This is a genomic window from Streptomyces sp. WAC07094, assembly GCF_036320405.1.
GTDB lineage: Bacteria > Actinomycetota > Actinomycetes > Streptomycetales > Streptomycetaceae > Streptomyces > Streptomyces lannensis.
In genome coordinates this window covers 3,435,322-3,665,084 of record NZ_JAVMJZ010000001.1, presented here as the reverse complement: position 1 = coordinate 3,665,084, position 229,763 = coordinate 3,435,322, and the positions used below count along the sequence as shown (strand labels likewise).

The 229,763-nt window shown below is 70.5% G+C and carries 205 protein-coding genes, 4 tRNA genes, 3 pseudogenes and 2 riboswitches (2 of these 214 only partly in view); of the genes and pseudogenes, 151 read left to right on the top strand and 61 right to left on the bottom strand.

Annotation, left to right across the window (positions count from 1 at the left end):
• From nuoI to recQ, 7 genes and pseudogenes are all read left to right on the top strand, one after another.
• Nucleotides 1–164 carry the 3' end of an NADH-quinone oxidoreductase subunit NuoI gene (gene nuoI, locus RCR19_RS16110; RefSeq protein WP_331265773.1) on the top strand. Its footprint begins 427 nt before the window's first position, so the window shows 164 of its 591 coding nt (coding positions 428–591); its start codon lies beyond the left edge, outside the window; its stop codon occupies nt 162–164.
• Nucleotides 161–1,003, top strand: a complete 843-nt coding sequence (locus RCR19_RS16105; RefSeq protein WP_331265772.1) for an NADH-quinone oxidoreductase subunit J — start codon at nt 161–163, stop codon at nt 1,001–1,003. The genes nuoI and RCR19_RS16105 overlap by 4 nt, the downstream gene beginning before the upstream one ends.
• A complete protein-coding gene (nuoK, locus tag RCR19_RS16100; RefSeq protein ID WP_030742982.1) occupies nt 1,000–1,299 on the top strand; it encodes an NADH-quinone oxidoreductase subunit NuoK in 300 nt (99 codons plus the stop codon). The genes RCR19_RS16105 and nuoK (RCR19_RS16100) overlap by 4 nt, the downstream gene beginning before the upstream one ends.
• 15 nt (nt 1,300–1,314) lie before the next feature.
• Nucleotides 1,315–3,211 (top strand): annotated as a pseudogene (nuoL, locus tag RCR19_RS16095) (NADH-quinone oxidoreductase subunit L).
• 5 nt (nt 3,212–3,216) lie between these two features.
• A complete protein-coding gene (locus RCR19_RS16090) occupies nt 3,217–4,788 on the top strand; it encodes an NADH-quinone oxidoreductase subunit M (RefSeq protein ID WP_331265771.1) in 1,572 nt (523 codons plus the stop codon).
• Complete coding sequence (gene nuoN / locus RCR19_RS16085; protein ID WP_059130212.1) at nt 4,785–6,434, top strand: NADH-quinone oxidoreductase subunit NuoN; 1,650 nt, start codon at nt 4,785–4,787, stop codon at nt 6,432–6,434. Before RCR19_RS16090 ends, nuoN begins: the two co-directional genes overlap by 4 nt.
• Nucleotides 6,435–6,654: 220 nt before the next feature.
• On the top strand, nt 6,655–8,637 hold the full coding sequence (recQ, locus tag RCR19_RS16080) for a DNA helicase RecQ (protein WP_331265770.1): 1,983 nt from the start codon (nt 6,655–6,657) through the stop codon (nt 8,635–8,637).
• 89 nt (nt 8,638–8,726) lie between these two features.
• On the opposite strand, the gene fahA is transcribed toward recQ, so the two are convergent.
• A complete protein-coding gene (gene fahA, locus RCR19_RS16075; RefSeq protein ID WP_331265769.1) occupies nt 8,727–9,941 on the bottom strand; it encodes a fumarylacetoacetase in 1,215 nt (404 codons plus the stop codon).
• 223 nt (nt 9,942–10,164) lie between these two features.
• Between fahA and RCR19_RS16070 the strand changes: the two genes are divergently transcribed.
• From RCR19_RS16070 to RCR19_RS16060, 3 genes are all read left to right on the top strand, one after another.
• Complete coding sequence (locus tag RCR19_RS16070) at nt 10,165–11,433, top strand: ATP-grasp domain-containing protein (protein ID WP_331265768.1); 1,269 nt, start codon at nt 10,165–10,167, stop codon at nt 11,431–11,433.
• Nucleotides 11,434–11,488: 55 nt separating this feature from the next.
• A complete protein-coding gene (locus RCR19_RS16065) occupies nt 11,489–12,691 on the top strand; it encodes an FAD-dependent oxidoreductase (protein WP_331265767.1) in 1,203 nt (400 codons plus the stop codon).
• Between the two features lie 251 nt (nt 12,692–12,942).
• Nucleotides 12,943–13,764 (top strand): HAD family hydrolase, encoded by an 822-nt coding sequence (locus RCR19_RS16060; protein WP_331265766.1) that lies wholly within the window; start codon nt 12,943–12,945, stop codon nt 13,762–13,764.
• On the opposite strand, the gene RCR19_RS16055 is transcribed toward RCR19_RS16060, so the two are convergent.
• Nucleotides 13,758–14,246, bottom strand: coding sequence for a transglycosylase SLT domain-containing protein (locus RCR19_RS16055; RefSeq protein ID WP_331269458.1), 489 nt, complete (start codon nt 14,244–14,246; stop codon nt 13,758–13,760). The two genes, RCR19_RS16060 and RCR19_RS16055, sit on opposite strands and share 7 nt — an antisense overlap.
• Nucleotides 14,247–14,265: 19 nt before the next feature.
• A riboswitch (cyclic di-AMP (ydaO/yuaA leader) is annotated at nt 14,266–14,466 on the bottom strand.
• 337 nt (nt 14,467–14,803) lie between these two features.
• Nucleotides 14,804–16,795, bottom strand: coding sequence for a CocE/NonD family hydrolase (locus tag RCR19_RS16050; protein WP_331269457.1), 1,992 nt, complete (start codon nt 16,793–16,795; stop codon nt 14,804–14,806).
• 462 nt (nt 16,796–17,257) lie between these two features.
• On the opposite strand from RCR19_RS16050, the gene RCR19_RS16045 reads away from it, so the two are divergent.
• From RCR19_RS16045 to RCR19_RS16030, 4 genes are all read left to right on the top strand, one after another.
• Nucleotides 17,258–18,268, top strand: coding sequence for a polyprenyl synthetase family protein (locus RCR19_RS16045; protein ID WP_331265765.1), 1,011 nt, complete (start codon nt 17,258–17,260; stop codon nt 18,266–18,268).
• A gap of 494 nt (nt 18,269–18,762) precedes the next feature.
• Entirely contained in the window at nt 18,763–19,998 is a 1,236-nt protein-coding gene (locus tag RCR19_RS16040; RefSeq protein ID WP_331265764.1) for a DUF2092 domain-containing protein, read from the top strand.
• 31 nt (nt 19,999–20,029) lie between these two features.
• Entirely contained in the window at nt 20,030–21,028 is a 999-nt protein-coding gene (locus RCR19_RS16035) for an ABC transporter ATP-binding protein (protein WP_331265763.1), read from the top strand.
• Nucleotides 21,015–21,905 carry an ABC transporter permease gene (locus RCR19_RS16030; RefSeq protein ID WP_331265762.1) on the top strand — a complete coding sequence of 297 codons (891 nt, stop codon included), beginning with the start codon at nt 21,015–21,017 and terminating at the stop codon, nt 21,903–21,905. Before RCR19_RS16035 ends, RCR19_RS16030 begins: the two co-directional genes overlap by 14 nt.
• A gap of 3 nt (nt 21,906–21,908) precedes the next feature.
• On the opposite strand, the gene RCR19_RS16025 is transcribed toward RCR19_RS16030, so the two are convergent.
• The 3 genes from RCR19_RS16025 to RCR19_RS16015 form a co-directional block, all read right to left on the bottom strand.
• A complete protein-coding gene (locus tag RCR19_RS16025) occupies nt 21,909–22,499 on the bottom strand; it encodes an NAD(P)H-dependent oxidoreductase (protein WP_331265761.1) in 591 nt (196 codons plus the stop codon).
• A gap of 69 nt (nt 22,500–22,568) precedes the next feature.
• Nucleotides 22,569–23,105, bottom strand: a complete 537-nt coding sequence (locus RCR19_RS16020) for an NUDIX hydrolase (protein ID WP_331269456.1) — start codon at nt 23,103–23,105, stop codon at nt 22,569–22,571.
• Nucleotides 23,106–23,107: 2 nt separating this feature from the next.
• Nucleotides 23,108–23,650, bottom strand: a complete 543-nt coding sequence (locus tag RCR19_RS16015; RefSeq protein ID WP_331265760.1) for a hypothetical protein — start codon at nt 23,648–23,650, stop codon at nt 23,108–23,110.
• Between the two features lie 479 nt (nt 23,651–24,129).
• On the opposite strand from RCR19_RS16015, the gene RCR19_RS16010 reads away from it, so the two are divergent.
• Nucleotides 24,130–26,235, top strand: a complete 2,106-nt coding sequence (locus tag RCR19_RS16010) for a hypothetical protein (RefSeq protein ID WP_331265759.1) — start codon at nt 24,130–24,132, stop codon at nt 26,233–26,235.
• Nucleotides 26,236–26,308: 73 nt separating this feature from the next.
• Here RCR19_RS16010 and rarD read toward each other — a convergent pair whose 3' ends face one another.
• Both rarD and RCR19_RS16000 read right to left on the bottom strand, forming a co-directional pair.
• Complete coding sequence (rarD, locus tag RCR19_RS16005; protein WP_331265758.1) at nt 26,309–27,322, bottom strand: EamA family transporter RarD; 1,014 nt, start codon at nt 27,320–27,322, stop codon at nt 26,309–26,311.
• A 128-nt stretch (nt 27,323–27,450) separates the two neighbouring features.
• Entirely contained in the window at nt 27,451–28,305 is an 855-nt protein-coding gene (locus tag RCR19_RS16000; protein ID WP_331265757.1) for an SDR family oxidoreductase, read from the bottom strand.
• Nucleotides 28,306–28,395: 90 nt separating this feature from the next.
• On the opposite strand from RCR19_RS16000, the gene RCR19_RS15995 reads away from it, so the two are divergent.
• Nucleotides 28,396–28,806: a helix-turn-helix domain-containing protein gene (locus RCR19_RS15995; RefSeq protein ID WP_331265756.1), complete on the top strand. Its 411-nt coding sequence runs from the start codon at nt 28,396–28,398 to the stop codon at nt 28,804–28,806.
• Nucleotides 28,807–28,838: 32 nt separating this feature from the next.
• Here the strand turns inward: RCR19_RS15995 and RCR19_RS15990 are convergent, their stop codons facing one another.
• From RCR19_RS15990 to RCR19_RS15970, 5 genes are all read right to left on the bottom strand, one after another.
• Nucleotides 28,839–29,918: a 2-oxoacid:ferredoxin oxidoreductase subunit beta gene (locus RCR19_RS15990; RefSeq protein WP_331265755.1), complete on the bottom strand. Its 1,080-nt coding sequence runs from the start codon at nt 29,916–29,918 to the stop codon at nt 28,839–28,841.
• Nucleotides 29,911–31,839 (bottom strand): 2-oxoacid:acceptor oxidoreductase subunit alpha, encoded by a 1,929-nt coding sequence (locus RCR19_RS15985; RefSeq protein ID WP_331265754.1) that lies wholly within the window; start codon nt 31,837–31,839, stop codon nt 29,911–29,913. Before RCR19_RS15985 ends, RCR19_RS15990 begins: the two co-directional genes overlap by 8 nt.
• 265 nt (nt 31,840–32,104) lie before the next feature.
• Nucleotides 32,105–32,764: a response regulator transcription factor gene (locus RCR19_RS15980; RefSeq protein ID WP_308119955.1), complete on the bottom strand. Its 660-nt coding sequence runs from the start codon at nt 32,762–32,764 to the stop codon at nt 32,105–32,107.
• A 469-nt stretch (nt 32,765–33,233) separates the two neighbouring features.
• On the bottom strand, nt 33,234–34,586 hold the full coding sequence (locus tag RCR19_RS15975; protein ID WP_331265753.1) for a sensor domain-containing protein: 1,353 nt from the start codon (nt 34,584–34,586) through the stop codon (nt 33,234–33,236).
• Nucleotides 34,587–34,817: 231 nt separating this feature from the next.
• Entirely contained in the window at nt 34,818–36,047 is a 1,230-nt protein-coding gene (locus RCR19_RS15970; protein ID WP_331265752.1) for a sensor domain-containing protein, read from the bottom strand.
• Nucleotides 36,048–36,365: 318 nt separating this feature from the next.
• Between RCR19_RS15970 and RCR19_RS15965 the strand changes: the two genes are divergently transcribed.
• The 13 genes from RCR19_RS15965 to RCR19_RS15905 all read left to right on the top strand — a co-directional run bounded on the left by RCR19_RS15965 (nt 36,366) and on the right by RCR19_RS15905 (nt 48,825).
• Complete coding sequence (locus tag RCR19_RS15965) at nt 36,366–36,803, top strand: NADH-quinone oxidoreductase subunit A (RefSeq protein ID WP_331269455.1); 438 nt, start codon at nt 36,366–36,368, stop codon at nt 36,801–36,803.
• A complete protein-coding gene (locus RCR19_RS15960; protein WP_331265751.1) occupies nt 36,794–37,462 on the top strand; it encodes an NADH-quinone oxidoreductase subunit B family protein in 669 nt (222 codons plus the stop codon). Before RCR19_RS15965 ends, RCR19_RS15960 begins: the two co-directional genes overlap by 10 nt.
• Nucleotides 37,459–38,949, top strand: a complete 1,491-nt coding sequence (locus tag RCR19_RS15955) for an NADH-quinone oxidoreductase subunit C (RefSeq protein ID WP_331265750.1) — start codon at nt 37,459–37,461, stop codon at nt 38,947–38,949. The genes RCR19_RS15960 and RCR19_RS15955 overlap by 4 nt, the downstream gene beginning before the upstream one ends.
• Nucleotides 38,946–39,914, top strand: coding sequence for a complex I subunit 1 family protein (locus RCR19_RS15950; RefSeq protein WP_331265749.1), 969 nt, complete (start codon nt 38,946–38,948; stop codon nt 39,912–39,914). Before RCR19_RS15955 ends, RCR19_RS15950 begins: the two co-directional genes overlap by 4 nt.
• A gap of 107 nt (nt 39,915–40,021) precedes the next feature.
• Entirely contained in the window at nt 40,022–40,534 is a 513-nt protein-coding gene (locus RCR19_RS15945) for a 4Fe-4S binding protein (protein ID WP_331269454.1), read from the top strand.
• A complete protein-coding gene (locus RCR19_RS15940; protein WP_331265748.1) occupies nt 40,531–41,163 on the top strand; it encodes an NADH-quinone oxidoreductase subunit J in 633 nt (210 codons plus the stop codon). The genes RCR19_RS15945 and RCR19_RS15940 overlap by 4 nt, the downstream gene beginning before the upstream one ends.
• Nucleotides 41,163–41,528: an NADH-quinone oxidoreductase subunit NuoK gene (gene nuoK, locus RCR19_RS15935; RefSeq protein ID WP_331265747.1), complete on the top strand. Its 366-nt coding sequence runs from the start codon at nt 41,163–41,165 to the stop codon at nt 41,526–41,528. Before RCR19_RS15940 ends, nuoK (RCR19_RS15935) begins: the two co-directional genes overlap by 1 nt.
• Nucleotides 41,525–43,516, top strand: a complete 1,992-nt coding sequence (locus RCR19_RS15930; RefSeq protein WP_331265746.1) for an NADH-quinone oxidoreductase subunit L — start codon at nt 41,525–41,527, stop codon at nt 43,514–43,516. Before nuoK (RCR19_RS15935) ends, RCR19_RS15930 begins: the two co-directional genes overlap by 4 nt.
• Before the next feature lie 6 nt (nt 43,517–43,522).
• Nucleotides 43,523–45,097 carry an NADH-quinone oxidoreductase subunit M gene (locus RCR19_RS15925; RefSeq protein WP_331265745.1) on the top strand — a complete coding sequence of 525 codons (1,575 nt, stop codon included), beginning with the start codon at nt 43,523–43,525 and terminating at the stop codon, nt 45,095–45,097.
• The gene (locus tag RCR19_RS15920; protein WP_331265744.1) at nt 45,094–46,593 is read left to right on the top strand and encodes an NADH-quinone oxidoreductase subunit N; all 1,500 of its coding nucleotides are present in this window, start codon (nt 45,094–45,096) and stop codon (nt 46,591–46,593) included. Before RCR19_RS15925 ends, RCR19_RS15920 begins: the two co-directional genes overlap by 4 nt.
• 203 nt (nt 46,594–46,796) lie before the next feature.
• The gene (gene htpX, locus RCR19_RS15915; protein ID WP_331265743.1) at nt 46,797–47,660 is read left to right on the top strand and encodes a zinc metalloprotease HtpX; all 864 of its coding nucleotides are present in this window, start codon (nt 46,797–46,799) and stop codon (nt 47,658–47,660) included.
• On the top strand, nt 47,657–48,049 hold the full coding sequence (locus RCR19_RS15910) for a YccF domain-containing protein (protein WP_331265742.1): 393 nt from the start codon (nt 47,657–47,659) through the stop codon (nt 48,047–48,049). Before htpX ends, RCR19_RS15910 begins: the two co-directional genes overlap by 4 nt.
• 209 nt (nt 48,050–48,258) lie before the next feature.
• Nucleotides 48,259–48,825, top strand: a complete 567-nt coding sequence (locus RCR19_RS15905) for an SMI1/KNR4 family protein (RefSeq protein WP_331265741.1) — start codon at nt 48,259–48,261, stop codon at nt 48,823–48,825.
• Between the two features lie 94 nt (nt 48,826–48,919).
• Here the strand turns inward: RCR19_RS15905 and RCR19_RS15900 are convergent, their stop codons facing one another.
• Nucleotides 48,920–50,188 carry an APC family permease gene (locus RCR19_RS15900; RefSeq protein ID WP_331265740.1) on the bottom strand — a complete coding sequence of 423 codons (1,269 nt, stop codon included), beginning with the start codon at nt 50,186–50,188 and terminating at the stop codon, nt 48,920–48,922.
• 184 nt (nt 50,189–50,372) lie between these two features.
• Between RCR19_RS15900 and RCR19_RS15895 the strand changes: the two genes are divergently transcribed.
• Complete coding sequence (locus RCR19_RS15895; protein ID WP_059133360.1) at nt 50,373–50,639, top strand: GlsB/YeaQ/YmgE family stress response membrane protein; 267 nt, start codon at nt 50,373–50,375, stop codon at nt 50,637–50,639.
• An 82-nt stretch (nt 50,640–50,721) separates the two neighbouring features.
• On the opposite strand, the gene RCR19_RS15890 is transcribed toward RCR19_RS15895, so the two are convergent.
• Nucleotides 50,722–51,210: a YajQ family cyclic di-GMP-binding protein gene (locus tag RCR19_RS15890; protein WP_331265739.1), complete on the bottom strand. Its 489-nt coding sequence runs from the start codon at nt 51,208–51,210 to the stop codon at nt 50,722–50,724.
• A gap of 222 nt (nt 51,211–51,432) precedes the next feature.
• Between RCR19_RS15890 and RCR19_RS15885 the strand changes: the two genes are divergently transcribed.
• Nucleotides 51,433–51,514 (top strand) — tRNA-Tyr (locus RCR19_RS15885).
• Nucleotides 51,515–51,902: 388 nt separating this feature from the next.
• Here the strand turns inward: RCR19_RS15885 and RCR19_RS15880 are convergent.
• Nucleotides 51,903–52,553: a TetR/AcrR family transcriptional regulator gene (locus RCR19_RS15880; protein WP_331265738.1), complete on the bottom strand. Its 651-nt coding sequence runs from the start codon at nt 52,551–52,553 to the stop codon at nt 51,903–51,905.
• Between the two features lie 462 nt (nt 52,554–53,015).
• Between RCR19_RS15880 and RCR19_RS15875 the strand changes: the two genes are divergently transcribed.
• A complete protein-coding gene (locus tag RCR19_RS15875) occupies nt 53,016–53,816 on the top strand; it encodes an SDR family oxidoreductase (RefSeq protein ID WP_331265737.1) in 801 nt (266 codons plus the stop codon).
• Between the two features lie 398 nt (nt 53,817–54,214).
• Here the strand turns inward: RCR19_RS15875 and RCR19_RS15870 are convergent, their stop codons facing one another.
• Nucleotides 54,215–54,655, bottom strand: coding sequence for a hypothetical protein (locus tag RCR19_RS15870; RefSeq protein WP_331265736.1), 441 nt, complete (start codon nt 54,653–54,655; stop codon nt 54,215–54,217).
• A gap of 1,024 nt (nt 54,656–55,679) precedes the next feature.
• Between RCR19_RS15870 and RCR19_RS15865 the strand changes: the two genes are divergently transcribed.
• Nucleotides 55,680–55,868 (top strand): hypothetical protein, encoded by a 189-nt coding sequence (locus tag RCR19_RS15865; protein WP_331265735.1) that lies wholly within the window; start codon nt 55,680–55,682, stop codon nt 55,866–55,868.
• 105 nt (nt 55,869–55,973) lie between these two features.
• Here RCR19_RS15865 and RCR19_RS15860 read toward each other — a convergent pair.
• A pseudogene (locus RCR19_RS15860) lies at nt 55,974–56,186 on the bottom strand (DNA primase); the annotation flags it as partial.
• Between the two features lie 241 nt (nt 56,187–56,427).
• Here RCR19_RS15860 and RCR19_RS15855 point away from each other — a divergent pair.
• Nucleotides 56,428–56,925 (top strand): hypothetical protein, encoded by a 498-nt coding sequence (locus tag RCR19_RS15855; RefSeq protein WP_331265734.1) that lies wholly within the window; start codon nt 56,428–56,430, stop codon nt 56,923–56,925.
• 765 nt (nt 56,926–57,690) lie between these two features.
• Here RCR19_RS15855 and RCR19_RS15850 read toward each other — a convergent pair.
• Nucleotides 57,691–58,611, bottom strand: coding sequence for an NADP-dependent oxidoreductase (locus RCR19_RS15850; protein ID WP_331265733.1), 921 nt, complete (start codon nt 58,609–58,611; stop codon nt 57,691–57,693).
• Between the two features lie 877 nt (nt 58,612–59,488).
• Nucleotides 59,489–60,127, bottom strand: coding sequence for an HD domain-containing protein (locus RCR19_RS15845; protein ID WP_331265732.1), 639 nt, complete (start codon nt 60,125–60,127; stop codon nt 59,489–59,491).
• A gap of 178 nt (nt 60,128–60,305) precedes the next feature.
• Between RCR19_RS15845 and RCR19_RS15840 the strand changes: the two genes are divergently transcribed.
• A complete protein-coding gene (locus tag RCR19_RS15840; RefSeq protein ID WP_331265731.1) occupies nt 60,306–61,274 on the top strand; it encodes a GlxA family transcriptional regulator in 969 nt (322 codons plus the stop codon).
• 63 nt (nt 61,275–61,337) lie between these two features.
• Here the strand turns inward: RCR19_RS15840 and RCR19_RS15835 are convergent, their stop codons facing one another.
• Entirely contained in the window at nt 61,338–62,786 is a 1,449-nt protein-coding gene (locus RCR19_RS15835; protein WP_331265730.1) for a hypothetical protein, read from the bottom strand.
• 468 nt (nt 62,787–63,254) lie between these two features.
• On the opposite strand from RCR19_RS15835, the gene RCR19_RS15830 reads away from it, so the two are divergent.
• Nucleotides 63,255–64,886, top strand: coding sequence for an NAD(P)/FAD-dependent oxidoreductase (locus RCR19_RS15830; RefSeq protein WP_331265729.1), 1,632 nt, complete (start codon nt 63,255–63,257; stop codon nt 64,884–64,886).
• Nucleotides 64,887–64,978: 92 nt separating this feature from the next.
• Here RCR19_RS15830 and RCR19_RS15825 read toward each other — a convergent pair whose 3' ends face one another.
• On the bottom strand, nt 64,979–65,968 hold the full coding sequence (locus tag RCR19_RS15825; RefSeq protein WP_331265728.1) for a LysR family transcriptional regulator: 990 nt from the start codon (nt 65,966–65,968) through the stop codon (nt 64,979–64,981).
• Nucleotides 65,969–66,220: 252 nt separating this feature from the next.
• On the opposite strand from RCR19_RS15825, the gene RCR19_RS15820 reads away from it, so the two are divergent.
• Nucleotides 66,221–67,006 (top strand): SDR family NAD(P)-dependent oxidoreductase, encoded by a 786-nt coding sequence (locus RCR19_RS15820; protein ID WP_331265727.1) that lies wholly within the window; start codon nt 66,221–66,223, stop codon nt 67,004–67,006.
• A 118-nt stretch (nt 67,007–67,124) separates the two neighbouring features.
• On the opposite strand, the gene RCR19_RS15815 is transcribed toward RCR19_RS15820, so the two are convergent.
• Together RCR19_RS15815 and RCR19_RS15810 are read right to left on the bottom strand one after the other, a co-directional pair.
• Nucleotides 67,125–68,354 carry an acyltransferase gene (locus RCR19_RS15815; RefSeq protein ID WP_331265726.1) on the bottom strand — a complete coding sequence of 410 codons (1,230 nt, stop codon included), beginning with the start codon at nt 68,352–68,354 and terminating at the stop codon, nt 67,125–67,127.
• Between the two features lie 356 nt (nt 68,355–68,710).
• On the bottom strand, nt 68,711–69,175 hold the full coding sequence (locus tag RCR19_RS15810) for a lamin tail domain-containing protein (RefSeq protein ID WP_115974681.1): 465 nt from the start codon (nt 69,173–69,175) through the stop codon (nt 68,711–68,713).
• 741 nt (nt 69,176–69,916) lie between these two features.
• Between RCR19_RS15810 and ctaD the strand changes: the two genes are divergently transcribed.
• Both ctaD and RCR19_RS15800 read left to right on the top strand, forming a co-directional pair.
• Nucleotides 69,917–71,656, top strand: coding sequence for a cytochrome c oxidase subunit I (ctaD, locus tag RCR19_RS15805; protein WP_331265725.1), 1,740 nt, complete (start codon nt 69,917–69,919; stop codon nt 71,654–71,656).
• Nucleotides 71,653–72,030 (top strand): hypothetical protein, encoded by a 378-nt coding sequence (locus RCR19_RS15800; RefSeq protein ID WP_331265724.1) that lies wholly within the window; start codon nt 71,653–71,655, stop codon nt 72,028–72,030. The genes ctaD and RCR19_RS15800 overlap by 4 nt, the downstream gene beginning before the upstream one ends.
• Before the next feature lie 91 nt (nt 72,031–72,121).
• Here the strand turns inward: RCR19_RS15800 and RCR19_RS15795 are convergent, their stop codons facing one another.
• A complete protein-coding gene (locus RCR19_RS15795) occupies nt 72,122–72,436 on the bottom strand; it encodes a carboxymuconolactone decarboxylase family protein (RefSeq protein ID WP_331265723.1) in 315 nt (104 codons plus the stop codon).
• A 250-nt stretch (nt 72,437–72,686) separates the two neighbouring features.
• Here RCR19_RS15795 and RCR19_RS15790 point away from each other — a divergent pair, with 250 nt between their 5' ends.
• Nucleotides 72,687–73,538 carry an alpha/beta hydrolase gene (locus RCR19_RS15790; RefSeq protein ID WP_331265722.1) on the top strand — a complete coding sequence of 284 codons (852 nt, stop codon included), beginning with the start codon at nt 72,687–72,689 and terminating at the stop codon, nt 73,536–73,538.
• Between the two features lie 70 nt (nt 73,539–73,608).
• Here RCR19_RS15790 and RCR19_RS15785 read toward each other — a convergent pair whose 3' ends face one another.
• Complete coding sequence (locus RCR19_RS15785) at nt 73,609–74,403, bottom strand: oxidoreductase (RefSeq protein ID WP_331265721.1); 795 nt, start codon at nt 74,401–74,403, stop codon at nt 73,609–73,611.
• A 236-nt stretch (nt 74,404–74,639) separates the two neighbouring features.
• Between RCR19_RS15785 and RCR19_RS15780 the strand changes: the two are divergent.
• Both RCR19_RS15780 and RCR19_RS15775 read left to right on the top strand, forming a co-directional pair.
• Nucleotides 74,640–75,114 (top strand): annotated as a pseudogene (locus RCR19_RS15780) (NUDIX domain-containing protein).
• Nucleotides 75,115–75,217: 103 nt separating this feature from the next.
• A complete protein-coding gene (locus RCR19_RS15775) occupies nt 75,218–75,430 on the top strand; it encodes a hypothetical protein (RefSeq protein WP_331265720.1) in 213 nt (70 codons plus the stop codon).
• Nucleotides 75,431–75,718: 288 nt separating this feature from the next.
• On the opposite strand, the gene RCR19_RS15770 is transcribed toward RCR19_RS15775, so the two are convergent.
• Together RCR19_RS15770 and RCR19_RS15765 are read right to left on the bottom strand one after the other, a co-directional pair.
• A complete protein-coding gene (locus tag RCR19_RS15770; protein WP_331265719.1) occupies nt 75,719–76,375 on the bottom strand; it encodes an SDR family oxidoreductase in 657 nt (218 codons plus the stop codon).
• Nucleotides 76,376–76,485: 110 nt separating this feature from the next.
• Complete coding sequence (locus RCR19_RS15765) at nt 76,486–77,730, bottom strand: amidohydrolase family protein (RefSeq protein ID WP_331265718.1); 1,245 nt, start codon at nt 77,728–77,730, stop codon at nt 76,486–76,488.
• A 370-nt stretch (nt 77,731–78,100) separates the two neighbouring features.
• Here RCR19_RS15765 and RCR19_RS15760 point away from each other — a divergent pair.
• The 8 genes from RCR19_RS15760 (at nt 78,101) to RCR19_RS15725 (ending at nt 83,180) form a co-directional block, all read left to right on the top strand.
• A tRNA-Thr gene (locus RCR19_RS15760) sits at nt 78,101–78,173 on the top strand.
• Between the two features lie 46 nt (nt 78,174–78,219).
• A tRNA-Met gene (locus RCR19_RS15755) sits at nt 78,220–78,292 on the top strand.
• Nucleotides 78,293–78,381: 89 nt separating this feature from the next.
• Nucleotides 78,382–78,546 carry a 50S ribosomal protein L33 gene (rpmG, locus tag RCR19_RS15750; protein WP_003948671.1) on the top strand — a complete coding sequence of 55 codons (165 nt, stop codon included), beginning with the start codon at nt 78,382–78,384 and terminating at the stop codon, nt 78,544–78,546.
• A gap of 386 nt (nt 78,547–78,932) precedes the next feature.
• Entirely contained in the window at nt 78,933–79,388 is a 456-nt protein-coding gene (locus tag RCR19_RS15745; protein ID WP_331265717.1) for a MaoC family dehydratase N-terminal domain-containing protein, read from the top strand.
• Nucleotides 79,389–79,393: 5 nt separating this feature from the next.
• Nucleotides 79,394–79,822: a MaoC family dehydratase gene (locus RCR19_RS15740; protein WP_331265716.1), complete on the top strand. Its 429-nt coding sequence runs from the start codon at nt 79,394–79,396 to the stop codon at nt 79,820–79,822.
• A 97-nt stretch (nt 79,823–79,919) separates the two neighbouring features.
• Complete coding sequence (locus tag RCR19_RS15735) at nt 79,920–80,492, top strand: helix-turn-helix domain-containing protein (protein ID WP_331265715.1); 573 nt, start codon at nt 79,920–79,922, stop codon at nt 80,490–80,492.
• A 91-nt stretch (nt 80,493–80,583) separates the two neighbouring features.
• Entirely contained in the window at nt 80,584–82,020 is a 1,437-nt protein-coding gene (locus tag RCR19_RS15730; RefSeq protein ID WP_331265714.1) for a DHA2 family efflux MFS transporter permease subunit, read from the top strand.
• Nucleotides 82,021–82,124: 104 nt separating this feature from the next.
• Entirely contained in the window at nt 82,125–83,180 is a 1,056-nt protein-coding gene (locus RCR19_RS15725; protein WP_331265713.1) for a UDP-N-acetylmuramate dehydrogenase, read from the top strand.
• A 30-nt stretch (nt 83,181–83,210) separates the two neighbouring features.
• Here the strand turns inward: RCR19_RS15725 and RCR19_RS15720 are convergent, their stop codons facing one another.
• Complete coding sequence (locus tag RCR19_RS15720; protein WP_331265712.1) at nt 83,211–83,843, bottom strand: NAD(P)H-binding protein; 633 nt, start codon at nt 83,841–83,843, stop codon at nt 83,211–83,213.
• A gap of 138 nt (nt 83,844–83,981) precedes the next feature.
• Between RCR19_RS15720 and RCR19_RS15715 the strand changes: the two genes are divergently transcribed.
• Nucleotides 83,982–84,623: a helix-turn-helix domain-containing protein gene (locus RCR19_RS15715; protein WP_331265711.1), complete on the top strand. Its 642-nt coding sequence runs from the start codon at nt 83,982–83,984 to the stop codon at nt 84,621–84,623.
• Nucleotides 84,624–84,713: 90 nt separating this feature from the next.
• On the opposite strand, the gene RCR19_RS15710 is transcribed toward RCR19_RS15715, so the two are convergent.
• Together RCR19_RS15710 and RCR19_RS15705 are read right to left on the bottom strand one after the other, a co-directional pair.
• Entirely contained in the window at nt 84,714–85,754 is a 1,041-nt protein-coding gene (locus tag RCR19_RS15710) for an adenosine deaminase (RefSeq protein WP_331265710.1), read from the bottom strand.
• Between the two features lie 129 nt (nt 85,755–85,883).
• Nucleotides 85,884–87,110, bottom strand: a complete 1,227-nt coding sequence (locus tag RCR19_RS15705) for a pyridoxal phosphate-dependent aminotransferase (protein WP_331265709.1) — start codon at nt 87,108–87,110, stop codon at nt 85,884–85,886.
• 263 nt (nt 87,111–87,373) lie between these two features.
• Here RCR19_RS15705 and RCR19_RS15700 point away from each other — a divergent pair.
• The 48 genes from RCR19_RS15700 to truA all read left to right on the top strand — a co-directional run bounded on the left by RCR19_RS15700 (nt 87,374) and on the right by truA (nt 126,918).
• Nucleotides 87,374–87,446: transfer RNA gene (locus RCR19_RS15700), tRNA-Trp, on the top strand.
• A 102-nt stretch (nt 87,447–87,548) separates the two neighbouring features.
• A complete protein-coding gene (gene secE, locus RCR19_RS15695; RefSeq protein ID WP_059127157.1) occupies nt 87,549–87,833 on the top strand; it encodes a preprotein translocase subunit SecE in 285 nt (94 codons plus the stop codon).
• A gap of 80 nt (nt 87,834–87,913) precedes the next feature.
• Nucleotides 87,914–88,723, top strand: a complete 810-nt coding sequence (gene nusG / locus RCR19_RS15690) for a transcription termination/antitermination protein NusG (RefSeq protein WP_331265708.1) — start codon at nt 87,914–87,916, stop codon at nt 88,721–88,723.
• Between the two features lie 339 nt (nt 88,724–89,062).
• Nucleotides 89,063–89,497: a 50S ribosomal protein L11 gene (rplK, locus tag RCR19_RS15685; RefSeq protein WP_059127159.1), complete on the top strand. Its 435-nt coding sequence runs from the start codon at nt 89,063–89,065 to the stop codon at nt 89,495–89,497.
• 94 nt (nt 89,498–89,591) lie between these two features.
• Nucleotides 89,592–90,317, top strand: a complete 726-nt coding sequence (rplA, locus tag RCR19_RS15680) for a 50S ribosomal protein L1 (protein ID WP_331265707.1) — start codon at nt 89,592–89,594, stop codon at nt 90,315–90,317.
• Between the two features lie 238 nt (nt 90,318–90,555).
• Nucleotides 90,556–91,425, top strand: coding sequence for a hypothetical protein (locus tag RCR19_RS15675; protein WP_331265706.1), 870 nt, complete (start codon nt 90,556–90,558; stop codon nt 91,423–91,425).
• 111 nt (nt 91,426–91,536) lie between these two features.
• On the top strand, nt 91,537–92,400 hold the full coding sequence (locus RCR19_RS15670; RefSeq protein WP_331265705.1) for a DUF1396 domain-containing protein: 864 nt from the start codon (nt 91,537–91,539) through the stop codon (nt 92,398–92,400).
• 284 nt (nt 92,401–92,684) lie between these two features.
• A complete protein-coding gene (rplJ, locus tag RCR19_RS15665) occupies nt 92,685–93,215 on the top strand; it encodes a 50S ribosomal protein L10 (RefSeq protein ID WP_059127163.1) in 531 nt (176 codons plus the stop codon).
• 111 nt (nt 93,216–93,326) lie between these two features.
• On the top strand, nt 93,327–93,710 hold the full coding sequence (rplL, locus tag RCR19_RS15660) for a 50S ribosomal protein L7/L12 (RefSeq protein ID WP_331265704.1): 384 nt from the start codon (nt 93,327–93,329) through the stop codon (nt 93,708–93,710).
• Between the two features lie 710 nt (nt 93,711–94,420).
• Entirely contained in the window at nt 94,421–97,906 is a 3,486-nt protein-coding gene (gene rpoB, locus RCR19_RS15655; RefSeq protein WP_331265703.1) for a DNA-directed RNA polymerase subunit beta, read from the top strand.
• Nucleotides 97,907–97,999: 93 nt separating this feature from the next.
• The gene (locus RCR19_RS15650; RefSeq protein WP_331265702.1) at nt 98,000–101,899 is read left to right on the top strand and encodes a DNA-directed RNA polymerase subunit beta'; all 3,900 of its coding nucleotides are present in this window, start codon (nt 98,000–98,002) and stop codon (nt 101,897–101,899) included.
• A 138-nt stretch (nt 101,900–102,037) separates the two neighbouring features.
• Nucleotides 102,038–102,595, top strand: coding sequence for a DUF1707 and DUF4190 domain-containing protein (locus RCR19_RS15645; RefSeq protein ID WP_331265701.1), 558 nt, complete (start codon nt 102,038–102,040; stop codon nt 102,593–102,595).
• A gap of 353 nt (nt 102,596–102,948) precedes the next feature.
• Entirely contained in the window at nt 102,949–103,320 is a 372-nt protein-coding gene (gene rpsL / locus RCR19_RS15640) for a 30S ribosomal protein S12 (RefSeq protein WP_003948652.1), read from the top strand.
• A gap of 2 nt (nt 103,321–103,322) precedes the next feature.
• On the top strand, nt 103,323–103,793 hold the full coding sequence (gene rpsG / locus RCR19_RS15635) for a 30S ribosomal protein S7 (protein ID WP_003992340.1): 471 nt from the start codon (nt 103,323–103,325) through the stop codon (nt 103,791–103,793).
• Nucleotides 103,794–103,832: 39 nt separating this feature from the next.
• A complete protein-coding gene (fusA, locus tag RCR19_RS15630) occupies nt 103,833–105,959 on the top strand; it encodes an elongation factor G (RefSeq protein WP_331265700.1) in 2,127 nt (708 codons plus the stop codon).
• Between the two features lie 142 nt (nt 105,960–106,101).
• Nucleotides 106,102–107,295, top strand: coding sequence for an elongation factor Tu (gene tuf / locus RCR19_RS15625; protein ID WP_059127169.1), 1,194 nt, complete (start codon nt 106,102–106,104; stop codon nt 107,293–107,295).
• Between the two features lie 515 nt (nt 107,296–107,810).
• Nucleotides 107,811–109,025, top strand: coding sequence for an alpha/beta fold hydrolase (locus RCR19_RS15620; RefSeq protein WP_331265699.1), 1,215 nt, complete (start codon nt 107,811–107,813; stop codon nt 109,023–109,025).
• 520 nt (nt 109,026–109,545) lie between these two features.
• Nucleotides 109,546–109,854 carry a 30S ribosomal protein S10 gene (rpsJ, locus tag RCR19_RS15615; protein ID WP_003948644.1) on the top strand — a complete coding sequence of 103 codons (309 nt, stop codon included), beginning with the start codon at nt 109,546–109,548 and terminating at the stop codon, nt 109,852–109,854.
• 16 nt (nt 109,855–109,870) lie between these two features.
• Nucleotides 109,871–110,515: a 50S ribosomal protein L3 gene (gene rplC / locus RCR19_RS15610; protein WP_043443022.1), complete on the top strand. Its 645-nt coding sequence runs from the start codon at nt 109,871–109,873 to the stop codon at nt 110,513–110,515.
• 8 nt (nt 110,516–110,523) lie between these two features.
• Nucleotides 110,524–111,177, top strand: coding sequence for a 50S ribosomal protein L4 (rplD, locus tag RCR19_RS15605; RefSeq protein WP_331265698.1), 654 nt, complete (start codon nt 110,524–110,526; stop codon nt 111,175–111,177).
• Nucleotides 111,177–111,596, top strand: coding sequence for a 50S ribosomal protein L23 (gene rplW, locus RCR19_RS15600; RefSeq protein WP_331265697.1), 420 nt, complete (start codon nt 111,177–111,179; stop codon nt 111,594–111,596). Before rplD ends, rplW begins: the two co-directional genes overlap by 1 nt.
• Before the next feature lie 40 nt (nt 111,597–111,636).
• On the top strand, nt 111,637–112,473 hold the full coding sequence (rplB, locus tag RCR19_RS15595; RefSeq protein ID WP_059127174.1) for a 50S ribosomal protein L2: 837 nt from the start codon (nt 111,637–111,639) through the stop codon (nt 112,471–112,473).
• 12 nt (nt 112,474–112,485) lie between these two features.
• Nucleotides 112,486–112,767 carry a 30S ribosomal protein S19 gene (gene rpsS, locus RCR19_RS15590; protein WP_059127175.1) on the top strand — a complete coding sequence of 94 codons (282 nt, stop codon included), beginning with the start codon at nt 112,486–112,488 and terminating at the stop codon, nt 112,765–112,767.
• Nucleotides 112,768–112,809: 42 nt separating this feature from the next.
• On the top strand, nt 112,810–113,157 hold the full coding sequence (rplV, locus tag RCR19_RS15585) for a 50S ribosomal protein L22 (RefSeq protein ID WP_331269453.1): 348 nt from the start codon (nt 112,810–112,812) through the stop codon (nt 113,155–113,157).
• On the top strand, nt 113,157–113,978 hold the full coding sequence (rpsC, locus tag RCR19_RS15580; RefSeq protein ID WP_003998826.1) for a 30S ribosomal protein S3: 822 nt from the start codon (nt 113,157–113,159) through the stop codon (nt 113,976–113,978). The genes rplV and rpsC overlap by 1 nt, the downstream gene beginning before the upstream one ends.
• A gap of 5 nt (nt 113,979–113,983) precedes the next feature.
• On the top strand, nt 113,984–114,403 hold the full coding sequence (gene rplP, locus RCR19_RS15575; protein WP_059127177.1) for a 50S ribosomal protein L16: 420 nt from the start codon (nt 113,984–113,986) through the stop codon (nt 114,401–114,403).
• Nucleotides 114,403–114,627, top strand: a complete 225-nt coding sequence (gene rpmC, locus RCR19_RS15570; protein WP_018564811.1) for a 50S ribosomal protein L29 — start codon at nt 114,403–114,405, stop codon at nt 114,625–114,627. Before rplP ends, rpmC begins: the two co-directional genes overlap by 1 nt.
• Nucleotides 114,627–114,908, top strand: a complete 282-nt coding sequence (gene rpsQ, locus RCR19_RS15565) for a 30S ribosomal protein S17 (protein ID WP_059127178.1) — start codon at nt 114,627–114,629, stop codon at nt 114,906–114,908. Before rpmC ends, rpsQ begins: the two co-directional genes overlap by 1 nt.
• Nucleotides 114,909–115,093: 185 nt before the next feature.
• Nucleotides 115,094–115,462, top strand: coding sequence for a 50S ribosomal protein L14 (rplN, locus tag RCR19_RS15560; protein WP_003998823.1), 369 nt, complete (start codon nt 115,094–115,096; stop codon nt 115,460–115,462).
• 2 nt (nt 115,463–115,464) lie between these two features.
• Nucleotides 115,465–115,788 carry a 50S ribosomal protein L24 gene (rplX, locus tag RCR19_RS15555; protein ID WP_059127179.1) on the top strand — a complete coding sequence of 108 codons (324 nt, stop codon included), beginning with the start codon at nt 115,465–115,467 and terminating at the stop codon, nt 115,786–115,788.
• Entirely contained in the window at nt 115,788–116,345 is a 558-nt protein-coding gene (rplE, locus tag RCR19_RS15550) for a 50S ribosomal protein L5 (protein WP_016434630.1), read from the top strand. The genes rplX and rplE overlap by 1 nt, the downstream gene beginning before the upstream one ends.
• A 5-nt stretch (nt 116,346–116,350) precedes the next feature.
• A complete protein-coding gene (locus RCR19_RS15545; protein ID WP_059127180.1) occupies nt 116,351–116,536 on the top strand; it encodes a type Z 30S ribosomal protein S14 in 186 nt (61 codons plus the stop codon).
• Between the two features lie 209 nt (nt 116,537–116,745).
• On the top strand, nt 116,746–117,144 hold the full coding sequence (gene rpsH / locus RCR19_RS15540; RefSeq protein WP_007384075.1) for a 30S ribosomal protein S8: 399 nt from the start codon (nt 116,746–116,748) through the stop codon (nt 117,142–117,144).
• Between the two features lie 24 nt (nt 117,145–117,168).
• Nucleotides 117,169–117,708, top strand: a complete 540-nt coding sequence (gene rplF, locus RCR19_RS15535; RefSeq protein ID WP_331265696.1) for a 50S ribosomal protein L6 — start codon at nt 117,169–117,171, stop codon at nt 117,706–117,708.
• Nucleotides 117,709–117,711: 3 nt separating this feature from the next.
• Entirely contained in the window at nt 117,712–118,095 is a 384-nt protein-coding gene (rplR, locus tag RCR19_RS15530; protein WP_059127182.1) for a 50S ribosomal protein L18, read from the top strand.
• Nucleotides 118,096–118,134: 39 nt separating this feature from the next.
• Entirely contained in the window at nt 118,135–118,740 is a 606-nt protein-coding gene (rpsE, locus tag RCR19_RS15525) for a 30S ribosomal protein S5 (protein ID WP_009190144.1), read from the top strand.
• Between the two features lie 2 nt (nt 118,741–118,742).
• The gene (rpmD, locus tag RCR19_RS15520; protein WP_059127183.1) at nt 118,743–118,925 is read left to right on the top strand and encodes a 50S ribosomal protein L30; all 183 of its coding nucleotides are present in this window, start codon (nt 118,743–118,745) and stop codon (nt 118,923–118,925) included.
• Between the two features lie 2 nt (nt 118,926–118,927).
• On the top strand, nt 118,928–119,383 hold the full coding sequence (gene rplO, locus RCR19_RS15515; protein ID WP_059127184.1) for a 50S ribosomal protein L15: 456 nt from the start codon (nt 118,928–118,930) through the stop codon (nt 119,381–119,383).
• 241 nt (nt 119,384–119,624) lie between these two features.
• Nucleotides 119,625–120,938: a preprotein translocase subunit SecY gene (secY, locus tag RCR19_RS15510; protein ID WP_331265695.1), complete on the top strand. Its 1,314-nt coding sequence runs from the start codon at nt 119,625–119,627 to the stop codon at nt 120,936–120,938.
• Nucleotides 120,938–121,600, top strand: coding sequence for an adenylate kinase (locus RCR19_RS15505; RefSeq protein ID WP_059127186.1), 663 nt, complete (start codon nt 120,938–120,940; stop codon nt 121,598–121,600). The genes secY and RCR19_RS15505 overlap by 1 nt, the downstream gene beginning before the upstream one ends.
• 134 nt (nt 121,601–121,734) lie before the next feature.
• Entirely contained in the window at nt 121,735–122,571 is an 837-nt protein-coding gene (gene map / locus RCR19_RS15500; protein ID WP_331265694.1) for a type I methionyl aminopeptidase, read from the top strand.
• A gap of 173 nt (nt 122,572–122,744) precedes the next feature.
• A complete protein-coding gene (gene infA / locus RCR19_RS15495) occupies nt 122,745–122,966 on the top strand; it encodes a translation initiation factor IF-1 (RefSeq protein ID WP_003948620.1) in 222 nt (73 codons plus the stop codon).
• Nucleotides 122,967–123,025: 59 nt separating this feature from the next.
• Nucleotides 123,026–123,139 carry a 50S ribosomal protein L36 gene (gene rpmJ / locus RCR19_RS15490; RefSeq protein ID WP_003974245.1) on the top strand — a complete coding sequence of 38 codons (114 nt, stop codon included), beginning with the start codon at nt 123,026–123,028 and terminating at the stop codon, nt 123,137–123,139.
• A 187-nt stretch (nt 123,140–123,326) separates the two neighbouring features.
• A complete protein-coding gene (gene rpsM, locus RCR19_RS15485; RefSeq protein ID WP_331265693.1) occupies nt 123,327–123,707 on the top strand; it encodes a 30S ribosomal protein S13 in 381 nt (126 codons plus the stop codon).
• Nucleotides 123,708–123,772: 65 nt separating this feature from the next.
• A complete protein-coding gene (gene rpsK, locus RCR19_RS15480; protein WP_003956432.1) occupies nt 123,773–124,177 on the top strand; it encodes a 30S ribosomal protein S11 in 405 nt (134 codons plus the stop codon).
• A 155-nt stretch (nt 124,178–124,332) separates the two neighbouring features.
• A complete protein-coding gene (locus RCR19_RS15475; protein WP_003966937.1) occupies nt 124,333–125,355 on the top strand; it encodes a DNA-directed RNA polymerase subunit alpha in 1,023 nt (340 codons plus the stop codon).
• A 133-nt stretch (nt 125,356–125,488) separates the two neighbouring features.
• Nucleotides 125,489–126,004: a 50S ribosomal protein L17 gene (gene rplQ, locus RCR19_RS15470; protein WP_059127189.1), complete on the top strand. Its 516-nt coding sequence runs from the start codon at nt 125,489–125,491 to the stop codon at nt 126,002–126,004.
• 71 nt (nt 126,005–126,075) lie between these two features.
• Nucleotides 126,076–126,918 (top strand): tRNA pseudouridine(38-40) synthase TruA, encoded by an 843-nt coding sequence (gene truA, locus RCR19_RS15465; protein WP_331265692.1) that lies wholly within the window; start codon nt 126,076–126,078, stop codon nt 126,916–126,918.
• Between the two features lie 49 nt (nt 126,919–126,967).
• Here the strand turns inward: truA and RCR19_RS15460 are convergent, their stop codons facing one another.
• From RCR19_RS15460 to RCR19_RS15435, 6 genes are all read right to left on the bottom strand, one after another.
• Nucleotides 126,968–129,037, bottom strand: coding sequence for an acyltransferase family protein (locus RCR19_RS15460; RefSeq protein ID WP_331265691.1), 2,070 nt, complete (start codon nt 129,035–129,037; stop codon nt 126,968–126,970).
• A gap of 49 nt (nt 129,038–129,086) precedes the next feature.
• Nucleotides 129,087–130,187, bottom strand: coding sequence for an NDP-sugar synthase (locus tag RCR19_RS15455; protein ID WP_331265690.1), 1,101 nt, complete (start codon nt 130,185–130,187; stop codon nt 129,087–129,089).
• 16 nt (nt 130,188–130,203) lie between these two features.
• The gene (locus RCR19_RS15450) at nt 130,204–131,430 is read right to left on the bottom strand and encodes a hypothetical protein (RefSeq protein ID WP_331265689.1); all 1,227 of its coding nucleotides are present in this window, start codon (nt 131,428–131,430) and stop codon (nt 130,204–130,206) included.
• 20 nt (nt 131,431–131,450) lie between these two features.
• Nucleotides 131,451–132,902 carry a glycosyltransferase family 2 protein gene (locus RCR19_RS15445; protein WP_331265688.1) on the bottom strand — a complete coding sequence of 484 codons (1,452 nt, stop codon included), beginning with the start codon at nt 132,900–132,902 and terminating at the stop codon, nt 131,451–131,453.
• A gap of 263 nt (nt 132,903–133,165) precedes the next feature.
• The gene (locus RCR19_RS15440; RefSeq protein WP_331265687.1) at nt 133,166–134,512 is read right to left on the bottom strand and encodes a glycosyl hydrolase; all 1,347 of its coding nucleotides are present in this window, start codon (nt 134,510–134,512) and stop codon (nt 133,166–133,168) included.
• Nucleotides 134,513–134,599: 87 nt separating this feature from the next.
• Nucleotides 134,600–135,475, bottom strand: a complete 876-nt coding sequence (locus RCR19_RS15435) for a hypothetical protein (RefSeq protein ID WP_331265686.1) — start codon at nt 135,473–135,475, stop codon at nt 134,600–134,602.
• 449 nt (nt 135,476–135,924) lie between these two features.
• On the opposite strand from RCR19_RS15435, the gene rplM reads away from it, so the two are divergent.
• From rplM to glmM, 3 genes are all read left to right on the top strand, one after another.
• Nucleotides 135,925–136,368 (top strand): 50S ribosomal protein L13, encoded by a 444-nt coding sequence (rplM, locus tag RCR19_RS15430; protein WP_059127195.1) that lies wholly within the window; start codon nt 135,925–135,927, stop codon nt 136,366–136,368.
• 43 nt (nt 136,369–136,411) lie between these two features.
• Nucleotides 136,412–136,924, top strand: a complete 513-nt coding sequence (rpsI, locus tag RCR19_RS15425) for a 30S ribosomal protein S9 (protein WP_059127196.1) — start codon at nt 136,412–136,414, stop codon at nt 136,922–136,924.
• A gap of 279 nt (nt 136,925–137,203) precedes the next feature.
• Nucleotides 137,204–138,562, top strand: coding sequence for a phosphoglucosamine mutase (glmM, locus tag RCR19_RS15420; protein WP_331265685.1), 1,359 nt, complete (start codon nt 137,204–137,206; stop codon nt 138,560–138,562).
• Here glmM and RCR19_RS15415 read toward each other — a convergent pair.
• On the bottom strand, nt 138,559–139,506 hold the full coding sequence (locus tag RCR19_RS15415) for a DUF389 domain-containing protein (protein ID WP_331265684.1): 948 nt from the start codon (nt 139,504–139,506) through the stop codon (nt 138,559–138,561). The genes glmM and RCR19_RS15415 overlap by 4 nt on opposite strands.
• 43 nt (nt 139,507–139,549) lie before the next feature.
• Nucleotides 139,550–140,539 (bottom strand): type I pantothenate kinase, encoded by a 990-nt coding sequence (gene coaA, locus RCR19_RS15410; protein WP_331265683.1) that lies wholly within the window; start codon nt 140,537–140,539, stop codon nt 139,550–139,552.
• A 535-nt stretch (nt 140,540–141,074) separates the two neighbouring features.
• Between coaA and glmS the strand changes: the two genes are divergently transcribed.
• The 7 genes from glmS to RCR19_RS15375 all read left to right on the top strand — a co-directional run bounded on the left by glmS (nt 141,075) and on the right by RCR19_RS15375 (nt 148,555).
• Nucleotides 141,075–142,922, top strand: a complete 1,848-nt coding sequence (gene glmS / locus RCR19_RS15405) for a glutamine--fructose-6-phosphate transaminase (isomerizing) (protein WP_331265682.1) — start codon at nt 141,075–141,077, stop codon at nt 142,920–142,922.
• Between the two features lie 262 nt (nt 142,923–143,184).
• Nucleotides 143,185–143,556, top strand: a complete 372-nt coding sequence (locus RCR19_RS15400; RefSeq protein ID WP_115976072.1) for a holo-ACP synthase — start codon at nt 143,185–143,187, stop codon at nt 143,554–143,556.
• Nucleotides 143,557–143,596: 40 nt separating this feature from the next.
• Entirely contained in the window at nt 143,597–145,042 is a 1,446-nt protein-coding gene (locus RCR19_RS15395) for an NAD(P)H-hydrate dehydratase (RefSeq protein ID WP_331265681.1), read from the top strand.
• 120 nt (nt 145,043–145,162) lie between these two features.
• Nucleotides 145,163–146,326, top strand: coding sequence for an alanine racemase (gene alr, locus RCR19_RS15390; protein ID WP_331265680.1), 1,164 nt, complete (start codon nt 145,163–145,165; stop codon nt 146,324–146,326).
• A gap of 68 nt (nt 146,327–146,394) precedes the next feature.
• Nucleotides 146,395–147,624: an alpha/beta hydrolase gene (locus RCR19_RS15385; RefSeq protein WP_331265679.1), complete on the top strand. Its 1,230-nt coding sequence runs from the start codon at nt 146,395–146,397 to the stop codon at nt 147,622–147,624.
• Nucleotides 147,593–148,123: a tRNA (adenosine(37)-N6)-threonylcarbamoyltransferase complex ATPase subunit type 1 TsaE gene (tsaE, locus tag RCR19_RS15380; protein ID WP_331265678.1), complete on the top strand. Its 531-nt coding sequence runs from the start codon at nt 147,593–147,595 to the stop codon at nt 148,121–148,123. Before RCR19_RS15385 ends, tsaE begins: the two co-directional genes overlap by 32 nt.
• Before the next feature lie 249 nt (nt 148,124–148,372).
• Nucleotides 148,373–148,555, top strand: coding sequence for a hypothetical protein (locus tag RCR19_RS15375; RefSeq protein WP_331265677.1), 183 nt, complete (start codon nt 148,373–148,375; stop codon nt 148,553–148,555).
• 44 nt (nt 148,556–148,599) lie between these two features.
• On the opposite strand, the gene RCR19_RS15370 is transcribed toward RCR19_RS15375, so the two are convergent.
• Nucleotides 148,600–149,154, bottom strand: coding sequence for a hypothetical protein (locus RCR19_RS15370; RefSeq protein ID WP_331265676.1), 555 nt, complete (start codon nt 149,152–149,154; stop codon nt 148,600–148,602).
• Between the two features lie 178 nt (nt 149,155–149,332).
• Here RCR19_RS15370 and tsaB point away from each other — a divergent pair, with 178 nt between their 5' ends.
• From tsaB to RCR19_RS15335, 7 genes are all read left to right on the top strand, one after another.
• Complete coding sequence (tsaB, locus tag RCR19_RS15365; protein ID WP_059127205.1) at nt 149,333–149,986, top strand: tRNA (adenosine(37)-N6)-threonylcarbamoyltransferase complex dimerization subunit type 1 TsaB; 654 nt, start codon at nt 149,333–149,335, stop codon at nt 149,984–149,986.
• On the top strand, nt 149,983–150,513 hold the full coding sequence (gene rimI, locus RCR19_RS15360; RefSeq protein ID WP_331265675.1) for a ribosomal protein S18-alanine N-acetyltransferase: 531 nt from the start codon (nt 149,983–149,985) through the stop codon (nt 150,511–150,513). The genes tsaB and rimI overlap by 4 nt, the downstream gene beginning before the upstream one ends.
• On the top strand, nt 150,506–151,603 hold the full coding sequence (tsaD, locus tag RCR19_RS15355) for a tRNA (adenosine(37)-N6)-threonylcarbamoyltransferase complex transferase subunit TsaD (RefSeq protein ID WP_331265674.1): 1,098 nt from the start codon (nt 150,506–150,508) through the stop codon (nt 151,601–151,603). Before rimI ends, tsaD begins: the two co-directional genes overlap by 8 nt.
• Nucleotides 151,600–151,857, top strand: coding sequence for a hypothetical protein (locus tag RCR19_RS15350; RefSeq protein ID WP_331265673.1), 258 nt, complete (start codon nt 151,600–151,602; stop codon nt 151,855–151,857). The genes tsaD and RCR19_RS15350 overlap by 4 nt, the downstream gene beginning before the upstream one ends.
• A 122-nt stretch (nt 151,858–151,979) precedes the next feature.
• Nucleotides 151,980–153,056 (top strand): LCP family protein, encoded by a 1,077-nt coding sequence (locus RCR19_RS15345; RefSeq protein WP_331265672.1) that lies wholly within the window; start codon nt 151,980–151,982, stop codon nt 153,054–153,056.
• A gap of 155 nt (nt 153,057–153,211) precedes the next feature.
• Nucleotides 153,212–153,568 carry a YciI family protein gene (locus tag RCR19_RS15340; protein ID WP_059127210.1) on the top strand — a complete coding sequence of 119 codons (357 nt, stop codon included), beginning with the start codon at nt 153,212–153,214 and terminating at the stop codon, nt 153,566–153,568.
• Nucleotides 153,569–153,682: 114 nt separating this feature from the next.
• On the top strand, nt 153,683–154,894 hold the full coding sequence (locus RCR19_RS15335; protein WP_331269452.1) for a sigma-70 family RNA polymerase sigma factor: 1,212 nt from the start codon (nt 153,683–153,685) through the stop codon (nt 154,892–154,894).
• On the opposite strand, the gene RCR19_RS15330 is transcribed toward RCR19_RS15335, so the two are convergent.
• Complete coding sequence (locus tag RCR19_RS15330) at nt 154,891–156,063, bottom strand: methyltransferase domain-containing protein (RefSeq protein ID WP_331265671.1); 1,173 nt, start codon at nt 156,061–156,063, stop codon at nt 154,891–154,893. The genes RCR19_RS15335 and RCR19_RS15330 overlap by 4 nt on opposite strands.
• A gap of 260 nt (nt 156,064–156,323) precedes the next feature.
• Between RCR19_RS15330 and RCR19_RS15325 the strand changes: the two genes are divergently transcribed.
• The 3 genes from RCR19_RS15325 to groL all read left to right on the top strand — a co-directional run bounded on the left by RCR19_RS15325 (nt 156,324) and on the right by groL (nt 159,448).
• Nucleotides 156,324–157,124, top strand: a complete 801-nt coding sequence (locus RCR19_RS15325; protein ID WP_331265670.1) for a polysaccharide deacetylase family protein — start codon at nt 156,324–156,326, stop codon at nt 157,122–157,124.
• A 242-nt stretch (nt 157,125–157,366) separates the two neighbouring features.
• Complete coding sequence (gene groES / locus RCR19_RS15320) at nt 157,367–157,675, top strand: co-chaperone GroES (RefSeq protein WP_003998759.1); 309 nt, start codon at nt 157,367–157,369, stop codon at nt 157,673–157,675.
• Nucleotides 157,676–157,822: 147 nt separating this feature from the next.
• Entirely contained in the window at nt 157,823–159,448 is a 1,626-nt protein-coding gene (gene groL, locus RCR19_RS15315) for a chaperonin GroEL (RefSeq protein WP_331265669.1), read from the top strand.
• Between the two features lie 182 nt (nt 159,449–159,630).
• Here the strand turns inward: groL and RCR19_RS15310 are convergent, their stop codons facing one another.
• From RCR19_RS15310 to RCR19_RS15300, 3 genes are all read right to left on the bottom strand, one after another.
• Nucleotides 159,631–160,338: an ester cyclase gene (locus RCR19_RS15310; RefSeq protein ID WP_331265668.1), complete on the bottom strand. Its 708-nt coding sequence runs from the start codon at nt 160,336–160,338 to the stop codon at nt 159,631–159,633.
• Nucleotides 160,339–160,455: 117 nt separating this feature from the next.
• Nucleotides 160,456–161,229 carry an SDR family oxidoreductase gene (locus RCR19_RS15305; protein ID WP_331265667.1) on the bottom strand — a complete coding sequence of 258 codons (774 nt, stop codon included), beginning with the start codon at nt 161,227–161,229 and terminating at the stop codon, nt 160,456–160,458.
• Between the two features lie 89 nt (nt 161,230–161,318).
• Entirely contained in the window at nt 161,319–161,993 is a 675-nt protein-coding gene (locus RCR19_RS15300; RefSeq protein ID WP_331265666.1) for an MOSC domain-containing protein, read from the bottom strand.
• Between the two features lie 80 nt (nt 161,994–162,073).
• Here RCR19_RS15300 and RCR19_RS15295 point away from each other — a divergent pair, with 80 nt between their 5' ends.
• Nucleotides 162,074–162,970: a LysR family transcriptional regulator gene (locus tag RCR19_RS15295; RefSeq protein ID WP_059127217.1), complete on the top strand. Its 897-nt coding sequence runs from the start codon at nt 162,074–162,076 to the stop codon at nt 162,968–162,970.
• A 168-nt stretch (nt 162,971–163,138) separates the two neighbouring features.
• On the opposite strand, the gene RCR19_RS15290 is transcribed toward RCR19_RS15295, so the two are convergent.
• Nucleotides 163,139–163,471, bottom strand: coding sequence for a WhiB family transcriptional regulator (locus RCR19_RS15290; protein WP_331265665.1), 333 nt, complete (start codon nt 163,469–163,471; stop codon nt 163,139–163,141).
• Nucleotides 163,472–163,852: 381 nt separating this feature from the next.
• Between RCR19_RS15290 and RCR19_RS15285 the strand changes: the two genes are divergently transcribed.
• The 4 genes from RCR19_RS15285 (at nt 163,853) to RCR19_RS15270 (ending at nt 168,326) form a co-directional block, all read left to right on the top strand.
• Nucleotides 163,853–164,464, top strand: coding sequence for a response regulator transcription factor (locus tag RCR19_RS15285; protein WP_003948568.1), 612 nt, complete (start codon nt 163,853–163,855; stop codon nt 164,462–164,464).
• A 257-nt stretch (nt 164,465–164,721) separates the two neighbouring features.
• A complete protein-coding gene (locus RCR19_RS15280) occupies nt 164,722–165,297 on the top strand; it encodes a sigma-70 family RNA polymerase sigma factor (protein ID WP_059127219.1) in 576 nt (191 codons plus the stop codon).
• Between the two features lie 234 nt (nt 165,298–165,531).
• Complete coding sequence (gene guaB, locus RCR19_RS15275; protein WP_331265664.1) at nt 165,532–167,040, top strand: IMP dehydrogenase; 1,509 nt, start codon at nt 165,532–165,534, stop codon at nt 167,038–167,040.
• A 161-nt stretch (nt 167,041–167,201) separates the two neighbouring features.
• Nucleotides 167,202–168,326, top strand: coding sequence for a GuaB3 family IMP dehydrogenase-related protein (locus RCR19_RS15270; RefSeq protein ID WP_331265663.1), 1,125 nt, complete (start codon nt 167,202–167,204; stop codon nt 168,324–168,326).
• A 128-nt stretch (nt 168,327–168,454) separates the two neighbouring features.
• Here the strand turns inward: RCR19_RS15270 and RCR19_RS15265 are convergent, their stop codons facing one another.
• Nucleotides 168,455–169,663, bottom strand: coding sequence for a nucleotide sugar dehydrogenase (locus tag RCR19_RS15265; protein WP_331265662.1), 1,209 nt, complete (start codon nt 169,661–169,663; stop codon nt 168,455–168,457).
• Nucleotides 169,664–169,921: 258 nt separating this feature from the next.
• Here RCR19_RS15265 and RCR19_RS15260 point away from each other — a divergent pair, with 258 nt between their 5' ends.
• On the top strand, nt 169,922–171,628 hold the full coding sequence (locus RCR19_RS15260; RefSeq protein WP_331265661.1) for a glycerol-3-phosphate dehydrogenase/oxidase: 1,707 nt from the start codon (nt 169,922–169,924) through the stop codon (nt 171,626–171,628).
• A 108-nt stretch (nt 171,629–171,736) separates the two neighbouring features.
• On the opposite strand, the gene RCR19_RS15255 is transcribed toward RCR19_RS15260, so the two are convergent.
• Complete coding sequence (locus RCR19_RS15255; RefSeq protein ID WP_331265660.1) at nt 171,737–172,801, bottom strand: serine hydrolase domain-containing protein; 1,065 nt, start codon at nt 172,799–172,801, stop codon at nt 171,737–171,739.
• Nucleotides 172,802–173,079: 278 nt separating this feature from the next.
• Here RCR19_RS15255 and RCR19_RS15250 point away from each other — a divergent pair, with 278 nt between their 5' ends.
• The 7 genes from RCR19_RS15250 to RCR19_RS15220 all read left to right on the top strand — a co-directional run bounded on the left by RCR19_RS15250 (nt 173,080) and on the right by RCR19_RS15220 (nt 186,936).
• Nucleotides 173,080–175,122 carry a serine/threonine-protein kinase gene (locus tag RCR19_RS15250; protein ID WP_331265659.1) on the top strand — a complete coding sequence of 681 codons (2,043 nt, stop codon included), beginning with the start codon at nt 173,080–173,082 and terminating at the stop codon, nt 175,120–175,122.
• A gap of 170 nt (nt 175,123–175,292) precedes the next feature.
• A complete protein-coding gene (locus RCR19_RS15245) occupies nt 175,293–177,887 on the top strand; it encodes a protein kinase (protein ID WP_331265658.1) in 2,595 nt (864 codons plus the stop codon).
• 230 nt (nt 177,888–178,117) lie between these two features.
• On the top strand, nt 178,118–179,722 hold the full coding sequence (locus RCR19_RS15240) for a serine/threonine-protein kinase (RefSeq protein WP_331269451.1): 1,605 nt from the start codon (nt 178,118–178,120) through the stop codon (nt 179,720–179,722).
• 138 nt (nt 179,723–179,860) lie between these two features.
• Nucleotides 179,861–181,516, top strand: a complete 1,656-nt coding sequence (locus RCR19_RS15235; RefSeq protein ID WP_331265657.1) for a serine/threonine-protein kinase — start codon at nt 179,861–179,863, stop codon at nt 181,514–181,516.
• A gap of 91 nt (nt 181,517–181,607) precedes the next feature.
• Complete coding sequence (locus tag RCR19_RS15230) at nt 181,608–183,257, top strand: protein kinase (protein ID WP_331265656.1); 1,650 nt, start codon at nt 181,608–181,610, stop codon at nt 183,255–183,257.
• 203 nt (nt 183,258–183,460) lie between these two features.
• Nucleotides 183,461–185,101 (top strand): succinic semialdehyde dehydrogenase, encoded by a 1,641-nt coding sequence (locus RCR19_RS15225; RefSeq protein ID WP_331265655.1) that lies wholly within the window; start codon nt 183,461–183,463, stop codon nt 185,099–185,101.
• A gap of 29 nt (nt 185,102–185,130) precedes the next feature.
• A complete protein-coding gene (locus RCR19_RS15220; RefSeq protein ID WP_331265654.1) occupies nt 185,131–186,936 on the top strand; it encodes a GMC family oxidoreductase in 1,806 nt (601 codons plus the stop codon).
• A 112-nt stretch (nt 186,937–187,048) separates the two neighbouring features.
• On the opposite strand, the gene RCR19_RS15215 is transcribed toward RCR19_RS15220, so the two are convergent.
• Together RCR19_RS15215 and RCR19_RS15210 are read right to left on the bottom strand one after the other, a co-directional pair.
• On the bottom strand, nt 187,049–188,089 hold the full coding sequence (locus tag RCR19_RS15215) for an LAETG motif-containing sortase-dependent surface protein (protein ID WP_331265653.1): 1,041 nt from the start codon (nt 188,087–188,089) through the stop codon (nt 187,049–187,051).
• A gap of 748 nt (nt 188,090–188,837) precedes the next feature.
• Complete coding sequence (locus tag RCR19_RS15210; RefSeq protein ID WP_331265652.1) at nt 188,838–189,140, bottom strand: chorismate mutase; 303 nt, start codon at nt 189,138–189,140, stop codon at nt 188,838–188,840.
• 315 nt (nt 189,141–189,455) lie between these two features.
• Here RCR19_RS15210 and guaA point away from each other — a divergent pair, with 315 nt between their 5' ends.
• A complete protein-coding gene (gene guaA / locus RCR19_RS15205; RefSeq protein WP_331265651.1) occupies nt 189,456–191,045 on the top strand; it encodes a glutamine-hydrolyzing GMP synthase in 1,590 nt (529 codons plus the stop codon).
• A gap of 18 nt (nt 191,046–191,063) precedes the next feature.
• Here the strand turns inward: guaA and RCR19_RS15200 are convergent, their stop codons facing one another.
• The gene (locus tag RCR19_RS15200; RefSeq protein WP_331265650.1) at nt 191,064–191,558 is read right to left on the bottom strand and encodes a pyridoxamine 5'-phosphate oxidase family protein; all 495 of its coding nucleotides are present in this window, start codon (nt 191,556–191,558) and stop codon (nt 191,064–191,066) included.
• A 196-nt stretch (nt 191,559–191,754) separates the two neighbouring features.
• On the opposite strand from RCR19_RS15200, the gene RCR19_RS15195 reads away from it, so the two are divergent.
• The 3 genes from RCR19_RS15195 (at nt 191,755) to RCR19_RS15185 (ending at nt 194,851) form a co-directional block, all read left to right on the top strand.
• Entirely contained in the window at nt 191,755–192,549 is a 795-nt protein-coding gene (locus tag RCR19_RS15195; protein WP_059127235.1) for a class II aldolase/adducin family protein, read from the top strand.
• Between the two features lie 320 nt (nt 192,550–192,869).
• Nucleotides 192,870–194,159 (top strand): hypothetical protein, encoded by a 1,290-nt coding sequence (locus RCR19_RS15190; RefSeq protein WP_331265649.1) that lies wholly within the window; start codon nt 192,870–192,872, stop codon nt 194,157–194,159.
• A gap of 161 nt (nt 194,160–194,320) precedes the next feature.
• Entirely contained in the window at nt 194,321–194,851 is a 531-nt protein-coding gene (locus RCR19_RS15185) for a TQO small subunit DoxD (RefSeq protein ID WP_331265648.1), read from the top strand.
• A gap of 17 nt (nt 194,852–194,868) precedes the next feature.
• Here the strand turns inward: RCR19_RS15185 and RCR19_RS15180 are convergent, their stop codons facing one another.
• Nucleotides 194,869–195,111: a hypothetical protein gene (locus RCR19_RS15180; RefSeq protein WP_331265647.1), complete on the bottom strand. Its 243-nt coding sequence runs from the start codon at nt 195,109–195,111 to the stop codon at nt 194,869–194,871.
• Nucleotides 195,098–196,474, bottom strand: coding sequence for a PspC domain-containing protein (locus RCR19_RS15175; protein ID WP_331265646.1), 1,377 nt, complete (start codon nt 196,472–196,474; stop codon nt 195,098–195,100). The genes RCR19_RS15180 and RCR19_RS15175 overlap by 14 nt, the downstream gene beginning before the upstream one ends.
• Before the next feature lie 200 nt (nt 196,475–196,674).
• On the opposite strand from RCR19_RS15175, the gene RCR19_RS15170 reads away from it, so the two are divergent.
• A complete protein-coding gene (locus tag RCR19_RS15170) occupies nt 196,675–198,003 on the top strand; it encodes a PspC domain-containing protein (RefSeq protein WP_331269450.1) in 1,329 nt (442 codons plus the stop codon).
• Nucleotides 198,000–198,728 (top strand): response regulator transcription factor, encoded by a 729-nt coding sequence (locus tag RCR19_RS15165; protein WP_220293038.1) that lies wholly within the window; start codon nt 198,000–198,002, stop codon nt 198,726–198,728. The genes RCR19_RS15170 and RCR19_RS15165 overlap by 4 nt, the downstream gene beginning before the upstream one ends.
• Before the next feature lie 52 nt (nt 198,729–198,780).
• Here RCR19_RS15165 and RCR19_RS15160 read toward each other — a convergent pair whose 3' ends face one another.
• Entirely contained in the window at nt 198,781–199,845 is a 1,065-nt protein-coding gene (locus tag RCR19_RS15160) for an NlpC/P60 family protein (protein WP_331265645.1), read from the bottom strand.
• A 431-nt stretch (nt 199,846–200,276) separates the two neighbouring features.
• Here RCR19_RS15160 and RCR19_RS15155 point away from each other — a divergent pair, with 431 nt between their 5' ends.
• Complete coding sequence (locus RCR19_RS15155; protein ID WP_059127243.1) at nt 200,277–200,630, top strand: hypothetical protein; 354 nt, start codon at nt 200,277–200,279, stop codon at nt 200,628–200,630.
• Here RCR19_RS15155 and RCR19_RS15150 read toward each other — a convergent pair.
• On the bottom strand, nt 200,608–201,579 hold the full coding sequence (locus RCR19_RS15150; RefSeq protein WP_331265644.1) for a tellurite resistance/C4-dicarboxylate transporter family protein: 972 nt from the start codon (nt 201,577–201,579) through the stop codon (nt 200,608–200,610). The genes RCR19_RS15155 and RCR19_RS15150 overlap by 23 nt on opposite strands.
• A gap of 108 nt (nt 201,580–201,687) precedes the next feature.
• The gene (locus tag RCR19_RS15145; RefSeq protein ID WP_331265643.1) at nt 201,688–202,842 is read right to left on the bottom strand and encodes an NlpC/P60 family protein; all 1,155 of its coding nucleotides are present in this window, start codon (nt 202,840–202,842) and stop codon (nt 201,688–201,690) included.
• 8 nt (nt 202,843–202,850) lie between these two features.
• Nucleotides 202,851–203,022: riboswitch (cyclic di-AMP (ydaO/yuaA leader) on the bottom strand.
• Between the two features lie 408 nt (nt 203,023–203,430).
• Between RCR19_RS15145 and pcrA the strand changes: the two genes are divergently transcribed.
• A complete protein-coding gene (pcrA, locus tag RCR19_RS15140) occupies nt 203,431–205,941 on the top strand; it encodes a DNA helicase PcrA (RefSeq protein WP_331265642.1) in 2,511 nt (836 codons plus the stop codon).
• A 51-nt stretch (nt 205,942–205,992) separates the two neighbouring features.
• Here the strand turns inward: pcrA and RCR19_RS15135 are convergent, their stop codons facing one another.
• Nucleotides 205,993–207,558, bottom strand: a complete 1,566-nt coding sequence (locus RCR19_RS15135) for a M23 family metallopeptidase (protein ID WP_331265641.1) — start codon at nt 207,556–207,558, stop codon at nt 205,993–205,995.
• A 304-nt stretch (nt 207,559–207,862) separates the two neighbouring features.
• Nucleotides 207,863–208,729, bottom strand: a complete 867-nt coding sequence (locus tag RCR19_RS15130; protein ID WP_331265640.1) for an alpha/beta fold hydrolase — start codon at nt 208,727–208,729, stop codon at nt 207,863–207,865.
• 681 nt (nt 208,730–209,410) lie between these two features.
• Between RCR19_RS15130 and RCR19_RS15125 the strand changes: the two genes are divergently transcribed.
• Nucleotides 209,411–209,827: a cobalamin B12-binding domain-containing protein gene (locus tag RCR19_RS15125; protein ID WP_059127249.1), complete on the top strand. Its 417-nt coding sequence runs from the start codon at nt 209,411–209,413 to the stop codon at nt 209,825–209,827.
• 87 nt (nt 209,828–209,914) lie between these two features.
• Here RCR19_RS15125 and RCR19_RS15120 read toward each other — a convergent pair whose 3' ends face one another.
• Together RCR19_RS15120 and RCR19_RS15115 are read right to left on the bottom strand one after the other, a co-directional pair.
• A complete protein-coding gene (locus tag RCR19_RS15120) occupies nt 209,915–211,534 on the bottom strand; it encodes a DUF5691 domain-containing protein (RefSeq protein WP_331265639.1) in 1,620 nt (539 codons plus the stop codon).
• Nucleotides 211,535–211,572: 38 nt separating this feature from the next.
• Complete coding sequence (locus RCR19_RS15115; RefSeq protein ID WP_331265638.1) at nt 211,573–212,925, bottom strand: SWIM zinc finger family protein; 1,353 nt, start codon at nt 212,923–212,925, stop codon at nt 211,573–211,575.
• A 134-nt stretch (nt 212,926–213,059) separates the two neighbouring features.
• Between RCR19_RS15115 and RCR19_RS15110 the strand changes: the two genes are divergently transcribed.
• From RCR19_RS15110 to sucD, 7 genes are all read left to right on the top strand, one after another.
• Nucleotides 213,060–214,304, top strand: coding sequence for an AAA family ATPase (locus RCR19_RS15110; protein WP_331265637.1), 1,245 nt, complete (start codon nt 213,060–213,062; stop codon nt 214,302–214,304).
• Between the two features lie 132 nt (nt 214,305–214,436).
• A complete protein-coding gene (locus RCR19_RS15105) occupies nt 214,437–216,875 on the top strand; it encodes a DUF5682 family protein (RefSeq protein ID WP_331265636.1) in 2,439 nt (812 codons plus the stop codon).
• A complete protein-coding gene (locus tag RCR19_RS15100) occupies nt 216,872–218,071 on the top strand; it encodes a VWA domain-containing protein (RefSeq protein ID WP_331265635.1) in 1,200 nt (399 codons plus the stop codon). The genes RCR19_RS15105 and RCR19_RS15100 overlap by 4 nt, the downstream gene beginning before the upstream one ends.
• 153 nt (nt 218,072–218,224) lie before the next feature.
• Nucleotides 218,225–219,358, top strand: coding sequence for a hypothetical protein (locus RCR19_RS15095; protein WP_331265634.1), 1,134 nt, complete (start codon nt 218,225–218,227; stop codon nt 219,356–219,358).
• A gap of 236 nt (nt 219,359–219,594) precedes the next feature.
• Entirely contained in the window at nt 219,595–221,274 is a 1,680-nt protein-coding gene (locus RCR19_RS15090) for a hypothetical protein (RefSeq protein WP_331265633.1), read from the top strand.
• A 460-nt stretch (nt 221,275–221,734) separates the two neighbouring features.
• On the top strand, nt 221,735–222,916 hold the full coding sequence (gene sucC, locus RCR19_RS15085) for an ADP-forming succinate--CoA ligase subunit beta (RefSeq protein WP_059127257.1): 1,182 nt from the start codon (nt 221,735–221,737) through the stop codon (nt 222,914–222,916).
• Between the two features lie 21 nt (nt 222,917–222,937).
• Nucleotides 222,938–223,822: a succinate--CoA ligase subunit alpha gene (gene sucD / locus RCR19_RS15080; protein WP_059127258.1), complete on the top strand. Its 885-nt coding sequence runs from the start codon at nt 222,938–222,940 to the stop codon at nt 223,820–223,822.
• Nucleotides 223,823–223,895: 73 nt separating this feature from the next.
• Here the strand turns inward: sucD and RCR19_RS15075 are convergent, their stop codons facing one another.
• Nucleotides 223,896–224,933 carry a sigma factor-like helix-turn-helix DNA-binding protein gene (locus RCR19_RS15075; RefSeq protein WP_331265632.1) on the bottom strand — a complete coding sequence of 346 codons (1,038 nt, stop codon included), beginning with the start codon at nt 224,931–224,933 and terminating at the stop codon, nt 223,896–223,898.
• Nucleotides 224,934–225,040: 107 nt separating this feature from the next.
• Here RCR19_RS15075 and RCR19_RS15070 point away from each other — a divergent pair, with 107 nt between their 5' ends.
• Nucleotides 225,041–226,771: a DUF6350 family protein gene (locus tag RCR19_RS15070; RefSeq protein WP_331265631.1), complete on the top strand. Its 1,731-nt coding sequence runs from the start codon at nt 225,041–225,043 to the stop codon at nt 226,769–226,771.
• A 51-nt stretch (nt 226,772–226,822) separates the two neighbouring features.
• Here the strand turns inward: RCR19_RS15070 and RCR19_RS15065 are convergent, their stop codons facing one another.
• A complete protein-coding gene (locus RCR19_RS15065) occupies nt 226,823–227,641 on the bottom strand; it encodes a hypothetical protein (RefSeq protein WP_331265630.1) in 819 nt (272 codons plus the stop codon).
• Nucleotides 227,642–227,995: 354 nt separating this feature from the next.
• Here RCR19_RS15065 and purN point away from each other — a divergent pair, with 354 nt between their 5' ends.
• Complete coding sequence (purN, locus tag RCR19_RS15060; protein WP_331265629.1) at nt 227,996–228,646, top strand: phosphoribosylglycinamide formyltransferase; 651 nt, start codon at nt 227,996–227,998, stop codon at nt 228,644–228,646.
• On the top strand, nt 228,643–229,763 hold the 5' portion of the coding sequence (gene purH, locus RCR19_RS15055) for a bifunctional phosphoribosylaminoimidazolecarboxamide formyltransferase/IMP cyclohydrolase (RefSeq protein ID WP_331265628.1). The gene runs 445 nt beyond the window's last position; 1,121 of the gene's 1,566 nt are visible here — the first part of the coding sequence; it begins with the start codon at nt 228,643–228,645; its stop codon lies beyond the right edge, outside the window. The genes purN and purH overlap by 4 nt, the downstream gene beginning before the upstream one ends.

Here is a 229,763-nt window from a genome sequence, read left to right as displayed (position 1 = left end):
AGCAGCTGCTCGCCGGTCTCGAAGAGGGCATGGTCGACTCGCCGCACGCGATCTACCCCGGGATGGACGAGCAGGACTACTACCGGGGCCTGGTCACGGAGGCCGCTCCCGGCACGGAGCGCCAAGTGGCCGTGTCCAAGGGAGAAAAGGGGGCTGAGGCATGAGCCCGCAGCTCGCCGCCTACACCACCTCCACCGGTGAGGCCTTCCAGTTCTGGGTCCTCGGTACGGTCGCGGTGATCGGCGCCCTGTGCACCGTGTTCATGAAGAAGGCCGTGCACAGCGCGCTGTGCCTCGCCGGCACCATGATCGTGCTGGCGGTGTTCTATCTCGCCAACGGCGCCTACTTCCTGGGGATCGTGCAGATCGTCGTCTACACCGGCGCGATCATGATGCTGTTCCTGTTCGTGGTGATGCTCGTCGGTGTCACCGCGGCGGACTCCCTGAAGGAGACCATCAAGGGCCAGCGCTGGCTGGCCCTTGTCTGTGGGCTCGGCTTCGGCGTCCTGCTGCTCGCCGGCATCGCCAACGCCTCCCTGAAGGACTTCAACGGCCTCGGCAAGGCGAACGCGAACGGCAATGTCGAGGGTCTCGCGGCCCTCATCTTCACCAAGTACGTGTTCGCCTTCGAGATCACGGGCGTCCTCCTCATCACGGCCGCGGTCGGCGCCATGGTGCTCACCCACCGCGAGCGCACCGAGCGCGCCAAGACCCAGCGCGAGCTGGCCGAGCAGCGCGTACGCGAGGGCAAGCACCTTCCCCCGCTGCCCGCCCCCGGCGTCTACGCCCGGCACAACGCGGTGGACATCGCCGGTCTCCTGCCGGACGGCACTCCGTCCGAGCTGACCGTCAACAAGACACTGCGGGACCGAGGTCAGATCCGTGACGTGTCCGACGAGGCGATCGCCGATCTCAAAGCCCTGGAGCAGCGTGCCGCGGAGCGCCTGGAGCGGGCCGAGGACGAGCGACCGGCCCTGAAGAGGACCGAGGAGGCGTCGAAGTGAACCCGGTCAACTACCTCTATCTCGCCGCCTTGCTGTTCACGATCGGCGCCACCGGCGTGCTGATCCGGCGGAACGCGATCGTGGTGTTCATGTGCGTCGAGCTGATGCTCAACGCCTGCAACCTCGCGTTCGTCACCTTCTCCCGGATGCACGGCAATCTCGACGGCCAGATCATCGCCTTCTTCACGATGGTCGTCGCCGCCGCGGAGGTCGTGGTCGGGCTGGCGATCATCGTGTCGCTGTTCCGTACCCGCCACTCGGCCTCGGTCGACGACGCCAGCCTGATGAAGCTGTAAGGGGTCGGAAGAATCGTGGAGAACCTGATTGCGCTGCTGATCGCGGCGCCTCTGCTCGGAGCGGCCGTCCTGTTGTGCGGCGGCAGAAGGCTGGACGCGGTCGGCCACTGGATCGGCACGCTGCTCGCGGGCCTCTCCTTCGTGTTCGGCGCGCTCCTCTTCGCCGACATGCTGGGGAAGGCCGCTGACCACCGGACCGTGACACAGCACCTGTTCAGCTGGATCCCGGTGTCCGGCTTCCAGGCGGACGTCACCTTCCGGCTGGACCAGCTGTCGATGACGTTCGTCCTGTTGATCACCGGTTGTCGGCTCGCTCATCCATCTGTACTCGGTCGGGTACATGGAGCACGACGAGCGCCGGCGCCGCTTCTTCGGCTATCTGAACCTGTTCCTCGCGGCGATGCTGCTGCTCGTCCTCGCGGACAACTATCTGCTGCTGTACGTCGGCTGGGAGGGCGTCGGCCTCGCCTCGTACCTGCTGATCGGCTTCTGGCAGCACAAGCCCAGCGCGGCGACGGCGGCGAAGAAGGCGTTCCTCGTCAACCGCGTCGGCGACATGGGCCTGTCGATCGCCATCATGCTGATGTTCACGACCTTCGGGACCTTCGCCTTCGGGCCGGTCTTCGCGGACGTGAGCGGGACCGGCGAGGGCAAGCTCACCGCCATCGCCCTGATGCTGCTGCTCGCCGCGTGCGGAAAGTCGGCGCAGGTGCCGCTGCAGTCCTGGCTCGGGGACGCGATGGAGGGCCCGACCCCGGTCTCCGCCCTCATCCACGCCGCCACGATGGTGACCGCGGGCGTGTACCTGATCGTCCGCTCCGGCGCCGTCTTCAACGCCGCCCCCGACGCCCAACTGGTCGTCACCGTGGTCGGTGCCGTCACGCTCCTCTTCGGTGCGATCGTCGGTTGCGCGAAGGACGACATCAAGAAGGCGCTGGCCGGCTCGACCATGTCGCAGATCGGCTACATGGTGCTCGCCGCGGGCCTCGGCCCGATCGGTTACGTCTTCGCGATCATGCACCTGGTGACGCACGGCTTCTTCAAGGCCGGGCTGTTCCTCGGCGCCGGTTCGGTCATGCACGGCATGAACGACGAGGTCGACATGCGCAAGTACGGCGGCCTGCGGAAGTACATGCCGGTCACGTTCGTCACCTTCGGCCTCGGCTACCTCGCCATCATCGGCTTCCCCGGACTGTCCGGCTTCTTCTCCAAGGACAAGATCATCGAGGCGGCATTCGCCAAGGGCGGTGCCGAGGGCTGGATCCTCGGCGGCGCGGCCCTGCTGGGCGCGGCCATCACCGCGTACTACATGACGCGCGTGATGATCATGACCTTCTTCGGTGAGAAGCGCTGGCAGCCGGACGAGCACGGCCACGAGCCGCATCCGCACGAGTCGCCCAAGTCCATGACGATCCCGATGATCGTGCTGGCCTTCGGTTCGGTCTTCGCGGGCGGGCTCTTCTCCATCGGGGACCGCTTCCTGCACTGGCTGGAGCCCGTCACCGGACACCAGGAGGGCCACCCGCCCGTCAGTGCCGCCGTGGTCACGGGGGCGACCCTGGTGGTGCTGCTCTTGGGCGCAGTCATCGCCTACGTCCAGTACGGCCGCCGTCCCGTCCCGGTCGTCGCACCGCGCGGTTCGCTGCTCACCCGGGCGGCCCGGCGCGACCTGCTCCAGGACGACTTCAATCACGTCGTCCTCGTCCGCGGCGGAGAGCACCTCACACGTTCCCTGGTGTACATGGACCACACGGTGGTCGACGGCGTCGTCAACGGCACGGCGGCCTCCGTGGGCGGCCTGTCCGGTCGGCTGCGCCGACTGCAGAACGGCTACGCACGGTCGTACGCGGTCTCGATGTTCGGCGGTGCGGCGGTGCTCGTCGCCCTGACCCTGCTGATGAGGGCGGTCTGATAGCGATGTCCTTTCCCCTCCTGACAGCGACGGTGGTGCTCCCGGCCGTGGGCGCGATCGCCACGGCCGCGGTACCGGCCGCGCAGCGCACCGCCGCGAAGTGGCTGGCGCTCGTCGTCTCGCTCGCCACACTCGTGCTCGCCGCCCTGGTCGTGGTCCGCTTCGAACCGGGCGGCTCCCGCTACCAGCTCACCGAGTCCCACGCCTGGATCAAGGACTTCGGGGTGCGGTACGAACTCGGTGTGGACGGCATCGCCGTGGCGCTCCTCGCGCTCACCGCCCTGCTGATCCCGTTCGTGATCCTGGCGGGCTGGCACGACGCCGACACGCTGGAGACCGGCAGTCGCCGCTGGCGGCCGACGCAGGGCTTCTTCGCCCTGATCCTGGCGGTCGAGGCGATGGTGATGCTCTCCTTCGAGGCCACCGACGTCTTCGTCTTCTACATCTTCTTCGAAGCCATGCTCATCCCGATGTACTTCCTCATCGGCGGCTTCGGGGACCGTGCCCACGAGCACGGCGAGAAGGTGGCGTCCACCCAGCGGTCGTACGCCGCCGTGAAGTTCCTTCTGTACAACCTGGTCGGCGGCCTGATCATGCTGGCCGCCGTGATCGGCCTCTATGTGCAGGCGGGGACCTTCTCGCTGCCGGAGATCGTCCAGGCCCGGGCGAACGGCTCGCTCCACATGGCGACGGGCACCGAGCGGTGGCTGTTCCTCGGCTTCTTCTTCGCCTTCGCGGTGAAGGCGCCGCTGTGGCCGGTGCACACCTGGCTGCCCAACGCGATGGGGGAGGCCACCGCCCCGGTCGCCGTGCTGATCACGGCAGTCGTCGACAAGGTGGGCACCTTCGCGATGCTCCGCTTCTGCCTCCAGCTGTTCCCGGAGGCGAGCAAGTGGGCGACGCCCGTCATCCTCGTCCTGGCCCTCATCAGCATCGTCTACGGCGCTCTGCTCGCGGTCGGCCAGCGCGACATCAAGCGGCTGGTCGCCTACGCCTCCATCTCGCACTTCGGCTTCATCATCATGGGCATCTTCGCGATGACGAGCCAGGGCCAGTCGGGCGCGACGCTCTACATGGTCAACCACGGGATCTCGACCGCCGCCCTGATGCTGGTGGCGGGCTTCCTGATCTCGCGCCGCGGCTCGCGTCTGATCGCGGACTACGGAGGCGTGCAGAAGGTGGCCCCCGTGCTCGCCGGCACCTTCCTCATCGGTGGTCTGGCGACACTGTCCCTGCCCGGACTCGCACCGTTCGTCAGTGAGTTCCTGGTCCTGGTCGGCACCTTCGCCCGCCATCCGGTGATCGGCATCATCGCCACCTTCGGCATCGTGCTCGCCGCGCTCTACACCCTCGTCCTCTACCAGCGGACGATGACGGGCCCGGTGAAGCCGGAGGTCGCCGAGATGCCGGACCTGCGCGTGCGCGAGGTCCTGGTGGTCGCCCCGCTGATCGTGCTGTTGATCTTCCTGGGTGTCTACCCGAAGCCGGTCGCCGACATCGTGAACCCGGCGGTCAAGCAGACCATGTCCGACGTACACCAGACCGATCCCAAGCCCGAGGTGGAGGCGGCCAAGTGAGCGCAGCAGCCGTCCACAGCCTGTGGACAACCGCGGCCGACCCGATCTCGAAGATCGAGACGCCGAAGATCGAATACGGACAGTTGTCCCCGACCCTGATCGTCATCGGTGGAGCGCTCATCGGTGTGCTGATCGAGGCGTTCGTCCCGCGCAAGTCCCGCTACTACGCGCAGGCGTTCCTCTCGGCCGTCACGCTCGCCGCCGCGTTCGCCGCGGTGGTGGCGCTCGCGGCCGGCGGCTACGGCACCACGAAGGCGCATATCGCGGCCATGGGCGCGATCGCGGTCGACGGGCCGTCCCTCTTCCTTCAGGGGACGATCCTGCTGGCCGGCCTGCTCGGGGTGTTCACCTTCGCCGAACGGCATCTGGACCCGCTGGCGCACGGCAACCGGGTCGACTCCTTCGCCGCGCAGGCGGCCTCCGTGCCGGGCAGCGACAGCGAGAAGGCCGCCGTGAAGGCCGGGTTCACCACGACGGAGGCGTTCCCGCTGCTGCTGTTCGCGGTCAGCGGCATGCTCGTCTTCCCCTCGGCGAACGACCTGCTGACGCTGTTCGTCGCCCTGGAGGTCTTCTCGCTGCCGCTGTACCTGCTGTGCGCGCTGGCGCGCCGCAAGCGGCTGATGTCGCAGGAGGCCGCGGTCAAGTACTTCCTGCTCGGGGCCTTCGCCTCCGCGTTCACCCTGTTCGGCATCGCACTGCTCTACGGGTACGCGGGCTCGGTGTCCTACGCGACGATCGCGCAGGTCGTCGACGGCACGGTCACCAATGTCGACCCGGCACTCGCGGGCACCATGGGCAACGACGCCCTGCTGCTGATCGGCGCCGCGATGGTCGTGATGGGTCTGCTGTTCAAGGTGGGCGCGGTTCCGTTCCACATGTGGACACCGGACGTGTACCAGGGCGCGCCGACCCCGGTGACCGGCTTCATGGCCGCGGCGACCAAGGTGGCGGCGTTCGGTGCGCTGCTGCGGCTGCTGTACGTGGTCCTGCCGGGCATGCGCTGGGACTGGCGTCCGGTGATGTGGGCGGTCGCGATCGTCACCATGCTGGGCGGTGCGATCGTCGCGATCACGCAGACCGACATCAAGCGGCTGCTGGCCTACTCGTCCATCGCGCACGCGGGCTTCATCCTCGCCGGTGTCATCGCGACATCGCGGGACGGAGTGTCCTCGGTTCTCTTCTACCTGGCCGCGTACTCGTTCGTGACGATCGGCGCCTTCGCCGTCGTGACGCTCGTCCGTGACGCGGGCGGCGAGGCGACGCACCTGTCCAAGTGGGCGGGACTCGGGCGCAGGTCGCCGCTGGTCGCGGCCGTGTTCGCGGTGTTCCTGCTGGCCTTCGCGGGCATCCCGCTGACATCGGGGTTCGCGGGGAAGTTCGCCGTGTTCAAGGCGGCGGCCGAGGGCGGGGCGATGCCGCTGGTGGTGATCGGCGTGATCTCGTCGGCGATCGCCGCGTTCTTCTACATCCGTGTGATCGTGCTGATGTTCTTCAGTGAGCCGCATCCCGAGGGCCCGACCGTCGCGGTGCCCTCGGCGCTGACGACGACGGCGATCGCGGTGGGCGTGGCGGTCACGCTGGTCCTGGGTGTGGCGCCCCAGTACTTCCTGGATCTGGCTAGCCAGGCGGGCGTGTTCGTCCGCTGACGAGCCCCGCCGCACAGGACGGCCCGGTGCCCGCTCGGGGGGTGCCGGGTCGTCGTGCTGAGACGGCGGGGCCGCTGCGCACCGGAGGAGCGCACCGGGTGAACGATCAAGGCGCCGTCGACGCGGGGGGACGGGGAACCTGTGGACAACTCCGGAGCCTGTCGGCGCGGCCCCCTATCGTGGACGTCGTGGTCGAGGGACGACGCACGGGGGACGGGCGATGGACGGGACAGGTGTGATGACCGAGGCGGGCGTGATTCCGGCGCCGGGTGGCGGAAGCGAGGCGCAGGCCGCGCTGCACCGGGTCTTCGGCTACGAGACCTTCCGTGGTGATCAGGAAGTGATCATCGAGCACGTGGTGGCCGGCGGCGACGCCGTTGTGCTCATGCCGACCGGTGGCGGCAAGTCGCTCTGCTACCAGATCCCGGCCCTGGTCAGACCGGGTACGGGCGTGGTGGTGTCCCCGCTGATCGCGCTGATGCAGGACCAGGTGGACGCGCTGCGGGCGCTGGGTGTGCGGGCCGGCTTCGTCAATTCCACGCAGGACTTCGACGAGCGGCGGGTGGTGGAGGCGGAGTTCCTGGCCGGTGAGCTCGACCTGCTCTATCTGGCCCCGGAGCGGCTGCGCCTGGAGTCCACCCTCGATCTGCTCTCGCGCGGCAAGATCTCGGTGTTCGCGATCGACGAGGCGCACTGCGTGTCCCAGTGGGGCCACGACTTCCGGCCCGACTACCTCGCGTTGTCCGTGCTCGGCGAGCGCTGGCCGGACGTCCCGCGCATCGCTCTCACGGCGACCGCGACGCACTCCACGCACCAGGAGATCACCCAGAGGCTGAACATGCCGGCGGCCCGCCACTTCGTGGCGAGCTTCGACCGACCCAACATCCAGTACCGGATCGTCCCCAAGGCCGACCCCAGGAAGCAGCTGCTGGCGTTCCTGCGCGAGGAGCACCAGGGTGACGCGGGCATCGTGTACTGCCTGTCGCGGAACTCGGTGGAGAAGACCGCGGAGTTCCTGACCCGCAACGGCGTCGAGGCGGTGCCGTACCACGCGGGCCTGGACGCGGGCACTCGGGCGGCGCACCAGGCCCGCTTCCTGCGCGAGGACGGCCTGGTCGTGGTCGCGACGATCGCGTTCGGCATGGGCATCGACAAGCCGGACGTGCGGTTCGTCGCCCATCTGGACCTGCCGAAGTCGATCGAGGGCTACTACCAGGAGACGGGCCGGGCGGGTCGCGACGGACTGCCGTCCACGGCCTGGATGGCCTACGGGCTGAACGACGTCGTACAGCAGCGCAAGCTGATCCAGTCCGGTGACGGCGACGAGGCGTTCCGCCGCCGGGCCCAGGCGCACCTGGACGCGATGCTGGCGCTGTGCGAGACGGCCCGGTGCCGCCGCGGCGGGCTGCTCTCCTACTTCGGCCAGGATCCGGAGCCGGGCGGCTGCGGCAACTGCGACACATGCCTGGTGCCGCCCGAGACGTGGGACGGGACCGTCGCGGCGCAGAAGGTGCTGTCCACGGTGTGGCGGCTGGACCGGGAGCGACGCCAGAAGTTCGGGGCGCTGCAGATCGTCGACATCCTGCTGGGGCGGCGCACCGCGAAGGTGATCCAGTTCGACCACGACCAGTTGTCGGTGTTCGGCATCGGCGAGGAGCTGACCGAGGGCGAATGGCGGGGCGTGATCCGGCAGTTGCTGGCGCAGAGCCTGCTCGCGGTCGAGGGCGAGTACGGGACGCTGGTGCTGACCGAGGAGAGCGGGGCGGTGCTGGGGCGGGAGCGCGAGGTGCCGCTGCGCAAGGAGCCGCCCAAGCCCACGGTCGCGCGGTCCGCCGCATCGAAGGGGGAGCGGTCCGCCAAGGCCGCGGTCGAGCTGGCGCCGGAGCTGCTGCCCGTCTTCGAGGCCCTGCGCTCCTGGCGCGCCGCTCAGGCCAGGGAACAGGGCGTCCCGGCATACGTGATCTTCCACGACGCGACGCTCCGCGAGATCGCCGCCGTCCGTCCGAAGTCGGTGGCGGAGCTCGGCACGATCAGCGGGGTGGGGGAGAAGAAACTCGTCACATACGGCGAGGGGGTGCTCACGGTGCTCGCCGGTCTCGACGGAGGCGCCGGGGACGGCGGGCCGGTACCGGACGCGGCTGCGGAGCCGGAGTGGCCGGAGCCGGCGGACGAGCCCGAGCCCGAGCCCGAGGACTGGGCCTAGAAGCCCGAGGCAGGGAGCGGTCCCCCTGGGGCCGGCCGCCCACGAGGAGCACCGCGACTCATGGGCGGCCGTGCGGCTCAAGGACTCCTTCAGAGGCTCGGTACCACCCGGCCCGTGACCTCCCCGAGCCCCACCCGGGTCCCGTCCGGTCCCGGTGCCCAGGCCGTCAGCGTCACCACGTCCCCGTCCTCCAGGAACGCCCGCTTGCCGTCCGGGAGCTCGAGCGGGTCGCGTCCGTTCCAGGTCAGTTCGAGGAGCGAGCCCCGCTCGCCCTCCGTCGGCCCGCTCACGGTGCCCGAGCCGTAGAGGTCGCCCGTCCGCAGGGAGGCCCCGTTCACGGTCATGTGCGCCAGCTGCTGGGCCGCCGTCCAGTACATCGTGGAGAACGGCGGCTCGGAGACCACCTGGCCGTTGATCGCGACGGAGATGCGCAGGTCGTAACCGGCCGGTTCCTCCTGTGCGTCGTCCAGGTAGGGCAGCAGCGGGTGGGTGCGCTCCGGTGGCTCCACCCGTGCCTCCTCCAGCGCGTCCAGCGGGGTGATCCAGGCCGAGACGGACGTGGCGAACGACTTTCCGAGGAACGGCCCGAGCGGCACGTACTCCCACGCCTGGACGTCCCGCGCCGACCAGTCGTTGAGCAGGCACAGCCCGAACACGTGGTCGCGGAAGGCCGACAGCGGCACGGACCCGCCCAGCTGCGAGGGCACACCCACCACGAATCCCACCTCGGCCTCGATGTCCAGGCGAACCGAGGGCCCGAAGACCGGCGCCGGGTCGGTGGGGGCCTTGCGCTGACCCCGCGGACGTACGACGTCCGTGCCCGACACCACCACCGTCCCCGCCCGGCCGTGGTAACCGATGGGCAGATGCTTCCAGTTGGGGGTCAGGGAGTCCGCGGCGTCCGGGCGGAAGATCTGCCCGACGTTACGGGAGTGGTTCTCGGAGGAGTAGAAGTCGACATAGTCCGCGACCTCGAAGGGCAGATGCAGCGTCACCTCGGAGAGCGGGTGCAGAAGGGGCTCGACGGTCTCCCGGTGCGCGGGCACCGTCACCCACGCGGTCAGTGCCCGGCGCACGTCCGACCAGGCGGTACGACCGGCCGCCAGCAGGGGGCCCAGGGACGGCCGGGCCAGCAGGGAGGCGTACGGGGAGCCGAGAGCGTGCGCCGCCGCGCCCGCGTCGAGCACGTGGTCGCCCAGGCGGACGCCGACGCTCCGCTCGTCGGAGCCGGCCGGTGAGAACACGCCATAGGGAAGGTTGTGCGGGCCGAAGGGGTCGCCCTCGGGGACATCGAAGGGGGGCATCGGATGCTGCCTCGCTTTCGTGCACTTCAGGGTGCGCCGTGCATGGGTGTGTGTTCCATGTGGTCGACGCACACGTTACGGGTGAGAAGCCTGTCCGGGCCATGTCTAAAGAGTTCGCAATGTCCGGAAAAGCCTTGTCGGAGGGGCCAATTCCGGCTTAGCGTCCTTTGGGGGACACGGACGGGGTGGGTCCGGTCCATAGGGGGGACACGTGGGGGGACCCGTGGCCAGGAGTACCGTCGGCGTGCCGTTCGACGCGGACTGCGACGTACCTGGGCTCATTGTGAAGTTCGGCGACTATCCGCTGCACCACGGTGGGGTGGGCGCCATCCGCAGCCTGGGCCGGCTCGGCATACCGATGTACGCGATCACCGAGGACCGTTACACACCGGCCGCCCTCTCGCGCTATCTGCGGCGTCCCTTCGTCTGGCCGACCACCGGCACGGAGGAACCCGAGCGGCTGGTGGAGGGCCTGCTGCGGATCGGCCGCAGCATCGGCCGCCCGACGGTGCTCGTCCCCACGGACGAGGAGGCAGCGGTCCTGATCGCGGAGCACCAGGACGTCCTGGGCGGCCCCTTCCTCTTCCCGAAGGTGGATGCCAAGCTTCCGCGCCGTCTGGCCAGCAAACAGGGGCTGCACGAACTGTGCGTGGAACACGGCATCCCGAGTCCCGCGGCCGCCTTCCCGCAGTCCTACGACGACATCGTCGCCTTCGCCGACAAGGCGCGCTTCCCGCTCGTGGCCAAGAACCGCGAGGCGTTCGTGCGCCGCTCGCAGCCCGCCGTGAACGGGACGACCAGGATCGCCACCCGTGAGGGCCTGCTGGCGCTCGCCCGCGACTGGGGCGAGCACCCCGGAGTGATCCTCCAGGAATACCTGCCGCGGGAGGAGGCCGAGGACTGGATCGTGCACGCGTACTTCGATCAGGACTCGACCCCGCTCGCCCTGTTCACCGGTGTCAAGGTCCGCTCGTGGCCGCCGCACGCGGGCATGACGGCCAACGCGTACGTCGTCGACAATCCCGAACTCGCCGACCTCGCCGCGCGTTTCATCAAGCAGATCGGCTTCACCGGCATCATCGACCTCGACCTGCGCTTCGACCGCCGCGACGGCCGGTACAAGCTGCTCGACTTCAACCCACGCATGGGCGCGCAGTTCCGGCTCTTCGAGAACGAGTCGGGGGTGGACGTCGTCCGCGCCATGCACCTGGACCTGACCGGCCGCGCCGTACCGGAGGGGGAACAGCGCGCCGGCCACCGCTACATCGTGGAGAACATCGACCTGCCCGCTCTGCTCGCGTACCGCCGCAGCGGCTACACGACGCCGCACGCACCGGCCCGTGCGAGCGGTACGGAGCTCGCCTGGCTGGCGCGTGACGACGTGCGGCCGTTCCTCACGATGCTCGCTCGCTTCGTGCGGCCGGGCGCGAAGCACCTGTATCAGCTGTGGCGGACCCGTCGCCGCGGCAGCACCACGAGTCCGGGCAGGTAGCCCGGCTCGGCCGTCTCCCACGAAGTAGGCACGTAGCGTCCTGGGGAGGGACTTCGTGATTCAACCGGTAGCAATCATCGGCGCCGGGCCGTTCGGCTTGTCCACCGCCGCCCATCTGCGGGCGCGCGGAATCCCGGTGCGCGTCTTCGGCGACCCCATGGTGAGCTGGCGCGACCACATGCCGGAGGGCATGCTCCTCAAGTCCACCCCGGCGGCCTCGAACCTCGACGCCCCACAGCGCGGGCACAACCTGGTCGACTACTGCGACGCCGCCGGCATCCCCCGGCTGGTGACGGACGAGGACATCGTCCCCGTCGAGACGTTCATCGCCTACGGGCGGTGGTTCCAGGAGAAGCTGGTGCCCGAACTCGAGCAGGTCCGGGTGGTCTCCGTGGACCGACGACCGGGCGGCGGCTTCGAGTTGAAGCTCGACTCGGGCGAGACGTTCGCCGCCCGGGCGGTCGTGGTGGCGACGGGTCTGTCGGGGCTCGCGCATCTGCCGACGGAGCTGGCGGCGGCCGCGGTGGACGGAGCCACGCCCACGGGCCCGTTCTCCCACAGTTCCCAGCATCACGATCTGACCCGGTTCTCCGGCAAGGAGCTGATGGTCATCGGGGCTGGGCAGTCCGCGCTGGAAACGGCGGCGCTGGCGGCGGAGGCGGGCGCGCGGGTGCGCGTGGTCTCACGCGGCCACGGCAGGGTCGCCTTCGGCGCTCCTCCGTGGAACCAGCCCAGGCTGCGACCCGAATCGCCCTTCGGCCGCGCCTGGTCGCTGTGGGCGCTGACGTACTACCCGCACCCGTACCGCTTCCTGCCCGAGCAGACCCGCCACTACCTGGTCCGCCGCGTTCTCGGTCCGCTCGGCGCCTGGTGGCTGAAGGACCGCTTCGACGGCAAGGTCGAGGTGTGTGAGGTCGCCGGCGTCGTCGGCGCCTCCGCGTCCGACGGCAGCCCGGCCCTGACGGTCCGGACCCATGCGGGGAGCACGGAGGAACTGACCGCCGACCATGTCATCGCCGCAACCGGCTACCGCGTGGACATCGCCGCGATGGACTTCCTGGGGCACGAGCTGCGCACCCGGCTCGCGGTGAGCCGGGGCGCGCCGCGGCTCGGCGCGGGATACGTGTCCTCCGTCCCCGGCCTGTACTTCACGGGCCTCCCGGCGGCGGCCTCGTACGGACCGGTGATGCGCTTCGTGTGCGGGACGGAGTTCGCGTCCCCGCGGCTGGCGAAGCATCTGGCGGCGGCGCACGCCTGACCGGAGCGCGGGGGCGTGACACCGTTGCGTCCCCGCCGATCCGGGCGGCAGCCGGGACCCGGACCGCATGCGGCACAAGGGCCCGCATCGGTGAAGTGCCGTCCGGCGCACCGGAGTCGGGCCACGGGCGGAGATGCCGGACGCCGGTGGTGCGAGGCGGCACCGCGGTCGCGGCGCGGAGTGCACGGGACGGCGGACGTGGTCCGGTTCTCGCTGAACCGTGGGTGCGTTTCCATCCGTATTCTCTGATCATGGCCGCACCCCTCACGTACTCACTCATCGCCACTGACCTGGACGGAACGCTGCTCCGTGGTGACGACACGCTCTCCGACCGGTCAAGGGCCGCTCTGGCGCGGGCCGCTGCCGCCGGCGCCCGGCATCTCGTGGTGACGGGCCGCCCGGCGCCCAGGGTGCGGCCGCTGCTCGACGACCTCGGCAGCAAGGGGCTCGCGGTGTGCGGACAGGGCGCGCAGGTGTACGACGCCGGCGCGGACCGGCTGCTGTTCTCGGTCACCCTGGACCGGGAGTTGGCCGAGACCGCGCTGGGCAAGATCGAGGCCGAGGTGGGGCAGGTGTACGCGGCCGTCGACCAGGACGGAGTGGACGGGCTCACACTCATCGAACCCGGCTATCTGATGCCGCACCCCACACTGCCCGCGGTGCGGGTCGAGCGCCGCGACGATCTGTGGTGCGAGCCCATCAGCAAGGTGCTGCTGCGCCATCACGCCCTGTCCGACGACGAGTTGGCGACGGTGGCCAGGGGAGCGGTGGGGTCCCTTGCGTCGGTCACCATGTCCGGGCCGGGCACCGTCGAGCTCCAGCCGTGCGGCGTGACCAAGGCGACGGGGCTCGCGCTGGCCGCAGGTTTCCTGGACCTGAGCCCCTCGGAAACCGTCGCCTTCGGTGACATGCCCAACGACATCCCGATGTTCGAGTGGGCGGCGTACGGCGTCGCTATGGCCAACGCCCACCCCGAACTGAAAGCGGTCGCCGACGAGATCACGACGTCGAACGAGGACGACGGCATCGCCGTCGTCCTCGAGCGACTGTTCCCCGAAGACCGATCTCAGTAGGCGCTGTAGACGTTGTCGATCGAGCCGTAGCGGTGGGCGGCGTAGTTGCACGCGGCCGTGATGTTCGCGACCGGGTCGTAGGGGTCGAAAGCGGTACCCGGCACGTGGTACGCCCGGAAGGTCGGGTCGATGACCTGGAGCAGCCCCTTGGACGGGATGCCCTTGCGGGCGTTGGAGTCCCAGAGGTTGATGGCGCGGGGGTTGCCCGACGACTCGCGCATCACGTTGCGGTAGATGCCGTTGTAGCTGCCGGGGATTCCGCGCTCGGCCATGATGGCCAGGGACTGGCGGATCCAGCTGTCCAGGGAACCGGCGCGGGACGCAGCGCTGGTGACCTTGGCCGGAGCCGCCGACGGGGCGGCGGAGGCGCAGGTCGCACCCAGGATGGGGAGGGCGAGAACGGCTGCTCCGGTACCCGCGACTGCGAGAGTGCGGGTGAGGCGGGAGGCCTTGGAGTTGCGGTCCCGACGGCGTGCGGGCAGGGCGAAAGCGGACACGTTGTATTCCTCTCCGTCGCCTGCGAGGTGAGCTGTCGGGTTCGGGCGGGGAGGTGCCCGGCCGTGTCCTCGCTGCCGAGGCACGGCTTCACCCCGAGCCGTTCCGGTGCTGTGTCCGGTTCGGCGACCTACTTGGGTCCCCCGCTCCTGCCGTTATGGGGTCGAAGGCTTCTCGAGCGGCGGCAGGATTCGGCGTTCCGCTCGGGTCGAATGGAAGGTATGCGAACGCACATGCCAGGAACAAGCCCGGAAATCACTTCCTGACCCAATTGACCCCGGTAATCGGGAATAGGGGGTTTGATCCACATTGCCGAAACGGGTGCAACTCACCTGCCGCGAACGGCTTGTTGACGAGGGTGACCGGAAGGGTCGCAACAGGGGGCAAGCGACCCATTTCACCCCGACCAGCCAAGGGTGTGATGACTTGATTCGGGTGATATGTCCGTATCTGAAGCGAGGTCGCCCTCGGGCGCTCGATTGAAGCTCCCGAGTGCGCAATTCGGGCATTTCATTACACAAGGGATGGAGGCGTGGGCCGGCGTCTAGCCCGTCGTGCGGGGGATCCGCCTCTGCCATGTCCGGTGGAACACCACGTCGTAGCCGTCCTTGCAGACGATCTCGTTCGAGGTGACGAAGTCGGCGGCGGTGCAGGTGATCTCGGAGTGGGCCTCCACCCTCGCGTCCCATCCCCGCTCCGGGCGGTGCAGCCGGATCGACCAGTCGCAGCGGGTGCGGGCGGTCGACGGATCCGCGTCCTCGACGGTGTACGCCTCCAGCGCGTCCTCGGTCACTTCCAGGCCGTCCGGATACACCTGGGTGCCGTTGCGGCGCGGGTCGACCACCAGGAGCCATTCGCCCTTGGCCATGTCCCGTACCGACAGGCGCTCCGGACGCGGTTCGTCGAGCACGGCTGCGGCGCTGACACCGAGCGGCGCGGACTGCTCGGGCTCCTCGAAGGCGATGCCCGCTGCCGACTCCGGTACACGAACGGGAAGTTCGAGCGCGCTGCCCGTCGGGTGCAGCGCGAAGCCGGCCTCCGACTCGGGCTGCGGCCACAGCCAGGGCCAGTACGCGGAGGAGACGGCGAGGCGGATGCGGTGGCCGGCACCGAAGGCGTGGCCGATGCCGCTCAGTTCGAACTCCACGTCCTCGGCCGAGCCGGGGATCCAGGGGACCGCCCGGCCGGGACCCCGGCGCGCCGACAGATTGAGGGTGCCCCGGGTGACCAGCGTCGACGCCCCGTCGGGCGCCACGTCGCAGAGCCGGACGACCACCTGACCGCGCTCCACAGGACAGGCGATCCGCAGCCGTACCCGGGGCCGCCCCAGCACCCAGGTCTCCTCGGTCGCCGCGAACTCGAAGCACGCCGATCTCGCGTCCTCCTCACGCTGGTCGGGCGGCAGGTCCGCGTCGTCCCCCCGCGGGACGAAGCGGCCCGCGTCGAGACCGGTGTGCATCGGGGACCGTACGAGCACCGGGGTGCCCTGGAGCGCGTACGAGATGCGGCTGACGTTCGGCGACGGCCAGGACGGCTCGCCGACCCAACGGCCCGGCAGCACGTCGTAGCTCGTCGCCGGCGGGTGCGGGTCCGTGACGTAGGCCCGCAGCAGCGGCTCGGCCATGACCCCCGTGTCCTCGCCCTTGAGCCAGTGGTCCCACCAGCGGAGCGTCTCCTGGAGGAAGCCGATCGCAGGTCCGGGCAGCCCGTGGTCCGGATAGTGGTGCGACCAGGGCCCGATCAGGCCGCGGACACGATCGGAGGGGAGGTGCTCCAGGATCCGGAGCACGGTGTCCCGGTACGGGTCGAACCAGCCGCTCACGGCGAGCACCGGCGCCCGGAGCCCCTCATGGTCCGCGGGAGCGCCGTCGGGCTGCCGGGCCTCCCCGCGCTCCGGCTGCACCGGCCAGGAGTCCACGAGCGGGTCCAGCCCCTGCAGGCGCCGGGCCCAGACGTCCCGCCACACCGTGCCCACATACGCCGGGTCGGGCGGACGGGCCGCGAGGGCGAGCAGTGCCGCCGACCGGGCGGGCAGGCCCGCCGCCAGGACCGAACCACCCACGTCGTACACGTCGTTGCCGGGGAGGTCGTCGGTGGGGCAGACCGCGACGACCGCCCCGAGCGGAGCCGGTGCGAGGGCGGCGAGCCGCAGAGAGGCGAACCCGCCCCGCCCGAGGCCGAACAGCCCCACGCTGCCGTCGCACCAGGGCTGTGCGGCCAGCCAGTCGAGCACCTCGACCCCGTCGGACAGGGCAGTCGCCGCATGCGCGGCGGTCGGAGTGCCGTCCGAGTTGCCGTGCCCGCGCGCGTCCACGCGCACGGAGACGTAACCGTGGCCCGCGTACCACGGGTGTCGCTGCCAGTCGCGGGCGGCCGTGGAGTCGGTGAGCCGGCAGGGGAGGTACTCGAGCAGGGCGGGGGCGGGCTCCTCGGTCCGCGGGCGCCATGCGCGTGCGTACAGGCGCGTGCCGTCCCGGAGCGGGATCCAGAAGTCGTCGTGAGTCGTTTCGTGAGGGAAGGAGGTACGGATGTGCATGCGCATGGCCTCGGACTCCTCGACGACGTCCGCAGCGGACCGGTCCGTGTTGCGGTTACGGGGACGTGAGGAGGGCACCCGCGTGTCTGCGCCCGCCCGGGTGACGGCGGCCGGTGCCCCGCGACCCGGGGGGCCGAGTCCGCTGGGATGCGTCCGCCGGGGTACACGAGAGGAGATGAGGGGCCGGTACCTGCTGCGGGAGGTGCTTTTCCGGTATGTGGATGAATGGATGTTCGTATCGCCTGATCACGAACATACCGCTCGTGATCCGATACCGCCCGGCCTGGAACTGTGGGCGCTCGCAGTGATCGAAACGTGACCGGATACGCTGACTTGAGTGATGGCAACGACAGATCGACAAACTCGATGAGTCACGTCGGCAGACAACGTCATCGACGAAGTGACCGTCCTTGAGACCAACCGTGTGATCGTCAGCAGACGTCAGCAGACAGGAGACCCCACGTGACCGTCGTCGGGCCGTTCGGGCTGAGCGTGCGGGACCAGGCTCTGGAAGCCGATGTCCAGGCCGGATTGGCGGCTGTCGAGGAGGGGTTGCTCGAGGCCACCAAGAGCGAGGTGCCCTTCATCACGAAGGCGGCGCAGCATCTCGTCCATGCGGGTGGGAAGCGTTTCAGGCCGTTGCTCGTGACGCTCTCGGCGCAGTTCGGCGATCCGTACGCACCCGGAGTCGTGCCCTCCGCCGTGGTCGTGGAACTGACCCATCTCGCCACGCTGTACCACGACGACGTGATGGACGAGGCCGAGGTACGGCGCGGCGTGGACAGCGCCAACAGCCGCTGGGGCAACTCCGTCGCGGTCCTCACCGGTGACTTCCTCTTCGCGAGGGCGTCGCACATCCTGGCCGATCTCGGCCCTGAGGCGGTCCGTATCCAGGCGGAGGCCTTCGAGCGTCTGGTCACCGGTCAGATCCTGGAGACGGCCGGCCCCCGGGACGGCCGCGACCCGGTGGAGCACTACCTCGACGTCCTCGGCGGCAAGACGGGCTCACTTGTGGCGGTGGCCTGCCGGTTCGGGGCGATGATGTCGGGCGCCGACGAGACGGTCGTGGACGTGCTGACGCAGTACGGCGAGCGGCTCGGCGTGGCGTTCCAGCTGGCCGACGACGTGCTGGACATCGCCTCCGACTCGCACGAGTCCGGGAAGACGCCCGGGACGGACCTGCGGGAAGGCGTCCCCACGCTTCCGGTCCTGCGCCTGCGTGAGCGGGTGGAGCGCCTGGGCCTGCCCGAGGACATCGCCCTGTGCGAGCTACTGGACTCGGACCTCACGGACGACGCCCGTCACGCGGAGGCCCTCGCCCGCCTGCGTGTCCATCCGGCCCTGGAGCAGGCCAGGCGCGACACGATCCGCTACGCGGAGGACGCCCGCTCGGCCTTGGTCCCGCTGCCGGAGTGCGGCGCGAAGGCGGCGCTGACCGAGCTGTGCGACGCCGTGGTGCACCGCGCCGGCTGACGGACCGGCGCCGGAGTCGTTCCGGCCTTCCGCGGCGCGCCCGGACATCCGCGACCGTCCTGTCGGGCGCCTTTGAAATATGTGATCCAGGTCACAAACCCGGATCGACCCCGGGCTCGCTGCGGCACCGGCGGGTTCCCGCACCCCTGGGACGGTCGTGGGCGTTCCCTTCCGGGCGGACTGTGTCCTCGTGCAGCACCGATCCGCAGATCCGGCAACCCGGGAATTCCGGAAACGCGGCGCCCCGTCCGACCCCTACGGGTCGGGGCAGGCGTCGCCCCGGCATGTCATACCCCAGGATTACGCGGACTTGAGTCCGCGGGCTGACGCTTCTCCCCGGTCGATTTGGTCAGATGGGAGACACCACCTCACAGGAGTTCGGGTGAGAATGGCGGCAAAGGGGTGGTGGCGTCTCCCCGCTCGAGGGAAGTCGAGAACTCGGGTGGAGAGCGCTCGGACGGTTGATGGCCGCCGACGACGGAGGTTAGGCAGACATGGCACCGTACGAATCCGACGACAACACACCCGCCGGGGAGGCCGAGGACGTACGCGACGGGCGGCGCACGGCCGCACGGTACGTGGTCCCCGCAGCGGTGGTGGGAGTGGCGGCGGCGACCATCGGGCTCGTCCCGGCGTTCGCCGGCTCCGGCGACCCCGACCTGCCCGAGATCAGCGCCCAGCAGCTCATGGAGAAGATCGCCGAGTCGGACGTCCAGCAGATGTCCGGCACGGTCAAGATCAGCACGGACCTCGGCCTGCCGAACCTGGGCGGCCTGCAGGACAGCCTCGCCTCCGGTGCGCTCTCCCAGGGCGCGGGCGACAAGGACGGCTCGGCCGCAGATCCGAGCTCCAAGCTGCTCGAACTGGCCTCCGGCACGCACACGCTGCGCGTCGCGGCCGACGGCGACAACAAGCAGAAGCTCTCGCTCATCGAGAAGGCCGCCGAGTACAGCGTCATCCGCAACGGCGACGACGTCTGGGCCTACGACAGCGCCTCCAACCAGGCGTACCACACGACCGGTGCGGGCGACCGCCACGGTTCGACGGCGGCGCCCGAGGACGTGCCCGCCACGCCGAAGGACTTCGCGGAAGAGGCCCTGAAGGCCGGCGACAAGACCACCTCGGTGACGGTCGACGGCACGGCCCAGGTCGCCGGCCGGGACGCCTACAAGCTGCTGATCAGGCCCAAGCAGTCGGGCACCACGGTCGGCGCGATCAGCATCGCGGTGGACGCCAGGACCGGGATGCCGCTGAAGTTCACGCTGACCCCGGCGTCGGGCGGCGCTGCCGTCGTGGACGTGGGCTTCACGGAGGTCTCGTTCGCCAGGCCGGCCGCTTCGACCTTCGACTTCACGCCCCCCAAGGGCACGAAGGTCACCCAGGGCGACGAAATGAAGGGGCACGAGGGGAAGGCGCAGCCCAAGGGCATGCCCAAGGGCATGGAGAAGGGCGCCGAGGGCACCGGGCCGAAGACCATCGGTGAGGGCTGGAACGCGATCGCCGTGTTCGACTCGGGCAGCAAGGGCGGGGTGCCCTCGGGCGCCGCGTCCGACGGCGGCGCTGCCGCCGGGTTCCTGGGCTCCCTCGGCGACCAGGTGAAGGGCAAGTTCGGCTCGGGCACGGTCTTCTCGACCCGCCTGGTCAACGCCCTGATGACGGACGACGGCAAGGTCTACGTCGGCGCGGTGACCAAGGACGCGCTGGTCAAGGCGGCGGACGCCGCCAAGTAGTCGCCCACGGACGGTACGGACAGGAGAGCCCATGGAGGAGCTGTCCGCCGCGGAAGCGGGGGCGGAAACGGCGCCGGGGGCGGCGCCGGGCGACCCGGACGCCGCGGTCATCGCCACCCGCGCCCTCACCAAGCGCTACCGCGGTGGGCAGCTCGCCGTCGACGGGCTCGATCTGACCGTCCCGGCGGGGAGCGTCTTCGGCTTCCTCGGGCCGAACGGCTCCGGCAAGACCACCACCATCCGCATGCTGATGGGCCTGATCGCGCCCACCACGGGCGCGGCGCGCGTCCTGGGGCGGCCCATGCCGAGGGCCTCACGCACCGTGCTCCCACAGGTCGGCGCCCTCATCGAGGGCCCGGCCCTGTACGGCTTCCTCTCCGGCCACGACAACCTCCTGCGCCTCGACTCCGCCGACCCCACCGCCGACCCGCGCACCAGGCGTGCGCGGGTCGCGGCCGCGCTGGACCGGGTCGGCCTCACGGCGGCGGGCGGCAAGAAGGCCAAGGCGTACTCCCTGGGGATGAAGCAGCGCCTGGGACTGGCGGCCGCGCTGCTCCAGCCCCGCAGACTCCTCGTCCTGGACGAGCCGACCAACGGCCTCGACCCCCAGGGCATGCGCGAGATCCGCTCCCTGGTGCGCGAACTGGCGTCCGACGGTACGACCGTGTTCCTCTCCTCCCATCTGCTCGACGAGATCGAGCAGGTCTGCACGCACGCCGCGGTGATGGCACAGGGACGACTGATCACACAGGGTGCGGTGGCGGACCTGGCCGCCGGAGCGCGCGGACGTCTCGTCGTGACGACTCCGGACGTGACGGACGCCGCCCGCGCCCTGAAGGAACAGGGTGTGGCCGACGTGGTGGTGGAGGACGGCAGGGTGACGGGCGAGCCTCCGGACCGCGAACTGGGTGAGGTGAACGCCGCGTTGGTCGCCGCCGGGGTCCGCGTCCGCGGCTTCGGAGTGGAACGGGCCTCCCTGGAGGACGCGTTCGTGGCGCTGACGGGAGAGGGCTTCGATGTCGCAGGGTGAGCAGGTCGCGGTGGCGCGGGCCTCGGACTCCCGGCGGCCGGGTCCGCTGTGGACCTTCGGCCTGCTGCGCAGTGAGCTGGTGACGACCTTCCGGCGCTGGCGCACGCTCGCCCTGCTCGCCGTGCTGGCCGGTGTGCCGATCCTCGTCGGGATCGCCGTCAAGATCGAGACGAGCGACGGCTCCGGCGGACAGGGCGGTGGGGGCGGCCCGGCGTTCATCACCCAGATCACCAACAACGGCCTGTTCCTGGTCTTCACGGCGCTCGCCGCCACCCTGCCGTTCTTCCTGCCGATGGCGGTCGGGGTGGTCGCGGGGGACGCGATCGCCGGCGAGGCGAACTCCGGAACGCTGCGCTATCTCCTCGTCGCGCCCGCCGGCCGCACCCGGCTGCTGCTCACCAAATACGCGACCACGATGGCCTTCTGCGTCGTCGCCACCCTGGTCGTCGCGCTCTCGGCGCTCGCGATGGGCGCCCTGCTCTTTCCGCTGGGTGATCTGACGACGATCTCGGGCACCCGCATCAGCTTCGCCGAAGGTCTGGCCCGGGCCCTGCTCATCGCGCTGGTCGTCGCCGTGTCGCTGATGGGCGTGGCGGCGCTCGGCCTGTTCGTCTCGACCCTCACCAACAGCGGCATCGCGGCGATGGCGACGACGGTCGGCCTGCTGATCACGGTCCAGATCCTCGACCAGATACCGCAGTTGCACGCCCTGCAGCCGTACTTCTTCTCGCACTACTGGCTGTCCTTCGCCGACCTGATGCGCGAGCCGGTCTACTGGCACGACCTGACCCGCAACCTGGGCCTGCAGGCCCTCTACGCGGCCGTCTTCGGTTCGGCGGCGTGGGCACGCTTCACCGCCAAGGACATCACCGCGTAGGGCTCACACGAGCGCCGTCTCGTACGGGAAGCGGGCGAGCGGCGCGTCCTGTGCGAAGAACGTCCCGGCACGGCCCAGGGCCCCGGCGTCCCTCAGCACGTCCCCGGGCCTGCTGCCGTTGCCGAGCAGTACGCCGCCGAACCGCATGCGCATGTAGGCGGCCGTGTTGTTGAGCGTGCCGACGAGGGGGTCTGCCACCTCCCGCTCCTCGTGGGCGAGCGCGGTGACGCCCCACAGAGTGCGCCCCGCCATCTCCCTCCTGAACTCCAGGCCGGGGGTCCGCAGCCAGCCCGACCAGTGATCCAGGTAGCGCTTGGTGTGCGCGGACACCGAATACCAGTACAGCGGCGACGCGATCACGATGTCCGTCGCCGCGAGCGTGGCGTCGAGCAGCAGGGCGGCGGTGCCCTCGGTGGGGCGGAGATGGTCGCTGTCGTGCCGCACGTCCTCGAAGTCGGGGAGTGGGTGCCGCGCGAGCCCGATCCACTCCTGCGGGACGTCGGCGGGCAGGCGCTCGGCGGCGTGGCGCGCCAGCAGCTCCGTGTTGCCACCGCTGCGCGAGCTGCCGAGGACGAAGAGGAAACGCCGGCTCATGAGACCCCCTTGGGTGCACACCCGAGCCCTGACGGGCGATTACATGCACATACATTAAATGCATGTGCACTAACTGTCCATCGTGACGTCGAGCAGGAGGGCCATCACCGCGACCAACGTCGCGCTGCTGACGATCTCCCCTCGCTCGATCATGGCGCGCACCTGGGGCAACGCGATCCACTCCAGGCGGTCCGACTCGTTGCGCTCGACGGGTTCGCCGACGTACGCGGCGTCGTCCGTGCGGAAGACGAAGTGCCGGGAGTCGGTGATACCGGCCGCGGGCTCCGCGCGAATGAGCGGCCTGAGCGAACCCGCGCGCAGGCCCGTCTCCTCCTCCAGCTCGCGCGCGGCCGCGGCGACGGGCTCCTCACCGTCCTCGACGAGCCCCATGGGCAGCTCCCAGGCCCAGGTGCCGGTGACGAAGCGGTGGCGCCACATCATGAGCACGCGTCGCCCGTCGTCGACGGCCGCGGTGACGGCGACGTCGCGCAGCCGGACGACGTGGTACTCGCAGCGCTCCCCGTCGGGCTGTTCCACCTCCAGTGCGCGCAGCCGCACCCAGGGCGTGTCGTACAACGCCCGCTCCCCGTGCACGGCCCATCGCATGCTCACCGCTCCCCCCGGGCACCGGAGGGTGCGAACACGCCCGTGAGCCGGGCCAGTTGCTCGCACCCGCGGGGCGGTCCGCCGTCCGGATCGCCGGTGCGCCAGGCCGGTACCCATGGCACGCGGTAGACGTCGATCAGCGACTCCAGCACCGTGACATGCCGGCCGAGCGGACGGGGCAGCCGGCCGGGTGCGTCCGCGACCAGCACGACGGCGTCGAGATCGAGGCCGGGCGGCGCCTCACCGCGCCGGAAGACGTCGAGGAACCCGAGTGCGGCCCGCAGGCCCGTCGCATGGGTACGGGCGACCAGGAGCACCGAGGACGGTTCGCCCTGCACCGGGCGTGGCCAGTCGCGGCCCGCGTCGAAACCGCCGAAGACGGCGGCGAGGGTGGACGCGCCGGCGCCGCCGTGGGTGGCCATCCACGCGAACGTCCTGGGTGCTGCGACGCCTTGGGCGCCCTCCGGCCAGGGCCCGGTGTCGGCCACCGGCCCGCGAAGCCAGATCCCGGGCCCGCGAGGCCCCTGTTGTGCGATCCCTTGCATCGCCACTCTCCTCGTTCGCTCGCCGCACCCCGATCCTCACGTCGGCACGCGCATCGGGTAACGGGCCACCGGTTCCTGGGACGAGCTTGTGACGCTGCGGTGACGCGCGCGGGGGACGGGAGCGGCAGACTCTGGTGCGTACGTACGTCTCCGTACGCATGTCCGGAGCCGGAGGCCTGGGGGGCCGATGTCGAACGGGGCCAGGATCGCCGTGAAGAAGGCCGTGCCGGGCCGAACCGGTGGTGCGGACAGGGCCGTTGAAGGGACGCCGGGGGAACGGACGAGCGCGGGCGCCCGCCGGCACGCGGCTGAGCGGCGGGACGCCGGAACGGCGAGGGCGGCCGGGCACGGCGTCGCCCGTACGACGGCCGGTCCGCGTACGCTGGGCGCCTGTGAGCGCCTTGTGGGGGACACAGCGACGACTGCTTCCTCCGCCTCCGCCACCCTTTCCTCCACCGACCGACCCGAGTGAGGGAATGATGACTCGACTCAGCCGCGATCAGAAGCGGGGGCGTTCCGCTTCGGGGGCCGCGTCCGAGGGCGGTGCCGGGACCGGGACGGCGCCGATCGAGGTCCGGGTGCCGGCGGCGCCCGGCACGGAGACGACCGTGGGCGGGACGCCGGTGGCCGTGGGGCCGGACCAGGAGGCCCAGGAGGTCGTCCTGGACCACCTCCACCGGCGTGCCCTCGCCACGGGCCGCCCCGTCGTCGCGACGGTCCACGACGAACGGATCGGTTACGTCGTCGCGATCCGGGTCTATGTGGACGGGTCGAGCGAGTACGCGGTGGAGCCGGTGCGGATGGACACGGCCGGGACCGCGGATGCGCCGCAGGCCCAACGCCATGACGAGCCCACGCACGGCAGTCGACCGGTGGATGCCGAGGAGCCCGCGCCGGGCGCCTCGGCCCCGACGTTCCCGCTGAGGGCGGTACCCGAGCCGAGCGGGCCGTCGGTAACCCGGCCCCCGACCGCATCCCGTCCGTCGCCTCCGGCGGGCGTGCCCGGTGGACCGGGTATGCCGGGTGTGCAGTCGCCGGATGGCGGGACCGGTACGTCCCTTCCGGGCGCCGCACCGGAGCCGACGGGAACCCGCCCCGCACGTCCCGCCGGTCCCACCTCCGGCGCACCGTCGATGTCACCGCCCGTCCCCGCGACGCCCCCGACCACGCCGACGGCGCGGCCCGTGGCGCCCCCGGCGACCGGGGCGCCGGGGGCCACGGCTCCACAGCCCGCCCCGGCTCCTGCGTCGGCGGTCTGGGCCTCGGCGCCCGCCGCGCCCGATCGGCCGGTGCCCTCGCCTGCTGCGCCGCCGGCCCCCATGGCCGGTCCGCAGCCCGCTCCGGCTTCGCCTGCGACGGCGCGGGCCACCGGTCCTGTCCCGTCCGACCGGCCTGCGTCCGTGCCTGCCGCCTCGTCGGTCCGGTCGTCGCCCTCCGCCCCCCTGCCGCCGGCCGCGGCGCCCTCGTCCGGCCAGGGCCCAGCCCCTCGACCGGAGTCCCACGAGACCGGCCGGGACGTCGCACAGGGGCTGCCCGGGGGCACCGTCTCCACCTTCGTCCTGCGGGCCGTCCCCGAGGACGCCGCGCTGACCAGTGTCACGCCCGGGCCCGCTCAGGTGCTGCCCGCGCAGGACGCCGACGGGGGCCGGCCGACGTCGACCCGCGGGGAAGCGGCTCCCGCGCCGCAGGCCCCCGGCACCGTCTCCGCGCCCACGGGGACGTTCGGCCCGCCGCCGGTGATCCCCGCCGGGCCCGTCGCGCCGTCCTCGTCGCAGGCCACCCCGGCTCAGCCGTCCCCGATGCCGCTCTCCCGGCGCGCGACGACGGGCGCACCCCCGTCGTCCGCCGCCGTGCCCCCGCCCGCCTGGCCCGCCCCCGCTCCCTCGTCCGTGGAGACCCCCGAGGTGCTCGCCCCTCCCGCCACGGACGCCGATTCGGAACCGGATCCCTATTCCGCTCCCGACTGGAAGCCCACCCCGCCCCCGAAAACCGTTCCGGTCTCCGAGGTCGAGGAGGAGGCCAAGGAGCCTCCCGTGCGGGAGTTCGACTCCATGGCCGAGGCGGTGCTCGCCCCCGACTCCGGGGCCGTGCCGCCCGACGGTGCGGGCGGACCGATCGCGGAGCCCATGGCCCGGATCAACGCCGCGGTCAAGCAGGGCCGTATCGAAGAGGCCGCCGCCCTGGCCGAGCGGACCGTCGCCGACGCCTCCGGGAGTCTCGGCGACGACCATCCCGACGTTCTGCGCCTGCGCGAACTCACCGCCTACATCGCCTATCTGGCCACCGACGTCCTGCGTTCCTTCCATCTCTCGCTGGAGCTGGCCCGGCTCCGCCACCGACTTGGCGACTCACGGGGCGCGTACGGGAACGTGCAGAGCGCGGCCGCCGCCTGGCGTGCCGTCCGCGACCCGATCCAGGGGCTGCATCTCGGCCGTGACCTGATCGAGGTCTGGAGCGAACTCGCCGCCTCCGAGGGGCCTGCCGCCGACGACCTCGACCAGCTCGAACAGGCCCGCAACCGGATGGGCCGACTCGCCGATCGGGCCCGTGTCGCCGCCGCCGGCGAACCGCCCCGCCCCCAGTGAACCGAAGGGGGCCAGAGCCGCTGACGGCTCTGGCCCCCTCACATCGGCAGGCCGACGACGGGACGGTCCCGGTCTACGGCCGGGCCTCCACCGGCTGGTCGGAACCAGCCACCACGTCGTCCGCCCCGCGCGTGGCGCCCACCGTCCCGGTGGCCACGACCGCACCGGATGTCTCGAGCCCCGCCCTGAGTGCGCGGGCCGTCCGGTGGGCCGTGCGCAGCGCGTCCCAGGTCAGCAGCACCAGGGCGATCCAGACCAGCGCGAAGCCGGCCCAGCGCTCGGGCGGCATCGCCTCGTGGAAGTAGAGGATGCCCAGCAGGAACTGGAAGACCGGCGCCAGGTACTGGAGCAGTCCCAGGGTGGACAGCGGCACGCGGATCGCGGCGGCGCCGAAGCAGACGAGGGGCAGCGCGGTGACCACGCCGGTCGCGGCGAGCAGCGCCGCGTGTCCGGAGCCGTGGGCAGTGAAGGTCGATCCGTGCGAGGAGAGCCACAGCAGATACACCAGCGCGGGCACGAACTGCACGGCGGTCTCCGCCGCCAGCGACTCGATGCCGCCCAGGCTGACCTTCTTCTTCACCAGGCCGTACGTGGCGAAGGAGAAGGCGAGGCAGAGCGAGATCCACGGCGGCTGACCGTAGCCGACCGTCAGGACCACGACGGCGGCGAAGCCGACCCCGACCGCCGTCCACTGGACGGGCCGAAGCCGCTCCTTCAGGATCAGCACGCCCATCGCGATGGTGACGAGCGGGTTGATGAAGTAGCCGAGCGATGCCTCCACGACATGGCCGCTGTTGACGGCCCAGATGTAGACACCCCAGTTCACGGTGATGACAGCCGCGGCTATCGTCACCAGCCCCAGCCTGCGCGGCCGGCGCAACAGCTCGCCCGCCCAGGCCCAGCGCCGCATGACCAGCAGCGTGGCGATCACGATGACCAGGGACCACACCATCCGGTGGGCGAGGATCTCCATCGCTCCGGCGGGCTTCAGCAGCGGCCAGAAGAGGGGTACGAGCCCCCACATCCCATACGCCGCGAAGCCGTTCAGCAGACCTGTCCGCTGGTCGATCTTCGACTTCTCGGCCACGGGCCCCTCCTTCTCGCGCGACTGCTTCCGTGCAGCATCCACGAAGGTAGCGCGAGCGCCCCCGCCTGTCATGCCCGTATCGCCATACGGTCATGACAGGCGGGGTTGGTGGGGCCGGGGACGTGGGATCAGCCCTTGAGCGCGGCGGCGATCGACTCGGCGATGGTGATGGCCGGGCGGCCGGTCAGCCGCGAAAGGTCGCCGGTGAGGATGGCCAGCTCGCCCTTCTCGATGGACACGTCCACACCCGCGAAGATCGCGGCGACGGGTTCCGGCAGCCCGGCCCCGGTGAGGATGCCGGTGTAGGCCTCGACGGAGACGGGGGTGTAGACGATCTCCTTGCCCGAGTGCCGGGCCACCTCGGCCGCGAACTCGGCGAAGCCCCATGCCTCGTCGCCGCTCAGCTCGTACGTCTTGTTCTCGTGCCCCTCGCCGGTCAGCACCGCGACGGCGGCCGCCGCGTAGTCGGCGCGACCGGCGGAGGTGAGCTGGCCCTCGCCCGCGGCGTGCACGACGGCACCGTGCTCCAGTACGGGGGCGAGCTGCTCGGTGTAGTTCTCGTGGTACCAGCCGTTGCGCAGCAGCACATACGGCAGACCGGACGCGAGGACGGCCTCCTCGGTGGCCCGGTGGTCGTCGGCGAGGGCGGCCGTCAGGGTGCCCGGCGCGCTGGTGTAGGCGAGAAGCGCCACGTCGGCCGCCTTGGCCGCCCCGAGGACGACCTTGTGCTGGGCGACGCGGTCCCTGTCGACCTCGTTGCCGGAGATGAGCAGCACTTTGTCCCCGGCGGAGAAGAGGCCGTCGAAGGTCTCGGGGAAGTTGTAGTCGGCGACCGTGATCCGTACGCCGCGCTCCGCGAAGTCGGCGGCCTTCTCCGGGGTACGGACGACCGCGGTGATCTGGTCGGCCGGAACCTTCTCCAGCAACTGCTCGACGACATGACGGCCGAGATGCCCGGTGGCTCCGGTGACGACGATGCTCATGGTTCGGATCTCCTTGTGGGTGCGTGTAGCACTCACCCTAGGAGGGGTACTAACTTAGGGAAAGTACCCACCTTCAAGTAAGGTACTGGCATGACGGTAAGTAGCCAGGTCGCCGGCGGAGGCGACACCGATGCAGCGCGGTGCCCCTATCGACTCGTGCTCGAACATGTCACCAGCCGCTGGGGTGTTCTGGTGCTGATCGAGCTCCTGGACCGGCCGCACCGCTTCAGCGAGCTGCGGCGGGCGATCGGGAAGGTGGCGCGCGTCAGCGAGAAGATGCTCACCCAGACGCTCCAGACCCTGGAACGCGACGGCCTGGTCCACCGCGACGCCAAGCCGGTGATCCCGCCGAGGGTCGACTACTCCCTCACCGATCTGGGACGTGAGGCCGCCGAGCAGGTGCGTGCCCTGTCGCTGTGGACGCAGGACCGGATGTCCGACGTCGAGGAGGCCCGCCGGGCGTACGACGAGGCTCGGGCATCGAAGGCCCGGGCCTCGTGAGTCGACCGATGTCCCCCTGATCCCCTGGCGTCCTAGCCGACGACGGTCCAGGTGTCGTTGCCGTGTAGGAGGGTGGTGAGGTCGCCTTTGCCGTTGTGTTCGATGGCGGTGTCGAGTTGGTCGGCCATCTGGGTGTCGTAGACGGGGCGGTGGATGGAGCGTAGGACGCCGATGGGGGTGTGGTGGAGGGTGTTGGGGTCGGCGAGGCGGGTGAGGGCGAAGGCGGTGGTGGGGGTGGTGGCGTGGGCGTCGTGGATGAGGATGTCGGCTTCGTTGTCGGGGGTGACGGTGACGGTTTTGAGGTCGCCGGTGTGGGGGTCGCGCAGGACGCCGTGGGTGTGGTCGGGTCCGAAGCGGATGGGTTGGCCGTGTTCGAGGCGGATGACGGCTTCGTCGGCGGTGTGTTGGTCTTTGAGGGTGTCGAAGGCGCCGTCGTTGAAGATGTTGCAGTTCTGGTAGATCTCGACGAGGGCGGTGCCGGGGTGGGCGGCGGCTTGGCGTAGGACGTCGGTGAGGTGTTTGCGGTCGGAGTCGATGGTGCGGGCGACGAAGGTGGCTTCGGCTCCGAGGGCGAGTGAGAGGGGGTTGAAGGGGGCGTCGAGGGAGCCCATGGGGGTGGATTTGGTGATTTTGCCGGTTTCGGAGGTGGGGGAGTACTGGCCTTTGGTGAGGCCGTAGATGCGGTTGTTGAAGAGCAGGATTTTGAGGTTGACGTTGCGGCGCAGGGCGTGGATGAGGTGGTTGCCGCCGATGGATAGGGCGTCGCCGTCGCCGGTGACGACCCAGACGGACAGGTCGCGGCGGGAGGTGGCCAGGCCGGTGGCGATGGCGGGTGCGCGGCCGTGGATGGAGTGCATGCCGTAGGTGTTCATGTAGTACGGGAAGCGGGAGGAGCATCCGATGCCGGAGATGAACACGATGTTTTCTCTGGCCAGGCCGAGTTCGGGCATGAAGCCCTGGACGGCGGCCAGGACCGCGTAGTCGCCGCAGCCGGGGCACCAGCGGACTTCCTGGTCGGATTTGAAGTCCTTCATGCTCTGGCGGGCGATGGCTTTGGGCACGAGGGAGAGCGCGTCGATCGTGCCGGTGCCTTGGGTGGGCGTCTCAGCCATCGATGGCCTCCTGGAGAGCCGTGGCGAGTTGTTCGGCTTTGAAGGGCATGCCGTTGATCTGGGTGTGGGGGCGGGCGTCGACGAGGTAGGTGGCGCGGATGAGGGTGGTGAGCTGGCCGAGGTTCATCTCGGGGACGACGACGGTGTCGTAGTGGTGCAGGACGTCGCCGAGGTTGGCGGGGAAGGGGTTGAGGTGGCGCAGGTGGGCCTGGGCGATGGATTGGCCGGCGGTGCGCAGTCGGCGGACGGCGGCGGTGATGGGGCCGTAGGTGGAGCCCCAGCCCAGGACGAGGGTGCGGGCGTGGTGGGGGTCGTCGACGTCGAGGTCGGGCACGGTGATGCCGTCGATCTTGGCTTGGCGGGTGCGGACCATGAAGTCGTGGTTGGCGGGGTCGTAGGAGATGTTGCCGGTGCCGTCCTGTTTCTCGATGCCGCCGATGCGGTGTTCCAGGCCGGGGGTGCCGGGGATGGCCCAGGGGCGGGCCAGGGTCTGTGGGTCGCGCAGGTAGGGCCAGAACGCTGTGGTGCCGTCGGCCAGGGTGTGGTTGGGGCCCTGGGCGAACTGCACTCGCAGGTCGGGTAGTTCGTCGAGGTCGGGGATGCGCCAGGGCTCGGAGCCGTTGGCCAGGTAGCCGTCGGACAGCAGGAAGACGGGGGTGCGGTAGGTCAGTGCGATCCGGGCCGCCTCCAGTGCGGCGTCGAAGCAGTCTGCCGGGGTGCGCGGGGCGATCACCGCGACGGGGGCCTCGCCGTTGCGGCCGTACATCGCCTGCAGCAGATCGGCCTGCTCGGTCTTGGTCGGCAGGCCCGTGGAGGGGCCGCCGCGCTGGATGTCCACCACCAGCAGCGGCAATTCCAGGGAGACGGCCAGGCCGATCGTCTCGCTCTTGAGCGCCACCCCCGGACCGGAGGTCGTGGTCACGGCCAGTGAACCGCCGAACGCCGCGCCCAGTGCGGCCCCGATCCCGGCGATCTCGTCCTCCGCCTGGAAGGTACGCACTCCGAAGTTCTTGTGCCGGGACAACTCGTGCAGGATGTCGGAGGCGGGTGTGATCGGATACGAGCCCAAAAACAGTGGCAGGTCCGCCTGCCGGGACGCCGCGATCAGCCCGTAGGCCAGCGCCAGGTTCCCTGAGATGTTGCGGTAGGTCCCCACCGGGAACGCCGTCGTGGCCGGCGCGACCTCGTAGGAGACCGCGAAGTCCTCGGTGGTCTCACCGAAGTTCCAGCCCGCCCGGAACGCGGCGATGTTGGCCGCCGCGATGTCCGGCTTCTTCGCGAACTTCGCCCGCAGGAAACGCTCCGTGCCCTCCGTGGGCCGGTGATACATCCACGACAGCAGACCCAACGCGAACATGTTCTTGCTGCGCTCGGCCTCCTTGCGGCTGAGGTCGAACTCCTTCAGCGCCTGGACGGTCAGCGTGGTCAGCGGCACCGGATGGACCTGGTAGCCCTCCAGCGAGCCGTCCTGCAGCGGGCTGGTGTCATAGCCGACCTTCAGCAGCGCCCGTTTGGTGAACTCGTCCGTGTTGACGATGATCTCCGCGCCCCGCGGCAGGTCGCCCACGTTCGCCTTCAACGCGGCCGGGTTCATCGCCACCAGCACGTTCGGCGCGTCACCCGGCGTGAGGATGTCATGATCGGCGAAGTGCAACTGGAACGAGGACACACCCGGCAACGTGCCTGCCGGAGCACGGATCTCCGCGGGAAAGTTCGGCAACGTCGACAGATCGTTCCCGAACGACGCCGTCTCCGACGTGAAACGATCACCCGTCAACTGCATCCCGTCACCGGAATCCCCCGCAAAACGGATGATCACCCGGTCGAGCCTCTGCACATCCTTCGCGCCCGCCGGTTTGCGCTGTTCCCCTACGACGGCTCCGTCTGCCTGCTCCGCTGGACTGCTGACCTGGCTGGTCACTGAACTGGACCTCCCTCGAGGCGGCTGACCGGGAGGGGCCGGCCCACCGGCCTTCCCAGGATCAACCCTACGTCGGTAAGGGTCGCCTTCCCTCGGTCTCTCGCATGATGGACATCATGGCGAGACGATCCGACGCCCTGACTTGTCATGATTTTCCAGCCCCCCGACGATGCTTTTGAAGACGCTCCTTGTTCATCCTTTGGTTCTGGTGCTTCCGGAGTACCCGGCACTGCCGGTTCCGGCTTCGTGACACAGTGTCAGTCGATCAGGAGTTGAGGTAGGTGAGGACGGCGAGAACACGCCGGTGATCCCCGTCACTCTGTGACAGACCGAGCTTCAGGAAGATGTTGCTGACGTGCTTCTCGACGGCTCCGTCGCTCACGACGAGCTGCCGGGCGATCGCGGAGTTCGTCCTGCCCTCGGCCATCAGTCCTAGGACCTCCCGCTCCCGCGGTGTGAGCGCGGCCAGCACGTCCTGCTTCCGGCTGCGTCCGAGCAGTTGTGCGACCACCTCCGGGTCCAGCGCCGTACCCCCCTGGGCCACCCTCACCACGGCGTCCACGAACTCGCGCACCTCGGCGACCCGGTCCTTGAGCAGATAACCGACCCCGCGACTGGAACCGGCCAGCAGTTCGGTGGCGTACCGCTCCTCGACGTACTGGGACAGCACCAGCACGCCGAGCCCGGTGTGCGCCTTGCGGAGCTGGACCGCGGCCCTGACCCCCTCGTCCGTGTGGGTCGGCGGCATCCGCACGTCGGCGACCACGACATCGGGCAGCTCGCCGCGGTCCGCCAGCTCGGTGATGGTCTTGATCAATGCCTCGCCGTCGCCGACACCGGCGACGACCTCATGCCCGCGATCGGTCAGCAGCCGCGTCAGGCCCTCTCTGAGCAGCACTGAATCCTCGGCGATGACCACCCGCACCCTGTCCTCCACGATCCTCGGCCCCCGTGCCCTTCGTCTCCAGCCGTGTCTACCGGCGGTGTCCCGGGCGGCCCACGTCGTGAGGTCGCCCCTCGGCACCTCAGTATTACGCCGTCCGCGCCTTCTCACCGGGGCCTGTGGACAACTGAACCGGCCGTGTTCCGCCCGGCGGGCCTGGGGGAGTCTGCACCGGGGGAGGGACCGGGTCCCATGGGGGTGGGCGGGGTTCCGCCCGGGCCGGCGGGCAAGGCGCCGGCGGGGTGCGCGGGACGCTCGTGCCGGCGTCCTGCGCGGCAAGGCCGGGGTGTGGCAAGGGCGGTCCCGTGCGTCAAGGGCGGCGGGCGTCCTGCACGTCAAGGGCGGCGGACGTCCGGTGGCCCGATGAGCCGCCCGGGTGACAACCGCGCCGTGCCGCCCCCGCCGCACGAACGGACGGGGGCGGCGTGTCAGGGGCGGAGCCCGGTCGCCGTCAGGCCGACCGCCACGGCAGTTCGGCGGTGATCCGGGTCGGCCCCCCGGCCGGGGAATCCACCACCAGTACCCCGTCCACGGCATCGAGGCGTCCGGCCAGTCCGGCCAGCCCCGACCCGGCGGAGGTGTCCGCACCGCCGATCCCGTCGTCGGACACCTGCAACAGCAGCCGGTCCTCCACCCGCCACACGTCCACCGTCGCCCGTGTCGCCCGGGAGTGCTTGCTGACGTTCTGCAGCAGCTCCGACACGGTGAAGTAGGCGATGCCCTCGATCGCCGGCGCCGGCCGTGACGCGAGGTCCACGTCCATCTGAACCGGCACGGTGCACCGCGAGGCCACCGCCGACAGTGCCGCGTCCAGCCCCCGGTCCGTGAGCACCGCCGGATGGATGCCGCGGGCGAGGTCCCGCAGCTCCTGCAGGGCCGTTTTCACCTCTCCGTGCGCCTCGTCCACCATCCGCGCCGCCGCCTGCGGATCCTCGGTCAGCTTCTCCTTCGCCAGCCCCAGGTCCATGGCCAGCGCCACCAGGCGGGCCTGAGCCCCGTCGTGCAGATCCCGCTCGATGCGCCGCAGGTCCGCGGCCGCGGTGTCGACCACCACCCCGCGGTCCGACTCCAGCTCCACCACCCGTGTCGCCAGCCGCGAAGGCCCGAGCAGCCCGTGCACCAGCAGCCGGTCCACTGTCGTCAGCCCCCGCACGATCCACGGCGTGGCCAGCGTGATCAGCAGCCCCAGCAGCACGGTCACCGTGATCTCGAACGGGTTGTCCACATAGACGTGGTGCGTCTCGTCGCCGTAGAGCTGTATGCCGTCCTGCCCGAGGTACCTCGGGAACACCCAGAACCACAGCGGATACGTCAGCAGGGACCATCCGCACACCCAGAAGGTGACCCCCACACCGAACGAGAACACGGCCCACGGGAACTGCAGCACCGTGTAGAGCATGTGCCGCCACGACGTGCCGCTCCTGAGCATCGCCCCGACCCAGGCCATCGCGCCGCGTCGCTTCATCCGCAGCGGCTCGGGGTCGGCCACCTCGAGCCCCAGCAGCCCTCGCGCCCGTGCCCGCTCCAGCGCACCGAACCCTCGGGCTCCCGCGAGCGCCGCCGCGAGCACCGGGATCCCGAGGAACGTCACCAGCAGTCCCGCTCCGAGCGAGAACATCGTGACGCCGTAGGTGAACATCGTGATGCCGATCGGCAGGCTCAGCAGCAGGTAGCAGAACTCGCCCCAGCTGCGTCCCTCGATCGGCGCCCGCAGCGCGAGGGGAAGCCGGTGCCTCCGCCCCGCGGTGGCGCCCGATCCGGGGTCGTCCCACTCTCCGTACCCCTGCCCGTACTGCGTGGCCATCGGCGTCGTCCGTTCTCCTCGTCATCCACCCCTGCGCGGCGGGCCCGCTCGGCCCGCCGCAGGTTCGTACCCCCACCCTGCTGTCCCGGCGCCCGCCGGACCATGGAGCGCGTCGGCGTCTTGGACCGGGGGTTTTCCCCACCCCGCACCCGGTCCTCCCAGAGCCCCGATACGCCGAGCGGCCGTACGCTCCCGCGTACGACCGCCCCGCCGCCCCCGTTCGCCGGCCTCTCAGCCGCGCCGCGCCTCGTGCTCCCGGCCCCGCCACGGCAGCTCCGCCGTGACGGTCGTCGGGCCGCCCACCGGGGAGTCGACGACGAACAGGCCGTCGACCGCGCCCAGCCGCTCCGCGAGCCCCGCCATACCGCTTCCGGCGTCGAGGCTTGCGCCGCCCCGACCGTCGTCGTGCACTTGGATGAGCAGCCGCTCGTCGGTCCGCCAGACGTCGACCGAGGCGGATTTCGCCCCGCTGTGCTTGCTGATGTTCTGCAGCAGCTCCGAGACCGTGAAGTAGGCGATGCCCTCGATCGCCGCGGCCGGTCTCGCCTCCAGATCGACGGTCACCTTCACCGGCACGGTGCAGCGGGTGGCGACCGCCGACAGCGCCGCGTCCAGCCCCCGGTCGGTGAGCACCGCCGGATGGATGCCGCGCGCGAGGTCCCGCAGTTCCTGCAGCGCGAGCTTCACCTCGCCGTGCGCCTCCGCGACCATCGCCGCCGCCGAGTCCGGGTCCTCCAGCAGCTTCTCCTTGGCCAGACCGAGCCCCATCGCCAGATTCACGAGGCGGGCCTGTGCCCCGTCGTGGAGATCGCGCTCGATGCGCCGCAGATCCGCCGCCGCGGTGTCGACGACCACCCCGCGGTCGGACTCCAGTTCCGCGATGCGCCGTTCCAGCTCGTCCGAGGGGGACAGCAGTGCGCGCACCATGGCGCGGTCCACGTTCGTCAGCCCGCGGGTGATGAACGGCAGCACCGGCCACAGGACGAACAGCGACACCAACGTCACCGTGAAGGTCGCGATCCCCCAGGGCAGCCGGATGAATTCGTACAGGACCGTCCGCCAGCCCACCGGGTCCTTCAAGGCCAGCCACATCCGCTGGAACGTCCCGCCGCCCCTGCGCAACGGCAGGGGGCTCGGCTCCTCCACCCGCACTCCGAGCAGCGCCCTGGCCCGGGCCCGCTCCAGCTTGCCCAGCTGCCGTGCGCCCAGCAGCCCGAGGGCCAGGAGCGGCAGGCCGACCACGGTGGCCGTCATTCCCACACCTGTGGACAGCACCGTCACCACGTAGGTGAAGCCCACCAGCGACACCGGCAGATTGGCCAGCAGATGCGCGATCTCGCGCCAGGTGTGCCCACCTAGGGCCATGCGCGCGGGTGGCGGCCGCTCCCCGTCCGAATCGGTGGAAGGGGGCGGCGGGCGCCTGCCGTGCGGGGCGCCGGAGCTCGTGATGCGTTCGGTCATATCTTCCGGCCTCGTTCGGTCATGTCCGCCAGCCTGCCAACCCGGCCCCCGGGAACGCCATGAGGCGGACCGCCGAGACCTACTGGGGCAAACCCCACCCCTGCGGCTTCCGCGGCGGCGGGAGCGTAACCCTGCCCGCGGTGCGTGATCGATACCGCGAGCGGAGCACCGCGCGTCCCGGGGCGCGACGGGCTGCTTACCCTTTCTTTAGCAGGGCCTAGACTCCCGTGCGTACAGATCGTCGAACACACGGTTCATCAGAGTCACGGGGCCAGGGAGTGAGGGGCTGACGTGCCGGATCCGACCGCCGTCGCTGTCATGGCGGAGACCGGGAACGTGGGGAGCGGAAGCACGGCGGGCGCCGTGCACACCGGGAACGTCGTCGCGGCGGACTACTTCCAGTCCTACTCCGTCGTCGGGCTGCTCGCCGTCGTCGGTGTGCTGTTCGTCGCCGTCGCCTTCGGTGCGGGCCGCCTGCTGCGGCCCGTCGTGCCCACACCCGAGAAGCTCCTGACGTACGAGTGCGGCGTCGATCCCGTCGGTGAGGGCTGGGCCCACACCCAGGTCCGCTACTACGTCTACGCGTTCCTGTACGTGATCTTCGCGGTCGACTCGATCTTCCTGTTCCCCTGGGCGACGGTCTTCGCCGCCCCCGGCTACGGCGCGACGACGCTCGTGGAGATGTTCATCTTCCTCGGCTTCCTGGCCGTGGGACTGCTCTACGCATACAAGAAGGGCGTCCTCACATGGACGTGAACCCCTCGACCCCGTCGGCCCCGGAGCCGGTGCTGCTGCCGGAGCCCGAGGTTCTTCCAGCCGAAGGCAGGGGCAGGCTCGGCGCGCTCTCCCGGCTCGCCCCGGAGCCGATGAAGGTGATCCTGAACTGGGGTCGCCGCTACTCGCTGTGGGTCTTCAACTTCGGTCTCGCCTGCTGCGCGATCGAGTTCATCGCCGCCTCGATGGCCCGGCACGACTTCATCCGCCTGGGAGTGATCCCGTTCGCGCCCGGCCCGCGCCAGGCGGACCTGATGGTGGTGTCCGGCACGGTCACGGACAAGATGGCCCCGGCCGTCAAACGCCTGTATGAGCAGATGCCCGAGCCGAAGTACGTCATCTCCTTCGGCGCCTGCTCGAACTGCGGTGGCCCCTACTGGGACTCGTACTCGGTCACCAAGGGCGTCGACCAGATCATCCCGGTGGACGTCTACGTACCCGGCTGCCCGCCGCGTCCCGAGGCACTGCTCCAGGGCATCCTCAAACTCCAGGAGAAGATCGCGCGCGAGTCGCTGGGGGAGCGGTACGGCGCGACGCGGCCGTCCACGGCAGCCCTGCAGAGCGGCCTGGTCCAGCCGCCGTCCACGGCGACGGCCCCAGGCGGGCCGGCCGCGGACGAGGGACCGGGGGTGGCACGATGACCGGGACCGGCTGGCTGCCCGCGCCCGTCGAGGACCTCTTCGGCGCGGAGGCCACGGTCGAGGAGTCGTACGAGGTCCTGACGGTCGACGTGCCCGCCTCGGGCTGGATCCCGGCGCTTCGGGTGGCCCGCGACGACCTGGGCTGCACGTTCTTCGACTGGCTGAGCGCGGTCGACGACCCCGGCACGGGCATGCGCGTCTCTGCCCACGTCGTGGCCCTGACGCCGGTCCGCCGTCTGCTCGTGCGCACGACGGTCCCGCACGACGCCCCCGTCCTCCCCTCCGCCGTCGACGTCTACGCGGGCGCCGCCTGGCACGAACGCGAGACCCACGAGATGTTCGGTGTCTCCTTCGAAGGCCACCCGGGGCTGGACCACTTGCTTTTGCCCGAGGGTTTCGAGGGGCACCCGCTGCGCAAGGACTTCGTCCTGGCGGCCCGGGTCGCCAAGGCCTGGCCCGGCGCGAAGGAACCGGGCGAGTCCGACCACGGCGGCCCCAAGCGCCGCCAGATGCTGCCCCCGGGGGTACCCGACCCGAACGAGTGGGGGCCCCTCAAGGGACAGCTTCCCCCGGCCCCCGCCCGCACGGCCCGTGCCGCAGGACGCACGGCCGGCGACCGCCCCGTCCGTCGCACCCGCACGGCAGCGGAGGGCTCCGCGACCCAGGCCCCGGCCACGAGCGAGCCCACGCAGACCCCGCCCCCGCCCCGTCGGGCGCGGAGTGCGTCGGAGGGTTCGGCGTCGCAGCGTGAGGCCGAGGCGGGCGCCGGGTCCGCCGGTCCTGCGGCGGGTGCGCGTCGGGCGCGGAGTGCGTCCGAGGGCTCGGCCTCGCAGCGCGCGCAGGGGGCCGGGACGGAAGGCGCCGATGGAGAAACGGCGGCCGGTGCCCGGCGTACACGCAGCGCGGCCGGAGGATCCGCCTCGCAGCGTGCGGACGCCTCCCAAGCCCCAGACACAGGTGCGACCCCCGAACCCTCCACTGCGGCGCGCACCTCGGACGCCCCCTGGCACCACGCCCGCCCGGCCTTCGAAGAGCCTTCCCGCTCCACCTCCTCGCCGGAACGTCCGGCCAGGGAGGACAGCGCGGACGCCGCGGATACGGCGAACAGCGCGGACAGCACCGACAGGGCCGGCACCGCGGACACGGCCGACCTGGCGGAGGCGGCCGAGGGGACGACTGCGGCCGGGACCGCGGGCGGGGCCGCACCGGGAGCCGAGCCGAAGGCGGACGGTGCGACCGAACCGGAGGCGGAGGGTGCGGCCGAGCCGAAGGCCGAAGGCGCGGTCGAGCCCGACGCGGACGGTGCGACCGAGCCGGAAGCCGGGTCCACCCCCGAAGCCGATGAAGGCGCCGGCACCGAGGCGGCCGGTGGCGAAATCCGTCGCCCCGACGGCCCGCCCGCCGAGTCGCCGTCCTCGTCACCGTCACCGTCCCCGAACTCCGACGAATCCCCCACTCCCGACGACCCCACCGGAGGCACGCGGTGAACGGCGCTCTCGACGTCGGCCTGCGACTCCTGGTCGTGTTCGTCGTCTTCCTCACCTTCCCTTTGATCGTCGGCCAGACCGAACACAAGGTCATGGCTCATATGCAGGGCCGACTCGGCCCGATGTACGCCGGTGGTTTCCACGGCTGGGCGCAACTCGTCGCCGACGGCGTGAAGTTCGCGCAGAAGGAGGACGTCGTCCCGGCGGGCGCGGACCGTCGTGTCTTCCAACTGGCCCCCGCCGTCGCCCTCCTGCCGTACCTCCTCGTCCTCCTCGCCATCCCGATCGGCCCGGGCGAGGGCGCGGTCGGTCAGGTGATCGACGCGGGCATCTTCTTCGTCCTCGCCGTCATGGGCGTGGGTGTCCTCGGCTCGCTCATGGCCGGCTGGGCCTCCGCCAACAAGTTCTCCCTCCTGGGCGGTCTGCGCACCGCCGCGCAACTCCTCGCCTACGAACTCCCGATGCTGCTCGCCGCCGCCTCGGTGGCGATGGCGGCGGGCACCGTCTCGCTCCCCGGCATCGTCGGCGCCTTCGAGTGGTGGTGGCTGCCCTGGCAGATCGTCGGCGGGATCGTCTTCTTCGTCGCCGGCCTCGCCGAACTGCAGCGCCCGCCCTTCGACATGCCCGTCGCCGACTCGGAGATCATCTTCGGCGCGTACACCGAGTACACGGGGCTCCGATTCGCCCTGTTCCTGCTCGCCGAGTACGCCGGGATCATCGTCCTGTGCGGCCTGACCACCGTCCTCTTCCTGGGCGGCTGGCACGGTCCCTGGGGCGCCGAAGGCCTCGGCTGGGTCTGGACCCTGCTGAAGACCGCGATCCTCGCGTTCGTGGTCATCTGGCTGCGCGTCACCTACCCCCGCCTGCGGGAGGACCAGCTCCAGAAGCTCTCCTGGACCCTCCTCGTCCCCCTCTCCCTCGCCCAGATCGCCCTCACCGGCATCGTCAAGGTGGTGATCTCCTAGTGTCCCGCCCGTCGCACGACCACCCCACGACGACGCCCTCCGGGCGGCCCCGCCGGTCCGTCCCGGGCTCCGGTCTCGCCAAGGGCCTGGCCGTCACCCTCCGCACGATGACGAAGAAGACCGTCACCGAGCAGTACCCGGACGCCCAGCCCGCTCTTCCGCCGCGCAGCCGCGGCGTCATCGGCCTGTTCGAGGAGAACTGCACGGTCTGCATGCTGTGCGCCCGCGAGTGCCCGGACTGGTGCATCTACATCGACTCCCACAAGGAGACGGTCCCGGCGGCGGCCCCGGGCGGCCGGGAGCGCAGCCGCAACGTCCTCGACCGCTTCGCCATCGACTTCTCCCTCTGCATGTACTGCGGTATCTGCATCGAGGTGTGCCCCTTCGATGCCCTCTTCTGGTCCCCGGAGTTCGAGTACGCCGAGACCGACATCCGCGACCTCACCCACGAGCGCGACAAGCTCCGCGAGTGGATGTGGACCGTGCCGGCCCCGCCCGCCCTCGATCCCGGCGCCGAGGAGCCGAAGGAGATCGCCGCCGCTCGCAAGGCCGCCGAGAAGCTGGCCGCCGCGCAGGCCGAGCCGACCGAGCCCACCGACCCCCAGGAGGGAGCGTCGTGAGCCCCGCCGCCGCACTGGCGACCACGGCCGCCGTCGCACCGCACGGCTTCCTCTCCCCGACCGGCGTCGAGATCGCCTTCCTCCTCGTCGGGCTGGTGACCTTCGGCGCCGCGCTCGTCACCGTCACCACCAGGCAGCTGGTGCACGCCGCCCTGTGGCTCGTGGTGACCCTCGGTGGCCTCGCCGTCGAATACCTGCTGCTCACCGCCGAGTTCATCGCGTGGATGCAGGTCCTCATCTACGTCGGTTCCGTGGTCGTCCTCCTCCTGTTCGGGCTGATGCTCACCAAGGCACCCATCGGCCGCTCGCCGGATGCCGACTCCGCCAACCGCTGGGCCGCACTCGCCGTCGCCGTCGCCGCCGCGGCCGCCCTCGTCTGGGTGGTCGTCGACGCGTTCCGCACGACCTGGATCGACCTCGGCGGTGCACCCTCGGGTTCCACCAAGGTGACGGGCGCGAGCCTGTTCCAGAACTGGGTGCTTCCCTTCGAGGCCCTCTCCGTCCTCCTCCTCGCCGCCCTGGTCGGCGCGATCGTCCTCTCCCGCAAGGCGAAGGCGGACGCGGCGACCGCCACGACGGGCACACCGGCCGTCCCGGGCAGCCGGAGCGAGAAGGAGGGCGTCCGCTGATGCACCTCGTCTATCCCGCCGTCCTCGCCGTCCTCCTCTTCTCGACGGGCCTGTACGGCGTGCTCGCCCGCCGCAACGCGATCCTCGTCCTGATGTCGGTCGAGCTGATGCTCAACGCCGTCAATCTCAACCTCGTCGCCTTCGACGCCTGGCTGAACAGGGCCGCCCGCGAGACGCTGCACTCCGGTCAGGCCCTGACGCTGTTCACCATCGCCATCGCCGCCGCCGAGATCGGTATCGGCCTGGCGATCGTCCTCGCCGTCCACCGCAATCGCGGCACCTCGGACATCGACAGACTCCGCGACACCGCCGAGGGCCACGAAAGCGACGCCCCCGAGGCTGAGAAGGCTGAGGCCACCGCGTGACCACGACCACCCTCGCCGTCCTCGTCCCTCTCCTTCCCTTCCTCGGTGCCGCAGCCGGCCTGCTGCTCGGCCGCACCGCCCCGGGCTTCGTCCGCCCGCTCGCCGTCCTGCCGACCTTCGCGGCGTTCGTACTGGCCGTGCTGGTCGCGGCACGTCAGGGCGGCGGCCGGGCCGTCGACTCCGCGACCGAGTTCACCCCCACCGGCTCGGTCCCCATCGAACTCGCGCTGCACATCGACGGATTCGCCGCACTCGTCGCCGTCCTGGTCGGCCTCGTCGCCCTGTGCGTGCAGATCTACTCGACGGGCTATCTGCGCGACGACCCGCGCTACCCCTCGTACGCCGCTCTCGTCTCCCTGTTCACCTCCGCGATGCTCCTGGTCGTCTACTCGGGCGACCTGATCGTGCTGCTGGTGGGCTGGGAAGTCATGGGCATCTGCTCCTACTTCCTGGTCGGTCACTACTGGGAGACCCCGGAGGCCCGCGCCGCCTCCATCAAGGCCTTCCTGGTCACCAAGCTCGGCGACGTCCCCTTCCTCATCGGTCTGTTCGCGCTCGGTACCGACGCCGGCTCCTTCCGCATCACGAAGATCCTGGGCACCGTCGCCGGCGGCGGGCTGCACCACCCGACCCTGATCGCGCTGCTGCTCCTGGCCGGTGTGGCGGGCAAGTCGGCGCAGTTCCCGCTGCACACCTGGCTCCCCGACGCGATGGCCGGCCCGACACCCGTCTCCGCACTGATCCATGCCGCGACCATGGTCGCGGCGGGTATCTACTTCATCGCCCGCCTCCTTCCGGTGTTCCAGGCCTCCTCGGCCGCGATGGTCGTCCTCGCCGTCATGGCCGCCGTGACGATGGCCGGCTCAGGGTTCGCCGCGCTCGCCCAGGACGACATCAAGCGCGTGCTCGCCTACTCGACGATCGGCCAGCTCGGCTATATGACCGGTGCCCTCGCCGTCGGCGAGCGCGGGGCCGCCGTCTTCCATCTCCTGTCCCACGGCGCCTTCAAGGCGCTCCTCTTCCTCGCGGCCGGCGTGATCATCCATGCCGCCGGCACCAACTCGCTGGCCGCCATGTCCCGTATGAAGGACCTGCGCGCCCGCGTCCCCGACGCCTACTGGACGATGACCGTGGCACTGCTCGCTCTCGCCGCGATCCCGCCGTTCGCCGGCTTCTTCTCCAAGGAGTCCGTGCTCGGTGCCGCCGAGCACGTCGCGACGGGGCACACCGAGCACGCCCCCGGTGCCGCAGGGTGGATCGTCCTTCTGGTCGGACTGTTCACGGCACTGCTCACCGCCTCGTACGCGACCCGGCTGTGGCTGCTCGCCTTCCGGGGCCACGGTGCCGAGGCGCCGGACCACGGCAAGCAGCCCCTCGCCATGAACGCCGTGCTGTGGGTGCTCGCCGTTCCGTCGCTGGCCTTCGGACTGGCGTACGGCGTGCTCCCCGACTGGTTCGACAGCCGTGATCTGACACCGACGCTGATCACCTCCGTCCTCGGCACGGGCCTCGCCCTGGTCGGCGGACTCGTGACCTACGGCGCCTGGCGCCACACCACCGCGCTCGCCGGCCGCATCCCCCTGGGAGCGGTCGCGGCCCACCCCGAGGCGGACGCCGGTCTGGTCGAGGCCGAGGCCATCGCGAGCCACGAGCCCGCGTACGGAGAGGTCGCCTACGCACACGACCCCGCGGACCCGGGCCGTCTCCTGCTGGGCCCGCTTCACCGCCATGCCGCCGTCGGTTTCCACCTGGACGCCGTGTACGACGCGCTCTTCGTCCGTCCGGTCAGGGCGGGGGCGAGCCTCGTCCGGTTCCTCGACCGTGAGGTCGTCGAGACCTACGTACGCGGCGCCGGCGCCCTACCCCGCCTGCTGGGGGCCGCGGTACGGCGCGCCCAGACCGGCAATGTGCAGACCTATGTGAGCGCGCTGCTCGCCGGCACCGTCGTCCTCGCGGTGGCCGCCCTCCTCGTCGCCACGGGAGCGTGAGCAGGCGTGATCGATATCAGCGAGTCCGTGATGCAGATCCTTCTGGCGTTCATCGTCGTCGTGCCGCTCATCGGCGCGCTCGCGGCCCTTCTGCCGGCGCCGCCCGGGCTGAAGGGGAAGTCGCCCGAGCAGGCCGTGCTGCGGCACGGCGTGACCGTCACCGGTGTCGTGCTCATCGCGGCGATCGTCCTGGCGCTCGGCTTCGACCACGACCATCCGTCGAAGATGCAGGCCACCACCGACATCAGCTGGATCCCCGCACTCGATGTGCGGATCCACCTCGGCATCGACGGCATTTCCCTCCCCCTTCTGGTCCTGACCGCGCTGCTGACCTTCCTCTGCGCGCTCTACTCGTACTTCAAGATGCCTGCGGGCCCGTCCCCGAAGGCCTTCGTCGCCTTGGTGCTCGTCCTCGAGTCCGGCACCCTCGCGACCTTCGCCGTCCTCGATCTGCTGCTGTTCTTCCTCGCGTTCGAGATGGTGCTCATCCCGATGTACTTCCTCATCGCCCGCTGGGGCGGCGAGGGGCGGACCCAGGCGGCCTGGAGGTTCATCCTCTTCACGCTGCTCGGCTCCGTCGTCATGCTGCTCGGCCTGCTCCTGATCGGCCTCAAGGCGGGCACGTTCGACATGGTGGCACTCGCCACTGACAACGGCCGGTCACTCACCGCATCCGTGCAGGTCATCGCCGTTCTGGCGATCGGGATCGGGCTCGCGGTCAAGACGCCGATGTGGCCGCTGCACAGCTGGCTGCCGGACGCCCACACCTCGGCGCCGACCGTCGGTTCGGTGCTGCTGGCCGGTGTCCTGCTGAAGATGGGTACGTACGGGTTCGTCCGGATCATCCTGCCGATCGCGCCCGACGGATTCCACACCTTCGCGCCGTACCTCGCCGCGTTCGCCGTCGTCGGGATCGTGTACGGATCCCTGGCCTGTCTGGCCCTGGCCAAGCGCGGTGCGCGGGGCGACCTCAAGCGGCTCATCGCCTACTCCTCCGTCGGCCACATGGGCTTCGTGCTGCTCGGGATCGCGTCGACGACCCCGACCGGCGTGAACGGCGCGCTCTTCGCCAACATCGCCCACGGCCTCATCACAGGCCTCCTGTTCTTCCTGGTCGGCGCGCTGAAGGACCGCACCGGCACCACCGACCTCGACACCCTCGCCGAGAAGTCCGGCGCCGCCCTCTACGGCAAGGCTCCCCGACTCGGCGGTCTGCTCGCCTTCGGCGCGGTGGCGTCGCTGGGCCTGCCGGGGCTGGCCGGTTTCTGGGGTGAGATGCTCGCGATGTTCGGCGCGTTCAAGCCCGCCGCGGATCTCAGCCGCCCGGCGTTCCTGACATTCATGTCGATCGCCGCGTTCGGCACCCTGCTGACCGCCGCGTACATGCTCATCGTGGTGCGGAGGGTGTGCATGGGCGCCGCCCCGCAGGACGCCCCGCAGCTCGCCGACGTACACACGTACGAACTCGCGGCCTGGACGCCGCTCGTCGCCCTCACCGTCGTCGCCGGCCTGTGGCCCAGGGCCCTCCTCGGCCTGACCGACCCGGCCGTGCAGCAACTCCTCGCAGGAGGCACCCGATGAGTACCCTCGTCCAGTCCGTCGACTGGCTGGCCATCGCGCCGCCCACCATCGCGGCCGTCGTCGGGCTCGTCGTCCTCGTCGCGGACCTCTTCCTCGACGAGCGGAGGAAGGCCCTCCTCGGCTGGGTCTCCGTGGCCGGTCTCGCGGTCGCGGCGCTCATGCTGCTGCCGCTCCTCGACGGCGACCGGGCCACCTTCTGCCTGGCCGGCGACCCGCACCTGTGCAGTTACACGGCGGACCGTTTCACCCTCGTCATCCAGTTCCTCGTGCTCGGCGGCGCCCTCCTCGCGGCGCTTCTGTCCGTCACGGTCCTCGAGGACGCCAAGAGGCGGATCCCCGAGGGGGAGTTCTGGTTCCTGCTGCTGTCCTCCGCGGCCGGCGCCGCTCTGCTGCCCGCCTCCCGGGACCTGGCGACGCTCGTCGTCGCTCTCGAGGTCGCCTCCCTGCCCGCGTTCGCCCTCGTCGGCATGCGGTACGGCGACAAGAGGTCCTCCGAGGCGGCCCTGAAGTTCTTCCTCTCGTCCGTCACCGCCACCGCGGTCAGCCTCATGGGCATCAGCTTCGTCTACGCGTCCACGGGCTCGCTCTACCTCACGCAGATCGCCGACCGGATCCAGCACGTGGACGGTCAGCTGCACGTTCTCGCCCAGACGGGTGTGGTCCTCACCCTCGTGGGCTTCGCCTTCAAGACGGCCGCCGTCCCGTTCCACTTCTGGGTCCCCGACACCTACGTCGGCGCGCCCCTGCCGGTCGCGGCCTACCTGTCGGTGGTGGGGAAGGCGGTCGGCTTCTCCGGCCTCATCCTCGTCACCGTCGTCGCCCTGCCGTCCTACTCCGACGTCTGGGGCCCGGCACTCGCCGCGCTGGCCTGCCTCACCATGACCGTCGGCAACGTCGGGGCGCTGCGGCAGCAGGCCACGCGCGCGTACAGCGCCGTACGCCTGCTCGCCTGGTCCTCCGTGGGCCAGGCCGGCTACCTCCTGGTGCCGATCGCGGCGGCCGGCTACTCCAAGGACGCCCAGAAGGCGATCGGCTCCACGGTGGCGTACGCCCTGATGTACGCGGCGATCAACCTGGGCGCCTTCGCAGTGGCCGCGCTCGTGGGACGTACGAGGACCCTGAACCGCATCACCGACTACCGCGGCCTGTACGCCTCCAACCCGCTCGCCGCCCTGTTCCTGGCGTTCTTCCTGCTGTGTCTGGCCGGCCTCCCGCCCGGCATCATCGGCCTCTTCGCCAAGGTCACCGTCTTCTCCGCGGCCGTCGACGCGGGCCTCGGCTGGCTCGCCGTGGTGATGGCCGTGAACGTGGTGATCGCGCTCTTCTACTACCTGCAGTGGACGACCGTGCTCTTCCGTGCTCCTGAGGGCGAGCCCGAGAAGCAGCGGGTGCCCGCCCCCCTCACGGCCGCCATCGCCCTGAGCGGCGTCCTGGGCGTCGCCCTGTCCGGAGCGCCCCAGCTCGTGCTGCGTTTCTCGGAAACCGGCCTTTTCTGACGGATGCCCTGTACGCGACCCCCCGCACACGCGCGTGCGGGGCGTCGCCGTTCACCCGGACGGCTCACACGCTCCGATGCCCGCGCAAGGGAACTTGAGCTCCCCGCCTGGCGTTGACCAGTGCGGGAGGGTCCACTGAGAAGTGGAGTCAACAGCATTCGCAGACAAAGGGTTCCCCTGCCGCACCACTTGGAGGGCGTACCGTGCACCGCCGGCACAACGGGCTCAGGACCGCAGTACTCCTCGGGGGACTGTCCGCACTCATCATCGTCATCGGCAGCCTCTTCGGGCGTACGGGCCTGATCGTCGCGGTTCTCGTAGCGATCGGCACGAACGCTTACGCGTACTGGAACAGCGACAAGCTGGCTCTACGCGCGATGCGTGCGCGACCGGTGAGTGAGTTCGAGGCCCCGGCGCTGTACCGCATGGTCCGCGAGCTCTCGACCCAGGCCCGTCAGCCCATGCCCCGCCTGTACATCTCGCCGACAGAGGCGCCGAACGCCTTCGCGACCGGCCGCAATCCCCGCAACGCGGCCGTGTGCTGCACGGAGGGCATCCTCCGCCTCCTGGACGAGCGTGAACTGCGCGGCGTCATCGGGCACGAACTGAGCCACGTCTACAACCGCGACATCCTGATCTCCTCCGTGGCCGGTGCGCTCGCCTCGGTGATCATGTTCCTGGTGAACTTCGCGTGGCTGATCCCGGTCGGCCGCTCGGACGACGACGAGGGCCCCGGCATCTTCGGTCTGCTGTTGATCATGCTCCTGGGTCCGCTCGCGGCCTCCCTCATCCAGCTCGCCATCAGCCGCTCCAGGGAGTACGAGGCCGACGCCTCCGGGGCCCAGCTCACCGGCGATCCGCTGGCGCTCGCGAGCGCCCTGCGCAAGCTGGAGGTGGGCACCCAGCAGTTGCCCCTGCCGCCCGAGCCGCGCCTGGAGACGGCGAGCCACATGATGATCGCAAACCCCTTCCGTGCCGGACAGGGACTCGCAAAGATGTTCTCCACGCACCCGCCGATGGCGGAGCGCATCGCCCGGCTCGAACAGATGGCAGGTCGTCACCGGTGAAGACAATCCTGAACGTCATTTGGCTGGTCCTGAGCGGCTTCTGGCTGTTCCTCGGGTACCTGCTCGCCGGCGTGCTGCTGTGCATCACGATCATCGGCATCCCGTTCGGCATCGCGGCCTTCCGCATCGGCGTGTACGCGCTGTGGCCCTTCGGCTATACGACAGTCGAGCGCCGTGACGCGGGTGCGCCCTCCTGCATCGGCAACGTCCTGTGGCTGATCCTGGCCGGCTGGTGGCTGGCCCTCGCCCACATCGTGACCGGCATCGCCCTGTGCATCACGATCATCGGCATCCCGTTCGGTATCGCGAACTTCAAGCTCATCCCGGTCTCGCTGCTCCCCCTGGGGCGCGAGATCGTGTCCACGGACGAGCCGTTCGCGACGCGCTGACGGGCGTACGAGCCGCGCACTCCCGTACGTGGCACGTACGACGTCCTCGCGAGCACGGCGAAGAGCGAGCTGGCGGAAGCCCCGTCCGCGGCCCTTCCCGGAACCGCCGGACCACCTCGCGGAACGACGTATCGACGTTGGTCCCGCATGAATCCCGCGGGTTGTCCACAGGCCGGCCGGTTGTCGGTGGCTCCCTGCATCATGAAGCCATGACCGAGTACGAGCAGTTGCTGGGCAGGGTGGCGCAACAGGCCCGCGACATCCGGCCGTGGGGCTGGGCTTCGCTCCCCGATCCCGTGGAGGAGGCCGCGCTCACCCGCGCCGAGGCGGCCCTGGGCTTCTCGCTGCACCCGCTGCTCGCGGCCCTGTATCTGCGGATAGGGGACGGTGGATTCGGCCCGTCGTACGGTCTGTTGCCCCTGCTCGACGGCCCGCCGTCCGGCGAGCCCGCCGCCGTCCCGCAGTACCTCGCGAACCGCGCGAGCGGCCGCAAGGACCCCGACTGGCCGTGGCCCGAGGGCGTCCTGCCGATATCCCACTGGGGATGCGGCATGTATGCGTGCGTGGACTGCAGCACCCCGCAGGGCACGGTTCTGCTCTACGAGCCGAACACCGACGACGCCGCACAGGCCTGGTACGTGGACGCCCCCGGCCTCGTGGACTGGCTGCACACCTGGCTCGAAGGGACCGGCTGGTACGAGGAGTCCAACGACGGCACGGACCTGGCGCCGTGGCCGGACTTCCCGATACGCACGGGCACGGCCCGCGCCTCGTAGGAGGCACATCCATACGGCGCGTGCGGTGACCGACGGTGTGCACGCAGAGCGTGCCCGGCGCGAGGGCGTGTCCGCACAGAGGTTGTGGGACGACTCACGGCCGGCGCGCGGAGGTCCACCGCCGGATGCCGTAAGCCGCCGCACCCAGGCCCAGGATACCCGCGCCGACGCCCACCGACACCCATGGCAGCGCGAACGCCAGGACGACGCACCCGAGCAGCCCGACCGCCGGTACGACGCGCGATGCCGGCGTCGAACGCAGCGTCCAGGCAGCGGCATTGGCGACCGCGTAGTACGCCAGCACCCCGAAGGAGGAGAAACCGATCGCGCCGCGCACGTCCACGGTCGCGGCGAGGGCGGCCACCACGACGCCCACGGCCAGCTCGGCCCGGTGCGGCACCTTGAAGCGCGGATGCACGGCCGCCAGGGCGCCCGGCAGATGGCGGTCGCGGGCCATGGCCAGCGTGGTCCTCGAGACGCCCAGGATCAGTGCCAGCAGCGAGCCCAGTGCGGCCACAGCCGCTCCCACACGCACCACCGGCACCAGAGCGGGCACCCCCGCCGCCCGCACCGCGTCGGCCAGTGGAGCAGCTGCACGCCCCAACCCATCGGCACCCAGCACGGAAAGGACGGAGACGGCCACTGCCGCGTACACGACCAGCGTGATGCCGAGCGCGAGCGGGATCGCCCGCGGGATGGTGCGCGCCGGATCACGGACCTCTTCGCCGAGGGTGGCGATCCGCGCGTACCCCGCGAAGGCGAAGAAGAGCAACCCGGCCCCCTGCAGCACCCCGCCGGCACCACCGGAGGCGCCGATGTCCAGGTGCGCGGTGTCGGCCGCCCCGGAACCGAGACACACAACGACTACGGAAGCGAGGACCGCCAGCACGACCGCCACGATCACCCTGGTCAGCAGCGCGGACTTCTGCATGCCGCCGTAGTTCACGGCGGTCAGGGCCACCACCGCGGCGACGGCCACCACGTGCGACTGGCCCGGCCACATGTAGGCGCCGACGGTGAGCGCCATCGCCGCACAGGAGGCGGTCTTCCCGACGACGAACGACCAGCCCGCCAGATACCCCCAGAAGACCCCCAGCCGCTCGCGCCCGTAGACATATGTGCCGCCCGATGCGGGATACAGGGCGGCCAGCCGCGCCGAGGACGAGGCGTTGCAGTAGGCGACCACGGCGGCGACGGCGAGTCCGATCAGCAGGCCGGAACCGGCTGCTTGCGCCGCGGGGGCCAGGGCCGCGAAGATCCCGGCCCCGACCATCGAACCCAGGCCGATGACGACGGCGTCCCCGACGCCGAGGATCCGGCGAAGTTCCAGGCCATCGGGTTGCTGTGCCCCGGACTGTGTCATGGGGCGAACCATACTGAGCGCTGCAACCGGCCACTGCGGCGGAGGCGTCCTCTCCGACGACGGACCCGCACACGGAGAGCAGGGGCGAGTGCGGCCGTCACGACGGGCAGCGTCAAGGAATGAACACGGCCTGGCCGGAGCAGGAGCACAGCACAGGCACAGCGCGGAGAGGCAGGTTCACGGCATGGGCATTGTCGGCTGGATCGTTCTGGGGCTGTTGGCGGGCGCCATCGCCAAGTTCCTGCTGCCGGGCAAGGACCCCGGCGGTTTCATCGGCACGACCCTCATCGGCATCGCGGGCGCCTTCATCGGCGGCTGGATCTCGTCGCGCTGGCTGCACCACCCGATCAGCAAGCACTTCTACGACGGGCCCACCTGGGCGGCCGCGATCGGCGGCTCGCTGGTGTTGCTGATCATCTACCGCGTTCTGTTCGGTGACTCACGGCGCTGAGCACCCCTGAGCCGCAGCCGGCGGCAAAGAAGGGTGGGCACCCCGGCCGGGGTGCCCACCCTTCCTCGTACCGCCCGGTCATCTACCGGTAGTTGACGAACTGCAGCGCGAAGTCGAAGTCCTGGCCCTTGAGCAGAGCGATCACGGCCTGCAGGTCGTCGCGGCTCTTGGAGCTGACGCGCAACTCGTCGCCCTGGACCTGAGCCTTGATGCCCTTCGGGCCCTCATCACGGATGATCTTCGCCACCTTCTTCGCGTTCTCCTGGGAGATGCCTTCCTCGATCGACGCGAAGATCTTGTACTCCTTACCGGAGAGCTGGGGCTCACCGGCGTCCAGCGACTTCAGGGAGACCCCTCGCTTGACCAGCTTCGACTGGAAGACGTCGAGGATGGCGTTCACCCGGTCCTCGGAGTTGGCCTGCATCAGGATCTTGTCGCCGGACCAGGCGATCGAGGCGCCGACGTTCTTGAAGTCGTAACGCTGTGAGATCTCCTTGGCGGCCTGGTTGAGGGCGTTGTCGACCTCCTGCTGCTCGACCTTCGAGACGATGTCGAAACTGGAGTCGGCCATGTCCTGTGGCTCCTTGTATCGGGATGGATCGGTGCGTATCGGCGTGCGGGAGCGCGGCCGCCCGGCCCGGAGTCGATCCCGGGCCGCATCCGGCTAAGCCTAGCCACCTCGCCCCCTCAGGACGCCGATCTATCCGGTGGCGAAGCACCCCCCTGCATCAGGTATCGTTTACGTCGTTGCCAAGGGGCACCGCGGAAAAGCGGCCCCGCGGCGGCAATCCCCGGCGGTGTGCCCGAGTGGCCAAAGGGAGCAGACTGTAAATCTGCCGGCTTCGCCTTCCCAGGTTCGAATCCTGGCGCCGCCACGCTGAGAAGATCAGCCCCTGACCTGCGAATTGGTCGGGGGCTGATCTTTTTTCGGGTCACTGCTGGTCTCGTCCCCGTGGTTCCCCGCCGTTCCCCCCTCGTTCGGACACGTCTGTGCCACGTTGGTGAAGCCGATCACCTTGGTCGGGCAGCAGAGCGGAGGGCGGTGTTGCGACCCCATGCAACATCTGCCGCCGAATCGCGGGCGGGAGTGATATGGCATACGCAGGTGACCCGAAGCGCCTCGCCCGTCTGCTGCGGGACCTGGCGGACGCGCTGGAGAAGGCCGGAATGAACCCGTCCGGAATCAGCGACGAGCGGCACTCGATGGGCGAGGTTCGGGCGGCCGCGACGGAACTGGATCCGGGCGACGGGCCGCAGCGGTCCCTATGCAGTACCAGCCGGAACGCCCGTGTGCGTGCCTCGCACGCCATTTGGCAGCCAGCACTCCAGCGTCATGTCGGCGATGTCCTGGAGTTCGTCGCGGCCGAGGCCGCTGGCGGCCTGGACGGCGATGCCGAACGCCGCCGTCATGACATATCGGGCGAGCCGTCGGGGGTCGGCGTCGCGCGGCAGATCGCCCTCGTCGACGGCCCGCTGGAACCGCTCCTCAACGCGTAGGGCCGAAGCGTTCCGCCACTCGACCAGCATGTCGTGCGCGGGCCGCCCCGCTTCGCTCGACGCCAGCGCGACCTGCACGCCCATGCATCCCGCAGGGCCGCCGGGGCGCGTCGTCGTCCGAACCGCTCCGTGGAGAATCGCCGCGGCCACGCCTCGTGCGGTCGGCTCCTCCAGGGCGCGCGTCCCGTAGTCGGCCGGGCCCTCGGTGTAGCGCTCCAGCGCTTTGCGGAACAGCTCCCTCTTGTCACCGAAGGCTGCGTACAGGCTGGGCTTCGTGATGCCCATCGCCTTGGTCAGGTCGGTGAGGCTGACCCCCTCGTATCCCCGTTCCCAGAACACCTGCATGGCGCGCTCAAGTGCCTCGTCGATGTCGAATTCCCGAGGCCGACCCATGACGGCGTTCCGCGAACCAGCCATGCGTGCAGCGTACTCCACCCCCGAGCAGCCGGTGGTGAATTATGTACCGATTGGAACAGAAGCCTTGTGTCCTCGAACCCTACTCGCGGCGGCAGTCCCCGCGGAGGTTCATCGAAGGCGTCGGTGCAGGTCGATCGCCATCCGAGTACACACAGTCCGTGGTTCGGGCCGGAGCCGAGGCTCGGTCGTATGGGACGACGTCATTGCGCGGCCGAAGGGCATGGCGACGCCGTGTCGACTCGGTGTTCGGCCCGCCCTGCCTCGGTGCGTCGGCACCTGCTGCCGGTGGCCACCTGAGGCCGCGTGAGGCACGACCGCACAGCCGACGCGGCGACTTCTATCCCACTCGGAATATAACTCGCGGAGCCGAGGTTCCCCCTCCGCGACAGCCGCGCGACAAGAGCGCGGGCGCGTCGCCACCAGCACCCAGCACCGCCCGATCCAGGGCGACAGGAAGGCATCATGTCTGACACCGACCTGCGCGACATCGAAGCGCTCGACGCTCGTAAGTCCGACGGCATCGCTGTTGTCACCGGCGCCAGCCGCGGCATCGGGGCGGCCATCGCCGGCCGTCTCGGCGCCGACGGCTACACCGTCGCAGTTCACTACCGCCAGGACTCGGCCGCCGCGGCCGACGTCGTCGAGAAGATCACCGCGGCCGGCGGCACGGCGTTCTCCTTCGCCGCCGACCTCGCCGAACCCGACACCGGCACCGCCTTCTGGGCTTCCTACGACGCGGCCGCGGGCGCGCTGCGCGACGCGCCCGTGCGGGTGCTGGTGAACAACGCCGGGGTCGTCGTGAACGGCGTCATCGAGGAGTTCGCCGCCGAGGACTTCATCCGCCAGCAGCAGATCAACGCCACCGCGCCGTTCCTGATCATCAAGGCCGCCCTGCCGCGCCTGGCCAACGGCGGACACGTCGTGAACATCTCCTCAGGCGCCACCCGCGTCCCCATCCCCGGCATCATCGGATACACCATGACCAAGGGAGCCCTCGAAGCCCTGACGCTCCCGCTCGCCCAGCACCTCGGCCCACGCGGCATCACCGTCAACGCCGTCCGCCCCGGCACCACCGACACCGACATGAACGCCGACTGGTTGCGCGGCAACTCCGAAGCCATGGCCACCGTCGTCGCGTCGCGCGCCCTCGGTCGCGTCGGTGAACCCGCCGACATCGCCGACGTCGTCGCCTTTCTCGCCTCCCATGACGCCCGGTGGATCACGGGCCAAATCATCGACGCCACCGGCGGCGAGCGCCTGTAGCCGGTATCCCTCGGGGGACACGGACGAGATCCGAGTCGTGACGCAGTCCGCTTGGAGTGGGCTGAACGGAATCGATCTCGCGATCAGCCTGATCTCTGTAGTGCTCGCGTCCCGAGTCTGTGGGTGGGACGGGCTGCCTGGCAGCACCCGGTCAAGTGATCGAGTGATCATGTGGAGTTGAGTAGCCGGACCACGCGGTCGGTGGAACGACTTTGGCCGGGAGCTGCTTTGGTGCGAGTGATCATGGCCCCATGAGCTTCCGGTGAGTCGGGCAGTCCGTTGACCTGAGGCGCCGGCAGAGGTCGGGGGACGGTTGTTCTCGACGCTCCCAAGTCCGGCGGCGGTTACCGCAGGTCCCTGCCGCAGACCGACGACAACTACTACTGGTTCCTGGGCCGTCAGTCGAAGTCGGTGATGCATTGGTGGCTCGAGGTGCTGCAGATTTTGGCGTGCAGCGGTATCTCTGGGCCGAAGTAGCCCCACTCCACGAATGTGACTGCGCGGTCCGGCTTCATTACGGCTCTGGCCTGGTAGAGGACGCCTCGGTCGTCGTCTCCGGTGAGGCGGAAGGGGCCGGCGTCGTCGAGGATCACAGCGAGCGTGTAGTAGTACTGGTTGGGCGTGTCTTGTGACGGGAGGCGGTCGGTGAGCCCTTCCACCCGGCTGACCGCCGGCGCGGGGGTGTAGTCCGCCGAGGGTGTGGAGGGGGTGGCGGTGTTGTCGTCGTAGGGGCCGCAGGTGATCGAGTGTGCGACCTCGTGGCTGTAGCCGAGGCAGTAGCTGTCGCCCGAGATCCACCCGAAGTCCCTGATGCCCTTGCTGCCCCGGCGGACGACCACCACCGCCTCCTTGGGCGGTCGGGGACTTTTGTCGGGGAGGGTTGTCGTGCTGAGCCAGTCGGCTAGGGCGCCGTCCGTCGGCCCGAGCCTTGCTGCCGCCTCCACCGGACGGGCTGGACCCGCGACCGCTGTCGGCGCCGCAGCAGCCGATGAGCGGACCGGGGTGGTGTGACGGCGCGCGTCTCGTCCGTGTTCCCCGTTGGTGCAACCGGCGAGAGCGAGGAAGAGCACGCCACATGCCGTCAGCCGTCTTGCCCGTCCAACCCCCACCGGTCCCCCTCGGTCGGCCTCCCCGTGTCGGCAGTATGGAAGATGTCCTTGCTGCGCTTAAAGGCGGCGCAGGCGATTGTGACGTGACGTCATTCGGCGAGTCGGCACTCGAACTTACCTTTGGACGCGCTTCGCTCGCAGCGGCGTCCCCGGTGGGACGGGTGTGGGGCGGGAGCACCCCCGGGTCGGGAAGCGGCAGGTCAGGGCATGGCCCTGGCACGGTCTGCAAATCTGCCGGCTTCGCCTTCCCAGGTTCGAATCCTGGCTCCGCCACACGGAGACGAAGGGTCCGTGACCTGTTGTTTCAGCAGGTCACGGGCCCTTAGTCATGCACCCCCGTGATCGAGGCACTGTATTACTCCGTCTCGCGTTCGAACGTCTCGTCTCAGGGTGCGTGGACGGCGTGTGGACGGGATCTTGGACGGCTCGGCCGTGTTGTCCCAGGCGGGCTGACATCCTGGCGTTCGTGGCCTCGTCTCCGTCCTTGAGGAACTCGGCGTGTACCCGAAAGGCACCGCCAGGAGCGTGTCCGGCGGGTCACGTCATGCAGACCGTCCCCACCCCCGGAGCCACCATCGCGCGGCCGTCCGACCCGCCTTCCCGGTCGGGCGTGAAGGCCTTGGGCGGGCTGGGTCAGCGGCCCCGCTCCCGACAGCCGTGTCACCTGAATGGCGCAACATGATGTGCCACCCACATGGGCGAAGATCAAGCTGGCTAGTGTCCCGACCGAGGCAATCCGTGAAAGGGGAACCAAATGCGCATTCGACGAATCCTCGCCGCCGTCATCGCCACGGCAGCCCTCGCCGGAATCGGCCTCACAAGCGCCGCCACCGCCACCGCCGCCAGCCCCACCCCGGGTGAGTGCGAGCAGGGAGGCGGAACGGTCGATTGGGGGACCAACCTCTGCAGGGGCGGTACGTACGACGGGCAGATGGTCGACTAAACGCCACAAGGCGCCCCGCAGCCACGCGCTGCGGGGCACTCCCGTGCGAACACTGCCGGGAGGGTCGCAGGGACGGTGCCGACCCGTGGTCACCGCCCAGCCACCTGCGTACGGCATGGACGACTTGATGTCCACGCCGGCTCGTACGGCGTTGGCGGCCTGCATGTTGCCCTGACAAAGCCAGTGCTCACCCCGGGTCGTCGGCACGGCCCCTGTAGCGGGCAGGCGCGAGCGGGCCCCTGCGATGGCTTCCGCGTTGTCGAGGTCCGAGTCCGGGGCGGTGGGACCAGCACCGCCGGGGTGGCAGGTCGCCGCCGCCTCGTGCCACGCACTTGGCCGGGAAAGCGGTAGGCAGGTGCTCACCCCGAAACTCGGTTGGTGGGGAGTGCTGGGAGACTGCCACCGGTCTGTTGAGGACTGGAGGCAGGGGCGGCCCGGGACTTCGGCGAGAAGCCGGCCGTCCTACCTGTGCCTGCGGCTGTTTGTTCCGCACGGTCGTGGCACCCGCGGTGACCTTGATCACGGCTGGCAGGCTGCCAGGGCCGTCGGAGGGCGGTGCATGCTTGTCCGACTGATCGCCGTCGGCGGCAGCGGTCGGGCCCTGGACAGCCGGTGCCGGTACGGGAAGTGGGACGTGGTGAGGGTTCGAAAGGCGAGCGCCCTGTGGGCCATGGCACTCGCTCTGCTGGCCGGCGCCTGCGGTGGCGCCCCGAAGGCGCTGCCGCACGTAGGAGCGGCGGACGTCCTGGGTCACTGGACGAGCGACTGCGGATCGACTCTCACGGTCGAAGCGGACCGCACGTTCACCGTCCGGGATTTCCCGATGGATTACGCGCTGGTCTCCGGGGCCGTGAAGCGCCTGGCAGTCGGCCACGGGACCTGGTACCTCTACGCGGGGGACAAAGGGGTCACCCCGCAGACTTTCGACCTGAAGATCGGCGAGGAGTTCTACGACCTGGACTACGTCCGCAGCGGCGACTCGATCGCCCTCCGTACGGCCCTGGGGGACCCCGACGACAACCGTTGGTGCCGGTTCTCGCGCCGCTCCCGGGTCTGATCGGTCAGGTCGGTTGTCCGGAGTCCGGGGTACTGCCGTGGGCGGACTCCTCGCGCCGACGGCTTCGTAGGTCGAAAGCAAGGGTCGAAAGGCCCTGTTCGCTCAGCGCCAACCCCTGAGCGGCACCGCACCGCTCAGCCGGTACCGAGTCCGGACGTCCCGGTCCGGGGCTGCGGAGTGCTGGTTCGGGAGATCCCGCTGCGGGTCACCGGGATTTCCACTTCTCACCGTCCGGTCGGGCAGGGCTGGAACCGATAGCGGCGGCCCCCACGCTCCGAGGCGGACGTCTGGCGGATGTCCCGCGGATGAGCGCACGAAGCTCCCCAGCAGTAAGCAGATACGCATACCGACGGGGGCGGGGGATGTGGCAGTGATCAGGTTTGTGCACGCACAGCTGGCGTTCGCCGCGGTGTTGATCCTCAGCGGGATGGCCGCCCTGGGAGTGGCTGCCGTTGCCAAGGATGGTCGGGCCGTCCGGCTCACCGTGAGGCGCGGGGCGGGCGTCCGAGTTCCGACTCATCGTGAGACACGGGGCAGCGCCCGGGTTCTGACTCATCGTGAGGCGCCGGGGCGGAACGCCCGGGTTCTGCGGGACGGCAGCACCCGGGCGCCCCCTGTGCGAGGCGTGGTGCGGAGACCGGAAGGACCGGGCCCGCGTCGACGGTTCACCAGGCCGGAGCCGGGACCCGACGGATTCCCGACGGGCCCGAGCCGCGTGGTGCGTGTACTCGAGCCGGGCGGCCGGCTCAGGACCCGACCGTGGCCTCAGTCCTCGGTGACCCGGATGATCGTTCTGCCGGGGATACGCCGATCAGGAGCGAAGGCGGCGGCTGCCTCGGTCAGCGGGCGGACCGCGCCGATGCGTACACCGAGCCGTCCGTCCCGGAGCCGTTGCACCAGGTCCGCGAGGCGGGCGCGGTCGGGTTCCACCACGAAGAACACCGCCCGTCCGTCCTTGGGCCGGACGGTGGGCGGCTCGGCGATGGTGACGAGTGTGCCGCCGGCGCGGACGAGTGCGGCCGAGCGGGCGAGGATGTCGCCGCCGATCACGTCGAAGACCACATCGACCTCGCCGGCGTCCGCCAACCGGTCGGCATCGAGGTCCAGGAACGTATGCGCACCCAGAGCGAGGACGGCGTCCCGGTCGGCGGACCGGCCGGTGCCCACGACCCGGGCCCCCACTTCCAGCGCGAGTTGTACCGCGATGGATCCGACGGCCCCCGCGGCGCCGTGGATCAGGACGGTCTGGCCGGTCGCGATCCGCGCGTGGTCGAACAGGCCCTGCCAGGCGGTCAGTCCGGAGATCGGCAGCGCGGCCGCCACCGTGTGGTCGACATCCGCGGGAAGCGGGGCGAGGTTGCGGGCCTCCACGGCGACGTACTCGGCGAGCGAGCCGTTGCGGGCCCAGTCGGTCAGTCCGAAGACCCGTTGGCCGACGGTGAGGCCGGTGGTTCCGTACCCGAGCTCCGCCACGACACCCGAGACCTCGTGCCCTGGCACGCTCGGAGTGCGGTCGCGGCCGGCGCGGTCGGACCATGTTCCTGGCCAGTCGAGTTCCCCACGGGTGAATCCCGCGGCGTGCACCCGCACGATGACGTCGTTCTCGGCGGCATGGGGATGCGGCAGGTCGGTGAGGGTCAGCCCGCTGACGCCGGCGTCGCGGTCCGAGGCGGTGATGGCTTGCATGTGTGCTCCTCTGTCCGGTCTTCCGAAGGTGAACGTATCGGTTCGTGTCAGCGGGTTTTCACCGCGTGTCGTGTGCTCTCGCGGGTGTGGTGTCCGGCACGCGTGCGCCGGCCGGGCGGGGCCCGTACGGCCGGGCACGGCCGACGGATTCCTCGGCCTGGGCCGAGAACACCCCGGATCGCGAGTCCAAAGTGGTGACCTCCGCGATGCCGCGCAGGCTGCCGTTGAACGTCGGACCGGCCCCCGGCCCCGCCATGACCGATCCGGACGCAAAGGCGATCGGTGACGCAACGATGTGATGGCCACCGCAAGTCCCGCCGCCCCCATGGCCAGGAGGACCGCTCCCAGCACCGTGGCGGACCGTGCTGTGTGCCGCAGGACCAGACGCCTCCCGCGCCGCCGGACAGGAACAACGCCGCGATGTCGAGTCCGTCGGCGGGGCCCATGTACGGGCGTCCCGGGGGAGAGGACTCGACCAGCCCGGCGGCCAGACCGCTCATGGCCGTTCCAGTGGCGACACCCTGCAGCACCCGCGCGACGACCAGGGACGGGACGCCGTCGGCCGTCCAGAAGACGGCGGATCAGGAGCGCGGTGATCAGCACCGGGCGGCGTCCGAGGCGGTCACTCTGCGACCCGACCGTCATCAGGGCGCCGAGCAGCCCCCCGACGTACACGGCGAAGACGACGGTGACCCTGGTGACCGAGAAATCCCAGCGTTCCCGATACAGCGGATGGAGCGTCGACGGTGCGCTCGCTGTCGCCATCATCACCACGGTGGTGAACGTCGGCACGGTGAAGGTGGCGGACCGTCCAGGACGACGATGGGTGCGGCCGGAAACGACGGGTGTCGTCGTATTGCCTCCGGCTTCTTCGGCATCAATTCGGCCAGGGCGCTTCAATGACGCGCTCGACCATGGTCCTGCTGCGGAAACCCGGAACGAAGTGTTCCAGCACATCCGCGTTGACCGTCCCGTACGTGGTGTCAGGACGATGCTCGAGCCCGTCGACAAATGCCTGCAGGAATCCCTTCTTGAACTGTTCGCGCGGATGGGCGGCCACGATTTCCTCCACCTGGCCGCCGTCCAGTCCGTCCAGTCCCCAGCCGAGCACGTCGGTCAGTACGCCGAAGTTCGTGGCAGCCGTCTCCGGGCCCATCCGGCCGGGAATCGCCGGCGTCGTGTGCAGTGCTATCGCCGTCCAGACGACGTCGGCGGCGCTCTTCGGGAACCCGCGGTCGAGCAGGAACTTGCGCGCGTGGTCGGCGCCGTCCAGTTCGAAGCGCTGCTCCACGTCGGAGAACGGGACGGAAAGCCCCGCGTCGTGGAACATCGCGGATATGTAGAGCAGCTCCGGATCGGGCTCAAGGCCGAGCTCGCGTGCGTGAAGAGAACCGAAGAGGAAAACACGCCGGGAGTGATGGAAGATGAGAGGGCTGGTCGTTTCACGGAGAAAACGGGTGGCCTCCGCCACTGCTGCGGTCTCGGGTATTTCCACTGCTGCGATGATGTCGGTCATGACGGTGACGCTTTCGATGTGGTGGTGAACACTGGGCGGTGACTCTGTTCTCCACGATGCCGACCGCACGGCCTTCGCCGCCGCCTCGGTCCGGCCATGAACCACCCGAATCCAGACACCCGAGAAGTCCGCCCTGAAAGCGGGACACCCGAGGAACCGGACACCTGAGGACAGGACTGTGAACTCCGCAACGCATCGGGTCGCGATCCTCGTCTACGACGGGGTAGCACTGCTGGACGTCGCCGGTCCCGCAGAGGTGTTCGGGGAGGCGAACCGGCTCGGCGCCGACTACCGGATCGACCTGCTGTCGACGACCGGTGCCGACGTCGCCTCGTCCGTCGGCATCCGGATCGCCGTCGACGGCAGCCCCGCCTCCGAGCCGGATCCCGACACGTTCGTGATGCCGGGCGGGGTCGTCCATCCCAGAACTCCCGTCACCCGGGATCTGATCGAGGCGACGAGGGAGCTGGCGGTCCGGTCCGGGCGGGTCACGTCCGTCTGCTCCGGAGCGTTCGTCCTCGCCGCCGCCGGCCTACTGGACGGCAAGCGTGCGACCACCCACTGGAAGATCACACGCGAACTGGCCGGCCGGCACCCGAAGATCCGTGTGGAGCCCGATGCCATCTACGTGCGCGACGGCACCACGTACACCTCGGCGGGCGTCAGCGCCGGCATCGACCTGGCGCTGGCTCTCGTCGAGGAGGACCACGGTCCTGATCTGAGCCGGGACGTCGCCCGGGCTCTGGTGGTGTATCTGCAACGCGCGGGCGGCCAGTCACAGTTCTCCGCGCCCCTGCAGGGCCCGCCGCCCCGGTCCCCGGCCCTGCGCACCGTCGTCGACCTGGTGATGGCGGATCCCGCGGGGAACCACTCCCTCGCCGAACTCGCCGCGCATCTCAACCTCAGTCCCCGCCATCTCACGCGGCTGTTCCGGGAAGAGCTGTCCACCACACCGGCCCGCTACGTCGAGTCCATCCGGTTCGACATCGCGAAGGCTCTGCTCGACCAGGGGCACACCGCGACACAGGCGGCATCCCTGGCCGGGTTCCCGAGTTACGAGAGTCTCCGACGGGTCTTCGCACGGGAGTTGTCCATCAGCCCCGCCGCGTACCGGCGTCGCTTCAGCACGGCCCGCCGCGCCCGGTAGCACGGAAGGGTGTTCCGCTGTTGCCCTCGGTGCGCCGGACGCCGGGCGCGAACCACGGTTCGTTCAGACGGAGTCGGCGGGAGTCCCCTGGTGCAGAACCGCCTCCCGAACCGCTCGGGTGAGGTCCGCCGCGGCCTCGTGGCCCGCGCCCGAGTCGGGTGACACGACGGTGCCGAAACTGCCCTTGTCCCCCCAGGTGCAGGCGGTGAGCCGCTGGTTGTCGATCGCGTCGTACGACAGGCACCGCAGGCTGCCGCCGAGGCGGCCGGGGTCGGCGGACCAGACCTTGCCGGCGGCCAGACCCGTGGTGGTGAGGCCCGACCGGAGACCGTCCTGGATGGAACCGAGCGCGTCGGGCGTCATCTCGTGAAAGTCGCCGACCGCGCCGAACACCGTGATCACGGACAGGCGTTCGTTCTCCCTCTTTCCGTACACGTAGGTGAAGGTCGTGGCATCGCTGCCCCCCGTGTCCTCGTTCACGACCCCCTCCAAGAACTGCTGGAGCGACGTGTCCTCCAGCCGTTCGTAGCCCTGGACGCGGTCCGGCGCCGCAAAGGTGTAGCGCGGGTAGGCGGCGTACTGCTCGTAGCCCCAGATGCCCGACCCCACCAGCGCCGCCATCACGGTGGCGAGCGCGAGGACCGCCACCGCTGTCTCCCGGGACGAGGCGGCCGGGACCGGTGGCAGTACGGGGAAGTCCGGGACACCGACGGGTTCGGCGTGGGTGGCGGAGGGCCGGGTGCCGGCACGGTGGCGTGCCCGGCGCAGCAGGGACTGGAGCAGAGCCGTGGGGACGACGGTGACCACGACCGCCATGCGCGCCCAGCTGTTCCAGTGGAGTGCGGGTACGGCCAGGAGCACAACGACACACAGGGCCGCGCGGATCAGCAGCGTGTGCTGGGGGAAGCGCACCATCCAGCGCAGTGGCGCGCGGCCGGGGCGGGCGAGCGCGGTGAGGGTTTCGGCGACCGTGGCCAAGCGGTTGTCGTCGGGCCGGCTCTGAGCGTGGGCACGGGCTTGCGCGGCGGCCGAGACGGGATCGCCCACGGCCGCGAGCACGAGGCGGGCGTCGTGCGTCTGGGTGCGCACCGGCGACGGCGGCCTGGGGCCATTCACCGCCTTGCCCGCCGAGATCTGCTCGATGCGCAGCGCCTGTGGCGATCCGGGTGCCAACTCGCGGAGTCGTGCGTCGAGTTCGGGGCCGCGCCGGTGCCTGGCCGGCCGGTCCATGTAGTCGCTGCGCAGACACAACTCCGCGTACGCCGCGAGCAGATCGAGGTCGTCGGGGAACGCCTTCAGGCCTTCCCGGTAGGCCGCTTCGGCCCGGTCGTCGTGATCGTCGTCGTCCTCGGCCGCATGGGCCTGCCCCAGCACCAGGTAGAGACGGGCGCTGGGCCCGTCCGCCGTCAGCGCTTCCGTGGCCGTGCGCCGCGCCTGGGCGAACCGGCCCGCGAGCAACTGGACATGCGCCGAGTCGTACGCGGATCGGACGTCTTGATCTTCGGCCTGCACGCTCTCCCCCTGATGCACGCGCCGAACCACTGGGTTTGATTCGGCACGCAACTATCGCCCTACGCCACAGGGTTCGTCAAAGCGTTTTCCCACCTCAGCAGCCGGGTGGGGCGGCCCAGGGGCGACCCGCTTCGATCGACCGCATTCGCCCGGTTCAGGGTCCCGCGCACGCATTGCGGGAAAGACCCACCCCGTAGCTTCACCGCCGTCGTGCGGGACGGGGCTCAGTGGGCCCCGGTGATGTCGCGGGCCGCCGGGACGCGAGGAACACTGCAATAGGGGCAGACGGAGAGGAGCAGCGGCGCTTTCGATCGCGGACTCGCTCATGAGCACCAGGGAAGACGCCGAGGCGTGTGCGGGGAGATCCCGGGCCGACACGGACGTACGGGCCACGGCCGGCGCCCGGGCGGCCTTCGGCGCCGGCGCGGGCACGGCCCCGGCGAGAGAGCGTGGCAGGAGGCCCCGGCGATGACCCCGGCGGACTCCTACGACGCGATCGTCGTCGGCGGTGGTCACAACGGGCTTGTGGCGGCCCTGTACCTGGCACGCGCGGGCTGGTCGGTGGCCGTGCTGGAGCGCAACGCGGCCGTGGGCGGCGCCATCGCCGGAGGTGAGGCCACGCTCCCCGGGTTCGTGCACGACCTGTACTCCACCAACCAGAACCTGTTCCTCGGATCCAGGGCGTACGCCGACTTCGCTTCCGGTCTGGCCCGGCACGGGCTGCGGTTCCGCACCACCGGCCGGCCGTATGCCAACGCCTTCCCGGACGGGCTGAGCCTGCGCGTCCACTCCGACTACGAACGCACCCTCGGGCACTTGGCCGCGCACAGCGCGGGGGACGCCGAGGGCTTCGCCGGCCTCTATCGGCAGTACAGGCGATTCGCCCCGTACCTGTTCGGCCTCTACGGAAGTGCCGTGCCCTCGGTCGCCGCCGTCCGGCAGGTACTGAGCCTGCTGCGCCACCGGGGCGTGCGCGGCGCGGCGGAACTCACCCACACCCTGCTGATGAGTACCCGGGAGCTCGGCGAGACCTGGTTCACCACCCGGGAGGCGCGTGCCATGGCCGCCTGCTGGGGCATGCATCTGGACTTCGGCCCCGACGTGGCCGGCGGCGCGATGTTCCCGCTGCTGGAGCTGTTCGCCGACATGGAGAACGGTATGTCCGTGGTCGAGGGAGGCGCCCAGCGGCTGCCGCAGGCCTTGGGGGCCCTGCTGGCCGAGCACGGTGGCGAGATCAGCACCGGTGCCGAGGTGGACCGCGTGCTGTGCCGGAACGGCCGAGCCGTGGGGGTGCGCTGCGTCGACGGCAGCACGGCTGCGGCGCGTCGCGCCGTGATCGCGGACGTCGGGCCCGCCGCCCTCTATCAGCGACTGCTGGAGCCCGGGCAGGTGCCCGCGCCGGTACGCCGCGCATCAGGCCGTTACCGGTACGGCCCCGGCACCATGATGGTGCACCTCGCGCTGGACGGGCCGCTCCCTTGGGCCGCGGGGGACGAGCTGTCCGGCTTCGGATACGTGCACGTGGCACCGTACGTCGGCGATCTGGCGCGTACCTATATCGAGTCCCTGTCGGGCCTGCTGCCCGCGGAACCGCTGCTCGTCGTGGGGCAGACCTCCGCAGTGGACCCGACCCGGGCCCCCGCGGGCCGCCATGTCGTGTGGATCCAGGTCCGCACCGTGCCCCCGGTCATCTCCGGCGACGCGGCGGGCACCATCCGGCAGACGCGCTGGCCCGAGGCGGTCGAACCGATGACCGACAGGGTGCTGGCCAAGCTGGAGCGCTATGCCCCCGGCGGCACATCACGGATCGCCTGCGTCACGGCATACACCCCTCAGGACCTCGAAGCGGCCGATCCGAACCTTGTCGGCGGTGACAGCACTGCCGGCAGCCACCACCTCTCCCAGAACTTCCTCTTCCGGCCGATGCCCGGCCACAGCGGCTACCGCACGGCGATCCCCGGGCTGTATCTGACCGGCGCCGCGACCTGGCCCGGCGCGGGCACCAACGCCACGTCCGGTCGGCTCACGGCCCGCCAGGTGCTCAAGGACTCCCGCCCCGGCGGCAGGTTCTGGACATCCCGGGCAGGGCGTTGTCCCTGAAGGAGGCGTGGACACCGTCTCCGAAAGGGCCGCGGAAGGCCCCTGATCCGGCCGATGCCCCTGTGCGACACGGGTGTTGAGCTCTGCGCGGGTCACCAGGAGCGGGCCGCCTCGAGGAGTCGCTCGCGCACCGCCTCGACCGGCGGGCGGTCGGGCGCGCCCGCCCGCGCCACCAGGAAGCCGGTGTTGATGGGCGGATCCTCCGGCGTCAGCAACTCCACCAACGCGCCGGACGCGAGCTCCGCCTCGCACAGGTAGCGAGGCAGCACCGTCGCGCCCGCGCCCGCGACGACGGCGGCGAGCACACCGCGCAGATCCGGCACGACGACGGCGGGCCGGGCGGTCAGGCGGGTGCGGAAGACATGGCGCCAGTACCGGCGCAGGATCGGCAGGTCCTCGGCGTACGCCACCAGCGGGACCTCGCTCAACGGGCCGGCGTCCTCGCAGGTGAGCGGCCCGATTCCGGCGGCATGCCCCGGTGTCGTCACGAGCACGAACTCCTCGTCCATGAGCGGGACCGCTGCCAGGGTGCGGCCGCGCGGCCGCACCGCCGACAGGACGAGGTCGAAGCGACCGCCGTGCAGGCCCTCGAGCAGCTCCTCGGCGAGTCCGGTGGTGATGCGCAGCGGGATGCCCCGAGCCGCGAGCGGTGCCAGCACGGGCAGTGCCCGGACGCTCAGCATCTCCGCCGGGCCCGCCAGATGCACCGGTTCGGGCGGCGCCTCCAGGCCCTCGCGGCCGCGGTCGGCGACTTCCGCCAGCGCGTCCAGCGGTCCGGCGATCCGCCCGGCCAGTTCGTCGGCCACGCCGGTCGGCGCCACACCGCGCGGAAGTCGTTCGAAGAGCTGCCGGCCGAGCTGCTGCTCCAGGGTGCGCACCTGTGCGGTCACGGTGGGCTGGGAGATGCCCAGCACCCGGGCCGCCGTGGTGAGGGACCGGGCCCGGTGCACGGCGAGGAAGGTGCGCAGCAGGCCGAGGTCCAGGGGCCCGTCTCCGGCGGTGGACGGTGGGCGGACCTGCGGTGCGGCCGGCCCACCGTCGTCCCGCCGGGGACCATTTCCATCGGCATTCTGATGAGACATCTCGGAATTCCTATTGGTTTGCTGATGGCTGTGCTGCCTATGGTCGGGAGCGTTCCGCCGCCGGTCAACCGGCGGCTCCTCACCCGCCCGGGCAGCGGCCCGGACGGGGTCGGGGAGCACCCGCGACATGGCAGGGGAAGCACCGGCCCGCACCCGGTGAGCGGCGTACAGGTCCGCCCCTCGTCCCGCTGCCGGCTCCCGTCCTCCGCCGGGCGGCACCCGTGGTGTCCCCGGATCAGAAAGGTGTACGACATGGCAACGATCCTCATCACCGGCGCCTCCGACGGACTCGGCCGCGCTCTCGCGGAGGACCTCGCCGCCGACGGCGGGCACACCCTCCTCCTGCACGGCCGTGATCAGGAACGCCTCCGGGAAGTGGCCGCGGCCACCGGCGGTGAGACCTACCGGGCCGACCTTTCCTCGCTCGCCGGGGTCCGGCGCCTCGCCGCGGACGTCGCCGCCCGGCACGACCGGCTGGACGTACTGGTCAACAACGCCGGCGTCGGCTTCCATGCGGAGGGCACTCGCCGGCAGACGTCCGCCGACGGGCACGAACTGCGTCTGGCCGTCAACTACCTGGCGCCCGTCGTGCTCACCCGGGAACTGCTCCCGCTGCTGCGCCGCTCCGCGCCCTCCCGCATCGTGAACGTGGCGTCCGTCGGCCAGGAGCCCTTCGACTTCGACGATCCAGGACACACCCGCGAGTACACGGACGTCGCCGCCTACTGCCGCTCCAAGCTGGCACTCATCTGCCACGGGTTCGACCTTGCGGGGGAACTGTCCGACAGCGGTATCACCGTCAACAGCCTCCACCCCGCGTCCTTCATGCCCACCACGATGTCCCGGCGTTCCGGGATGGACGTCGTCGACACCCTCGAGCAGGGCGTCGCGGCCACCCGCCGCCTGGTGGACGCGCCCGAACTGGCAGGCGTCACGGGGCGGTACTTCGACGGCGAGAAGGAGGGCCGGGCGGCGGCCGAGGCGTACGACCCGGAGTACCGGCGGAGCCTTGCCGAGGTCACCGCATCGCTGCTCTGACCCCGGACGGACACCGTTGAGGACGACCCGGCCGCGGTCCCCGGCCCGGGGAGCACGCCTCATGGCGGCCGGCCCGGACACCGGCGGGCGCCGCCCGCCTGTACTCCGGTCCGCCGGACTACGGGCCGATGCGCCCGGGCGAGCCGCCCGACGGCTGGGGGGACGGCCGGCCGGAACGTATGCCGGGCCGACGCTCGTTGCCCCCGCCCGGCTGTGAACGCACCGGCGCGAGCAAGGACTTCCAGGACCGGTTCCGCTTGAAAGGCATCTCGAAGATCCTGGCGAACAGCCACGCCCCCGACAGCGAGGCGGGCAGTGCCACGGCGAGGGTGAACCAGAACGTGGGCAGGCCGGGGGAGACGAACTCCGGGGCGATCCTCCTGACGACGGTCATGACGATCGGCAGATGGATGAGGTAGAGGCTGTACGAGCAGTCACCGAGACCTCGAACGGGTCGGGTGGTCAGAAGCCGTACAAGACGGGCGGGTTTCCCGGTGGCGACCGCGGCCAGGAGCATCGTCATGGCGGGGGCGACGGCCAGATCCACCCAGAAGTAGTGGTTCACCGTCCACACCGGTCCCTTGACGGCGACCAGAGTCAGGACCGGTGTGGCGGCCACGGCGGCGAGCCGATGCCAGGGCAGGCGACGGACCCTGTCCGACGCGACGACGATTCCCGCGCCCACCAGACCGGCCACGAAGACGGGGGCGAGATGCGGAGTGAGCCAGTTGTCGCCCTCCACCGGCGTCGCCCCGGCCGCCGTCAGGCCGCAGACGGCGACGAGGAGGGGCGCGGCCGTGAGCAGCACCACGGCACCCAGCCGCCGCCGGACGAACAGAAGGAGCGGAAAGAGGAGATAGAGCTCCGCCTCCACGCCGATCGACCAGAACGCGCCGTTCGGAGTCGGCGCGGTGAACACGTCCTGGGCGACCAGGCCGTACACCAGAATCGATCGGCCGGTCGGTGGTCCCACATGCGAAGCAGGCACCACGAGCCAGGAGATCACCAGGCTGAACGCGAGCGCCGCCCAGTAGGGAGGCAGGATGCGCCAGGCCCGCCGGCGCAGAAAACGCGAGACGCCGCCCGGTCGCCAGCCGTTGCGCGCCGGAGAGACGGCCAGGGAGAAGCCTGACAGCACCAGGAAGAAGACCACGGCGATACGGCCGAACATCAGCCCGTCCAGCCACCGGGGAGCCGAACTGTCGGGGTAGCCGGGGAAGGTGTACAGCCAGCAGTGGAACAGGAGCACGTACAGCGCCGCCAAACCGCGAAGTCCGTCCAGACCCGGCACCTGCCGCCGAACGTTCGCCTCGCGCACCGCGTCTCCCCGCCTCACGGTGGCGGGCATGTCGAGAACGCCGCCGGCGGCACGGCTCGCATCGCTTGAGATCGTTCGGCCCTCTCTCCCGGTGGTACCGCATGCGCGCCACGCGGCCGCCACCTCGGTGGTCGCCACGCGGCGCGGTCCCGGAGGGGCCCGCACCTGCCGGCCCCTGCACCGCCTGGCGGTACAGCGGGTGACGCGGCGCCACCCACGGTGACTCATACGTGGCATCCGGTCCGGCGGTTCAAAGGACGAGCGCCGTGCCTTCGGACGACCAGGCCGACGGGCATACGTGAACGGTGCGCCGTGCCTGTGGGGCCCGGCGCACCGTGGGGTGTCGGTGACCGGCCCCGGGTGGGGTCGGTCATCGGTGGGTGGGGTCAGCGGTGGTTGCGGTAGCCCCAGGAGGCGGTGTCGATGACGCGGCCGCGGTCGTTGCGCAGGGTGGCGGTGTCGATGTGGTTGTCCCAGGCGTAGTTGCGGCGGTCCTGGTAGAGGTCGGTGCGGGTGTCGTGGCCGATGCCGGTGTGGACGCGGACGGTGGCGCGGCCGGCGAGGCGGTAGTGGTGGAAGGTGTAGGTGCGGTGGTCGCGGCCGGTGAGGGTCCATCCGCTGAGGTTGACGGGGCGGCGGGTGTTGTTGGTGATCTGCACCCATTCGGCGTTCAGGGAGCGGTTGGAGCGGTCCTCGCGGCCCGGGGAGTCGTACTGCACGCGGGTGATCTGGACGTCCGGCCGGTGGGGGCGGTGGTCGGCGGCGGTGGCCGGGACGGTGGCGGCGCCGGCCAGGGCGGCGGCGGTGAGGGCGGCGGCGGCCAGGCGGCGTGCGGTGGTGGAAGTGGTCACAGGTTCCCCCTGCTTGGTGCGGGCACCGTCCCGTGTGTGGTGCGGGGTGGTGCGGTGTGCGGGTGCGGGGCCGGGTTGGCCGCGCCCTCATACCGTGCCGTCGGGGTGGGGGTGATGTGTGTGAAACGTGAACCGTGTTACGGGATGCCTATGTCTCTATGACTGTCGTCTGTATGGTCCATTTATCGGCGCAATGCGATGGGTTGACGCCGTTCCGGAGCGTTCGCCCTTGCAATCAGTGGCTTGTCGCATGTGTCCGCCAGGGTCCGCCACCCCACCCGTTTCCCGGGCGTCACCCGAAAGTGGGTAACAGCCGCATGACGCCGCACCGGGCCAGGTCAGAGCACCTGCGTGTCGCATGCTGGCGGAACCGGGTGCCGGGTCATGAAGTCCGCGGGGACGGACCCGCCCGGGTGCTGCTGCGCTCCGCGGTGTGCGACCGGCGCATACGGGACCCACGGCGGCCGGTTGTGCGCTCCGCGGGGTACCGAGTGGTCGCCGCCTCCCCGTCGCCCGTCACCTCGAACCGCCCCGGGCACGGGACCGCCGCACAGCCCGGCACACCCGGCACGGCGCGCCGACGACGCCGACCACGAGGACACGCCCCGGCTGCTCCATTGGGGTCCGACCGTCATACCAGTGGCCGTATTCGGGTCCATCGGGACGGCGGCCCCAGCCCCGGCGCGGCCAGGATGGCGGCTGACTGACGACGCGAACCGCGAGCATCGGAGAGAGCCACCTGTGAGCATCATCGACGAACCCCACGGTGCCGCGGCAGCCGAGGAGTCGTACGCGGACGAGTTGCCCCTCCGGCACCGGCGGCCCGGCAACGTCGTGGTGAAGTGGCTGACGACCACCGACCACAAGACCATCGGCACGCTGTATCTGACGACGTCCTTCGCGTTCTTCCTCATCGGCGGCGTCATGGCCCTGCTCATGCGCGCCGAACTGGCCCGCCCGGGTCTGCAGATCGTGTCGAACGAGCAGTTCAACCAGGCCTTCACGATGCACGGCACGGTCATGCTGCTGATGTTCGCGACGCCGCTGTTCGCCGGCTTCACGAACTGGATCATGCCGCTGCAGATCGGCGCGCCCGATGTGGCGTTCCCGCGGCTGAACATGCTCGCCTACTGGTTCTACCTGCTCGGCTCGACCGTCGTGGTCGGCGGCTTCCTCACGCCGCAGGGCGCGGCCGACTTCGGCTGGTTCGCCTACAGCCCGCTCTCGGACGCGATCCGGTCGCCCGGCATCGGCGCCGATATGTGGATCATGGGTCTGGCCTTCTCCGGCTTCGGCACGATCCTGGGCGCGGTCAACTTCATCACCACGGCCGTATGCATGCGCGCGCCGGGCATGACCATGTTCCGCATGCCGATCTTCACCTGGAACGTGCTGCTGACCAGCGTCCTGGTCCTTTTCGCCTTCCCGGTCCTGGCCGCCGCGCTGTTCGCCCTGGAGGCGGACCGCAAGTTCGGCGCCCATGTCTACGACGCGGCGAACGGCGGCGCGCTGCTGTGGCAACACCTGTTCTGGTTCTTCGGGCATCCGGAGGTGTACATCATCGCCCTGCCGTTCTTCGGCATCGTCACCGAGGTCATCCCGGTGTTCGCCCGCAAGCCGATCTTCGGCTACATGGGTCTGGTGGGAGCCACCATCTCGATCACGGGCCTGTCGATCACGGTGTGGGCGCACCACATGTACGTCACCGGCGGTGTGCTGCTGCCGTTCTTCTCCTTCATGAGCTTCCTGATCGCGGTGCCGACCGGGGTGAAGTTCTTCAACTGGATCGGCACGATGTGGCGCGGCTCGCTGTCCTTCGAGACACCGATGCTGTGGGCCACCGGCTTCCTCGTGACGTTCCTCTTCGGCGGCCTCTCCGGTGTCATCCTGGCCTCGCCGCCGATGGACTTCCATGTCTCCGACTCGTACTTCGTCGTCGCCCACTTCCACTACGTGGTGTTCGGCACGGTCGTCTTCGCGATGTTCGCCGGCTTCCACTTCTGGTGGCCGAAGATGACGGGCAAGATGCTCGACGAACGCCTCGGCAAGATCACCTTCTGGACGCTGTTCATCGGCTTCCACACCACCTTCCTGGTGCAGCACTGGCTGGGTACCGAGGGCATGCCGCGTCGTTACGCGGACTACCTCGCGACCGACGGCTTCACCTGGCTGAACACCATCTCCACGATCGGGTCGTTCCTGCTCGGCCTGTCGATGCTGCCGTTCCTCTACAACGTGTGGAGAACCGCCAAGTACGGCAAGCCGGTGGGTGTCGACGACCCCTGGGGCTACGGCCGTTCGCTCGAGTGGGCGACCTCCTGCCCGCCGCCGCGGCACAACTTCCACACGCTGCCCAGGATCCGCACCGAGTCCCCGGCGTTCGACCTGCACCACCCCGAGGTCGCCCAACTCGACTACGAGGGTGGCCCCGGCAGGCGCGCCGCGGTGGATGCGCCGGGACGTGAAAGAGGCCGGCCTTGACATCACCGGGCTGCCACGGGACCCCGCTGGACCCGCACAGCGGCGCACTCGCCAACGAGGTCGAGGGCTACCTCCTCCTGGAGGCGGAGCGGGAGCAGGCGCAGCGCGAGGCCGATGCCCTCTGCGCGCGTCTGCCCTGGCTCACGAGCGGGCAGGCCGAGGACCTGGCCCGCCACTACACGGAGCAGCGCCTCGGTCTGACACGGCAGGCCCTGCAGGCCACGGCCGACCGGGCGGGGCGCCTGCGCGGGGAGTACGAGGCCCGTTACGCCACCCTGCGGCACGCCTTGCTCAGGAGGCACGCCGTCGGCGCGTGCCTCCTGATCGCCGGCTGCACCACGGCCACCGCCGGGGCCTCCCTGTTCGTGCGCTGACCCGGAAGGACCTCGGGCCGGCGGACGAGGATGATGCCGCCACTCGGAGACCGGGCGGGTACGACCGTGAAGTGCCGCGCAGATCCCCTGCCTACGCGAACCTGCCGGGCCGGTGGTCGCCGGCGGGCTGCCGGACGATGACACGCTCGGCCTTCGTGAACACCGTGGCCTCCCGCCGGGCGGCGACCAGGTGGAGGCGCGTCGCGGACTCCCCGGCGTGCAGGGCGTCCTTGGTGCGCATGTCCGTGCAGAAGTCGCAGCCGTTGATCCGGCCGGCGCGGAGCTTCACCGGTTCCCGTGTCACGGCCGGCAGGGTCGAGTCCTCCAGCACCTTGCCCGCGGCGACGAGGTGCTTGCCGAACCTGACCGCGACCGGGCGGGCGAGGAGATCCAACCGCGCTTCCACGGTGCGCCCCCGCGGTGTCGTCGGGTGGTGACACCCCTTCGACGGATCGGCTCCACGATCCGTGACATGCACGAAGGCGACCTGCGTCGCCCCACCGGCCCCTCGGCGGGGACCACTCCGCGCCGCACCCCGCGTGCACCGGCGGCGTGTCCGCGCCCGGATCGGTCCGGCTCCGGGAAACCTGGGGTGCGCTCGCGTCGGTGGTGGCCCCGCGGTCCGTCCGCGTTGCCGCGGAGAAGGCAGGAAGTCCATGTCCTGGCAGGAGAGAAGTCTGCGGACGAACGACGGCACCCGGCTGCACTGCGTGGACGCGGGACGAGGGCGGCCGCTGGTCATGCTCCCCGGCTTCTCGCAGACCGTGGCCCAGTTCCGCCGGCAGGTCGAGGACCTGAGCGGTGATTTCCGGGTGATCGCGCTCGACCACCGGGGACACGGCCGGTCGGACAAGCCCGCCCACGGCTACCGGGTCTCCCGGCTCGCCGCGGATCTACGGGATCTGATCCTTGCCCTGGACCTGCACGACGTGGCCCTGCTCGGCCACTCGATGGGCTGCGCGGTCGCCTGGTGCTACTGGGACCTGTACTACGGGGACCGCGTCGGCGCGCTGATCCTGGTCGTTCAGCCCGCTGTGATCGCGGCCGATCTGGTGGCGCCGGAGGACGCCCGGGCCGTGGGAGCCGTGTTCGACGCCGAAACGGCCTTCGGGATCGCGGCCGGCCTGCGCGGTGAGGACGCCGTGGCCACCTCCCGCGCCATCGTGGAGAGGATGCACACCCCGGCGATGAGTCCGCAGGACGTCGCATGGATCACCGCGCAGAACATGCTGCTGCCATGGGAGTACGCCGCGGCACTGCTCCTCGACCACTACGGCAACGACTGGCGTGACGTCCTGCCCCGACTGGACGTACCCACCCTGGTGATCGGGGGTGAGGCCAGTTTCTTCCCGCCGGAGTCGGCCGCGTGGGTCGCCTCGCGCATCCCCGGCGCCCAGGTGCGCATCTTTTCCACGGACGAACGCGGAAGCCATCTGATGTTCTGGGAGAACCCGGACCTGTTCGACTCCGTGGTGCGCGCCTTCCTGACGGGGCGGATGTCACCCTGAGCGGCGTACGGGGCCCGCACCTCGGGCGGGGCCGGGACACCCGTATGCCCGGGCGCCCGGGACGCCCCGGTCAGAGCGTCTTGATGAGGCCGCCGTCGATGGTGACATCGGTGCCGGTGATGTTCCCCGCGCGGTCGCTTGCGAGCAGGAGCACCAGGTCGGCGACCTCGTCGGGGCGGGTGAAACGACCGGTGGCGAATCCGCCCGTGCCCTCGACGAGCTTCTCCCGCGCGGTGTCGGGATCCACGCCCATGGCACTGCCCGCCTGCGAGGCGAGGCCCGACTCGCCCAGCCACATGTCCGTGGAAACGGGGCCCGGGGCCACGGTGTTGACGCGGACCCCCTGCGGTCCGACCTCCTTGGACAGGGCCTTGGAGAAGTTGGTGAGGGCGGCCTTGGAGACGGTGTAGTCGATGAGCCCGGGGTCCGGGTAGAAGGCGTTCACGGAGCTGATGGTGACGATCGTTCCGCGTGCGGCCGGCAGGGCGGGGAGGGCCGCGCGGCAGGCACGGACGGCGCTGAAGAAGTTCGCGTCGAGCGTCTTGGCGAAGTCCTCGTCGGTGACCGACAGGAAGCCGTTCGGCCGGAGGTGGACGATGCCCACGTTGTTGACGAGGACGTCGATGCCGCCGAAGCGGTCCTCGGCCGTTTCCACAAGCCGTTCGACGCCCTCGACGGTGGTGAGGTCCCCGGCCACCGGTACGAGTCCGTGGGAGTCGGCGAGTTCCTCGAGGGGTTTGCCGGGATGCCTGGCCCCGGCCACCACATGGGCGCCCTCATGGGCGAAGGCCTGTGCGACGGCGAGCCCGATGCCGCGGCTGGCGCCGGTGACGATGACGGTCTTGCCCTCGAGGTGCAGGTCCATGGCGGTATCTTTCTGAAATGATCGATACACAATAAGCTTACGGTGCATCGGGTCGATGCGCACGCGGCGCGGGCGATACGCCGATCGACCCGGCTCACTTCACTTGATCAAGCGGGTCTGCGACCTTCGGACCGGATCGCGTCGCCCACCCGGGGCGCCGAACAGGAGGAGACTTGTGTCGGCGGGACCGCTGTCGCCCACCGCCCGAGCGCCGCAGCACCCCGGGAGTCAGTTCCATGGGCCGTATCGACTACCTGCACGATTCCGACGCACCGCCCGCCAACTCCGTCGTCCCCTCGGTCGTGGCCTTCGTCCGGGACGGCGCCGGACGCGTGCTGATGGTGCAGCGCTCGGACAACGGACGGTGGGCGCTTCCGGGCGGCGGCCACGACCTCGGCGAGTCCATCGCCGACACCGTCGTCCGCGAGGTGCGGGAGGAGACCGGCATCGAGGTGCAGGTGGCCGATCTGTCCGGGATCTACACCGATCCCGGACACGTCATGCGGTAGACGACGGGGAGGTCCGCCAGCAGTTCAGCCTGTGCTTCCGGGCACGCCCGGTCGGCGGGTCGCTCCGCACCAGCTCCGAGACGCGCCCCAGGCCGGCTGGGTCGACCCCGCGGACCTGGGAGGCCTGGACGTGCACCCCACCATGCGGCTGCGGATCGATCACGCCATGGACGAGGGGCGCGCCACGCCCTACATCGGCTGATTCGGCGCCTCGCGGTCCTCGTACCGGTCCCGCCGGCCCCTCCGCATCCGTGCACTGACCGGGATTTCCGCCGTCGCCCGGCCCGTTCTCGTACGCTGAGGACATGTCGTCCCGCCGCAGAAGCTGCCCCGAGTGCCGACGGGACATCGCCGTCGTCGCCGGGCGGTTCGCACGGCACGACCCGCCGGGGGCGCGGAACAGCGGGGCGCTCGTCTCCTGTCCGGGATCCCGCCGTCTCGCTCAGGCCGACGCCGCGCAGCCCGCTCTCGACGGTTACGCCGTACCGGAGTTCCCCGGTCAGATGCCGCTCTTCTGACCCGTCCGCCGATATTCGACCGGCTTCTTCGTCGCTGCCGCGGGCGGGCCGTGCCGCGCGACCGTACTGCCGGGCCGGTCCGTCCGAGGCGGCCCGGCCTCCGACGCACCGTCAGGATCGCCGCACACCCGATCGGTTCACCGGAGCCTGCGTGGCGGTGCGGGGGCGCCGCACTGGCGGTCGGCGTCCCTGAGACGGGAGGCACGGGACGAACGCGTCCCCCTGCCCTCCTGCAGCCGCGGCAGTGCGTCGGCCGAGGGGAACCCCGGTCGGCGTGGCCCGTCCCGCTCAGTTCCCCGCCACCGACTTCACGGCCACGGACACCGGGGTCGAACCGCCGATGAGCTCCAGCGTCAGACCGGCCGTCGCGGGCGTGTCGACGAGCTCCGCGAGCACCGCAGCCACATCCTCGCGCGTGACCGCGCCACGGCCGGTGTGCGCCTCGAGGCGCACCAGGCCCGTGCCCGCGTCGTCGGTCAGCCGCCCGGGGCGCAGGACCGTCCAGTCCAGGGACTTGTGGGCGCGTACATACGCGTCGGCCTCGCCCTTCGCGCGCTGATACACGTCGAAGACCTCGTCGCCCCGGTGCTCCGGGTCCGCCCCCATCGAGGAGATGACGACGAAACGGCGTACGCCCGCCCGCTCCGCGGCGTCGGCGAACTTGATCGCGGCGTCCCGATCCACGGTGTACTTGCGGGCCGCACCGCTGCCCGGGCCCGCGCCCGCCGCGAAGACGACCGCACCGGCTCCCTCCAGATGCGAGGCCACCTCCTCGACCGGCGCCGACTCCAGGTCGCAGACGATCGGTTCGGCGCCCGCCGCGCGCAGATCGTCGGCCTGTTCCGCACGGCGGATGATCCCCGCGGCCTCCTCGCCGCGCGCGGCGAGCAACCGCTCGAGCCGCAGCGCGATCTGACCATGACCACCAGCGATGACAATGCGCATGTCTCCGACCGTACGCCCGGACGGACGCATCCGCCGCACGACTTTTCGCGGGGTCGGCGCTCACCGGCGGATCCACGCCATCCCGTGTCCGCGGGCCCGGCGGGGGACCGTCACGGCTGCGCCCGCCCCTGCCGGGGCAGGTCCAGCGCCACCGCGGCCGAGTTGCAGTATTCGCGCACGGCGCTCGTGCGTGCCACCACACGCCCCCGGTGCACCACGATCCGGCTGTACGCGAGCGACAGCGCGCCCGCCAGCCGGTCGCCCCGCACGGCGAGGAGCTCCGCGGGGAAGCCCGCCTCCACGCGCACCGCGGGCAGCCCGAGCGCGGCCCGCGCCGACGTGCTCACCATGTCGTACGCGTCCTCGGGGGACAGCCCGTAACGGGACGCCAGCAGATAGGCCGACTCCAGCGGGTCCCCGCGTCCCACCGGGTTCGACACGTCCCTGATCGCTCCGCTCCCCGCCGTGACCCGCACCCCGGCCGACCGCAGCAGCCGCACCGGGGCGGTGTCGCGCTGCTCGGCCCCGCCGCAGCGGCCCTGCGGCAGGCAGACCACGGTCACCCCGGCGGCGGCGAGCCGTTCCGCGGAGCGGGCCGCGGCTCCCGCCGGCAGACGTCCCAGACCGCCGCACGGCCCGAGCGTCACCCCGGGGCGCAGGCCGCCGGCCATCGCCGCGAGCCGGGCGAGGCGTGCCGGATCGCCGGCGTCGGTGTGCAGATCCACCGGACAGCCGAACTCGGCGGCCAGTTCGAGGACGGCTTCCACGTAACCGGTCGGATCCGGATCCGCGTCCGGACAGCCGCCCACCACCGTGGCGCCCATCTTCATCGCGTCGCGCAGCAGGGCGAGCCCGTCGGCCCCCGCGACACCGGTCAGCACCCGGGGCATCGCCACCGTCGTCAGCTCGGCGAGTCCGCACAGCGAACGCCCCGCGCCCAGCACGGCCGTGAGCGCGTCCAGGCCCTGTGCGTCACCGATGTGCACATGCGAGCGCAGCGCCGTAGCGCCGTGCCCGAGTTGCAGCAGTGCGGCCTCGGTGGTCCGCCGCTGGACCTCCTCCGGATCGTTCGACACAGGACCGTCGCAGTCCGCTGTCAGGGCCGTGTCACCGTGCGCATGCGGCTCGGCGGGGGCCGGCAGGAGCAGATAGCCGCGCAGGTCGACACGGGTGGTGGCGGCTCCCGTGGCCAGACTGCCGGCGGTGCCGACGGCCTCGATCCGTCCGCCGCCCAGCCGCACGTCCACCGTCCGGCCGTCGGTCAGCCGAGCCCCGCTCAGCAGCAGGACGGTCGAGTCGGTCGTCGCCGACGGCGGGGACGGGACGAGCGACGACTGCGCTCGGCTGTCGGGCATCGCGCTCCTGTGGTTCGGGGGAGGCTGCGCACCCCGGGGCAAGATCACGCAGAGTGAGTTCGAGCCTAGGGCGGTGACCCGGCCACGGCGGGGAGGAGCGCAATAGTCGTACCGGGGTGTGGTTCCCCGGACGCGGGCGGATCTTCGGTGCGCGGCGGACGGAGGGCCGTCACCGCGATGGCGGGTCCGTCGGGCGGCGGCCCCTGCTGCCGCCGCCGTGGATGCGGCGGGAGTGGCCGGTGGGGCAGCCGTCGGGTCGGGGTGCCGGAGGCCGCGGAAACGCACGGGGAAGGCCGGGGAACAGGCCGGGCGGGAGCCGCGAATCGGATTTGGGCGAACGGCGGGCGAGCGTGTAATGTCTTCATCGCTCGCCCCAATAGCTCAGTCGGCAGAGCGTCTCCATGGTAAGGAGAAGGTCAACGGTTCGATTCCGTTTTGGGGCTCTGGTGTGTGAGGTTCCCGCTGCCAGGCGGGGCCCGATCGCATCACAGCGGTGTAGCTCAGTCGGTAGAGCAAGCGGCTCATAATCGCTGTGTCACCGGTTCAAGTCCGGTCACCGCTACTCGTAGTAGCCGATTGTGGAGTCGGTCCTTCGGTCGGCTACTCTTTCTTGCGTTGTTTTCATCCATCTGTTCGTCAAGGAGCACTCACGTGGCTGCCACCGACGTCCGCCCGAAGATCACGCTGGCCTGCGTGGAGTGCAAGGAGCGGAACTACATCACCAAGAAGAACCGGCGCAACAACCCGGATCGTCTTGAGATGAAGAAGCACTGCCCGCGTTGCAACGCGCACACCGCGCACCGCGAGACGCGATAACCAAGGCTCGTACGCGAGGCCGTCCCCAGCAGCAAGGGGGCGGCCTCGCGGCGTTGACCGTGGGCCGCACCGGTCCATCGACCGCCGCCGTCGGCGGGGCGCGCGTGTCGTCTCCCGCGACGGGAGCAGGATGGCCCGATCCGGCCGACCGCATCCGGCCGTCCCGACCGGAACGACATGCGGAAGCCGACCGGGCGCAACGCGGAATCGGTCAGATCGACCGCACCGCCACGCAGATTCGGACATCGGCCGGGGCGTACGCAGAACCGGCAGCGGCGACGGTCCCAGAATCGGTGACACGGGCCGAACGCCGAGCCGGCCGCACAAAGGGGTCGGCGGCCTCCGGGGAGGCCGGGCCCGATGAACTATCAGGAGGTGCCGAGCCCATGGCGCTCGATCAGTCCTTCGTGGGGCGGTCCTACCCGCCCACCGACCCGTACGAGGTCGGCCGGGAGAAGATCCGCGAGTTCGCGGTGGCGATCGGGGACACCAACCCGGCCTACACGGACCAGAAGGCCGCCACGGCGCTCGGTCACCCCGATGTGATCGCCCCGCCGACCTTCGTCTTCGCGATCACCTTCAAGGCAGCGAGCCAGGTCGTCGAGGACCCCAAGCTCGGCCTGGACTACAGCCGGGTGGTCCACGGCGATCAGAGGTTCGTCTACAACCGCCCGGTCCGCGCCGGTGACCGGCTGAGCGTCACCTCGACCATCGAGTCGATCAAGTCACTGGCCGGCAACGACATTCTGGACATCCGCGGTGAGGTCCACGACGAGGCCGGCGAGCCCGTGGTGACCGCCTGGACGAAGCTCGTGGCCCGGGCGCCGGAAGAGGAGGCGTGACGAGGATGACCGCGAAGATCGCGTACGACGCCGTCGAGGTCGGCACCGCACTGCCGGCGCAGTCCTTCCCCGTCACCCGTGCCACGCTCGTGCGGTACGCGGGCGCGTCCGGGGACTTCAACCCGATCCACTGGAACGAGAAGTTCGCCAAGGAGGTGGGCCTGCCGGACGTCATCGCGCACGGCATGTTCACCATGGCCGAGGCGATCCGCGTGGTGACCGACTGGGTGGGCGACCCGGGCGCGGTCGTCGAGTACGGCGTCCGTTTCACCAAGCCGGTCGTCGTCCCGAACGACGAAGAGGGCGCCCTCATCGAGGTCACCGGCAAGGTGGCGGCCAAGCTCGACGACGGCACGGTCCGCGTCGACCTCACGGCGACCAGCGGCGGCCAGAAGGTGCTGGGCATGTCACGGGCGGTCGTGAGGCTGGCCTGACCTGGCCGGTGAGGGGCGTGCGCCGTGTGCGGCGCCCCTCGACCGCGTCGCGGGAGACCCCTTGACTAAGTTAGTTATCAACCACTAACTTAGCCGCATGGTCAGGATGAGCGCAGAAGAGAGGCGCGAGAGCGTCATCCGCGCGGCGACGAGCGAGTTCGCCCGCGGCGGCTACCACGGCACGTCCACCGAGGCGATCGCCAAGCGTGTCGGTGTGTCGCAGCCGTATCTCTTCCGGCTCTTCCCCGGCAAGAAGGCCATCTTCCTCGCGGCGGCCGAGCGGTGCGTGGAGGACACCATCCGCACCTTCGAGGAGGCGGCCGAAGGGCTCGAGGGGGAAGAGGCCCTGCACTCCATGGGGAAGGCGTACACCGAGGTCATCGCCGAGCAGCCCGAACGGCTGATGATGCAGATGCAGATGTACATCGCGGTGGCCGCGGCCGAGCAGGCGGGCGACCGCGAGTTCGGGGAGACGGTGCGGGCCGGCTGGATGCGGCTGTGGGACGTCGTGCATCTGGCCCTCGGGGCCGACGTCGAGGAGACCACCACCTTCATGGCGCAGGGGATGCTCATCAACTGCCTGGTGTCCATGGGCTTTCCGCCCGGGCACCGGATCTGGGACGGGCTCTACCCGGCCGAGGACCGTGAGGGCATGCCGAAGAAGAAGTAGCCGGATCCGGGAACGCGGATCCGCCTTTTCATGACCGCAAAAGTTAGTCATCAATAACTAATCATCACGACGATCACGCTCTGGGGGAGCGATGTCACAGCAGAAGGCACCTCGCGGGGGAGCGGTCTGGGCCCTCGTCATCACCAGCGTCGCCGGATTCATGGCGGCCCTCGACAACCTCGTCGTCACCACGGCCCTGCCCTCCATCCGCAAGGACCTCGGGGGAGCGCTGGACGACCTGGAATGGACCGTGAGCGCCTACACGCTCACCTTCGCGGTCCTGCTCATGTTCGGCGCGGCGCTCGGCGACCGGTTCGGCCGCAGGAAGCTCTTCCTCGTGGGGCTGACCGTCTTCACCGGCGCGTCCGCCGCCGCGGCCCTCGCGCCCGGCATCGACTCCCTGATCGCGGCCCGCGCCGTCCAGGGTGTCGGGGCGGCCATCATGATGCCGCTCACCCTGACTCTGCTGACCGCAGCGGTCCCCGCCGCGAGGCGCGGAATGGCGTACGGCATCTGGGGGGCCGTCAACGGCCTCGCCGTGGCGTCCGGACCCCTCATCGGCGGCAGTCTGACCGAACACGTGTCCTGGCACTGGATCTTCTGGCTGAACGTCCCGCTGGGCCTCCTCGTACTGCCCCTCGCCCGCTTCCGCCTCGCCGAGTCCTACGGCACCGGCGCGGCGCTCGACATCCCGGGCACCCTGCTCGTCAGCGGCGGCCTCTTCGGGATCGTGTACGGACTGGTGCGCGGCCCGGCCGACGGCTGGGCCGACCCCGTCGTGCTGACCGGCCTGTTCGCGGGCACCGCGCTGCTCGCCGGCTTCGTCCTCCACGGCATCCGGGGCCGCAACCCCATGCTCCCCATGCGGCTCTTCCGCTCCCGGGCGTTCTCCGGGATCAACGCCGCGAGCCTGTTGATGTTCCTCGGGATGTTCGGCTCGATCTTCCTGCTCAGCCAGTACATGCAGGGGGTGCTCGGCTACTCCCCGACCCAGGCGGGTCTGCGGATGCTGCCCTGGACGGGCATGCCGATGCTCGTAGCGCCGATCGCCGGAATCCTCTCCGACCGCATCGGCGGCCGCCCGGTCGTCGCAGCCGGTCTCTTTCTCCAGGCCGCGGGCCTCGGCTACCTGGCCAGGGTGGCCACGACGGACGTCGCGTACTCCGTTCAGCTGCCCGGACTGATCATCAGCGGCATCGGCATGGCCCTGTTCTTCGCGCCCGCCTCCAACCTCGTCATGTCCAGCGTGCTGCCCCGGGAGCAGGGCATCGCCTCCGGCGCCAACAACGCACTGCGCGAGGTCGGCGGCGCGCTCGGCATCGCCGTGATGTCCTCGATCTTCACGGCCCGGGGCGGCTATGGGAGCGCACAGCTCTTCGTGGACGGGTTGCGGCCGGCGCTCGTGGTGGGCTCCGCGGCGGTGACCCTGGCGGGCGTCGCGGCTCTGCTGATCCCGACCCGGCGGCGCACGGGACGGGCCGCGGCCACCGCGCAGCCGGCCCCGGCCCTGGAGACGGCCGCTTCCTGAGCGGGATCCCGCGGACGCGGCATCCCTCGACGGCCCCGCCGGTCTCCGGCGGGGCCGTACCCGTGCGCTGCCGGGCCGCCGGGGCCGTCTCGTAGTCTTGGCGCGTGCAGGAACTCCACGACGCCCCGCTCGCCCCGCTGACCACCTTCCGGCTGGGCGGCCCCGCGACCCGACTGATCACCGCCACCACCGACGCGGAGGTGATCGCCGCCGTCCGTGAGGCGGACGGAGCCGGTACGCCGCTGCTGCTGATCGGCGGCGGATCCAACCTGGTCATCGGCGACAAGGGCTTCGAGGGCACCGCCCTGCGGATCGCGACCGACGGCTTCCGTCTGGACGGTACGGAGCTGGAGCTGGCCGCCGGAGAGGTGTGGACCGATGCCGTCGCCCGCACCGTCGAGGCCGGTCTCGCCGGTGTCGAGTGCCTCGCGGGCATCCCGGGCTCCGCGGGCGCGACCCCGATCCAGAACGTGGGGGCCTACGGCCAGGAGGTCTCTTCGACGATCAGCGAAGTGATCGCCTACGACCGCCGGACGCAGGAAACGGTCACCCTTTCGAACGCCGAGTGCGCGTTCTCGTACCGGCACAGCCGCTTCAAGGCCGATCCCGAGCGTTTTGTGGTGCTGCGGGTGTGCTTCCGGCTGGAGGACGCGCAGGGGCTCTCGGGCCCGGTCAAGTACGCCGAGACGGCTCGCGCCCTCGGAGTCGGGCCCGGCGACCGGGTGCCGCTGGCCGCCGCCCGCGAGACCGTGCTGAAGCTGCGCGCCGGCAAGGGCATGGTGCTGGATCCTGAGGACCACGACACCTGGTCGGCGGGTTCGTTCTTCACCAATCCCATCCTCGCGGACGAGGAGTTCGCCGCCTTCCGGGCGCGGGTGAGCGAGCGGCTGGGCGAGGGGACGGAACCGCCCGCGTACGCGGCGGGCGAGGGCCACACCAAGACCTCCGCGGCCTGGCTCATCGACAAGGCCGGCTTCACCAAGGGGTACGGCACCGGACCCGCCCGCATCTCCACCAAGCACACCCTGGCCCTGACCAACCGCGGCGGCGCGACCACCGAGGACCTGCTCGCGCTGGCCCGCGAGGTCGTGGCCGGGGTCCGCGACGCCTTCGGGGTCACGCTGGTCAACGAGCCGGTCACGGTGGGCGTCAGCCTCTAGACCCCGCCCCGACACCAGCCGCGGCCGGGCTCAGTAGGCGACCCCCACCCCCTGCTTCACCGTCGCGGGGTCGTGGGTCATCGCCAGCATCGCGTGGGCGACGTCGGCGCGGGCGATGAAGCGCCCCCGGGGCGGGAAACCGCCGACGACCGTGCGGTACGAACCCGTGAGCGGTTTGTCCTGCAAGCGGGGCGGGCGCACGACCGTCCAGTCCGTGGCGCTGCGGGCCAGTTCGGCCTCCATCTCCCGCAGGTCGGCGTAGACATCCTTGAGCATCACGGAGACCAGGCCCCGGACGGTCCGGTCCAGGGCCCCCTCGTTCTCGGGGCGGGGGCCGACCGGGCCGGCGCCGACCACCAGCAGTCGGCGCACCCCCTCGGCCTCCAGGGCATCCAGGACCGTACGGGTCAGCCGGGTCGCCACCCCGGCGTCCCTGCGGCTGCGCGCGCCGAGCCCGGACAGAACGGCGTCCCGGCCCGCCACCGCCGGGCGCAGCGCGTCGGGGTCGCCGAGATCCGCGCGGAACACCTCCAGGCCGGTGCCCGTGACGGTGAGTCGCGCGGGATCCCGTACGACCGCGGTGACCCGGTGCCCTGCCGCGAGGGCCTGTCCGACGATCTCCTGGCCGATGCCGCCGGTGGCACCGAAGACGGTGAGTCTCATGGCGTGCCCCTCCTGTACGTCCGCTCTCGCCCGATACGGGTGGGTGAGTGTTCACTCACCTCGCTGGCTCCTAGGGTGGGTAAGCACTCACCCACCCGTCAAGACCCGGAGGCCCCGGTCGTGGAATCCTTTGGTCCCATGCAGCACACAGGGGCGCAGCCGCCGGCGGCGCAGCAGAGACCGGCCCGGGTCCGCATCCTCGACGCGGCGCAGGAGCTGATGCTGACCGTCGGGCTCGCGCGCGCCACGACCAAGGAGATCGCCCGGGCCGCGGGCTGCTCGGAGGCCGCGCTGTACAAGTACTTCCCGAGCAAGGAGGAGCTGTTCATCCGCGTCCTCGCGGAACGGCTGCCACGACTGGGCCCGCTGCTCAGCGAACTCGCGGCCGAACCCGGCCGGCAGTCACTGGAGGAGAACCTCACCGAGATCGCCCGGCGTGCGGCCCTCTTCTACGAGCAGAGCTTCCCGATCGCCGCGTCGCTGTACGCCGAGACGCAGCTCAAGCGGCGGCACGACGAGGCCATGCGGCAGATGGGGACGGGCCCGCACCGGCCGATCGAGGCCCTCGACGCCTACCTTCGCGCCGAACAGTCGGCGGGACGGGTCCGACCCGACGCCGACACCTTCGCGGCCGCGTCCCTGCTCCTCGGCGCCTGCGCGCAGCGCGCGTTCGCCTACGACGCGACGGAGACGGGCAGCCGACCTCCCGTGGAGGACTTCGCGCGCCGCCTCGCGCGCACCCTGCTCGGCGGCGTCTCGGCCACCGAGGGCGCCTCCTGACCGTGCGGAAGGGAGCGGGTGGGCCCCGCTCCGGTCCACCGACGGCGGGGGCCCCTGCCGTGCGGCCCACCCGCGCCCGTCGCCCCTTCCTCAGGCCACCGGGCCGCCCAGCCAGGCGTCCACCCCCGCGAGGAGCTCCGCCTTGGTATGTTCCGGTGCCGCAGAACCGCGCACCGACTGCCGGGCCAGTTCCGCCAGTTCCTCGTCGGTGAAGCCGTGGTGGTGGCGGGCGAGCTCGTACTGCGCCGCCAGGCGGGAGCCGAACAGCAGCGGGTCGTCGGCGCCCAGCGCCATGGGGACACCCGCGTCGTACAGGGTGCGCAGGGGCACGTCCTCGGCCTTCGCGTAGACGCCCAGGGCGACATTCGACGTGGGGCACACCTCGCACGTCACCCCCCGCTCCGCCAGACGCTTCAGCAGACGCGGGTCCTCCGCCGCGCGCACCCCGTGGCCCAGCCGGTGAGCGTGCAGGTCGTCCAGGCAGTCGCGCACCGACGACGGTCCGGTCAGTTCGCCGCCGTGCGGGGCCGAGAGAAGGCCTCCGTCGCGGGCGATGGCGAAGGCGCGGTCGAAGTCCCGGGCCATGCCGCGGCGCTCGTCGTTCGAGAGGCCGAAGCCCACCACACCGCGGTCCCGGTAGCGCACGGCCAGCCGGGCCAGGGTGCGGGCGTCCAGGGGGTGCTTCATCCGGTTCGCGGCGACCAGGACGCGCATCCCCAGACCCGTCTCCCGCATCGCGCCGTCGACCGCGTCCAGGATGATCTCCAGCGCCGGGATCAGACCGCCGAGGCGCGGCGCGTAGGACGTCGGGTCGACCTGGATCTCCAGCCAGCCCGAGCCGTCCCTGACGTCCTCCTCCGCGGCCTCCCGCACCAGCCGCCGGATGTCCTCCGGCTCTCTGAGACACGAGCGAGCCGCGTCGTACAGCCGCTGGAACCGGAACCAGCCCCGCTCGTCCGTCGCCCGCAGCTTCGGCGGTTCCCCACTGGTCAGGGCCTCGGTCAAAGTCTCCGGCAGCCGTACACCGTATTTGTCGGCCAGCTCCAAGAGGGTGGCGGGCCGCATGGATCCGGTGAAGTGCAGATGCAGATGGGCCTTCGGCAGCGCAGAGACATCACGTACATGCTCCATTCCAGGATCCTGCCGCACGTCCCCGCCGCTCCGGTAGCGCTTTCCCCTTTAGTGGTCTTGCTCGCACAAAAGGACGGGACGATCACCCGCCGGCCGGCAGGTGATCGCCCCGAGGCGTGGAGCGGGACGTCAGTCCCGCGCCTCCGCCAGCAGCTTCTGGATCCGGCTCACGCCCTCGACCAGGTCCTCGTCGCCGAGGGCGTACGACAGCCGCAGGTAACCGGGGGTGCCGAAGGCCTCACCCGGGACGACCGCGACCTCGGCCTCCTCGAGGATCAGCGCGGCCAGCTCGACCGTGTCCTTTGGGCGCCTGCCGCGGATCTCCTTGCCGATCAGCGCCTTCACCGACGGGTACGCGTAGAACGCGCCCTCGGGCTCGGGGCAGACCACGCCGTCGATCTCGTTCAGCATCCGCACGATGGTCTTGCGGCGCCGGTCGAAGGCCTCGCGCATCGTCGCGACCGCCTCCAGGTCGCCGGAGACGGCGGCCAGGGCGGCCACCTGTGCGACATTCGACACGTTCGAGGTGGCGTGCGACTGGAGGTTCGTCGCGGCCTTCACCACGTCCTTCGGGCCGATCACCCAGCCGACACGCCAGCCCGTCATCGCGTACGTCTTCGCCACGCCGTTGACCACGATGCACTTGTCGCGCAGCTCGGGCAGCAGCGCCGGCAACGACACGGAGGCGGCGTCACCGTAGACCAGGTGTTCGTAGATCTCGTCTGTCAGCACCCACAGCCCGTGCTCCACGGCCCAGCGGCCGATGGCCTCGGTCTCCGACTCGGAGTACACCGCGCCCGTCGGGTTGGACGGGGACACGAAGAGGACGACCTTCGTCTTCTTGGTGCGGGCGGCCTCGAGCTGCTCCACGGACACGCGGTAACCGGTGGTCTCGTCCGCGACGACCTCCACCGGCACACCGCCGGCCAGCCGGATCGACTCCGGGTACGTGGTCCAGTACGGAGCCGGGACGATCACCTCGTCACCCGGGTCGAGGATCGCGGCGAAGGCCTCGTAGATGGCCTGCTTGCCGCCGTTGGTGACCAGGATCTGGGAGGCGTCCACCTCGTAGCCGGAGTCGCGCAGCGTCTTGGCGGCGATCGCGTTCTTCAGCTCGGGCAGACCGCCCGCCGGCGTGTAGCGATGGAACTTCGGGTTCTTGCAGGCCTCGACGGCCGCCTCGACGATGTAGTCCGGCGTCGGGAAGTCGGGCTCACCGGCGCCGAAGCCGATCACCGGCCGCCCGGCGGCCTTGAGGGCCTTGGCCTTGGCGTCCACGGCGAGGGTGGCGGACTCGGAGATCGCGCCGACTCGGGCGGAGACCCGGCGCTCGGTGGGAGGGGTTGCAGCGCTCATGGGCCCCATGGTTTCAGACAGGAAACGCGCCCGGCACACGGGTTTCACAGACTGAACCGGACCGGGCCGCTGACCGGACACACGTCCGGATCCGGGTGCCGGACCGGGCGATCTTCCGGGCGGCAAAACCCGTACGGGCGCTTTCTGTTCGACGACCGGCCCCGGACCACGTACACTCTCACCTCGTTGGCCTCCAGCGGCCGTGATCGCGCCGGTGCACACCGAGCACTCGCTCGGATGCGGTACGTTGGGGTACACAGCAAAGGGTCGTAGCTCAATTGGTAGAGCACTGGTCTCCAAAACCAGCGGTTGGGGGTTCAAGTCCCTCCGGCCCTGCTACACACTCCCATCAGGAAGTGTGCGCAGAGTACCTTTGCACTCGCCGTGCGGCTCCACCGGGCGCGGCACGGCCACGACCCGGGATTCAGGTGAGGACGAGTGACGGACGCCGTGGGCTCCATCGACATGCCTGACGCCCAGGATGAGGTGCAGGAGCCGAAGAAGACCCGCAAGGGTGGCAAGCGAGCCAAGAAGGGCCCGCTCAAGCGCCTTGCCCTCTTCTACCGCCAGATCGTTGCGGAACTCCGCAAGGTGGTCTGGCCGACGCGGAACCAGCTGACGACGTACACCACTGTGGTGATCGTTTTCGTCGTCATCATGATCGCCCTGGTGACCGTGATTGACTATGGGCTCAACCACGCGGCCAAGTACGTATTCGGCTGAGCCGCGAGCGAAGGGCGCCGAGGTATCCGGCGTCCCCTTTCGCATGTTCTACCCCTATGTATCCAGGAAGAAGCAGCCACGTGTCTGACCCGAACCTGAACGACGCCATCGAGCCGGACGAGTCCGTGGATGACGAGCTCGACATCGTCGAGGGCGCGGACGAGGTGGACGAGTTCCAGGCTGCGGAAGCCGAGGCGGGCGAGCCGGCCGAGACGGCCGCCGTGCACGTCGTGGAGGAGGACGAGGCCGCCGGCGAGGAGGAGGCCGCGCCCGTCGACCCCGTCGAGGCCCTGCGCGAGGAGCTGCGCAGCCTGCCCGGCGAGTGGTACGTGATCCACACGTACGCCGGCTACGAGAACCGTGTGAAGACCAACCTCGAGCAGCGCGCCGTGTCGCTGAACGTCGAGGACTACATCTTCCAGGCCGAGGTGCCGCAGGAAGAGGTCGTCCAGATCAAGAACGGCGACCGCAAGACCATCCGTCAGAACAAGCTCCCCGGCTATGTGCTGGTGCGCATGGATCTGACCAACGAGTCCTGGGGCGTCGTCCGCAACACCCCCGGTGTCACCGGCTTCGTGGGCAACGCCTACGACCCCTACCCGCTGACCCTGGACGAGATCGTCAAGATGCTCGCCCCGGAGGCCGAGGAGAAGGCGGCCCGCGAGGCCGCGGAGGCCGAGGGCAAGCCGGCGCCGCAGCGCAAGGTCGAGGTCCAGGTGCTGGACTTCGAGGTCGGCGACTCGGTCACCGTCACCGACGGCCCGTTCGCCACGCTGCAGGCGACCATCAACGAGATCAACGCCGACTCCAAGAAGGTCAAGGGCCTCGTGGAGATCTTCGGCCGCGAGACCCCGGTCGAGCTGAGCTTCGACCAGATCCAGAAGAACTGAGCAGACGCTCATCCGAGAGAGCCCCCGACCAGCGGTTTCCCGTTGGTCGGGGGCTCTCTCGCATACCCGGGGCGGCCATGGTGGCGGCGGCATGCGACGCGGGCAACGGCGCCCGGCGGCCGGAGCGGTCCGCCGCGCATGAGAGACTTGTGTCGACACCGCCCGAAGGACCACCTTCCGGCGGGCCAGCCACCGGCCAGGTCAGACGGCTGCACAGCCCGTCTGACCTGCTCGGTTTTTGGCCGCACAGGGATTCCCGCTAGGGTTGTGCGGTTGCCTTCGGGCTGTCTTGCCCTTGGGCACTAGGAAATCGAAACGGAAAACGGGAGAGGACCCGGAATGCCTCCCAAGAAGAAGAAGGTCACGGGGCTCATCAAGCTCCAGATCCAGGCCGGCGCGGCCAACCCGGCTCCGCCGGTCGGCCCGGCGCTGGGTCAGCACGGCGTCAACATCATGGAGTTCTGCAAGGCCTACAACGCTGCGACCGAGTCGCAGCGCGGTTGGGTCATCCCGGTGGAGATCACGGTCTACGAGGACCGTTCCTTCACCTTCATCACCAAGACCCCGCCGGCCGCCAAGATGATCCTCAAGGCCGCGGGCGTGGACAAGGGCTCCGGCGAGCCGCACAAGACCAAGGTCGCCAAGATCACCGAGGCGCAGGTCCGCGAGATCGCCCAGACCAAGATGCCCGACCTCAACGCCAATGACCTGGACGCCGCCTCGAAGATCATTGCGGGCACCGCGCGTTCCATGGGCATCACGGTCGAGGGCTGAACCCCCCTTCGCAGAACCATGCGGCTGACGGCCGCACGTGGCAGGGCCTGCTCGGCCCGTACCACGACTCCTTTCAGAACACACAGGAGCAGTTGTGAGCAAGCGCAGCAAGGCTCTCCGCGCTGCGGACGCCAAGGTCGACCGGGACAAGCTCTACGCCCCGCTCGAGGCCGTCCGTCTCGCCAAGGAGACCTCCACGACCAAGTTCGACGGCACCGTCGAGGTCGCCTTCCGTCTGGGTGTCGACCCGCGCAAGGCCGACCAGATGGTCCGTGGCACCGTGAACCTCCCGCACGGCACCGGTAAGACCGCCCGGGTCCTGGTCTTCGCGACCGGTGACCGTGCCGAGGCCGCTCGTGCCGCGGGCGCCGACATCGTCGGCGCCGACGAGCTGATCGACGAGGTTGCGAAGGGGCGTCTGGACTTCGACGCCGTCGTCGCCACCCCGGACCTCATGGGCAAGGTCGGCCGCCTCGGCCGCGTGCTCGGTCCCCGTGGTCTGATGCCGAACCCCAAGACCGGCACCGTGACCCCGGACGTGACGAAGGCCGTCACCGAAATCAAGGGCGGCAAGATCGAGTTCCGCGTCGACAAGCACTCGAACCTGCACTTCATCATCGGCAAGGCGTCCTTCGACGACTCCAAGCTGGTGGAGAACTACGGTGCGGCTCTGGACGAGATCCTTCGTCTGAAGCCGTCCGCCGCCAAGGGTCGCTACATCAAGAAGGCCGCCATCGCCACGACGATGGGCCCCGGCGTTCCGGTCGACCCGAACCGCACCCGCAACCTCCTCACCGAGGAGGACCCGGCCGCCGTCTGACACAGACGGCAGCCGCGGTCACGCGCAGCTGACGGCCGGCCCCGCACCCTTCCGGGTGCGGGGCCGGCCGTGTTTTCCGGCCGTGTCCCGGGGCGCTCGCAACGGCTCCGCGCGGTTGGTGCGCCCCCTCGGCGTACCTGTGTGCGACACCGGGCACATGCCGTTCCGCCTCAGATGCGTGCCGTTCCTCCCGGCTCGGAGTTAGCGTGATGATCACGGAGCGCACAAGGGGGGACGGATGAGGGACCGGATCGTTCGGCGCGGGATCCTTCCGATCGCGGTGGCCGCCGCGCTGGCCGCCGTCGCGGCGTGCAGCCCCTCCGGCGACGACTCCTCCAAGAGGGCCGCAGTGCCCTCGGGCGGGCGTGCGGACCCGCGCTCGGCGTCGGCCCTGCACGCCGTGGAGCGGGCCACGGTCAGGGCCGGCTCCGCACGGATAGAGTCCACGACGGTCATGGGCGGGATGCTCTCGCTGCACACGGACGGCGCCCTCGGCTGGTCCGGCCGATCCGTCGGCACCCTTCGCATCACCTACACCGGCGGCCAGCTCGCCGACACCATGCGCAAGCTGAACAGCGCCTCCATGGAGGCCCGGCTGCTGCCGGACGCCTACTACGCGAAGGTCGGCACCTCGTTCGCCCGGCGCCTGGACGGCCGGCACTGGATCAGATACGCCTACGACGACCTCGTGGCCCTCCCGGGAGGCGCCGGAACGCAGCTGACGGACCAGCTGCGCAACACCGCCCCGCTCCAGCCGGTCCGCCTCCTGCTCGCCTCGGGGAACCTCCGCAGGGCGGGCGAGGAGACGGTACGCGGCCGGCGGACCACCCGCTACACGGGCACGATCATCACCGCCGCCCTCACCGGCGCCGCCACCGCCGACCTCAAGGAGCGGCTGGAACAGGCCGGGGTCACCACGGAGACCGTGGACATCTGGGTCGACGACCACGACCTGCTGGTGAAGAAGGCCGAGCGCGGGGAGCTGGCGTCGGGGCGGATGTCCTCGACCGCGTACTACCGCGACTACGGAGTGCGGGTCGCGGCCGAAAGGCCACCCGTCGCGGACACCGCCGATTTCAAGGACCTGCTGAGCAAGCAGAGTCCGTGACGTGTGTAGGTCACACGCGTCATCCGGAAATCGCGAGCCACAGGCGTTCCGGCCGGGTTACGCTCACGGTCTTGCTATGGATCGACAGTATGTTTCCTGGGGGGATTCTTGATGATTGCTGTGCGTGGCGCGATGGGGCGCGGCGCGGCGGGCGCGGCGCTCGCGGCGCTTGTCCTGGGCGGTGGAACGGTCGCCTGTTCGAAGGGTGGTGCGGAGGAGTCCCCGCGGATGACGCCCGCCGCTGCCGTGGCCGAGGCCGCGAAGAACGCCGAGCAGATCACATCCATGCACTACCGGATGACCGGCACGGTCCCGGGTGAGGGCAAGGTCAGCGGCGAGGCACGGATGAGCCTGAAGCCGCTCGCCATGGCCATGAAGATGACGGTCGCGGGCCAGGACACGGACGGGCCGGTCGAGATCCGTCTTGTGGACCAGGTGATGTACGTCGGTGGTGGCGCCGCGGCCGCCAAGGAGCTGAACGGCAAGAGCTGGCTCAAGTTCGATCTGTCCGCGCTGGGGATGGACAAGGAGCTCGGCGCCGACCAGCTCGGCGCCGGGCAGGCCGACCGGAACCCGGCCCAGGAGTCCACGTTCCTCACCGACTCCAAGCGGGTGACGAAGGTCGGCACCGAGACCGTCGGCGGCGTGAAGACCACGCACTACAAGGGCGAGGTCTCGGTCGACGAGATGCGTGCGGCCCTGAAGAAGCAGCACCTGGACAAGGCCACCCTCGACCGGCGCGAGAAGAGCATCGACGCGTACGAGAAGATGGGCGCCGGCGCGATCAGCATGGACATGTGGATCGACGGCAGCAACCACACCAAGCAGTTCCGGATGCGCAGCGACACCGACAAGGGCCCTCTGGACACGACCATCACCTTCCTCGACTTCAACAAGCCGGTGACGGTGACGGCTCCGCCCGCCAAGGACACGTTCTCCTTCGCCGACGCGATGAAGGACGCCCAGCAGGGCTGAGCCCGCAGGGGAACGGATTTGCTTGACGGCGATCCGTTCCCTTACTCTTCCTGTCGAAGCCAAAGACCGCTGGTCGTCGCTGTGCACTCGCAAGAGGGTGCGGTGACCGAAGGATCCGCTGAACTGCGGACGGCCCGCGCAGGTGACAGTGGAAGAACTCCCGGAGTATGTGCGTGCACCGCGCATGCAGCCGGTCGAGTCCGCCCCGTGCGCCTGCGCCGGGGCGTTCGTTCTGTCCAGCCCCTTCCGAGCGGTCCCATCACCCGGAAGGAGGCCGACGCTCTATGGCAAGGCCCGACAAGGCTGCCGCGGTGGCCGAGCTCGCGGAGCAGTTCCGCAGCTCGAACGCCGCCGTGCTGACCGAGTACCGGGGTCTCACCGTGGCGCAGCTCAAGACGCTGCGCCGGTCGCTCGGTGAGAACGCCCAGTACGCCGTGGTGAAGAACACGCTGACCAAGATTGCGGCCAACGAGGCCGGGATCACGACGCTCGACGACCTGTTCAACGGTCCGACGGCGGTCGCCTTCGTCACCGGTGACCCGGTGGAGTCGGCGAAGGGTCTTCGTGACTTCGCCAAGGACAATCCGAACCTCGTCATCAAGGGCGGTGTCCTTGACGGCAAGGCGCTGTCCGCCGACGAGATCAAGAAGCTTGCGGACCTCGAGTCCCGCGAGGTTCTGCTCGCCAAGCTGGCGGGTGCCTTCAAGGGCAAGCAGACCCAGGCTGCTCAGGTCTTCCAGGCGCTCCCGTCGAAGCTCGTCCGCACCGTGGACGCTCTTCGCGCCAAGCAGGCCGAGCAGGGCGGTGCCGAGTAATTCGGCTCGCGACATGACCGCCGCCTGAGGCGACGGTCGTAGCGGGCCGAACGTACGCCCGCCAGACATGTACATCCGGCACCAGCCGAATCAATGGAAGGATCGCCCATCATGGCGAAGCTCAGCCAGGAAGACCTGCTCGCGCAGTTCGAGGAGATGACCCTCATCGAGCTCTCCGAGTTCGTGAAGGCGTTCGAGGAGAAGTTCGACGTCACCGCCGCCGCCGCGGTCGCCGTCGCGGGCCCGGCCGGCCCGGCCGCCGCCGTCGAGGCCGAGGAGGAGAAGGACGAGTTCGACGTCATCCTCACCGGTGCCGGCGACAAGAAGATCCAGGTCATCAAGGTCGTGCGCGAGCTGACCTCCCTCGGTCTGAAGGAGGCCAAGGACCTGGTGGACGGCGCCCCGAAGCCCGTCCTGGAGAAGGTCGCGAAGGACGCCGCCGAGAAGGCCGCCGAGTCCCTCAAGGGCGCCGGCGCCTCCGTCGAGGTCAAGTAACACCTCCTCGGGTCCGCACCGGACTCACGGGCCCGCACAGGGCTCACTGGGCCGTACGGGGCTTCTGCCTCGTACGGCCCTTTCGCGTACGTGGGACACGGTTCACTCGAACAGCGCAGACGGCCTTCCGGGTGCCCGATCGCTGCTCACCCGGGAGGCTGTAACGCGGACGTACCGAAGGGCGATCATCCATCCGGGTGGTCGCTCTTCGCCGTTCCCGGGGGACCGGCGGCGGCTGCCTTGCGACCGTCGCCGCGGGGAGTATGGTGATCTTCGTCGTGCCTCCCGAGGGCCCCGGTGACAGGTTGCAAGTGACGATGGCAGCACCCGGTTTGAGCAAGGGGGGCCTTGACGAACTGCACGCAGCGCGCAATTCTCAGGACGCGTCGTCACAACGATCCGAATCCGAGGCATGGATCGACGACGAAGAGGGCAGTATCGATGTGCATCGAGGGCGTGGCTTCCCGCAGGTGTTGAGGGACAACGAGGGCCTCCATCGTGAGCGCTGAAAACTCGCACTGGACATCAGTGTGCCAAGTGGCTACACTGACCCTTTGCGCTGCCTGTTAGCTGTCTCCTGCCCGTCACCAGGAGCACGCCCCTTGCCCGAGCACAACGATCAGAAGTCTCTGACCTGGGACTTTCCATCTCTGTGCCTGGCGGGGACCGGGACGCGCGTAGTGAGTCCGAGCCCTCGGAAGGACCCCCTCTTGGCCGCCTCGCGCACTGCCTCGACCGCGAATATGAACAACGGCGCCAGCACCGCCCCGCTGCGCATCTCCTTTGCAAAGATCAAGGAGCCCCTCGAGGTTCCGAACCTTCTCGCGCTGCAAACCGAGAGCTTCGACTGGCTGCTCGGCAACGACGCGTGGAAGGCTCGCGTCGAGGAGGCTCTGGAGTCCGGTCAGGACGTCCCCACCAAGTCCGGTCTCGAGGAGATCTTCGAGGAGATCTCCCCGATCGAGGACTTCTCCGGGTCGATGTCGCTGACGTTCCGCGACCACCGCTTCGAGCCGCCGAAGAACTCCATCGACGAGTGCAAGGAGCGCGACTTCACGTTCGCCGCGCCCCTCTTCGTCACGGCCGAGTTCACCAACAACGAGACCGGTGAGATCAAGTCCCAGACGGTCTTCATGGGCGACTTCCCGCTCATGACGAACAAGGGCACCTTCGTCATCAACGGCACCGAGCGTGTCGTGGTGTCGCAGCTGGTCCGTTCGCCCGGTGTCTACTTCGACTCCACCATCGACAAGACGTCCGACAAGGACATCTTCTCGGCCAAGATCATCCCGTCCCGGGGTGCCTGGCTGGAGATGGAGATCGACAAGCGCGACATGGTCGGTGTCCGCATCGACCGCAAGCGCAAGCAGTCCGTGACCGTTCTCCTGAAGGCGCTCGGCTGGACCACCGAGCAGATCCTCGAGGAGTTCGGCGAGTACGAGTCCATGCGCGCCACCCTGGAGAAGGACCACACCCAGGGCCAGGACGACGCGCTGCTCGACATCTACCGCAAGCTGCGTCCGGGCGAGCCCCCCACGCGTGAGGCCGCGCAGACGCTCCTGGAGAACCTGTACTTCAACCCGAAGCGCTACGACCTGGCCAAGGTCGGCCGCTACAAGGTCAACAAGAAGCTGGGTGCGGACGCTCCGCTCGACGCGGGCATCCTGACCGTCGAGGACGTCATCTCGACGATCAAGTACCTGGTCAAGCTGCACGCGGGCGAGACCGAGACGGTCGGCGACTCCGGCGGGACGATCGTCGTCGAGACGGACGACATCGACCACTTCGGCAACCGCCGCCTGCGCAGCGTCGGCGAGCTCATCCAGAACCAGGTCCGCACGGGTCTGGCCCGTATGGAGCGCGTCGTGCGCGAGCGCATGACCACGCAGGACGTCGAGGCGATCACGCCGCAGACCCTGATCAACATCCGGCCGGTCGTCGCCTCCATCAAGGAGTTCTTCGGCACCAGCCAGCTGTCCCAGTTCATGGACCAGAACAACCCGCTGTCCGGGCTGACGCACAAGCGTCGTCTGTCCGCGCTCGGCCCGGGTGGTCTCTCCCGTGAGCGGGCCGGCTTCGAGGTCCGTGACGTGCACCCCTCGCACTACGGCCGCATGTGCCCGATCGAGACGCCTGAAGGCCCGAACATCGGTCTGATCGGCTCGCTCGCCTCCTACGGCCGGGTCAACGCGTTCGGCTTCGTCGAGACCCCGTACCGCAAGGTGAACGAAGGCCAGGTCACCGACGAGGTCGACTACCTGACCGCCGACGAGGAGGACCGCTTCGTCATCGCGCAGGCCAACGCCACGCTGACGGACGAGCTCCGCTTCGCCGAGAACCGGGTGCTGGTCCGCCGCCGCGGCGGTGAGGTCGACTACGTCAGCCCCGAGGACGTCGACTACATGGACGTCTCGCCGCGCCAGATGGTGTCGGTCGCGACCGCCATGATCCCGTTCCTCGAGCACGACGACGCCAACCGTGCCCTCATGGGCGCGAACATGATGCGGCAGGCCGTGCCGCTGATCAAGTCCGAGTCCCCGCTCGTCGGCACCGGCATGGAGTACCGCTCCGCGGTCGACGCCGGCGACGTGGTCAAGGCCGAGAAGGACGGTGTGGTCCAGGAGGTCTCCGCGGACTACATCACCACCGCCAACGACGACGGCACGTACATCACGTACCGCCTGGCCAAGTTCTCCCGGTCCAACCAGGGCACCTCGGTCAACCAGAAGGTCATCGTCAACGAGGGCGACCGCGTCATCGTCGGCCAGGTGCTGGCCGACGGTCCGGCCACCCAGAACGGTGAGATGGCCCTCGGCAAGAACCTGCTCGTGGCGTTCATGCCGTGGGAGGGTCACAACTACGAGGACGCGATCATCCTGTCGCAGCGCCTCGTGCAGGACGACGTCCTCTCCTCGATCCACATCGAGGAGCACGAGGTCGACGCCCGTGACACCAAGCTCGGCCCCGAGGAGATCACCCGGGACATCCCGAACGTCTCCGAGGAGGTCCTCGCGGACCTGGACGAGCGCGGCATCATCCGTATCGGTGCCGAGGTCATCGCCGGTGACATCCTCGTCGGCAAGGTCACCCCGAAGGGTGAGACCGAGCTGACCCCCGAGGAGCGTCTGCTGCGCGCGATCTTCGGTGAGAAGGCCCGTGAGGTCCGTGACACCTCGCTGAAGGTGCCGCACGGTGAGACCGGCAAGGTCATCGGCGTGCGCGTCTTCGACCGCGAGGAGGGCGACGAGCTGCCGCCGGGCGTGAACCAGCTGGTCCGCGTCTACGTGGCCCAGAAGCGCAAGATCACCGACGGTGACAAGCTGGCCGGCCGCCACGGCAACAAGGGTGTCATCTCCAAGATCCTGCCGATCGAGGACATGCCGTTCCTGGAGGACGGCACCCCGGTCGACATCATCCTGAACCCGCTGGGTGTGCCGTCCCGAATGAACCCGGGACAGGTACTGGAGATCCACCTCGGCTGGCTCGCCAGCCGCGGCTGGGACGTGTCCGGACTGGCCGAAGAGTGGGCCCAGCGCCTGCAGGCCATCGGCGCCGACCAGGTCGACCCGCGCACCAACGTCGCGACCCCGGTCTTCGACGGTGCCCGTGAGGACGAGCTGGCGGGTCTGCTGCAGCACACCATCCCGAACCGTGACGGGGACCGCCTGGTCCTCCCGACCGGTAAGGCGCGGCTGTTCGACGGCCGCTCCGGTGAGCCGTTCCCGGACCCGATCTCGGTCGGCTACATGTACATCCTGAAGCTGCACCACCTGGTCGACGACAAGCTGCACGCCCGTTCGACCGGTCCGTACTCGATGATCACCCAGCAGCCGCTGGGTGGTAAGGCCCAGTTCGGTGGCCAGCGCTTCGGCGAGATGGAGGTGTGGGCCCTCGAGGCCTACGGCGCCGCCTACGCCCTCCAGGAGCTGCTGACCATCAAGTCCGACGACGTCACCGGCCGCGTGAAGGTCTACGAGGCCATCGTCAAGGGCGAGAACATCCCTGAGCCCGGCATCCCCGAGTCCTTCAAGGTGCTCATCAAGGAGATGCAGTCCCTGTGCCTGAACGTGGAGGTGCTGTCCAGCGACGGTATGTCCATCGAGATGCGCGACACCGACGAGGACGTCTTCCGCGCTGCGGAGGAGCTCGGCATCGACCTGTCCCGGCGCGAGCCGAGCAGCGTCGAAGAGGTCTGACGGGAGTCCGGCGGGTCTGATCACCAGACCCGCCGACCCCCAGGCCCCCGTACAGACCGAACGACTTACGACCCTGAGAGGGATTGACGCATAGTGCTCGACGTCAACTTCTTCGACGAGCTCCGGATCGGCCTGGCCACCGCTGACGACATCCGTCAGTGGAGCCACGGCGAGGTCAAGAAGCCCGAGACCATCAACTACCGCACCCTCAAGCCCGAGAAGGACGGCCTCTTCTGCGAGAAGATCTTCGGCCCCACCCGGGACTGGGAGTGCTACTGCGGCAAGTACAAGCGCGTCCGCTTCAAGGGCATCATCTGCGAGCGCTGTGGCGTCGAGGTCACGCGTGCGAAGGTGCGCCGTGAGCGGATGGGCCACATCGAGCTGGCCGCCCCCGTCACGCACATCTGGTACTTCAAGGGTGTTCCGTCGCGGCTGGGCTACCTGCTCGACCTTGCCCCGAAGGACCTGGAGAAGGTCATCTACTTCGCGGCGTACATGATCACGTACGTCGACGAGGAGCGCCGTACGCGTGACCTGCCCTCCCTGGAGGCGCACGTCTCCGTCGAGCGGCAGCAGATCGAGAACCGTCGCGACGCCGACCTGGAGGCCCGCGCCAAGAAGCTCGAGGCCGACCTGGCCGAGCTGGAGGCCGAGGGTGCCAAGGCCGACGTGCGCCGCAAGGTGCGCGAGGGTGCCGAGCGCGAGATGAAGCAGCTGCGCGACCGTGCGCAGCGCGAGATCGACCGCCTCGACGAGGTGTGGACCCGCTTCAAGAACCTCAAGGTCCAGGACCTCGAGGGCGACGAGCTGCTCTACCGCGAGCTGCGTGACCGCTTCGGCACGTACTTCGACGGTTCGATGGGTGCCGCTGCGCTGCAGAAGCGCCTGGAGTCCTTCGACCTCGACGAGGAGGCCGAGCGTCTCCGCGAGATCATCCGCACCGGCAAGGGCCAGAAGAAGACCCGTGCGCTGAAGCGGCTGAAGGTCGTGTCCGCGTTCCTGCAGACCTCCAACAGCCCCAAGGGCATGGTCCTCGACTGCGTGCCGGTCATCCCGCCGGACCTGCGTCCGATGGTGCAGCTGGACGGTGGCCGCTTCGCGACCTCCGACCTGAACGACCTGTACCGCCGTGTGATCAACCGCAACAACCGTCTGAAGAGGCTCCTGGACCTCGGTGCCCCGGAGATCATCGTCAACAACGAGAAGCGCATGCTTCAGGAGGCTGTTGACGCCCTCTTCGACAACGGTCGTCGCGGCCGCCCCGTCACTGGCCCCGGCAACCGCCCGCTGAAGTCCCTCAGCGACATGCTGAAGGGTAAGCAGGGCCGTTTCCGTCAGAACCTGCTCGGCAAGCGTGTCGACTACTCGGCGCGTTCCGTGATCGTCGTCGGTCCGCAGCTGAAGCTGCACCAGTGCGGTCTGCCGAAGGCGATGGCGCTGGAGCTGTTCAAGCCGTTCGTGATGAAGCGTCTGGTGGACCTGAACCACGCGCAGAACATCAAGTCGGCCAAGCGCATGGTCGAGCGCGGCCGCACGGTCGTGTACGACGTGCTGGAAGAGGTCATCGCGGAGCACCCGGTTCTGCTGAACCGTGCGCCCACGCTGCACCGCCTCGGCATCCAGGCCTTCGAGCCGCAGCTGGTCGAGGGCAAGGCCATCCAGATCCACCCGCTCGTCTGCACCGCGTTCAACGCGGACTTCGACGGTGACCAGATGGCCGTGCACCTGCCGCTGTCCGCGGAGGCGCAGGCCGAGGCCCGCATCCTGATGCTGTCCTCGAACAACATCCTCAAGCCGGCCGACGGCCGCCCGGTCACGATGCCGACCCAGGACATGGTCCTCGGTCTGTTCTTCCTGACCACGGACGGCGAGATGCGGAACGTGAAGGGCGAGGACCGCTCCTTCGCGTCCGTGGCCGAGGCGATCATGGCGTTCGACGCCGGCGAGCTCTCGCTGCAGTCGCGCGTGGACATCCGCTTCCCGGTGGGCACCATCCCGCCGCGCGGCTGGACCCCGCCGGCCCAGGAGGAGGGCGAGCCGGAGTGGCAGCAGGGTGACAGCTTCCGGCTGAAGACGACGCTGGGCCGTGCGCTCTTCAACGAGCTGCTGCCCGAGGACTACCCGTTCGTCGACTACGAGGTCGGCAAGAAGCAGCTCTCCGAGATCGTCAACGACCTCGCCGAGCGCTACCCGAAGGTCATCGTGGCGGCGACGCTCGACAACCTGAAGGCGGCCGGCTTCTTCTGGGCGACCCGTTCCGGCGTCACCGTCGCCATCTCCGACGTCGTCGTTCCCGAGGCGAAGAAGGAGATCGTCAAGGGCTACGAGGCGCAGGACGAGAAGGTCCAGAAGCAGTACGAGCGCGGTCTGATCACCAAGGACGAGCGCACGCAGGAGCTCATCGCGATCTGGACCAAGGCGACCAACGAGGTCGCCGAGGCGATGAACGAGAACTTCCCGAAGACCAACCCGATCTTCATGATGGTGAACTCGGGTGCACGAGGCAACATGATGCAGATGCGTCAGATCGCCGGTATGCGTGGTCTTGTGTCGAACGCGAAGAACGAGACGATTCCGCGGCCCATCAAGGCGTCGTTCCGTGAGGGCCTGTCCGTGCTGGAGTACTTCATCTCCACGCACGGTGCGCGTAAGGGTCTCGCGGACACCGCCCTGCGTACCGCCGACTCGGGTTACCTCACCCGTCGTCTGGTGGACGTGTCGCAGGACGTCATCATCCGCGAGGAGGACTGCGGCACCGAGCGCGGCCTCAAGCTGCACATCGCCGAGCGCGGTGCCGACGGCGTCCTGCGCAAGGCGGAGAACGTCGAGACGTCCGTGTACGCGCGCTGCCTCGCCGAGGACATCGTCGTCGACGGAAAGGTGCTGGCCCCGGCCGGTACCGACCTGGGCGACGTGCTCATCGACGAGCTGATCCTGCAGGGCATCGAGGAGGTCAAGACCCGCTCGGTCCTGACCTGTGAGTCCGCCGTCGGCACCTGCGCCATGTGCTACGGGCGCTCGCTGGCCACGGGCAAGCTGGTCGACATCGGTGAGGCGGTCGGCATCATCGCCGCCCAGTCCATCGGTGAGCCCGGTACCCAGCTGACGATGCGTACCTTCCACACCGGTGGTGTGGCCGGTGACGACATCACCCAGGGTCTGCCCCGTGTCGTCGAGCTCTTCGAGGCCCGTACCCCGAAGGGTGTCGCCCCGATCTCCGAGGCCCACGGCCGCGTCCGGATCGAGGAGACCGAGAAGACCAAGAAGATCGTCGTCACGCCGGACGACGGCAGCGACGAGACGGCGTTCCCGATCTCGAAGCGCGCCCGACTCCTGGTCGGCGAGGGCGAGCACGTCGAGGTGGGCCAGAAGCTCACCGTGGGTGCCACCAACCCGCACGACGTGCTGCGCATCCTGGGTCAGCGTGCCGTCCAGGTCCACCTGGTCGGCGAGGTCCAGAAGGTCTACAACTCGCAGGGTGTGTCGATCCACGACAAGCACATCGAGATCATCATCCGGCAGATGCTCCGCCGTGTGACGATCATCGAGTCCGGCGACGCCGAGCTGCTGCCCGGCGAGCTGGTCGAGCGCTCGAAGTTCGAGCAGGAGAACCGTCGTGTGGTCCAGGAGGGCGGTCACCCGGCCTCCGGTCGTCCGCAGCTCATGGGTATCACCAAGGCCTCGCTGGCGACCGAGTCCTGGCTGTCGGCGGCGTCCTTCCAGGAGACGACCAGGGTCCTCACGGACGCGGCGATCAACGCCAAGTCCGACTCCCTGATCGGCCTCAAGGAGAACGTCATCATCGGTAAGCTCATCCCGGCCGGTACGGGTCTGTCCCGCTACCGCAACATCCGGGTGGAGCCGACCGAGGAGGCCAAGGCCGCGATGTACTCGGCCGTCGGCTACGACGACATCGACTACTCGCCGTTCGGCACGGGCTCCGGCCAGGCCGTGCCGCTGGAGGACTACGACTACGGTCCGTACAACCAGTAAGCGAGCAGCTTGAGTTGAGGGGCGGTCACTCCATTGCGGAGTGACCGCCCTTCGGCGTTCGGCGCAACCGGTGCCCGCCAATACCTGTGCGGGAGGGGCCGTACGGCGCATGATGGGAGAAATCGGGGGAGGTGCTCCGTGTCGAATCCGTCGTGGCAACCCTGGCAACAGGGCCAGGTGCAGGGTGGGTTCCCCCAGCCGTGGCCGGGTCAGGTCGCCGTCCCGTCCGCCTCGTCGTCCCTGCTGGCCTCGCACGCCGACCGCGAGCGCGCCGTGGACGTGCTCAGGGCGGGGTACGCCGAAGGGCGGCTCGGGCAGCCGGAGTTCGACGACCGGGTCGCGCGGGCGTACACGGCCCGTACGCTCGGCGAACTGTCCCTGCTGGTGGCCGACCTGCCCCAGGGACCCGCGCCGCGCACGGACGGCGTGCCGCAGACGTTCCTGCCGCCACCCCCGCCGAAGACCAACGAGAAGGCCGTCGGGGCCCTGATCTGCGGTCTGCTCTGCCTGCCCACCGCAGGTCTCACGGGTATCCCCGCGGTGGTCCTGGGACACGCGGCCCGCGCCGAGATCCGCCGCAGGGGTGAGGCCGGCGACGGGCTGGCGCTGACCGGACTCGTCCTGGGCTGGCTGTCGACGGCGGGCTGGGCACTCGTCCTGGTGCTGTTCCTGGCGGTGGCGCTCGTGTCGGTGTGAGGCCCGGGCGGGCGTTCCCCGGGTGACGGCCCTCAGTGGCGCGAGGTGCCCGTACCGTTGATTCGAAGATCACATACGGCGTACGGGGTTGACATGTTCCGCGCGTCGATGCAGGCCGGGTCCATTTGTTTTGACCACAGCGAATGAGGTAGGTACGCTCAGACCTTGTGCCTGGGGTGTGCCCTGGCTCTCGTGCGTGCCTTGAAACCGCATGGCGAGCCGTCACCGCCCACCGTAATCTGCGCCCTCTCCGTCTTGCGGCGGGAGTCTGCGGGATTCGACACACCCGACCGCGTGGGTCGGAGAAGTTCCAGGTTAGCTGTACCTATCGGCACACAGAAACCGGAGAAGTAGTGCCTACGATCCAGCAGCTGGTCCGCAAGGGCCGGCAGGACAAGGTCGAGAAGAACAAGACGCCCGCACTCGAGGGTTCCCCTCAGCGTCGTGGCGTCTGCACGCGTGTGTTCACGACCACCCCGAAGAAGCCGAACTCGGCCCTGCGTAAGGTCGCGCGTGTGCGTCTGACCAGCGGGATCGAGGTCACGGCCTACATTCCGGGTGAGGGACACAACCTGCAGGAGCACTCCATCGTGCTCGTGCGCGGCGGCCGTGTGAAGGACCTGCCGGGTGTTCGCTACAAGATCATCCGTGGCTCCCTCGACACCCAGGGTGTCAAGAACCGCAAGCAGGCCCGCAGCCGTTACGGCGCCAAGAAGGAGAAGTAAGAATGCCTCGTAAGGGCCCCGCCCCGAAGCGTCCGGTCATCATCGACCCGGTTTACGGCTCTCCTCTGGTGACCTCCCTGATCAACAAGGTGCTGCTGAACGGCAAGCGCTCCACCGCCGAGCGCATCGTCTACGGCGCCATGGAGGGCCTGCGTGAGAAGACGGGCAACGACCCGATCATCACGCTGAAGCGCGCCCTCGAGAACATCAAGCCGACCCTCGAGGTCAAGTCCCGCCGTGTCGGTGGTGCGACGTACCAGGTTCCGATCGAGGTCAAGCCCGGTCGCGCCAACACGCTCGCGCTGCGCTGGCTCGTCGGTTACTCCCGCGCCCGTCGCGAGAAGACGATGACCGAGCGTCTGCTGAACGAACTCCTCGACGCGTCCAACGGCCTCGGTGCCGCTGTGAAGAAGCGCGAGGACACGCACAAGATGGCCGAGTCCAACAAGGCCTTCGCGCACTACCGCTGGTAGTCGCTACCCACATCGAGACCGAGAGAAGACTGAAGCCTTATGGCTACCACTTCACTTGACCTGGCCAAGGTCCGCAACATCGGGATCATGGCCCACATCGACGCGGGCAAGACGACCACCACCGAGCGGATCCTGTTCTACACCGGCGTTTCGTACAAGATCGGTGAGGTCCACGACGGCGCTGCCACCATGGACTGGATGGAGCAGGAGCAGGAGCGTGGCATCACGATCACCTCTGCTGCCACCACCTGTCACTGGCCGCTGGAAGACGTCGACCACACCATCAACATCATCGACACCCCGGGCCACGTCGACTTCACGGTCGAGGTGGAGCGCTCCCTGCGCGTGCTCGACGGTGCCGTGACGGTGTTCGACGGCGTCGCCGGCGTGGAGCCGCAGTCCGAGACGGTGTGGCGTCAGGCGGACCGCTACGGCGTTCCGCGTATCTGCTTCGTCAACAAGCTCGACCGCACCGGTGCCGAGTTCCACCGCTGCGTCGACATGATCTCCGACCGCCTGGGTGCGCAGCCGCTGGTCATGCAGCTGCCGATCGGTGCCGAGGCCGACTTCAAGGGCGTCGTGGACCTGGTCCGCATGAAGGCGCTCGTGTGGTCCGCCGAGGCCACCAAGGGCGAGATGTACGACATCGTCGACATCCCGGCCACGCACACCGAGGCGGCCGAGGAGTGGCGCGGCAAGCTCGTCGAGTCCGTCGCCGAGAACGACGAAGAGATCATGGAGCTGTACCTGGAGGGCGAGGAGCCCTCCGAGGAGCAGCTGTACGCCGCGATCCGTCGTATCACCATCGCCTCCGGCAAGTCCAAGGACACCACGGTCACCCCGGTGTTCTGCGGTACCGCGTTCAAGAACAAGGGCGTCCAGCCCCTGCTCGACGCGGTCGTGCGCTACCTCCCCTCCCCGCTCGACGTCGAGGCCATCGAGGGCCACGCCGTCAACGACCCGGAGGAGGTCGTCAGGCGCAAGCCGTCCGACGAGGAGCCGCTGTCGGCGCTGGCGTTCAAGATCATGAGCGACCCGCACCTCGGCAAGCTCACCTTCGTCCGGGTCTACTCGGGCCGCCTGGAGTCCGGCACCGCGGTGCTGAACTCCGTCAAGGGCAAGAAGGAGCGCATCGGCAAGATCTACCGCATGCACGCCAACAAGCGTGAGGAGATCGAGTCGGTGGGCGCCGGCGACATCGTCGCCGTCATGGGCCTGAAGCAGACCACCACCGGTGAGACGCTGTCCGACGACAAGAAGCCGGTCATCCTGGAGTCCATGGACTTCCCGGCGCCGGTCATCCAGGTCGCCATCGAGCCCAAGTCGAAGGGCGACCAGGAGAAGCTGGGCGTCGCGATCCAGCGCCTGGCCGAGGAGGACCCGTCCTTCCAGGTCCACTCGGACGAGGAGACCGGCCAGACCATCATCGGTGGTATGGGCGAGCTGCACCTCGAGGTGCTGGTCGACCGTATGCGCCGTGAGTTCAAGGTCGAGGCCAACGTCGGCAAGCCGCAGGTCGCTTACCGCGAGACGATCCGCAAGGCCGTCGAGCGTGTGGACTACACCCACAAGAAGCAGACCGGTGGTACCGGACAGTTCGCCAAGGTCCAGATCGCGATCGAGCCCATCGAGGGCGGCGACGCCTCGTACGAGTTCGTGAACAAGGTGACCGGTGGTCGTATCCCGAAGGAGTACATCCCTTCGGTCGACGCCGGTGCGCAGGAGGCCATGCAGTTCGGCATCCTCGCCGGCTACGAGATGACCGGCGTCCGCGTCACGCTCATCGACGGTGGCTACCACGAGGTCGACTCCTCCGAGCTCGCCTTCAAGATCGCCGGTTCGCAGGCCTTCAAGGAGGCCGCGCGCAAGGCCAGCCCCGTGCTGCTCGAGCCGATGATGGCCGTCGAGGTCACCACGCCCGAGGACTACATGGGCGAGGTCATCGGTGACATCAACTCCCGTCGTGGCCAGATCCAGGCCATGGAGGAGCGTGCCGGCGCCCGTGTCGTGAAGGGCCTGGTTCCGCTGTCGGAGATGTTCGGCTACGTCGGCGACCTCCGCAGCAAGACGTCGGGTCGCGCGAGCTACTCGATGCAGTTCGACTCCTACGCCGAGGTTCCCCGGAACGTCGCCGAGGAGATCATCGCGAAGGCCAAGGGCGAGTAACGCACCCCGTTTACACGCTTTAGGCTTGACACCGACCGCCGGGGGTTCTTCCCCGCGAAGGACCCCGGCGGGCGGCACCCCAGCAAAGATCACCTGGCGCCGATGAGTAAGGCGTACAGAACCACTCCACAGGAGGACCCCAGTGGCGAAGGCGAAGTTCGAGCGGACTAAGCCGCACGTCAACATCGGCACCATCGGTCACATCGACCACGGTAAGACGACCCTCACGGCCGCCATTACCAAGGTGCTGCACGACGCGTACCCGGACCTGAACGAGGCGACCGCGTTCGACAACATCGACAAGGCGCCCGAGGAGCGTCAGCGCGGTATCACCATCTCCATCGCGCACGTCGAGTACCAGACGGAGACCCGTCACTACGCGCACGTCGACTGCCCGGGTCACGCGGACTACATCAAGAACATGATCACGGGTGCCGCGCAGATGGACGGCGCGATCCTCGTGGTCGCCGCCACCGACGGCCCGATGCCGCAGACCAAGGAGCACGTGCTCCTGGCCCGCCAGGTCGGCGTTCCGTACATCGTCGTCGCCCTGAACAAGGCCGACATGGTGGACGACGAGGAGATCCTGGAGCTCGTCGAGCTCGAGGTCCGTGAGCTCCTCTCCGAGTACGAGTTCCCGGGCGACGACGTTCCGGTCGTCCAGGTCTCCGCGCTCAAGGCCCTCGAGGGCGACGCGAAGTGGACCGAGTCGGTCCTCAACCTGATGAAGGCCGTCGACGAGTCGATCCCGGAGCCGGAGCGCGACGTCGACAAGCCGTTCCTGATGCCGATCGAGGACGTCTTCACGATCACCGGTCGTGGCACCGTCGTCACCGGTCGTATCGAGCGCGGTATCCTCAAGGTCAACGAGACCGTCGACATCATCGGCATCAAGACCGAGAAGACCACCACCACGGTCACCGGCATCGAGATGTTCCGCAAGCTGCTCGACGAGGGCCAGGCCGGTGAGAACGTCGGTCTGCTGCTCCGCGGTATCAAGCGCGAGGACGTCGAGCGCGGCCAGGTCATCATCAAGCCCGGCTCGGTCACCCCGCACACGGAGTTCGAGGCGCAGGCCTACATCCTGTCCAAGGACGAGGGTGGCCGCCACACGCCGTTCTTCAACAACTACCGCCCGCAGTTCTACTTCCGTACGACGGACGTGACCGGCGTCGTGACCCTCCCCGAGGGCACCGAGATGGTCATGCCGGGTGACAACACCGAGATGAAGGTGGAGCTCATCCAGCCCATCGCCATGGAAGAGGGCCTGAAGTTCGCCATCCGTGAGGGTGGCCGCACCGTGGGCGCCGGCCAGGTCATCAAGATCAACAAGTGAGTCCACTCGCTTGAGGGTCCGACCCCTCGGGGTAGTTGACCTGAAGAGGCCCGTACGACTTCGGTCGTACGGGCCTCTTCGCTTTTCCATGTGCGGGCAACCGGCGTCGCGAGGCCGGGCCTTTTCACGGGTTCCGCTTCACGGGATCCGCAGCGGCGGCCGCATTCGGCAGTACCGGACCCGCCCGCCGAGCGGTCGGACGGATGCCCTCGCTCACATGGCGGATCGGCCCGTTCCGGCACCGGAGTTACACGGGTCGTGCCGTTCGAGGGAACGGCGGGTGTCGCACCCGGGGGGAACGGGCGCGACTCATATGTTCGGTTGGCATGAAGAGCGCAATGGGTGATCAGACGTCCGGTCCCAGTCGGCGTGGCGCCCTCGCCGGGCTCGTCGGTGCGGCCGGGGCGGCGGTGGCCGCCGGGTGCACGGCCCCGAGGCCGAGGTACACGCGAAGGCCGGCCACCGTGCGCACGAGTCCGGTACCCGCTCCGAAGGCCGGCCCCGCCCCCGGTGTGATGACGTTGTTCGACGACGAAGGGTTCAACTTCAGCGGGCTCTGGGCGCTCGGTGGGGCCGGGCAGGGCAGTGCCGACGCGGGGGAGGTGCTGACCGCCGTCAACACCATCAACAAGGCCGGTCTCTCCGCCCAGACCTACACCCAGACCTTCCGAAGGCTCGGGGACCGTCTGACGAAGGAGCCCGGGAACGCCAGACCCGACGCGGAGACCATGCGCTTCCGGGCCCTGAGGGCGGCGCAGTACTACGCGCAGGCGCTGTCCTGCGTGCTGGGCTCCGAGGACCCCGGCAGCGAGGAAGCGCTGTACCAGGCGGGCCGCGGCGCCTGGGACGCCTTCTGCGGGCTGTGCGACCCGGCTCCCGTGACGGACAACATCACCTACGAGAGCACACCGCTGCCCGTGTGGTTCTTCCGGCCGGACGCCTCGGGACGGGCCCGTCCCACGGTGATCCTCACCAACGGCAGCGACGGGCAGAACGTGGACATGTGGACCTACGGGGTCCGTACCGCCCTGGACCGGGGGTGGAACGCCCTGGTGTACGACGGACCCGGACAGGGTCAGCTGCTCTTCGTGAACCGGGTGCCCTTCACCCCCAGCTGGGAGCACGTGGTGACGCCCGTCGTCGACTGGCTGCTCGCCAGGTCCGATGTCAATCGCGCCAAGATCGCCCTTGCCGGGCTCAGCATGGCGGGGAATCTGACCGCCCGTGCCGCGGCCTTCGAGGAGCGCATCGCGGCCCTGGTGGCCATGCCCGGGCTGCTGGAGCCGTGGCTGGCCTTTCCCAAGCAGGTCCGGGAGATCCTGGCCGCGACCAAGGACGAGACCAACAACGTCTGGAACAAGGAGGTGGCCCCGAAGCTGTCGCGCACCGACGCGGCGATCCTGAAGACGCGCTTCGAGCCGTTCTCCGTGCCGGCGATGCTCGCCGCCCGCCAGGGCAAGCTCTTCACCGACTTCTACACCCCGGCCAAGCTGATCCAGTCACTGGCCACGACGAACGTGGTGAGCCGCATCAAGGTGCCGACCCTCGTCCTGGACTACGAGTTCGAGCAGTTCTACCCGGGGCAGGCACGTCAGATGTACGAGGCGCTGACCGCTCCCAAGGACTACGTGAGGCTCACCGCCGCGACCGGTGCCCAGATGCACTGCTCGCCGATGGCTCCGCAGCAGCACTGCGAGGTGGTCTTCGACTGGCTGCAGCAAACGGTGTAGGGGCCCGGCCCGCTCACGCACACCTGCCCCCTGCTTCGTCCCCCGTGCCGCCCGGCGCGGGCCGTGGACGGGCGGGAAGCCCGAACGCCGGAGGCGGGCATCGAGGCCCGCGTTTCGCCTACGACTCCGCCGGGGTACTCTCTACGGCTCGATTGGCCAGCCCCCCGCCTGCTGTGGCAGACTGTCGGAGTTGCTCGGTCGAGTGTTGATGCTGCGCGCCTCCCGTCGGGAGGACCGGAAGCGAGTCCCACAGTACTCGTCGCCCTAACTGCCTCACGGCAGCGCTGGGGCGGACGTACGGGAATCTTCCGGGAAGTGTGGGCGCGACACCGGCCAGGCGCCCGGTGGGCTCCTCGCTCCCGGTCCCGCGGTTCCGGAAGGGCCGTGTTCCCCCTGCAGGGATGTTCGAACAAGGGACATCTGTGTCAGCGGGAGCGCGACACGCCCGACCGCGTGGGTCGGAGAGAGGCTCGGAACGCCGGGTCCCAGAGCGTAAGAGAGACAGGACTACGGAGTAGCCATGGCGGGACAGAAGATCCGCATCCGGCTCAAGGCCTACGACCACGAGGTCATCGACTCCTCGGCGAAGAAGATCGTCGAGACGGTGACGCGTACTGGTGCGTCGGTCGCGGGCCCGGTGCCGCTGCCCACTGAGAAGAACGTGTACTGCGTCATCAAGTCGCCGCACAAGTACAAGGACTCGCGCGAGCACTTCGAGATGCGTACCCACAAGCGCCTGATCGACATTCTCGACCCGACGCCCAAGACCGTTGACTCTCTGATGCGACTCGACCTCCCGGCCGGTGTCGACATCGAGATCAAGCTCTGAGGCCGGTGATCTGAGAATGGCTAAGCAGATCAAGGGCATCCTGGGCGAGAAGCTCGGCATGACGCAGGTCTGGGACGAGAACAACCGTGTCGTCCCCGTGACCGTCGTCAAGGCCGGCCCCAACGTCGTGACCCAGGTTCGTACGAACGACGCCGACGGCTACGAGTCGGTCCAGATCGCCTTCGGCGAGATCGACCCCCGCAAGGTGAACAAGCCCCTCAAGGGCCACTTCGCGAAGGCCGACGTCACCCCGCGCCGTCACCTCGTCGAGATCCGCACGGCGGACGCCGCCGAGTACACCCTCGGCCAGGAGATCACCGCTGAGGTGTTCGAGGCCGGCGTGAAGGTCGACGTCACCGGCAAGAGCAAGGGCAAGGGCTTCGCCGGTGTCATGAAGCGTCACAACTTCAAGGGCCTCGGCGCCGGACACGGTGTCCAGCGCAAGCACCGCTCTCCCGGTTCGATCGGTGGCTGCGCCACCCCGGGCCGTGTGTTCAAGGGCGTCCGCATGGCGGGTCGCATGGGCCACGAGCGGGTCACCACCCAGAACCTGACCGTCCACGCCGTTGACGCGGAGAAGGGTCTGCTGCTCATCAAGGGCGCGGTTCCTGGTCCGAACGGCGGCCTCGTCCTGGTCCGCACCGCGGCCAAGGGGGCCTGAGGTAACCGATGAGCACTGTTGACATCCTTTCGCCGGCGGGCGAGAAGGCCGGTTCCGTCGAGCTCCCCGCGGAGATCTTCGGCGTTGAGAAGGTCAGCGTTCCGCTGATCCACCAGGTCGTCGTCGCACAGCTGGCCGCTGCCCGTCAGGGCACGCACAAGACGAAGACCCGCGCCGAGGTCCGTGGTGGCGGCAAGAAGCCGTACCGCCAGAAGGGCACCGGTCGCGCCCGTCAGGGTTCGACCCGCGCCCCGCAGTTCGCCGGTGGTGGCGTCGTGCACGGTCCCGTGCCGCGCGACTACTCGCAGCGGACCCCCAAGAAGATGAAGGCCGCGGCCCTGCGCCACGCCCTCACCGACCGGGCCCGCAACAACCGCATCCACGTCGTGACCGACGTGGTCGAGTCGGACGTCTCCACCAAGGCCGCCAAGGCTCTCCTCGGCAAGATCAGCGAGCGCAAGAACGTGCTCCTGGTCATCGAGCGCGAGAACGACAAGGCCCTGCTGTCCGCTCGCAACCTGCCCCAGGTCCACATCCTGGAGCCGGGCCAGCTGAACACGTACGACGTGATCGTCTCCGACGACGTGGTCTTCACCCAGGCCGCTTTCGAGTCCTTCGTGTCCGGCCCGAAGGCCAACGACACCGAAGGGAGCGAGGCCTGATGGCTATCCGTCACCCCGCCATTGCCTCGAAGGCGGCCAAGGCCGCCAAGGCCGCGCGCGTCGCCAAGGCGCGTCGCCACGCCGCCGAGGGCAAGAACACCGTCGTCACCCCGGCGAGCAAGTCGTACTCGGACCCCCGTGACGTCCTGCTGAAGCCGGTCGTGTCGGAGAAGAGCTACGCGCTCATCGACGAGAACAAGTACACGTTCATCGTCGACCCGCGTGCGAACAAGACCCAGATCAAGGAGGCCGTCCAGGCGGTCTTCGAGGTCAAGGTCACCGGGGTCAACACGATCAACCGCCAGGGCAAGCGCAAGCGGACCCGTACGGGCTTCGGCCAGCGTGCCGCCACCAAGCGCGCGATCGTGACCCTCGCCGAGGGCGACCGTATCGACATCTTCGGCGGTCCGACCGCCTGAGGGCGGTCCGGATCGTCCGATATCGGACGAGGACTGAGAAATGGGAATCCGCAAGTACAAGCCGACTACGCCGGGCCGTCGTGGCGCCAGCGTCGCCGACTTCGTCGAGGTCACGCGGTCCACGCCGGAGAAGTCGCTGGTCCGCCCGCTGCACAGCAAGGGCGGCCGTAACAACGCCGGTCGTGTGACCGTTCGCCACCAGGGTGGCGGACACAAGCGCGCCTACCGTGTGATCGACTTCCGTCGTCACGACAAGGACGGCGTGCCGGCGAAGGTCGCGCACATCGAGTACGACCCCAACCGCACCGCGCGCATCGCGCTGCTGCACTACGCCGACGGCGAGAAGCGCTACATCCTCGCGCCGCGCGGCCTTGCGCAGGGCGACCGCGTCGAGAACGGTCCCGGGGCCGACATCAAGCCGGGCAACAACCTGGCACTCCGCAACATCCCGGTCGGTACCACGATCCACGCGATCGAGCTCCGTCCCGGTGGCGGCGCCAAGTTCGCCCGTTCCGCGGGTGCCTCCGTGCAGCTGCTGGCTCGTGAGGGCGCCATGGCGACCCTCCGTATGCCGTCCGGCGAGATCCGCATGGTGGACGCGCGCTGCCGCGCCACCGTCGGTGAGGTCGGCAACGCCGAGCAGTCGAACATCAACTGGGGCAAGGCCGGCCGTATGCGCTGGAAGGGCGTCCGCCCGACCGTGCGTGGTGTGGTCATGAACCCCGTGGACCACCCGCACGGTGGTGGTGAGGGTCGTACCTCCGGTGGCCGCCACCCGGTGTCCCCGTGGGGCCAGAAGGAAGGCCGTACTCGTTCCGCCAAGAAGGCGAGCAACAAGTACATCGTCCGCCGCCGCAAGACGAACAAGAAGCGCTAGGAGCGGGTTTAGATGCCGCGCAGTCTCAAGAAGGGGCCCTTCGTCGACGACCACCTGAGCAAGAAGGTGGACGCCCAGAACGAAGCCGGCACCAAGAACGTCATCAAGACCTGGTCCCGACGCTCCATGATCATCCCGGCCATGCTCGGCCACACGATCGCGGTGCACAACGGCAAGACCCACATTCCGGTGTTCGTCACCGAGTCGATGGTCGGCCACAAGCTCGGCGAGTTCTCGCCGACGCGCACCTTCCGGGGTCACGTCAAGGACGACCGGAAGTCAAAGCGCCGCTAGTAGCGGGGTGGAATGACCATGACAGACACTGGAAGGACAACCATGGACGCCAGGGCCCAGGCGCGGTACATCCGCGTCACGCCCATGAAGGCCCGCCGCGTGGTGGACCTCATCCGTGGCATGGATGCCGCGGAGGCTCAGGCGGTCCTGCGTTTCGCCCCGCAGGCCGCGAGCGTGCCGGTCGGCAAGGTGCTGGACAGCGCCATCGCCAACGCCGCGCACAACTACGACCACACCGATGTCGACAGCCTCTTCATCTCCGAGGCGTACGTCGACGAGGGCCCGACCCTGAAGCGGTTCCGTCCGCGCGCCCAGGGCCGTGCCTACCGGATCCGCAAGCGGACCAGCCACATCACCGTGGTCGTCAGCAGCAAGGAAGGAACCCGGTAATGGGCCAGAAGGTAAACCCGCACGGGTTCCGGCTCGGTGTCACGACCGACTTCAAGTCGCGTTGGTACGCCGACAAGCTGTACAAGGACTACGTCAAGGAAGACGTCGCCATCCGTCGGATGATGACGTCCGGCATGGAGCGCGCCGGTATCTCCAAGGTGGAGATCGAGCGCACCCGTGACCGCGTCCGTGTGGACATCCACACCGCGCGTCCGGGCATCGTCATCGGCCGCCGTGGCGCCGAGGCCGACCGCATCCGCGGCGACCTCGAGAAGCTCACGGGCAAGCAGGTCCAGCTGAACATCCTCGAGGTCAAGAACCCCGAGACCGACGCTCAGCTGGTGGCGCAGGCCGTTGCCGAGCAGCTCTCCTCCCGCGTCTCCTTCCGCCGCGCCATGCGCAAGAGCATGCAGTCGGCGATGAAGGCTGGCGCCAAGGGCATCAAGATTCAGTGCGGTGGCCGCCTCGGCGGCGCCGAGATGTCCCGCTCGGAGTTCTACCGCGAGGGCCGTGTGCCCCTGCACACGCTCCGCGCGAACGTGGACTACGGCTTCTTCGAGGCCAAGACGACCTTCGGCCGCATCGGCGTGAAGGTCTGGATCTACAAGGGCGATGTCAAGAACATCGCCGAGGTCCGCGCCGAGAACGCTGCCGCCCGTGCGGGTAACCGCCCGGCCCGCGGTGGCGCCGACCGCCCGGCCCGTGGTGGCCGCGGTGGCGAGCGGCGCGGTCGTAAGCCGCAGCAGGCTGCCGGCGCCGAGGCCCCCAAGGCCGAGGCTCCCGCGTCCGCTCCGGCTGAGAGCACCGGAACGGAGGCCTGACCGACATGCTGATCCCCCGTAGGGTCAAGCACCGCAAGCAGCACCACCCGAAGCGCGATGGAATGGCCAAGGGTGGAACGCAGGTTGCGTTCGGCGAGTACGGCATCCAGGCGCTGACCCCGGCGTACGTGACGAACCGCCAGATCGAGGCGGCTCGTATCGCCATGACCCGTCACATCAAGCGTGGCGGCAAGGTCTGGATCAACATCTACCCGGACCGCCCGCTGACCAAGAAGCCCGCCGAGACCCGCATGGGTTCCGGTAAGGGTTCGCCGGAGTGGTGGATCGCGAACGTCAAGCCTGGTCGCGTGATGTTCGAGCTGTCCTACCCGAACGAGAAGATCGCCCGTGAGGCGCTCCTTCGTGCGGCCCACAAGCTGCCGATGAAGTGCCGGATCGTCAAGCGCGAGGCAGGTGAAGCGTGATGTCGGCCGGTACCAAGGCGTCCGAGCTGCGCGAGCTGGGCAACGAGGAGCTTCTTGGCAAGCTCCGCGAGGCCAAGGAAGAGCTGTTCAACCTCCGCTTCCAGGCGGCGACGGGACAGCTCGAGAACCACGGCCGTCTGAAGGCGGTCCGCAAGGACATCGCGCGGATCTACACCCTGATGCGCGAGCGTGAGCTGGGCATCGAAACGGTGGAGAACGCCTGATGAGCGAGAAGAATGTGACTGAGCAGACCGAGCGCAACGCCCGCAAGACCCGTGAGGGTCTGGTCGTCAGCGACAAGATGGACAAGACCGTCGTCGTCGCCGTCGAGGACCGTGTGAAGCACGCGCTGTACGGCAAGGTCCTGCGCCGTACCAACAAGCTCAAGGCGCACGACGAGCAGAACGCTGCCGGCGTCGGCGACCGCGTCCTCCTGATGGAGACGCGCAAGCTGTCCGCCTCGAAGCACTGGCGCATCGTCGAGATCCTCGAGAAGGCGAAGTAACAAGCGGGGGCCGCACGGCCCCTGCTGACCCCCGCCGGGGGCCGCACCTCAGGGTGCCCGGCCCCCGGCGTGGGTTCCCGCCTGCAGAGGAGTAAGTAATTCCTGCGGTATCCCCCGCAGGACAGTTCCGCCAGGCTCTCCGGGCCAACACCCGGAGGGAACCGGCAGACGATCAGGAGATAGACGTGATCCAGCAGGAGTCGCGACTGCGCGTCGCCGACAACACTGGTGCGAAGGAGATCCTTTGCATCCGTGTGCTCGGTGGTTCCGGTCGCCGCTACGCGGGCATCGGTGACGTCATCGTCGCCACCGTCAAGGACGCGATCCCCGGTGGCAACGTGAAGAAGGGTGACGTCGTCAAGGCGGTCATCGTTCGCACCGTCAAGGAGCGCCGCCGTCCGGACGGCTCGTACATCCGCTTCGACGAGAACGCCGCCGTCATTCTGAAGAACGACGGCGACCCTCGCGGCACCCGCATCTTCGGCCCGGTCGGCCGTGAGCTGCGCGAGAAGAAGTTCATGAAGATCATCTCGCTCGCGCCGGAGGTGCTGTAAGCATGAAGATCAAGAAGGGCGACCTGGTCCAGGTCATCACCGGCAAGGACAAGGGCAAGCAGGGCAAGGTCATTGCCGCTTACCCGCGCGACGAGCGTGTCCTGGTCGAGGGTGTCAACCGGGTCAAGAAGCACACCAAGGCCGGTCCGACCGCCAGCGGTTCGCAGGCCGGCGGCATCGTGACCACCGAGGCCCCGATCCACGTGTCCAACGTTCAGCTGGTCGTGGAGAAGGACGGCAACAAGGTCGTCACGCGTGTCGGCTACCGCTTCGACGAGAACGGCAACAAGATCCGCGTTGCCAAGCGGACGGGTGAGGACATCTGATGGCTACCACCACCACTCCGCGTCTGAAGCAGAAGTACCGCGAGGAGATCGCGGGCAAGCTGCGTGACGAGTTCAAGTACGAGAACGTCATGCAGATTCCCGGCCTCGTCAAGATCGTGGTCAACATGGGTGTGGGCGACGCCGCCCGCGACTCCAAGCTGATCGAGGGCGCCATCCGGGACCTCACCACGATCACCGGTCAGAAGCCGGCCGTCACCAAGGCCCGCAAGTCCATCGCGCAGTTCAAGCTGCGTGAGGGTCAGCCGATCGGTGCCCACGTCACGCTTCGTGGCGACCGCATGTGGGAGTTCCTCGACCGCACCCTGTCGCTCGCGCTGCCGCGCATCCGCGACTTCCGCGGTCTGTCCCCCAAGCAGTTCGACGGCCGTGGCAACTACACCTTCGGTCTCACGGAGCAGGTCATGTTCCACGAGATCGACCAGGACAAGATCGACCGTGTCCGGGGTATGGACATCACCGTGGTCACCACGGCGACCAACGACGCTGAGGGCCGCGCGCTCCTTCGTCACCTCGGCTTCCCGTTCAAGGAGGCGTGAGCGAGATGGCGAAGAAGGCTCTGATCGCGAAGGCTGCTCGTAAGCCCAAGTTCGGTGTGCGCAGCTACACCCGCTGCCAGCGCTGCGGTCGTCCGCACTCCGTGTACCGCAAGTTCGGCCTGTGCCGCGTGTGCCTTCGTGAGATGGCTCACCGTGGCGAGCTGCCGGGCGTGACCAAGAGCTCCTGGTAACAGCCCTATTGGGTTGATGCAGGACTCTCGGTAAGCATCTGGGTCGGCAGGCGGCCCAACTCACATGCATTAAGCTTGTGGGGTTGGGCGTCTGTCGCCCGTACGACTTACTACGCCGTAGGTCCACCGCGCCGCACCCGTCCCGTCTCGGATCGGGGAGAGGGATGGCGCACCAGGAAACCCCGGCGAGAGAGGCCGAAGGCCAATTCATGACCATGACTGATCCGATCGCAGACATGCTTACGCGTCTGCGGAACGCGAACTCGGCATACCACGACTCCGTGACGATGCCGGCATCGAAGATCAAGTCGCACATCGCGGAGATCCTCCAGCAGGAGGGCTTCATCACGGGCTGGAAGGTCGAGGACGCCGAGGTCGGCAAGAACCTCGTTCTCGAGCTGAAGTTCGGCCCGAACCGTGAGCGCTCCATCGCGGGCATCAAGCGGATCTCCAAGCCCGGTCTCCGGGTGTACGCGAAGTCCACCAACCTGCCGAAGGTGCTCGGCGGCCTCGGCGTGGCGATCATCTCCACGTCCCACGGGCTCCTCACCGACAAGCAGGCCGGCAAGAAGGGCGTAGGCGGAGAAGTCCTCGCCTACGTCTGGTAACGGAAGGGAACGGAGGAAACAGCTATGTCGCGCATCGGCAAGCTCCCCATCGCGGTTCCCGCCGGCGTGGACGTCACCATCGACGGCAACACGGTCTCGGTCAAGGGCCCCAAGGGCACGCTGACCCACACCGTCGTGTCGCCGATCGAGATCGCCAAGGGTGAGGACGGCGTTCTGCACGTCACCCGCCCCAACGACGAGCGTCAGAACAAGGCCCTGCACGGCCTGTCCCGCACGCTGGTGGCGAACATGATCACCGGCGTGACCCAGGGTTACGTGAAGAAGCTCGAGATCAGCGGTGTCGGTTACCGCGTGAGCGCCAAGGGCTCGAACCTCGAGTTCGCGCTCGGCTACAGCCACCCGATCACCGTCGAGGCCCCCGAGGGCATCACCTTCAAGGTGGAGGCCCCCACCCGTTTCTCGGTCGAGGGCATCGACAAGCAGAAGGTCGGCGAGGTTGCGGCCAACATCCGCAAGCTGCGCAAGCCCGACCCGTACAAGGCCAAGGGCGTCAAGTACGAGGGCGAAGTCATCCGCCGCAAGGTCGGAAAGGCGGGTAAGTAAGCCATGGCATACGGACAGAAGATCCTCAAGGGCGACGCCTACAAGCGCGCCGCGATCAAGCGCCGTCACATCCGGATCCGCAAGCGGATCTCGGGTACGGCGGAGCGTCCGCGTCTGGTCGTGACCCGCTCCAACCGCCACATCGTGGCGCAGGTGATCGACGACCTCAAGGGCCACACCCTGGCATCGGCGTCCACGCTGGACACCTCGGTCCGTGGTGGCGAGGGCGACAAGTCCGCGCAGGCCAAGCAGGTCGGCGCCCTGGTCGCCGAGCGCGCCAAGGCCGCCGGTGTCGAGGCTGTCGTGTTCGACCGTGGTGGCAACCAGTACGCCGGGCGCATCGCCGCCCTGGCGGACGCCGCCCGCGAAGCCGGGCTCAAGTTCTGAGCCTGCCGTAGCTAGCGGAAACAGAGAGAGGTAATTCCAATGGCTGGACCCCAGCGCCGCGGTGGCGGTGCCGGTGGCGGCGAGCGGCGGGACCGGAAGGGCCGTGACGGCGGCGCTGCTGCCGCCGAGAAGACCGCGTACGTTGAGCGCGTTGTCGCGATCAACCGCGTCGCCAAGGTTGTGAAGGGTGGTCGTCGCTTCAGCTTCACCGCGCTGGTCGTGGTGGGCGACGGTGACGGCACCGTGGGTGTCGGATACGGCAAGGCCAAGGAGGTGCCGGCCGCCATCGCCAAGGGCGTTGAGGAGGCCAAGAAGCACTTCTTCAAGGTCCCGCGTATCCAGGGCACCATCCCGCACCCGATCCAGGGTGAGAAGGCTGCCGGCGTCGTGCTCCTGAAGCCCGCGTCGCCCGGTACCGGTGTTATCGCCGGTGGTCCGGTGCGTGCCGTGCTCGAGTGCGCCGGTATCCACGACGTGCTGTCGAAGTCGCTCGGCTCCGACAACGCGATCAACATCGTGCACGCGACCGTGGAGGCACTGAAGGGCCTGCAGCGCCCCGAGGAGATCGCGGCCCGCCGTGGTCTGCCGCTCGAGGACGTCGCCCCCGCGGCCCTGCTGCGTGCGCGTGCCGGGGCGGGTGCGTAATCATGGCGCAGCTCAAGATCACGCAGGTGAAGTCCTACATCGGCAGCAAGCAGAACCACCGCGACACGCTGCGTTCCCTGGGCCTCAAGCGCCTGGGTGACGTGGTCGTCAAGGAGGACCGTCCCGAGTTCCGCGGCATGGTGCACACCGTCCGCCACCTCGTGTCGGTCGAGGAGGTCGACTGATCATGGCGGAGCAGAACCCGCTCAAGATCCACAACCTCCGTCCCGCCCCGGGCGCCAAGACCGCCAAGACCCGTGTGGGTCGTGGTGAGGCGTCCAAGGGTAAGACGGCCGGTCGTGGTACCAAGGGCACGAAGGCCCGCTACCAGGTTCCGGAGCGCTTCGAGGGTGGCCAGATGCCACTCCACATGCGCCTTCCGAAGCTGAAGGGCTTCAAGAACCCGTTCAAGACCGAGTACCAGGTCGTGAACCTCGACAAGCTGGCCGCGCTCTACCCCGAGGGTGGCGAGGTCACCGTCGAGGGTCTGGTGGCCAAGGGTGCCGTTCGCAAGAACGCGCTCGTCAAGGTCCTCGGACAGGGCGAGATCTCCGTGGCGCTGCAGGTGACGGTCGACGCCGTCTCCGGCTCCGCCAAGGAGAAGATCACCGCCGCCGGCGGTACCGTCACCGAGCTCGTCTGAGAATTTCGGGCGTCTCGATGACCTGAACGATCCCGGCCGGGGATATCCCACATGGGGTATCCCCGGTTGGTCGTTCCAAGGGGGCAGTCTCGCCGGTAAGGTGGCCTGCACTGCCAACTTTCACAGGGTGCCGCGGTTCGGGCACTCAGGGCGGCAGTCAGCCGTTACCCAAGTCGTTGTTCAGTCGGATACTCAAGACCGTCACCCTTGACGCAGACGCGCGGGGGTCGCAGGAGGCACCGTGCTCACCGCGTTCGCCCGGGCGTTCAGGACGCCCGACCTGCGCAAGAAGCTGCTCTTCACGCTCGCCATCATCGTGGTGTACCGGGTCGGTACACACATTCCGATCCCGGGCGTCGACTACAAGAGCGTCCAGACGTGTATCGACGTCGCCAAGGGCAACCAGGGCCTGTTCGGTCTGGTCAACATGTTCAGCGGTGGCGCGCTGCTGCAGATCACGATCTTCGCACTGGGCATCATGCCGTACATCACGGCGAGCATCATTCTCCAGCTGCTGACCGTGGTCATTCCGCGCCTGGAAGCCCTCAAGAAGGAGGGCCAGGCGGGCACGACGAAGATCACGCAGTACACCCGTTACCTGACGGTGGCCCTCGCGATCCTCCAGGGCACCGGCCTGGTGGCGACCGCCCGCAGCGGCGCGCTGTTCTCGGGCTGCCCGGTGGCGACCTCGATCGTCCCCGACCAGTCGATCTTCACGACCATCACGATGGTCGTCGTCATGACCGCCGGAACGGCCGTCGTCATGTGGCTCGGTGAGCTGATCACCGACCGCGGCATCGGCAACGGCATGTCCATTCTGATGTTCATCTCGATCGCCGCGACCTTCCCGTCCGCGCTGTGGGCGATCAAGAAGCAGGGCACCCTGGCCGGCGGCTGGATCGAGTTCGGCACCGTCATCCTCGTCGGCCTCGTCATGGTCGGCCTGGTCGTCTTCGTCGAGCAGGCCCAGCGGCGCATCCCGGTCCAGTACGCGAAGCGCATGATCGGCCGGCGTTCCTACGGCGGGACCTCGACCTACATCCCGCTGAAGGTGAACCAGGCGGGTGTGATCCCCGTCATCTTCGCGTCGTCGCTGCTGTACATCCCGGCCCTGATCGCGCAGTTCTCCGGGGGTAATTCCGGGTGGAAAGCCTGGATCCAGCAGAACCTGACCAAGGGCGACCACCCGATTTACATCACTATGTACTTCTTGTTGATTGTTTTCTTCGCGTTCTTCTACGTGGCCATCTCGTTCAACCCCGAAGAAGTCGCGGACAACATGAAGAAGTATGGTGGCTTCATCCCGGGCATCCGGGCCGGTAGGCCCACTGCTGAGTACCTCTCGTACGTGCTCAACCGGATCACCTGGCCGGGATCGCTGTACCTGGGTCTGATTGCTCTCGTACCGACAGTGGCGTTGGTCGGCTTCGGGGCGAGCCAGAACTTCCCGTTCGGCGGAACCAGCATCCTGATCATCGTGGGTGTCGGTCTCGAGACGGTGAAGCAGATCGAGAGCCAGCTCCAGCAGCGCAATTACGAAGGGTTCCTCCGCTGATGCGAATCGTCCTCGTCGGGCCGCCGGGTGCCGGCAAGGGAACGCAGGCCGCGTTCCTCGCCAAGAACCTGTCGATCCCGCACATCTCCACGGGCGACCTGTTCCGCGCCAACATCAGCCGGCAGACGGACCTTGGCAAACTCGCGAAGTCCTACATGGACCGCGGTGAGCTGGTTCCCGACGAGGTCACCATCGCGATGGCCAAGGACCGCATGGAGCAGCCCGACGCGAAGAACGGCTTTCTCCTGGACGGCTTCCCTCGCAATGTGAAGCAGGCCGAGGCACTGGACGAGATGCTCAGGACCGAGGGCATGAAGCTGGACGCGGTCCTCGACCTCGAGGTTCCCGAGGAAGAGGTCGTCAAGCGCATCGCGGGACGACGCGTCTGCCGCAACGACTCGGCGCACGTTTTCCACGTGTCGTACAAGCCGGCCAAGCAGGAAGGCGTCTGCGACGTCTGCGGCGGCGAGCTCTACCAGCGCGACGACGACTCCGAGGAGACCGTCCGCAAGCGGCTCGAGGTCTACCACACGCAGACCGAGCCGATCATCGACTACTACAAGTCGCAGGGCCTGGTGGTCACGATCTCCGCGCTCGGCAAGGTGGAGGACGTCACCCAGCGCGCGATGGAGGCGCTCCAGCAGAAGGACGGCGCCAAGTAGTCGCTCCCGGCACACACGGCCGCGGTTCCCTCCGGGAGCCGCGGCCGAGCTGTGAGCGGTGATGGGCGGTCCGGCGCGCCCGTATCGTTGAAGAAGTCCGTGTTTCTCTCCGGTCCAGAAAGGCCGCAGTCGTCATGGTGCAGATCAAGACCCCCGAGCAGATCGCCAGGATGCGTGAGGCGGGGCTGGTCGTCGCCGCCGTGCACGCGGCCACGCGCGAGGCGGCCGTGCCGGGCGCCACGACGAAGGACCTGGACGAGGTCGCCCGCAAGGTTCTCGCGGAGCACGGGGCCAAGCCGAACTTCCTCGGGTACGGCGGTTTCCCCGCCACCATCTGCACCTCGGTGAACGAGGTCGTCGTCCACGGCATCCCGTCCGAGGAGGTCGTGCTCAAGGACGGGGACATCATCTCCATCGACGCCGGCGCCATCGTCGACGGCTGGCACGGCGACGCCGCCTACACGGCGTTCGTGGGGTCCGGTCACGCCCCCGAGCTGATCGAGCTCTCCCGGGTGACCGAGGAGTCCATGTGGGCCGGGATCGCCGCCATGAAGCAGGGCAACCGCCTGGTCGACGTCTCCCGGGCCATCGAGACCTACATCCGCAGGCAGCCGAAGCCCGGTGGCGGCAAGTACGGGATCATCGAGGACTACGGCGGGCACGGCATCGGCACCGAGATGCACATGGACCCCCATCTGCTGAACTACGTGGACCGCCGCCGTGGCAAGGGCCCCAAGCTGGTACCCGGGTTCTGCCTGGCCATCGAGCCGATGGTGTCCCTGGGCACCCCGAAGACGGACGTCCTCGAGGACGACTGGACCGTCATCACCACCGACGGCACCTGGTCCTCGCACTGGGAGCACTCCGTCGCCCTGACCGAACAGGGCCCGCTGGTGCTGACGTCCCCCGACGGCGGCCGGGCCAAGCTCGCCGAGTACGGCGTGACGGCCGCGCCGGACCCGCTCGCCTGAGAGCCGGTGCCGGACAGGCCCCTGTCCGCATGATGATCTCGGACATGGGGCAGACTTCCGCGATTCGTCTTTCCGAGAGGCCTGACGTAGACTGACTCGTCGGCTCTCGTGCATCCGCATGTCCGCATGCGGTACGCGGAGCCGATCAAGGTAGTCGATTCGAAGGGCGAAGCGTGGCCAAGAAGCAAGGTGCCATCGAGATCGAGGGCACTGTCGTCGAGTCTCTTCCGAACGCCATGTTCAAGGTCGAGCTCCAGAACGGCCACCAGGTCCTGGCACACATCAGCGGCAAGATGCGTATGCACTACATCCGCATTCTCCCTGACGACCGGGTCGTGGTGGAGCTTTCTCCGTACGACCTGACGCGTGGCCGGATCGTCTACCGCTACAAGTAGATCTTGCCGGTACCCCGTCTCCACGGGGTGGTGGCACTGACCCGGAGAACCTCACATCCATGAAGGTCAAGCCGAGCGTCAAGAAGATCTGTGACAAGTGCAGGGTGATCCGCCGTCACGGTCGGGTCATGGTCATCTGCGACAACCCGCGCCACAAGCAGCGCCAGGGCTGACGCAGGACCGCATCCTCTGCATCCGCAGAACTTCGCGCGACGCAAGCTGAATATGTTCATACGCAGGACCCGGAACCGATCGGTTCCGACACCCCCGGCTCGGAGGCCGGGGACCCAGTTCGTACCTGGTACGGCGGCTGGGAGCCGGTTCTGCGGAAGACCTCCGAAGATCAACTGGAGCCATTGAATGGCACGCGTTTCCGGTGTTGACATCCCGCGCGAAAAGCGCGTGGAGGTCGCCCTGACCTACGTGTTCGGCATCGGCCGGACCCTCTCGCAGGAGACGCTGGCTGCGACCGGCGTCGACCCGAACACCCGCGTCCGCGACCTGAGCGAAGAGCAGCTGGTCGCGATCCGCGAGTACGTCGACAACAACATCAGGACCGAGGGTGACCTCCGTCGTGAGATCCAGGCCGACATCCGCCGCAAGGTCGAGATCGGCTGCTACCAGGGTCTGCGGCACCGCCGGGGTCTGCCCGTCCGCGGTCAGCGCACCAGCACCAACGCCCGCACCCGCAAGGGCCCGCGTCGCGCCATCGCCGGTAAGAAGAAGCCGGGCAAGAAGTAGTCCGCAGCGGACACCTGTCCACGGTCTTCGCTGTAGGACCGACCACCTCCCGTAGGAGTTAGTAGATGCCCCCCAAGGGACGTCAGGGCGCTGCCAAGAAGGTGCGCCGCAAGGAAAAGAAGAACGTCGCTCACGGCCACGCGCACATCAAGAGCACGTTCAACAACACCATCGTTTCGATCACCGACCCGTCGGGCAACGTGATCTCCTGGGCCTCCGCCGGCCACGTCGGCTTCAAGGGCTCCCGGAAGTCCACGCCGTTCGCCGCGCAGATGGCCGCCGAGTCGGCCGCCCGTCGCGCGCAGGAGCACGGCATGCGCAAGGTCGACGTGTTCGTCAAGGGCCCGGGTTCCGGCCGTGAGACCGCGATCCGCTCCCTGCAGGCCACGGGCCTCGAGGTCGGCTCCATCCAGGACGTCACCCCGACCCCGCACAACGGCTGCCGTCCGCCGAAGCGCCGCCGCGTCTGACGCACGGCCGCTCCGCAGGACAGCGGTTTCGGGCGGTACGGCCCTTTCGGGACGTGCCGCCCGTACCCTTGCAGTACCCGCACCTCTGCGTTCCGGGTGCGGCCCCGTCGGGCGTCATATAGCGGGCGTCCACGACTGAAGGATCTGATCCACACATGCTGATCGCTCAGCGTCCCTCGTTGACCGAAGAGGTCGTCGACGAATTCCGCTCCCGGTTCGTGATCGAGCCGCTGGAGCCGGGCTTCGGCTACACCCTCGGCAACTCCCTGCGCCGTACCCTCCTGTCGTCGATCCCCGGTGCCGCTGTCACCAGCATCCGCATCGACGGTGTCCTGCACGAGTTCACCACCGTGCCGGGCGTCAAGGAGGACGTCACCGACCTGATCCTCAACATCAAGCAGCTCGTCGTCTCCTCGGAGCACGACGAGCCGGTCGTGATGTACCTGCGCAAGCAGGGCCCGGGTCTGGTCACCGCCGCCGACATCGCGCCTCCGGCCGGTGTCGAGGTGCACAACCCCGACCTCGTCCTCGCCACGCTCAACGGCAAGGGCAAGCTGGAGATGGAGCTGACCGTGGAACGCGGTCGCGGCTATGTCTCCGCCGTGCAGAACAAGCAGGTGGGCCAGGAGATCGGCCGTATTCCGGTCGACTCCATCTACTCGCCCGTTCTCAAGGTCACCTACAAGGTCGAGGCGACCCGTGTCGAGCAGCGCACCGACTTCGACAAGCTGATCGTCGACGTCGAGACCAAGCAGGCCATGCGTCCCCGCGACGCCATGGCGTCGGCCGGCAAGACCCTGGTCGAGCTGTTCGGTCTGGCGCGTGAGCTCAACATCGACGCCGAGGGCATCGACATGGGCCCGTCCCCCACGGACGCCGCCCTTGCCGCCGACCTGGCGCTCCCGATCGAGGAGCTGGAGCTCACCGTCCGCTCCTACAACTGCCTCAAGCGCGAGGGCATCCACTCGGTGGGTGAGCTCGTGGCGCGTTCCGAGGCGGACCTGCTGGACATCCGCAACTTCGGTGCGAAGTCCATCGACGAGGTCAAGGCGAAGCTGGCCGGCATGGGCCTGGCCCTGAAGGACAGCCCGCCCGGATTCGACCCGACCGCCGCCGCCGACGCCTTCGGTGCCGACGACGACGCGGACGCGGGTTTTGTGGAGACCGAGCAGTACTGATCGGTCTCCGGCTGCGGCTGGTCGCGCAGCTCCCCGCGCCCCCCGGGGCGCGGGGTCTCCGACAGGCGCCCGCCTGCTCGGATACTGACCTCGGTACCTGATACGGCCGGGGCAGACACACAGGAGAAGAACTATGCCGAAGCCCACCAAGGGTGCCCGTCTGGGCGGCAGTGCCGCGCACGAGAAGCTGCTTCTCGCGAACCTCGCGAAGTCGCTCTTCGAGCACGGCCGTATCACCACCACCGAGGCGAAGGCCCGCCGCCTGCGGCCGTACGCCGAGCGTCTGGTCACCAAGGCGAAGAAGGGCGACCTTCACAACCGCCGTCAGGTGCTCCAGGTCATCACGGACAAGAGCGTCGTCCACACGCTCTTCACCGAGATCGGCCCGCGGTACGAGAACCGTCCGGGTGGCTACACGCGCATCACCAAGATCGGTAACCGCCGTGGCGACAACGCGCCCATGGCTGTCATCGAGCTGGTCGAGGCGCTGACGGTGGCCCAGCAGGCGACCGGTGAGGCCGAGGCGGCGACGAAGCGCGCCGTCAAGGAGGCCGAGACCAAGGCCGAGGAGACCAAGGCCGAAGAGGTCGTCGAGGACGCCAAGCCGGCCGAGGCCGTCGAGGCTGCCGAGGAGTCCAAGGACGCCTGAGGTTGACCTCGCAGAAAGCGGGTCCGTCCGTCCGGGCGGGCCCGCTTTCGCGTTCCTGAGAGGATCTCTACGTGAGTGACGAAGTGCAGCCCGGGTTCGTACGGGTGCGGCTGGACCTGTCGTACGACGGCACCGACTTCCACGGCTGGGCCAAGCAGGCCGGTGGCAGGCGGACCGTGCAGGGGGAGATCGAGGACGCCCTGCGTACCGTCACCCGGTCCCGGGAGACCTACGAGCTGACCGTGGCAGGGCGCACCGATGCCGGGGTGCACGCGCGCGGACAGGTCGCCCACGTCGATCTGCCCCGGGAGGTCTGGGCCGAGCAGAGCGGCAAGCTGCTGAAGCGGCTTGCAGGGCGTCTGCCCAGGGACGTACGGGTCTGGGCGCTCAGAGAGGCGCCCAGCGGCTTCAACGCCCGTTTCGCCGCGATGTGGCGGCGCTATGTCTATCGCGTCACCGACAACCCCGGGGGCACGGATCCGCTGCTGCGCAACCACGTCCTGTGGCACGACTGGCCCCTGGACGTCGCCGCGATGGACGCCGCCGCCAGGACCCTGGTCGGGGAGCACGATTTCGAGGCGTACGCGAAGAAGCGCGAGGGGGCGACGACGATCCGCGAGATCCTCGACTTCGGGGTGCGCCGGGGCGCGGACGGCATCGTCGAGATCGAGGTCCGCGCCGACGCCTTCTGCCACAACCAGGTGCGCTCCATGGTCGGGGCCCTGCTGTTCGTGGGCGACGGACACCGGGGTGCGGAGTGGCCGCGGAAGGTCCTCGACGCCCGTGTCCGCGACAGCGCCGTCCATGTCGTACGGCCGCTCGGGTTGACCTTGGAAGAGGTCGCGTACCCGGCGGACGACCAACTCGCCGAACGGCAGCGGCAGGCGCGGCGGGTGCGGGGCGCGGTGCACTGAAAAGGGGCTCCGCGGCGGTCGCCGCGGAACCCCGGGGGGCCTGGAAGGGCTACGCCTTGTCCAGGATCTGCTTCAGCGCCGGCTCCAGGAAGGGCTTCAGGGTCTTCGAGTACGACGACGTGATGTGGCTGTTGTCGAAGTAGACGATCTGGTCGCCGATGACCGCCGGACACACATCGGCTGCGCAGAACGCGGGGGTCGTGTCGATGATGTCCGCGCCGTATTTCTCGGCCACCTCCCGCTCCATGGTGCGGAATTCCGTGTACTCCAGCGCCTGCCACTGCTTGCGGTTGCAGAGGGAGGTGTTGTCGATGTGCGTGGCGAGACAGTCCGGGATGTTCTGGCCGGGTTCCGGGGTGTCCGTCATGTAGACGAGCTTGGCGCCGGTCTCTTTGAACACCTTGAACGAGGCCTCGGCACCGGCCCGGTTCGCCTCACGGCGGGCTCGGTCCGCGATGACGAGGACATCCGGGTGCATCTTCTTGAGCTCCGCGAACGCCGACTGGCGCCAGCTGTCGCACTCGGTGTACTCGCGGTTCACCTGAGGATTGATGATGTGGTAGATCTGCGGCGAGCAGCCGCCCTTCGTCATGGTCACCACGCGTACGCCGAGTTCCTTGCCGACCTCGTGGTAGGTGTCGCTCCACTGCCAGGCGTGAGAGTCACCCATGAGGACGACCGTCTTCGAGCCCTTCGGATCGCCGACGACACAGCCGTCGCGCATCACGAACTTCTTGACGTCGAAGTTGTCGATGCACCCGTGCTCGGCGGAGTTCTTGGGGGCGCTCGGCAGCGCACTCTGCACTGCCGCGGAGAGTTGCGTGCGCTGCACGGACTTTTCGACCGACGCCTCGCTCGTGTATCCGACCGCGACCGCGCCCGAGGAGGCGGTCGCCAGGTGCAGCGGCACACTCGTGGCGGCGACCATCGCGCCGGCAGTGACGCCGGTGAGGACGAATCCGGTGAGGACGCCCTTCCACGGCCGAGCCACCAACTGTGTATTCCGCTTGAAGCGGCGCTCCACCACGTAGTGCATGAGGACGGCCAGCAGGAAGGACAGCACCGCCACCCGGAACCGGTCGGACATGCTGAACTCGCGGTCCACGATGGACGGCCAGAGCACCAGCAGCGGCCAGTGAAGCAGGTACCAGCCGTAACTGGCGTTGCCGATGAAGTCGAGCACGGGGTTGTCGAGCAGCCGCTCCGCGCCGAACCTGGGGTTGGCGCAGCCGCCCGCGATCACGAGCAGGGCGCCCGCGACCGGACCGGCCACCGCGTAGCCGGGCAGCGGGGTCGCGTCGGATATGAGCATGGCCGTGACCAGTGTGGTGCCCAGACCGAGCCAGGTGATGACAGCCGCGAATCCGGTGTTCATGCGGGATACGAGCGGGGCGGCCAGGGCAAGCAGGACGCCGGTGGTGATCTCCCAGATCCGGGTGTGGGTGGCGAAGTAGGCGAGCGGCTGGTTCTCCGCCGTCTTCGTCCAGCCCAGGTAGAAGGATCCTGCGATGACGGCCAGTAGTCCCAGGACCACCAGGAATCGGTTGCGGAAGATCTTGCGGCTGAGCCATACCGCGACGACCAGCAGGATCGGGGCGACGACGTAGAACTGCTCCTCGATACCCAGCGACCAGAAGTGCTGGTAGGGGGACTGGCTGCCGTCGTTGGCGAAGTAGTCCGTGCCGTTCTCGACCAGGCGCCAGTTCAGAAAGCTGAGGGAGGCGCTGAGACCGTCGGCCACGTAGTCGCGGAAGCGCAGCGGGCTGCCGAAGATCCACGCGGCGGCGGCGGTGCCGACGATGGTGATCGCCATGGACGGGGACAGACGGCGGAAGCGCCGTGCCCAGAACTTGCCGAGTGAGACCTTCCCGGTCTTGTCGATCTCCGCCAGGAGCTGACCGCCGATGAGGAAGCCGCTGAGCACGAAGCTGACGTCCACGCCGCCGTGGATGTCGAGGATGCCGCAGTGCATGGCGACCACCATCATGATGGCGACCGCGCGCAGGCCCTGGATGTCGGGGCGGTACTTGCGCAGGCGGTCCGTCTTGTCCGGCTGGGGCTCCGAACGATGCCGTCGCGGAAGTTGCGGACTGACGGCCGTTGAGGCGTGGGTGGTCACGATTCTCCAGAAAATGCCCGGTTGGGGCCGCGGGGGCCGGCCGGCTGCTTCAGTGGACCGTCGGGCAGGCGACAGCCGTTCCGCTGACGCGCACCCCTTGGGCGGGAATGCGGATGCCGCACGACAGCCGCAGCTGGGCGGGTAGCTCGTTCTGCGCGCCGATATGGGAGTGGCAGCCCACGACGACCTCGTGAAGGAACGATTCGCTGCCGATCGAGGAGTCGTGGTCGACCACGGACTCCCGGATGCGTGCGCCCTCGGCCACGGTGACGTTCGCGCCGATGATGGAGCGGTCGATGATCACATGCGGACCGACGACGGCCTGCGGGCCGATCGTCGAACCACCGGTGACGCGGGCGGTCGGGTCGATCACGGCCGTGGGATGGATCAGGTTGTCGGCGGGCGTCTCCACGAGCGGGGAGGTCGCCTTGCCGGTGACCAGGTCGGCCGAGCCGTGGACGAAGGCCAGCGGCGTACCGAGGTCGCGCCAGTAGTCCTCGGTGGTGTGTCCGAACACGCGCCGTCCCTCGGCGACGAGCTGCGGGAAGGTCTCCTGCTCGACCGAGACCTCGCGGTCGGCGGGGATGGTGTCCAGGACGGACCGGCCGAAGACGTAGCAGCCGGCGTTGATCTGGTCGGTGACGCATTCCTCGGCCGTCTTCGGCTTCTCGAGGAAGGACAGCACCCGGCCGTCCTCGCCGGTGGGGACGAGACCGAAGGCGCGCGGGTCGGCGACCCGGGTGAGGTACAGGGTGACGTCCGCGTCCTTGTCCTCGTGCCGCGCCAGGATGGCGCGCAGGTCCACGCCGGACAGGATGTCGCCGTTGAGGATGAGGACGGGTGCGTCGGCAGCACCGCCGCGCAGCAGGCGCGCGGCATTGCGGATGGCCCCGCCGGTGCCGAGCGGGACTTCCTCGACGGCGTAGGAGATCTGCAGATTCCGGGAGAAGTCCTTGAACTCCTCCTCGAAGAGGCTGGCGAGGTACGAGGTGGCGAACACCACGTGCTCGACCCCCGCGTCCATCAGCTTGGCGATCTGGTGCCGGATGAAGGACGAGCCCGCGACGTTGAGCAGCGGTTTCGGGGTGTGGTTGGTCAGCGGGCGCAGGCGAGTTCCCTTGCCGCCCACCAGGATGATGGCTTCTTGCATGATTGCCTCCGCTCGGTCAGCTGGTGGGGGCGGTACCGGGTCCCGCGTAGTCAGAGGTGAAGCAGGACTTGATCGCCTTCTCCGAGAGGGGGCGTCCGGCGAAGTCGAGCCGGGAGGCGACCTTGTCGTCGGGCTTGGTGTTGGGGTCGTCGTCGAACCAGAGCGACCACCAGTAGATGCCTTGCATCTTCCGGTCCTGCACCACCTGGCAGACGGCGTTGTACCAATTGGCCTGCACCTGGGGGTTGACGGCTCGCTTGACGTAGAAGTCACCGGGGGCGTGGTAGGCGCCGTTCATGGCGCCGATGCCGGTCTCGGAGACGAGGATGTTCGGCAGCGAACCGGTGGCCTTCTTGTCCAGCCAGTCGTTCCAGCCCTTGACCAGGTCCTGGACCGGAGCGGTGTCCGGCACCTTGACGGGGAAGTAGGCGTCGACGCCGAGGTGGTTGACCGGCATGTTGATCCGGCGGGTGACGTAGTTGTCCCAGTTGGCGTCGTAGGCGACCTCGCCGGAGAAGTCCTTCTCGGCGTAGCTGACCAGAGTGCCCCAGCCGGCGTCGCCTTCCAAGGAATTCAGCTCGGTACCGATGACGAAGGTGTCCGCCTTCGTGTCCTCGGCGGCCTTGAGGTACGGGGCGAGGAACTGCTTGTACGAGGCGAACCAGGCGGAGCGCGAGGCGGGCTCGATGCTGCCGCGCCAGCCGTTCGACTGCTCCAGGGTGCCTTCGTCCAGGATCGGGCGGACGGTGGTGCGGAACCCGGCGTCCTTGAACACCTTCAGTACCCGTTCGAGACGTTCCGGGGACGGGGTCTTCGGGCCGGCGGAGAGCTTGTTGGACGTGGAGTTCTGGATGAAGAACGGGAACGAGACCGACACCGAGTTCGCGCCCAGGCCGATGAGGTACTTCGCCTGCTTGCCGGCCTGTGCCTCGATGAACGTGTCGGATCGTTTGCTCTTCTCCTCCTCCCAGTAGAGCTGTACGCCCCACTGCGGCATGCCCTTCTTCCAGGGCTTGGTGACCTGGAGGGCGTCGGTGGAGGAGGACGCGGAGGAGCCGGGTGTCTTGTCCGTGGACTGGCCGGCCGGGCCGGCGGGCTCCTCGGCGTCGCCCTTGACGATCTTGGGCATGGCCGAGCCCGCCTCCCAGCGCACCGGGTGGTCGCCGAGGACGAAGGGGGTGCCCACCACGACGGTGAGGACGGTCACCGGAAAGATGGCGAGCAGGGGAAGTCGCGAGCGCATGTCAGTTGTCTTCCGGGCGGTCAGGCGGGCTTGGCGATCACGACGAACTTGTTCTCCTCACGCCGGACGAACTTCAGGAAGCCCTTGAAGCCTCCGAGGCCCTCCAGCACCGAGAAGACGGGGATGAGCGCGACCACGACGATCGGCTCCCACCACTTGCGCCGGCCACTGACCGACGCGAGCGCGTTCAGTCGCAGGCCCTCCCAGTAGGTCCAGATCACGTAGGCGAAGTTGAGGGACCACAGGATGACCACGGACTGGGTCACGGGCGAGGTGTTCATGTCGTTGACGAGCCAGCCGAGGAGCAGCACGGCGGCGATGTGCTGGAGCGGGCCGAGGATCCAGGTGGCCACGCAGATCGACAGGAACCAGCGGTAGCGCCAGGGCACGGCCTTGTTGAAGCAGAGCGCCACCAGGCCCCAGGCCCACCGCTCCCGCTGCTTGATGAAGTCGGCCGAGTTCGCGGGGGAGGCGCCGTAGCAGCGGCCGTTGAACCAGTCGCTGCGGCCGGGGTACTTGCGGCAGAAGGTCAGGGCGAGTCGGGCGTCCTCGACGATCTCCTTGGGGCCGAAGTCCCAGCCGATGGTGGCCTCGATGGAGGCGCGCAGCACCAGCAGCTCGCCGTGCACACCGGCGGCCGGGGTGCCGAGGCCGGTCAGCGCGCGGAAACGGGCGATGTCGTCGGCGGGCCGCACCGCGTCCGCGAGCCAGGTGAACCGGTTGACCGCGTTCTCGCGGGGGTACGTGAGGATGCCCTGGGCCATGTGCTTGGCCTCGTCGGGGTGGGCACGACGCTGCCGGTTGATGAACTGGGCCAGCGAGGTCGCGGTGTCGGGGCCGACGCCGGTGTCGTCGTCCATGTGCAGCACCCAGACGTAGTCGAGGGCCTCGCCCTCCGCGATGCGCAGCTCGTGGGCGTAGTGGTTGGCACGGGCCTTGAACCGGGTGCCGTTGGCCGGGACATAGTCCTTCGGCACGGTGATCACCCGGATCAGCGGGTGGGACTGGGCGAGCCGGTCGATGGCCTCTGCCGCCTCGCAGCCCTCCTCGGTGAGGATGTCCACGCGCATGTACGGGAACCACTCGGGCATGTGCTCGACGTACGACAGGACCGAGCGCTCAAGGGCCGGGTAGGTGTCGTGCCGTCCGATGGTGGGGCAGAGGACGATCAGGAAGTCCTGGTCGACCGGTGCGGGATCCATCATCCGGTCGCTCTGGCGGACCCGGCGGCGGATCAGCAGAGCACCCTGGATGCCGACCATCACGCCCACCACCGGCAGGGACCAGACGATGGTCAGGACCCAGCTGAGTGCCGACGAACTGGGCCGGTAGGTCCACAGGCCCATGGCGACCAGCAGGATGAAGGGCAGCAGGAAGGGGATGATCCCTGGCTTCCATGCCGCGGTGCGCTGGGTGAGCTTCTGATTGTGCCGTGAATGCGGCACGCTCCCGTCGACCAGTGTCGATGCCATGACGACTGCGGAACTCCCGTGAGATCGGTCGGCGCCTCGAGGAAGCGGGCAGGCGGGCATGACGCACTGTGCGCGTCGCATGCCTGTGCCCTGGGTTGCGCGTCCTCGAACGCCACTTCGGCGTCTCGGCCGCTGCCCCTCAGATGCCCCCCCTCGGGCGCCCAGATCACCGGCCGAACAGGTGAATGATGCTTACACATTTTAGGCGTGTAAGAGAAGCGAGTGTGAATGTTGTAGTCAAAAGTTAACCGACTTGTAGATGTTCAATGTCGATTCGTGACTGAGTGTGCCCAGTTTCCGCCACTGATCACTTTGGGAGACCGGTAGGTCCGCTGCACATCCGCCCCCGTGTTCTTCTTGCGGGGGGACGTGGCGTTGTCGTACGACAGTGCCTGGCCCCACACGGTCCACAGCACCCACGGTGTCCTGTCCAGGGTGTCCGGCCGGGCGGCGTTGAGCGGCACGTGGAAGGACTCGGCGACGATCCGCGGCTTGCCGTACTGCTCCAGTCCGCGGTACCAGATCTCCGTCCAGGCCCCCGCACCGAACGGCTCTGTGGGGCTGCCGCTGTAGTCGTCGACCCCCACCACGTCCACGTAACGGTCGCCGGGGTAGTAGGGCCGGGGCTCGCGGCCGTACGAGCCGTCCCAGGAGTTCGGCGCCCATACGAAGATCAGGTTGTGCAGTCCGCGCCGCCCCACGAGGTGGTCGTACGTCACGCGCCACAACTGCCGGAAGTGGTCCGGGTCCTGGCCCGACCACCAGAAGCCGTGCCCGGGCTTTGTGTTCATCTCGTGGTACGGACGCAGCAGCACCGGAACCCCGTGGTCGGCGAGATAGCCCAGGTGGTCGGCGAGGAAGTCGAGGTCGTGCAGCAGGTTCTGGTGCTCCGAGGTGCCCGGGGTGATCACCCGGGCGAACCAGCCGGGGTCGTGGGCGGCGGGGGAGTTGCGCTGTTGTGTCTGTGCGAATCCCTTGACCGGGCTTCCGGGGTACGGCTGGTGGAAGGAGAAACCGACGATGCCCGCCGGGCCGCCCCCGTTGTGCGGCAGGGAGACCTCGGTTCCGGACGCGCAGTCCCAGTGGCTGCCGGAGGGATGGTACGAGCCGTCGTCAGACCGCGGCAGGCCCGCCCAGACACCCAGGGCGAGATCCACGGCGTCGTCGACGTACCCCCACATCCGGCGGCAGCTCGGCCAGGAGCGTGAGTAGGAGCGCGACTCGCCCACCGCCCAGCCCGGCTGTCCGTAACCGGGGCCCAGGTCCAGCTCCACGAACCCGGGCAGCCGCCCGGTGATGTCCTTCGCCTTGCGGTAGTAGTAGCCCGGCTGCTTGATGCCGTGGTAGTCGCCGTACTGGGGGTTGTACCGCTCGTTCTGCAGCTCCACGTGCTGACCGATCACCGTACGGCTCGGGCGGCCGTGCCGCGCGTCGTTCTCCAGGCCGGCCAGCATCGCGTACACCCGGCGTGCGGCCGGGGTGGCCCTGGGGTCCCGCTCCCGCAGATCGGTCGCGACCGTCACCGGTGCCTTGTCCGGCCAGGCCCACACCGCCAGTGGCGCCGTCACCGCCGCGCCGATCGCCCCCAGCAGACCGATGCGTCCTCGCATCCGCATGACGTCAGGCCGATCCCGTGATCGACCGCACGGCGTCCCGGTGTTCCCCGGGACGCCCGTGGTCTGCGGACGCGCGGCGTATCACTGGTCGGCGGCCGCGGCCGCCTGCACCTCGCCGCGGCGGCGGATCTGCCGGAAGGCGAACTCGGCCATGTCGTCGCCTGCCGTGAAGACCTTGGCGTCCTTGGCCGTCACGTCCTTGCCGTTCGTGAAGCCGGCGAGCGTGAAGTAGGCGTAGCGACCGTAGGAATTGGTGGTGGAACGGCAGACCGTCTTACGGCAGAACGTGGGCACGCCCTTGCCGAACAGCGAGGTGACGAAGCTCTTCTTGTCCGCCTGCTGCTTGGTCTTCGTCGCCTGGTCGGTGGTGTCGAAGAGTGCCACGCCGACGGTCACCGCGACGCCGTCCTTGGTGTAGGTGGCACGGATGACACGGGTGCAGCGGTTCTTGGTGAGCACCGCGGGCAGCGTGTTCTGAGCGGCCGAGGCGCACTTCGTGGTGTCCGCCGTCGGCCCCTTCTTGTAGACGTTCGTGCCCACGGTCAGCTGGGTGCCGGGGAACAGCGTGTCCGCGCTGATCGGGGCCTTGTCCTTCTGCACGCTGGATATGAAGTCCATCGGGTCCAGCGGAGGAGGGGCCGAGGTGGGGGCGAAGGTCGGAACGGTCGCGGCACTCCCGCTGGGGAGGTCCGCGGTGCCCGGCAGTGAGCCGGACGGCTTGTCCGATGCCTCGGGGCTGCCGTTCGCGGACACGACAGCCACGGCGACGGCGGCGCCGACGGCGACCGTGGCCAGGGCGCCGCCGAGGATCAGCAGCAGCCGACGGCGCTTGTTGCGCGCCTCGGAGGCTTCGGCGAGCGCGGCCCAGTCGGGGGTGTCGCTGCGGCTACCCCGCTCGGACTGCTGGGAAGTCGGTTTCCAGGGATCCCACGGGGGCTCCCCCTGCCCATAACTCATGCGGCGCATCTTAGACGGGCCGCGGAGGGTCCTGTTCCCTTCGGTGAGCCCCCGGGACGGCGGGACCGGGAGGCAGAATGGACAGGCTCCCGCTTTGTGTGGCAGCCCAGGCAAATCCAGCCTGTCCGACCATTGAGGGCGAGGTCACCGGGTCCGGCACGCCCGGCGGGGTGCCGTCGCGGGGGCGATCGGCGGTGCCGCGGCGCCGAAACCGCCAGGACAGGCGCGGGCCCCTTCGTTTTGACCCATGTGGATGCCCCCGTTATCCTGGCTGTTCGTTATGTGTATTGGCTTGCTCATTCTCACGTGAGGGGCCCTTACACCGGTCCACCGGGCCGATGACCAGCGACCTGCACGCGGCTTGCGTCACCGCAGTGCGGTCTGGGCTGTCGTGATCGTCTTCGGTGACCTTGTCAGGATCCTCACTGAAGAAGCGAAGGCTACGAACCGTGCGTACGTACAGCCCCAAGCCCGGCGATGTGACGCGTCAGTGGCACGTCATCGACGCTCAGGACGTCGTCCTGGGCCGTCTGGCCACCACCGCCGCCACCCTGCTGCGCGGCAAGCACAAGCCGATCTATGCGCCCCACGTGGACACCGGCGATTTCGTCATCATCATCAACGCGGACAAGGTGCACCTGTCCGGCAACAAGCGGACCCAGAAGATGGCGTACCGCCACTCCGGCTACCCGGGTGGTCTGCGTTCCGTCCGCTACGACGACCTGCTGGCGAACAACCCCGAGAAGGCCGTCGAGAAGGCCGTCAAGGGCATGCTCCCCAAGAACTCCCTGGGCCGTCAGATGCTCTCGAAGCTGAAGGTCTACAAGGGTGACCAGCACCCGCACGCTGCCCAGCAGCCGGTGCCGTTCGAGATCACCCAGGTCGCGCAGTAAGTCCGGCCACCCCCTAAGACCAGAAGAGAATCTGAGGAGAATCGTGGCCGAGACCACTGCCGAGCAGCCGCTCGAAGAGCTTGACATCGACAGCTACACCACCGAGACCGATGTCCCGGTGGAGGGTGAGTACACCTCCGAGTCCCTCGCGTCCCGCTTCGGCGAGCCCCAGCCGGCCGCCGGCCTGGGCCGTCGCAAGAACGCCATCGCCCGCGTCCGGATCGTTCCGGGCTCCGGAAAGTGGAAGATCAACGGTCGCACCCTCGAGGACTACTTCCCGAACAAGGTGCACCAGCAGGAAGTCAACGAGCCCTTCAAGGTGCTCGAGCTGGACGGCCGCTACGACGTCATCGCCCGCATCGCGGGTGGCGGCGTCTCCGGTCAGGCCGGTGCGCTCCGTCTCGGTGTCGCCCGTGCGCTGAACGAGGCGGACGTCGACAACAACCGTGGTGCGCTGAAGAAGGCCGGCTTCCTGCGCCGCGACGACCGCGCGGTCGAGCGGAAGAAGGCCGGTCTGAAGAAGGCCCGCAAGGCCCCGCAGTACAGCAAGCGCTGATCGCATCCGCTGGTCGCTGCGGGCGTCGTACCGCCTGCAGCGCGCACGCATCGCCCCGGCAGCACGCTCTGTGCCGCCGGGGCGGTTCGTTTACGGGGAGTGGCGCTTATCCCCGGCTTATGGAGTTCGGCTTGTGGAGCTTATGGAGCAATCCCGACGGTCTCGGTACGGACGCGGGTGATAAGCCTGAAGACAGGTCCGGGGAGTGTACGTAGCCCGTCCCTGTCCGGACACTCGGCATGAGCCGCACAATCGCAGCAACGTTCGGAGGACGACACAGTGGGACGACTCTTCGGTACGGACGGCGTACGCGGCGTCGCCAACGCGGATTTGACGGCCGAGATGGCACTCGGTCTGTCCGTGGCAGCGGCACACGTACTGGCCGAGGCGGGTACGTTCGAGGGCCACAAGCCGAAGGCGGTGGTCGGACGGGATCCGCGTGCGTCCGGGGAGTTCCTGGAAGCCGCCGTGGTCGCTGGGCTCGCCAGCGCGGGCGTGGACGTGCTGCGCGTGGGAGTCCTGCCCACCCCGGCCGTCGCGTATCTGACCGGTGCGCTCGGCGCCGACCTCGGTGTGATGCTCTCCGCCAGCCACAACGCCATGCCCGACAACGGGATCAAGTTCTTCGCCCGCGGTGGCCACAAACTGGCCGACGATCTCGAGGACAAGATCGAGACCGTGTACGAGGAGCACCGCACCGGCGCTCCCTGGGACCGGCCCACTGGCGCCGGGGTCGGACGCGTGACGTCCTACGGCGAGGGCCTCGACCAGTACGTGGGCCACCTCCTCGACGTCCTGCCGAACCGCCTCGAAGGGCTCAAGATCGTCCTCGACGAGGCCCACGGCGCCGCCGCCCGGGTCTCCCCGGAGGCGTTCACTCGGGCGGGCGCCGAGATCGTCACGATCGGCGCGGAGCCCGACGGCCTGAACATCAACGCCGGCTGCGGCTCGACCCACCTGGACAAGCTCAAGGCCGCCGTCGTCGAGCACGGCGCCGATCTCGGTATCGCGCACGACGGCGACGCCGACCGCTGCCTCGCCGTGGACCACACGGGCGAGGAGGTGGACGGCGACCAGATCCTGGCCGTACTCGCGCTGGCGATGCGGGAGCGTTCCGCACTGCGCTCCGGCACCGTCGTCGCGACGGTCATGTCGAATCTGGGCTTCAAGCTGGCCATGGAGCGCGAGGGCATCCATCTGGTGCAGACCGCGGTCGGTGACCGGTACGTGCTGGAGGAGATGAAGGAGAAGGACTACGCGCTCGGCGGCGAGCAGTCCGGGCACGTCATCGTCCTCGACCACGCCACCACCGGTGACGGCACGCTGACCGGCCTGCTGCTGGCCGCACGGGTGGCGCAGACCGGCCGCACGCTCAAGGACCTCGCCTCGGTGATGGAGCGGCTGCCGCAGGTCCTCGTGAACGTCCCCGACGTCGACAAGTCCCGTGTCGGCACGTCCGCCGACGTCGCCTCCGCCGTCACCGAGGCCGAGCGGGAGCTGGGGTCGACGGGGCGGGTGCTGCTGCGTCCCTCGGGCACCGAGCCGCTGGTGCGGGTCATGGTCGAGGCCGCAGACATCGACCAGGCGCGGTCCGTGGCCGGCCGTCTCGCGGACGCGGTGAAGTCGGCGCTCGGCTAGGGACGCCCGGCTCCGGAGTTGCGTTCACGCTGTCTGGCCCAGAACCACTTCTGGGCCAGCAGGGTGACCGTGCCGGCGAGCACGATGCCCAGCAGGTTCAGCAGGAGCTGCTCGGTGGAGCCCCATGCCTGGCGGTACTCGTTGTAGGTGAAGGCCACGGCTGCGTTCGCGGCGGCCGGGACCGTGGTCACCGAGATCGCCACGCCGACGAGCGCCCCCGACTTCGCCGAGGTCAGCGAGAGGGTGCCGGCGACGCCGGCGAGGACCGCGACGACGAACGAGAAGGCGTCCGGCTGGTAGATGAAGGCGGTGTTGGGCCGCACGGCATCCAGCCTGACCCGGCTGAACAGGTCCACGGCGTCCATGAAGTACGTGAACCCCACGGTCACCAGCATGGCCACCGCGAAGCCGACCAGAAGCGCGCTCAGCGAGCGGAGAGCCAGTCGGGACGCCCGCCGCACGAGCGCCGTGCTCAGGCCTGCCAGCGGGCCGAATTCCGGGCCCACCGCCATCGCGCCGACGATCAGGATCGCGTTGTCGAGGACGACACCGCAGGCCGCGATCATCGTGGCCAGCGTGAGGAAGGCCACGTAGGTGACCGAGAGTGTCGACTCCTCGTGCGTCGCGTCCGTGAGGTGCTCCCAGAGCACCGCGTCGGCGCCCTCGCCCGGGGCATCCCTCTCGGCCTTCCGGCCGCGCTCGGAGAGCGACAGGTCGATGTTCTCCACGGCGATCGAGCCGGTTCGGTCCAGCCCCAACGTCCGGAGCGCGCTGATCAGTTCGTCACCCGCCTCGCGGGCGACATCGCACATCACCAGGTCCCCGGCGGGGTTGCGAGCTGCCCCTCGCAACATCACCAGGTGGGCGGTGCCGACCGTCCGTTCGATCAGACGCACCACGTCGTCGGTCTTCTCTTCCGGAGAGATCACGCGCAGATGCAGCATGACGCCTTTTTAACAGGCCGCACCGCTGACCCGAACGGCTGTCCTACAGCTTGCGCAGGCTCAGCCGCTGCACCTTGTGGTCCGGGCCCTTGCGCACCACCAGGGTGGCGCGGCCGCGGGTCGGCGCGATGTTCTCCACGAGGTTCGGCTTGTTGATCGTCTGCCACATCGTGCGGGCGTAGTCGAGGGCCTCCTCCTCGGCGACCTGCGTGTACTTGCGGAAGTACGACGAGGGGTCCTGGAAGGCGGTCTGGCGGAGCTTGCGGAAGCGGCTGAGGTACCAGCGTTCGACGTCCTCGGTGCGGGCGTCGACGTACACGCTGAAGTCGAAGTAGTCGGCGAGGCCGACCCGGGTACGGCCGTCCTTGCCCGGGAGGGCCGGCTGGAGCACGTTGAGGCCCTCGACGATGAGGATGTCCGGGCGGCGGACGGTGAGCGTGCGACCGGGCACGATGTCGTAGATCAGGTGCGAGTAGACCGGGGCCGTCACCTCGTCCTTGCCGGCCTTGATGTCGGCGACGAAACGGGTCAGCGCCCGGCGGTCGTAGGACTCGGGGAAGCCCTTGCGCGCCATCAGCCCGCGGGCCTGGAGTTCCTCGGTGGGCAGCAGGAAGCCGTCGGTGGTCACCCGCTCCACCCGCGGGTGCTCGGGCCAGCGGGAGAGCAGCGCCTGCAGCAGACGGGCGACGGTCGACTTGCCGACCGCCACGGAGCCTGCGACACCTATGACGAACGGTGTGCCGGACTGGGAGCCCTGCTCGCCGAGAAAGGTGTTCAGGGCCCCGCGCAGGCCGTCGGTGGCGCCGACATAGAGGTTGAGCAGCCGCGACAGCGGGAGGTAGACGTCCCGCACCTCGTCGAGGTCGATCACGTCGCCGAGACCGCGCAGCTTCTCGACCTCCTCGGCCGTCAGCGGCAGCGGCGTCTTGTCGCGCAGCGCGCTCCACTCGGCACGGGTGAGGTCGACGTAGGGAGTCGCCTCCGGCCTTGGCCGGTGGGCGCTCCGGGGCATCGAAGAGACCGGAGAGATCACAGTCCATTGTTAACGGAGTTCGAACCGGACTGTGGGGTGGGGTGCGTCACGTCCGCCTGGCGCGGACATGCCGATGGGGTGGCCGATTTCGTCCGCCGTCGCGTCCGTTGGCCGATCCGGCCGGTCCGTGGTGCCTTCGCGGACCGGGTAATCCGGATGGCTCAATCGCCCGCCGAGGCCGGACGACGGGCCGGCCGCCGACGGTGTCGCGGCGGGCCGTGCCGGCCGAGGCGCGTGCAGCAGCGCGCCTGGATGCGCGCGATGACGCGTACCTTTCCGAGCCCCTTGGCCCGGCGGAGTTCGGCTTCGGTGACGCACAGGGGGATCCCCACGTCGGATTCCCACGTCCCCGCCCCAGTCGTCCGGGCGAGCACTTTTCGCCACACTCGGTGCCGCTCTCCAGCACTGGTTGATCACGAGTACCCGGTCAGTCATGTGTGCTTCGGCCCACGGGCGTTCGTACGCCAGTGGGAATTTCCGATTTCGGGCACGCTTCGAGAGGTCGGGACGTCCCCCGGACCGTAGGCTGCGGCACATGTGCGGAATTGTGGGATACGTGGGGCCGCAGTCGGCGCTCGACGTGGTCGTGGCGGGATTGAAGCGGCTGGAGTACCGGGGATACGACTCGGCGGGCGTGGCCGTGCTCGCGGACGGGGGCCTGGCCGCCGCCAAGAAGGCGGGCAAGCTGGTCAACCTGGAGAAGGAGCTGGTGGATCGGCCGCTGCCGGCCGGCACCACGGGTCTCGGGCACACCCGCTGGGCCACCCATGGCGCACCGACCGACGTCAACGCGCATCCGCATCTCGACAACGCGGGCCGCGTCGCCGTCGTCCACAACGGGATCATCGAGAACTTCGCGCTCCTGCGGGCCGAACTGGCGGAGCGGGGCCATGTGCTCGCCTCCGACACGGACACCGAGGTCGTCGCCCATCTGCTCGCCGAGGAGTTCGCGGTGACGGCGGACCTGGCGGAGGCGATGCGGCTGGTGTGCCGGCGGCTGGACGGCGCGTTCACCCTGGTGGCGGTGCACGCCGACGAGCCGGACGTGGTTGTCGGCGCCCGGCGGAACTCCCCGCTGGTGGTGGGCGTCGGTGAGGGCGAGGCCTTCCTCGCCTCGGATGTCGCGGCGTTCATCGCTCACACCCGGTCCGCGATCGAGCTGGGCCAGGACCAGGTGGTCGAACTGCGCCGGGACGGCGTCACGGTCACCGGCTTCGACGGCCGCCCCGCCGACGTCCGGTCCTATCACGTGGATTGGGACGCCTCGGCCGCCGAGAAGGGCGGCTACGACTACTTCATGCTCAAGGAGATCGCCGAGCAGCCCAAGGCGGTCGCCGACACCCTGCTCGGCCGTATCGACGCCTCCGGCTCGCTGCGCCTGGACGAACTGCGGATCTCGGCCGCCGAACTGCGCGAGGTCGACAAGATCGTGGTCGTGGCGTGCGGCACGGCCTTCCACGCCGGGATGATCGCCAAGTACGCCATCGAGCACTGGACACGCATTCCGTGCGAGGTCGAGCTGGCCAGCGAGTTCCGCTACCGGGACCCGATCCTCGACCCGCGCACGCTGGTCATCGCCATCTCGCAGTCCGGCGAGACCATGGACACGCTGATGGCCCTGCGGCACGCCCGTGAGCAGGGTTCCAAGGTGCTGGCCATCTGCAACACCAACGGGTCGACGATTCCCCGGGAGTCGGACGCCGTGCTGTACACGCATGCGGGCCCGGAGGTCGCGGTCGCCTCGACCAAGGCGTTTCTGACCCAGCTCGTCGCCTGCTATCTCGTGGCCCTCTACCTGGGACAGGTGCGCGGCACCAAGTGGGGTGACGAGATCCATGTCGTCATCCGCGACCTGTCGCAGATCTCCCGCGCGGTCGAGCGGGTGCTCGAGACCATGGAGCCGGTACGCAAGCTGGCGCGCTCGCTCGCCGACAAGAACACCGTGCTCTTCCTGGGCCGGCACGTCGGCTATCCGGTGGCCCTTGAAGGCGCCCTCAAGCTCAAGGAGTTGGCGTACATGCACGCCGAGGGCTTCGCGGCGGGCGAGCTGAAGCACGGGCCGATCGCGCTGATCGAGGAGGACCTGCCGGTCGTCGTGGTCGCGCCGTCGCCCCGAGCGCGCTCGGTCCTGCACGACAAGATCGTCTCCAATATCCAGGAGATCCGTGCGAGGGGTGCGCGCACCATCGTGATCGCGGAGGAGGGCGACGAGACGGTGGCCCCGTACGCGGACCATCTGATCCGCATCCCCGCGACGCCCACCCTGTTGCAGCCGCTGGTCGCGACGGTACCCCTCCAGGTCTTCGCCTGCGAACTGGCGACGGCCCGGGGCAACGAGGTGGACCAGCCGCGGAACCTGGCGAAGTCGGTGACGGTGGAATGAGCCCTCGGGGCCTGTGAACACGACTCGAACGCCCGGCCCGGGAGTTCGAGTCGGGCAGGGACACGGAACGGGGGAGTCGACGGCCGCGGCGGTGGCGGCCTGTTCGCCGGGGGCCCGAGACTCCGGGACCCCTCCCGAGCGGGCGCTCCCCGGCGTTCGGCACAGGCGTGTGCGGAACGGTCGCCGCAGGCCGGCAGCCGGTCGTGACGGACGCGTCGGCGGAGACCGGGGAGCGGAGGCGGGCCGCCGTAGGGTGCTCCGTATGAGCATCATCGGGGTCGGCATCGACGTGGCCGAGATCGACCGGTTCGCGGCGTCGCTGAGGCGCACGCCGGGTCTGGCCGAACGTCTCTTCCTGCACCAGGAGTTGCTGCTGCCGAACGGGGAGCGGCGCGGTGTCGCCTCCCTGGCCGCGCGGTTCGCGGCCAAGGAGGCGGTGGCCAAGGCCCTGGGCGCGCCCGCCGGGCTGCACTGGACCGACGCCGAGGTCTACGTCGAGGACAGCGGCCAGCCGAGGCTGCGGGTGACGGGCACGGTCGCGGTCCGCGCCGCCGAACTCGGCGTGAAGTCCTGGCACGTGTCGCTCAGTCATGACGCGGGCGTGGCCTCGGCGGTCGTCGTGGCGGAGGGGTAGGTCCGCTCCCTACCCGCGGTCGTGAGGGAGACTCGACGGTATGCGTACTGCGTACAGCGTGGAGACGGTGAGGGCGGCCGAGCGTTCGCTCATGGCACGGCTTGCGGAGGGTGCGCTGATGCAGCGCGCCGCCGCCGGACTGGCCGCGGCCTGCGCTCAGTTGCTGCGACGGGTGTACGGCAGCCGGCTGGTGCTGCTGGTGGGCAGCGGGGACAACGGCGGTGACGCCTTGTACGCCGGGGCGCGGCTGGCCCGGCGCGGAGCGGGCGTCACGGCGGTGCTGCTCGCGCCGGAAAGGACCCATCAGGGCGGGCTCGCGGCCCTGCGGGGGGCGGGCGGCACGGTGGTGCCGGGCGGTCCCGAGTCCGTGGGCGCCGCCGAGGAGGCGATCCGGCGTGCCGACCTCGTGGTCGACGGAATCGTCGGGATCGGCGGCAAGGGCGGCCTGCGGCCGGACGCGGCGCGGCTCGCCGCGCTCGTCGGGCAGTCGCGGGCGGCCGTCGTCGCCGTCGACCTGCCGAGCGGGGTGGAGGCCGACACCGGCGAGGTGCTCGGCCCGGCCGTACGGGCCGATCTGACCGTGACCTTCGGCACCCACAAGCCGGCCCTGCTCATCGACCCGGCCCGGGAGTACGCCGGTTCCGTACGCCTCGTGGACATCGGGCTCGAACTGCCCGGGCAGGCCGAACTCGAGGCGCTGCAGCACGCGGACGTGGCGGCGCTGCTGCCCCTGCCGCAGGCCGAGAGCGACAAGTACCGGCGCGGGGTGGTCGGTATCGCCGCCGGATCCGCGCGCTACCCCGGGGCGGCCGTGCTCGCGGTGTCGGGCGCGCTGCGGGGCGGGGCCGGGGCCGTGCGGTATGTGGGGCCCGCCGGGGAAGCGGTGATCGCGCGCTTCCCCGAGACGCTGGTCTCCGACACCGGGCCCGCGAAGGCGGGGCGGGTGCAGGCATGGGTCGTGGGGCCGGGCGTCGGGGACGACGCGGCGACCGTTGCGGAGGTGCTGGGGGCGGACGTGCCCGTGCTCGTCGACGCCGACGGGCTGCGGCTGGCCGACCGGGACACCGTCCGGGGCCGCGGGGCGCCCACCGTGATGACCCCGCATGCGGGGGAGGCCGCCGCACTGCTCGGGGTGTCGCGCGAGGAGGTCGAGGGGGCCCGGCTCGCGGCGGTGCGGGAACTGGCGGCGCGTTACCGGGCGACCGTGCTGCTCAAGGGTTCCACCACGCTGGTGGCGGACGCCGGGGGCGGGCCCGTCCTGGTGAACGCCACGGGCACGCCCTGGCTCGCGACCGCGGGGAGCGGGGACGTGCTGTCCGGGTTGTCCGGTTCACTGCTCGCATCGGGTCTTTCCGCCCGGGACGCGGCCGGTGCGGCCGCGTATCTGCACGGTCTCGCGGGCCGGTACGCGGCGGACGGCGCGCCCGCGGGGGCACACGACGTGGCGAACGCCGTCCCGGAGGCCTGGCGGGACGTACGGGGCTGACCGGCCTCCCGGGCGGCCCCGGGCGACCGCCCCGCCTGTGGGACGTCACCGTCGTGGCGGACGGCACGCGCCGCACCGGCGTCGAAGAGGCGGGGGAGCCCTCTGAGAGACTGGGGCGCGATGACAAGTACTGAGACGGCACCTCTGCGCGCCCGTGCCGAGATCGACCTGGCGGCTCTGCGGGCGAACGTCCGTGCCCTGCGCGCTCTCGCTCCCCGCGCCGCCCTGATGGCCGTGGTGAAGTCGGACGCGTACGGCCACGGGGCGGTGCCGTGCGCCCGCGCCGCCCTCGAAGCCGGTGCCGAGTGGCTCGGCACCGCCACGCCCGAGGAGGCGTTCGCGCTGCGCGAGGCGGGCCTGCACGGACGTGTCCTGTGCTGGCTCTGGACCCCCGGCGGGCCCTGGCGCCGCGCGATCGAGTCCGACGTCGACGTGTCCGTGAGCGATCTGTGGGCCCTGGAAGAGGTGCGTGAGGCCGCGGCCGCCGCCGGCATGCCGGCCCGCGTCCACCTCAAGGCCGACACCGGCCTCGGGCGGGCCGGCTGCCAGCCCGCGGACTGGCCGGAACTCGTCGCCGAGGCCCTGCGGGCCCAGGCGGACGGCCTGGTCAGGGTCGTCGGCCTGTGGTCGCACTTCGCCTGCGCCGACGAGCCCGGACACCCCTCCATCGCGTCCCAACTCGGCCGCTTCCGCGAGATGGTGGCGCACGCCGAGAAGCAGGGCGTACGGCCCGAGGTGCGCCACATCGCCAACTCGCCGGCCACGCTGACCCTGCCCGAGGCCCATTTCGACCTCGTCCGGACCGGCATCGCCGTCTACGGCCTGTCGCCCAGCCCCGAGCTCGGCACCCCGGCGGACCTCGGGCTGCGCCCGGTGATGACGCTGAAGGCCTCGCTGGCCCTGGTGAAGCAGGTCCCCGGCGGTCACGGCGTCAGCTACGGGCACCAGTACACGACCCCCGGCACCACGACCCTCGGCCTGGTCCCCGTCGGCTACGCGGACGGCGTCCCGCGACACGCCTCCGGCAGCGGCCCGGTCCTGGTCGACGGCAAGCTGCGGACGGTCGCGGGGCGGATCGCCATGGACCAGTTCGTGGTGGACCTGGGCGGCGACGAGCCGGCGCCCGGCACACAGGCGGTCCTCTTCGGCTCCGGCGAGCACGGTGAGCCCACCGCCGAGGACTGGGCGCAGGCGGCCGGAACCATCGCTTACGAAATCGTGACCCGGATCGGATCCCGAGTTCCCCGCGTCTACGTGAATGTGAATGCGGAACAAGTTGGGTAACCCACACGAGTGAAGGTGGGCAGCGGAAGGCCGGACGGGCGGAGACTCCGGCGGGGAGGAAACGGGTCGTGAGCGAGAGCAGTGCCGAGGTTGTGGAGGCCGTCACCGGCGCCACCGCCTCCGCCGGCGGGAGCTGGCGCATAGCCGGTATCGCCGGCGCCGCGATAGGCGTGGTGGCCGCGGGCGCCGCCGCCGGCGTCGCCATAGAGCGGATGACGGTAGGCCGCGGCATGCGCCGCAAGGCCCGGCTCGCCCTCGACTCGACGGGACCGTACGGCACCCTGCGCGGTGCCCCCGGCAAGGCCTACGCGGACGACGGCACCGCGTTGTACTACGAGGTCGACGACATCGAGCCGGAGGGCGGAACGGTCCCACGGCGCCGCCGGCTCTTCGGGCGCAAGGCGCCGGCACCGGTCACCGTCGTCTTCAGCCACGGCTACTGCCTCAACCAGGATTCCTGGCACTTCCAGCGGGCCGCGCTGCGCGGCGTCGTCCGCACCGTGCACTGGGACCAGCGCAGCCACGGCCGCTCCGCACGCGGCACGGCCCAGGCCGAGGGCACGCCCGTCACCATCGACCAGCTCGGCCGCGATCTCAAGGCCGTGATAGACGCGGCAGCGCCCGAGGGCCCCCTGGTGCTCGTCGGACACTCCATGGGCGGCATGACGGTGATGGCGCTCGCCGACCAGTACCCGGAGCTGATCCGCGACCGGGTCGTCGGTGTCGCGCTCGTCGGCACGTCGTCCGGACGGCTCGGCGAGGTCAACTTCGGACTGCCCGTCGCGGGCGTCAACGCAGTGCGGCGCATCCTCCCCGGTGTGCTGAAGGCCCTGGGCCAGCAGGCGGAGCTGGTGGAGAGGGGGCGCCGGGCGACGGCCGACCTGTTCGCCGGGATCATCAAGCGGTACTCGTTCGCGTCACGCGACGTCGACCCGGCCGTCGCGCGGTTCGCGGAGCGGATGATCGAGGGCACCCCGATCGATGTGGTCGCCGAGTTCTATCCGGCCTTCACCGACCACGACAAGACCAAGGCGCTGGCCCGCTTCGCCGAGCTGCCGGTGCTCGTCCTCGCGGGCATCCAGGACCTGGTCACACCCAGCGAGCACAGCGAGGCGATTGCCGGTCTGCTGCCGGACGCCGAACTGGTGCTCGTACCGGACGCGGGTCATCTCGTGATGCTGGAACACCCCGAGGTGGTCACCGACCGTCTCGCCGACCTCCTGATGCGCTCGGGGGCGGTCCCGGCAGGGGCTACCGTGGGTGGCTATGGAAGCACCAGCACCGTACAGCCCGGCTGAGGCCCCGATGCCGGGCGTCAGCACGGAGTTCACCGTCACCTCCCCCGAACAGATGCAGGAGCTGGGGCGCCGGCTGGCCGAGCTGCTGCGCGCGGGCGACCTCGTGATGCTGAACGGCGAGCTGGGCGCGGGCAAGACCACGCTGACCCGCGGGCTCGGCGAGGGGCTCGGCGTACGGGGTGCGGTGACCTCGCCGACCTTTGTGATCGCCCGGGTGCATCCGTCCCTCGTCGACGGCCCCCCGCTGGTCCACGTGGACGCCTACCGTCTGGGCGGCGGGCTGGACGAGATGGAGGACCTCGACCTCGACGTCTCGCTGCCGGATTCCGTCGTCGTCGTGGAGTGGGGCGAGGGCAAGGTCGAGGACCTCACGGACGACCGGCTGCACGTGGGCATCCACCGCGCCGTCGGAGACACCGTCGACGAGGTGCGGCACGTGACCCTCACGGGCCTCGGCAGGCGCTGGTCGGCCGTGGATCTGGCGGCCCTGTCCGCCTGAGAGCGGGCATGCGATCCGTCCCGGGTCCCCGGCGCGGAGCCGCCCGGTCGACGGGGGTCTTCGCCCGCGAGGTGTACCCGCCCGGTCACGTTCGGAAGGGTCCCCCGGCGCGGCGACCTTCGTCACCCGGCATTCCGACAACTCGTCGGCAAGATATTGCGCCGCAGGTGCCGGGCATGGTCCCATGGGAATCAGTTCGTGGTTAGGTCTGCCTAACCATGCCGCCCCCCGCGACACCAGGAGGCGTCCATGCCGGCTTCAGAACGTAACGAGGCGCAGCCGCGCGTTCCGGCCGGAGCGGCCGGGGTGTCGATGCGGGACCTGCTGGCGGCGTGCGCCGCGGCGAAGGCGGTCTCGACACCGCCGTGCGACCCCGTCCCCCGGGCGCCGCGCACGGCCCACGAGCCCCCGGAACCGCGCAGGGCCGCATAGGACGGGGCCGGCGGGGCGCTGTTCCCCGTGCGTGCCGCCCTCGCCTACTTGAGGACGACGACTTTCTGACCGCCCGTGGCGAACGTCCACATCGCGGTGCCGTCGGCACGGGACTCGCGGATGCCACCCAGCTTCTTCGAGGCGTCGGGCTTGGGCGTGCTGCCGTCGACCGCCGCACTGAAGCCGAACACCACACCGTCGATCAGCGCGAACCGCACGATGTGCTCGACCGTCGTGCCGTCGGACCCGGTGCCCACGGCGCCGCGCGAGGTCACCGCGTATGTGCCGGGCGCCGGATCCACCGTCCCCGGCATCACCGTGAAGGTGCGCCGCACCTTGTTGCCCGCGCCGACCAGCCACACCCGGTCGTCGCCGGTCGAGTACACGACCCGCTCACCGGTGCCCGAGCCGGCGGGCAGCGGCGCCGGGTTCTTCTTGTCCTGCGGCGGCTTCGACGCCGTGGCCGAGGGGGACTTCTTCACCGGGGGCTTGCCCAGGGTGTCGGGCACGTGTGCCGACGCCTGATAGGCGAGGAAACCGACCACGGCGATCGCCGCCGCGGTGAGCGCGGCCACGAATCCCGAGCTGCCCCTAGCCACCTGTGCCCACCTCTCGCCCCCGCACGCGGAAGTCCCCGTCAAGCCGTGTCCGTCTCGTACGACTCACCGATTCGTTCACGGACCGACCGCGTCGTACTCCATTGCTGTGACGGTAGCAGCAGGCACCGCGCGGACCGGCCCGGCCGTGCGCCGGGCGTCGGCGCCGTAGGCTGTTTGCGTGCTCTTGCTCGCTCTGGATACCGCCACCCCCGCCGTCACCGTCGCCCTGCACGACGGAACGTCCGTCGTCGCCTCGTCGAGCCAGGTGGACGCGCGTCGGCACGGGGAACTCCTGCTGCCCGCCGTCGACCGGGTCCTCGCCGAGGCGGGCACGCGCCTCGACGCCGTCACCGGCATCGTCGTCGGTGTGGGCCCCGGTCCGTACACCGGGCTGCGCGTCGGCCTGATGACCGCCGACACGTTCGGGCTCGCGCTCGGCGTGCCCGTGCACGGCGTGTGCACGCTCGACGGCCTCGCCTACGCCTCCGATCTCACCGTGCCGTTCGTGGTGGCCACGGACGCGCGCCGCAAGGAGGTCTACTGGGCGCGGTACGACGACTCCCGCACCCGCGTCACCGAACCCGCCGTCGACCGGCCCGCGGACATCGCGGAGGCGGTCGCCGACCTGCCGGCCATCGGGGCCGGGGCGCTGCTCTATCCGGACACGTTCCCGCAGGCGCGGGAGCCCGAGCACGTCACGGCGGCCGCGCTCGCGTCCCTGGCGGTGGAGAAGCTGGCCGCGGGTGAGGAACTGCCCGCCCCCCGACCGCTGTATCTGCGCCGCCCCGACGCGCAGGTGCCCAAGAACTACAAGGTGGTCACCCCCAAGTGACCGTGCCCGTGACGCCCGCGCTGCGCGAGATGCGCTGGTGGGACATCGATGCCGTGTTGGAGCTGGAGAAGGACCTGTTCCCCGAGGACGCCTGGTCGCGGGGCATGTTCTGGTCCGAGCTCGCGCACTCGCGCGGCCCGGAGGCGACCCGGCGCTATGTCGTGGCCGTGGAGGGCGAGCGTGTGGTCGGCTACGCGGGGCTGGCCGCCCAGGGCGACCTGGGCGACATCCAGACCATCGCCGTCGCCCGCGAGCGCTGGGCCACGGGGCTCGGCGGCCGGCTCCTCACCGAGCTGCTGCAGGCGGCGACCGCGTTCGAGTGCGCCGAGGTGATGCTCGAGTGCCGGGTCGACAACGTGCGCGCCCAGAAGCTCTACGAGCGCTACGGCTTCGAACCCATCGGCTTCCGGCGCGGCTACTACCAGCCGGGGAACGTGGACGCCCTGGTGATGCGGCTCAGCACAGCGCCCGACGGCGGTTCCGCTGCGGGCAACTCCTCAGTACAAGGAACCGAGAACAATGGCTGACGAACCCCTGGTCCTGGGGATCGAGACCTCCTGCGACGAGACCGGCGTCGGCATCGTCCGCGGTAGCACCCTGCTCGCCGACGCCATCGCCTCCAGCGTCGACGAGCACGCGCGCTTCGGCGGCGTCGTGCCGGAGGTGGCCTCCCGGGCGCATCTGGAGGCCATGGTGCCGACGATCGACCGCGCCCTGAAGGAAGCGGGGGTGAGCGCGCGGGATCTGGACGGCATCGCTGTCACCGCCGGGCCCGGGCTCGCGGGTGCGCTGCTGGTCGGTGTCTCGGCGGCGAAGGCGTACGCGTACGCGCTGGGCAAGCCGCTGTACGGGGTCAACCACCTCGCCTCGCACATCTGCGTGGACCAGCTGGAGCACGGCGCGCTGCCGGAGCCGACGATGGCGCTGCTGGTCAGCGGCGGGCACTCCTCGCTCCTGCTGTCCACGGACATCACCTCCGATGTGCGGCCGATGGGCGCGACCATCGACGACGCGGCGGGCGAGGCGTTCGACAAGATCGCACGCGTGCTGAACCTCGGCTTCCCGGGCGGCCCGGTCATCGACCGGTACGCGAGGGAGGGCGACCCGGAGGCGATCACGTTCCCGCGGGGTCTGACCGGTCCGCGCGACCCCGCGTACGACTTCTCCTTCTCCGGCCTGAAGACGGCCGTGGCCCGCTGGATCGAGGCCAGGCGCGCGGCGGGCGAGGAGGTGCCGGTGCGCGATGTGGCGGCCTCCTTCCAGGAGGCGGTGGTCGATGTGCTGACCCGCAAGGCCGTCAGGGCCTGCAAGGACGAGGGCGTCGGCCATCTGATGATCGGTGGTGGCGTGGCGGCCAATTCACGGCTGCGCGTGCTGGCCCAGGAGCGCTGCGAGGCGGCCGGGATCCGGCTCAGGGTGCCCCGCCCCAAGCTGTGCACGGACAACGGCGCGATGGTCGCCTCGCTGGGCGCGGAGATGGTCGCCAGGGGCCGGGCGGCGTCGGACTGGGATCTGTCGGCGGACTCGTCGCTTCCGGTGACGGATCCGCATGTGCCGGGCAACGCGCACTCCCACGACCACGTCCACGAGGTGAGCAAGGAGAACCTGTACTCGTGACCGTCGCGCTGATGTGGGAGGCGCGTGCGGTCGCCGGCCGGGGCGAGGAACTGCTGTCGTGGGCGAGGGCGCAGGAGTTGACGCCCCCGCCCCTGCGCCGGGAGATGCTCCGTGCGCCCCAGGACCGCGTCCTCGTCATCACCTGGTGGGATGCGGACCACGCCGCCGATCTCCCCGAACTCCCCGAGCCGGACGGCCGGTTGGTCACCCGGGCGGTGCACCGCTGGCGCTTCGAGTCGGTGGCCGCGGACTGAGGCGGCGGGGTCCCGGGGCCCGTCGTTCGGTCATGCCGGTTGACGGCTGAGCGGGCGGTAAGAAGCGTGAGATTTTCCGAAGAATGACGCACAGGGGTCCCTGCTCCCCATAATTCGGACTTATGTTCCTGCGCGTGACTTCAGAAGACGCGCACGGGGACGGCAAGGGCGGCGAAGCGCGGCGGGGCGGTGGGCGGACCCGTCTGATCAGGGCCGCGGGAGCCCTCGTCGCCTGCGGGCTCGTGCTGGCGATGGCCGGGGCGGGTTGGGCGTACTGGCACCTCAACCAGAACATCAAGAGCATCGACATCGACGGTGCCCTGGGCAGTGACCGGCCGGCGCGGACGGTGACGACCCCGGCGCCCTCGGTCTCGGCCTCCGCCTCTCCGCTGCCCAGCGGCGCACTGAACCTCCTGGTCCTCGGCTCCGACTCGCGCAGCGGCCGGGCGAACGCGGCACTCGGCGGCGGCGACAGCTCCGGCGCCCGTTCGGACACGGCGATGGTGGTGCACGTCGACGCGGGCCGCGCCGGGGCGACGGTGGTGAGCATTCCGCGCGACACCCTGGTCACCCGCCCGTCGTGCCCTCTGCCCTCGGGCGGTACCACGGCGGTGGCCTACAGCTCGATGTTCAACAGCGCGTACTCGGTGGGCGGCCCGGCCTGCGCGGTGAAGACGGTCGAGTCGATGACGGGCATCCGCATGGACCACTACCTCGAGATCGACTTCTCGGGGTTCGCGAAGCTGGTGGACACGCTCGGCGGGATCACGGTCACCGACCAGGACATCGACGACGACAAGAGCCATCTGCACCTTCGGGCGGGCACGCACAGGCTCGACGGCGAGCAGGCCCTGGCCCTGGCCCGCACACGGCACGGCATAGGCGACGGCAGCGACCTCGGCCGCATAGGCCTGCAGCAGAAGGTGGTGAAGGCTCTGCTGGAACAGATCGCGTCGTCGAAGCTGCTGACCGACCCCACCGCCCTCTACCGGGTCGCCGACGCGATCACGGGCAGCCTGACCACGGACACCGGCCTGGACTCGCTGCCGGAACTGGTGCGCTTCGCCCGGAGCCTGCAGGGACTGACGTCGCAGAACATGAAGACGGTGATGATGCCGGTGGTGCCGGCGGCTTCCGACCACGATCGAGTGGTGGCGAAGGAACCGGCGGCGAGCACGTTGTGGGAGTCGCTCCGGTGAGGTCCCGGACCCGGACCTGAGCGTCCGGCCTGCGGCGACGGTCACGGAAAAGGATTCCGCGAAAAAGTTCGCGGATCGTGTCGAGGCACGCCGTCCCCGTTCGACGCATGGGTGAGAGGCCGGGAAGGACCCGGCCGCCGTATCGAGGAGTCACCGTGCCGCGTTACATGTCGCTCGTTCGCATCGACGAGACCACCGCGCCCCAGGAGGGCCCGAGCCCCGAGCTGATGGAGCGCATGGGGGAGCTGATCGAGGAGGTCACCAAGGCCGGGGTGATGCTCGACACCGCCGGGCTGACGCCGACCGCCCAGGGCACCCGGGTGCGCTGGGAAGGTGGAGAGCTCTCCGTGACGGACGGTCCCTTCACCGAGTCCAAGGAGGTCATCGGCGGCTACGCGATCATGCAGTGCAAGGACATGGCCGAGGCGATCGAGTGGGCCAAGCGCTTCGTGAAGGTCCACGAGGAGTTCTGGACGGTCACCTGTGAGGTGCGGGAGATCGTCCAGGGCTGAGCGTCCCTTGGCGCTCGTCCGCCGGGGGGTGTTGCATGGTGGGCTGTGGAACATCAGCCCACCCCCTCCCCGGCCGCGGGCGACCCCTCCCGTGTGATCGAGACCGTCTTCCGGATGGAGTCGCCGCGCGTCATCGCCGGTGTCGCCCGGATCGTGCGCGATGTGGCCATCGCCGAGGAGCTGGCGCAGGACGCACTGGTCGCCGCCCTGGAGCAGTGGCCGCGCGACGGCGTGCCCGACAACCCCGGCGCCTGGCTGACGGCCACCGCCAAGCACCGCGCGATCGACCTCGTACGCCGCCGGGAGCGGTATGCGCGCAAGCTGGCGGAGGTCGGGCGGGACCTGGAGGCGACGCCTTACCACGTCGACGAGCCGGCCGATCCGGACGACATCGACGACGACCTGCTGCGGCTCGTCTTCACGGCCTGCCACCCCGTCCTGTCCGCCGAGTCCCGTATCGCGCTCACCCTGCGCCTGCTCGGCGGACTGACCACGGCCGAGATCGCCCGGGCGTTCCTCGTCGCGGAGACCACCGTCGCCCAGCGCATCGTGCGGGCCAAGCGCACCCTCGCGGCGAAGGGCGTCGCCTTCGAGGTGCCCTACGGGCCCGAACGGGACGCGCGGCTCGGATCGGTGCTCGAGGTCATCTATCTGATCTTCAACGAGGGGTACGCGGCCACCGCGGGTGACGATCTGCTGCGTCCCGCCCTGTGCGAGGACGCGCTGCGGCTGGCCCGTGTGCTGGCCGAGCTGATGCCCAAGGAGCCCGAAGTGCACGGGCTCGCCTCGCTGCTGGAGTTCCAGGCGTCCCGCTCGGCCGCCCGCACCGGACCGAACGGCGAGCCGGTCCTGCTCGGGGACCAGAACCGGACCCGCTGGAACCGCCTGCTCATCGCCCGCGGTGTGACCGCGCTCGGCCGCGCCGACGCGGTCGCCACCGGGGCCCCCGGCCCGTACGCCCTCCAGGCCGCGATCGCCGCCTGCCACGCCCATGCGCACCGGTACGAGGACACGGACTGGGCGCGCATCGCCACTCTCTACGGCCTGCTGGCCGCCCGGTCGCCGTCGCCCGTCGTCGAGTTGAACCGCGCGGTCGCCGTCTCGATGGCCGAGGGGCCGGGTCCGGCCCTGGAGATCGTCGACCGTCTGGCGGGCGAACCGGCCCTGCGCGGCTACCACCTGCTGCCGAGCGTCCGCGGCGATCTGCTGGCCCGGCTGGGGCGTACGGCCGAGGCACGTGCGGAGTTCGAGCGCGCCGCCTCGCTCGCCCGCAACGAGCGGGAGCGGGAACTGCTCCGGGCGCGCGCAGGACTGCCGCTGAACTAGGCCGGGTGCCCGAGCAGCATCGTCGGCGCACCGGCCACCCGGGTCAGGAACACGGTCACGGCGTTCGGCCCGTGCGGTTTGGGCAGGACCTTCCGGCGCAGCTCCTCCGGCTCGACCGCCGAGCCGCGCTTCTTGACGGTCAGGACCCCGACCTCCCGCTCGCGCAGCAGCGCCTTCAGCCTCTTCACGTTGAACGGGAGCCGGTCGGTGATCTCGTACGCCGTGGCGTAGGGCGAGTCCCGGTGCTCGTCCGCCGTCACATACGCGATCGTCTCGTCGATCAGAGCGCCGTCGAGTTCCTCCGCCACCTCCGCTACCAGGTGCGCGCGGATCGCGGCGCCGTCCGGCTCGTAGAGGTAGCGGCCCGGCGCGCGCACGGGCGGGTCGGGCAGCGCGCGGCCGCGCAGCACACGCGGGCCGGGCAGCAGGGTGGCGCGTACGAGCCCCGGCTGTGTGCCGAACCAGAGCACGGCCTCCTTCACATCGCCGCCGTCCGAGATCCATTCGGCCTCCGCCGCGGTGGGCACCGCCTCGTGCGGGATGCCCGGTGCGACCTTCAGAGCCGCGTGCGATGCCTTCAGGGCCGTCGCCACGGCCCAGGACAGCGGGGGTGAGTACGCCTCGGGATCGAAGATCCGGCCGCGCCCGCCGCGCCGCGCCGGGTCGACGAAGACGGCGTCGTAGCCGGACACGTCCACCTCCGTGACGTCCGCCTCGCGCACCTCGATCAGTGCGGACAGGCCCAGCGCCTCGGCGTTCGCCCGCGCCGCGGCTGCCGTCAGCGGGTCCCGGTCCACGGCGAGGACCCGGATTCCCGCCCGGGCGAACGCGATCGCGTCGCCGCCGATGCCGCAGCACAGATCGGCGACCGAGGTCGCGCCGAGTTCCCGCAGCCGCCCCGCGCGATGGGCCGCGACGGCGGTCCTGGTGGACTGCTCGACCCCGTTCGCCGTGAAGAACATCCGCTCCGCGTCCTCGGCGCCGAACTTCGCCGCCGCCCGTTCGCGCAGCCGTGCCTGCGCGAGGGCCGCCGAGACCAGATCGGCGGGGTGTTCGCGGCGCAACCGGGTGGCGACGGCCAGTTCCCGCGCCGGAGCGGTGCCGCGCACCTCGTCCAGGAGAGCGCGGCCCTCGGGGGTGAGCAGGGAGGCGAAGGAGAGGTCGTTCACCCGGACATTGTCGACCAGTCGGTGGACGGCGTGCGTCCGGCCGCGGTGTCGGCCCGGCGGGGGCGCCGGTCGCTGGAAGGATCCGACACCATGTGGCTCGTACGACAAAACGACGAAAAGTGGGCCGGGTGCCCCTTGCGGCGTGCTGTTCCGGCGGCGAGGCGCACGGGCAGCGGTACGGCGGGCGCGGGTGGGCCGCAACGGTTCCGGCGCAGGGCCACGGACGGGGGGTTCGCGGGGGCGGGCGCGGAGGCCCACCCGTGAGGGCACGGCCGCGGCCGCGGCCGCGGGCCCTGCTCGCCGCGACACTCGCCGCCGTGCTCCTGTCCGGCTGCGCCCAGTCCGTCGACCCGATCGAACGGCTGGGCAAGAAGGCGGCGCAGAAGGTGCAGCGTCCGGACCGGGCGTACCGCCGCTGGGGTCTGAGCGCTCCGCTCGCCCCCGCGCCCCGGCCGGCCCGGCCCGCGGGCGGCCCGGGCCGGACGGGAGATGGGCTGCCACCGGTCCTCGATCGCGTCCCCACCCAGGACAAGGTCGTCTTCCTGGCGTACGACGAAGACATCGAGGGCGACCCCCGGTTCGTGGACATGGTCCGTGAACTGCGGCTCCCCGTCAGCGTGTTCCTCACGGCCGACGGCGCCGGGCCGAAGGGCGCGGATGCCGCGCGCCTGCGGGCGGCCGGTGCGGGCGTCCAGAACCACGCCCTGGGCCACTTCGTGCTGCGCGGCCGCTCCTACGGCGAACAGCGCGCCGAGATCTGCGGACAGCGGGACCGGCTGACGGCGCGCCCGGGCCCCGGCCCACGGCTGCTCCGCCCACCGCACGGCGTCTACGACCGCACCACCCTCCGCGCGGCGGCGGACTGCGGCGTCTCGGCGGTGATCCTCTGGCGCCCCGTACCGCCACCGTACGGCGCGGGCACGGCCCTGCATCCGGGCGACATCGTCCGCCCCCGCGGGACCGGCCGCCGACTCGCCTCCCCGACCGCGGAGACGGCGCGCCTCCTGCGCCGCATCCAGGCGAGCGGGTTCACGGTGGCCCGCCTGGAGGACTACCTGTAGCGCGGGCCGGGGAACGGGCTGCGGAACGACCCCCGGATCAGCCCGTCCTGGGCGCCGCGCCGCGGCCGACTGGCACTCCGCTTGACCGAGTGCTAATCGCGGTCATAGTCTCGGCTCTGGCACTCGGCAGTGACGAGTGCCAACAAAGCGACGGGCAGGTCCGGCACCCGCGACGACGGATCCACCTGGTCGCCACCTCAGACAGTTAACCCCGTGAGATCTCCGAAGGGGGAGGTCGGATCGTGACGACCACCAGCTCCAAGGTTGCCATCAAGCCGCTCGAGGACCGCATCGTGGTCCAGCCGCTGGATGCTGAGCAGACCACCGCCTCTGGCCTGGTCATTCCGGACACCGCCAAGGAGAAGCCCCAGGAGGGCGTCGTCCTGGCCGTGGGCCCGGGCCGCTTCGAGAACGGCGAGCGTCTTCCGCTCGACGTCAAGACCGGCGACATCGTGCTGTACAGCAAGTACGGCGGCACCGAGGTGAAGTACAACGGCGAGGAGTACCTCGTCCTCTCGGCTCGCGACGTGCTCGCGATCATCGAGAAGTAATTCACCGAAGCAGATTGCTCTGAACTGCGCCCCTGGCCCCCCGCGACCGATCAGCCGGGCGCCGGGGGCGCGGTTCGTTCTTCACCGTGATGACGGCCGTTCCCCGGGGGCTGCCGGGCATCGCATCCGAGAGGACTGAAACGCTCCATGGCGAAGATCCTGAAGTTCGACGAGGACGCCCGTCGCGCCCTCGAGCGCGGCGTCAACAAGCTTGCCGACACGGTCAAGGTGACGATCGGTCCCAAGGGCCGGAACGTCGTGATCGACAAGAAGTTCGGCGCGCCCACCATCACCAACGACGGTGTCACCATCGCCCGTGAGGTCGAGGTCGACGACCCGTACGAGAACCTCGGCGCCCAGCTGGTGAAGGAGGTGGCGACCAAGACCAACGACATCGCGGGTGACGGTACGACCACCGCCACCGTGCTCGCCCAGGCGCTGGTGCGCGAGGGTCTGAAGAACGTCGCCGCGGGTGCCTCCCCGGCCTCCCTGAAGAAGGGCATCGACGCCGCCGTCGCCGCGGTGTCCGAGGACCTCCTCGCCACCGCCCGCCCGATCGACGAGAAGTCCGACATCGCCGCCGTCGCCGCGCTGTCCGCCCAGGACCAGCAGGTCGGCGAGCTGATCGCCGAGGCGATGGACAAGGTCGGCAAGGACGGCGTCATCACCGTCGAGGAGTCCAACACCTTCGGTCTCGAGCTGGACTTCACCGAGGGCATGGCGTTCGACAAGGGTTACCTGTCGCCGTACTTCGTGACGGACCAGGAGCGCATGGAGGCCGTCCTCGACGACCCGTACATCCTCATCAACCAGGGCAAGGTCTCCTCGATCGCGGACCTGCTGCCGCTGCTGGAGAAGGTCATCCAGGCCGGCTCCTCCAAGCCGCTGCTGATCATCGCCGAGGACGTCGAGGGCGAGGCCCTGTCCACGCTCGTCGTGAACAAGATCCGCGGCACCTTCAACGCCGTCGCGGTGAAGGCCCCCGGCTTCGGCGACCGCCGCAAGGCGATGCTGGAGGACATGGCCGTCCTCACCGGCGCCACGGTCATCTCCGAGGAGGTCGGCCTCAAGCTCGACCAGGTCGGCCTGGACGTGCTGGGCTCCGCCCGCCGCGTGACGGTCACCAAGGACGACACGACCATCGTCGACGGTGGTGGCAAGTCCGGTGACGTCACCGGCCGTATCGCCCAGATCAAGGCCGAGATCGAGAACACCGACTCCGACTGGGACCGCGAGAAGCTCCAGGAGCGTCTTGCCAAGCTGGCCGGCGGCGTGTGCGTGATCAAGGTCGGCGCCGCCACCGAGGTGGAGCTGAAGGAGAAGAAGCACCGTCTGGAGGACGCCATCTCCGCGACCCGCGCCGCGGTCGAGGAGGGCATCGTCTCCGGTGGTGGCTCCGCTCTGGTCCACGCCTCCAAGGTGCTGGACGGCGGCCTCGGCAAGCAGGGCGACGAGGCGACCGGTGTCGCCATCGTCCGCCGCGCGGTCGTCGAGCCGCTGCGCTGGATCGCCGAGAACGCCGGCCTCGAGGGCTATGTCATCGCCTCCAAGGTCGCCGAGCTCGAGAAGGGCCAGGGCTACAACGCCGCCACCGGCGAGTACGGCGACCTGATCAAGGCCGGCGTCATCGACCCGGTCAAGGTCACCCGCTCCGCCCTGGAGAACGCAGCCTCCATCGCCTCCCTGCTGCTGACGACCGAGACGCTGGTCGTCGAGAAGAAGGAAGAGGAAGAGCCGGCCGCGGCCGGTCACGGCCACGGTCACTCCCACTGACGCGAGCCGACCAGCGGTACTGGGGCCCGGCACTCTCGGGGGTGCCGGGCCTTGCGCTGTCCGCCCCCGGCCCGCCTGGCGGCCGATGGCTCACTCTGCCGGGCGCATCCGGGCCGTCATCGGCCTCACCCACGACAACGGGACCCGGCCGGGCGGCTCGCGGCCCGAGGTCCCGTTGCCTTCTAGACCTCGAGCACGTCCAGTTCCCCCAGTTGTTCCATCAGGCCCAGCCGGTCGTACTGCCACCAGCCCTCGACGATCTTTCCGTCGGCTCCGCACCGGAAGACCGTCGTGCCGGTCGTGGTGACCTCCCTGCCCGTCGGCGGGATGCCGAGGAACTCGCCCGTGTGCCTGCCCTTCCAGGACCAGCGGGTGCACACCTTGTCCCCCTCGGCGATCTGGTCCTCGACGGTGAACGCGAAGTCGAAACCGGCCCGCCACTCCCGGATCTCGCGCCGCATCGCGTCCATCCCGATGGTGTCCTGCTCGTTGGCGGGATCGTGGCCGTGGTAGTTCTCGGCGAGCAGCCCGTCGAGCGGCGGCAGCTCGCCCCGGGCGGCGACGACGTCGAAGTACCGCCGTACGTTCGCCACGTACAACTGCTCGTCCCGCACCACCACCAGGTCCGTTAAGACGGGCATCTCGTCGCAGAGGGCGATCATGTCGTGGAAGATGCGGTCGGTCTCCGGAAGGTTCGAGGTCCGCATCGCCTCCTCGTAGGAGGGGAACTCCACGATCTCGATGAAGTGCGAGGCGTCCGACCTGTCCTTGCCGATCAGGCTGTGTGTGGCACTCCGTCTGCCGCCGGTCTGTTCGAGCCATGTGTCCACGAGCCGGTTCATCTCGTCGAACCGGCTGGTCCTGCAATCGATGAGCTGCACGAATGTCATGACGCCGCCTCCGGCCCCCCTGGGTCCGGCAGATACGCCCATCCTCCCACCCGAGGGACGGCGTCACCTCTCCCGCAGCGGCCCGCGCCTGCGGCACCGCACGGCCGTGCCCGGTTGCTACTGCGGTCCGAACCTGCGCCCCGTCCGGGTGGTGATCCCGCCCAGCAGCGCACGCGGCGTCACCTTGACCACGCCCATCAGCGCCTTGTAGCGAGGGTCGGGAATGGACACCGTCCTGCCCCGGGCCAGATCCGCGAGTGCGGTGGCGACCAGCTTGTCGGCGTCCAGCCACATCCAGCCGGGGATGCTCTCCGTCCCCATTCCGGCGCGATCGTGGAACTCCGTGCGTACGAAGCCGGGGCACAGCACCATCAGCCGTACGCCCGATCCGGCCAGTTCCCGTGCCGCGCCCTGGGTGAACTGCACGACCCACGCCTTGGACGCGCCGTACGTGCCGCGCGGGACGAACGCCGCCACCGAGGCCACGTTGACGATCCCGCCGCGGCCGCGGGTGCGCATCGACTCCGCCGCCGCGCTCGTCAGCCGCAGCACCGCCTCGCAGTGCACCTTGAGCATGCGCAGCTCGTCCGCCATGGGTACGTCGAGGTAGTGGCCCTTGTTGCCGAAGCCCGCGTTGTTGACGAGCAGGTCGACCGGGTTCTTCAGCTCGGACAGGCGCGCGGCCACCGCATCGATGCCCTCGTCGGTGGCGAGGTCCGCGGTCAGCACCTCCGCCTCGATGCCGTGCCGGTCGTGCAACTCCGTCGCGTGCTCGCGCAGCCGCTTGGTGTCGCGCGCCACCAGGACGAGGTCATGGCCGTCGGCGGCCAGCCGCCGTGCGAACGCGGCGCCGATGCCCGCGGTCGCTCCTGTAATCAGAGCCGTTGTCATGGGCCAACGATAGTGACCCGGACGGATCGAGTCCGCCTGCCGGACCGGGCATTCCGCCGGCTCCACCGCCAACGTCCCTGTGCGGTACGTCAGTTCCCGGCGGGGCGCATCTGCATGTAACGACGTGCCGCCGCGGCGGTCTCCGGGTGCAGCGCCTCGCCCGCCGCCAACAGGTCCGGCAGCAGATGTCGTTCCGTGGTGGACGCGCGGAATTGAAGGGCGACGGTGATGTCGTGCCCGGGCCGGTGCACGATCTCGATGGGGTCGCCCGTCCGCGTCTCACCCGGTTCGATCACGCGCAGATACGCTCCCGGTGCCCCCCGGTGCGTGAACCGCCTGACCCAGCCCCGCTCGCCCAGGTGTCCCTGGAAGGTGCGGCAGGGGATCCGCCCGGAGGTCACCTCGAGCACCAACTCCGAGCCGACGCGCCAGCGCTCGCCGATCAGGGCGCCGGACACGTCGAGTCCCTCCGTGGTGAGGTTCTCGCCGAACGAGCCGTTCGGCAGCGGGCGGCCGAGCTCGCGCTCCCACGCGTCCAGGTCCTCACGGGCGAACGCGTACACCGCCTGGTCGTCGCCGCCGTGATGCCGAAGGTCGCACACCGCGTCCCCGGCCAGCCCGCTCGCGCCGGTTCCCTTGGGCCCGGGGGCGGTCACGCGCACCGGCCCGTCCGCGGGCCGCTTGTCGATGCCCGTCATCCCCAGCGGCTGGTCGGTGTAGTCGACGGCCACGGGCCGGCCCAGATTCAGAGACAGAAGCTTCATGTCCGCACCGTAGGGGACGAAAGGTCAAAGCGTCGATGCAATATCTGCCGCCTTGTCCAAGATTCCCTTATGCTTGCACGGTGATCGAGGCTCGACATCTCCGTGTGCTGCGCGCTGTGGCCGCCACCGGTTCCTTCTCCGCGGCAGGGCGCGAGCTGGGCTGCACCCAGCCCGCGGTCAGTCAGCAGATGAAGGCGCTCGAGGCGTCGGCCGGTACCCCCCTGCTCGTCCGCAACGGCCGCGAGATGCGTCTGACCCAGGCCGGCGAGGCGCTGGTGCGGCACGCGGCGGGCATCCTCGCCGGGCTGACCGCCGCCGAGGAGGAGGTCGCCGCCATCGCGGGACTGAGGGCCGGCCGGGTCCGCCTCGTCTCCTTCCCGAGCGGCAGTTCCACCCTCGTGCCCACCGCGCTCGCCGCCCTGCGGGCCGCGCATCCCGGCACCCGCGTCTCCCTGGAGGAGGCCGAACCGCCCGAGTCGGTGGAGACGCTGCGCGCGGGAGACTGCGACATCGCGCTCGCGTTCCGCTACGAAGGGGCCGCCGGCGCCGAGGAGTGGGACGACCTGGTCGTCCGCCCACTGCTCGTCGACCGTCTCGTCGGGCTCGTTCCCGAGGGGCACCGGCTGGCGCGCGCGGAGTCGGTCGCCATCGGCGAGCTCGCCGGGGAACCGTGGATCGCGGGCTGCCCGCGCTGTCGTGGGCAACTGGTGCAGGCATGCGAGAGCGCGGGCTTCACGCCCCGTATCGACTTCGCGACCGACGACTATCCGGCGGTGGTCGGCCTGGTCGGCGCCGGTCTCGGTGTGGCCGTACTGCCGCAGCTCGCGATCGAGTCCGTGCGGCCGAGGGGTGCGCGGCCCGTCACCCTGGAGCCCGCGGTACGGCGGGAGATCGTCGCGCTCACCCTGCCGGATCTGGCACAGGTGCCCGCGGTGGCGGCGACGCTCGAGGAACTGGCGCGGGCGGCGCGCCGATAGAGGCAGGAGCGGATCCTCCGGATGCGGAGCGGTCCCCCAGGGAGCGGTCCCTGCGCTCCATCCCCCAGAAAAGTCCCCCTGTACCCCTCGCCCCCGAACCGCCTCCCGGGCGGTGCCCACGCCAAAAATGGGCACACGTGTGCGCGCCCGTAGTGAAGAAACGTTCCTTCAGTTGTTCGAGTGGCTACTGCCCCCACTGGTCGTGGAGGCCGGTACCAGCCGGTTCCGCGCCCGTCCCATGAGTTCTTCCCGTTCGTCCTCGGTCAGCCCGCCCCACACGCCGTACGGCTCGCGCACCGCCAGTGCGTGGGCCGCGCACTCCGCGCGTACGGGGCACCTCATACAGACCTCCTTGGCCGAGTTCTCACGAGCGCTCCGGGCCGCCCCTCGTTCGCCCTCCGGATGGAAGAAGAGCGAACTGTCGACTCCACGGCAGGCCGCATGGAGCTGCCAGTCCCACAGATCCGCGTTCGGACCGGGAAGGCGGGAGAAATCTGCCATTGCGTGTCCCCTTGTTGCCGTTCTGGGCGGATATGTGTGTCCCCGACCGTACAACGACGATCTTAGGAGATGAAAATATGACTCATTGCGAATCTAGCCCTAGACACCAGCAAACGGGAAGAAAAACGGCTAAATGGGGCATAGGTTGTGGTGAAAGTTCGAGGGTCCGCCGCGCATGTCTGCACCGTGTCCGAGCCCTCACGTACAGTGCCGAAGATGGCTTGCTGCACCGTAACTCTTTCGAGTGACCATCGTTGAGAGTGCGGAGGCGGTTGAAACAACAAGCGCTCGGGCAGGCGTCCGAGGGCGTCGACCGCACAGGTGACGATTCGTACCAGCCTGGAGGCTCAAGGTGACGCGCATCAGCTGCGGAGGGCGGTCATGACATCCGTCCTCGTCTGCGACGACTCCCCGCTTGCCCGAGAGGCGCTCCGCCGCGCGGTGGCGACCGTGCCCGGCGTCGAGCGCGTGACGACGGCGGCCAACGGCGAGGAAGTCCTCCGCCGCTGGGGGGCCGACCGCTCGGACCTGATTCTGATGGACGTACGCATGCCCGGTCTGGGCGGCGTCGAGACCGTGCGGCGTCTGCTGTCCGCCGACCCCGGTGCGCGCATCATCATGCTCACCGTCGCCGAGGACCTGGACGGTGTGGCGCTCGCGGTGGCCGCCGGCGCGCGCGGATATCTGCACAAGGACGCCTCGCGCGCCGAGCTGCGGGCGACCGTGACGCAGGCACTCGCCGACCCCACCTGGCGGCTCGCGCCGCGGCGGCTGCGCTCCGCCGAGATGGGCGCCGCGCCGACACTCACCGCGCGTGAGATCCAGGTGCTCGAGGGCATGAGCCACGGCCGCTCCAACGCGGAGATCGGTCGCGAGCTCTTCCTCTCCGAGGACACCGTGAAGACGCACGCCCGGCGGTTGTTCAAGAAGCTCGGCGCCTCGGACCGCGCGCACGCCGTGGCGCTCGGCTTCCGGTGGGGCCTGGTCCGTTAAGTGGATCACCGCGGGGGTACGCAGATCCCCGCCTACCGCACGGTGGGCGGGGTTGGCAACACGGCCCGCCGGGTGCCCGCTGCTCGTTTCGCCGCGGATGCCGCATCCTTGGAGGTGTGGAGTTCCTCGGGGACGAGTCGATCGAGCGGGAGGGGAGGGCGCAGGAGATGAGTTCCGGCGCACCTGCTCATAACGCTTCGGTGCACAACTACGGACGCGGTGCCACGGACCGGACGACGCCAAGGCACCATGGACCGATGCGCGACGACGAGACAACGGTGATCGGTGCGCTCGTCCATCGTGCCGTCGACGGCGACGAGCAGGCGACCCATGACCTGCTCGCGCGCGTCCATCCACTGGCGCTGCGCTACTGCCGTACGCGGCTGTCCCGTCTGCCCGGAGACGCCCGGCACTTCGTCGAGGACCTGGCGCAGGAGGTCTGCGTCGCCGTCCTCCTCGCGCTGCCGCGTTACAAGGACACCGGGCGCCCCTTCGAGGCCTTCGTCTTCGCGATCGCCGCGCACAAGGTCGCTGACCTTCAGCGCGCGGCGATGCGTCACCCCGGCTCGACGGTCGTCCCGTCGGACGAGATGCCGGAGCGCCCGGACGACTCCCTCGGGCCCGAGGAGCGCGCGCTGCTCAGCAGCGACGCCGAATGGGCCAAGAAGCTCCTGGCCAACCTGCCCGAGAACCAGCGGGAACTGCTCCTGCTGCGCATCGCGGTGGGCTTGACTGCCGAGGAGACGGGTCAGATGTTGGGAATGTCACCGGGAGCGGTGCGGGTGGCCCAGCACAGGGCCCTGAGTCGGCTGCGCGCGCTCGCGGAGCAGTAGACGCGGCTTCCCCCGGCGGTACGGCGGGCGCCCTGGCGGTCATGATCCGTCGGCTCCGGGGCGGTACCGGCCGAGCACGGCGATCCGTGCCCCGGCCCCCCATATGAACAGGCGTCCCCTCGGTTCCGTACGAACATACGAAGCCGAGGGTCACATCGAACCGTGGAATGAGAGAGCCGTGCTTCCCGTTAGCATGGACATCCGCACCGATCAAGGCCATTTGGGGAAGGTGTCATGACTGCATACGTCGACGGAGTGCCCGAGAAGTTCGCGACACTCGGGCTGACCTACGACGACGTGCTGCTGTTGCCGGGCGCGTCCGACATGGCACCCGACGAGATCGACACCGCCTCGTACGTCTCCAGGAACGTCCGGGTCAACATCCCGCTTCTGTCCGCCGCCATGGACAAGGTGACCGAGTCGCGGATGGCGATCGCGATGGCGCGCCAGGGCGGCGTCGGGGTGCTGCACCGCAACCTGTCCATCGAGGACCAGGCCAACCAGGTCGACCTCGTCAAGCGCTCCGAGTCCGGCATGGTGGCCAACCCCATCACCATCCACCCGGACGCCACGCTCGGCGAGGCGGACGCCCTGTGCGCGAAGTTCCGCATCAGCGGTGTCCCGGTCACCGACCCGGCGGGCAAGCTGCTCGGCATCGTCACCAACCGCGACATGGCCTTCGAGAGCGACCGCTCGCGCCGGGTCAGCGAGGTCATGACCCCGATGCCGCTGGTCACCGGTCGGGTGGGCATCACCGGCGACGAGGCCATGCAGCTGCTGCGCCGCCACAAGATCGAGAAGCTTCCGCTGGTCGACGACGAGAACGTCCTCAAGGGCCTGATCACGGTCAAGGACTTCGTGAAGGCCGAGCAGTACCCGAACGCGGCGAAGGACCCCGAGGGCCGCCTCATCGTCGGCGCCGCCGTGGGTGTCGCGGGTGACGCCTTCGAGCGTGCCCAGGCCCTGATCGAGGCGGGCGTCGACTTCATCGTCGTCGACACCGCGCACGGCCACTCGCGACTGGTCGGCGACATGGTCGCCAAGATCAAGTCGAACTCCTCGGGCGTCGACGTCATCGGCGGCAACATCGCCACCCGCGACGGTGCCCAGGCGCTCATCGACGCCGGCGTGGACGGCATCAAGGTCGGGGTCGGCCCAGGCTCCATCTGCACCACCCGGGTGGTCGCCGGCATCGGCGTCCCGCAGGTCACCGCCATCTACGAGGCGGCGCTGGCCGCCAAGGAGGCCGGTGTCCCGGTCATCGGCGACGGTGGTCTGCAGTACTCCGGCGACATCGCGAAGGCACTGGTCGCCGGCGCCGACACGGTGATGCTGGGCTCGCTGCTGGCCGGCTGCGAGGAGTCCCCCGGAGAGCTGCTCTTCATCAACGGCAAGCAGTTCAAGTCGTACCGCGGCATGGGCTCGCTGGGCGCCATGCAGTCCCGGGGCGACCGCAAGTCCTTCTCCAAGGACCGCTACTTCCAGGAGCGCATCGCCTCCGACGACGAGCTGATCCCCGAGGGCATCGAGGGCCAGGTGCCCTACCGCGGCCCGCTGTCCTCGGTGGTCCGCCAGCTGGTCGGCGGTCTGCGCCAGTCGATGTTCTACGTCGGCGGCAGGACGGTGCCGGACCTCCAGACGAAGGGGCAGTTCGTCCGGATCACCTCCGCGGGCCTCAAGGAGAGCCACCCGCACGACATCCAGATGACGGTCGAGGCACCGAACTACAGCGGCAAGAAGTGATCCACGCCCGCGTGGAGCGGGTGTGACACGCGGGCGAGACCGCGTCCGAGGGCGGTCCCGGAGCTTCCGGGACCGCCCTCGCCGTACATCCGGGGCGCCCTCCGGCAATGGCGTCGGCGATACTGGAAGACGCTGAAACGCATCAGGGAAAGGCCACAGACGTGACTGAGATCGAGATCGGGCGCGGCAAGCGCGGCCGCCGGGCGTACGCCTTCGACGACATCGCCGTCGTCCCCAGCCGCCGTACGCGGGACCCGAAGGAGGTCTCGATCGCCTGGCAGATCGACGCCTACCGTTTCGAGCTGCCCTTCCTGGCCGCCCCCATGGACTCGGTCGTCTCCCCGGCCACCGCCATCCACATCGGTGAGCTCGGCGGCCTCGGCGTGCTGAACCTCGAGGGCCTGTGGACGCGGTACGAGGACCCGCAGCCGCTGCTCGACGAGATCGCCGAGCTGCCCGCCGAGTCCGCGACGCGCCGGATCCAGGAGATCTACGCGGCTCCCATCAAGGAGGAGCTGATCGGGCAGCGGATCAAGGAGGTGCGCGACTCCGGGGTGGTGACCGCGGCCGCGCTCTCCCCGCAGCGCACGGCACAGTTCTCCAAGGCCGTCGTGGACGCGGGCGTGGACATCTTCGTCATCCGCGGTACGACGGTGTCGGCGGAGCACGTCTCCCACTCGCACGAACCGCTGAACCTGAAGCAGTTCATCTACGAGCTCGACGTCCCGGTGATCGTCGGCGGCTGCGCCACCTACACCGCCGCCCTGCACCTGATGCGCTCCGGCGCGGCCGGTGTGCTGGTCGGCTTCGGCGGCGGCGCCGCGCACACCACGCGCAACGTGCTCGGCATCCAGGTCCCCATGGCCACCGCGGTCGCGGACGTGGCGGCGGCCCGGCGCGACTACATGGACGAGTCCGGCGGCCGGTATGTGCACGTGATCGCGGACGGCGGCGTCGGCTGGTCGGGCGACCTGCCCAAGGCGATTGCCTGCGGTGCCGACTCCGTCATGATGGGCTCGCCGCTCGCCCGTGCCACGGACGCACCCGGCAAGGGCCACCACTGGGGCATGGAGGCCGTCAACGAGGAGCTGCCGCGCGGCAAGAAGGTCGACCTCGGCACGGTCGGCACCATCGAGGAGGTCCTCACCGGCCCCTCGCACACCCCGGACGGCTCGATGAACTTCTTCGGTGCCCTGCGCCGCGCCATGGCCACCACCGGCTACAGCGAACTGAAGGAGTTCCAGCGGGTCGAGGTGACGGTGGCGGACTCGCAGCACAAGCGGTGAGGTGACGGCGCACCGCGCGCGAAGCACTGAAGGGGCCCGGTCCACCCGTCGGGGTGGACGGGCCCCTTCGCGTGCCCGATGCCGCGGGCGGGGTGCGATCGGGGACGGGCGCCGAGCGTGCGTCCGGTTCACAGCCGATGGGCCGCCCCGGTGGGTGTGGCGCCCCGTGTGTCCAGCAGCAGTTGCGCCTTCACCGACAGGCCCTGGAGGTCGTACGTGCGGTGGTGCTGGAGCAGGATCGTCAGGTCGGCGCCCGCCGCCGCCTCGTAGAGGGAGTCCGCGCGCGGGATCGGGCGGTCCAGGACGCTCCAGGCGGGGACGTGCGGGTCGTGGTAGCTGACGGAGGCGCCCAGCTGCATCAGGCGCAGCGCGATCTCGGGCGCGGGGGAGCCCTGCTGGTCGGCGAGGTCCGGCTTGTAGGTGACGCCCAGCAGCAGGACACGGGCGCCGCGGGCCGACTTGCCGTGCTCGTTCAGCAGGGTGGCGGCCCGCTGGACGACGTACTGGGGCATGTGGTTGTTGACCTGCTGCGCCAGCTCGACCATGCGCAGGGTGCGGCCGGTCAGACCCGCCAGGTCCTGCGGGACGGCGTGGCCGCCGGTGCCGGGGCCGGGGCGGAAGGCCTGGAAACCGAACGGCTTGGTCTCCGCGCAGCGGATGACGTCCCACAGGTCGACCCCCAGGTCGTGGCAGAGGACCGCCATCTCGTTGACCAGGGCGATGTTGACCTGACGGTAGTTCGTCTCCAGTACCTGCACGGTCTCCGCCTCGCGGGGCCCACGCGCGCGTACCACCTTGTCGGTGAGGCGTCCGTAGAAGGTGGCGGCGGACTCGGTGCAGGCGGGGGTGAGACCGCCGATCACCTTGGGTGTGTTGGCGGCCCCGAAGTCGCGGTTGCCCGGATCGACCCGGCTGGGCGAGCAGGCGAGGTGGAAGTCGCGTCCGGCGCGCAGCCCGGAGCCCTCCTCCAGCAGAGGGCGCAGGAACTGCTCCGTGGTGCCGGGCGGCACCGGCGACTCCAGGATCACGGTGGTGTGCGGGCGGAGCTGTTCGGCGAGGGTGCGGGCGGCCGCCTCCACCTGGCCGAGGTCGATGGTGCCGTCGGCGCCGCGCTGGGCGGGCGCGCAGATGACGGCGGTGCGGACGCGGCCGAGTTCGGCCGGGTTGGTGGTCGGACGGAATCCCCGCGAGAGCATGCGACGCAGTTCGGCGGCGGTGAGGGAACCGGCTTCCGGCCCCGTCCGGTACCCGAGTGTGGAGATACCGGCGGCGACGGCGGCCTGGGCCAGGGGAAGGCCCAGATGGCCGAGTCCGATGACGGCGAGATCTGCGGGCATGGAGTGGGCCGTCCTTCTCAGTAGCCGAGTCGGATGTGGTGCGCAAGCCCTGTGGACACAATGAGGGAGCGCAATGTCACACTAGGAGTAAATATGACCGATTTGCGGGATTGACGTGGCGCGTTTCCGTGAGTGTTGTCCACAGGCCGCGGGTGCGTGGTGGCCGAAGTCGGGCATCACGGTCAGACTTTGGGCATGGGGAGATGAGCCGGGCTTCGCCGGACGGGTGTGGCCAGCGCGACTGAGCGGGAGGCAGCGGTGAGGACAGGGACACTGGGGCCGGCGCAACGCGCCGAGTCACTGGCGGCGATGGCCGAGCGCGAGCTGGACGTGCTGGTGGTGGGCGCGGGAGTGGTCGGCGCCGGCACCGCGCTGGACGCCGTCACACGCGGTCTGTCCACGGGCCTGGTGGAGGCGCGTGACTGGGCGTCGGGCACCTCCAGCCGGTCCAGCAAACTCATACACGGCGGCCTGCGCTACCTGGAGATGCTCGACTTCGCGCTGGTGCGCGAGGCGCTGAAGGAGCGCGGGCTGCTGCTGGAGCGTCTGGCCCCGCACCTCGTGAAACCGGTCCCCTTTCTGTACCCGCTCCAGCACAAGGGCTGGGAGCGGCTGTACGCGGGTTCCGGCGTCGCGCTCTACGACGCCATGTCGATGGCCCGCGGCCACGGCCGCGGCCTTCCGCTGCACCGGCACCTGACCCGCAGTCACGCGCTGCGCGTCGCCCCCTGCTTGAAGAAGGGCTCGCTGGTCGGCGCCCTGCAGTACTACGACGCGCAGATGGATGACGCCCGCTATGTCGCCACCCTGGTCCGCACGGCCGCCTGGTACGGGGCGAAGGTCGCCAATCGCGCGCGCGTGACGGGATTCCTGCGCGAGGGCGAGCGGGTCGTCGGTGCCACGGTGCAGGACGTGGAAGGAGGCGGCGAGTACCAGATCCGCGCCCACCAGATCGTGAACGCGACCGGGGTGTGGACGGACGACACCCAGGCCATGGTCGGCGAGCGGGGGCAGTTCCACGTCAGGGCGTCCAAGGGCATCCATCTGGTCGTACCGAAGGACCGGGTCAGCTCGTCGACCGGCCTGATCCTGCGCACCGAGAAGTCCGTCCTCTTCGTCATACCGTGGGGCAGGCACTGGATCATCGGCACGACCGACACCGACTGGAACCTCGACAAGGCGCACCCGGCGGCCTCCAGCGCGGACATCGACTATCTGCTGGAGCATGTGAACTCGGTGCTCGCGGTCCCGCTCACCCGGGACGACGTGGAGGGCGTGTACGCGGGCCTGCGGCCCCTGCTCGCCGGGGAGTCGGACGCCACCAGCAAGCTGTCCCGCGAGCACACCGTGGCCCACCCGGTGCCGGGTCTCGTGGTGGTGGCGGGCGGCAAGTACACCACCTACCGGGTGATGGCCAAGGACGCCGTCGACGAGGCGGTACGCGGCCTCGACCGGCGCGTGGCCGAGTGCGTCACCGAGGACATCCCGCTGCTCGGCGCCGAGGGCTACCGGGCGCTGTGGAACGGGCGGGCGCGGATAGCGGAGCGCACGGGCCTTCATGTGGTGCGGGTGGAGCATCTGCTGAACCGCTACGGGTCGCTGGCCGAGGAGGTGCTCGACCTGATCGTGGCCGATCCTTCGCTGGGCGAGCCGCTCCAGGCGGCGGACGACTATCTGCGTGCGGAGATCGTCTACGCCGCCTCGCACGAAGGCGCGCGGCACCTCGACGACGTGCTGACCAGGCGGACGCGCATCTCCATCGAGACGTTCGACCGCGGCACGCGCAGCGCCCGGGAGGTGGCCGAGCTGATGGCGCCGGTGCTCGGCTGGGACCGGGACCAGATAGAACGGGAAATCGAGCACTACGACAAGCGGGTGGAGGCGGAGCGCGAGTCGCAGCGGCAGCCGGACGATCTGACGGCGGACGCGGCCCGGCTCGGCGCACCGGACATCGTGCCGCTGTAGTCGGACACCACACCGCTCACCGCCGCCGCGGGCCGGACCCCCGGGTGCGGGACCGGATCGCCCGGACGAGTGAGGCGGTCCGGGACGGCCCCCGCGAGCAGGGCCGCTCTAGAAGGTGCGGGGGCAGAACTCCGACGTGAGCAGGGCCCGTTCCAGTCCGGGGTCCTCGAATCCATCCGTGTCGACACGGAAGGTGAGGACGTGTCGGCCGTCGACGGTCGCCGCGCTGCGCACATAACTGCCGGAGATCCGCCCGTCGTGTCCCCACACCGTCGTGCCGCACGAAAGCTTCTCCGGATAGAGCCCCATGCCGTACACGCCCTGTGCGGCGCGGGTGTCGAGCATCTCGCCGAGCTGGCGCCGGGGCAGCAGTGCGCCGCCGAGCAGGGCCGCGTAGAAGCGGTCGAGATCGGCCAGCGTGGTCACCAGCTCGCCGGACGCCCCGGCCACGCGGGGGTCGAGCTCGGTGACGTCGGACCCGTCGGCGGCGTAGGCGCGGCCGTGCGGCGCGGGAAGGGCGGTGCGGCCGCCCGGGAAGGACGTGCCCGTCAGCCGGAGGGGAGCGATGATGCGCCGCTCGGCCTCGACGGCGTACGAGCGACCGGTGATCTGCTGGACGATCATGCCGAGCAGGACGTAGTTGGTGTTGGAGTACGCGAAGCGACCCCGCGCGGTCGGCGGGTGGGCGAGTGCGATGCGCACGGCCTGGAGCGGGGTCAGGGGGACGAGACCCTTGGTGTCCGCGGTGAAGTCGGCCAGGCCGCTGGTGTGGGTGAGCAGGGCGCGCAGGGTCAGCGTGCGGCCGTCGTTGCCCGCGCCGCGTACCAGCCCCGGCAGATGGTCCTCCACCGAGTCCGACAGGGACAGCCGGTGCTCGGCGGCCAGTTGCAGTACCACCGTGGCGATGAAGGTCTTGGTGACGCTGCCGGCGCGGAAGTGGTCGGCGCGGGCGATCCCGGGACCGGCGTGTGCGAAGTGCGAGTCCGTCCCGTCCCGGGCCAGCAGCGCGGCCGAGGCCGCGGGCGCGCTGGCCTCCACCGCGAGCCGGGGCAGGACGACGTCCGTCTCCACGGGCAGGCGGGCCTGCGAGCCGCCCGGGGCGATTCCGAGCAGCGCCAGGCATACCGGTACGCCCAATAGGGTCCGGGTCCGGGGTGTCCGGCGCAGCGGCATCGGATTCCTTCCTCGTCGCGGCCCATCATGGAGGACGACCCTGTGACGGGGTCGGGCAGGGCCCGCGTGGCACCGGCTCCGGCGGCGGGGCAGGGGCGTGACGGCGGCCCGTGCCGGGCACCGTGGCGCACCCCGAGGCCTCGACGGCGCGGTGTTCGTGCGGAGGGACGTCCTCGGGCGCGGGGCGAGCCGCGGGATCAGGGGCACCCTGGGCGTTGGACGGTCCGTGCGTGAGGGACAATGGAGGCTCTGTCAGGGCGGGTTGCATGAGGGGACGCATGTCGGAGGCGGAGCGGGCGGGCACACCCCGTCAGGACAAGAGCGAACGTCTCCTCGCCGGGCGCTACCGGCTGGGGGATGTACTCGGCCGCGGCGGCATGGGCACCGTGTGGCGCGCCAAGGACGAGACCCTGGGCCGCACGGTCGCCGTGAAGGAGCTGCGGTTCCCCTCGAGCATCGACGAGGACGAGAAGCGCCGGCTCATCACCCGCACGCTGCGTGAGGCCAAGGCGATCGCCCGGATCCGCAACAACGGCGCGGTGACCGTCTTCGACGTGGTCCACGAGGACGACCGGCCCTGGATCGTGATGGAGCTGATCGAGGGCAAGTCCCTCGCCGAGGTCATCCGCGAGGACGGCCTGCTGGAGCCGAAGCGGGCCGCGGAGGTGGGCCTCGCGGTCCTCGACGTGCTGCGCGCCGCGCACCGCGAGGGCATCCTGCACCGCGACGTGAAGCCGTCGAACGTGCTGATCGCCGAGGACGGCCGCGTCGTTCTCACGGACTTCGGCATCGCGCAGGTCGAGGGCGACCCGTCCATCACCTCCACCGGCATGCTCGTCGGCGCGCCCTCCTACATCTCGCCGGAGCGGGCGCGCGGCCACAAGCCGGGCCCGGCGGCGGACCTGTGGTCGCTCGGCGGGCTGCTGTACGCGGCGGTCGAGGGCGTGCCGCCCTACGACAAGGGATCGGCCATCGCCACGCTGACGGCGGTGATGACCGAGCCGGTCGAGGAGCCGAAGCACGCGGGCCCGCTGAAGAACGTCATCTACGGGCTGCTCGCCAAGGATCCCCAGCAGCGGCTGGACGACCGGGGCGCGCGGGCGATGCTCGCCGAGGTCATCCACGCGCCCGATCCCAAGGAGGCGCAGCCGGCCGACGCGACCCGGGTCGTGGCCCTGCCGCCGGCACCCGAGGGGCCTGCGGGCACGGGGGCCGACAGCCCGGAGCCCGGGGCCAAGCGGGGTGAGGAGGCCGCCGAGCGGCTGCGCGGGGCGCTCAGGTCCGTGCGCAAGGCCGCGGTGTCGGCCGGCGCGGCCACGGCCGCCGCCGCGACGGCGGCGCGGTCCAGGACCTCGGGATCCACGACCGACGAGACGTCCGAGGCCGCGTCGTCCGGGAGCCCGGCGGCGCCCGCGGCCGGGACGCCCGGTGTGCCCCGTCCGGCGGCCGCCTCGTCCGGCGAGAGGGACACCACCGCCGTCGTCGGATCGGACTCCGGTACGGCGAAGCCGAGTTCGGGCTGGCCCATCGTGCCCGACCCGGACCGGCCGCCGCGTCCGGCCCAGCCGCCGCGGGCCCCGATCACCGATGTGGTGCCGAAGCGCACGCTGGTGATCGTCGCCGTCGTGGTGGCCCTCGCCGTGCTCGGGACGGTGCTCGCGATCGCTCTCCACGGTGGCGACGGCGGCTCGCAGGACAGCAAGAAGGGGGCCGCCAAGTCGGCCGTGTCCGGGGAGGCCACCGCCGGCGGCGGGACCAAGGACGACGGCTCGCACACGGACAGCGGCACCGCGACCGGCGATCCGGACGAGCGGAACACCGGGGGCGGTTCGCCGGCGGCGAGCGCCAGTGCGAGCGGCAGCGCCCCGTCGGCCCCGTCGGACGACAACGAGGCGACGACGCCGTACAAGGGCGGTCAGGGCTATTCGATCGGGCTGCCGGACGGCTGGAAGTACAGCTCGTCGGACTCCGCCGGGGACCGCTTCACCGGCCCCGACGGGCAGCGGCTGCTCGTCGCCTGGACGTCCACGCCCAAGGACGATCCGGTGGCCGACTGGAAGAACCAGGAGCGCTACATGACGCGCTCCCAGTACAAGCGGATCCGGATCGAGAAGGTGGACTACCGCGGCTGGAACACCGCCGACTGGGAGTTCTCGTACTCCGACGGAGGCACCGCCTACCGGGTCATCGACCGCGGGTTCGTCGTCAACGCGCACCAGGGTTACGCACTGCTGTACACGGCGAAGGCGTCCGGCTGGGACGGCGATCCGCGCAAGGACACCTGGAAGGCGCTGACGGAGACCTTCCGCCCCAAGTCGTGATGTTCCACGCATCGCGCTGATGTTCGACGCGGTTGTGTGGCGGGGAGATATGACATCCCCGGGTTGCAGGTTGCCTCCGGCACGTATCGTGAGGGATTGCGGACCGTACGCATCCAGAACGGGACGCAAGGCGAACGGAATTGACCAACCGGGCGGCAGGGGGAGGCATCGTGGACGACTATGCGGGTCGGGTGCTCGCCGACCGCTACCGCCTGCCGCTGCCACCCCCCGACGAGTACGAACTGGCCGAGACGCGCGCCTTCGACACCTACAGCGGTCAGGAAGTCCTGGTACGCCAGGTGCCGTTGCCCGAGGTGGTCGAGGCCGAGGTGCTCGGCGCGGACGGACTGCCCGAGGGATTCGTGGCGCGCGAGGGCCGGTCCCGGGGCGCCTCCGCCCGCACGGCGGCCACACGACGGCCGGCCGAACCCGCGGTGCGCCGTGCGATCGAGGCGGCGCAGGCCGCCGCGCAGATACCCGACCACCCCCGGCTCGACCAGGTCTTCGACGTGTTCGCCGAGAGCGGTTCGCTGTGGATAGTGAGCGAACTGGTGGCGGCACGTCCGCTGGAGGACCTGCTCGAGCAGAGCCCGCTGACGCCGTACCGGGCCGCCGAGGTCGCCGCCGACGTCCTCATGGCGCTGCGCGTGCTGCACGCCCACGGCTGGGTGCACCGCAACATCACCGCGCGCACGGTCCTCGTCTGCGACGACGGACGCGTGGTCCTGACCGGTCTGGCGACCGGCGCCGCGGAGGAAGCGCTGTGCGGCTACGACCCGGTGCCACCAGGGGAGTCCGAACCGGCCGACGCCACAGCGGCCGGGGCCGGTGACGTTCCCGGCTCCCGGCCCGGTGCCCCGGCGGACCGCGGTCCCACAGCCGGAGGTCCCGGTGGGCGGCCCACCGGCGGTACGCACGGGCCCGTGGGCGGGGCCGCGCAGGGCATGGACCCGGAGGCCGCGCGGCGGGCCGCGATCGAGGCGCGGGCGGGCGGCGCGGTGCCCGGTGCCGGTATCCCCGGTGGTGTTGTGCCCGCCGCGGGACCCCATGTGCTGGAGTCCGCCGGAGACGTGCGCGCGGCCCGGGCCGGGGCGATCGCCGCGTACCGCGCGGGCGCGCGGGCCGCGGCCCGGGTGCAGGAGGAACAGCGCGGCGACCGGGCGGCGTTGCCCGGACCCCGTACCGCCGGCACCGGCCCCGCGGCACCGTCCCAGGCGTCCGGGGAGGTGGTGGAGCACCGCACCGACACCCCGCCCGGGCAGATCGTCGACCCTTATGGAGTGGGCCGTACGGCGTCCTGGCACGGCGCGGTCCCACGTCCCGTGGCGCCCGTGACCGACGGCCGGGGGCACGCCGCGCTGCCGGGCGGCACCTCCGCGCCGCAGGGAGAGGGCGGCGGCCCGTACGGCACCCCCGGCTCCCGTACGGGCGGGCCGTACGGGACCGCGGCCGCGGGAGCGCCCGGCGCCGTCCCGGCCGCTCCCGGTACCCAGTGGAACCACCGCGGCCCCGCGACCGCACTGGCCGCCGAGCGCGCGCGGCAGGCGCGGATGGCCGTCGTCGGGCCCGTCACCGAACGGTGGGCGCCCGAGCAGGCCGGACCGGTGCACGAGAACTGGCAGTTGGCCGCGCCGATCGGGCCCGCGACCGACCTCTGGGCCCTGGGCGCGCTGTTGTTCCGTGCGGTCCAGGGCCACGCGCCCTACCCCGAGGAGAACACCGCCGAGCTGGTTCAGCTCGTCTGTGCGGAACCGCCCGCCTTCGCCGAGGAGTGCGGATCGCTGCGCCCCGTCGTGGAGTCGCTGCTGCGTCAGGACCCCATCGACCGCCCCGACTTCGAGGAACTGCGGGGCTGGCTGCGCTCCCTCGTCAGATCCGCCCCGGAGCCGGATGCGGGCGCGCATGTCATCGCGGCGCCGCCGGTCGACCCCGGGCGGCTGCCGATCGTGCGCCGCCGCGGCGAGCTGGTCCGCAGGCGTCGCGCCGGGGTTCCCGCGACCACCCACGCCCGTCACAAGCGGGCCAGGGACGACCGGCCACCGCGGCCCCGGAGACTCGGCCGCACCCTGCTTCTGCTGATCCTGCTCGCACTGGCCGCGGCGCTCGCGTACGCCATGGTGTTCATGCCGAAGGCCGACTCCGGCAGCCACGGGGGCGGCACGGTGGGGGAGCGCACCCGTGCCGCGGGTGAAGTGGGCCCTGCTCCGCGGCAGTCCGCCACGAGCGACGCCGGGCGGCCCGGCCGGGAGGGTTCCAAGAGCCCTTCGCCGACCGCCGGTTCGGCGGAGACGCAGACCAGCGGGGGCCAGGCCGCCCAGGGCTTCACGGTGCGGGAGGACCCCGAGGGCTTCCGTGTCGCGGTGGCCGAGGGATGGGAGCGCACGCCGAAGAACGGGCGCTCCCAGGTCGTCTACTCCCGGGGCGACTTCGAGCTGATCGTCGTGCCCGGACGCGACAGCACCGCCACGTACGGCACGGATCCGCTGTCCTACCAGCGGGAGTCGGAGCCCGAACTGCAGCCGTTCCGCGATTCGACCTGGGCCACCTCCAGCGGGATGCGGCGCATCGACGTCGGCGGACGGACCCTGGTCGAGGGGCAGTTCACCTGGACCGACGGTGACGGCCGGGAGCTGTTCGTGCGCAATCTCGTCGTCACCGTGGGCGGCCGCTACCACGTGGTGCAGCTCCGCGGCCCGGAGGCCGAACGCGACGAGGTGACCCGCCTGTACGAACAGGCGGAGCAGACCTACCAGGCGACCGGCTGAGCACGGTCCGTCACCGCTCGCCCCGTTCCGCGCGCCCCGCGAACCTCGCAAAGCTCGTTCAACGCACAAGCAACGGGGTCCGATTGGGCTGAGTGTGCGGTGGTTCCGTCCCGTACGTGGAAGGGAGAACCGTCACAGTGCGGTCTCCGTTCCGCCCCCGCCGGTTCCCTGGGTGGGGGCCCCTCTTTAATGTGACCTCGTCAAGAGCATTGCGGGGAAACGTGAATCAGATGCAGGGCCTGCTCCTCGCGGGCCGCTACCGGCTCGTCGATTCCATCGGCAGCGGCGGCATGGGCCGGGTGTGGCGTGCCCACGACGAGGTGCTGCACCGGGCTGTCGCCATCAAGGAACTGACGGCCGCCCTGTACGTCACGGAAAGTGACCGTGCGGTACTGCTCGCCCGGACCCACGCCGAAGCCAGGGCCGCCGCGCGTATCAACCACTCCGCCGTCGTCACCATCCACGACGTCCTGGAGCACGACAACCGGCCCTGGATCGTCATGGAGTTGGTCGAGGGCGGCTCGCTGGCGGACGCTGTCAAGGAGCGGGGCCGTATCGAGGCACCCGAGGCGGCGCGCATCGGGCTGTGGGTCCTGCGCGCGCTGGGCGCCGCGCACGCGGCGGGCGTCCTCCACCGCGACGTGAAGCCGGGCAACGTGCTGCTCGCCACCGACGGACGTGTGCTGCTCACCGACTTCGGCATCGCGCAGGTCGAGGGCGACTCGACCATCACGCGTACGGGGGAGATCGTCGGGTCCGTCGACTACCTCGCACCCGAGCGGGTCCGCGGCCACGACCCGGGCCCCGCCTCCGACCTCTGGGCGCTCGGCGCCACCCTGTACACGGCGGTGGAGGGCAGATCGCCGTTCCGCCGCACCTCGCCGCTGACCACCATGCAGGCCGTGGTGGACGAGAACCCGGAGCCGCCGCGGTTCGCGGGCGCGCTGGGCCCGGTCATCGCGGCCCTGCTGAGCAAGGATCCGGTGCACCGGCCGGGCGCGGCACAGCTGGAGCAGATGCTGGCCAAGGCCGCCGAGGGACGGCGGCCGAGGTCGGCACAGGAGTACGTATCGACGCAGCACGTCGACCTGCCGCACCGCGAGGACACCACGGTGAACTCCCCGGGGCGGGGTGAGGCGCACGAGGCCCGGGCGGTCGGGCGAACCCAGCCCGCGGCGCCGCCCGCACCGCGTGCGCGGCGCCGCGGCCGCACGGTCGCGCTGGTCCTCGCGGTGGCCGCGGTCGTCGGCGCGGCGGGCGCGGTCGCCGTGAACCGGTTCGCCGACCGGGACACCGGTACCGGCCTGTCCGTCGGTTCCACCTCCGCCTCGGACCCGTCCCCGCCCGCCCAGGGTTCGCAGCAGGCCGGGAGCGGCCTGCCCGACGGGTGGGTGCGCAAGAAGGATCCGGTGGCGGGCTTCACCATCGCCCTTCCGGGCAAGCAGTGGAAGCGCAAGAAGTACGACTCCTTCCAGACCGACTACACGCCCGACGGCGGCCGGCACTTCATCCGCATAGCCATCGACGACTCGCCGGACTTCGACGAGTCGTACGAGCACCAGGTCGACCTCGAACAGCAGATTCAGGGGCTGACCGACTACAACCGGGTGACGCTGCACAAGAACATCTACCGCGACTGCCAAGGCTCCGAGTGGGAGTTCACGTTCACCAAGGACACGCAGTTCCCCGGTCCGCGCCATGACATCGAGGAGACGTACATCGGCCGCAACGGAGTCGAGTACGCCATCTACATGTCCGGTCCGGCGGAGGACTGGGACGCGACGCGCAAGCAGTTCGACGTGCTGCTGAGGGCCTGGCGTCAGCCGACCGGCTGACGGCCGGGGCCGGCACGCCCCCTCGTGCGCCCCCGAACGTCCACCGCACCCCGTCCATACGCCCTCTTGCGTCGCTTGTCGGCCACTGTGACGACAGCGTCCGGGAGGGTTCGTGTCCCGTGCGGCATCATGGGGCTCATGGGGACCGAGGGGGGACACGTCCGTGTGATAGCGGGCCGCTACCGGCTTCAGGAGCGGATCGGCCGGGGCGGCATGGGCGTCGTCTGGCGGGCGACCGACGAGTTGCTCGGCCGGCAGGTCGCGGTCAAGGAGCTCGTCCTCGACGCCTCGCTCTCCACCGAAGAGGCCCGGCTGCAGCGCGAGCGCACCCTGCGGGAGGCGCGCGCGGTCGCGCAGTTGCGGCACCCGCACATCATCGTCGTGCACGACGTCGTCGAGCACGAGGAGCGTCCCTACATCGTGATGGAGCTGATCGACGGAGGCTCGCTCGCCGAGCGCCTGGCCGACCGCGGACCCGTCGACGCGCGCGAGGCCGCCCGGATCGGCATCGCCCTGCTGGGCGCGCTGCGCCGCGCGCACGAATCGGGGGTGCTGCACCGCGACCTCAAGCCCGCGAACGTGCTGATGGAGGCGGAGACCGACCGCGTCGTCCTCACCGACTTCGGTATCGCGCAGGTCGAGGGCGCCACCACGCTCACCGAGAGCGGCTCCTTCGTCGGCTCGCCCGAGTACACCGCACCCGAGCGGATGTCCGGGGTGCGGACCGGGCCCGAGTCCGATCTGTGGTCGCTGGGTGCGCTGCTGTGCGCCGTGCTCAGCGGCGAGTCGCCGTTCCGGCGGGACTCGTTGGGCGGGATCCTGCACGCGGTGGTCGTCGACGAGATCCGGCCTCCCGCGCAGGCCCAGCCGATCCTTCCCGTCGTACGGGGGCTGCTGGAGCGCGATCCGGGCCGGCGTCTGGACGGGGCGGAGGCGGAGCGGCTGCTGCGGGAGTTCCTGGAGACCGGACGGACGCCGAGGGCGCCGGTGGCGTACACGCCGACGCAGCGGGACATGCCCCGGCGCGTCGTGCCGCCGGTCCCGTGGGACGGGCGCGAGGCGGCCGCGCGGCAGGCGGGGGCCGGATCCCCGGCGGGCAAGCCGTCCGCACGGGGCGCCCTGGTAGCGGCCGCGCTGGTCGCGGCGATGGCCGGAGCCGGCGTCTCGGCGGCTGCGCTGCTGCTGCGCGACGGCGGTGGCGCCCCCGGCACGCCCGCGAGTTCGTCGCCGCCGCGTACATCGGTGGGCACGGAGCCGTCCGGCCCGGGGTCTCCGCCCGCCCCCACGGTGACGGTGACGCGCCCGCCCTCCTCGGGCCCGGCGTCCCCTTCGGCATCGGCCACGGTGTCAGGGGCGCCCTCCGGGTATCGGCGGATGCGGGACGCGGGAGGGTTCTCGCTCGCCGTGCCGGAAGGGTTCACGCGTGTCCCGCAGGGCGAGCGGATCTTCTACATGTCGCCCGGCCGGACGTTCCGCATCGGCATCAAGGTGGCCGAACCCGAAGAGGGCGGCCCGCTCGCGGTGATGCGGCGCTCGGCCGCCGACGGGCCGGACAACAACCCGGGTTACCGGGACGGCCGGGTCGTCGGCACGTCGCACGGCGGGAACCCGGCGGCGCTCTGGGAGTTCACCTGGAACGGCTTCTCCGCGGCCGAGGGCCCGCGGCACACCTACGACCTGTGCTGGGAGCAGGGCGGCAGGATGTACGACGTGTGGGTGTCGGCGCCGGTCGGGAAGGCGCGGGAGGCGAAGGAGTACTTCGACGTCGCGGTGGACACGTTCGTCCCGTCCTGAACCGGAGACATCTCACCCGGTGCGTCACGGGTCTGTGACCGGTGTGGGACGGGGGTGGCTGAAGGAGCGCCCGCACGATAAGCATGAGCGCATGAGCACCTACGGGGGAGGGCCTCAACGGCCCGACGAGCCGACGAGTTTCGGACTGCAACCGCCGCGGCCCGGTGTGCCGTACCCGGGCAACCCGTACGCACAGCCGCAACCGCAGGCGGCCTCCCAGCCCCAGGCCGTCCCCACCCGGGTCGCACCGGACGCGCCGCGGGAGCCGGGGGCCGGGCGGCTCGTCGCAGGCCGCTACCGGCTGCTCGCCAAGCTCGGCCACGGGGGCATGGGCACGGTGTGGCGGGCCAAGGACGAAACGGTGGACCGTGAGGTGGCCGTCAAGGAACCGAGGGTCCCCGACCACCTCCCCGAGCGCGAACAGGCCAACGCCTACGAGCGGATGCGCCGTGAGGCACGGGCCGCCGCGCGTCTGGACCATCCCTCCGTCGTGAACGTGCACGACGTGGCGGTCGTCGACGGCAGGCCCTGGATCGTGATGGAGCTGGTGCAGGGCCGGTCCCTGGGCGACGTACTCCAGGAGGGCACGCTCGGGGTGCGCGAGGCGGCGAGGATCGGCCTCGAGGTGCTCGGCGCGCTGGAGGCCGCGCACGGGGCGGGCATCCTGCACCGTGATGTGAAGCCCGCCAACGTCCTGCTCGGCCGGTACGACCGGGTCGTGCTCACCGACTTCGGCATCGCGCAGATCGAGGGCGAGACGAATCTGACGGACACGGGGGGCTTCGTCGGCTCGCCCGAGTACATCGCGCCGGAACGGGTGCTGGGCCGGCGCCCCGGGCCGGCGTCCGATCTGTGGTCGCTCGGTGTGGTGCTGTACGCGGCGACGGAGGGTGTCTCGCCGTTCCGCCGCGCCAACACCCCCGCCACCCTCCAGTCCGTCCTCCACGCCACCCCGACGGCCCCGGCCCGCGGTCCGCTCGCCGACGTGATCAACGGCCTGCTGACCAAGGAGCCCGAGCGACGCCCGGACGCGGCCGAGGTCCGGCGGCTGCTGCAGGAGGCGGTGAGAGAGCCGCAGCCGACGCAGGGCGTGCCGCTCACCGTCCCCGGCGGCCGAGGCCTGCGTCCGGGCCGCAAGGCGCTGTTCGGGATCGGCGCCGCGGTCGTCGCGGCGGCGGCGGTGATCGCTCTGGTCGTCGCGGACCCGTTCGCGGGGCCGCTGCCGGACGGCTGGAAGCAGCACCGGGAGAAGGCGCTGGGCGCGACGCTCGCGGTGCCCGCGAACTACCGGGTGTACAGGCCCGAGAAGGACGACACCGACAAGAACCGGGTGACGTATTCCGATCTGAGCGGGAGCATCTCGGTCGTGCTCCATCTGGCGCGGAGGTCCGAGGACAGCTCCCATCAGATCAAGGACTCCTCGGCGGCCGAGATGTACGCGGAGAACGGCGAGTTCAAGGACAGCGGCGCCTACGAACTGCAGATGGCATCGGGTCCGAAGAAGACGCATCCGGAGGAGATCCGCTACCGGGGCCGGCAGGCCGCGCAGAACACCGTCGCCTATACGACGAACGACAGCCGGAACCCGCTTCCGCGCGAGCTGAAGATCTTCTACTACAAGAACTCGGCCGGCGACATGTACAAGCTCACCGTCGGCTACCCCGGCGACGGCGACTTCACGGAGCGCGGACGTGAGGTGGCGCGCACGGCGATCGCGAACCTGGGCGTCGACAGGTTGTAGCGAAGTCCGTCCGGCGTTCTCGCGGCGGACGGGACGGGCCCGGGCCGGGGACCGCCCGAAAGTCGCCACCGGTGCGGTGATCTCCTGACAACGCCCTGATCAGCGCATTTGCTGCCAGCGGTCACTGGCACGGTGTGGACACCCCGTGAAAGCCCGTTACCGACGGGTACCCAAACGCTTCGACCCGTCATACCCTGCGCGTCATGACGGACTCGCAGGCCCCGGAGAAGGCCACCGACAAGACCGGTTCGGGCACGGCCGGCACCAATCCCCTCGCGCCGTCCCCCGCCGGCGCCCGCACCGCCGTCGACGTGGTCACGCCCGAGCTGGTGGCCCAGCTCACCAAGGGAGTGGTCGGCTCCGGCCGCACCGCCAACCACACGCCGTTCACCGGTGAGAAGCTGGCGGACCTGCCCGAGTCCACGCCCGAGGACGTGGCCGAGGCGTTCGCGCGGGCCCGCAAGGCCCAGCCGACGTGGGCGGCGACGCCCGTGCGGCAGCGCGCCGCCGTCCTGCTGCGCTTCCACGACCTGGTGCTGGAGCGCCAGGCCGAGGTCCTGGACCTGATCCAGCTGGAGACCGGCAAGGCACGCCTGCACGCCCACGAGGAGGTGCAGGCCGTCGCCGTCGCGTCCCGCCACTACGGCCGCAAGGCGCCCTCGTACCTGGGTCCCAAGCGGCACACGGGCGCCGTGCCCACCCTGACCCGCGTCACCGAACTGCGCCATCCGCGGGGCGTCGTCGGCCAGATCGCACCCTGGAACTACCCCCTGGAACTGTCGGTCGGCGACGCGCTCCCGGCCTTCGTCGCGGGCAACGCCGTCGTGATGAAGCCCGACACGGAGACCTGCCTGACCGCGCTGTGGGCACGGGACCTGCTGATCGAGGCGGGGCTGCCGGCCGAGGTGTTCCAGATCGTCATCGGCGACGGCCCGGTCGTCGGCCCGGAGGTCGTCCGGCACGCCGACTACGTCTCCTTCACCGGTTCCACCCGCACCGGTCGTGAGGTCGCCCAGGGCGCCGCCGCCCGTCTCGTCGGGGTCTCGCTCGAACTCGGCGGCAAGAACGCCATGCTGGTCCTCGAGGACGCCGACATCGAGAAGGCTGCCGCCGGGGCCGTGCGCGCCTGCTTCTCCTCGGCCGGCCAACTCTGCATCTCCATCGAGCGGTTGTACGTCCACGAATCGATCGCGGACGCCTTCCTGGAGCGTTTCACGGCCCGCACCAGGGCGATGCGGCTCGGCACGTCCCTCGCGTACGGCGCGGACATGGGTTCGCTGGTCGGCGAGCGGCAGTTGCAGACCGTGACCCGGCATGTCGAGGAAGCCCAGGCCAAGGGCGCGAAGGTGCTGGCCGGCGGGGTCGCCCGCCCGGACATCGGTCCCTACTTCTACGAGCCCACCATCCTCGACGGGGTCGAGGCGCCCATGTCGGTCTGCGCGGAGGAGACCTTCGGCCCGGTCGTGTCGATCTACCGTTTCAGGACGGAGGACGAGGCGGTCGAGCGCGCCAACTCCACGGCGTACGGCCTGAACTCCTCCGTGTGGACGAAGGACGGGCGGCGTGGCCGCGCGGTCGCCGCCCGGCTGCGCACCGGCACGGTCAACGTCAACGAGGGCTACGCGCCCGCGTACGGCAGCGTCCAGTCACCGATGGGCGGCATGAAGGACTCGGGGCTCGGCCGGCGCCACGGCTCCGAGGGCATCCTCAAGTACACCGAGGCCCAGACCGTGGCCCATCAGCGGCTGCTGCCGATGGCGCCGTCGCTCGGCATGGACGACGAGAAGTACGCGGCGTTCATGAGCCGCAGCCTTCGGGTGATGAAGGCGTTCCGCCTCCGCTAGACAGCACCAACTCTCGACGAGGAGAGCACGTGTCACAGGAGAACTCCGTCCGCGATCAGGGCGACGACGCCTACGACTACGACGTCGTCGTCGTCGGCTCAGGCTTCGGCGGTTCGGTCACCGCGCTGCGTCTGACCGAGAAGGGCTATCGGGTGGGCGTCCTGGAGGCAGGCCGCCGCTTCACGCGTGAGTCGCTGCCGAAGAACTCCTGGGACCTCAGGAACTACCTGTGGGCGCCGGCCCTGGGTATGTACGGCATCCAGCGCATCCACCTGCTGGGCAATGTGATGGTGCTCGCGGGCGCCGGGGTCGGCGGCGGCTCCCTCAACTACGCCAACACCCTCTACGTGCCGCCCAAGGCCTTCTTCGACGACCCGCAGTGGAAGGGGATCACCGACTGGCAGGAGGAGTTGAAGCCGTACTACGACCAGGCGCGGCGCATGCTGGGCGTGCGGCTCAACCCGACCCTCACGCCGTCGGACGTCCATCTCAAGGCGGCCGCAGAGCGGATGGGCGTGGGCGACACCTTCCACATGGCGCCGGTCGGCGTCTTCTTCGGCGACGGCGAGGACGCGGACGGCACGGTCACGGTCACGCCCGGCGAGGAGGTCCCGGACCCGTACTTCGGCGGCGCCGGACCCGCCCGCCGGGCCTGCACCGAGTGCGGCGAGTGCATGACGGGCTGCCGCCACGGCGCGAAGAACACCCTGAACGAGAACTACCTCTACCTGGCCGAGAAGGCCGGTGCGGTCGTCCACCCCATGACGACGGTCGTGTCGGTCACGGACGACTCGCAGGGCGGATACGCCGTCGCGACCCTGCCGACGGACGACAAACGCAAGGGCGAGGGGCGGCTGTTCAAGGCGCGGCGGGTCGTGGTCGCGGCGGGTACCTACGGGACGCAGACCCTGCTGCACCGCATGAAGACCAACGGCCAGCTGCCCCGGATCTCGGACCGGCTGGGCGAGCTGACCCGCACCAACTCCGAGGCGCTGGTCGGCGCCCAGACGGACGACCGCCGCTATCGCAAGGCGCACGGCGGGGCCAAGGCCGACTTCACGCAGGGTGTGGCGATCACTTCCTCGATCCACCCGGACGGGGACACGCACATCGAGCCGGTCCGCTACGGCAAGGGATCGAACGCGATGGGCGGACTGTCGATCCTCCAGGTCCCCTACGCGGACGGCTCCTCGCGCGCCCTGGTCTGGCTCGCCAACGTGGCGCGCCACCCGTGGCTGCTGGTCCGGTCCCTGTCCAACCGCCGCTGGTCGGAGCGGACCATCATCGGCCTGGTGATGCAGTCGCTGGACAACTCCCTGACGACCTATCTGAAGCCGAAGGGACCCGGCAAGGGACTGCTGACCGCCCGGCAGGGGCACGGCGCTCCGAACCCGAAGCAGATCAGGACCGCCTCGACGGCGGCGTCCGCGATCGCCGAGGAGATCAACGGCTTTCCGGGCAGCAACGTGGGTGAGCTCATGGGCACCCCGCTCACCGCCCACTTCCTCGGCGGCTGTCCGATCGGCGCCTCGCACGAGGAGGGAGTGATCGATCCGTACCACCGGCTGTTCGGCCACCCCGGCATCTCGGTGGTCGACGGGGCCGCGGTGTCCGCGAACCTGGGCGTCAACCCCTCGCTGACGATCACGGCCCAGGCCGAGCGGGCGATGTCGTACTGGCCGAACAAGGGGGAGGCCGACCCGCGTCCGGCACAGGGCGCGGGCTACGAACGCCTCGAGCCGGTGGAACCCCTGCATCCGGCGGTGCCGGTGGAGGCGTTCGGGGCGCTGCGACTGCCGTTCCTCGGAATGCCGGCGGTGCCGCCGAAGAAGTAGCGGAACCGAAGAAGGAAGAAGGACCTGAGCCCCCCTCCGAGCCCAGGTCCTTCTTCTTGTGTGCGAGGCGCTCGGGACGCCTGACGCAGTCTGTGCGACGGTCCTTCAGGCCTTACGCGGCCTGACCACCCGTCTTCCGGCGCCGCACCGCGAACACGGCACCGCCACCGGCGACGACCGCGATACCGCCGACCAGGGCGATCATGGGCAGGGCCGAGCTGGAGCCGGTCTCGGCGAGGCTGCCCGTGGCGTCGACCTCGCTCACCTCGGTGAGGGAGCCGCCGGTCTGCGGCTTGGCTTCGTTCGGGTGACCGGCGTCGGAGCCCGCGGCGAGGATGTCGAAGAAGTAGATCCAGCCCTTCGGGTCATCGGCCATCCAGCAGCCCTCGGCGTCCGAGTACTGGGCGAAGCCGCCGGTCACGCCGATGGCGTCCGGCACCTTGCCGCTGACGCTCAGGCGCAGCTTGAACGAGGTCGACTGACCGGCGCCGAGCGAGAACGCGGGGAACGTGCCACCCTCGCCCGCGGCGTCCGCGACCGTGTGCCACGTGCCGCTCGCCGAGTCGAAGACCTCGACGGCGATCTTGCCGGAGTAGTCCTTCCCGTCCCAGCCTTCCGCGGCGACACCGATGAGCGGCTTGATGTCCTTGATCTCGTTGTCCCCGTGGTTGGAGACGTTGAACGAGAACGCCTTCCAGCCGCTGCCCGCGACGATCGTCTCGGGCAGGCCCGACAGACCGCTGCGCAGATCGGCGCTGAGCTGGGTGGTGTCGTTGCCGTCCTCGTCGGTGCAGAGGTCGGCGGGCTCGGACGGCTCGGTGGAGGGAGTGGCGGAGGCCGGCGGGGTGGAGGCGGGTGCCGACTGCGTCGGGGTCGAGCCGGTCGGGTTGCCGGCCGTCTGGGAGGCGGGCGCCGCCGTCCCCGGCGTGGTCGCCGTGTCGGAGGTCGCCGGCGCCGAGGTCGGCGGGGTCGACTCGGGCTCCGTGGTGGGAGGAGTCGATTCGGGCGTCGTCTCCGGAGCCGTCGTGACGATGCTGGTGTTCGTGTCCGTGCTGGGCGCGTCGTCCGCGAACACGGCCGGCGCCGACACGAGCGCGAGTGGTGCTATGGCGGTGGTCGCCGCCGCGGCGACCAGAACGCGACGAAGCTTCATGAAGACCTCGAGAAGTCAGGTGTGCCGTGGGAGACACGGCACAAACTGGGGGGAGGCCTCCGCGTGTGGGGCGCGGGTCGTGGCCCTTGATTCGGTAGGTGTGACCCGTGGGGCATGTGAACGGTTGCACGGTGTTCACACAGTTTTTATGTGGCCTGGGTCACATCGGCGGCGAATGGCCGAAACCCGGTCGGGGCCGAGGCGGACGCGCGGTGCGGACGCCGTCCGGCGGCAGACGAAGGGCCCCGCGGCGAGGGGGTCCCCTGTTCGTCGTCAACGACGCGGGGAGGACCGCGGGGCCCTTCGTTCGTCAGCACCGACGTCAGAGTGGCGCCGGTGCCATGAGCGGCGCCGGGGGGTTGCGCCGCTTGTCTGTGTGCGCCGGCCGGGCGGCCGGCGGGCTCGATGCTGGTCTGAACACGGCCTCCGCAACCGCTTCGACCGACCTCGACGGGATCCCGCCGGTCGGCCCCGGGCGTCCCCGGAGCCGACCGTTCTCTGGGTGACCGGGCTGCTGTCCCCTGCCGTCCGGTCACATCCCTGGGGCGAGGTCCCACGACGCACGGCACGATCCGTACGTCTCATCACCCCAGCGGAGCCACGCGTGGTTCTCTCGGGCCCGCCCCTGGCTGACACGGACACCGGGCACAACGAACTTCGTGGGGTGGCGGTCACGCGCCGTACGGGTGAGAGGGCGTACGAACGTGGGTGCAGCGGACGTTCGTCGCAGGCGGATCCGCGCGAGCCGTCAGATGCGGCCCCGGCACAGCTCCAGAAGGGTCATGGCGAGGGACGTGCCGGGCTTGCCGAGAGCCTCCCGGTAGCGGCCGAGGATCTCCATCTCGCGGGAGAGGTTCACCCGCCGCCCGCCCGAGGAGATACGGGCCTCCTGGACGACGGCGGAGACGGCCACGCGCTCCTGGATGAGGCCGATGATGCGGTCGTCGAGCGTGTCGATGCGCTCGCGGGCGCCGTTGATCACGTCGGCGGCCTCGGGGGTGTGGGCGCCGGTCTTCTCGGCGGCCGTCTGCTCGCTGGTGGTGGCGGTCATGGCGGGGGGCTCCTCACGGGGGGTCGGAATGAGGTGTCCCGGATCGGCACGGTCCGCAAACGCCAGGCGCCCCGGACCGTAACGGCCCGGGGCGCCTGGGAAGTCGCTTGTCAGTGGCTCAAGCAGCACGACCATGGCAGCCGGTGGGCCGGTTGCCATAGGTAAAGACGAAGATCGTGTGCGCGAGCATGCGCCCAGTATGCCCGGGGCGGCGCCGGGGTCCAAACGGGCTCGTATCGTGAGACGGGGGTCACTCGCGCCCACCCCGTTAGAATCGGTGGCACAGCCCCCTGTCAAGCCGCCGGAAGGCAACACGTGTCATCAGCGACCCCCGCTGCCGCCGCCCCCGACACCGTCCTGGTCGTCGACTTCGGCGCGCAGTACGCCCAGCTCATCGCCCGTCGCGTCCGTGAGGCCCGGGTCTACAGCGAGATCGTCCCGAGCACCATGCCGGTCGAGGAGATGCTCGCGAAGAACCCGGCGGCGATCGTCCTCTCCGGCGGTCCCTCGTCGGTCTACGAGGAGGGGGCCCCGACCGTCGACCGCGCTCTCTTCGAGGCGGGTGTCCCCGTCTTCGGCATGTGCTACGGCTTCCAGCTGATGGCCCAGGCACTCGGCGGCACGGTGGACAACACCGGAGCGCGCGAGTACGGCCGTACGGCTCTGGCCGTCTCGCGTCCCTCCTCGACCCTCTTCGAGGGGACTCCGGCCGAGCAGTCCGTGTGGATGTCCCACGGGGACGCCTGTTCCGCCGCCCCCGAGGGCTTCACGGTCTCGGCGTCCACGGACGTCGTGCCGGTCGCCGCCTTCGAGAACGACGACAAGAAGCTGTACGGCGTCCAGTACCACCCCGAGGTCATGCACTCCACGCACGGCCAGCAGGTGCTGGAGCACTTCCTCTACCGCGGCGCGGGCCTGACCCCCACCTGGACCACGGGCAACGTGATCGAGGAGCAGGTCGAGGCGATCCGCGAGCAGGTCGGCACCAAGCGGGCCATCTGCGGGCTCTCCGGCGGCGTGGACTCCGCCGTGGCCGCCGCCCTGGTGCAGAAGGCCATCGGCTCCCAGCTGACCTGCGTCTACGTCGACCACGGCCTGATGCGCAAGGGTGAGACCGAGCAGGTCGAGAAGGACTTCGTGGCCGCCACGGGCGTCCAGCTGAAGGTCGTCGACGCCGAGGACCGGTTCCTCACCGCGCTCAAGGGCGTCTCCGACCCCGAGGAGAAGCGCAAGATCATCGGCCGGGAGTTCATCCGCGTCTTCGAGCAGGCCCAGGCGGAGATCATCGCCGAGGCCGGCGAGAGCGGGGAGCCGGTCGAGTTCCTCGTCCAGGGCACGCTGTACCCGGACGTGGTCGAGTCCGGCGGCGGCACCGGCACGGCCAACATCAAGTCCCACCACAACGTGGGCGGCCTCCCCGAGGACCTCGAGTTCCAGCTGATCGAGCCGCTGCGCAAGCTGTTCAAGGACGAGGTCCGCATGGTCGGCCAGGAGCTCGGCCTGCCGGAGGAGATCGTCCAGCGCCAGCCCTTCCCGGGCCCCGGCCTCGGGATCCGCATCGTGGGCGAGGTGACCAAGGAGCGTCTCGACCTGCTGCGCGAGGCCGACGCCATCGCCCGCGAGGAGCTGACGGCGGCCGGCCTCGACCGCGAGATCTGGCAGTGCCCGGTGGTTCTGCTCGCCGATGTGCGCAGCGTCGGCGTCCAGGGCGACGGCCGGACCTACGGTCACCCGATCGTGCTGCGGCCGGTCTCGTCCGAGGACGCCATGACCGCCGACTGGTCGCGGCTTCCGTACGACGTGCTCGGGAAGATCTCCACCCGGATCACCAACGAGGTCCGTGACGTCAACCGCGTCGTCCTCGACGTGACCTCGAAGCCGCCGGGGACCATCGAGTGGGAGTGACCCGGGAGACCTCCCGGGTCAGGTCCGCCTGAGAGTGCGCACCGGCGCACCGGGCTTCCAGATCTCGACGACCAGACAGGTGTCGTCCTCGACGTGGGTCCTCACGACCTCCGTCAGTTCGGTGCGGAAGAGGTGGAACGGCTCCGGCGGTTCCGCCTCTTTCACATACCCGGCCTTCGCCCCCGGGTCCGTCACCTCGATCGCCCGGCCGCCGATGCGTACATCGCCGCCGCCCATCCCGGTGCCCGGCCCCGGGTTGGCCTGGAGCGCGAAACGCGGATCGCGGCTCAGGTCGAGCGCCTTGAGCGAGTCCGGCATCATGCCGAGCCACAGCTCGCCGTCCAGGAAGCGGACCTCGAGACCGGTGGTGCGCGGCGAGCCGTCCTTGCGCAGGGTCGCGAGGATGTGATGGGTGAACGCGCCGAACCGGTCCTCGACGGTCCTGGCGAGGGCCGGCGCAGCGGTGACGAAGGCGGACCAGTTCACGGGGGGCGTTGGGCTCTCGGTGCTCATGGGACCGAGTCTGCCGCGCATACCCGACAGCTTCTGTCCGGTATGACGAACGATTCGCCCTTCACCCGGCGCTCGGCGCGGGCCGTGCCCCCACCGCGCGTAACGGTTGCGCACTCTCTTCACCGAACGACTCTGTTCTCCTGCGACGACCGACGGTAACTTCCGCTGCGTACAGGAACCCAGTGCTGGAGGACACATGCACGGGCCCACCCCCCCGCTGCCCCTGCCCACCGACCGGTTGCAGTTCGCCATGCCGCCGATGCACGAGTCGTCGGACGACGAACGACAGCACCGCAAGGAGCGGCTGGCCGGAGCGCTGCGGCTCTTCGGGCGGCTCGGCTTCGAGGACGGCGTCTCCGGGCACATCACCGCACGGGATCCCGAGTTCACCGACTGCTTCTGGGTGAACCCGTTCGGCATGCCCTTCCGGCACGTCACCGTGAGCGATCTGGTGCTGGCCAACCAGGACGGGCAGGTGATCGAGGGCCGGTACCACGTGAACCAGGCGGCCTTCACCGTGCACGCCCAGGTCCACGCCGCCCGCCCGGACGTCGTCGCGGTCGCCCACTGCCACTCCGTGCACGGGCGCGCCCTCGCCGCGCTCGGCGATCTCCTCGACCCCATCACCCAGGAGTCCTGTGCGTTCTACGAGGACCACGCGGTGTACGACGCCTACACGGGCGTCGCCGTGGACGCCGAGGAGGGCCGGCGGATCGCGACCGCCCTGGACACCCGCAAGGCGCTCGTCCTGCGCAACCACGGGCTGCTGACCGTGGGGGACTCGGTGGACGCGGCCGCCTGGTGGTTCATGTCGATGGAGCGCTCGTGCCAGGTGCAGCTGACCGCGAAGGCGGCCGGACGGCCCGTGCTGATCGAGCATCGGCAGGCGGTGGCGACCCGGGAGCAGCTCGGCGGTGATCTGGTGGCCTGGATCAACTACCAGCCGCTGTGGCAGGACATCAGCCGGAGCGAACCGGATCTGCTCAGCTGACGGCCGCGCCGGCCGGAACCCGCCCGGCCCGTGCGGGTTCCGGAGCCGCGCCTGCGTTCGCGTCGTCCCGGCACGATCCGCACCGGGTGGATGCCGGCGACCGGCCCCCGTCGTGCCGGACGGTCGGGGTCCTGCGGAATACTCGCAGCCGGGTCGACGGCGTTTTCGACCCCGGTCAACCCGGAGATTCGTTCTTTCACCCGGGCTGACCGGACCTGGCGGACGCGGGGCGTGTTCCGTACGGCACAATTCGCTGTCGTCGCACGTCAGTTGTCACGGGTGCGACTTGGTGATCCGGCGCGGGGAAGGCGGCAGCGGGCGTGGCGGTGCAGGAGGCGAGGCAGGGCGCGGGACGCGGCAGCGGCCGGGACGCCCACGAAGGTGGCTGCACCTGCGGGGACTGCCCGCACGGCGTGCGCGAGGGGCACCGGCGAGCGGTCGCCGAGTTCCTGGCGAAGCGCGAGGAGTTCGCGTCCGGGCGGGGACTGCCCTCGGCCGTCGCGCACTCCGCGTCCGCCTCCCGCCAGTGGGTGTCCGACGAACTGACCCAGTCCGCGGATCTCGTCGCCGAACGCAGCCGGGCCGACGGTGAGGCCTGGCTGGGCCGGCTGTGGCGGCGTACGGCGACCTGGGTGTGGGCCGTGGCGGGCTTCCTGCTGCTGGCCCAGGCACTGACGGCGATCGGCGCGGGGTGGACCGCAGCGCGGACGGCCGGGCTGATCGCGGCCTTGCTGGTGGGTGCCGCGCTGACCGTCGCCGGGTATCTGCACCAGGCGCGCGGCGGCGCGCTCGCCCCCGTCGTCGGAGAGGACAACCGGCTGTCGACCTCCCGTGCGGTGGCGGCGAGTTGGGTGCTGTTCGTGGTGTACGCGGTGCTGATGCTGGCCGGCGAGCTGGCGATGGCCTCCGCGCACGACAGGCGGGACGCGCTGATCGCCGGTCTGGACCTCGCACGCGGAGCGGGTGCGGTGACCGTGCTCGCGGTCGTGTGCGGCATCGCGGTCCTGGTACGGCGGGTGGTCGGGCTGCGGGTCCTCGGCCAGCGCCTGCAGAAGGTGCCTGCCGACCGGCCGAGGGCGGCCGACCTGCTGACGGACGATTCGGGGCGCGGCAGCTTCGCGGACACGCAGTACGTGGTGATCAACGCGGTCGCCCTGGTCTTCGCGGCGGTGCGGCTGGCCCGACGCCCCGACCAGCTCCCCGACCTGCCCTGGGGCCTCGCCCTGCTGGTCCTGGTCTCGGCGGCCACCTACTTCGCCGGGAAGTTCGCGGAGGGCGGCCGTCCGGTGGTTCTCTCCGTGGTCCGGGCGCGGGAGGCGGGCGATCTGGACGCCCCGATCCGCACCGGAGACGACATCGAGATCCGCGGTGCCGGTTTCGTACCGCCCGGCGCCCAGTCGGCGGATCGTCTGTCCCGGATGGTGGTCCGCATAGGAGCGGTCCACGTTCACGTCCCCCTGGTCCCGGTCGTCGGCGGCTTCAGCAATCCGACGGACTCGCTGCTCACGGTCCCCGTACCCGCGGACGTCGAGCCGGGGAGGGTGGAGGTACAGGTGGTGACCGCCGCGGGAGTGGAGACCAACCGGGTGGCCGTCGATGTGACGGAATGACCCCGGCCGCCGCCGGGAGACCCGCGCCCCGGGCATCGCGGCATCGACGCGTACCCGTCAACGAGGCGAAAATGACGCGTAGCGGTTGAGCGGGAGCCGACTTTCGTACGTATGGTCTGTTGAGGGGTCAACGGCATGGCGGGCGAGAGGCGGCGCACAGGATGGCTCACGGTATTCGCACGGACTCCCACACCTCTTATCTCAACGACAGCCGTGACTGGCGGGACACCGCCACGCGGTACGCACTGCTCCCCTTGCGTATCTTCCTCGGGATCACCTTCATCTACGCGGGTGTCGACAAGCTCACCAACAGCGCCTTCATGCACGCCTCCGGCTCGGGTTCGATAGGTGACCTGATGCGCAGCGTGCGTGACTCGTCGGCGATCCCGGCCCTGGTCGACATGGCGCTGAAGAACCCCGTGGGCTTCGGCTACGCCATCGCCTTCGGTGAACTCGCCGTCGGCATCGGCATGCTCGTCGGTCTGCTGAGCCGGCTCGCCGCCTTCGGCGGTGCGCTCATCTCGCTGAGCCTCTGGCTGACCGTCAGCTGGGCGTCCACTCCGTACTACTACGGCAACGACCTGGCCTACCTGATGGCCTGGCTCCCGCTGGTCCTCGCCGGCGCCCCGGTGCTCTCCCTGGACGCCGCCATCCGCGCCCGGCGCCGGCAGCGCTCGGGCGAGTACCGCTAGGCGACGGCTCTCCCGGTCTACGGCGCCGCGGCGCCGCCACGTCCGGAGAGCGGTTTCGTGCGGCCCGAGCGTCCCCTGCGGATCGCCCGGGCCGCGAGGCCTGTCACGGCCGCGAGGCAGAGGCCGCCGCAGACCATCGGAACGATCGCGAACCACGGCGTTGCCCAGGCCCCGTTCGCTGCGCCCAGGTAGACGACACCCGCGGCGGTCAGGACGGCGCCGGCGATCAGCCGGCCGGGCTGGAACTCATGACGCAGCACGGGTCACCTCCACCTGTCCCACGCCGACCTCGAGTCCGAGGTTCAGCGTGCCCCTGCTCCTCGTGCCCGGCGCGGGGGAGAGCGTCAGCTGTTCATGCCGGTCGGGCTGCACATCCACGTCCTTCTGGGAGTCACCGGGCAACTGGACGTCTCCGAGACCCGCGTCGATCCTCAGCTCGACCGTGACGTCCTTCGGGACCACCACCTCGAGCCGGCCCGCTCCCACCTCGGCATGGGTCGTCACCGTCCGGCCCCGGGCGAGGTCCAGACGGCTGAGGTCCAGAGTGCCGACACCGGTGCCCAGATCGTAGGTCTCGCGGACGGCCGCCGCCGAGGTCGGTGCCCAGGTCGTGCGGGTCCAGTGTGTGGTGATGTCCTTCGGCAGGGCCACCGAGGCGGCGAGCAGCCCCGCCGTGAGGACGGCGAGGAAGAGGGAACCGGCCCCCGTGCGGCCCAGGAACGAACTGAGCGCGATGCCCGCGCCCAGTGTCAGGAGCGCACTGGCCAGGCCCGTCTGCAGACTGGTGCCGAGCGTCCGGTCGTCCCAGCTCAGGCCGGTGCCGAGGGCGCCCGCGAGCAGGGCGAACAAGAACGTCCAGCCGCCGATCCAGCGCGGCCCCCGTGATCTGGGCGGGGCCGTGGCCCGTGTCCGCTGCCCGTACGACGGGCGGTCGGTGCCGGCGGCCGCGGCCGCGTGGGTCGGGGTGTCGCTGGGTCCCCACAGATAGCCGGTGCCGCCCACATGGGTGCCGTCCTTGACGATGGGATCGCGCCACCAGGAGGGACGCGCGTCGGGCACGGGGGGCGCCGTCGCCTCCGGCGGCGCGTCGGCCACCGCCTGCGCGGCGAGCGGGTCGGGATCGGGGGCGCCGCGCTGTCGCGACCAGAACCCCGCGCCGGCCAGGAGCAGCGACAGTATGGCGGCGAACGTCAGTACCCCGCCGTTCCTGAGCATCGACAGGAAAACCCCGCAGCCCACCAGGGCGAAGAGGATCGCGGCCAGGCCCTGTCCGTCGACGCGGCCGGTCAGCAGCTTGCGGATCTCGTTCTCCTCCTCGTCGTCGTAGGGGACGAGGAGCCATACGAAGCCGTAGAAGATCAGACCGAGGCCGCCGGTCGCGGAGAGCACCGCGAGCACGATCCGGAAGATCACCGGGTCCATGTCGCACTGCCGGCCGAGACCTGCGCAGACGCCTCCGAGCATCTTGTGCCGCCGGTCACGCCGGAAGCGCCCGGCGTCCCCGACGGGGTCCGGGCCCTCGGGCGCGCGCGGTTCCTCGTCCGCGGCGGGGCCGTGCCCGGCGGCGGGGCCGTGCTTCGTGCCCGGCCTCCGTCCCGCTGCCGCGTGGTGCTGATCCGTCATACGTCCATGGTCTCCGGCGCGGCGGCCCGGCGGCAGTCCGTACGACCCTGGCCGAACCCTGAAATCCGCCCGACAGCCGTCGGGGGAGGCGAGCGCCGGATCGGCCGCCGGGACGTCCGTGGGGGGCGCCGCCGGATCACCGGGGCGTGCCCGGCGCCCGGGGAAGGTGAAGTTCAGGGGTGTCTAAGGGGCCGACCCTGATGTACCGATGGGCCGGTCGTGTGACCATCGATGGCATGCCGGACGCCGCAGCAGTGCTCCCCGACGACCCGCGGCCGCCGCGCAAGCTCTACCGCAGCAGCGACGGACGCTGGCTCGGGGGCGTGGCGCGGGGGCTCGCCGGGCACTTGGGGCTGCCCGTGATCTGGGTGCGTCTGGTGTTCGTCGGCCTGATGACGGCGGACGGACTCGGCGCGCTGCTGTACGCCGCGTTCTGGTTCTTCGTCCCGCTCGGTGTCGGCGGCGTCGACGACCGGCGCTCCCCGTCCCTGGTCGGCACCGAGACCTCGCCCGACGGCCGGCGCAGACTGGTCGCCCGCAAGCCCGACCGGGGCCAGATCGTCGCCCTGCTGCTCATGGTCGTCGTGGCGCTGACCTTCGTCGGCAGCGTGAACCTCGGCGGCGGGGCCAAGGCCTACCTCATCCCGGCCGTCCTCGTCGCCGCGGGTGTCGCCCTGGTCTGGCGCCAGGCGGACAACGCGCGACGGGCGCGCTGGATGGAGGTGGGCAGCCGCCGGCGGACACTCACGCTGCTGCGCGCCGCGGCCGGGGTCCTGCTGGTGACCGCGGGGGTCTCGGGCATCTTCGTGCTCCAGGGCTCGGCGGCGCACCTCGGCTCGGTCCTCCAGGCGGCGCTCGCGGTCCTCGTCGGCGTCACGCTGCTCGCGGGCCCCTATCTCGTCCGGATCACCCAGGACCTGTCCGAGGAGCGCCTGATGCGCATCCGCGCCCAGGAGCGCGCGGAGGTCGCCGCCCATGTCCACGACTCGGTCCTGCACACGCTGACCCTGATCCAGCGCAACGCGGAGAACGCAGGCGAGGTGCGCCGCCTCGCCCGCGCCCAGGAGCGCGACCTGCGCGCCTGGCTCTACAAGCCGGAGGGCACCGGCAAGGACGAGGACGAGGAGCCCGACACCCTCGCGGAGGCGGTCCGGCGCAACGCGGCGGAGGTGGAGGACAAGCACGGCGTGCCCATCGAGGTCGTCGTCGTCGGCGACTGCCCCCTCGACGAGCGGATCGCGGCGCAGATGCAGGCCGCGCGCGAAGCGATGGTGAACGCCGCCAAGTACGGTGGCGAGGGCGGCGCCGTCCAGGTCTACGCCGAGGTCGAGGAGAGGACCGTCTTCGTGTCCGTGCGCGACCGCGGTCCCGGTTTCGACCTCGACACGATTCCCACCGACCGCATGGGTGTCAGAGAATCGATCATCGGCCGTATGGAGCGCAACGGCGGTACGGCACGACTGCGCTCCGTGCCGGGCGGCGGTACGGAGGTCGAGCTGGAGATGGAGAGGGCGGAGAGGACGTCATGAGCGACGCGAACGAGCCGGCCGGCCCGGTGGAGCCGGAGCGCGCGAGCGGGGGCGGCGCCGAGGAGCGGCGTGTGCGGGTCGTGCTCGTCGACGACCACCGGATGTTCCGCACGGGTGTCCAGGCCGAGATCGGGCAGACCGAGCGGACCGGGGTCGAGGTCGTCGGCGAGGCCGCGGACGTCGACCAGGCGGTGAGCGTCATCACCGCCACCCGGCCGGAGGTGGTGCTCCTCGACGTCCATCTGCCCGGCGGCGGTGGCGTCGAGGTGCTGCGCCGGTGCGCACCGCTGATGGCCGACGCGGAGCGGCCGGTCCGCTTTCTGGCGCTGTCCGTCTCGGACGCGGCGGAGGACGTGATCGGTGTCATCCGCGGCGGCGCCCGCGGATACGTCACCAAGACGATCACCGGCTCCGATCTGGTCGACTCCGTCTTCCGTGTGCAGGAAGGCGACGCGGTCTTCTCGCCGCGCCTGGCCGGCTTCGTCCTCGACGCCTTCGCCTCGACGGACGCCCCGCCCGTCGACGAGGACCTCGACCGCCTCACCCAGCGCGAGCGCGAGGTGCTGCGCCTCATCGCCCGCGGCTACGCGTACAAGGAGATCGCCAAGCAGCTGTTCATCTCGGTGAAGACGGTCGAGTCCCATGTGTCGGCGGTCCTGCGCAAGCTCCAGCTGTCCAACCGGCACGAGCTGACGCGCTGGGCGACGGCACGCCGGCTGGTCTGACGGCCCTCACCGGACGTACACGACACGGGGGCTTCGGGGATCAGGGGGCCGCTCACACCACCCGGGTGGCCCCCGCGAACGGCATCTGGTCGATCGGCGCCAGCCGTACCGGCGCCGAGGGGTTGGGCGCGTGGATCATCTGACCGTTGCCCACGTAGATCCCCACGTGGCTGACGCCGGAGTAGAAGAACACCAGGTCGCCGGGGAGCAGTTCGGAGCGCGAGACTCGGTGTCCCGCCCCGATCTGGGCGTAGGTGGTCCGCGGCAGCGAGACGCCCGCCGAGCGGTAGGCGGCCTGCACCAGGCCCGAGCAGTCGAAGGCGTTGGGGCCGGTCGCACCCCAGACATAGGGGCTGCCCAGCTTGCCGTACGCGTACGACAGCGCGGCCGCCGCCCGTGTGTTGGGGGCCTGGGCGGCCGCGGCGGCGGCCGACATCGGTGCCAGACCCCGTAGTGCGGAGCGCGACGCCCGTCCGGTGCTCCCGTCCCCCGCGAGCTGTGCCCGCTGGCCGGCTGTCAGACGGGACAGCAGCCGGCGCGCCTCGCCCAGCCTGTCGGTGATCGTCTGCTTCTGCCGGCGCAGCTCCGCCTGCCGTGACTTCAGGGAGGCCAGCTCCACCCGGGCCGCGCCGCGCAGCCGCTCGATCTCATGCAGCTGCCCCCGCACACGGCTCACGGCCGCGGCCTGCCGGTCGTCGGCCCGCTCGGCGAAAGCGGCGTCGTCGAGGTACCGGCCGGGGTCCGAGGAGAGCAGGAGCTGCACCGAGGGGTCGATGCCGCCGCCGCGGTACTGCGCCGCCGCGGCCGAACCGAGTGCCTCGCGCGCCGTGTTGAGCCGGTCCGTACGGCGGGCCGCCTCGTCGCGCAGGGAGTTGAGCCGGGTCTGGGCCTCGGCCGCCTCCTCCTTCGCCCCGTTGTACTTCTCGGTGGCGACCTCCGCCTGCTCGTACAGCTTGTCGACTTCGGCCTTGACCTGGGCGGGGGAGAGTTGCGGTTCGGCGTGCCCCGTGCCCTCGAGACCGGTCGCGGTAGCCGCTCCCGCGAGGGCGATCGTGGCGGCGGTGCGGACCGTGTTGCCGCCGATCGAACGCTGTCTGGGCTTGCGGTGCGCTGCCACCTGGCCGTCCCGTCCTTTCGTACGACCGCCGGTCGTCCCGGGCGGTGTCGCGCGTCCGGCGGCGGCCCGCACAGGGGGAGCGCGCCGCCGCCGGACCTTCTCGGCGGTGGTGTCCGACGGCCGCCCCTGGCCCGGGCGGTGGTGGGGAGCCGGCCACCTGGTGCAGGACGCTAAACCTCACCGTGACCGCTCCGTGATGCAATGTGCGGAACTGTCGCGACCGGACTACCGGTGACCGTATGTGGCCGTGATCCCGTTCCGGGAGCGCCGACTTCACGCTGTGCGATGACCGATGCGGTGGTTTCGGGACGCGGGCGGGCGGCGGAGTGCTATAGAGCGCATATACGCGGTGGCCGCGCGGGCACGTGCGTCGTCCTCGACGCGGGGTCGGTGACCGGGAGGCCGGGCACCCCTGGTTAGGCTCCGGACCCATGGACGTACTCATCCATCTCTTCGTCGGCCTGCACATCATCGGTATCGCCGCGCTCCTCGGCGGCTTCCTCACCCAGATGAAGGCGATGGGCCGGGGCACGGCCCGTTTTGTGCCCGGGATGCTGCACGGCGCGCTGACCATGCTGGTCACCGGTGTCGTGCTGGTCGGGCTCAACGAGGCGGACCACCACTCCGTCGACACGATCAAGATCGGTGTGAAGCTGGCCCTGCTGATCGTGATCCTCGGCCTGGTCTATGTGAAGCGGGACGAGGAGAGGGTCGAGAAGCCGCTCTTCGCCCTCGTCGGCGCACTGACCGTCGCGAACATCTTCATCGCGGTGCTCTGGACCTGAGGCCGCCCGACGCCGACAGGACGGCGCCGGCGAGGACCACGCACCAGGCGGCCACCGCGATCCACAGCAGCACCCGGCCCAGATCGCGCAGCCACGGCACCCCGAGCGCGGTGGCGACGGACAGCGACGCCACCGCCGTCATGCCCATCGGGAAGACGGTCGCCCAGCGCCGTACGTCGTAGCCGAGCCGGGGGCGGAGCACCTCGGCCACCGCCAGCAGGCAGTAGCACACAAGGGCGAGGACGAGCAGCGCGATGGTCACGCCCCGCAGGGCGGCACGGTCGTCGTTGTTCCAGAGGTACATCCGGTGGGAGGCGAGAACGAGCCGCGCCCCGGCCACCGCGGCGATGGCGAGTCCGCCGCCCAGGATCCAGTGGTCCCCCGCCCCCCTCGTCACCTGGCGCAGGTCGAAGCACCGCAGTCCGACCACGTAGAACACCAGCCCGAGCCAGAAGAACACGAGTGCCGTGTGTGCGAGCCACGCCGCACCGGCGGACACCGCCAGCACCGCACCGAGCAGCGCGATCCCCTCCGTCGCCACGCAGCCGAGGAAGACCGTCCCGGCCATTCGGCGCTTCCAGCGGCGTGCGACCACCAGGAGCAGGACCGCCCACAGCAGGACGGACAGGGCGAGCAGGGCCTTCGCGAGCGACTGCCCGCCCTGCACGGCCGTCGCCGTGCCCAGCGCGGCGGTCGCCGCGACCGGGGTGAGGGCGGCCGGGGGGAGCGCCGCGTCCGCCCCGCGCCCGCGCCACCCCGGCGCCCGTACGGCGGCGTCGGCGACCAGTCCCAGCCAGGCGGCGGCCGCCAGGGCCAGAGCGATACGGGAGAGGACCCGGTGGCCGGCCAGGAGCAGTCCGACCGACAGGATGCCGGTCGCCATCACGGCGGCCCCGGTGGCGGGTGGACGCTGCGACCACCAGGTGCGGAGCGCGGAGGTGCCTGACATGCGCCCGATGCTAGGGATGCGCACCCGCGTTGCGTACGGGGCACGCGCGCGGGGATGCCGAAAACAACCCCACGCGCGCGTACCGCACGACGAGCGGGAGGCCCGGTCTCAGGCGGGGCGCACCACGCTGTGGATGATGGAGGCGCCGTCGTAGTAGATGGACTCCTCGCGGACGTAGGCGCCCGGCTTCGGCGCATGGATCATCATGCCGTCGCCGATGTAGATGCCGACGTGGCTGATGTCGTCGTAGAAGAAGATCAGGTCACCCGGCTGGGCGTCGGCGAGCGGCACCGTCGTGCCGGCGTCGACCTGGTCGTACGTGGTGCGCGGGAGCGACACCCCTGCGGCCTTCCAGGCGGCCTGGGTCAGTCCGGAGCAGTCGTACGAATCGGGGCCGGTCGCGCCCCACACGTACGGCTTGCCCACCTGGGCCCGGGCGTACGCGAGGGCCTTCTCCGCCTTCGTCCCGTTCGAGGGGACCGTGGTGGAGGAGCCGGACGAGCCGCCCGTGGTGGTGGAGGAGGACGACTCCTGCGCGGCCTGCTTCTGCCGGGCCGCCTCCTGCTGCCGGGCCAGCTCCTCCGCCTGGCGCCGCGCCTCCTCCTGCTTCTTCTTCTCGATCGCGGCGAGGCGTGCCTTCTCCTCCGCGGTGAGTCTGGAGAGCAGCTCCCGCGCGGTGCCGAGCTTCTTCTGGATCTCCGTCTTGCTCGACTTCAGCGCTTCCTGCGACTCGGTGAGCGTCTGAAGGCTCTCGGTGGCCTCCTGCCGCTTCTTCATCGTCGCGGACCGGTCGGTGAAGTAGTCGTCGACCGTCTCCTTCTGGCGACCGGTGAGCCGGTTCATCAGCTGGGTCTGGTCGAAGTAGTCCTGAGGGCTGTCGGCCAGCATGAAGGTGGCCGTGTCGGGGGCCGCCGCCCCGGTGCGGTACTGCGCGGCGGCGAACGACCCCAGCTGCTCACGTGCCTCATTGAGCTTCTGGGTGCGCTGGGCCACGTCGTCGAGGAGCGTGTCGACGCGCTTGCGCTGCTCGGTCGACTTCTCCTTGGCCGCGTTGTACTTGTCGGTGGCCGACTCCGCCTGGCGGTAGAGGTCGTCGACCTTCTTCTCGACCTCCTCGACGCTCGGCTTGCGGTCGGGGGAGGGGGCGGCGTTGGCGGTCTGGGACAGCAGGGCCACGGAGGTGAGGGCGGCCGTCGCGAGAACGGGGGTCCGTATGCCTGCGATGCGCGTGCCCGAGGGGCGCGCCTTGCGATGCGGCGCCATGGGAGGCGTCTCCTTCCGTACTCCGCCTACCGAGTTAGCTGTCGGGTTCGGGCGGGTGGTTCCGGAAGGCATGCCCTACGGCCCTGGCCCCGCAGGGCCGTTGGCCGATTCACCCCAAGGTCGGGTGGGTCCCCGGCTCCGGCTGCCGCGGGGGCGTACCGGACTCGGCGGAGGCCGCACGGCCCGGCGACCTTCGCCGGTGGGGGTCGTGCGACCCGCTCGGAACGCTAGCCAACTCGTGTGGCCCGTGTGAAGGTTGATGTGCGATATGCCCGATACATTTTCGTGACCTTGACCATGTGCCGGGCCGCCCTGGGGGAATGCGGCGGGATCTGCGACGGGTTGGGCGTTTTCCCGTGAAGTCGTGCGGAGTGACGGACTCCGCCTGGTTCCGTCGGGAGGCGGTACCGGATCGCGGGACGGTGCACCGTCCCGCGATCGGTTTCCGTCAGCGATCGAACGGTCCCGGAAGGTGGCGGTGCGAGTGCGGTCGGCACCGGAAGACCGTGGGCGTCCGGCCCGCTCCCGGCGGCGGAGTTCTCGGGGCGGCGGCCGACTGTCGGTGGGGCGGCCTAGACTCGGAGAGCGATGAGCAGCCTCTTTGACGACAGCTTCCTGGCGGACCTCAAGGCCACACCGGCCCCTGAGGAGGAGCCCCCGCCGCCCGAGGACGACCACGCTCCGGAGCCGGTTCCGGACGATCTGTTCGGCGGGCGCTTCGACGTGCCCGCGGATCGTGACTCCTACTACCGCGACGGCGCTCCCCGCCCCGTCATCGACCCCCAGGCGCTGCTCCAGGGCCTGAACGAGAACCAGCGCGCGGCCGTCGTGCACGCCGGCTCCCCCCTGCTCATCGTGGCCGGCGCCGGCTCCGGCAAGACCCGCGTGCTCACCCACCGCATCGCCCATCTGCTGGCCGAGCGGGGCGCGCATCCCGGCCAGATCCTCGCGATCACCTTCACCAACAAGGCCGCGGGCGAGATGAAGGAGCGTGTCGAGCAGCTCGTCGGCCCGCGCGCGAACGCGATGTGGGTGATGACCTTCCACAGCGCGTGCGTCCGCATCCTGCGGCGGGAGAGCAAGAAGCTGGGCTTCACGTCCTCCTTCTCGATCTACGACGCCGCCGACAGCAAGCGGCTGATGGCGCTCGTCTGCCGCGATCTGGACCTCGACCCCAAGCGGTTCCCGCCGAAGTCCTTCAGCGCCAAGATCTCCAACCTGAAGAACGAGCTGATCGACGAGGAGGACTTCGCCGCGCAGGCCGCCGACGGCTTCGAGAAGACCCTCGCCCAGGCCTACACGCTCTACCAGTCCCGCCTCCGCGAGGCGAACGCGCTCGACTTCGACGACCTGATCATGACGACGGTCAACCTGCTGCGCGCCTTCCCCGACGTCGCCGAGCACTACCGCCGCCGCTTCCGCCACGTCCTCGTCGACGAGTACCAGGACACCAACCACGCCCAGTACGCCCTCGTACGGGAACTCGTCGGCACCGCCGGGCATCCCGTGGACGTGCCGCCGTCCGAGCACGACCTGCCCCCGGCCGAGCTGTGCGTCGTCGGTGACGCCGACCAGTCGATCTACGCCTTCCGCGGCGCCACCATCCGCAACATCCTCCAGTTCGAGGAGGACTACCCGGATGCCACCACGATCCTCCTGGAGCAGAACTACCGCTCCACGCAGACGATCCTGAGCGCGGCCAACGCGGTCATCGAGCGCAACGAGTCGCGCCGTCCCAAGAACCTGTGGACCAACGCGGGCGCGGGCGCACGGATCATCGGCTATGTCGCCGACACCGAGCACGACGAGGCCCAGTTCGTCGCCGAGGAGATAGACCGACTGACGGACTCGGGCGAGGCGAAGGCCGGCGACGTCGCCGTCTTCTACCGCACGAACGCCCAGTCCCGTGTCTTCGAAGAGATCTTCATCCGCGTCGGCCTGCCCTACAAGGTGGTCGGCGGCGTCCGCTTCTACGAGCGCAAGGAGGTCCGGGACGTCCTCGCGTATCTGCGGGTGCTGGCGAACCCGGAGGACTCCGTACCGCTGCGGAGGATCCTGAACGTCCCGAAGCGGGGCATCGGCGAGCGCGCCGAGGCGATGATCGACGCCCTCGCGCAGCGGGAGAAGGTCAGCTTCCCGCAGGCGCTGCGTCGCGTGGACGAGGCATACGGCATGGCGGCCCGCTCGACGAACGCGGTCAAGCGGTTCAACGCACTGATGGAGGACCTGCGGACCATCGTGGAGTCCGGCGCCGGACCGGCCACGGTCCTGGAGGCCGTGCTGGAGCGCACCGGCTATCTGGCCGAGTTGCAGGCCTCGACCGACCCCCAGGACGAGACCCGTATCGAGAACCTCCAGGAACTCGCCGCCGTGGCCCTGGAGTTCGAGCAGGAGCGCGGCGAGGAGGCATCGACGCCGGGGGCGGCAGCTGCGGGGGGTACGCTCGCCGACTTCCTCGAACAGGTCGCTCTCGTCGCCGACTCCGACCAGATCCCGGACGAGGAGGACGGTGACGGCGTCATCACGCTGATGACCCTCCACACCGCGAAGGGCCTCGAGTTCCCGGTGGTGTTCCTGACCGGTATGGAGGACGGCGTCTTCCCGCACATGCGCGCGCTCGGCCAGACCAAGGAGCTGGAGGAGGAGCGGCGCCTGGCGTACGTCGGCATCACACGGGCGCGGGAGCGGCTGTACCTCACGCGGTCGGCCCTGCGCAGCGCCTGGGGTCAGCCCGCGTACAACCCGCCCTCACGCTTCCTGGAGGAGATCCCGGACCAGCATGTGGAGTGGAAGCGCACCGGCACCTCCTCGGCCCCGGTGTCCTCCGGTCCGCTCTCGGGCGTCGCGGCCTCGCTGTCGTCCTCCCGCTCGCGCTCCTCGGCCGTCGGCGCGTCCGGGTTCGCCACCCGCCGGGGCGGTGCGGCGGAGAAACCGGTGATCTCCCTGGCGGTGGGCGACCGCGTCACGCACGACCAGTTCGGCCTGGGGACGGTCGTCGGCGTCAAGGGCACGGGTGGGAACGCGGAGGCGACGATCGACTTCGGCGACACCAAGCCGAAGCGGCTGCTGCTGCGGTACGCGCCGGTGGAGAAGCTGTAGCCCATGCGGCCGGGCCCACGCCCAACGGCGGGGCCCCGGCCGGGGAGTTGATCAGGTCGGGTCGAGCCCGTGGCTGCGCAGCCAGGGCAGCGGGTCTATTGCCGCGCCGCCGCCGGGGCGCACTTCGAAGTGCAGGTGCGGGCCGGTGGAGTTGCCCGAGTTGCCGGAGTACGCGATCGGTTGGCCGGCCTTCACCGTCGTTCCGGAGGAGACCCGGTAGGTGGAGAGGTGGCAGTACCACGTCTCCGTACCGTCCTTCGCGGTCAGGATCATCATGTTGCCGTAGGCACTGTTCCACTGTGTGCGGACCGTGCCGTCCGTTGCGGCCATCACCGTGGTGCCGTAGGAGACCGGGAAGTCGATCCCGGTGTGCACGGACATCCAGTTGATGCCGGCCTGTCCGAAGTAGGCGCTCAGGCCCTTCTGCAGAACCGGCAGGACGAACTTCGGTCGCATCCGCTCCTTGAGCGCCGCCTCCGCCGCGGCCTTCCGCTGCTCGGCAGCCTGCTCCGCCTTGAGGTCGATGCGCTCCTGCGTGCGGCTCGCCCGGTCCGCGAAGTCGTTCGCACCCGCGGAGACGCTCTCGAGCTGGGAGTCCAGCTTGTTGTTCGCGGCGGACGGCTTCACCGGGGTGGCGGCCGAGGCGCTGGTCGTCTTGCCGTCCTCCCCGTTCACGCCGACGGACGCGGCGGCGATACCGGCCACCCCCATGACGCACACGGACGGCACGGCGACGGTCAGCAGTGCGGATCGCTTCGCCGGGGCGCGGCGCCGGGCGCGGTTCGAGGCGCGGGCCGCGACACGGGAGGCGGGGGCGATGTCTTCCTCGTCCTCGAGCAGCGACGGGGTGTCGCCGGGCGCCTCGCCGTCTCCCGACTCGCCTACTTCGTAGGCGATGTGGTCGTACGGCGGTTGATCGAAGGCTTCCGCCGCGTCGAAGCCGGCGGTGGCCTGCTGGTCGAAGGTCTCCGCGCCGTCGAAGGACTCGGCCTGGTCGAAGGGGTGCGGGATCGCCTGCTCGAAGGTCGACGTGGCCGGGTCCGCCGCGTCGGCGTACTGGTCGTGGACCCCGTGCTCGACGGCTTCGGCCGAGTTCCACTGGGTGGCGTCGTAGGCGCCCGTGTCGAAGGCCTGCGTGCCCCATTCCCACTGCTGGGCCGGGTCCGCCGTCTGGCCGGCCTCGGCCCAGGCCTGTGCGTCCCACTGACCCGTGGCATCGGGGGAGGTGCCTTGCGCGGGGATACCTGCGAGCTGCTGATAACCGGTCGCCCAGGCGGTCGTGTCATGGGCGCCGGTGTCGAAGGCGGCCTGGTGCTGGGCGGCGTAGGCGTCGTAGTTCGGCGACGGGTGGGCGTTGTCGCCGTATGTCGCATGGCCGGCCGTGGACCACTGCGTGGCGTCGTACGTGCCGGTCGAGCCGTGGCCGGGCAGGTCCCCGAAGAGGGGGTCGGCCGCGAAGTTCGCCGTCGTGGTGCCGCCGGTGCCGAAGGTGTCCGTGTACGTGGTGAACTCGCCGTACTGGCCACCGTGTCCTCCGTACGACGCATAGTGCGCCGCGACGGCATCGGGGGCCGGAGTCGGGGAAGTAGCGGTCCCCGACGGGTGACGGTCGTTCACCAACTTCTCTTTCGCCTCGACAACAGGGGCTGGCAGAGCAGTGCGGTGACTGTACCCGGCGGTATGCGGGCGCGACAATCTTCCGTTGGTTTCCCTCGTGCAGGAAACGGGCATTCAGCCGTGATTCGGCGGCCCGCGGCGAGGCTTTGGTTTTGCGTTCGATGAATGTTCGAGGTCGAGAGGGTGTCTGCGCGTCATCGGACGGGCGATTCCGGGGCCGTGGCGGGGGTCGCGCCGGGCTGTCCTCCGCAAGTGATGGCCAAGGATCGTGCCGTCCGTGGCCGCGTGCCGGGGGGCCGATGGGTCAGGCCACCGTCAGACCACCGGTGTGAGCGGCGGCCGCTCCGGGCTCGACGAGGTCGAGTGCCTGCCGTATCCCGGCGGCGACGGTGGGGTGCACCGGCAGGGCGAGATGACCGATGCCGCTGACCCGTACGTTCTGCACCAGCAGATCGGGGTGGTCGACGCAGGCCGTCTCCAGCGGATCCATCAGGGGATCCAGATCGCTCCAGAAGCTCACGAAGTGCGTACGGCAGCCGGGCGCGGGCTCGCGCAGTTCCTGGATGAGCTCCGAGCCGGGACGCATCTGCCGCACGATCGGGTGCGCGTTCGCGAGCGGCGCGACACGAGTCCCCGAGTGCGGGGTGCCCAGCGTGACGAGGGTGCGGACGCGCAGGTCGCCGCCGAGGCGCTGGACGTAGTACCGCGCGATCAGCCCACCCAGGCTGTGCCCGACGACGTCCACCCGCTGCTGCCCCGTACGCTCGCACAGTTCTTCGATATAACGGCCGAGAAGCTGGGCGGCGGTGCGGATGTCGCAGGTCAGCGGTGAGTAGTTGAGGGACTCGATGTGCTGCCGTCCGTGCTGGGTGAGATTGCGACGCAGCAGGACGAAGACCGAGCGGTTGTCGATGAACCCGTGCAGCAGGATGACCGGAGGTTTGGCCTCGGTCGGCAGCGTGGCGGCATCCGGCGGGATCGGGAGGGGCGCCGAACGGCGCTCCTGAATGATGCCCGAGGGATAGAGGAGCACATGCCCGGCGAGGATCGCGAGCTCCAGCGCGGTCGCCTTCAGGAGAGCTATGGAGAGTCCGGCCAGTCGGCTCGGGAACAGACGCTGGCACAGCGGAAGCAGCGGCTGCAGGGGCTGCACTGCCCTGGTGACCATCATGGCCGACCTCCCGTCGGCACACGCAAGGACGCCTCTGTCCCCCGTGAGCCCTCGTGGAAAGCCGTCAGGCGATGGCCTGCGGGGCAAGGACCGCGGGTTCGGCCGTGCCGCGGACGCGGCATGTGCCCTGATGTGACGGACGTCTTCTCGTCGCTGTGACGCGACGCCCGTCCTCGGTCGCGGTTCCCGTCCTCCTCGTACGGGTGTGGGGTCCCCGCATTCGTGCCCTGTGCAATTTCGCCGGAAGACCTCACCACCACGGCGCCCCGCCGGCGATGCGATGGTGCGGCCGCCCTCAGCGGCTCTCCGTGCGCACGATCACCTCGGTCCACGGCACCCGGGCCGCCTGTGTCACGGCCCCTGTGCCGCCGAGAGGGGAGACCCTGCGCGGCGAATGTGTCCCACTGTGTGATTTCCCCCTCGGTCTGCACCGCGAAACTGCCGGTTGCGGGATGCTGGCGATAACGTTCGTTCACTTCCCGGGTCGGTGCGGAGCGGGACACCTGTGGCGTGAGGTGCGCGAGGGCCCGGTCCGCCGGGGTCGCGCGGGCGGAGCGGTGTGTGTTCACCGCCGGCGGGAAAATACGCCGAACGTGCGGTCCGTATGTCCGCCGGTGCGGTGACGTGGCGGCGGTGCGGTACATCGGTACAGGGTGGAGTAGTCGCTTCATGGAGGCAGTGATGGGTGTGGCAGCCGGTCCGATCCGCGTGGTGGTGGCCAAGCCGGGGCTCGACGGCCACGATCGTGGGGCCAAGGTGATCGCGCGGGCGCTGCGCGACGCGGGTATGGAGGTCATCTACACCGGCCTCCATCAGACGCCCGAGCAGATCGTGGACACGGCGATCCAGGAGGACGCCGACGCCATCGGCCTGTCGATCCTGTCCGGCGCGCACAACACGCTGTTCGCCGCGGTGATCGAGCTGCTCAAGGAGCGCGACGCGGAGGACATCCTGGTCTTCGGCGGCGGGATCATCCCCGAGGCGGACATCCCCCCGCTGAAGGAGAAGGGCGTCGCGGAGATCTTCACTCCCGGTGCGACCACGGCATCGATCGTGGACTGGGTACGGGCGAACGTGCGCCAGCCGGCCGGGGCGTAACACCCGCGACCAGCGCGACGAGGGCGCCGTTCACCGATGGGCGGGCGGCGCCCTTCAGCACGTCGTGGCGCGGCCGTGTGCCCCGGCTCAGGGCTCGCCCAGTTCCTGCCGCATCGTGGCGCGCAGCCGCAGTGTCGTGGTCAAGCGCTGGAACGCCTCTGCCCAGTAGCCGCCGGCCCCGGGCGACGTGTCCTCCGTCTCGTCCGGTATCGCCGTCAGCGCGTCGAGCCGGCTCGCCTCCGCGGGATCGAGGCAGCGCTCCGCGAGGCCCATCACCCCGCTGAAGCTCCATGGATAACTCCCCGCGTCGCGGGCGATGTCGAGCGCGTCCACGACCGCCCGCCCGAGGGGCGCGGCCCAGGGGACCGCGCACACCCCGAGAAGCTGGAAGGCCTCGGACAGACCGTGTGTGGCGATGAACCCCGCGACCCAGTCCGCCCGGTCGGCCGCTTCCAGGATCGACAGCAGCTTCGCCCGCTCGGCCAGGGACACCGCACCCGGACCCCCGGCCTCCGGGGCCGAGGGGCGGCCGAGCAGGGCCCGGGACCAGCCGGGGTCGCGCTGCCGCACGGCGGCACGGCACCACGCCGCGTGCAGCTCGTTCCGCCAGTCGTCCGCAACCGGCAGCGCGACGATCTCCTCCGGCGTACGCCGCCCCAGCCGGACCGGCCACGCACCGAGCGGTGCGGCCTCCACCAGCTGGCCCAGCCACCACGACCGTTCGCCGCGGCCCGCCGGGGGATTCGGCACCACTCCGTCGCGCTCCATGCCCGGATCGCACTGGTGCGGTGCCTCGACGACGATCACGGCCTCCGGACGCGTGCGGTCGATCGCCACGCAGGCCGCCGCCCGCGCCGCCATGCGGCCGGCCAGGGCCGAGCCCGGAAGTGCCGACAGCAACTCCGCCGCCGTCGCCCGTACATTGCGGCTCCGGTCGGAGAGCGCCTGCTCCAGGAACGGCTCGTCCGCGGCTTCGAGCCCGGCGCGCAGTGAGTCGAGGAACATCAGACGGTCCTCGGCCCGCTCGGCCGCCCAGGTGGAGGCCAGCAGTTCGCGGGCGGCGGCCGGCTGTCGTGTACGGAGCGCGGCGAGCAGTGCGACCCGCTCCGCGAACAGGCCCTCCTGCCACAGGGCCCGGATGCGGTCCCCGTCCTCGGACGGCGGCAGTTCGGCACCGCCACCGGGCGTGGAGCGCAGCGCGAAGCGCCAGTCCGGGTTCAGCCGGGCCAGCCACAGGGCGCGCGGTCCGGCGAAGGCCAGCGCCGCCGGCCGCAGGTCCGTGCGCCCGCGGGCCGCGTCCAGAAGCGCGGGCAGTGCTTGCGGCGGTGGCGCGAAGCCCCGTGCGTTGGCCAGGGACAGCCACTGCGGCAGCAACTCCATGAGGTCGGGGGCCGCCCCCCTGCGGCCACCGACCGCGCCGGGGCGCTCCGACAGGAGCAGGGCCAGTCTGCGGACCGCCGCGGGTGGCAGCGGCGGGCGAGGGTCCGGTGCAGCGGGCACGGGGCGCGCCTCCGCCGGGGCGGGGCGCAGCCCCGCTCTGCGGCGCACCGTCTCCACGGCGGCCAGGTCCAGCAGAGCCGTCGGCGCCTCGCGACCGGGCGGCAGCCATGCCGGGGTACGCCGGCCGGTGCCCAGCAGGGCCACGGTCACGAGCTCATCCCAGGGCACATCGGGAGCCGTGTCCGGCGGGGCGGGAGTCGCAGTCATGTCGGTCCTCCGGTCGGTGGGCGTTGGCTCCGGTGCCGTCAGCACAGCGGGACCGCCTCTCCAGCTGTCTCGGGCCAGGCGGTGAGCGGGGTGAAGCCGAGGTGACCGCACTCGCCGAAGACCGTGACCGGACCGCCGCCCGAGAGGGCGACCAAGCGCCACAGGCCCGGACGGGCGGCCGACGAGGAGGTGATCGGGAGCGCCGTGCCGCCGTCCGCGTCCGCCAGCTGCCAGGCGTCCCCGGCCGGTGTCGGTATCACCCGGTTCAGCGTCACCGGGAACGACTCCAGCCAGGGGTCCGCGCGCAGCGCCTCCCCGTACCGGGCCGCCGCCCGGACGGTGGTCAGGCCCGCAGGACGCACCGCGACCGGCTCGGGCGGGGTGAACCGCTCGCCCAGCGCCACCCGGGGCTGCCCGTCGCCCGGATACCGGGAGACCTCCGCCTCGAAGGACAGGCCCACCGGCAGCGACGGCTCCGGAGCGCGTCCGGCGGCCGCGAAGGAGAGGAGCAGTACGGTGCGCCCGGTCTCCGATCCGTACAGCCAGATCCTGCGTGTGGTGAGCCGGCCGTCCGAGGTGTCGTACTGCGCCAGGACCAGCCAGCTGTCCCGGACCGGCGGACCCTCCGGCGAGCCGGGCAGGCCGACCCGTGAACGGACCGTCGCCGCCAGCCCGGCCGGCAGCCGCTCACGGCGCAGCCAGCCCCGGTCCAGCAGATGCAGCAGCGCGCACTCCTCCAGGAGCCGGGCCGGCCAGCCCGCTCCGGACGCGGGGAGCGACCCCAACTCCCGTACCCGGCCGGCCAGTCCCGGGGCCTGTGCGTCCACCATCCGGGCGGCCGTCTCCTCCCACAGCCCGTACCCCGCCTGTTCGGCCGAGGCCAGACCGCCGCGCAGCAGGTCGGCCAGCCGCTGCTCCAGCTCCTCCGCCCCGGCCGTGATCCGCTCGGCCCGCCGCTCCGCCCGGCGCCGGGCCGCCTCCGGATCGCCGGTCGTGCCCCCGCCGTGTCCGGCCGCTGTCCCCTTTATCTGTGCGTGCTGCCTGCGCCCCTCGATCCACCGCTCCGCCCAGTCCGGCGCCTGCCCCCGCGACACCGTGCCGTCCCCGCCGGCCCAGAGCAGCAGCAGCCCCAGGGCGTGCTTGCACGGGGACTTGCGGCTGGGACAACTGCACGAGTACGCAGGGCCGTTCGCCTCCGCGATGTCGACGACCGTCCGGTACGGCGTACTGCCACTGCCCTTGCACAGTCCCCAGACCGTCCGCTCGTCGGAACTGCCCGCCTGCGACCACGGGCCGGCGGCACCGAGTTCGCTTCCCGCCTCGCGTGACGCGGCGTCAGGTGCCAGTGCCAGCACCTGGTCCGCGGTCCAGCGCACCCCCTGCTGAGTCATGTCGTCGAAGGTAGGTCCCGGCACTGACAATCGCCGGTCGCAAGGGTCTTTGCACAGGTCACCGCGGATTGTCAGTGGTCTGGTGCACGGTTGGTGGCAGATCAGAACCGGCCGAGCTGGAGGGGGATACGGCCATGCGTGTGTCCGTCGATCCGATGTCCGTCGAACCGGGCCCGAGCGAGCCGGGGCCCGGGAGCGGGGGCGGGGTGGCAGCCCCGGACGGGCGGGTGCCCGCGCCCGTGCACACGCCGGGGGAGGAGAGTGCGCGAGGGCGGGTGGAAGGACCCGGGCGGGCGGGGTCCGGGGTGCTGCGGCCGCACGCCGAGGACGCCTTCGCGGCCGAACTCGCCGCGCTGGCCGCGCAGGACGACCGGTCGCGCCCGGCCCGCTGGCGGCTGTCGCCCTGGGCCGTGGCCACCTATCTGCTGGGCGGCACACTGCCGGACGGCACGGTGATCACACCGAAGTACGTCGGCCCGCGCCGCATCGTCGAGGTGGCCGTCACCACGCTCGCCACCGACCGCGCCCTGCTTCTGCTCGGCGTGCCGGGCACGGCCAAGACCTGGGTGTCCGAGCATCTCGCGGCGGCCGTCAGCGGCGACTCGACGCTGGTCGTGCAGGGCACGGCCGGGACTCCGGAGGAGGCGATCCGCTACGGCTGGAACTACGCACAACTGCTCGCGCACGGCCCGAGCCCGGACGCGCTGGTGCCCGGCCCCGTCATGCGGGCCATGCGCGAGGGGGCGGTCGCCCGGGTCGAGGAGCTGACCCGCATCCCGGCCGACGTGCAGGACACGCTCATCACCATCCTGTCCGAGAAGACGCTGCCGATACCGGAGTTGGGGCAGGAGGTGCTCGCCGTCCGCGGCTTCAACCTGATCGCGACGGCCAACGACCGCGACCGCGGGGTCAATGAGCTGTCCAGCGCGCTGCGCCGCCGTTTCAACACCGTGGTGCTGCCGCTGCCCGAGAGCGCCGAGGCGGAGGTCGACATCGTCTCCCGCCGGGTCGAGCAGATCGGACGCTCGCTCGACCTGCCGGCCCTGCCCGACGGCATCGACGAGATCCGGCGCGTCGTCACGGTCTTCCGGGAACTGCGCAGCGGCGTCACCGCGGACGGACGGACGAAGCTGAAGTCCCCCAGCGGCACGCTGTCCACCGCCGAGGCGATCTCCGTGGTCACGGGCGGGCTCGCGCTGGCCGCGCACTTCGGCGACGGCGTGCTGCGGGCGGGCGACATCGCCGCGGGCATCCTCGGAGCGGTCGTCCGCGAACCCGCGACCGACCGCGTCATCTGGCAGGAGTACCTGGAGGCCGTGGTCCGTGAGCGTGACGGCTGGACGGACTTCTATCGCGCATGCCGGGAGGTGTCCGCATGACGGGCCCGGCGGGCGAGGTCCCGCGGGGCTTTTCGGGTGGCGCGGGCGGCACGGCGGCCGTGGACGGGTGTGCCGGCGCCGGGGTGCACGGACGCGGGGATCCGGGATGGGGCCGGAGGCGAGGGGGACGGTGTGACGGGCGTTGACGGGTCGCCGGGCGCGACGGCAGGCGGAGGGCCGCTGCTGCTCGGGGTGCGGCATCACGGACCGGGCTCCGCGCGCGCCGTGCGGGCCGCGCTGGACTCGGCGCGGCCGCGCACCGTGCTGATCGAGGGGCCGCCCGAGGCGGACCCGCTCGTCCCGCTCGCGGCCGACGAGGAGATGCGGCCGCCGGTGGCGCTGCTCGCCCACGCCGTGGACGAGCCAGGACGGTCCGCGTTCTGGCCGCTGGCCGAGTTCTCCCCGGAGTGGGTGGCGATCCGCTGGGCTCTGGAACACGGCGTTCCGGCCCGGTTCATCGACCTGCCCGCCGCGCACACGCTGGCATGGCAGGGGGAGGACCCGGCGTCCCGGCAGGACGGGACCGGTGAGGCGGAGCCCGGGCCGTCCGTAGACGGACGCGGGGACGGAGCGGGGCCGACCGGGGCCGCCGGGCCCGGCGCGGACGGCGGACCGGAGGACACGGTGCGCGTCGACCCGGTCGCCGTACTGGCGAGAACCGCCGGATACGACGATCCGGAGCGGTGGTGGGAGGACGTCGTCGAGCACCGGGGCGCGGGGACGGCCGACGCCCTCGCCCCGTTCGCCGTGCTCGAGGAGGCGATGGGCGCCCTGCGGGAGGCGTTCGGCACCGGGGGGCGCGAGCGGGACCTCGTGCGGGAGGCGTACATGCGGCTGCAGGTGCGCGCCGCCCGGCGCGAGTTCGGCCGGGACGTGGCCGTGGTGTGCGGGGCCTGGCACGTGCCCGCGCTGCGCCGGAGGACATCCGTCGCCGCCGACCGGGCCCTGTTGAAGGGACTGCCCAAGGTGAGGACGGACATGACCTGGGTGCCCTGGACCCATCGGAGGCTGTCCCGGGCCGGTGGCTACGGCGCGGGGATCGACTCGCCCGGCTGGTACGGGCACCTGTTCGCCGCCCCCGACCGGCCCGTGGAGCGGTGGCTGACGAGGGTGGCCGGGCTGCTCCGCGAGGAGGGCCGGATTGTGTCGTCCGCGCATGTCATCGAGGCGGTGCGGCTCGCCGGGACGCTTGCCGCGCTGCGCGGACGGCCGCTGCCGGGGCTGTCCGAGACGACCGACGCGGTGCGGGCGGTGATGTGCGAGGGATCGGATGTGCCGCTGGCTCTGGTGCACGACCGGCTGGTGGTCGGGGACGTCCTCGGGGAAGTGCCCGCCTCGGCCCCCGCGGTGCCGTTGCAGCGGGACCTCGCCCGGCTCCAGAAGCGGCTCAGGCTCAAACCCGAGCCGCAGGAGCGGGAGCTGGAGCTCGATCTGCGCAGGGAGACCGACGCGGGGCGCAGCCGCCTGCTCCACCGGCTGCGGCTCCTGGGGATCGGGTGGGGAGAGCCCGTGGTCTCGCGCGGCAGCACCGGGACGTTCCGGGAGACCTGGCGGCTGCGCTGGGATCCGGAGCTGGCCGTGCGGGTCGCCGAGGCCGGCGTCTGGGGGACGACCGTGCTCGGCGCCGCGACCGCGAAGGCCGAGGCGGAAGCGGTCGCCGCGCAGGCTCTCGCCGAGGTCACGGCGCTCGCCGAGCGGTGCCTGCGGGCGGAGCTGTCCGACGCGCTGCCCGTGGTCATGCGGGTCCTCGCCGACCGCGCGGCACTCGACGCCGACGTCGGACATCTGGCCCAGGCCCTGCCCGCGCTGGTCCGTGCGCTGCGCTACGGGGACGTGCGCGGCACGGACACCCGGGCGCTGGCCGAGGTCGCGACGGGCCTGGCGGAGCGGGTGTTCGTCGGGCTGCCGCCCGCCTGCGCCGCGCTGGACGCGGAGGCGGCCGAGGAGATGCGGCGTCATATCGACGCGGTGCACGGGTCGGTGGGGCTGCTGGCGGAAGGGGCCGTGGGGGCGCGAGGCGGACTGCGCGGGCGGTGGTGTTCCGTCCTGCGGGTGCTCTCCGGGCGGGACAGCGTGCCCGGGGTGATCCGCGGGCGGGCCGTGCGGCTGCTGCTGGACGACGGGGAGCTGGCGCAGGAGGATGCGGCTCGGCTGATGGGACTCGTGCTGTCGCCGGGGACGGCACCGGCGGACGCCGCCGCGTGGATCGAGGGGTTCGTCGGCGGCGGTTCCGGCGGCGGGATGCTGCTGGTGCACGACGAGCGGCTGCTCGGCCTGGTGGACGCATGGCTGACCGGGGTGCCGGCGGACGCGTTCACCGACGTACTGCCGCTGCTGAGGCGCACGTTCTCGGCCTATGAGCCGGGAGTGCGGCGCACGCTGGGTGAGCTGGTGCGGCGGGGTCCGGGGGCGCGGGGCGGCGCGGCGGCCACCGGCTCGGGCCCCTCGGGGTTCGCCGTCGAGCGGGACGCCGGGCGTGCGGACGCCGTGCTCCCTGTGCTGCGTCTGCTGCTCGGAGCGGACGAGGCCGCCGGCAACGGCGCCGCCGGCCTTGTGGGGGTGGTCCGATGAGCACGCACTCGACCGTCCGGGAGGAGACCTTGACCGTGCGGAACAGGACGGCGGAAGCCGACGAACGGCTGCGGCGCTGGCGGCTGGTGCTCGGCGGCGACGCGGCGGACGGCACCGGGCACGGGCTCGCGGGGCGGGACGCCGCGATGGACGGCGCCCTGACCGCGCTGTACGGAAAAGGGGACAAGCCCCGGCAGGGACGCGACCGTTCGGCGGGACTCGGGGCCTCCGCGCCGTCCGTCGCACGCTGGCTCGGGGACATCCGGACCTACTTCCCCTCCTCGGTCGTCCAGGTCATGCAGCGGGACGCCATCGACCGGCTCGGTCTGTCCGCTCTGCTCCTGGAGCCGGAGATGCTCGAGGCGGTCGAGCCGGACGTGCACCTGGTGGGCACACTCCTGTCGCTGAACAAGGCGATGCCGGAAACCACCAGGGAGACCGCAAGGGCGGTGGTCCGCAAGGTCGTCGAGGATCTTGAGGAGCGGCTCGCCACCCGCACCCGTGCCACGCTCACGGGCGCGCTCGACCGCAGCGCGCGTGTCACCCGGCCCCGGCACCACGACATCGACTGGAACCGCACGATCGCGGCCAACCTCAAGCACTACCTCCCGGAGTACCGCACGGTCGTGCCGGAGCGGCTGATCGGGTACGGGAGGGCGTCCCGTTCCGTGAAGAAGGAGGTCGTCCTCTGCATCGACCAGTCGGGGTCGATGGCGGCCTCGGTGGTCTACGCCTCCGTCTTCGGGGCGGTCCTTGCGTCGATGCGCTCCATCGCCACCCGGCTGGTCGTCTTCGACACGGCCGTCGCCGATCTCACGGACCAGCTCGACGACCCGGTCGACGTCCTCTTCGGGACGCAGCTCGGCGGCGGCACGGACATCAACAGGGCGCTGGCGTACTGCCAGTCCCGGATCGTGCGGCCCGCCGACACGGTCGTGGTCCTCATCAGCGACCTGTACGAAGGGGGGATCCGGGACGAGATGCTGAAGCGGGTGGCGGCGATGAAGGCGTCGGGGGTGCAGTTCGTGGCGCTGCTCGCGCTGTCCGACGAGGGGGCGCCCGCCTACGACCGCGAGCACGCGGCGGCGCTCGCGGCGCTGGGCGCACCGGCGTTCGCCTGCACGCCCGACCTGTTCCCGGAGGTGATGGCGGCGGCCATCGAGAAACGGCCCCTTCCGATACCGGAGTCGACATGACGATCCGGCGACAGGCGGGACACAACGGGCAGTTCACAAAGGGGGCCCCTCTTGATGAAGGTGAGAAAACGGATATGACTACCCATCGGTAACAGGGGACTTGCGCAACCGCAGGAGTTCCGTGCAAGGATCGACGGCGCTTCACCCTCGGCGATGCGCCGTTCGCTCCGTATCGCCTCGTTCCGCCGCACGGAGGCCCTCCTCGTCGTGACCCTGCCGGCCGCACTTCCCTTCGCCGGTGCCGCACTGCGCACGATGCGTACGGCGGCCGGGCGGCGTGCGCTCCATCTGATGCTGGTGGCGGGCGGGTTGCTGGCACTGGGGCTCCTCAGCGCCGGGCACGCCCAGGCGGCCGACGGGACGCCGCAGGCATCCGCGGCTCGGGTCGGGGCCGGTGCTCCGGCCGACGCCGTGCACCCGATCGAGGGCGGGGTGCGAGGTATCGGGAAGACCGTCGGCAGGACGGTCGGACGAGCGGTGAAGAACTCCGGCGCGACCGGGCCGGCCGCTCACCGGACCGGTACGGCCTCACCGGTGGGGCACACATCGCACGGCGCGCCGGTTTTGTTGCCCGCCGTCAGGCACACCACCGGCGTTTCCGGAACGCCCGCCGCCCCTGCGCACACCGCACCGGTGACCCGCGCGTCCGTACCCGCTGCGCCGGCCGACCCGGTCGCCTCGGTGCTCCGGACGGTTCCCGCGGTCGACCAGACCCTCCGTCATGTGGTGCGGCCCGTCGTCGGCAAGCTTCTGCAGCCGGTCGGCGACACGGTCGCTCGGCCCGTCGGGGGCCTTGTCGGGACGGTGACCGAAGGGCTGCCGGACGCACCGGTGCAGCCGTCGCTGCCCTCGCTCCCGCAACTGCCCGAACTTCCCCGGCTGCCGCGTCTTCCCGGACTGCCGACGCCGCCGGTGCACACGCTGCCCGCCCCGTCGGCCCCGCAGCAGCCGGACGGGAGCGGGCACCCGAGCGCGGTCGAACGGCGGAAGAGCGAAGCGCACGGATTCCCGGCGGTGGCCGTCCAGGCCCCGGTGGCGCCGCCCGCGCACCACGCCCACCACGCCGCCCGGCCCTCGCAGACGCCCGCGCAACAGGCCCCGGGCGGTGATCCGGGCTCGTACGGCGACCAGCCGGCCGCCGACGGCGGTGTGCCGCGGCACGGCGACGCGCACGCCGTGGCGTTCGGCGACCGGGCGCCGCTGCCGTTGATGCGGGGCGGCACCGCGGTCGTCACCATGGACGGGACCCGGGACCGGCACCGGGACATCCCCGAGTTCCCCGGCTAGGTCAGCACCTCCGCCCCGCGCGCCCCGATGCGCGGGGACGGAACCGGTCTGCCCTCCGTCCGGACCCCCGGTCCCGGACGGAAGCCACCGGATCCCGAGCCGCCACAGCCGGAACACCTCCATGGCCGCAGGTCCCCGATGACCCCCATGGATCCGTCGACCCCCACCGACACCGGCGCAGGACTCGGAACCGGTACGTCCCGAACTCACGGATTCCCGAAGGAACTGACGCACGTATGAACAAGAACATCCGACGTTCCATCGTCATAGCCGCCGGAGTCACCGGCGCATGGGCGCTCGGCTCCGCCGTCGCCGACGCGGACGAACTGCCCGCCGCCTCCGCGTCCACCCCCGACGTGGGCATCAACGCCGCGGACACGGTCGGCGCGGTCACCGACACCCTGGACGGCGTCGTCGCCGGTGTGCACAACACGGTTTCCGGCGTCACGCACGGCACGGCAGTGGACGGCGCCGCCTCGACCGCCCGGCACACGGCCACAACGGCCCACTCCACCGTCTCCGATGCCGCTCACACCCCGGCCCGGGCCGAGGCCCGGGTGGGGAAGGCGACGGCCGACGCGGGCCGGGCGGACCGGCGTTCCGGCGCGGGTGCGGCCGTGTCGCATCTCTCGCAGGCCCAGGGCCTCTCGCAGGCACGGGGCCTCGCGCACACCGTCGTGCCCCGGGCCGCCGCCACGGCGGACCACGCCACGGTCGCGGCCACCGTCGCCGTGTCCGACGCGACCGCGCCGCGGGACGAGATCGACTACCTGTTCGGCCCCCTCTCCGCCTTCGCCCCCGAGGTGGAGCAGGCACTCGCCGCCGCGCAGACCAGGCTCCAGAGTGTGCAGAACGCCGCGCGCGCCCAGGCGGGGGGCGTCGGCGGTCCGGTGCGCACAAGGGTGCAGAGCACCGTGGCAGGCGCGGGGCGTACCGCGGAGGGTGTGCACGGCGCCGCGCGACAGGCGGTCGCCGAGTCCACCGTCGTGGCGGACGAGGCGGGGGCCACCGCGGGCGCGAGTGCCTCCGCCGTTCCCGGCCATGTCACCGGAGTCGTCACGGGATTGAGGCAGCAGGTCGTCGGCACGGTCACCGACGTGCCCGGCACGGTCGGGCCGGTGGCCGCCGGGACGGCCGTAGCGGTGCTCCCCCCGGTCGCGGGCACGGTCCTCGGCGGTGTGCTGCCGGCGGCCGGGCACGCCGTGGGGCACACGACCGGCCTGGCCGACGGCGTCGTTGCGGACGTGCGGCCGCTCGCGTGGCATGCCGTCGGTGGTGCGTCCGCGCTCGGGTACGGGGCCGGCGCCGATGTGCGGCCGGTCGTGCACGGCGTGACCGGGGAGGTGACCGGCGACACCGCGGACTCCGTCCTGCCGCCGGTCGCCGGTACGGCCGTCCACGGGACCGTCCCCGTCGCCGGGCGGGCCGTCGGGGACGCCGCGCGGTCGGTGCACGGCGTGGTGGACGAGGTGCCCCCCTTCGCGGCGGGTGTCATGGGCCAGGTCCCGCCGTTCGCCGGGGATGTCGTCGAAAGCGCCACCGCATCGGCGTACGGCGTGGGCGAGGAGGTGCCGCCGTTCGTGGACGGCGTGGGCGGCGCGGTGCGGCCGGCGGTGCGGACGGTGCACGAGACCGTGCGGCCCGTCGCGTACGGCGTGGCGGGCAGCGCCGCGAACCTCGCGTACGGCGTGGCGGACGAGGTGCCGCCGTTCGCCGGCGGTGTCGCGGGTGCGGCAGGCCCTCTCGCACAGGGGGTCGCGGGCCAGGTCCCGCCGTTCGCCGGTGGCCTCGCCGGGAACGTCCGTGCCTCCGGCGCCGCGCTGGGCGAGCACGCCGTGACCGGTGTCCGGGGCGTCGCCGAGGCCGTCGTTCCGCAGCACCCGCAGCCGGAGCACGGCGAGACGTACTCCGTCTGACCCCGAGATGCCGTACGGAGCGCGGCGCGCTCCGTACGGCATCCACCGGACTCCGCGGGGGTCGAGGACCGGGCGGCCGAAAGCCGTCGACCGGCCCGACCGAGAGCCCCGCGGGCCGGGACGGATGGCCCCATTGGGGTGGGGTCCATCCGTCCCGGCGCCCTGAGGGGCGGCACAAGGGGTCCCACCGGGCCAACCCCAACCCGGTGGGACCCTGCCGCTCCGCCGCGTCCCCGGGGGCCCGCGCCCGCTCTGCCGCACGTGTGACCGGTATCACCGCTCAGGTGTGATCTGCGATTTAGGGCCCCACCTCAAGCGGCGATAACCTGCGAGACGGACATGCCGCGTGCTCGGACACCGTGTGCGCCTCCCTTGTGACCCACAGCGGACGTCACGTTGCCCTTCGCGGCACGCCCACGCATCCAACGAACCGCGAGATCACTGATAGGGACGGAAGCGCGTGGACCTGTTCGAGTACCAGGCGAGGGACCTCTTCGCCAAGCACGGTGTACCGGTGCTGGCCGGTGAAGTCATCGACACGCCTGAGGCGGCGCGCGAGATCACCGAGCGGCTGGGCGGCAAGTCGGTCGTCAAGGCGCAGGTGAAGGTCGGTGGCCGCGGAAAGGCCGGCGGCGTGAAGCTGGCGGCCACCCCGGACGAGGCCGTCGCCCGCGCCACGGACATCCTCGGCATGGACATCAAGGGCCACACGGTCCACAAGGTCATGATCGCCGAGACGGCTCCCGAGATCGTCGAGGAGTACTACGTCTCCTTCCTCCTCGACCGCGCCAACCGCACCTTCCTGTCCATCGCCTCCGTCGAGGGCGGCATGGAGATCGAGGAGGTCGCGGCGACCCGCCCCGACGCCGTCGCCAAGATCGCGATCGACGCCATCGACGGCGTGGACGAGGCCAAGGCCCAGGAGATCGTGGCCGCGGCCAAGTTCCCGGCCGAGGTCGCCGACAAGGTGGCCCACGTCCTGGTCACGCTGTGGGACACCTTCGTCAAGTCGGACGCCCTCCTCGTCGAGGTCAACCCGCTGGCCAAGGTCGCCTCCGGTGACGTCATCGCCCTGGACGGCAAGGTCTCCCTGGACGACAACGCGGAGTTCCGTCACCCCGAGTTCGAGGAGCTCCACGACAAGGCGGCGGCCAACCCGCTCGAGGCCGCGGCCAAGGAGAAGAACCTCAACTACGTCAAGCTCGACGGCGAGGTCGGCATCATCGGCAACGGCGCCGGTCTGGTCATGTCGACCCTGGACGTCGTCGCCTACGCGGGTGAGGCCCACAAGGGCGTCAAGCCGGCCAACTTCCTCGACATCGGCGGTGGCGCCTCCGCCGAGGTCATGGCGAACGGCCTGGAGATCATCCTCGGTGACCCGGACGTCAAGTCCGTGTTCGTCAACGTCTTCGGCGGCATCACCGCCTGCGACGCGGTGGCCAACGGCATCGTGCAGGCCCTGGAGCTCCTCGAGTCCAAGGGCGAAGAGGTCAACAAGCCGCTCGTCGTGCGTCTCGACGGCAACAACGCCGAGCTCGGTCGCCAGATCCTGGACGACCGCAACCACCCGCTCGTACAGCGTGTGGACACCATGGACGGCGCGGCCGACAAGGCCGCCGAGCTGGCTGCGGCCGCGAAGTAAGGGACGAGGTCACAGACAACCATGGCTATCTTCCTCACCAAGGAATCCAAGGTCATCGTCCAGGGCATGACCGGCTCCGAGGGCCAGAAGCACACCAAGCGCATGCTGGCCTCCGGCACGAACATCGTCGGTGGCGTGAACCCGCGCAAGGCGGGCCAGGTCGTGGACTTCGACGGCACGGAGATCCCGGTCTTCGGCTCCGTCAAGGACGCCGTCGAGAAGACCGGCGCCGACGTCACGGTCATCTTCGTCCCGGAGAAGTTCACCAAGGACGCGGTCATCGAGGCCATCGACGCCGAGATCCCGCTCGCGGTGGTCATCACCGAGGGCATCGCGGTGCACGACTCGGCCTCCTTCTGGGCGTACGCCGGCAAGAAGGGCAACAAGACCCGCATCATCGGCCCGAACTGCCCCGGCCTGATCACCCCCGGCCAGTCGAACGCCGGCATCATCCCGGCCGACATCACCAAGCCGGGCCGCATCGGCCTGGTGTCGAAGTCCGGCACGCTGACGTACCAGATGATGTACGAGCTGCGTGACATCGGCTTCTCGACCTGCGTCGGCATCGGCGGTGACCCGATCATCGGCACCACGCACATCGACGCCCTCAAGGCCTTCCAGGACGACCCCGACACCGACCTGATCGTCATGATCGGCGAGATCGGCGGCGACGCCGAGGAGCGGGCCGCGGCCTTCATCAAGGAGAACGTGACCAAGCCGGTCGTCGGCTACGTCGCGGGCTTCACCGCGCCCGAGGGCAAGACCATGGGTCACGCGGGCGCCATCGTCTCCGGTTCGTCGGGCACCGCCCAGGCGAAGAAGGAGGCGCTGGAGGCCGCGGGCGTCAAGGTCGGCAAGACCCCGACCGAGACGGCCAAGCTGGCGCGCGAGATCCTCGCCGGCTGAGTCCTTCCCGGCTGAACGCCGGTGGGCCCGTCTCCCTCGGGAGGCGGGCCCACCGGCGTGTGCGGGGCCGACGTCAGCGCGCCTGTGGGACGAGGCGCGCCGGCCCCTTGTGGGCCTGCTTCTTCAGCAGGAGCCGCAGTCGCTGTTGCTTGGCGGACAGCGGACCCATGGCGACCTGGGGCGGGAGGTCGATGACCGCCGTTCCCTCGGGCACCGGTCGCTCGTAGTGGTCCGTCGCCATGTTGAGGGTCAGGGCGGTGGCACCCACCAGGGCGGCCGTGAAGACCACGGCCATCCGGTTCCCGCGACGGGCTCTGCGCTCGCCGACGGAGCGGACCGCGGGCGGCCGGGCGGCGCGGAGCGGGACGGACATCGCCAAGTCGGCCATCCTGTCCGGCAGTACCTCGGGTGCCGCCTGGTCCGGCACGAGGTCGGACAGCGTCTCGCGGGCCCGCTGCAGCCGGGCGGCCGCGGCCGCGGTGCTCGCCTCCGTCTCGGCCGCGGTCTCCGCGAGGCCGAGTCCGGCACCGTCGTGGAGCACCAGGGTGCGCCGATGGATCGGGGACAGCGTCAGAAGGGCGTCCAGCAGGGCCCGGTCAGCGGGGTCCGCGGGCGTATCGCGGCGGCGGTGGCGCAGCCGGAAGCGGTGCCGGGGGGAGAGTGCCCACTCGTGTGCCGCCGCGCGCACCCAGCTGGGCGGATCGCGGTCCAGGGCGACCTCGGGCCAGCGCTGCCAGGCCAGTTGGAAGGCGCGTTCGACCGCCTCGCGGGCGAGGCCGGTGCGGCCGGTGAGCAGATAGGCCTGACGCACCAGGGCCGGGGCGCAGAACCGGTAAAGGCCGTCGAACGCCTGATGCGGAGTCAGCGGACGGGTGGTGGTCCAGTCCCGCGCGCTGCCCTCGGTCCTCTCGTGCGCCGCCCATTCGGCGAGCAGCTGCGCGTACGCCCGCCTCCGCCGGCCGTGCGGTTCCGTCAGACCGTTCTCCCAGTCGCGTACTTCTTCGAGGGAGACGCCCAGTGTGACCGCCACTTGAGTCTGCGTCAGCGACTGGCTCCTGCGGAGGCGTCGGCATTCCTTGGGGTCCGGCAGCTGGGAGGCGGTGCTCTGCATCACTGGGCTGCCCTCCGTGCGTAAAAGTACATAAACGTATATTGGGCGACACAGCGGCGCTTTGCCCGTTACGCCGGTAAAGCGCGTGTCGTTGGCAGCATGGCGGGGTGACCCAATGGACCGATCGCCGATTCCCGCTGTCGCCCCTGCGCACCCGGTTGCGGGACCGCTGGCCCCATCTGGGCGAGGCCTTCGCCGCGGGCGCCGTCGCGGCCGTGCTGGGGCTCGGCTCCTTCGCCCTGCTGGTGATGGTGCTCTGGATCAGTTCCCCGTATCCCGACAACGGGCCCGGCGGTGCGCTGCGCGTGGCGGCGGCACTGTGGCTGCTGGCGCACGGCGTCGTGCTCGTCCGTACCGAGACGCTCTCCGGCCTGCCCGCGCCCGTCGGTGTCACTCCGCTGCTGCTGGCCGCGGTGCCGGTGTGGCTGCTGCACCGGGCCGCACGCGATGTGACGGACGGCGAGGGCGAGGAGACCGCGGAGGCCGGGGCGCCGCTCGTCGACGTCCGCACGGCCTGGACGGGGGTGGTGACGGGCTATCTCGCGGTGTCCGCGGTGGCCACGCTGTACGCCACGGACGGAACACTGCGCCCGGCGTGGGCGTGGTCCGCGATGCATCTGCCGCTGACCGTGGTCGTGGCGGCGGGAGCCGGAGTGTGGACGGCGTACGGGCGTCCGTGCGGACGTCTGCCGCGAAGCGCGCGCCGGGCCTTGGACCGGCTGCCCTCGGTCGTACGGCAGGTCGTCACCGCCGGAGCCGTCGATGCCGAGGGACGGGTGCGGCTGGGGGACTCCCTGAGGGCGGCCATGGCCGGAACGGCCGTGCTGGTGGGCGGGGGCGCGCTGCTCGTGGGGGTGTCACTGCTGTGGCACGGCGAGGCCGCGCAGTCGACGTTCCACCAGCTCGCGGACGGATGGTCGGGTCGCTGGGGGGTGCTGCTCCTCGCGATGGCGCTGGTGCCGAACGCGGCCGTGTGGGGTGCGGCGTACGGACTGGGGCCCGGATTCGTGCTGGGCGTGGGGCATGTGACGGGGCCGCTGTCGTCGACACGCCCGCCCGCCCTGCTGCCGCCGTTTCCTCTGCTGGCGGCCGTGCCCAGGGCGGGGGGCGGGCCTTTGTGGTGGGCGGTGGCGGCGGTGCCGGCCGCGGCGGGGGTGACGGTGGGCTGGTTCGTGGCACGGGCCGCGTGCGAGGGGCGAGAGCGCGGGCGTGCGGCGGTGTGGCCGGTGGGGCGCGCCGTGGGAGCGGTCGTCGTGGCCGGGGTGCTGTGCGGGCTGCTGCTCGGAGGTCTCGCGGAGGCGGCGGGCGGGCCGCTCGGGGTCGCCGCCCTGGCGCGCTTCGGACCGGTCGGATGGCAGGTGGGCGGTGCGGCGGCCGGCTGGACGGTGGGGCTTGGCGTGCCGGTGGCCCTGGGGGTGCGGGCATGGCGGCTGCGGGGCTCCGAGGCGCGCAAGAAGCGGACCAAGCCGAAGGAGTCGCGCAAGGGGGCGGCCGCGGTCCCGTCCCCGACGGCTGCGGAACCGGCGGACACCCACAGGGGCCGGAACGCGGACGCCGCGTGGGAGCGCCCCGGCGCCGCGCCCCGTGCGTCGTGGGACCACCCCGGTCCCGGGTCGCACCGGGCCTGGAGGGACCCCGGGCCCGCGCCGCACGGCGCGTGGGAGGACCCCGATCTGAGGCCGTACGAGGCGCTGCCCGCGGAGGACCCCGCTCTCGGGCCGAACACCGCGTGGGTGGACCTCGAACTCAAGCAGTACGAGGAGCTGTCGGCGGACGATCCGCTGCTGTCGCAGCGTCCGAAACCGTCTCCTCCCGAGGCGCCCGGACCGGGTGCCTGAGGCGGACCGTGTGTCGCGGCGGTCGGGGCCGCGCGTGCGCCCCGTCCATGCTCAGCCCTGTGTCCCCAGTACGTTCCGCAGGTCCTTGGGCAGCAGATCGTTGCAGGAGTGCTTCGCCGTGGTCGTCAGGGCGTCGTCCAGGCAGGTGTAGTAGTCCCGGTAGACCAGATGCGCCGTGAACGTGGCCGCCACCATCGCGATCGCCAGGGACGCCGTGACCAGTCCGCTGATCGCGGCCGTCGTCTGCGGGCGGGCCGTGGAGGACGCGGCGGCCTTCGGCTCGGGGTCGCGGGGCTTGGCGCGCAGCGCGCTCGAGCCCCAGTACAACGCGAGCGCGCCCAGCAGCAGGGCGACGTAGGACCAGCTGAAGAGGGCGAAGAAGAAGGCCCACATGCCGGCCAGCAGCGCGTAGCGAGCGCGGCGCTGCACCGGGTCCGTGGGGTCCCAGCGCATGCCCGTACCGGGCCGGCCGGAACCGGTGGGGCCCTCGGGCCCGCCCTGTCCGCCGGGGCTTCCGGGGCGGTCGCCGAACCGCCCGCCCGTCGAAGGGCCGGGCTGCCGGTCGCTCCACTGGCTGCCCCACGGGGTGCGTCCGCCCTCGCCGGAGCCCTCCTGCCCCTGCCCCTGTCCCTGATCCCGGCCGGGCGCCGGGTGACGCGGCTGCCAGGGCCGGTCCGGAGTGCCCTCCGGCGGCGGTGCGAAGGGGTTGTCGTCCGGGGGCGTCTTCGTGTCCCGGCCGCCGCTCGCCGATCCGCCGTGTGCGGAGTCGTCCCCGTTCTGGGGGGTCTTCGTGCCCTCCGGCGGCGGCACGGGCGAAGGGCGCCGCTCGCGCAGCAGCAGCGGAGGGAGTCGGAGACTGCGATCCGGCATCAGGTGTGCGTCTTCCCCTTGGTGGTTCCGGCGTGCGGCTTGTTCGTGGAACTCGCCGCGGGGTGTACCCCGCGGGCCTACCCGTTCCCGGACAACGTCCCACGCAGGTGCGTCGTTCCCCGAGTCGACCGCCCGTTCACCGGGCGGCTCCTCCCCAGACGCTACCTCCCGGCCACGCCCCCGTCCCGCGGGGGCCGTCCGGAGTGCCGGTATCGTTGCTGGCGGTCGTCCGCTTCGTAGACTTCCCCGTATCCGGGGGCGCAAAGCATTCGTACGACCATACAAACGCTCTGCCGACATACAAGCGCTCTGCCGAGCGACCGCACAACCGCTTCCCCGAGAAAGGGCCCCGTCGTGGCCGAGTCCGTGGCCGAGACCGTCACCGAGTCCGCGGCCAAGCGCCTGGTCGTCCTGGTCTCCGGGTCCGGCACCAACCTCCAGGCGCTCCTCGACGCCGTCGCCGAGACCGGAGTCCGTGTGTACGGCGCCGAGGTGGTGGCCGTCGGCGCCGACCGAGACGGCATCGAGGGCCTGTCCCGCGCCGAGCGCGCCGGGCTGCCCACCTTCGTGTGCCGGGTCAAGGACCACGACAGCCGGGAGGCGTGGGACAGCGCCCTCACCGAGGCAGTCGCCGCGTACGAGCCCGACCTCGTCGTCTCCGCCGGCTTCATGAAGATCGTGGGCAAGGAGTTCCTCGCGCGGTTCGGCGGACGGTTCGTCAACACCCATCCCGCCCTGCTCCCCAGTTTTCCCGGGGCCCACGGTGTGCGTGACGCGCTCGCGTACGGCGCCAAGGTCACCGGGTGCACCGTCCACTTCGTCGACGACGGCGTCGACACCGGGCCGATCATCGCTCAGGGAGTGGTGGAGGTCCGGGACGAGGACGACGAGGGCGCTCTGCACGAGCGCATCAAGGAAGTCGAGCGAAGGCTGCTCGTCGAGGTCGTGGGGCGGCTCGCCCGCAACGGCTATCGCATCGAGGGACGAAAGGTAGTTATCCAGTGACCGCCGAGAGCACCAAGCGGCCCATCCGGCGCGCGCTCGTCAGCGTCTATGACAAGACCGGGCTCGAGGACCTCGCCCGCGGGTTGCACGAGGCGGGCGTCGAGCTCGTCTCCACCGGGTCCACCGCTGCGAGGATCGCCGCCGCCGGCCTGCCCGTCACCAAGGTCGAGGAGCTGACCGGCTTCCCCGAGTGCCTGGACGGCCGGGTCAAGACCCTGCACCCCAAGGTTCACGCGGGCATCCTCGCCGACCTGCGTCTCGACAGCCACCGCGCGCAGCTCGACGAACTGGGCGTCGAGCCCTTCGACCTCGTCGTGGTCAACCTCTACCCCTTCCGCGAGACCGTCGCGTCCGGTGCCTCACCCGACGAGTGCGTGGAGCAGATCGACATCGGCGGCCCCTCCATGGTCCGCGCCGCCGCCAAGAATCACCCGTCCGTGGCCGTGGTCACCAGCCCGGAGCGCTACGGCGACGTGCTCGCAGCCGTCCGCGGCGGCGGCTTCGACCTCACGGCGCGCAAGCGGCTCGCCGCGGAGGCCTTCCAGCACACCGCCGCCTACGACGTCGCCGTCGCCTCCTGGTTCGCGTCCTCCTACGCGCCCGTCGACGACTCCGCCTTCCCGGACTTCCTGGGCGCCACCTACGAGCGCAAGAACACCCTGCGCTACGGCGAGAACCCGCACCAGCCCGCGGCGCTCTACGTGGACGGCAGCGGCGGCGGCCTCGCGGAGGCGGAGCAGCTGCACGGCAAGGAGATGTCGTACAACAACTACACGGACACGGACGCCGCGCGCCGTGCCGCGTACGACCACGCCGAGCCCTGCGTCGCCATCATCAAGCACGCCAACCCCTGCGGGATCGCGATCGGCGCGGACGTCGCCGAGGCGCACCGCAAGGCGCACGCCTGCGACCCGCTGTCCGCGTTCGGCGGCGTCATCGCCGTCAACCGTCCGGTGAGCAAGGAGATGGCCGAGCAGGTCGCCGAGATCTTCACCGAGGTCATCGTCGCGCCGGACTACGAGGAGGGCGCGCTCGAGGTCCTCACCAAGAAGAAGAACATCCGGGTCCTGCGGGCGCCCGACGGCCCGGAGAACCCGGCCGAGATCAAGCAGATCGA

Coding starts and splice junctions, on each gene's coding strand:
- RCR19_RS16105 (WP_331265772.1), top strand. CDS start 161: ATGAGCCCGCAGCTCGCCGCCTACACCACCTCCACCGGTGAGGCCTTC.
- RCR19_RS16090 (WP_331265771.1), top strand. CDS start 3,217: ATGTCCTTTCCCCTCCTGACAGCGACGGTGGTGCTCCCGGCCGTGGGC.
- recQ (WP_331265770.1), top strand. CDS start 6,655: ATGGACGGGACAGGTGTGATGACCGAGGCGGGCGTGATTCCGGCGCCG.
- fahA (WP_331265769.1), bottom strand. CDS start 9,941: ATGCCCCCCTTCGATGTCCCCGAGGGCGACCCCTTCGGCCCGCACAAC.
- RCR19_RS16060 (WP_331265766.1), top strand. CDS start 12,943: ATGGCCGCACCCCTCACGTACTCACTCATCGCCACTGACCTGGACGGA.
- RCR19_RS16050 (WP_331269457.1), bottom strand. CDS start 16,795: ATGCACATCCGTACCTCCTTCCCTCACGAAACGACTCACGACGACTTC.
- RCR19_RS16040 (WP_331265764.1), top strand. CDS start 18,763: ATGGCACCGTACGAATCCGACGACAACACACCCGCCGGGGAGGCCGAG.
- RCR19_RS16035 (WP_331265763.1), top strand. CDS start 20,030: ATGGAGGAGCTGTCCGCCGCGGAAGCGGGGGCGGAAACGGCGCCGGGG.
- RCR19_RS16030 (WP_331265762.1), top strand. CDS start 21,015: ATGTCGCAGGGTGAGCAGGTCGCGGTGGCGCGGGCCTCGGACTCCCGG.
- RCR19_RS16025 (WP_331265761.1), bottom strand. CDS start 22,499: ATGAGCCGGCGTTTCCTCTTCGTCCTCGGCAGCTCGCGCAGCGGTGGC.
- RCR19_RS16020 (WP_331269456.1), bottom strand. CDS start 23,105: ATGCGATGGGCCGTGCACGGGGAGCGGGCGTTGTACGACACGCCCTGG.
- RCR19_RS16015 (WP_331265760.1), bottom strand. CDS start 23,650: ATGCAAGGGATCGCACAACAGGGGCCTCGCGGGCCCGGGATCTGGCTT.
- RCR19_RS16010 (WP_331265759.1), top strand. CDS start 24,130: ATGACTCGACTCAGCCGCGATCAGAAGCGGGGGCGTTCCGCTTCGGGG.
- RCR19_RS16000 (WP_331265757.1), bottom strand. CDS start 28,305: ATGAGCATCGTCGTCACCGGAGCCACCGGGCATCTCGGCCGTCATGTC.
- RCR19_RS15995 (WP_331265756.1), top strand. CDS start 28,396: ATGACGGTAAGTAGCCAGGTCGCCGGCGGAGGCGACACCGATGCAGCG.
- RCR19_RS15990 (WP_331265755.1), bottom strand. CDS start 29,918: ATGGCTGAGACGCCCACCCAAGGCACCGGCACGATCGACGCGCTCTCC.
- RCR19_RS15975 (WP_331265753.1), bottom strand. CDS start 34,586: ATGGCCACGCAGTACGGGCAGGGGTACGGAGAGTGGGACGACCCCGGA.
- RCR19_RS15970 (WP_331265752.1), bottom strand. CDS start 36,047: ATGACCGAACGCATCACGAGCTCCGGCGCCCCGCACGGCAGGCGCCCG.
- RCR19_RS15965 (WP_331269455.1), top strand. CDS start 36,366: ATGGCGGAGACCGGGAACGTGGGGAGCGGAAGCACGGCGGGCGCCGTG.
- RCR19_RS15960 (WP_331265751.1), top strand. CDS start 36,794: ATGGACGTGAACCCCTCGACCCCGTCGGCCCCGGAGCCGGTGCTGCTG.
- RCR19_RS15955 (WP_331265750.1), top strand. CDS start 37,459: ATGACCGGGACCGGCTGGCTGCCCGCGCCCGTCGAGGACCTCTTCGGC.
- RCR19_RS15945 (WP_331269454.1), top strand. CDS start 40,022: ATGACGAAGAAGACCGTCACCGAGCAGTACCCGGACGCCCAGCCCGCT.
- nuoK (WP_331265747.1), top strand. CDS start 41,163: ATGCACCTCGTCTATCCCGCCGTCCTCGCCGTCCTCCTCTTCTCGACG.
- RCR19_RS15920 (WP_331265744.1), top strand. CDS start 45,094: ATGAGTACCCTCGTCCAGTCCGTCGACTGGCTGGCCATCGCGCCGCCC.
- RCR19_RS15905 (WP_331265741.1), top strand. CDS start 48,259: ATGACCGAGTACGAGCAGTTGCTGGGCAGGGTGGCGCAACAGGCCCGC.
- RCR19_RS15900 (WP_331265740.1), bottom strand. CDS start 50,188: ATGACACAGTCCGGGGCACAGCAACCCGATGGCCTGGAACTTCGCCGG.
- RCR19_RS15895 (WP_059133360.1), top strand. CDS start 50,373: ATGGGCATTGTCGGCTGGATCGTTCTGGGGCTGTTGGCGGGCGCCATC.
- RCR19_RS15890 (WP_331265739.1), bottom strand. CDS start 51,210: ATGGCCGACTCCAGTTTCGACATCGTCTCGAAGGTCGAGCAGCAGGAG.
- RCR19_RS15880 (WP_331265738.1), bottom strand. CDS start 52,553: ATGGCTGGTTCGCGGAACGCCGTCATGGGTCGGCCTCGGGAATTCGAC.
- RCR19_RS15875 (WP_331265737.1), top strand. CDS start 53,016: ATGTCTGACACCGACCTGCGCGACATCGAAGCGCTCGACGCTCGTAAG.
- RCR19_RS15865 (WP_331265735.1), top strand. CDS start 55,680: ATGCGCATTCGACGAATCCTCGCCGCCGTCATCGCCACGGCAGCCCTC.
- RCR19_RS15855 (WP_331265734.1), top strand. CDS start 56,428: ATGCTTGTCCGACTGATCGCCGTCGGCGGCAGCGGTCGGGCCCTGGAC.
- RCR19_RS15850 (WP_331265733.1), bottom strand. CDS start 58,611: ATGCAAGCCATCACCGCCTCGGACCGCGACGCCGGCGTCAGCGGGCTG.
- RCR19_RS15845 (WP_331265732.1), bottom strand. CDS start 60,127: ATGACCGACATCATCGCAGCAGTGGAAATACCCGAGACCGCAGCAGTG.
- RCR19_RS15830 (WP_331265729.1), top strand. CDS start 63,255: ATGACCCCGGCGGACTCCTACGACGCGATCGTCGTCGGCGGTGGTCAC.
- RCR19_RS15825 (WP_331265728.1), bottom strand. CDS start 65,968: ATGTCTCATCAGAATGCCGATGGAAATGGTCCCCGGCGGGACGACGGT.
- RCR19_RS15820 (WP_331265727.1), top strand. CDS start 66,221: ATGGCAACGATCCTCATCACCGGCGCCTCCGACGGACTCGGCCGCGCT.
- RCR19_RS15815 (WP_331265726.1), bottom strand. CDS start 68,354: ATGCCCGCCACCGTGAGGCGGGGAGACGCGGTGCGCGAGGCGAACGTT.
- RCR19_RS15790 (WP_331265722.1), top strand. CDS start 72,687: ATGTCCTGGCAGGAGAGAAGTCTGCGGACGAACGACGGCACCCGGCTG.
- RCR19_RS15785 (WP_331265721.1), bottom strand. CDS start 74,403: ATGGACCTGCACCTCGAGGGCAAGACCGTCATCGTCACCGGCGCCAGC.
- RCR19_RS15775 (WP_331265720.1), top strand. CDS start 75,218: ATGTCGTCCCGCCGCAGAAGCTGCCCCGAGTGCCGACGGGACATCGCC.
- RCR19_RS15770 (WP_331265719.1), bottom strand. CDS start 76,375: ATGCGCATTGTCATCGCTGGTGGTCATGGTCAGATCGCGCTGCGGCTC.
- RCR19_RS15765 (WP_331265718.1), bottom strand. CDS start 77,730: ATGCCCGACAGCCGAGCGCAGTCGTCGCTCGTCCCGTCCCCGCCGTCG.
- RCR19_RS15745 (WP_331265717.1), top strand. CDS start 78,933: ATGGCGCTCGATCAGTCCTTCGTGGGGCGGTCCTACCCGCCCACCGAC.
- RCR19_RS15740 (WP_331265716.1), top strand. CDS start 79,394: ATGACCGCGAAGATCGCGTACGACGCCGTCGAGGTCGGCACCGCACTG.
- RCR19_RS15735 (WP_331265715.1), top strand. CDS start 79,920: ATGGTCAGGATGAGCGCAGAAGAGAGGCGCGAGAGCGTCATCCGCGCG.
- RCR19_RS15730 (WP_331265714.1), top strand. CDS start 80,584: ATGTCACAGCAGAAGGCACCTCGCGGGGGAGCGGTCTGGGCCCTCGTC.
- RCR19_RS15720 (WP_331265712.1), bottom strand. CDS start 83,843: ATGAGACTCACCGTCTTCGGTGCCACCGGCGGCATCGGCCAGGAGATC.
- RCR19_RS15715 (WP_331265711.1), top strand. CDS start 83,982: ATGCAGCACACAGGGGCGCAGCCGCCGGCGGCGCAGCAGAGACCGGCC.
- RCR19_RS15710 (WP_331265710.1), bottom strand. CDS start 85,754: ATGGAGCATGTACGTGATGTCTCTGCGCTGCCGAAGGCCCATCTGCAT.
- RCR19_RS15705 (WP_331265709.1), bottom strand. CDS start 87,110: ATGAGCGCTGCAACCCCTCCCACCGAGCGCCGGGTCTCCGCCCGAGTC.
- rplK (WP_059127159.1), top strand. CDS start 89,063: ATGCCTCCCAAGAAGAAGAAGGTCACGGGGCTCATCAAGCTCCAGATC.
- RCR19_RS15675 (WP_331265706.1), top strand. CDS start 90,556: ATGAGGGACCGGATCGTTCGGCGCGGGATCCTTCCGATCGCGGTGGCC.
- RCR19_RS15670 (WP_331265705.1), top strand. CDS start 91,537: ATGATTGCTGTGCGTGGCGCGATGGGGCGCGGCGCGGCGGGCGCGGCG.
- rplJ (WP_059127163.1), top strand. CDS start 92,685: ATGGCAAGGCCCGACAAGGCTGCCGCGGTGGCCGAGCTCGCGGAGCAG.
- rplL (WP_331265704.1), top strand. CDS start 93,327: ATGGCGAAGCTCAGCCAGGAAGACCTGCTCGCGCAGTTCGAGGAGATG.
- rpsG (WP_003992340.1), top strand. CDS start 103,323: ATGCCTCGTAAGGGCCCCGCCCCGAAGCGTCCGGTCATCATCGACCCG.
- fusA (WP_331265700.1), top strand. CDS start 103,833: ATGGCTACCACTTCACTTGACCTGGCCAAGGTCCGCAACATCGGGATC.
- RCR19_RS15620 (WP_331265699.1), top strand. CDS start 107,811: ATGACGTTGTTCGACGACGAAGGGTTCAACTTCAGCGGGCTCTGGGCG.
- rpsJ (WP_003948644.1), top strand. CDS start 109,546: ATGGCGGGACAGAAGATCCGCATCCGGCTCAAGGCCTACGACCACGAG.
- rplC (WP_043443022.1), top strand. CDS start 109,871: ATGGCTAAGCAGATCAAGGGCATCCTGGGCGAGAAGCTCGGCATGACG.
- rplD (WP_331265698.1), top strand. CDS start 110,524: ATGAGCACTGTTGACATCCTTTCGCCGGCGGGCGAGAAGGCCGGTTCC.
- rplW (WP_331265697.1), top strand. CDS start 111,177: ATGGCTATCCGTCACCCCGCCATTGCCTCGAAGGCGGCCAAGGCCGCC.
- rplB (WP_059127174.1), top strand. CDS start 111,637: ATGGGAATCCGCAAGTACAAGCCGACTACGCCGGGCCGTCGTGGCGCC.
- rpsS (WP_059127175.1), top strand. CDS start 112,486: ATGCCGCGCAGTCTCAAGAAGGGGCCCTTCGTCGACGACCACCTGAGC.
- rplV (WP_331269453.1), top strand. CDS start 112,810: ATGGACGCCAGGGCCCAGGCGCGGTACATCCGCGTCACGCCCATGAAG.
- rpsC (WP_003998826.1), top strand. CDS start 113,157: ATGGGCCAGAAGGTAAACCCGCACGGGTTCCGGCTCGGTGTCACGACC.
- rplP (WP_059127177.1), top strand. CDS start 113,984: ATGCTGATCCCCCGTAGGGTCAAGCACCGCAAGCAGCACCACCCGAAG.
- rpmC (WP_018564811.1), top strand. CDS start 114,403: ATGTCGGCCGGTACCAAGGCGTCCGAGCTGCGCGAGCTGGGCAACGAG.
- rpsQ (WP_059127178.1), top strand. CDS start 114,627: ATGAGCGAGAAGAATGTGACTGAGCAGACCGAGCGCAACGCCCGCAAG.
- rplX (WP_059127179.1), top strand. CDS start 115,465: ATGAAGATCAAGAAGGGCGACCTGGTCCAGGTCATCACCGGCAAGGAC.
- rplE (WP_016434630.1), top strand. CDS start 115,788: ATGGCTACCACCACCACTCCGCGTCTGAAGCAGAAGTACCGCGAGGAG.
- RCR19_RS15545 (WP_059127180.1), top strand. CDS start 116,351: ATGGCGAAGAAGGCTCTGATCGCGAAGGCTGCTCGTAAGCCCAAGTTC.
- rpsH (WP_007384075.1), top strand. CDS start 116,746: ATGACCATGACTGATCCGATCGCAGACATGCTTACGCGTCTGCGGAAC.
- rplF (WP_331265696.1), top strand. CDS start 117,169: ATGTCGCGCATCGGCAAGCTCCCCATCGCGGTTCCCGCCGGCGTGGAC.
- rplR (WP_059127182.1), top strand. CDS start 117,712: ATGGCATACGGACAGAAGATCCTCAAGGGCGACGCCTACAAGCGCGCC.
- rpsE (WP_009190144.1), top strand. CDS start 118,135: ATGGCTGGACCCCAGCGCCGCGGTGGCGGTGCCGGTGGCGGCGAGCGG.
- rpmD (WP_059127183.1), top strand. CDS start 118,743: ATGGCGCAGCTCAAGATCACGCAGGTGAAGTCCTACATCGGCAGCAAG.
- rplO (WP_059127184.1), top strand. CDS start 118,928: ATGGCGGAGCAGAACCCGCTCAAGATCCACAACCTCCGTCCCGCCCCG.
- RCR19_RS15505 (WP_059127186.1), top strand. CDS start 120,938: ATGCGAATCGTCCTCGTCGGGCCGCCGGGTGCCGGCAAGGGAACGCAG.
- map (WP_331265694.1), top strand. CDS start 121,735: ATGGTGCAGATCAAGACCCCCGAGCAGATCGCCAGGATGCGTGAGGCG.
- rpmJ (WP_003974245.1), top strand. CDS start 123,026: ATGAAGGTCAAGCCGAGCGTCAAGAAGATCTGTGACAAGTGCAGGGTG.
- rpsM (WP_331265693.1), top strand. CDS start 123,327: ATGGCACGCGTTTCCGGTGTTGACATCCCGCGCGAAAAGCGCGTGGAG.
- rpsK (WP_003956432.1), top strand. CDS start 123,773: ATGCCCCCCAAGGGACGTCAGGGCGCTGCCAAGAAGGTGCGCCGCAAG.
- RCR19_RS15475 (WP_003966937.1), top strand. CDS start 124,333: ATGCTGATCGCTCAGCGTCCCTCGTTGACCGAAGAGGTCGTCGACGAA.
- rplQ (WP_059127189.1), top strand. CDS start 125,489: ATGCCGAAGCCCACCAAGGGTGCCCGTCTGGGCGGCAGTGCCGCGCAC.
- RCR19_RS15455 (WP_331265690.1), bottom strand. CDS start 130,187: ATGCAAGAAGCCATCATCCTGGTGGGCGGCAAGGGAACTCGCCTGCGC.
- RCR19_RS15450 (WP_331265689.1), bottom strand. CDS start 131,430: ATGCGCTCGCGACTTCCCCTGCTCGCCATCTTTCCGGTGACCGTCCTC.
- RCR19_RS15445 (WP_331265688.1), bottom strand. CDS start 132,902: ATGGCATCGACACTGGTCGACGGGAGCGTGCCGCATTCACGGCACAAT.
- RCR19_RS15440 (WP_331265687.1), bottom strand. CDS start 134,512: ATGCGAGGACGCATCGGTCTGCTGGGGGCGATCGGCGCGGCGGTGACG.
- RCR19_RS15435 (WP_331265686.1), bottom strand. CDS start 135,475: ATGAGTTATGGGCAGGGGGAGCCCCCGTGGGATCCCTGGAAACCGACT.
- RCR19_RS15415 (WP_331265684.1), bottom strand. CDS start 139,506: ATGCTGCATCTGCGCGTGATCTCTCCGGAAGAGAAGACCGACGACGTG.
- glmS (WP_331265682.1), top strand. CDS start 141,075: ATGTGCGGAATTGTGGGATACGTGGGGCCGCAGTCGGCGCTCGACGTG.
- RCR19_RS15400 (WP_115976072.1), top strand. CDS start 143,185: ATGAGCATCATCGGGGTCGGCATCGACGTGGCCGAGATCGACCGGTTC.
- RCR19_RS15395 (WP_331265681.1), top strand. CDS start 143,597: ATGCGTACTGCGTACAGCGTGGAGACGGTGAGGGCGGCCGAGCGTTCG.
- alr (WP_331265680.1), top strand. CDS start 145,163: ATGACAAGTACTGAGACGGCACCTCTGCGCGCCCGTGCCGAGATCGAC.
- tsaE (WP_331265678.1), top strand. CDS start 147,593: ATGGAAGCACCAGCACCGTACAGCCCGGCTGAGGCCCCGATGCCGGGC.
- RCR19_RS15375 (WP_331265677.1), top strand. CDS start 148,373: ATGCCGGCTTCAGAACGTAACGAGGCGCAGCCGCGCGTTCCGGCCGGA.
- tsaD (WP_331265674.1), top strand. CDS start 150,506: ATGGCTGACGAACCCCTGGTCCTGGGGATCGAGACCTCCTGCGACGAG.
- RCR19_RS15345 (WP_331265672.1), top strand. CDS start 151,980: ATGTTCCTGCGCGTGACTTCAGAAGACGCGCACGGGGACGGCAAGGGC.
- RCR19_RS15335 (WP_331269452.1), top strand. CDS start 153,683: ATGGAGTCGCCGCGCGTCATCGCCGGTGTCGCCCGGATCGTGCGCGAT.
- groL (WP_331265669.1), top strand. CDS start 157,823: ATGGCGAAGATCCTGAAGTTCGACGAGGACGCCCGTCGCGCCCTCGAG.
- RCR19_RS15310 (WP_331265668.1), bottom strand. CDS start 160,338: ATGACATTCGTGCAGCTCATCGATTGCAGGACCAGCCGGTTCGACGAG.
- RCR19_RS15305 (WP_331265667.1), bottom strand. CDS start 161,229: ATGACAACGGCTCTGATTACAGGAGCGACCGCGGGCATCGGCGCCGCG.
- RCR19_RS15300 (WP_331265666.1), bottom strand. CDS start 161,993: ATGAAGCTTCTGTCTCTGAATCTGGGCCGGCCCGTGGCCGTCGACTAC.
- RCR19_RS15290 (WP_331265665.1), bottom strand. CDS start 163,471: ATGGCAGATTTCTCCCGCCTTCCCGGTCCGAACGCGGATCTGTGGGAC.
- RCR19_RS15285 (WP_003948568.1), top strand. CDS start 163,853: ATGACATCCGTCCTCGTCTGCGACGACTCCCCGCTTGCCCGAGAGGCG.
- RCR19_RS15280 (WP_059127219.1), top strand. CDS start 164,722: ATGCGCGACGACGAGACAACGGTGATCGGTGCGCTCGTCCATCGTGCC.
- guaB (WP_331265664.1), top strand. CDS start 165,532: ATGACTGCATACGTCGACGGAGTGCCCGAGAAGTTCGCGACACTCGGG.
- RCR19_RS15265 (WP_331265662.1), bottom strand. CDS start 169,663: ATGCCCGCAGATCTCGCCGTCATCGGACTCGGCCATCTGGGCCTTCCC.
- RCR19_RS15255 (WP_331265660.1), bottom strand. CDS start 172,801: ATGCCGCTGCGCCGGACACCCCGGACCCGGACCCTATTGGGCGTACCG.
- RCR19_RS15250 (WP_331265659.1), top strand. CDS start 173,080: ATGTCGGAGGCGGAGCGGGCGGGCACACCCCGTCAGGACAAGAGCGAA.
- RCR19_RS15240 (WP_331269451.1), top strand. CDS start 178,118: ATGCAGGGCCTGCTCCTCGCGGGCCGCTACCGGCTCGTCGATTCCATC.
- RCR19_RS15235 (WP_331265657.1), top strand. CDS start 179,861: ATGGGGACCGAGGGGGGACACGTCCGTGTGATAGCGGGCCGCTACCGG.
- RCR19_RS15230 (WP_331265656.1), top strand. CDS start 181,608: ATGAGCACCTACGGGGGAGGGCCTCAACGGCCCGACGAGCCGACGAGT.
- RCR19_RS15225 (WP_331265655.1), top strand. CDS start 183,461: ATGACGGACTCGCAGGCCCCGGAGAAGGCCACCGACAAGACCGGTTCG.
- RCR19_RS15215 (WP_331265653.1), bottom strand. CDS start 188,089: ATGAAGCTTCGTCGCGTTCTGGTCGCCGCGGCGGCGACCACCGCCATA.
- RCR19_RS15210 (WP_331265652.1), bottom strand. CDS start 189,140: ATGACCGCCACCACCAGCGAGCAGACGGCCGCCGAGAAGACCGGCGCC.
- RCR19_RS15200 (WP_331265650.1), bottom strand. CDS start 191,558: ATGAGCACCGAGAGCCCAACGCCCCCCGTGAACTGGTCCGCCTTCGTC.
- RCR19_RS15195 (WP_059127235.1), top strand. CDS start 191,755: ATGCACGGGCCCACCCCCCCGCTGCCCCTGCCCACCGACCGGTTGCAG.
- RCR19_RS15185 (WP_331265648.1), top strand. CDS start 194,321: ATGGCTCACGGTATTCGCACGGACTCCCACACCTCTTATCTCAACGAC.
- RCR19_RS15175 (WP_331265646.1), bottom strand. CDS start 196,474: ATGACGGATCAGCACCACGCGGCAGCGGGACGGAGGCCGGGCACGAAG.
- RCR19_RS15170 (WP_331269450.1), top strand. CDS start 196,675: ATGTACCGATGGGCCGGTCGTGTGACCATCGATGGCATGCCGGACGCC.
- RCR19_RS15165 (WP_220293038.1), top strand. CDS start 198,000: ATGAGCGACGCGAACGAGCCGGCCGGCCCGGTGGAGCCGGAGCGCGCG.
- RCR19_RS15155 (WP_059127243.1), top strand. CDS start 200,277: ATGGACGTACTCATCCATCTCTTCGTCGGCCTGCACATCATCGGTATC.
- RCR19_RS15150 (WP_331265644.1), bottom strand. CDS start 201,579: ATGTCAGGCACCTCCGCGCTCCGCACCTGGTGGTCGCAGCGTCCACCC.
- RCR19_RS15145 (WP_331265643.1), bottom strand. CDS start 202,842: ATGGCGCCGCATCGCAAGGCGCGCCCCTCGGGCACGCGCATCGCAGGC.
- pcrA (WP_331265642.1), top strand. CDS start 203,431: ATGAGCAGCCTCTTTGACGACAGCTTCCTGGCGGACCTCAAGGCCACA.
- RCR19_RS15130 (WP_331265640.1), bottom strand. CDS start 208,729: ATGATGGTCACCAGGGCAGTGCAGCCCCTGCAGCCGCTGCTTCCGCTG.
- RCR19_RS15125 (WP_059127249.1), top strand. CDS start 209,411: ATGGGTGTGGCAGCCGGTCCGATCCGCGTGGTGGTGGCCAAGCCGGGG.
- RCR19_RS15120 (WP_331265639.1), bottom strand. CDS start 211,534: ATGACTGCGACTCCCGCCCCGCCGGACACGGCTCCCGATGTGCCCTGG.
- RCR19_RS15115 (WP_331265638.1), bottom strand. CDS start 212,925: ATGACTCAGCAGGGGGTGCGCTGGACCGCGGACCAGGTGCTGGCACTG.
- RCR19_RS15110 (WP_331265637.1), top strand. CDS start 213,060: ATGCGTGTGTCCGTCGATCCGATGTCCGTCGAACCGGGCCCGAGCGAG.
- RCR19_RS15100 (WP_331265635.1), top strand. CDS start 216,872: ATGAGCACGCACTCGACCGTCCGGGAGGAGACCTTGACCGTGCGGAAC.
- RCR19_RS15095 (WP_331265634.1), top strand. CDS start 218,225: ATGCGCCGTTCGCTCCGTATCGCCTCGTTCCGCCGCACGGAGGCCCTC.
- RCR19_RS15090 (WP_331265633.1), top strand. CDS start 219,595: ATGAACAAGAACATCCGACGTTCCATCGTCATAGCCGCCGGAGTCACC.
- sucD (WP_059127258.1), top strand. CDS start 222,938: ATGGCTATCTTCCTCACCAAGGAATCCAAGGTCATCGTCCAGGGCATG.
- RCR19_RS15075 (WP_331265632.1), bottom strand. CDS start 224,933: ATGCAGAGCACCGCCTCCCAGCTGCCGGACCCCAAGGAATGCCGACGC.
- RCR19_RS15065 (WP_331265630.1), bottom strand. CDS start 227,641: ATGCCGGATCGCAGTCTCCGACTCCCTCCGCTGCTGCTGCGCGAGCGG.